214 protein-coding genes, 4 tRNA genes and 1 pseudogene (2 of these 219 running past the window's edge) are annotated in these 229605 nt (G+C 53.8%); 125 read left to right on the plus strand and 94 right to left on the minus strand.

Annotated elements, in window-relative coordinates:
• Positions 1-1091: the 3' portion of a PDZ domain-containing protein gene (locus RHP47_RS07275; protein ID WP_310840084.1), read on the plus strand. It extends 685 nt beyond the left edge of the window; the window shows 1091 of its 1776 coding nt (coding positions 686-1776); its start codon lies off the left edge, out of view; the stop codon is at positions 1089-1091.
• Positions 1092-1104: 13 nt separating this feature from the next.
• Positions 1105-2991 (plus strand): excinuclease ABC subunit UvrC, encoded by a 1887-nt coding sequence (uvrC, locus tag RHP47_RS07280; protein WP_310840086.1) that lies wholly within the window; start codon positions 1105-1107, stop codon positions 2989-2991.
• 49 nt (positions 2992-3040) lie between these two features.
• On the opposite strand, the gene RHP47_RS07285 is transcribed toward uvrC, so the two are convergent.
• The 4 genes from RHP47_RS07285 to RHP47_RS07300 all read right to left on the minus strand — a co-directional run bounded on the left by RHP47_RS07285 (position 3041) and on the right by RHP47_RS07300 (position 5257).
• Positions 3041-3112, minus strand: a tRNA-Gly gene (locus RHP47_RS07285).
• 53 nt (positions 3113-3165) lie between these two features.
• Entirely contained in the window at positions 3166-3498 is a 333-nt protein-coding gene (locus RHP47_RS07290) for a P-II family nitrogen regulator (RefSeq protein WP_149819537.1), read from the minus strand.
• A gap of 40 nt (positions 3499-3538) precedes the next feature.
• Positions 3539-4663: a sodium-dependent bicarbonate transport family permease gene (locus RHP47_RS07295; RefSeq protein WP_286625145.1), complete on the minus strand. Its 1125-nt coding sequence runs from the start codon at positions 4661-4663 to the stop codon at positions 3539-3541.
• 261 nt (positions 4664-4924) lie between these two features.
• Positions 4925-5257 (minus strand): YnfA family protein, encoded by a 333-nt coding sequence (locus tag RHP47_RS07300; protein WP_315863028.1) that lies wholly within the window; start codon positions 5255-5257, stop codon positions 4925-4927.
• Positions 5258-5311: 54 nt separating this feature from the next.
• Here RHP47_RS07300 and RHP47_RS07305 point away from each other — a divergent pair, with 54 nt between their 5' ends.
• The 5 genes from RHP47_RS07305 to RHP47_RS07325 all read left to right on the plus strand — a co-directional run bounded on the left by RHP47_RS07305 (position 5312) and on the right by RHP47_RS07325 (position 10211).
• Positions 5312-6301: a succinate dehydrogenase/fumarate reductase iron-sulfur subunit gene (locus RHP47_RS07305; protein WP_310840088.1), complete on the plus strand. Its 990-nt coding sequence runs from the start codon at positions 5312-5314 to the stop codon at positions 6299-6301.
• A gap of 56 nt (positions 6302-6357) precedes the next feature.
• A complete protein-coding gene (locus RHP47_RS07310) occupies positions 6358-6516 on the plus strand; it encodes a chlorophyll a/b-binding protein (RefSeq protein ID WP_149819543.1) in 159 nt (52 codons plus the stop codon).
• 3 nt (positions 6517-6519) lie between these two features.
• Positions 6520-7593 carry an ATP-binding cassette domain-containing protein gene (locus tag RHP47_RS07315; protein ID WP_310840090.1) on the plus strand — a complete coding sequence of 358 codons (1074 nt, stop codon included), beginning with the start codon at positions 6520-6522 and terminating at the stop codon, positions 7591-7593.
• A 94-nt stretch (positions 7594-7687) separates the two neighbouring features.
• Positions 7688-8659 (plus strand): solanesyl diphosphate synthase, encoded by a 972-nt coding sequence (gene sds, locus RHP47_RS07320; RefSeq protein WP_011057594.1) that lies wholly within the window; start codon positions 7688-7690, stop codon positions 8657-8659.
• Positions 8660-8849: 190 nt separating this feature from the next.
• Positions 8850-10211 carry an LCP family protein gene (locus RHP47_RS07325; protein ID WP_310840091.1) on the plus strand — a complete coding sequence of 454 codons (1362 nt, stop codon included), beginning with the start codon at positions 8850-8852 and terminating at the stop codon, positions 10209-10211.
• On the opposite strand, the gene RHP47_RS07330 is transcribed toward RHP47_RS07325, so the two are convergent.
• A complete protein-coding gene (locus RHP47_RS07330; protein ID WP_149819549.1) occupies positions 10208-10864 on the minus strand; it encodes an ATP-dependent Clp protease proteolytic subunit in 657 nt (218 codons plus the stop codon). The genes RHP47_RS07325 and RHP47_RS07330 overlap by 4 nt on opposite strands.
• Positions 10865-10970: 106 nt before the next feature.
• On the opposite strand from RHP47_RS07330, the gene RHP47_RS07335 reads away from it, so the two are divergent.
• The 7 genes from RHP47_RS07335 to RHP47_RS07365 all read left to right on the plus strand — a co-directional run bounded on the left by RHP47_RS07335 (position 10971) and on the right by RHP47_RS07365 (position 17717).
• Positions 10971-11810, plus strand: a complete 840-nt coding sequence (locus RHP47_RS07335; RefSeq protein WP_149819551.1) for a prohibitin family protein — start codon at positions 10971-10973, stop codon at positions 11808-11810.
• Positions 11811-11941: 131 nt separating this feature from the next.
• Complete coding sequence (gene lysA / locus RHP47_RS07340) at positions 11942-13294, plus strand: diaminopimelate decarboxylase (RefSeq protein ID WP_310840092.1); 1353 nt, start codon at positions 11942-11944, stop codon at positions 13292-13294.
• 20 nt (positions 13295-13314) lie between these two features.
• Positions 13315-14193 (plus strand): diadenylate cyclase CdaA, encoded by an 879-nt coding sequence (gene cdaA / locus RHP47_RS07345; RefSeq protein WP_310840093.1) that lies wholly within the window; start codon positions 13315-13317, stop codon positions 14191-14193.
• Positions 14194-14215: 22 nt separating this feature from the next.
• Positions 14216-14965: a polyprenyl diphosphate synthase gene (uppS, locus tag RHP47_RS07350; protein WP_190278017.1), complete on the plus strand. Its 750-nt coding sequence runs from the start codon at positions 14216-14218 to the stop codon at positions 14963-14965.
• 58 nt (positions 14966-15023) lie between these two features.
• Entirely contained in the window at positions 15024-15686 is a 663-nt protein-coding gene (gene upp / locus RHP47_RS07355; protein ID WP_149819559.1) for a uracil phosphoribosyltransferase, read from the plus strand.
• Positions 15687-15689: 3 nt separating this feature from the next.
• Positions 15690-16595 (plus strand): homoserine kinase, encoded by a 906-nt coding sequence (gene thrB / locus RHP47_RS07360; protein ID WP_310840095.1) that lies wholly within the window; start codon positions 15690-15692, stop codon positions 16593-16595.
• Between the two features lie 51 nt (positions 16596-16646).
• Positions 16647-17717: a RuBisCO accumulation factor 1 gene (locus RHP47_RS07365; protein WP_286625157.1), complete on the plus strand. Its 1071-nt coding sequence runs from the start codon at positions 16647-16649 to the stop codon at positions 17715-17717.
• A 7-nt stretch (positions 17718-17724) separates the two neighbouring features.
• On the opposite strand, the gene RHP47_RS07370 is transcribed toward RHP47_RS07365, so the two are convergent.
• Positions 17725-19953: a P-loop NTPase gene (locus RHP47_RS07370; protein ID WP_310840099.1), complete on the minus strand. Its 2229-nt coding sequence runs from the start codon at positions 19951-19953 to the stop codon at positions 17725-17727.
• A gap of 16 nt (positions 19954-19969) precedes the next feature.
• Positions 19970-21109: a polysaccharide biosynthesis/export family protein gene (locus tag RHP47_RS07375; protein WP_310840101.1), complete on the minus strand. Its 1140-nt coding sequence runs from the start codon at positions 21107-21109 to the stop codon at positions 19970-19972.
• A gap of 111 nt (positions 21110-21220) precedes the next feature.
• Here RHP47_RS07375 and RHP47_RS07380 point away from each other — a divergent pair, with 111 nt between their 5' ends.
• Entirely contained in the window at positions 21221-21943 is a 723-nt protein-coding gene (locus RHP47_RS07380) for an ABC transporter ATP-binding protein (RefSeq protein WP_310840102.1), read from the plus strand.
• 27 nt (positions 21944-21970) lie between these two features.
• Positions 21971-22255, plus strand: a complete 285-nt coding sequence (locus RHP47_RS07385) for a DUF427 domain-containing protein (RefSeq protein ID WP_149819570.1) — start codon at positions 21971-21973, stop codon at positions 22253-22255.
• Here RHP47_RS07385 and RHP47_RS07390 read toward each other — a convergent pair.
• Positions 22209-23141 carry a methylenetetrahydrofolate reductase gene (locus RHP47_RS07390; RefSeq protein WP_310840104.1) on the minus strand — a complete coding sequence of 311 codons (933 nt, stop codon included), beginning with the start codon at positions 23139-23141 and terminating at the stop codon, positions 22209-22211. The two genes, RHP47_RS07385 and RHP47_RS07390, sit on opposite strands and share 47 nt — an antisense overlap.
• A 55-nt stretch (positions 23142-23196) precedes the next feature.
• Complete coding sequence (glmM, locus tag RHP47_RS07395; protein ID WP_310840106.1) at positions 23197-24567, minus strand: phosphoglucosamine mutase; 1371 nt, start codon at positions 24565-24567, stop codon at positions 23197-23199.
• 183 nt (positions 24568-24750) lie between these two features.
• On the opposite strand from glmM, the gene rfaE1 reads away from it, so the two are divergent.
• Positions 24751-25773 (plus strand): D-glycero-beta-D-manno-heptose-7-phosphate kinase, encoded by a 1023-nt coding sequence (gene rfaE1, locus RHP47_RS07400; protein ID WP_286625165.1) that lies wholly within the window; start codon positions 24751-24753, stop codon positions 25771-25773.
• On the opposite strand, the gene RHP47_RS07405 is transcribed toward rfaE1, so the two are convergent.
• A complete protein-coding gene (locus RHP47_RS07405; protein WP_149819577.1) occupies positions 25770-27467 on the minus strand; it encodes an N-acetylmuramoyl-L-alanine amidase in 1698 nt (565 codons plus the stop codon). The two genes, rfaE1 and RHP47_RS07405, sit on opposite strands and share 4 nt — an antisense overlap.
• A 432-nt stretch (positions 27468-27899) precedes the next feature.
• Here RHP47_RS07405 and RHP47_RS07410 point away from each other — a divergent pair, with 432 nt between their 5' ends.
• Positions 27900-28124, plus strand: coding sequence for a replication restart DNA helicase PriA (locus RHP47_RS07410; RefSeq protein WP_149819579.1), 225 nt, complete (start codon positions 27900-27902; stop codon positions 28122-28124).
• Between the two features lie 68 nt (positions 28125-28192).
• Entirely contained in the window at positions 28193-28471 is a 279-nt protein-coding gene (locus RHP47_RS07415) for a hypothetical protein (protein ID WP_149819581.1), read from the plus strand.
• Here the strand turns inward: RHP47_RS07415 and RHP47_RS07420 are convergent.
• Together RHP47_RS07420 and RHP47_RS07425 are read right to left on the minus strand one after the other, a co-directional pair.
• On the minus strand, positions 28468-29670 hold the full coding sequence (locus tag RHP47_RS07420; protein WP_286625168.1) for an anion transporter: 1203 nt from the start codon (positions 29668-29670) through the stop codon (positions 28468-28470). The two genes, RHP47_RS07415 and RHP47_RS07420, sit on opposite strands and share 4 nt — an antisense overlap.
• Complete coding sequence (locus RHP47_RS07425) at positions 29671-29844, minus strand: hypothetical protein (protein ID WP_149819585.1); 174 nt, start codon at positions 29842-29844, stop codon at positions 29671-29673.
• A gap of 273 nt (positions 29845-30117) precedes the next feature.
• On the opposite strand from RHP47_RS07425, the gene RHP47_RS07430 reads away from it, so the two are divergent.
• Positions 30118-30423, plus strand: a complete 306-nt coding sequence (locus RHP47_RS07430) for a DUF3155 domain-containing protein (RefSeq protein ID WP_149819587.1) — start codon at positions 30118-30120, stop codon at positions 30421-30423.
• Between the two features lie 244 nt (positions 30424-30667).
• Entirely contained in the window at positions 30668-31513 is an 846-nt protein-coding gene (locus RHP47_RS07435) for a transglutaminase family protein (RefSeq protein WP_149819589.1), read from the plus strand.
• On the opposite strand, the gene cax is transcribed toward RHP47_RS07435, so the two are convergent.
• Both cax and RHP47_RS07445 read right to left on the minus strand, forming a co-directional pair.
• Positions 31510-32577, minus strand: a complete 1068-nt coding sequence (gene cax, locus RHP47_RS07440) for a calcium/proton exchanger (protein WP_149819592.1) — start codon at positions 32575-32577, stop codon at positions 31510-31512. The two genes, RHP47_RS07435 and cax, sit on opposite strands and share 4 nt — an antisense overlap.
• 97 nt (positions 32578-32674) lie before the next feature.
• Positions 32675-34114, minus strand: coding sequence for a DUF3084 domain-containing protein (locus RHP47_RS07445; protein ID WP_286625173.1), 1440 nt, complete (start codon positions 34112-34114; stop codon positions 32675-32677).
• A 102-nt stretch (positions 34115-34216) separates the two neighbouring features.
• Between RHP47_RS07445 and xth the strand changes: the two genes are divergently transcribed.
• Positions 34217-35038 carry an exodeoxyribonuclease III gene (gene xth / locus RHP47_RS07450; protein ID WP_286625174.1) on the plus strand — a complete coding sequence of 274 codons (822 nt, stop codon included), beginning with the start codon at positions 34217-34219 and terminating at the stop codon, positions 35036-35038.
• Here xth and surE read toward each other — a convergent pair.
• Positions 34988-35791: a 5'/3'-nucleotidase SurE gene (gene surE / locus RHP47_RS07455; protein WP_286625175.1), complete on the minus strand. Its 804-nt coding sequence runs from the start codon at positions 35789-35791 to the stop codon at positions 34988-34990. The genes xth and surE overlap by 51 nt on opposite strands.
• A 173-nt stretch (positions 35792-35964) precedes the next feature.
• Here surE and RHP47_RS07460 point away from each other — a divergent pair, with 173 nt between their 5' ends.
• The 11 genes from RHP47_RS07460 to RHP47_RS07510 all read left to right on the plus strand — a co-directional run bounded on the left by RHP47_RS07460 (position 35965) and on the right by RHP47_RS07510 (position 48425).
• A complete protein-coding gene (locus tag RHP47_RS07460) occupies positions 35965-36201 on the plus strand; it encodes a hypothetical protein (RefSeq protein WP_149819600.1) in 237 nt (78 codons plus the stop codon).
• A gap of 182 nt (positions 36202-36383) precedes the next feature.
• Positions 36384-36965 (plus strand): thioredoxin family protein, encoded by a 582-nt coding sequence (locus RHP47_RS07465; protein WP_149819602.1) that lies wholly within the window; start codon positions 36384-36386, stop codon positions 36963-36965.
• A 118-nt stretch (positions 36966-37083) separates the two neighbouring features.
• Entirely contained in the window at positions 37084-39117 is a 2034-nt protein-coding gene (locus RHP47_RS07470) for a BamA/TamA family outer membrane protein (protein WP_286625178.1), read from the plus strand.
• An 11-nt stretch (positions 39118-39128) separates the two neighbouring features.
• Positions 39129-39986 carry a UDP-3-O-acyl-N-acetylglucosamine deacetylase gene (gene lpxC, locus RHP47_RS07475; RefSeq protein WP_286625179.1) on the plus strand — a complete coding sequence of 286 codons (858 nt, stop codon included), beginning with the start codon at positions 39129-39131 and terminating at the stop codon, positions 39984-39986.
• Between the two features lie 62 nt (positions 39987-40048).
• Entirely contained in the window at positions 40049-40510 is a 462-nt protein-coding gene (fabZ, locus tag RHP47_RS07480; protein WP_149819609.1) for a 3-hydroxyacyl-ACP dehydratase FabZ, read from the plus strand.
• A gap of 12 nt (positions 40511-40522) precedes the next feature.
• A complete protein-coding gene (lpxA, locus tag RHP47_RS07485) occupies positions 40523-41329 on the plus strand; it encodes an acyl-ACP--UDP-N-acetylglucosamine O-acyltransferase (protein WP_190278326.1) in 807 nt (268 codons plus the stop codon).
• Positions 41330-41356: 27 nt separating this feature from the next.
• Positions 41357-41818, plus strand: a complete 462-nt coding sequence (locus RHP47_RS07490; protein ID WP_149819613.1) for a tRNA (cytidine(34)-2'-O)-methyltransferase — start codon at positions 41357-41359, stop codon at positions 41816-41818.
• Positions 41818-42318 carry a gamma-glutamylcyclotransferase family protein gene (locus RHP47_RS07495; RefSeq protein WP_310840110.1) on the plus strand — a complete coding sequence of 167 codons (501 nt, stop codon included), beginning with the start codon at positions 41818-41820 and terminating at the stop codon, positions 42316-42318. Before RHP47_RS07490 ends, RHP47_RS07495 begins: the two co-directional genes overlap by 1 nt.
• Entirely contained in the window at positions 42315-43568 is a 1254-nt protein-coding gene (locus RHP47_RS07500) for an HlyD family efflux transporter periplasmic adaptor subunit (RefSeq protein ID WP_310840111.1), read from the plus strand. The genes RHP47_RS07495 and RHP47_RS07500 overlap by 4 nt, the downstream gene beginning before the upstream one ends.
• Before the next feature lie 3 nt (positions 43569-43571).
• The gene (locus tag RHP47_RS07505) at positions 43572-45779 is read left to right on the plus strand and encodes a glycosyltransferase family 2 protein (RefSeq protein ID WP_310840112.1); all 2208 of its coding nucleotides are present in this window, start codon (positions 43572-43574) and stop codon (positions 45777-45779) included.
• A 402-nt stretch (positions 45780-46181) separates the two neighbouring features.
• The gene (locus RHP47_RS07510) at positions 46182-48425 is read left to right on the plus strand and encodes a glycosyltransferase family 2 protein (protein ID WP_310840114.1); all 2244 of its coding nucleotides are present in this window, start codon (positions 46182-46184) and stop codon (positions 48423-48425) included.
• Here the strand turns inward: RHP47_RS07510 and RHP47_RS07515 are convergent.
• The 3 genes from RHP47_RS07515 to RHP47_RS07525 form a co-directional block, all read right to left on the minus strand.
• Positions 48422-49675 (minus strand): hypothetical protein, encoded by a 1254-nt coding sequence (locus tag RHP47_RS07515; protein ID WP_310840116.1) that lies wholly within the window; start codon positions 49673-49675, stop codon positions 48422-48424. The two genes, RHP47_RS07510 and RHP47_RS07515, sit on opposite strands and share 4 nt — an antisense overlap.
• Before the next feature lie 222 nt (positions 49676-49897).
• Entirely contained in the window at positions 49898-50482 is a 585-nt protein-coding gene (gene rdgB, locus RHP47_RS07520) for an RdgB/HAM1 family non-canonical purine NTP pyrophosphatase (RefSeq protein WP_310840117.1), read from the minus strand.
• Positions 50483-50485: 3 nt separating this feature from the next.
• Positions 50486-51139 carry a TIGR02281 family clan AA aspartic protease gene (locus RHP47_RS07525; protein WP_149819627.1) on the minus strand — a complete coding sequence of 218 codons (654 nt, stop codon included), beginning with the start codon at positions 51137-51139 and terminating at the stop codon, positions 50486-50488.
• Between the two features lie 62 nt (positions 51140-51201).
• Between RHP47_RS07525 and RHP47_RS07530 the strand changes: the two genes are divergently transcribed.
• Positions 51202-51783: a Uma2 family endonuclease gene (locus tag RHP47_RS07530; protein ID WP_286625188.1), complete on the plus strand. Its 582-nt coding sequence runs from the start codon at positions 51202-51204 to the stop codon at positions 51781-51783.
• Between the two features lies 1 nt (position 51784).
• Here the strand turns inward: RHP47_RS07530 and RHP47_RS07535 are convergent, their stop codons facing one another.
• From RHP47_RS07535 to speA, 8 genes are all read right to left on the minus strand, one after another.
• The gene (locus RHP47_RS07535; protein WP_149819631.1) at positions 51785-52189 is read right to left on the minus strand and encodes an NIL domain-containing protein; all 405 of its coding nucleotides are present in this window, start codon (positions 52187-52189) and stop codon (positions 51785-51787) included.
• A 604-nt stretch (positions 52190-52793) separates the two neighbouring features.
• Positions 52794-54311: a CapA family protein gene (locus tag RHP47_RS07540; RefSeq protein ID WP_149819633.1), complete on the minus strand. Its 1518-nt coding sequence runs from the start codon at positions 54309-54311 to the stop codon at positions 52794-52796.
• Positions 54312-54407: 96 nt separating this feature from the next.
• On the minus strand, positions 54408-54878 hold the full coding sequence (locus RHP47_RS07545; protein WP_310840118.1) for a CBS domain-containing protein: 471 nt from the start codon (positions 54876-54878) through the stop codon (positions 54408-54410).
• A gap of 2 nt (positions 54879-54880) precedes the next feature.
• Positions 54881-55312 (minus strand): chorismate mutase, encoded by a 432-nt coding sequence (aroH, locus tag RHP47_RS07550; RefSeq protein ID WP_149819637.1) that lies wholly within the window; start codon positions 55310-55312, stop codon positions 54881-54883.
• Positions 55313-55342: 30 nt separating this feature from the next.
• On the minus strand, positions 55343-56167 hold the full coding sequence (gene sppA / locus RHP47_RS07555) for a signal peptide peptidase SppA (protein ID WP_286625191.1): 825 nt from the start codon (positions 56165-56167) through the stop codon (positions 55343-55345).
• Between the two features lie 60 nt (positions 56168-56227).
• Positions 56228-57346: an S-layer homology domain-containing protein gene (locus tag RHP47_RS07560; RefSeq protein WP_310840119.1), complete on the minus strand. Its 1119-nt coding sequence runs from the start codon at positions 57344-57346 to the stop codon at positions 56228-56230.
• Between the two features lie 49 nt (positions 57347-57395).
• The gene (locus RHP47_RS07565) at positions 57396-57782 is read right to left on the minus strand and encodes a hypothetical protein (protein ID WP_286625193.1); all 387 of its coding nucleotides are present in this window, start codon (positions 57780-57782) and stop codon (positions 57396-57398) included.
• Between the two features lie 8 nt (positions 57783-57790).
• Complete coding sequence (gene speA, locus RHP47_RS07570) at positions 57791-59704, minus strand: biosynthetic arginine decarboxylase (RefSeq protein ID WP_310841394.1); 1914 nt, start codon at positions 59702-59704, stop codon at positions 57791-57793.
• A gap of 156 nt (positions 59705-59860) precedes the next feature.
• Between speA and accC the strand changes: the two genes are divergently transcribed.
• The 7 genes from accC (at position 59861) to RHP47_RS07605 (ending at position 65459) form a co-directional block, all read left to right on the plus strand.
• Positions 59861-61222: an acetyl-CoA carboxylase biotin carboxylase subunit gene (gene accC / locus RHP47_RS07575; protein ID WP_286625194.1), complete on the plus strand. Its 1362-nt coding sequence runs from the start codon at positions 59861-59863 to the stop codon at positions 61220-61222.
• A complete protein-coding gene (gene murG, locus RHP47_RS07580) occupies positions 61222-62292 on the plus strand; it encodes an undecaprenyldiphospho-muramoylpentapeptide beta-N-acetylglucosaminyltransferase (protein WP_310840121.1) in 1071 nt (356 codons plus the stop codon). The genes accC and murG overlap by 1 nt, the downstream gene beginning before the upstream one ends.
• Before the next feature lie 10 nt (positions 62293-62302).
• Positions 62303-62797 (plus strand): low molecular weight protein-tyrosine-phosphatase, encoded by a 495-nt coding sequence (locus RHP47_RS07585; RefSeq protein WP_149819649.1) that lies wholly within the window; start codon positions 62303-62305, stop codon positions 62795-62797.
• Complete coding sequence (gene purM / locus RHP47_RS07590) at positions 62797-63822, plus strand: phosphoribosylformylglycinamidine cyclo-ligase (RefSeq protein WP_286625196.1); 1026 nt, start codon at positions 62797-62799, stop codon at positions 63820-63822. The genes RHP47_RS07585 and purM overlap by 1 nt, the downstream gene beginning before the upstream one ends.
• Positions 63823-63901: 79 nt before the next feature.
• Positions 63902-64576, plus strand: a complete 675-nt coding sequence (locus RHP47_RS07595; protein ID WP_310840122.1) for a Uma2 family endonuclease — start codon at positions 63902-63904, stop codon at positions 64574-64576.
• 28 nt (positions 64577-64604) lie between these two features.
• Positions 64605-65267 carry a Uma2 family endonuclease gene (locus RHP47_RS07600; protein ID WP_149819655.1) on the plus strand — a complete coding sequence of 221 codons (663 nt, stop codon included), beginning with the start codon at positions 64605-64607 and terminating at the stop codon, positions 65265-65267.
• A gap of 3 nt (positions 65268-65270) precedes the next feature.
• The gene (locus tag RHP47_RS07605; RefSeq protein WP_149819657.1) at positions 65271-65459 is read left to right on the plus strand and encodes a nucleotidyltransferase substrate binding protein; all 189 of its coding nucleotides are present in this window, start codon (positions 65271-65273) and stop codon (positions 65457-65459) included.
• Between the two features lie 108 nt (positions 65460-65567).
• Here RHP47_RS07605 and RHP47_RS07610 read toward each other — a convergent pair whose 3' ends face one another.
• Positions 65568-66635, minus strand: coding sequence for an AI-2E family transporter (locus tag RHP47_RS07610; protein WP_310840124.1), 1068 nt, complete (start codon positions 66633-66635; stop codon positions 65568-65570).
• Between the two features lie 175 nt (positions 66636-66810).
• Here RHP47_RS07610 and RHP47_RS07615 point away from each other — a divergent pair, with 175 nt between their 5' ends.
• Both RHP47_RS07615 and RHP47_RS07620 read left to right on the plus strand, forming a co-directional pair.
• Positions 66811-67491, plus strand: coding sequence for an NnrU family protein (locus RHP47_RS07615; protein ID WP_255451735.1), 681 nt, complete (start codon positions 66811-66813; stop codon positions 67489-67491).
• Positions 67492-67563: 72 nt separating this feature from the next.
• Entirely contained in the window at positions 67564-69450 is a 1887-nt protein-coding gene (locus tag RHP47_RS07620) for a chloride channel protein (protein WP_310840126.1), read from the plus strand.
• Here RHP47_RS07620 and cobA read toward each other — a convergent pair.
• The 3 genes from cobA to RHP47_RS07635 all read right to left on the minus strand — a co-directional run bounded on the left by cobA (position 69430) and on the right by RHP47_RS07635 (position 71417).
• Positions 69430-70191: a uroporphyrinogen-III C-methyltransferase gene (gene cobA, locus RHP47_RS07625; RefSeq protein WP_310840129.1), complete on the minus strand. Its 762-nt coding sequence runs from the start codon at positions 70189-70191 to the stop codon at positions 69430-69432. The two genes, RHP47_RS07620 and cobA, sit on opposite strands and share 21 nt — an antisense overlap.
• Positions 70192-70244: 53 nt before the next feature.
• The gene (locus RHP47_RS07630) at positions 70245-70886 is read right to left on the minus strand and encodes an L-threonylcarbamoyladenylate synthase (RefSeq protein ID WP_310840130.1); all 642 of its coding nucleotides are present in this window, start codon (positions 70884-70886) and stop codon (positions 70245-70247) included.
• A 90-nt stretch (positions 70887-70976) separates the two neighbouring features.
• On the minus strand, positions 70977-71417 hold the full coding sequence (locus tag RHP47_RS07635; protein WP_302677472.1) for a DUF29 domain-containing protein: 441 nt from the start codon (positions 71415-71417) through the stop codon (positions 70977-70979).
• 139 nt (positions 71418-71556) lie between these two features.
• Between RHP47_RS07635 and RHP47_RS07640 the strand changes: the two genes are divergently transcribed.
• Positions 71557-71961, plus strand: a complete 405-nt coding sequence (locus RHP47_RS07640; protein ID WP_302677471.1) for a hypothetical protein — start codon at positions 71557-71559, stop codon at positions 71959-71961.
• A 294-nt stretch (positions 71962-72255) separates the two neighbouring features.
• Positions 72256-73506 (plus strand): hypothetical protein, encoded by a 1251-nt coding sequence (locus RHP47_RS07645; RefSeq protein WP_310840132.1) that lies wholly within the window; start codon positions 72256-72258, stop codon positions 73504-73506.
• 6 nt (positions 73507-73512) lie between these two features.
• On the opposite strand, the gene RHP47_RS07650 is transcribed toward RHP47_RS07645, so the two are convergent.
• Complete coding sequence (locus RHP47_RS07650) at positions 73513-74916, minus strand: BCD family MFS transporter (RefSeq protein WP_310840134.1); 1404 nt, start codon at positions 74914-74916, stop codon at positions 73513-73515.
• A gap of 309 nt (positions 74917-75225) precedes the next feature.
• Between RHP47_RS07650 and RHP47_RS07655 the strand changes: the two genes are divergently transcribed.
• Together RHP47_RS07655 and RHP47_RS07660 are read left to right on the plus strand one after the other, a co-directional pair.
• Positions 75226-76437 carry an MFS transporter gene (locus tag RHP47_RS07655; RefSeq protein ID WP_310840136.1) on the plus strand — a complete coding sequence of 404 codons (1212 nt, stop codon included), beginning with the start codon at positions 75226-75228 and terminating at the stop codon, positions 76435-76437.
• Between the two features lie 78 nt (positions 76438-76515).
• On the plus strand, positions 76516-77052 hold the full coding sequence (locus RHP47_RS07660; protein ID WP_310840137.1) for a DUF2062 domain-containing protein: 537 nt from the start codon (positions 76516-76518) through the stop codon (positions 77050-77052).
• Here the strand turns inward: RHP47_RS07660 and RHP47_RS07665 are convergent.
• A complete protein-coding gene (locus RHP47_RS07665; RefSeq protein ID WP_310840138.1) occupies positions 77012-77743 on the minus strand; it encodes a peptidylprolyl isomerase in 732 nt (243 codons plus the stop codon). The two genes, RHP47_RS07660 and RHP47_RS07665, sit on opposite strands and share 41 nt — an antisense overlap.
• 49 nt (positions 77744-77792) lie before the next feature.
• Positions 77793-78707, minus strand: a complete 915-nt coding sequence (locus RHP47_RS07670) for an FtsQ-type POTRA domain-containing protein (RefSeq protein WP_310840139.1) — start codon at positions 78705-78707, stop codon at positions 77793-77795.
• Between the two features lie 127 nt (positions 78708-78834).
• Between RHP47_RS07670 and RHP47_RS07675 the strand changes: the two genes are divergently transcribed.
• Positions 78835-79455, plus strand: a complete 621-nt coding sequence (locus tag RHP47_RS07675) for a hypothetical protein (protein WP_206200315.1) — start codon at positions 78835-78837, stop codon at positions 79453-79455.
• A gap of 6 nt (positions 79456-79461) precedes the next feature.
• Positions 79462-80094: an imidazoleglycerol-phosphate dehydratase HisB gene (hisB, locus tag RHP47_RS07680; protein WP_310840140.1), complete on the plus strand. Its 633-nt coding sequence runs from the start codon at positions 79462-79464 to the stop codon at positions 80092-80094.
• Here hisB and RHP47_RS07685 read toward each other — a convergent pair.
• Positions 80091-80900 (minus strand): pentapeptide repeat-containing protein, encoded by an 810-nt coding sequence (locus RHP47_RS07685; protein ID WP_310840141.1) that lies wholly within the window; start codon positions 80898-80900, stop codon positions 80091-80093. The two genes, hisB and RHP47_RS07685, sit on opposite strands and share 4 nt — an antisense overlap.
• 128 nt (positions 80901-81028) lie before the next feature.
• Between RHP47_RS07685 and ftsH3 the strand changes: the two genes are divergently transcribed.
• The 3 genes from ftsH3 to menD all read left to right on the plus strand — a co-directional run bounded on the left by ftsH3 (position 81029) and on the right by menD (position 84844).
• Entirely contained in the window at positions 81029-82867 is a 1839-nt protein-coding gene (ftsH3, locus tag RHP47_RS07690; protein ID WP_310840142.1) for an ATP-dependent zinc metalloprotease FtsH3, read from the plus strand.
• A 55-nt stretch (positions 82868-82922) separates the two neighbouring features.
• Positions 82923-82993: transfer RNA gene (locus RHP47_RS07695), tRNA-Gly, on the plus strand.
• A 162-nt stretch (positions 82994-83155) separates the two neighbouring features.
• Positions 83156-84844, plus strand: a complete 1689-nt coding sequence (gene menD, locus RHP47_RS07700) for a 2-succinyl-5-enolpyruvyl-6-hydroxy-3-cyclohexene-1-carboxylic-acid synthase (protein WP_310840144.1) — start codon at positions 83156-83158, stop codon at positions 84842-84844.
• Between the two features lie 11 nt (positions 84845-84855).
• Here the strand turns inward: menD and RHP47_RS07705 are convergent, their stop codons facing one another.
• Positions 84856-85215 carry a hypothetical protein gene (locus RHP47_RS07705; protein WP_286625218.1) on the minus strand — a complete coding sequence of 120 codons (360 nt, stop codon included), beginning with the start codon at positions 85213-85215 and terminating at the stop codon, positions 84856-84858.
• 433 nt (positions 85216-85648) lie between these two features.
• On the opposite strand from RHP47_RS07705, the gene RHP47_RS07710 reads away from it, so the two are divergent.
• Positions 85649-88411 carry an SMC family ATPase gene (locus RHP47_RS07710; protein WP_310840145.1) on the plus strand — a complete coding sequence of 921 codons (2763 nt, stop codon included), beginning with the start codon at positions 85649-85651 and terminating at the stop codon, positions 88409-88411.
• Here the strand turns inward: RHP47_RS07710 and RHP47_RS07715 are convergent.
• A complete protein-coding gene (locus tag RHP47_RS07715) occupies positions 88408-88545 on the minus strand; it encodes a hypothetical protein (RefSeq protein WP_024125599.1) in 138 nt (45 codons plus the stop codon). The genes RHP47_RS07710 and RHP47_RS07715 overlap by 4 nt on opposite strands.
• A gap of 316 nt (positions 88546-88861) precedes the next feature.
• On the opposite strand from RHP47_RS07715, the gene RHP47_RS07720 reads away from it, so the two are divergent.
• Complete coding sequence (locus tag RHP47_RS07720) at positions 88862-89602, plus strand: FHA domain-containing protein (RefSeq protein WP_149819698.1); 741 nt, start codon at positions 88862-88864, stop codon at positions 89600-89602.
• Between the two features lie 207 nt (positions 89603-89809).
• Entirely contained in the window at positions 89810-90136 is a 327-nt protein-coding gene (locus tag RHP47_RS07725) for a 2Fe-2S iron-sulfur cluster-binding protein (RefSeq protein WP_149819700.1), read from the plus strand.
• 122 nt (positions 90137-90258) lie between these two features.
• On the opposite strand, the gene glmS is transcribed toward RHP47_RS07725, so the two are convergent.
• Both glmS and RHP47_RS07735 read right to left on the minus strand, forming a co-directional pair.
• Positions 90259-92139, minus strand: coding sequence for a glutamine--fructose-6-phosphate transaminase (isomerizing) (gene glmS, locus RHP47_RS07730; protein ID WP_310840147.1), 1881 nt, complete (start codon positions 92137-92139; stop codon positions 90259-90261).
• Positions 92140-92178: 39 nt separating this feature from the next.
• Positions 92179-92484 carry a hypothetical protein gene (locus RHP47_RS07735; RefSeq protein ID WP_190278022.1) on the minus strand — a complete coding sequence of 102 codons (306 nt, stop codon included), beginning with the start codon at positions 92482-92484 and terminating at the stop codon, positions 92179-92181.
• 347 nt (positions 92485-92831) lie between these two features.
• On the opposite strand from RHP47_RS07735, the gene RHP47_RS07740 reads away from it, so the two are divergent.
• Both RHP47_RS07740 and RHP47_RS07745 read left to right on the plus strand, forming a co-directional pair.
• Positions 92832-94325, plus strand: coding sequence for a UDP-N-acetylmuramoyl-L-alanyl-D-glutamate--2,6-diaminopimelate ligase (locus RHP47_RS07740; protein WP_149819706.1), 1494 nt, complete (start codon positions 92832-92834; stop codon positions 94323-94325).
• Entirely contained in the window at positions 94298-95839 is a 1542-nt protein-coding gene (locus tag RHP47_RS07745; RefSeq protein WP_310840149.1) for a helicase C-terminal domain-containing protein, read from the plus strand. The genes RHP47_RS07740 and RHP47_RS07745 overlap by 28 nt, the downstream gene beginning before the upstream one ends.
• Here the strand turns inward: RHP47_RS07745 and larE are convergent.
• Complete coding sequence (larE, locus tag RHP47_RS07750) at positions 95811-96623, minus strand: ATP-dependent sacrificial sulfur transferase LarE (protein WP_190278327.1); 813 nt, start codon at positions 96621-96623, stop codon at positions 95811-95813. The genes RHP47_RS07745 and larE overlap by 29 nt on opposite strands.
• 153 nt (positions 96624-96776) lie before the next feature.
• On the opposite strand from larE, the gene psb30 reads away from it, so the two are divergent.
• Positions 96777-96917 (plus strand): photosystem II reaction center protein Ycf12/Psb30, encoded by a 141-nt coding sequence (psb30, locus tag RHP47_RS07755; RefSeq protein WP_149819710.1) that lies wholly within the window; start codon positions 96777-96779, stop codon positions 96915-96917.
• Positions 96918-96937: 20 nt separating this feature from the next.
• Here the strand turns inward: psb30 and recJ are convergent, their stop codons facing one another.
• Positions 96938-99202: a single-stranded-DNA-specific exonuclease RecJ gene (gene recJ / locus RHP47_RS07760; RefSeq protein ID WP_399381618.1), complete on the minus strand. Its 2265-nt coding sequence runs from the start codon at positions 99200-99202 to the stop codon at positions 96938-96940.
• A gap of 160 nt (positions 99203-99362) precedes the next feature.
• Between recJ and RHP47_RS07765 the strand changes: the two genes are divergently transcribed.
• The gene (locus RHP47_RS07765) at positions 99363-100952 is read left to right on the plus strand and encodes an iron uptake porin (protein WP_310840151.1); all 1590 of its coding nucleotides are present in this window, start codon (positions 99363-99365) and stop codon (positions 100950-100952) included.
• On the opposite strand, the gene RHP47_RS07770 is transcribed toward RHP47_RS07765, so the two are convergent.
• Positions 100949-101893: a GTP-binding protein gene (locus tag RHP47_RS07770; RefSeq protein WP_310840152.1), complete on the minus strand. Its 945-nt coding sequence runs from the start codon at positions 101891-101893 to the stop codon at positions 100949-100951. The genes RHP47_RS07765 and RHP47_RS07770 overlap by 4 nt on opposite strands.
• 109 nt (positions 101894-102002) lie before the next feature.
• On the opposite strand from RHP47_RS07770, the gene RHP47_RS07775 reads away from it, so the two are divergent.
• Positions 102003-102743, plus strand: coding sequence for a DUF561 domain-containing protein (locus RHP47_RS07775; protein WP_286625228.1), 741 nt, complete (start codon positions 102003-102005; stop codon positions 102741-102743).
• Positions 102721-103725: an RsmB/NOP family class I SAM-dependent RNA methyltransferase gene (locus tag RHP47_RS07780; protein ID WP_310840153.1), complete on the plus strand. Its 1005-nt coding sequence runs from the start codon at positions 102721-102723 to the stop codon at positions 103723-103725. The genes RHP47_RS07775 and RHP47_RS07780 overlap by 23 nt, the downstream gene beginning before the upstream one ends.
• On the opposite strand, the gene RHP47_RS07785 is transcribed toward RHP47_RS07780, so the two are convergent.
• Positions 103629-104756 carry a hypothetical protein gene (locus RHP47_RS07785; protein WP_310840154.1) on the minus strand — a complete coding sequence of 376 codons (1128 nt, stop codon included), beginning with the start codon at positions 104754-104756 and terminating at the stop codon, positions 103629-103631. The genes RHP47_RS07780 and RHP47_RS07785 overlap by 97 nt on opposite strands.
• 38 nt (positions 104757-104794) lie before the next feature.
• Here RHP47_RS07785 and glgP point away from each other — a divergent pair, with 38 nt between their 5' ends.
• The 17 genes and pseudogenes from glgP to RHP47_RS07870 all read left to right on the plus strand — a co-directional run bounded on the left by glgP (position 104795) and on the right by RHP47_RS07870 (position 126046).
• Positions 104795-107386, plus strand: a complete 2592-nt coding sequence (glgP, locus tag RHP47_RS07790) for an alpha-glucan family phosphorylase (RefSeq protein ID WP_286649487.1) — start codon at positions 104795-104797, stop codon at positions 107384-107386.
• A gap of 12 nt (positions 107387-107398) precedes the next feature.
• Positions 107399-107704 (plus strand): nucleotidyltransferase domain-containing protein, encoded by a 306-nt coding sequence (locus tag RHP47_RS07795; RefSeq protein WP_149819724.1) that lies wholly within the window; start codon positions 107399-107401, stop codon positions 107702-107704.
• Complete coding sequence (locus RHP47_RS07800; RefSeq protein ID WP_149819726.1) at positions 107698-108180, plus strand: hypothetical protein; 483 nt, start codon at positions 107698-107700, stop codon at positions 108178-108180. The genes RHP47_RS07795 and RHP47_RS07800 overlap by 7 nt, the downstream gene beginning before the upstream one ends.
• A 59-nt stretch (positions 108181-108239) precedes the next feature.
• Positions 108240-108954, plus strand: a pseudogene (locus RHP47_RS07805) (efflux RND transporter permease subunit); the annotation flags it as partial.
• A gap of 35 nt (positions 108955-108989) precedes the next feature.
• The gene (locus RHP47_RS07810; RefSeq protein WP_310840155.1) at positions 108990-109211 is read left to right on the plus strand and encodes a hypothetical protein; all 222 of its coding nucleotides are present in this window, start codon (positions 108990-108992) and stop codon (positions 109209-109211) included.
• Positions 109208-110062 carry a hypothetical protein gene (locus RHP47_RS07815; RefSeq protein WP_310840156.1) on the plus strand — a complete coding sequence of 285 codons (855 nt, stop codon included), beginning with the start codon at positions 109208-109210 and terminating at the stop codon, positions 110060-110062. Before RHP47_RS07810 ends, RHP47_RS07815 begins: the two co-directional genes overlap by 4 nt.
• A gap of 12 nt (positions 110063-110074) precedes the next feature.
• Positions 110075-110761 carry a two-component system response regulator RppA gene (rppA, locus tag RHP47_RS07820; RefSeq protein ID WP_149819732.1) on the plus strand — a complete coding sequence of 229 codons (687 nt, stop codon included), beginning with the start codon at positions 110075-110077 and terminating at the stop codon, positions 110759-110761.
• Positions 110762-110874: 113 nt separating this feature from the next.
• Positions 110875-111480, plus strand: a complete 606-nt coding sequence (locus RHP47_RS07825; protein ID WP_310840159.1) for an efflux RND transporter periplasmic adaptor subunit — start codon at positions 110875-110877, stop codon at positions 111478-111480.
• Positions 111481-111604: 124 nt separating this feature from the next.
• Entirely contained in the window at positions 111605-114070 is a 2466-nt protein-coding gene (locus RHP47_RS07830; protein WP_149819736.1) for an ATP-binding cassette domain-containing protein, read from the plus strand.
• 153 nt (positions 114071-114223) lie between these two features.
• Positions 114224-116410, plus strand: coding sequence for an amylo-alpha-1,6-glucosidase (locus RHP47_RS07835; protein ID WP_310840160.1), 2187 nt, complete (start codon positions 114224-114226; stop codon positions 116408-116410).
• A 78-nt stretch (positions 116411-116488) separates the two neighbouring features.
• Positions 116489-119206, plus strand: a complete 2718-nt coding sequence (locus tag RHP47_RS07840; protein WP_149819740.1) for a bifunctional acetate--CoA ligase family protein/GNAT family N-acetyltransferase — start codon at positions 116489-116491, stop codon at positions 119204-119206.
• A 123-nt stretch (positions 119207-119329) separates the two neighbouring features.
• On the plus strand, positions 119330-120415 hold the full coding sequence (locus tag RHP47_RS07845; protein ID WP_399363215.1) for a 5-(carboxyamino)imidazole ribonucleotide synthase: 1086 nt from the start codon (positions 119330-119332) through the stop codon (positions 120413-120415).
• Between the two features lie 12 nt (positions 120416-120427).
• Positions 120428-121963: a hypothetical protein gene (locus RHP47_RS07850; protein WP_286668572.1), complete on the plus strand. Its 1536-nt coding sequence runs from the start codon at positions 120428-120430 to the stop codon at positions 121961-121963.
• A 2-nt stretch (positions 121964-121965) separates the two neighbouring features.
• On the plus strand, positions 121966-122259 hold the full coding sequence (locus RHP47_RS07855) for a DUF2103 domain-containing protein (RefSeq protein ID WP_190278328.1): 294 nt from the start codon (positions 121966-121968) through the stop codon (positions 122257-122259).
• 3 nt (positions 122260-122262) lie between these two features.
• On the plus strand, positions 122263-123261 hold the full coding sequence (locus RHP47_RS07860) for an ABC transporter permease (RefSeq protein WP_286625243.1): 999 nt from the start codon (positions 122263-122265) through the stop codon (positions 123259-123261).
• 133 nt (positions 123262-123394) lie between these two features.
• The gene (locus RHP47_RS07865; protein WP_286625244.1) at positions 123395-123757 is read left to right on the plus strand and encodes a single-stranded DNA-binding protein; all 363 of its coding nucleotides are present in this window, start codon (positions 123395-123397) and stop codon (positions 123755-123757) included.
• A gap of 54 nt (positions 123758-123811) precedes the next feature.
• Positions 123812-126046, plus strand: a complete 2235-nt coding sequence (locus RHP47_RS07870) for a transglycosylase domain-containing protein (RefSeq protein WP_310840161.1) — start codon at positions 123812-123814, stop codon at positions 126044-126046.
• Here RHP47_RS07870 and RHP47_RS07875 read toward each other — a convergent pair.
• Together RHP47_RS07875 and RHP47_RS07880 are read right to left on the minus strand one after the other, a co-directional pair.
• On the minus strand, positions 126043-127113 hold the full coding sequence (locus RHP47_RS07875; protein ID WP_226971912.1) for an ABC transporter ATP-binding protein: 1071 nt from the start codon (positions 127111-127113) through the stop codon (positions 126043-126045). The two genes, RHP47_RS07870 and RHP47_RS07875, sit on opposite strands and share 4 nt — an antisense overlap.
• Positions 127114-127380: 267 nt before the next feature.
• Positions 127381-127848 carry a DUF4079 domain-containing protein gene (locus tag RHP47_RS07880; RefSeq protein ID WP_310840162.1) on the minus strand — a complete coding sequence of 156 codons (468 nt, stop codon included), beginning with the start codon at positions 127846-127848 and terminating at the stop codon, positions 127381-127383.
• A gap of 251 nt (positions 127849-128099) precedes the next feature.
• Here RHP47_RS07880 and RHP47_RS07885 point away from each other — a divergent pair, with 251 nt between their 5' ends.
• Entirely contained in the window at positions 128100-129035 is a 936-nt protein-coding gene (locus tag RHP47_RS07885; RefSeq protein WP_302679265.1) for a DUF1517 domain-containing protein, read from the plus strand.
• Between the two features lie 3 nt (positions 129036-129038).
• Here the strand turns inward: RHP47_RS07885 and RHP47_RS07890 are convergent, their stop codons facing one another.
• Positions 129039-130022, minus strand: coding sequence for a glucokinase (locus tag RHP47_RS07890; protein ID WP_149819761.1), 984 nt, complete (start codon positions 130020-130022; stop codon positions 129039-129041).
• Between the two features lie 13 nt (positions 130023-130035).
• Entirely contained in the window at positions 130036-130767 is a 732-nt protein-coding gene (purC, locus tag RHP47_RS07895; protein WP_310840164.1) for a phosphoribosylaminoimidazolesuccinocarboxamide synthase, read from the minus strand.
• A gap of 141 nt (positions 130768-130908) precedes the next feature.
• On the opposite strand from purC, the gene RHP47_RS07900 reads away from it, so the two are divergent.
• The gene (locus RHP47_RS07900) at positions 130909-131715 is read left to right on the plus strand and encodes a helix-turn-helix domain-containing protein (RefSeq protein ID WP_149819765.1); all 807 of its coding nucleotides are present in this window, start codon (positions 130909-130911) and stop codon (positions 131713-131715) included.
• 10 nt (positions 131716-131725) lie between these two features.
• Positions 131726-135217 carry an AAA-like domain-containing protein gene (locus RHP47_RS07905; RefSeq protein ID WP_310840165.1) on the plus strand — a complete coding sequence of 1164 codons (3492 nt, stop codon included), beginning with the start codon at positions 131726-131728 and terminating at the stop codon, positions 135215-135217.
• On the opposite strand, the gene RHP47_RS07910 is transcribed toward RHP47_RS07905, so the two are convergent.
• Entirely contained in the window at positions 135214-135534 is a 321-nt protein-coding gene (locus RHP47_RS07910; protein ID WP_286668575.1) for an MgPME-cyclase complex family protein, read from the minus strand. The genes RHP47_RS07905 and RHP47_RS07910 overlap by 4 nt on opposite strands.
• Before the next feature lie 122 nt (positions 135535-135656).
• On the opposite strand from RHP47_RS07910, the gene RHP47_RS07915 reads away from it, so the two are divergent.
• The 5 genes from RHP47_RS07915 (at position 135657) to RHP47_RS07935 (ending at position 142133) form a co-directional block, all read left to right on the plus strand.
• Positions 135657-136562 carry an Rpn family recombination-promoting nuclease/putative transposase gene (locus RHP47_RS07915; protein ID WP_310840166.1) on the plus strand — a complete coding sequence of 302 codons (906 nt, stop codon included), beginning with the start codon at positions 135657-135659 and terminating at the stop codon, positions 136560-136562.
• 3 nt (positions 136563-136565) lie between these two features.
• On the plus strand, positions 136566-137543 hold the full coding sequence (locus tag RHP47_RS07920) for an Rpn family recombination-promoting nuclease/putative transposase (protein ID WP_310840167.1): 978 nt from the start codon (positions 136566-136568) through the stop codon (positions 137541-137543).
• Positions 137544-137546: 3 nt separating this feature from the next.
• Positions 137547-138512: an Rpn family recombination-promoting nuclease/putative transposase gene (locus tag RHP47_RS07925; protein WP_310840168.1), complete on the plus strand. Its 966-nt coding sequence runs from the start codon at positions 137547-137549 to the stop codon at positions 138510-138512.
• Between the two features lie 128 nt (positions 138513-138640).
• Positions 138641-139378, plus strand: coding sequence for a 3-oxoacyl-[acyl-carrier-protein] reductase (gene fabG / locus RHP47_RS07930; protein ID WP_286625256.1), 738 nt, complete (start codon positions 138641-138643; stop codon positions 139376-139378).
• A 25-nt stretch (positions 139379-139403) separates the two neighbouring features.
• A complete protein-coding gene (locus RHP47_RS07935; protein ID WP_310840169.1) occupies positions 139404-142133 on the plus strand; it encodes a valine--tRNA ligase in 2730 nt (909 codons plus the stop codon).
• A 142-nt stretch (positions 142134-142275) separates the two neighbouring features.
• Here RHP47_RS07935 and RHP47_RS07940 read toward each other — a convergent pair whose 3' ends face one another.
• From RHP47_RS07940 to RHP47_RS07950, 3 genes are read right to left on the minus strand one after another with little or no spacing between them, the layout of a single operon-like run.
• The gene (locus RHP47_RS07940) at positions 142276-142632 is read right to left on the minus strand and encodes a ribulose bisphosphate carboxylase small subunit (protein ID WP_149819783.1); all 357 of its coding nucleotides are present in this window, start codon (positions 142630-142632) and stop codon (positions 142276-142278) included.
• 30 nt (positions 142633-142662) lie between these two features.
• Positions 142663-143043, minus strand: coding sequence for a RuBisCO chaperone RbcX (gene rcbX, locus RHP47_RS07945; RefSeq protein WP_149819785.1), 381 nt, complete (start codon positions 143041-143043; stop codon positions 142663-142665).
• A gap of 53 nt (positions 143044-143096) precedes the next feature.
• Positions 143097-144524 (minus strand): form I ribulose bisphosphate carboxylase large subunit, encoded by a 1428-nt coding sequence (locus tag RHP47_RS07950; protein WP_310840170.1) that lies wholly within the window; start codon positions 144522-144524, stop codon positions 143097-143099.
• Positions 144525-144936: 412 nt separating this feature from the next.
• Here RHP47_RS07950 and ylqF point away from each other — a divergent pair, with 412 nt between their 5' ends.
• Entirely contained in the window at positions 144937-145785 is an 849-nt protein-coding gene (ylqF, locus tag RHP47_RS07955; RefSeq protein WP_310840171.1) for a ribosome biogenesis GTPase YlqF, read from the plus strand.
• Positions 145786-145828: 43 nt separating this feature from the next.
• A complete protein-coding gene (locus tag RHP47_RS07960) occupies positions 145829-147355 on the plus strand; it encodes a hypothetical protein (protein WP_310840172.1) in 1527 nt (508 codons plus the stop codon).
• Positions 147356-147368: 13 nt separating this feature from the next.
• Here RHP47_RS07960 and bchI read toward each other — a convergent pair whose 3' ends face one another.
• Complete coding sequence (gene bchI / locus RHP47_RS07965; RefSeq protein WP_255451636.1) at positions 147369-148436, minus strand: magnesium chelatase ATPase subunit I; 1068 nt, start codon at positions 148434-148436, stop codon at positions 147369-147371.
• A 342-nt stretch (positions 148437-148778) separates the two neighbouring features.
• Here bchI and RHP47_RS07970 point away from each other — a divergent pair, with 342 nt between their 5' ends.
• From RHP47_RS07970 to rsmI, 3 genes are read left to right on the plus strand one after another with little or no spacing between them, the layout of a single operon-like run.
• Positions 148779-149255: an RNA-binding protein gene (locus tag RHP47_RS07970; RefSeq protein WP_310840173.1), complete on the plus strand. Its 477-nt coding sequence runs from the start codon at positions 148779-148781 to the stop codon at positions 149253-149255.
• Between the two features lie 18 nt (positions 149256-149273).
• Positions 149274-149876, plus strand: a complete 603-nt coding sequence (gene cbiT / locus RHP47_RS07975) for a precorrin-6Y C5,15-methyltransferase subunit CbiT (RefSeq protein WP_149819795.1) — start codon at positions 149274-149276, stop codon at positions 149874-149876.
• Positions 149876-150721 (plus strand): 16S rRNA (cytidine(1402)-2'-O)-methyltransferase, encoded by an 846-nt coding sequence (gene rsmI / locus RHP47_RS07980; RefSeq protein ID WP_149819797.1) that lies wholly within the window; start codon positions 149876-149878, stop codon positions 150719-150721. Before cbiT ends, rsmI begins: the two co-directional genes overlap by 1 nt.
• On the opposite strand, the gene cofG is transcribed toward rsmI, so the two are convergent.
• The 5 genes from cofG to RHP47_RS08005 all read right to left on the minus strand — a co-directional run bounded on the left by cofG (position 150702) and on the right by RHP47_RS08005 (position 154119).
• On the minus strand, positions 150702-151652 hold the full coding sequence (cofG, locus tag RHP47_RS07985; protein WP_286625265.1) for a 7,8-didemethyl-8-hydroxy-5-deazariboflavin synthase subunit CofG: 951 nt from the start codon (positions 151650-151652) through the stop codon (positions 150702-150704). The two genes, rsmI and cofG, sit on opposite strands and share 20 nt — an antisense overlap.
• Before the next feature lie 58 nt (positions 151653-151710).
• Positions 151711-151944: a hypothetical protein gene (locus RHP47_RS07990; protein WP_149819801.1), complete on the minus strand. Its 234-nt coding sequence runs from the start codon at positions 151942-151944 to the stop codon at positions 151711-151713.
• An 11-nt stretch (positions 151945-151955) separates the two neighbouring features.
• Complete coding sequence (locus RHP47_RS07995) at positions 151956-152201, minus strand: ferredoxin-thioredoxin reductase variable chain (protein ID WP_149819803.1); 246 nt, start codon at positions 152199-152201, stop codon at positions 151956-151958.
• A 119-nt stretch (positions 152202-152320) separates the two neighbouring features.
• Positions 152321-153313, minus strand: coding sequence for a CHAD domain-containing protein (locus RHP47_RS08000; protein WP_310840175.1), 993 nt, complete (start codon positions 153311-153313; stop codon positions 152321-152323).
• 203 nt (positions 153314-153516) lie between these two features.
• Positions 153517-154119, minus strand: coding sequence for a superoxide dismutase (locus RHP47_RS08005; protein WP_149819807.1), 603 nt, complete (start codon positions 154117-154119; stop codon positions 153517-153519).
• 192 nt (positions 154120-154311) lie between these two features.
• On the opposite strand from RHP47_RS08005, the gene RHP47_RS08010 reads away from it, so the two are divergent.
• Genes RHP47_RS08010 through folP form a run of 3 tightly spaced genes read left to right on the plus strand, consistent with a single transcriptional unit; the run spans position 154312 to position 158099 of the window.
• Positions 154312-155790 carry a phosphoglucomutase/phosphomannomutase family protein gene (locus RHP47_RS08010; protein ID WP_286625267.1) on the plus strand — a complete coding sequence of 493 codons (1479 nt, stop codon included), beginning with the start codon at positions 154312-154314 and terminating at the stop codon, positions 155788-155790.
• 36 nt (positions 155791-155826) lie between these two features.
• Entirely contained in the window at positions 155827-157260 is a 1434-nt protein-coding gene (locus RHP47_RS08015) for an MFS transporter (RefSeq protein WP_286625268.1), read from the plus strand.
• Positions 157257-158099, plus strand: coding sequence for a dihydropteroate synthase (folP, locus tag RHP47_RS08020; protein WP_286625269.1), 843 nt, complete (start codon positions 157257-157259; stop codon positions 158097-158099). Before RHP47_RS08015 ends, folP begins: the two co-directional genes overlap by 4 nt.
• Here folP and RHP47_RS08025 read toward each other — a convergent pair.
• Positions 158096-158695, minus strand: a complete 600-nt coding sequence (locus RHP47_RS08025) for a hypothetical protein (protein ID WP_149819816.1) — start codon at positions 158693-158695, stop codon at positions 158096-158098. The two genes, folP and RHP47_RS08025, sit on opposite strands and share 4 nt — an antisense overlap.
• Positions 158696-158857: 162 nt before the next feature.
• Between RHP47_RS08025 and RHP47_RS08030 the strand changes: the two genes are divergently transcribed.
• The gene (locus RHP47_RS08030) at positions 158858-159817 is read left to right on the plus strand and encodes an ARPP-1 family domain-containing protein (protein ID WP_149819818.1); all 960 of its coding nucleotides are present in this window, start codon (positions 158858-158860) and stop codon (positions 159815-159817) included.
• A gap of 3 nt (positions 159818-159820) precedes the next feature.
• On the opposite strand, the gene RHP47_RS08035 is transcribed toward RHP47_RS08030, so the two are convergent.
• The 3 genes from RHP47_RS08035 to RHP47_RS08045 are packed head-to-tail and all read right to left on the minus strand — an operon-like array spanning position 159821 to position 161128.
• A complete protein-coding gene (locus RHP47_RS08035; protein ID WP_149819820.1) occupies positions 159821-160291 on the minus strand; it encodes a hypothetical protein in 471 nt (156 codons plus the stop codon).
• 11 nt (positions 160292-160302) lie between these two features.
• Positions 160303-160596: an Asp-tRNA(Asn)/Glu-tRNA(Gln) amidotransferase subunit GatC gene (gene gatC / locus RHP47_RS08040; protein WP_286625270.1), complete on the minus strand. Its 294-nt coding sequence runs from the start codon at positions 160594-160596 to the stop codon at positions 160303-160305.
• Positions 160597-160606: 10 nt separating this feature from the next.
• Positions 160607-161128, minus strand: coding sequence for a photosystem I assembly protein Ycf3 (locus tag RHP47_RS08045; RefSeq protein WP_286625271.1), 522 nt, complete (start codon positions 161126-161128; stop codon positions 160607-160609).
• Between the two features lie 278 nt (positions 161129-161406).
• On the opposite strand from RHP47_RS08045, the gene RHP47_RS08050 reads away from it, so the two are divergent.
• The 3 genes from RHP47_RS08050 to RHP47_RS08060 are packed head-to-tail and all read left to right on the plus strand — an operon-like array spanning position 161407 to position 164024.
• Positions 161407-162261, plus strand: coding sequence for a universal stress protein (locus RHP47_RS08050; protein WP_149819826.1), 855 nt, complete (start codon positions 161407-161409; stop codon positions 162259-162261).
• 15 nt (positions 162262-162276) lie between these two features.
• Positions 162277-162900 (plus strand): DUF4129 domain-containing protein, encoded by a 624-nt coding sequence (locus RHP47_RS08055; RefSeq protein WP_310840177.1) that lies wholly within the window; start codon positions 162277-162279, stop codon positions 162898-162900.
• Positions 162897-164024: a DUF4350 domain-containing protein gene (locus tag RHP47_RS08060; protein ID WP_310840178.1), complete on the plus strand. Its 1128-nt coding sequence runs from the start codon at positions 162897-162899 to the stop codon at positions 164022-164024. The genes RHP47_RS08055 and RHP47_RS08060 overlap by 4 nt, the downstream gene beginning before the upstream one ends.
• Before the next feature lie 4 nt (positions 164025-164028).
• Here RHP47_RS08060 and RHP47_RS08065 read toward each other — a convergent pair whose 3' ends face one another.
• On the minus strand, positions 164029-164355 hold the full coding sequence (locus RHP47_RS08065; protein WP_286625277.1) for a 2Fe-2S iron-sulfur cluster-binding protein: 327 nt from the start codon (positions 164353-164355) through the stop codon (positions 164029-164031).
• Between the two features lie 189 nt (positions 164356-164544).
• Here RHP47_RS08065 and psbB point away from each other — a divergent pair, with 189 nt between their 5' ends.
• The 4 genes from psbB to RHP47_RS08085 all read left to right on the plus strand — a co-directional run bounded on the left by psbB (position 164545) and on the right by RHP47_RS08085 (position 169017).
• Positions 164545-166077 (plus strand): photosystem II chlorophyll-binding protein CP47, encoded by a 1533-nt coding sequence (psbB, locus tag RHP47_RS08070; protein ID WP_149819834.1) that lies wholly within the window; start codon positions 164545-164547, stop codon positions 166075-166077.
• Between the two features lie 19 nt (positions 166078-166096).
• Positions 166097-166195 carry a photosystem II reaction center protein T gene (locus RHP47_RS08075; RefSeq protein ID WP_011057371.1) on the plus strand — a complete coding sequence of 33 codons (99 nt, stop codon included), beginning with the start codon at positions 166097-166099 and terminating at the stop codon, positions 166193-166195.
• A gap of 146 nt (positions 166196-166341) precedes the next feature.
• Positions 166342-167748 (plus strand): histidine phosphatase family protein, encoded by a 1407-nt coding sequence (locus RHP47_RS08080; protein ID WP_149819836.1) that lies wholly within the window; start codon positions 166342-166344, stop codon positions 167746-167748.
• Between the two features lie 3 nt (positions 167749-167751).
• Entirely contained in the window at positions 167752-169017 is a 1266-nt protein-coding gene (locus RHP47_RS08085) for a dihydroorotase (RefSeq protein ID WP_310840180.1), read from the plus strand.
• On the opposite strand, the gene fumC is transcribed toward RHP47_RS08085, so the two are convergent.
• From fumC to RHP47_RS08110, 5 genes are all read right to left on the minus strand, one after another.
• The gene (fumC, locus tag RHP47_RS08090) at positions 168969-170372 is read right to left on the minus strand and encodes a class II fumarate hydratase (protein WP_310840182.1); all 1404 of its coding nucleotides are present in this window, start codon (positions 170370-170372) and stop codon (positions 168969-168971) included. The two genes, RHP47_RS08085 and fumC, sit on opposite strands and share 49 nt — an antisense overlap.
• Before the next feature lie 107 nt (positions 170373-170479).
• On the minus strand, positions 170480-173800 hold the full coding sequence (locus RHP47_RS08095) for a Swt1 family HEPN domain-containing protein (RefSeq protein WP_315863435.1): 3321 nt from the start codon (positions 173798-173800) through the stop codon (positions 170480-170482).
• 53 nt (positions 173801-173853) lie between these two features.
• A complete protein-coding gene (locus RHP47_RS08100; RefSeq protein ID WP_286668584.1) occupies positions 173854-174105 on the minus strand; it encodes a Uma2 family endonuclease in 252 nt (83 codons plus the stop codon).
• A gap of 71 nt (positions 174106-174176) precedes the next feature.
• Positions 174177-177440 carry a DUF1156 domain-containing protein gene (locus RHP47_RS08105; protein ID WP_310840186.1) on the minus strand — a complete coding sequence of 1088 codons (3264 nt, stop codon included), beginning with the start codon at positions 177438-177440 and terminating at the stop codon, positions 174177-174179.
• 143 nt (positions 177441-177583) lie between these two features.
• Positions 177584-181231 carry a helicase-related protein gene (locus RHP47_RS08110; RefSeq protein ID WP_310840189.1) on the minus strand — a complete coding sequence of 1216 codons (3648 nt, stop codon included), beginning with the start codon at positions 181229-181231 and terminating at the stop codon, positions 177584-177586.
• Positions 181232-181662: 431 nt separating this feature from the next.
• Between RHP47_RS08110 and RHP47_RS08115 the strand changes: the two genes are divergently transcribed.
• Positions 181663-182526: a PD-(D/E)XK nuclease family protein gene (locus RHP47_RS08115; RefSeq protein ID WP_286668587.1), complete on the plus strand. Its 864-nt coding sequence runs from the start codon at positions 181663-181665 to the stop codon at positions 182524-182526.
• On the opposite strand, the gene RHP47_RS08120 is transcribed toward RHP47_RS08115, so the two are convergent.
• Positions 182509-183189, minus strand: a complete 681-nt coding sequence (locus tag RHP47_RS08120) for a transposase (protein WP_310840191.1) — start codon at positions 183187-183189, stop codon at positions 182509-182511. The genes RHP47_RS08115 and RHP47_RS08120 overlap by 18 nt on opposite strands.
• Before the next feature lie 754 nt (positions 183190-183943).
• Here RHP47_RS08120 and RHP47_RS08125 point away from each other — a divergent pair.
• Both RHP47_RS08125 and hisH read left to right on the plus strand, forming a co-directional pair.
• Positions 183944-184555 (plus strand): cation diffusion facilitator family transporter, encoded by a 612-nt coding sequence (locus tag RHP47_RS08125; protein WP_149819852.1) that lies wholly within the window; start codon positions 183944-183946, stop codon positions 184553-184555.
• 63 nt (positions 184556-184618) lie between these two features.
• On the plus strand, positions 184619-185236 hold the full coding sequence (gene hisH, locus RHP47_RS08130; protein ID WP_399363219.1) for an imidazole glycerol phosphate synthase subunit HisH: 618 nt from the start codon (positions 184619-184621) through the stop codon (positions 185234-185236).
• Positions 185237-185263: 27 nt separating this feature from the next.
• On the opposite strand, the gene RHP47_RS08135 is transcribed toward hisH, so the two are convergent.
• Genes RHP47_RS08135 through RHP47_RS08170 form a run of 8 tightly spaced genes read right to left on the minus strand, consistent with a single transcriptional unit; the run spans position 185264 to position 189610 of the window.
• Positions 185264-185689: a DUF2887 domain-containing protein gene (locus tag RHP47_RS08135; protein WP_310840193.1), complete on the minus strand. Its 426-nt coding sequence runs from the start codon at positions 185687-185689 to the stop codon at positions 185264-185266.
• Between the two features lie 30 nt (positions 185690-185719).
• Positions 185720-186379: a Na(+)/H(+) antiporter subunit B gene (locus tag RHP47_RS08140; protein WP_286625295.1), complete on the minus strand. Its 660-nt coding sequence runs from the start codon at positions 186377-186379 to the stop codon at positions 185720-185722.
• A complete protein-coding gene (locus RHP47_RS08145; protein ID WP_149819858.1) occupies positions 186376-186906 on the minus strand; it encodes a DUF4040 domain-containing protein in 531 nt (176 codons plus the stop codon). The genes RHP47_RS08140 and RHP47_RS08145 overlap by 4 nt, the downstream gene beginning before the upstream one ends.
• Positions 186899-187177 (minus strand): monovalent cation/H(+) antiporter subunit G, encoded by a 279-nt coding sequence (locus RHP47_RS08150; protein WP_181496944.1) that lies wholly within the window; start codon positions 187175-187177, stop codon positions 186899-186901. The genes RHP47_RS08145 and RHP47_RS08150 overlap by 8 nt, the downstream gene beginning before the upstream one ends.
• Before the next feature lie 14 nt (positions 187178-187191).
• The gene (locus tag RHP47_RS08155) at positions 187192-187452 is read right to left on the minus strand and encodes a hypothetical protein (protein ID WP_181495024.1); all 261 of its coding nucleotides are present in this window, start codon (positions 187450-187452) and stop codon (positions 187192-187194) included.
• Positions 187449-187838: a Na+/H+ antiporter subunit E gene (locus tag RHP47_RS08160; protein WP_149819862.1), complete on the minus strand. Its 390-nt coding sequence runs from the start codon at positions 187836-187838 to the stop codon at positions 187449-187451. Before RHP47_RS08160 ends, RHP47_RS08155 begins: the two co-directional genes overlap by 4 nt.
• Complete coding sequence (locus RHP47_RS08165) at positions 187835-189259, minus strand: cation:proton antiporter (RefSeq protein ID WP_310840194.1); 1425 nt, start codon at positions 189257-189259, stop codon at positions 187835-187837. The genes RHP47_RS08160 and RHP47_RS08165 overlap by 4 nt, the downstream gene beginning before the upstream one ends.
• Before the next feature lie 9 nt (positions 189260-189268).
• Positions 189269-189610, minus strand: coding sequence for a cation:proton antiporter subunit C (locus RHP47_RS08170; protein ID WP_149819866.1), 342 nt, complete (start codon positions 189608-189610; stop codon positions 189269-189271).
• A 327-nt stretch (positions 189611-189937) separates the two neighbouring features.
• Between RHP47_RS08170 and RHP47_RS08175 the strand changes: the two genes are divergently transcribed.
• The 3 genes from RHP47_RS08175 (at position 189938) to RHP47_RS08185 (ending at position 192769) form a co-directional block, all read left to right on the plus strand.
• Entirely contained in the window at positions 189938-191539 is a 1602-nt protein-coding gene (locus RHP47_RS08175; RefSeq protein WP_302679287.1) for an NAD(P)H-quinone oxidoreductase subunit 4, read from the plus strand.
• Positions 191540-191666: 127 nt separating this feature from the next.
• Positions 191667-191894, plus strand: coding sequence for a Calvin cycle protein CP12 (locus RHP47_RS08180; RefSeq protein ID WP_011057657.1), 228 nt, complete (start codon positions 191667-191669; stop codon positions 191892-191894).
• A gap of 11 nt (positions 191895-191905) precedes the next feature.
• Positions 191906-192769, plus strand: a complete 864-nt coding sequence (locus tag RHP47_RS08185; RefSeq protein ID WP_310840196.1) for a fructosamine kinase family protein — start codon at positions 191906-191908, stop codon at positions 192767-192769.
• 84 nt (positions 192770-192853) lie between these two features.
• On the opposite strand, the gene RHP47_RS08190 is transcribed toward RHP47_RS08185, so the two are convergent.
• The 4 genes from RHP47_RS08190 to RHP47_RS08205 form a co-directional block, all read right to left on the minus strand.
• Entirely contained in the window at positions 192854-193735 is an 882-nt protein-coding gene (locus RHP47_RS08190) for a DUF4388 domain-containing protein (protein WP_286625299.1), read from the minus strand.
• A 22-nt stretch (positions 193736-193757) separates the two neighbouring features.
• On the minus strand, positions 193758-194348 hold the full coding sequence (locus RHP47_RS08195) for an ATP/GTP-binding protein (RefSeq protein ID WP_310840197.1): 591 nt from the start codon (positions 194346-194348) through the stop codon (positions 193758-193760).
• Between the two features lie 17 nt (positions 194349-194365).
• Positions 194366-194761 (minus strand): roadblock/LC7 domain-containing protein, encoded by a 396-nt coding sequence (locus RHP47_RS08200; protein WP_149819876.1) that lies wholly within the window; start codon positions 194759-194761, stop codon positions 194366-194368.
• A gap of 79 nt (positions 194762-194840) precedes the next feature.
• Positions 194841-195395 (minus strand): protoglobin domain-containing protein, encoded by a 555-nt coding sequence (locus tag RHP47_RS08205; RefSeq protein WP_149819878.1) that lies wholly within the window; start codon positions 195393-195395, stop codon positions 194841-194843.
• 197 nt (positions 195396-195592) lie between these two features.
• On the opposite strand from RHP47_RS08205, the gene lepB reads away from it, so the two are divergent.
• Both lepB and RHP47_RS08215 read left to right on the plus strand, forming a co-directional pair.
• On the plus strand, positions 195593-196240 hold the full coding sequence (gene lepB, locus RHP47_RS08210; protein WP_190278330.1) for a signal peptidase I: 648 nt from the start codon (positions 195593-195595) through the stop codon (positions 196238-196240).
• Entirely contained in the window at positions 196237-197976 is a 1740-nt protein-coding gene (locus RHP47_RS08215) for an FAD-dependent oxidoreductase (RefSeq protein ID WP_310840198.1), read from the plus strand. Before lepB ends, RHP47_RS08215 begins: the two co-directional genes overlap by 4 nt.
• Here the strand turns inward: RHP47_RS08215 and RHP47_RS08220 are convergent.
• The 3 genes from RHP47_RS08220 to rpsN all read right to left on the minus strand — a co-directional run bounded on the left by RHP47_RS08220 (position 197973) and on the right by rpsN (position 200329).
• The gene (locus tag RHP47_RS08220) at positions 197973-199610 is read right to left on the minus strand and encodes an acetolactate synthase large subunit (RefSeq protein WP_310840199.1); all 1638 of its coding nucleotides are present in this window, start codon (positions 199608-199610) and stop codon (positions 197973-197975) included. The two genes, RHP47_RS08215 and RHP47_RS08220, sit on opposite strands and share 4 nt — an antisense overlap.
• 85 nt (positions 199611-199695) lie before the next feature.
• The gene (locus RHP47_RS08225) at positions 199696-199983 is read right to left on the minus strand and encodes a 4a-hydroxytetrahydrobiopterin dehydratase (protein WP_286625305.1); all 288 of its coding nucleotides are present in this window, start codon (positions 199981-199983) and stop codon (positions 199696-199698) included.
• A 43-nt stretch (positions 199984-200026) separates the two neighbouring features.
• Positions 200027-200329 (minus strand): 30S ribosomal protein S14, encoded by a 303-nt coding sequence (rpsN, locus tag RHP47_RS08230; protein ID WP_011057663.1) that lies wholly within the window; start codon positions 200327-200329, stop codon positions 200027-200029.
• A gap of 98 nt (positions 200330-200427) precedes the next feature.
• Between rpsN and cysS the strand changes: the two genes are divergently transcribed.
• Both cysS and pyrE read left to right on the plus strand, forming a co-directional pair.
• Entirely contained in the window at positions 200428-201894 is a 1467-nt protein-coding gene (gene cysS / locus RHP47_RS08235) for a cysteine--tRNA ligase (RefSeq protein WP_310840201.1), read from the plus strand.
• A gap of 14 nt (positions 201895-201908) precedes the next feature.
• Positions 201909-202478, plus strand: a complete 570-nt coding sequence (pyrE, locus tag RHP47_RS08240; RefSeq protein ID WP_149819886.1) for an orotate phosphoribosyltransferase — start codon at positions 201909-201911, stop codon at positions 202476-202478.
• Here the strand turns inward: pyrE and purB are convergent.
• Genes purB through ftsH form a run of 4 tightly spaced genes read right to left on the minus strand, consistent with a single transcriptional unit; the run spans position 202475 to position 209034 of the window.
• Entirely contained in the window at positions 202475-203770 is a 1296-nt protein-coding gene (gene purB, locus RHP47_RS08245) for an adenylosuccinate lyase (RefSeq protein ID WP_149819888.1), read from the minus strand. The genes pyrE and purB overlap by 4 nt on opposite strands.
• Before the next feature lie 56 nt (positions 203771-203826).
• Complete coding sequence (locus RHP47_RS08250; RefSeq protein WP_149819890.1) at positions 203827-204915, minus strand: LOG family protein; 1089 nt, start codon at positions 204913-204915, stop codon at positions 203827-203829.
• 31 nt (positions 204916-204946) lie between these two features.
• Positions 204947-207091 (minus strand): ATP-binding protein, encoded by a 2145-nt coding sequence (locus RHP47_RS08255; protein WP_149821766.1) that lies wholly within the window; start codon positions 207089-207091, stop codon positions 204947-204949.
• A gap of 14 nt (positions 207092-207105) precedes the next feature.
• The gene (gene ftsH, locus RHP47_RS08260; RefSeq protein ID WP_310840202.1) at positions 207106-209034 is read right to left on the minus strand and encodes an ATP-dependent zinc metalloprotease FtsH; all 1929 of its coding nucleotides are present in this window, start codon (positions 209032-209034) and stop codon (positions 207106-207108) included.
• A 136-nt stretch (positions 209035-209170) separates the two neighbouring features.
• Here ftsH and RHP47_RS08265 point away from each other — a divergent pair, with 136 nt between their 5' ends.
• Positions 209171-210970, plus strand: coding sequence for an aspartate kinase (locus RHP47_RS08265; protein WP_286668599.1), 1800 nt, complete (start codon positions 209171-209173; stop codon positions 210968-210970).
• Positions 210957-211871, plus strand: a complete 915-nt coding sequence (locus RHP47_RS08270; protein WP_310840203.1) for a DMT family transporter — start codon at positions 210957-210959, stop codon at positions 211869-211871. Before RHP47_RS08265 ends, RHP47_RS08270 begins: the two co-directional genes overlap by 14 nt.
• Here RHP47_RS08270 and RHP47_RS08275 read toward each other — a convergent pair.
• Complete coding sequence (locus RHP47_RS08275; protein ID WP_310840204.1) at positions 211868-212221, minus strand: hypothetical protein; 354 nt, start codon at positions 212219-212221, stop codon at positions 211868-211870. The genes RHP47_RS08270 and RHP47_RS08275 overlap by 4 nt on opposite strands.
• 78 nt (positions 212222-212299) lie before the next feature.
• On the opposite strand from RHP47_RS08275, the gene prmC reads away from it, so the two are divergent.
• Positions 212300-213175: a peptide chain release factor N(5)-glutamine methyltransferase gene (prmC, locus tag RHP47_RS08280; RefSeq protein WP_310840206.1), complete on the plus strand. Its 876-nt coding sequence runs from the start codon at positions 212300-212302 to the stop codon at positions 213173-213175.
• On the opposite strand, the gene RHP47_RS08285 is transcribed toward prmC, so the two are convergent.
• Positions 213172-213435 (minus strand): DUF3493 domain-containing protein, encoded by a 264-nt coding sequence (locus RHP47_RS08285; RefSeq protein WP_286668601.1) that lies wholly within the window; start codon positions 213433-213435, stop codon positions 213172-213174. The genes prmC and RHP47_RS08285 overlap by 4 nt on opposite strands.
• Positions 213436-213542: 107 nt before the next feature.
• Here RHP47_RS08285 and RHP47_RS08290 point away from each other — a divergent pair, with 107 nt between their 5' ends.
• A complete protein-coding gene (locus tag RHP47_RS08290; protein WP_149819904.1) occupies positions 213543-214121 on the plus strand; it encodes a M23 family metallopeptidase in 579 nt (192 codons plus the stop codon).
• 19 nt (positions 214122-214140) lie between these two features.
• Here the strand turns inward: RHP47_RS08290 and RHP47_RS08295 are convergent.
• Positions 214141-214214, minus strand: a tRNA-Asp gene (locus RHP47_RS08295).
• A gap of 63 nt (positions 214215-214277) precedes the next feature.
• Here RHP47_RS08295 and RHP47_RS08300 point away from each other — a divergent pair.
• Positions 214278-214817: a HEAT repeat domain-containing protein gene (locus RHP47_RS08300; RefSeq protein WP_286668602.1), complete on the plus strand. Its 540-nt coding sequence runs from the start codon at positions 214278-214280 to the stop codon at positions 214815-214817.
• On the plus strand, positions 214818-215171 hold the full coding sequence (locus tag RHP47_RS08305) for a hypothetical protein (protein WP_286668603.1): 354 nt from the start codon (positions 214818-214820) through the stop codon (positions 215169-215171).
• A gap of 33 nt (positions 215172-215204) precedes the next feature.
• Here the strand turns inward: RHP47_RS08305 and RHP47_RS08310 are convergent, their stop codons facing one another.
• Complete coding sequence (locus tag RHP47_RS08310; protein WP_310840210.1) at positions 215205-215753, minus strand: class I SAM-dependent methyltransferase; 549 nt, start codon at positions 215751-215753, stop codon at positions 215205-215207.
• A 230-nt stretch (positions 215754-215983) separates the two neighbouring features.
• On the opposite strand from RHP47_RS08310, the gene RHP47_RS08315 reads away from it, so the two are divergent.
• Positions 215984-216070 (plus strand) — tRNA-Ser (locus tag RHP47_RS08315).
• Positions 216071-216138: 68 nt separating this feature from the next.
• Here RHP47_RS08315 and RHP47_RS08320 read toward each other — a convergent pair.
• The 3 genes from RHP47_RS08320 to RHP47_RS08330 all read right to left on the minus strand — a co-directional run bounded on the left by RHP47_RS08320 (position 216139) and on the right by RHP47_RS08330 (position 217921).
• The gene (locus RHP47_RS08320; protein ID WP_149819912.1) at positions 216139-216576 is read right to left on the minus strand and encodes a peroxiredoxin; all 438 of its coding nucleotides are present in this window, start codon (positions 216574-216576) and stop codon (positions 216139-216141) included.
• A gap of 70 nt (positions 216577-216646) precedes the next feature.
• A complete protein-coding gene (locus tag RHP47_RS08325) occupies positions 216647-217672 on the minus strand; it encodes an ABC transporter permease (RefSeq protein ID WP_149819914.1) in 1026 nt (341 codons plus the stop codon).
• A gap of 21 nt (positions 217673-217693) precedes the next feature.
• Positions 217694-217921 carry a hypothetical protein gene (locus RHP47_RS08330; protein WP_286625317.1) on the minus strand — a complete coding sequence of 76 codons (228 nt, stop codon included), beginning with the start codon at positions 217919-217921 and terminating at the stop codon, positions 217694-217696.
• 122 nt (positions 217922-218043) lie between these two features.
• Between RHP47_RS08330 and RHP47_RS08335 the strand changes: the two genes are divergently transcribed.
• Positions 218044-218889, plus strand: a complete 846-nt coding sequence (locus RHP47_RS08335) for a tetratricopeptide repeat protein (protein WP_310840212.1) — start codon at positions 218044-218046, stop codon at positions 218887-218889.
• 4 nt (positions 218890-218893) lie between these two features.
• Here the strand turns inward: RHP47_RS08335 and RHP47_RS08340 are convergent, their stop codons facing one another.
• On the minus strand, positions 218894-219433 hold the full coding sequence (locus tag RHP47_RS08340; RefSeq protein WP_315863436.1) for a peroxiredoxin: 540 nt from the start codon (positions 219431-219433) through the stop codon (positions 218894-218896).
• 102 nt (positions 219434-219535) lie between these two features.
• Here RHP47_RS08340 and RHP47_RS08345 point away from each other — a divergent pair, with 102 nt between their 5' ends.
• The 5 genes from RHP47_RS08345 to RHP47_RS08365 form a co-directional block, all read left to right on the plus strand.
• On the plus strand, positions 219536-222379 hold the full coding sequence (locus tag RHP47_RS08345; protein WP_310840214.1) for a UPF0182 family protein: 2844 nt from the start codon (positions 219536-219538) through the stop codon (positions 222377-222379).
• A 437-nt stretch (positions 222380-222816) separates the two neighbouring features.
• Positions 222817-223686: a DNA methyltransferase gene (locus tag RHP47_RS08350; RefSeq protein WP_226971918.1), complete on the plus strand. Its 870-nt coding sequence runs from the start codon at positions 222817-222819 to the stop codon at positions 223684-223686.
• Positions 223687-223997: 311 nt separating this feature from the next.
• Positions 223998-226211, plus strand: a complete 2214-nt coding sequence (locus tag RHP47_RS08355; RefSeq protein ID WP_310840215.1) for a DUF559 domain-containing protein — start codon at positions 223998-224000, stop codon at positions 226209-226211.
• Positions 226208-228121 (plus strand): AAA family ATPase, encoded by a 1914-nt coding sequence (locus RHP47_RS08360; protein WP_310840216.1) that lies wholly within the window; start codon positions 226208-226210, stop codon positions 228119-228121. Before RHP47_RS08355 ends, RHP47_RS08360 begins: the two co-directional genes overlap by 4 nt.
• A 24-nt stretch (positions 228122-228145) precedes the next feature.
• On the plus strand, positions 228146-229605 hold the 5' portion of the coding sequence (locus RHP47_RS08365) for a BPTD_3080 family restriction endonuclease (protein ID WP_286668610.1). 1423 nt of this gene lie beyond the right edge of the window; only the first 1460 of its 2883 coding nucleotides appear in the window; its start codon is at positions 228146-228148; its stop codon lies off the right edge, out of view.

The raw sequence follows: 229605 nt of genomic DNA on the forward strand, positions 1-229605 counted from the left end.
TCTTTGGCGGCCTGCCCTACGATCGCTATGTCTTTATTTTGCACCTTACCCACAAGGGCTACGGCGGTCTGGAGCATCTCAATAGCTGCTCGTTGATCTTCCATCGCTTTGGCTTTCAGCAAGCGGAGCAGTATCGCCGCTTCCTCTGTTTAGTGGCCCATGAGTTTTTCCATCTTTGGAATGTCAAGCGCATTCGCCCCCAAGCCTTTGAAATCTTTGATTACGACAGCGAAAATTACACCACCAGCCTCTGGTTTGTGGAGGGGATAACCAGTTATTTCGACCAACTGATTCCCCTCTGGGCAGGGTTATTTGATGCTGCGGCCTATCTTAAGCTGCTGAGCGAAAGTCTGAATCGCTATTTACACACCCCTGGTCGTTTTGTTCAGTCCCTTAGTGCTGCTAGCTTTGATGCGTGGATTAAGCTCTATCGCCCCGATGAAAATAGCATTAATTCGCAGATGTCCTACTACCTAAAGGGAGAGCTAGTGGCACTACTGCTGGATTTGCGGATTCGCCTTAATTTTAATCACCAGCGATCGCTCCTCGATGTCCTGCGGCGGTTGTGGCAGCAGTATTGCGAGACAGGTCAGGGCTATACTCCCGATGAGCTGTGGGAAACGATTGAAACCGTTGCCGATGAAAACCTTGGCACATGGCGCGAGCAATTCATTGAAGGAACCGTAGAACTCCCCCTTCAGGAGTGGTTGGCTAAAGTGGGTTTGGAACTGGTGCCCCAAGACGCGCTGCCCTATACGGGACTTCAGTTTAAGCAGGAACATGGCGCTCTGCAAATCAAGGCAGTGCTGCGGGACTCCCCGGCTGAACAGGCAGGCTTGGTGGCTGGGGATGAAATCATTGCCCTCAATGGGTGGCGCGTCAAGGCGGAGGACTGGTCAGAGCGATTGCGGGAATACCCAGTGGGAGAGACGATTCACTTGACATGGTTCCATGATCAGCAATTGCACTCAGGAACATTGATGTTGGGAGACCCTCAGCCCCGCTATCAGGTGCAGTGCCGTGCCGATGCCACGCCGAGTCAGCGGGCACATTTAGAAGCTTGGTTGGGAGCCACAGCGGCGCAGCTCTAGGGGAGGTGGCAGCATGCTTCAGCCCTTGATTCAGGATCGCGATCGCTTGGAACAGATCTTGCGGCAACTGCCCTTGACTCCCGGCGTTTATTTTTTCAAGGACAAGACGGATCAAATTCTCTACATTGGCAAGTCCAAACGCCTGCGATCGCGGGTGCGCTCCTATTTTCGTGAGCCAGCCCAATTGGGGCCGCGCCTTGAATTAATGGTCTATCAGGTGGCGGACATTGAATTCATCGTCACCGATACGGAAGCCGAAGCCCTTGCCCTCGAAGCCAATTTAATCAAGCAGCATCAGCCCCACTTTAACGTTCTCCTCAAGGATGACAAGAAATATCCCTACGTCTGTATTACGTGGTCAGAACCCTATCCCCGCATTTTCATTACCCGCAAACGCCAATTGGGTAATGTCGGCGATACCAGCAGTGATGCTCCCAAGGATCGCTACTATGGCCCCTATGTGGATAGCTTTCGCCTGCGCCAAACCCTTGCCCTTGTGAAGCGGCTTTTTCCACTGCGGCAACGTCCCCGCCCCCTTTTCAAGGATCGCCCCTGTTTGAACTATGACATTGGCCGCTGTCCGGGGGTCTGCCAAGCCCTGATTTCACCGCAGGAGTATCGGCAAACGCTCCATAGGGTGGCGATGATTTTTCAGGGACGCACAGGGGAACTGGTGGCACAGTTGCAGGCACAAATGGTGCAAGCGGCGGCGGATCTGAATTTTGAACTGGCAGCCCGACTGCGGGATCAAATTCGTGGCCTTGAGCATTTAGGCGTGGATCAAAAGGTGTCCTTGCCTGATGACACGGTGTCACGGGATGCCATTGCCCTTGCCTTGGGCGATCGCCATGCAGCCATTCAACTCTTTCAAATTCGTGCGGGTCGCTTGGTGGGACGTTTGGCTTTTGTTGCCGATGCCCAAAGTGGCAGTGTCGGCACGATTTTGCAACGGGTGCTTGAAGAACACTATGCCCAAGTGGATGATGTAGAAATTCCCAGTGAAATTTTGCTGCAACATCCCCTCCCCGAGGCGGATCTGCTGCGTACCTACTTGAGCGAAAAGAAAGGCCGCGCCGTCACCCTCACTGTCCCCCAACGCCAAGCAAAAGCCGAACTGATTGCCATGGTGCAACGCAATGCAGAATTAGAATTGGCACGCATTCAACAGGCCAGCGATCGCACCCAAACGGCTCTTGAAGATTTAGCCCAACTCCTTGGCCTTGACACCCTGCCCCACCGCATTGAGGGCTACGACATTTCCCACATTCAAGGGTCTGACGCCGTGGCCTCACGGGTTGTTTTTATTGATGGCTTGCCCGCCCAGCAGCACTATCGCCACTACAACATCCGCAACCCTGAAGTAAAACTTGGCCACTCCGACGACTTTGCCAGTCTTGCTGAGATTCTCCGCCGCCGCTTTGCCCCCTATCTTGAGGGCAAGGGTGACCCTCCAGAGGCTGATGACTGGCCCGATGTGATCCTCATTGATGGCGGCAAGGGGCAACTGTCCGCCGTGGTTCAGGTGTTGGAGCCACTCCTAGACGATCTCACCCTTCTCAGCTTGGCCAAACAGCGGGAGGAGATTTTCCTACCCCACCACCGCCAGCCTCTGCCGACCGATCCAGAGCAACCGGGGGTGCAATTGCTACGCCGCGTCCGCGATGAGGCTCACCGCTTTGCCCTGAACTTCCACCGTCAAAAACGTGCCCAACGCCAACGGCGATCCCACCTCGACCAAATTCCCGGCTTGGGCTATCAACGCCAAAAGGAACTCCTCGCCACCTTTCGTTCCATTGACTACATCCGCATGGCCACGCCCGAACAGTTGGCGCAGGTACATGGGGTCGGCCCCCGTCTGGCGGAAAAAATTTACCGCTATTTTCATGCTGATACCGATTAGCAAAGAGCTAAGTGCTTTTCAAAAAAGGGCGATCGCTTGCTATTTCAAAAGCGGGTAACGCGATTCGAACGCGCGACATCAACCTTGGCAAGGTTGCGCTCTACCACTGAGCTATACCCGCAACAGATTCTTAGCTTAAAAAATTAGGAGGCGTCTTGTCAAGCCCCAGAAATTTCAGCAGCCCTCAGGACCACAAAAGCTGTGGGCGTACAACACTTCGGCATCGTAGATGTAAGCAATGCCTGCATAGTCGTTGAAAAACTCGACTGCCACCCGATCCACAATTTTTTCGGCCATTTCCCGCGTCTGGGTGAGTACCTCAAACTTGATATTGGCTTGGGTATCGGAAACGCTGGGTTGACCAGAGGAGCGCACATTGCGACTCCCTTTGCCGCTGGTTTCCATCACGGTGTAGCCAGTCGCCCCGGCCTCATCAATGATTTGGGCAATTTTTTTCAAGAGAATCTTCTCGGTCACAATCACGAGCTTCTTTGCTGGCTTGGCCATTCTGAGTACCTCCTTGAGTGAAATTGGCGCGTTTGGGTCACTAGCTGCCGCCCATGATTGCTTGGGCAAGGCCAAGGTAAAGCGGAATTCCTAGGCCGATGGCAATGGGAGTCCCGATCGCGGTGGAAGCACCAATATAGGCGGAAGGGTTAGCGGAGGGAATCCCTGCCCGTAATGTTGGCGGCCCAGAAATATCGGAACTAGAGCAGGCAATCACGGCTAGAATCACCACACCCCCAAGGCTAAAGCCAGTGACATAGTGGGCAATCATTCCCAAACCAAAGGCAATCAGGCCATGCACCAGCGGTGCTACGACGGCATAGACCACATACCACTGAGCGACTTTGCGCAACTCACCCAAGCGTGACCAAGCCTCCATCCCCATAACGAGCATCAACACCGAGAGTAAACCGCGAAACAGAGGGTTGTAAAAACTCTCATAGACACTGTCGGGACGGGTAAAGATGCCCAAAGCAACACCCAGCAGCAGTGCCGAAAGGGCTGCCCCTTGCAGACTTTCTTTGACAATCGGCCAGATTCTGACTCGTTTGCTTTGTTGACTGCGGTACTCACTGGCACTGCTGGGGTACTCACTCGTGCTCCCGGCATAACCTGTGGCGCTCCCTGCACCCGCATAGGCACCAACGGCGCTGAGGGAAGCCGGCGCCTTTTTCTCCTGTTTTTTCTTGAGGTAAATGCTGGCAACGACAATGGCTGTCACCAGAGCCGGAATATCCATGAACGGATACAGTGCGGCTGCCCAAGGTTCATAGCTAATTTTCTGCGCCTCCAGAGCCGTTAGCGCTGCTGCCATGGTCGAACCACTCACAGCCCCAAATAAACCTGCGGTAGCGATCGCGTCAACGGTTTTGACCTTCGGCAGCTTTGCTAAGGTATAACGGCCAATAAATACAATGAGAATCCCCATCGCCACAGCAAAGAGTGCTGGCAAGAGCATCTCCTGTAGGTTGGAACTGCGAATCGCAATCCCACCGCTGAGGCCGACTTTCATTAGCAACATAAAAATAATGAACTTATAGATGGCATCGGGAATCTGAAGTTGACTGCCCAGCGCTGCAATGACCATGCCCCCCAGCAAGAAGCCAAGGGTAGGCGACTGTAATTGCTTGACAAAATCTTGCAAAAACTGACCGGGAAAATCCACAGTACTATTTCTTCTTAATTATCAGGGGCTATCCATGGGGCTGTAGATGTTGAAGTTGATAGAAGACTATTTGGGCGATTGCCACCCCTGCATCCGTCGGTCAACGGCGCAAATATAGTCTTTTATCTATTCAATCTTTTTGATTTGCTTGCCTTACTCTATAGCAAATTCTTCAGCAAAACACACATTTAATAAACATTACTTTCAAATAGATTAAATAAGCCCAGCTTATAGAGTGACCTTGGGGCGATCGCGACGCTGTCAATGGCTTCTTGGCGCGTACATGATAATCAGCGTTCCGAGGAGGGCAACCCCAGCACCGAGCAAATCAAACTTATCGGGGCGCACCTTATCAATTCCCCAACCCCAAAACAGAGCCACCAGCAGGAAAATACCACTATAGGCAGCCTGAACACGACCGAAATGCGCAGGTTGCAGCGTCGGTACCATGCCATACATAAAAAGGACGATCGCCCCTGCTAAGGCATACCAAATGCTTTTATGCTCCCGTAGCCACAGCCAGACAAGATAGGCTCCCCCCAGCTCTAGGAGGCCTGTGATCAGAAAGTAAAGTAGGGATTTTGCAACTTTCATCATCGCCGCAGTGCTTGCTATACACTGGAAACTACATTGGGCTGACGCCAGCATATGACAATTCAGTTGACGATTCGCCGCCAAGCACCCAACAAGAGCGCCTATTGGCAAGCCTTTGAACTAGAGATTGATCCTTCCCTCACCATTCTTGATGCCCTCATTCAAATCAAGGGATACCAAGACGGTAGTCTTAGCTTTCGCAAGAATTGTCGAAACACCATCTGCGGCAGTTGCGCGATGACGATTAATGGTCGTTCTGCCCTTGCCTGTCAGCAAAGTATTCATGCCGAGTTAGCCAATAGTCCTGTTCCCAACCAAATTGCGATCGCCCCCTTGGGGAATTTGCCTGTCCTCAAAGACCTTGTCGTAGACATGAGCGATTTTTGGCAAAAACTTTCAGCCGTCAATCCTTATGTGGGTAGAGCGGCACGACAAGTGCCTGAGCGGGAGTTTCTCCAATCCCCCAGCGATCGCGCCAAACTCAATGCTGCGGGTAACTGTATTCTCTGTGGTGCCTGCTACGGTGCCTGCAATGCCGTGGAAGTCAATCCCGACTTTGTTGGCCCCCATGCCCTTGCCAAAGCAGCTCGCCTTGTGGCCGATACCCGCGATCGCGAAACTGACCAACGCCTGGACCAATACAACACTTCTACCAGTGGCGTGTGGGGCTGTACCCGTTGTTTTAATTGCAATACAGTGTGTCCCGTGGGCGTGCAACCCCTCGATCGCATTAGTGAGATCAAGCAGGCGATCCTAGGACGCTCAACAACAGCAACCCGCAATCAAGACCGTCCTGTGCGCCATCGGCAAGTACTCTTGGAACTAGTGAAAGAGGGTGGCTGGGTGGATGAGCGGCAATTTGGCCTACGGGTGGTGGGCAATCGCTTTCGAGATGTCGGCGGGGTTGTCAGCCTTGCCCCCTTAGGCTGGCGGTTATTGCGGCGCGGCAAGTTTCCACTGCGATTTGCAAAGTCTGCCGCTCAAGCCCAAATTAAGGCAGTGATCACCGCCCTACAGCAGCAACAGCCCTCTTCTAAAATGTGAGTACAAAGTGAAGGCTCTATGCCAAGCTAAAGAAGTTGTTTTGCATACCTAACACCATGAGTGAACCGACGCCCGATGATTTGACCCCACAATTTGGTTGGTCGCGCTATGCGGAGCTGATCAATGGCCGCTTTGCCATGATTGGCTTTATTGCCCTGCTGGTGCTCGAGTGGGTGACTGGCCAAGATTTCTTTACGTGGGTGGGCTGGCGATAGGTTGTGACGGCAACACTGCGCCTAGAGGGAGTCACGCGGCGATTTGCACCGGGGGTGGGAATTGGCCCTCTGTCTTTGACAGTACCCGCAGGGGCGCTTTGGGTGATTGTCGGGCCTTCGGGTTGTGGCAAATCTACCCTATTGCGGCTTATTGCTGGCTTGGAGCAACCCACCAGTGGCGAGATTTATATTGGGGAGACCTGTGTCAATGGCCGCAGTGGGCGCGATCGCGATGTGGCAATGGTCTTTCAGAACTATGCCCTCTATCCCCACATGACCGTGGCCGAAAACCTTGGCTTTGGTCTGAAAATGCGCGGTGTTGATCCGGCCACACGGCAGCAACGGATTCTTCAAGTGGCTAAGCTCCTCGGGATTGAGTCCCTGCTGCAGCGCAAACCGCGTCAACTCTCCGGTGGTCAGCAACAGCGGGTGGCCTTGGGAAGGGCCTTGGCGCGATCGCCCCAAGTGTTTCTTCTCGATGAACCCCTTTCCAACCTTGATGCCCAATTGCGCGAACAAACCCGTGCTGAACTGAAACAATTGCATCAACAACTGGGCATTACCACCCTCTATGTCACCCACGATCAAGCGGAGGCGATGACCCTTGGCGATCGCATTGTGGTGCTGGATCGCGGTCAAATCCAGCAAATTGGCACCCCTGCTGATCTCTACGACAAACCCGCCAATACCATGGTGGCGCGATTTTTGGGCACCCCACCGATGAATTTACTGCCCGCTCGCTGGGATGGCAGCCGCCTGTGGATAGCGCAGCAGCCCTTACCCTGTCCGGACACCCCCCATTGGCCGCTAAAAAGTGAACAACCCCTCACCGTGGGCATTCGCCCAGAGCATTTGTCTATCAGTGAGAAGGGCTTGGGGGCGATCGCCACCCTCGTTGAACCCCTAGGCCGCGAAGCCATTGTCCGCTGTCGCCTCATGGATAGTTCCCAAGAACTGCTGTGGTTAGCCCCTAATCACCAAATCCCTCAAATGGGTGACCCTCTCCAGTTGCAGGCTCGCCATCTTTATCTGTTTGACCCTACAAGCGGGGTGGCTCTCAATTTTGAGCCTAGCTGAAAATTCATCGGAACCCTTACCCAAGATTGGAGGGTTCGCTTAGAATACAACTAGGATTCTGTAAAATTTCGTAACTTCTGCGGCCAGCCCGTCCATGACTTCGGTAACCTCTCTTTTTTCACCTGTCGAAGCGGATCTCTGTGTACTAACGGAGAACCTGAAGGCACTGATTGGAGCACAACACGCCGTACTCTCTGCTGCCGCCGAACATCTTTTTGCTGCCAGTGGTAAGCGCATCCGACCCGCCATTGTCTTTTTGGTGTCGCGAGCCACGCTGCCCGATCAGGGGATTACTCCCCGGCACTGCCGCTTGGCAGAAATTACGGAAATGATTCATACCGCCAGTCTCTTTCACGATGATGTGGTGGATCAAGCGCAACTACGGCGCGGTGTGCCCACCGTCAACAGTGTCTTTGGCAATCGGGTGGCCATTCAAGCGGGAGACTTTCTCTTTGCCCAAGCCTCTTGGTACTTAGCGGATTTGGATAACCTGCAAGTGGTGAAACTCCTCTCCCAAGTGATCAAAGACTTTGCTGAAGGGGAAATTCGCCAAGGCTTTAACCGCTTTGACACCAGCATTACCCTAGACGACTATCTACTGAAAACCTACTACAAGACAGCTTCCCTCATTGCCAACAGTGCCAAGGCGGCAGCGGTTCTCAGTGAAGCGCCCCCAGAAACCATCGAAGCCATGTACACCTACGGCAAAAATTTGGGCCTAGCCTTTCAAATTGTGGATGACATCCTTGACTTCACCCGCTCCACCGCAGAACTAGGGAAACCCGCTGGCTCAGATCTGCGGGATGGCAACCTAACGGCACCCGTCCTTTTTGCCCTACCCAAAGCCCCCTATCTGCATACCCTCATCGAGCGCGAGTTCAGTGAAGAAGGCGATCTAGAAACCGCCCTCAACCTAGTGCGCCAAAGTGGTGCCATTGAAGACGCTCGCAATTTAGCCAAGGAATATGCCCAAGCGGCTCTACCGGCACTTGAAGTGCTACCCCCGTCGGAACCGCGTCAGGCCCTCAGCCAGTTAACAGATTATGTCCTTGAGCGGCTCTATTAAGCTGCCAGCAGAACGGTCTCCAATGCTCAGCGCATAAATCTCAGGAATTGGCCGAAAAATAGAAACAAGCCTTGCTTGGGGCAGTCCAATAGGTATAAGGGCGGGATCAGTAATCAATCCCCTACACTAGAGACAGGGATTGCGTCCACCCGACTAGCCTGCAGTTTGTTTTTATTTCGGGAGTGAATTTGTGGCACGAGGCGTTCAACAGCGTAAACTGGTGAGTTCTACTGTGGGTAGTCGGGGAAGGCAAAAAGTATCTCAAAAAAGCAGGGGTCAGCGATCGCGCCCTTCAGTGTGGCGTACCCTAGGCTGGATTGCTGCCTTTAGTGGTGTGTCCTTGGTCTCTGCCTTTGCGGGCATGACATTTGTTTTGATGTCACCCTTTCAGGGCACGAACCATCGTGGCCAACGGGATCCCTCTTGGCTGGAAATGATGACACGGGGATTCCAATATGGCATGAGTCGGCCAGTGAACCTCTTGGTATTGGGGGTGGATGAGGTTCTAGGGGCTCCTCCCGGCTCCCCTGAACGGTTTCGTGGCCGCACCGACACGATGCTGCTGGCGCGGTTTAACCCTGAAAATGGCACGATTACGGTCTTGAGTATTCCCCGTGATACCCGTGTGGAAATTCCCGGACATGGCATCGACAAAATTAATGCCGCCAATGTTTATGGAGAGGTGGATCTAACGGTGCGGGTGGTCAGCGAAATCCTCAACTATACCCCCATTGATCGCTACATTCGCATTGATACGAGGGCATTTCGAGAATTGGTAGATCTGGTGGGCGGTGTCGAGGTCAACGTGCCCAAGCGGATGGTTTATACCGATCACACCCAAAAACTTTACATTGATCTTCAACCGGGGCTGCAAACCCTGAACGGGGAGCAAGCAGAGGGTTTTGTTCGCTTTCGTTACGATGAACTGGGGGATATTGGCCGTGCCCAGCGGCAGCAAATGCTGATCAAGGCGCTGCAAAAGAAACTGGCCAATCCCGTCATGCTGACCCAGTTGCCGAAACTCTACAGCGTCCTGCAAAAATATGTGGATACGGATTTAACCTTTGCCGAACTGATGGCGATCGCCCAATTTAGTCTGCGTATTGAGCCAGACAACCTGCGTTTGATTCTGCTGCCGGGACGCTTTAGTGGTGATGGCTATGCGGTCAGCTACTGGCTGCCCGACTATGACCGCATTGATCGGGTGGTTGCTGAGCACTTTAGCGATCGCCCCTCAAAACTAGTCAACTATACTTGGGGCGACAGTGGCACCCTGCGGATTGCCCTGCAAAATGCCTCCGGCAGTCGTGAGGCTGCTCAAGATATGGCGGATTTTCTCGCCCACCATGGCTATACCAATGTGATCATCAGTGAAGAGTGGTATCAGCAAACCCCTGAAACGGAAATTGTCGCCCAACAGGGAGACCTCAGCGCCGCCCAAATGATCCGCTCTGTCCTTGGCATGGGGCGTGTCTCTGCTAACTCCACTGGCGTCCTTTCCTCTGACATCACCATTCGCATTGGCCGTGACTGGGCGGCGGTGTTGCACTAGGTCAAGGTTGCTGGCAGTTTCTTGGTAACAGCCTCTGGTTCAAGGATGCGGTCAATGATGCCGTACTCCTTCGCCATCTGTGGGGTCATGTACAGCAGCCGATCCATATCACGGGTGATCCGCTCAGGGGGTTGACCGGTATTTTGCGCCAAAATTTCCACCATCATCGCCTTATTGGCCAGAACCTCCTTGGCACGAATTTGGATATCGGTGGCCTGCCCTTGGGCATAGCTCTTGGTTTGGTGCAGGACAATCGTGGCGTGGGGTAAGCTGGCGCGACACCCCTTGGTACCGGCCGAGAGCAACATGGCGGCCATCCCCATCGCTTGACCAATGCAGATCGTATGCACAGGGGGCTTAATGTAGCGCATGGTGTCGCAGATGGCAAAGGCTTCTGTTTCAAAGCCAATGGGTTCGCCATCGTAGCGGGAGGTTCCCGTCGAGTTAATGTAAATGCGGATGGGTTTTTCGGGATCGTCGTATTGCAGATAGAGCAGTTCCGCAATGATCAGCTCCGTAACCGCTGGCACCAAAGGCATGCCGAGATAGACGATCCGCTCCTTCAACAGCAGTGAAGGGAGATCGGGGGGTGGAGTGCGATAGTAGGCATCACCATAGTAGGCCGCTTGGGCAGCAGTAAGGGGCAACCGCATAGGACGCTCAGCAAATGACAGACTATCTGTACTTTAGCAAGGAATTGCCTTCCGGATCGGTGGGAAGCACCGCCTATAATCAAAGCAGAAATCCAATTCTTGGGTCATGAATCAACTCGCCAGTTCGCGGCTCACTTCCTCAGTGGTGGCGATCGCCATTGTCTTGCTGGTTGTCCTTTTGAATGCCGTGGTGATTATTAATCCTGGCCAAGCAGGGGTGCTGAGTATTTTGGGTAAAGCTCAGGATACTCCCCTCCTCGAGGGCATTCACTGGAAACCGCCGTTTATTGCCAGTGTGGATGTCTATGACGTAACTGTACAGAAGTTTGAAGTGCCAGCGGAAAGTGCCACCAAAGATTTGCAGGATATTACCGCCAGTTTTGCCATCAACTTTCGCCTAGACCCCATGGCCATCGTGGATGTGCGCCGCACCCAAGGGACCCTAGAAAATATCGTGGCCAAAATCATTGCTCCCCAGACCCAAGAGGCTTTCAAAATTGCTGCTGCCCGTCGCACGGCGGAGGAGGCCATTACCAAGCGCGATGAACTTAAGGAGGATTTTGATCATGCCCTCGGCGATCGCCTAGCCAAGTACCACATTCTCGTACTGGATACCAGTGTCGTTAACCTTGACTTTTCGGAGGAATTTTCCAAGGCCGTCGAGGATAAGCAAATTGCTGAGCAGCGGGCACAACGGGCGGTCTATATTGCCCAAGAGGCAGCTCAACAGGCGCAAGCGGAAATTAACCGTGCCCAAGGGAAAGCGGAAGCCCAACGCCTCCTTGCCGAAACCCTCAAAGCTCCGGGGGGCCAGTTAGTGCTGCAAAAGGAAGCGATCGAAGCATGGCGCGAAGGCGGTGCCCAAGTGCCCCAAGTGATTGTGATCAACGGCCAAGAAGGGCTACCCCCCTTTTTCCTCAATTGGACAGGAACAGCAGCAAAATAGCTGAGGGACGGTTCGATGAACTACAGGCTCAGCAGAGACTCAACAGATGAAGGGAGCGATCGCCCAAATCCCCCTAGAATTGAGAATAGCGATTTGTTCTTTTATTCTTTGATTTCTCGCGATACTGACCCATGATCTCCACCCCGCTTGCTGCCAATCAACAAATTTTACCCCTGACTGCGCAAACCAATGCCCGCGGCCATCTCACCATTGGTGGGTGTGATGTGGTGGAGTTAGTGGCTCAGTTTGGCTCTCCCCTCTACATCCTTGATGAATTCACCTTTCGCACCGCCTGCCGTCAATACCAAGACACCCTCCAGCAGACCTACGGTGGTGAATTTTTGGTGCTCTACGCTTCAAAGGCTTGGAACTGCTTGGCCACCTGCGCCCTTGCCCACAGTGAAGGCTTGGGGATTGATGTGGCCTCCGGGGGTGAACTCTACACTGCCTTGAGTGCCGGCGTCCCCGCCAGCCACATTTACTTCCACGGTAATAACAAGTCCCCCCAAGAACTCCTCTATGCCCTTGAGGTCAATTGCACGATTGTTGCCGATAACTGGCTAGAACTAGAGCGCCTTGCTGCCTACGTTGAGGAGCATGATCTCTCGACCCCACCGCGCGTCATGTTGCGGTTGACACCGGGGATTGAATGCCACACCCACGAATATATCCGCACTGGACATCTAGACAGCAAATTTGGCTTTGACCCGCAACAGTTTCCAGAGTTGCTTCAGTTTGCTAAGGCGCATCCCGAACTAGACTGGGTCGGACTCCACGCCCACATTGGCTCACAGATTTTTGAGGAACAACCCCATTTAGACCTCTGTGATGTCCTTGTGGATTGGCTGGCTCAAGCCCGTGAAGCGATGCTACCCATGCGCGAACTGAATGTGGGGGGTGGTCTTGGCATTCGCTATGTAGACTCCGATAATCCACCGGCGATCGCCCACTGGACAAAGGCCATTAGTCATCAACTGAGCCAAGCCTGTCAGCAACACCATCTTCCCTTACCCAAACTCATCTGTGAGCCGGGTCGCTCCATCGTTGGACCTGCGGCAGTGACGGCCTACACCGTGGGCAGCCGTAAGGTGATTCCTGAAGTGCGCACCTACATTGCGGTGGACGGGGGCATGTCCGATAATCCCCGACCCATTACCTATCAGGCGCAATATACAGCCCTGTGTGCCAATCGCATGACCACTGCCGCCACAGAAACCGTACGTGTTGCCGGTAAGCACTGCGAATCGGGCGATATTCTGCTGCCCCAAGTCACCCTACCCCCCCTGCAAGCCAATGATATTTTAGTGGTGGCCAGTACGGGTGCCTACAACTACAGCATGGCCTCCAACTACAATCGCGTGCCCCGGCCGGCGGCGGTGGTGGTCTGTGAGGGGGAAGCCAACCTGATCCTGCAACGGGAAACCTACGCTGATTTGGTGGCCCATGATGTCTTGCCCCTGCGATTGAGCACCCCCGCCCCCTAGGAGGTGACGAGCACAATGGGATGATAAGCCTCCTAGGTAACTTGTCGTGGCTGCTGCTGTCCTCGGAGACACTGGCCAAGGTGCGAACAGTCGTGGATGTGGTTTTGGTCTTGACCCTAACCTACGCTATTTTGCGGGTTGTGGCCGAGCGGCGAACCCTCTGGATGATACGGGGCTTTATCTTCCTCCTTTTGGCAACCTCCCTCAGTCGTGCCATTGAGCTACAGTTTTTGAGCTTTGTGCTGCACAACTTAGTGATTGGCTCTGCGGTGGCCTTAGCCGTTATTCTACAATCGGAAATTCGCATTTTTCTGGAACAGTTGGGACGAGGACAGTTTTTCGGCTTTGTGCAGCCCGTGGCCGAGTCGAGTCTCACCAATGATGCCGTTGATTTGATTGTGACGGCCGTGAAGGGATTATCTCAGGATCGTACGGGGGCACTCATTCTCTTGGAAACCCATACAAAGCTCAGCCCCCAAGATTTTACCCATGCAGGGATCGCTCTCAATGCCCGCCTTTCGCCAGAACTCATTACCTCAATTTTTCAAGTGAGTTCCCCCCTGCACGATGGGGCAATTTGGGTGCGGGGTGCTGAAGTGATTGCGGCAAAGTTGATCCTGCCCCTCTCGGATCGCACGGGGCCTTGGCAGTTGGGCACTCGCCATCGCGCCGCCCTAGGGATTACCGAACGCATTAGCCACTGTGTCTGTGTAGTGGTCTCTGAGGAAACGGGGTCAATTTCCCTTGCCTTTAAGGGGGAGCTTCAACGTCCCCTCACAAGCAGTAAACTAGGGGAATTGTTGCGGCAATATGTGCAGGATCAAGGGACGGGAACTTCACAACCCCGTCAACGTCGGCACAGCTTAAAATTTTGGAAAACGGTATGGCCACTGCGCTAATTTCCGCCAGTAGGATGTGTCTATGACGCTACAGCCCCAGTCACTCATTGAGTTACCCGCTGATTTGGATCGCGATCGCCTACCTCGCCATGTGGCGGTGATTATGGATGGCAATGGCCGCTGGGCAAAGCAGCGCAATTTACCGCGCATTATGGGACACCAACGCGGGGTGGACACCCTCAAGGATCTGCTGCGCTGTTGCAAAGATTGGGGCATTGAAGCCCTGACCGCCTACGCCTTCTCCACAGAAAACTGGGGGCGCCCCCTGCCGGAGGTGGATTTTCTGATGACCCTCTTTGAGCGAGTGTTGCGGCGGGAGCTGGCGGAAATGGTTGCCGAGGGCGTGCAAATTCACTTTGTGGGTGACTTGGCGTGTTTGCCGAACTCCCTACAAGCGGAAATTGAGCGAGCGATGACCGCTACGGCCAATAACCAAAAAATTAAATTTGTGGTGGCAACCAACTATGGTGGGCGACGGGAAATTATCCACGCTTGCCGTTCGATTGCAGCCCAAGTGAAAGCGGGACGCCTTGACCCCGCCGATATTGATGAAGTACTCTTTGAACGCCATTTGTACACGGGCGGCCTACCGGATCCCGATTTGTTGATTCGCACCAGTGGCGAGATGCGCGTCAGTAACTTTTTGCTGTGGCAGGTGGCCTATTCAGAAATTTACGTCACCAAGACCCTCTGGCCGGATTTTGACCGCGCTGCTTTCCATGAGGCGCTCCGGGATTACCAACAGCGACAGCGGCGATTTGGCCGTGTCTAAAGGGGACGATTTCAGTGGAGAATAGGAAAGCCCGCCGGGTACGTATTGGAGCGATACTGTGACCCCCCAATTGCGCATTTATGTCCCCCCTCATCCCCTCATTCAACACTGGCTAACGGTGGCTCGCGATCGCAACACGCCCACTCCCTTATTTCGGGTGGCAATGACAGAACTGGGGCGGTGGCTGGCCTATGAGGCGGCGCGGGAATGGTTGCCAACGGTGGAAACAGTGGTTGAAACGCCCCTTGCCCCCTGTGCAGCGCTGGTGGTGAATCCGCAAGTACCCGTCGTGGTGGTACCAATTTTGCGGGCGGGTTTAGCCTTGCTCGACGGTGCCCAAGGGGTCTTACCCACAGCAAAGACGTACCACTTAGGGATTGTGCGGGATGAGGCCACCCTTGAACCCAGTTGCTATCTCAATAAGTTGCCCCCGCAGTTTGACCCGCAAACCCGTGTCCTTATTAGTGAGCCGATGCTGGCAACGGGAGGTTCAATTATGACAGCAATGCAGGAATTGGTGCAGCGGGGGATTGACCCAGCCTTGGTGCGAATCATTTCCGTGGTCACTGCGCCGCCAGCTTTGCAGAAACTCGGTGCCCATTTTCCCGCAGTGCAAGTCTATGCGGCCACGATTGATGAGACAGTGAATGAGCAGGGCTTTATTGTGCCCGGCTTGGGGGATGCGGGCGATCGCGCCTTTGGTACCGGGGAGGAAGTGTAACCGATGATGACAGTGGTGACTGTGCCAGCAACAACGGCTAATTTGGGTCCGGGGTTTGATTGTCTGGGAGCGGCTCTCACCCTCACCAATACGTTTACCTTTTCCTTGAGCGATCGCCCCCATGTCAATGTGCGGGGCACTGAAGCAGGCGGTGTCAGCAGTAGCTCCGACAATTTGGCCTATCGTGCCTACCACCGTTTCTATCAATATCTAGGGCGTGAAGCCCCACCTGTGTATTTAGAGATTGATCTGGGGGTTCCCCTCGCACGGGGTCTCGGCAGTTCAGCGACCGCAATTATTGGCGGCTTAGTAGGGGCAAATCGGCTGGCGGGCTTTCCCCTCAGTCATACCGAGGTTCTAGAATTGGCCATTGAAATGGAAGGCCACCCCGATAATGTGGTGCCGGCCTTGCTAGGGGGCTGTCGTCTTGCTGTCCAAGGGAGTGCAGGGGGATGGCATTGGCTAGAAATTCCTTGGGATCAGGATGTGGTGCCGATTGTGGCGATTCCAGACTTTGAGCTAGCCACGGAAACAGCGCGGCAAGTGCTACCTCCCCACTGTACCTACGGTGATGCAGTTTTTAATATCAGTCACCTTGGTGCTCTGCTGCGGGGTTTGGAAACGGGTCAACGGGAGTGGCTGCAACTGGCCTTGGGCGATCGCCTGCATCAACCCTACCGCCAAAGTCTGATCAAAGGCTATACCGACCTCCACAGGGCGGCTCTTGAGGCGGGTGCCCACGGTTTGGTCATTAGTGGCGCAGGCCCCACGCTTTTAGCCCTTGGGGATCCCGTTACCGCTTCCGCCATTGCCACTGCCCTCAAGGAGACTTGGGCAAAGTTTGATGTGCAGGCACGGGTGGAGGTGCTGGCCATTCAACGCCAAGGGACAACGGTGCGCGATCGCTAGCAATCTTAGGCAATTGTATAGCATGCTTCCCTGTCAATAGGAGGTGATTAAATGAGCCAAGAACAGGATGCCCTGACAACGGAAGTGCTGCAACGCCTACGCCGCAAGGAGGGCACTTGGCAGGATTGGGGGGCCGGATGCCAGCAACTGCAAAAACAAGGGCTATCTCCCCAAGCGATTTTTGAGGCCACGGGCATTGAACCCATTCACCAAAATCAACTGATCATTGCCCTGCAAGTGAGTCAGAGCCTACGGGAAGCCCCTGAATCTGTGCGTGCCTATTTTCAAACGCGGGGCAGCGATCTGCTCTATGAACTGCGGGTCTTATCAGCGGGCGATCGCCTTGCAGCAGCCACCCTCATTGTTGAGAAACAACTGGATGTCACTGCGGTTCATGAGGTCTGCCGTGCCCTCAAGGCCGTGAGCTATCAAAAGGATGACAGTGCAGGTTTTGGTGAGAGTGTGGGCGATCGCATTGGTCGCTACTATTGGCAACTGGCGCGGCAGCAACGCGATTTAGCCCAGCGATCGCGCCTTATTGCTCAGGGCTTTCGCTTTGTTGAATCCGCCACAGGTCGCCAAGCGCTTGAGAAACTGCTGACGGACTTGACCGTGGTTCCCGCTGCTAGCCAACCTCGACTCCCCCTTTACCGCTTGGATTCCGCTGAAGACCTGCCCTACCTCGTTCCCATGGCAGGAACAGCCCCCCTCGCTGCTGCAGCCTTTAATCAAGTACCGCAGTTAACTTCTACAGGTGCTTTTCAATTAGTCGCTGTTCCTCAACCCATGACCCTAGTGGCTCTCCCCAGTTGGCAGGTTCTCCTGAATGCTGTTGACCCAGTCGGGGTGCTTTGGCCAGTGGCAGACCTACCCACAGAATTACCGCCCACGCCTGAGGGACTCCCCATTGAACAAGTGCTCCTGATTGTGGATCGTGGTCTTCCAGAATGGGAGCGCGATCGCTATCTGTTGATTGCACCTAGGGCCAGCGATCCTGTCCAACTGGCTTGGTTTCCTGAACCCCCTACAGCGCCAATTCTTGGCCAACTCCTGCTCGTCTTACGCCCCCCCCAAGTGCTGGATGAGAGTATCAACAAGGAACTTTGGTTCTTTGAGGAATAGCTTAACTTTAGGCGAGATTCACCACAACGCCCAGAGCGCTACTACTCCCCAAACTGTAATCTGCCAAGGCTAGTCGCACCGGCTGCTGGGGTGCCTTCAGATTCACTACCACAAGGGTCTGATCCACCAGTCCCGACCAGAGTTTGGCATCAGCAAAGTTGGCCAAGGGGGGTGTATCCACAATCACCAGATCAAAATAGTTTTGCAGGTGAGCCATGAACTGTTTGAGCGTGTCTTGGCTGAGGAACCGCATCGGCTGTTGCCGCAACTCACCAGCGGTTAAAATTGCAAGACCGCGCCGCGCCTGAGCAACGCTATACCAGTGCCGCCGATGAATTAACCAATCTGCCAAGCCCTGTTCATTCGTCAGGCCGAGATAGCGGTGAATCTGGGGTCGCCGTAAATCCCCATCAATCAGCAGAACCCGCTGACCCGTGCCTGCGGCAGCAAGGGCAAGATGCAGAGCAACGGTGGTGCGCCCATCGGTGGGTAGGGCTGAAATCACGGCTAACGAATGCCCCAAACCCACGGCCTGGAGGTTGGCAAACACATGGTGAAAGGCTTCCTGAAACTTCACCCATTCCCCGACAGAGGGTAGGACTTGAGTCACCTGCCACAGCCCTGAATTGCCCTTCACCACGCGCTCTAGGCGGAGGTTAGTTTGGGGGGTTGCCTTGGGAATTTTGCCAAGGAGGGGCAAGCCGAGGGCATCTTCCACTTGGGCTGGACTGACAAACGTATTGGCGGCTGCATCTGCAACATAAGTAGCCAGAACCCCCAACACAAGGCTGGCGATCGCCCCTAGCACCAACAGCAGTAAGCGTGGGAAGGTGGGTTGGACAGCGGGATTCTCTAAATCCGTCAACACCTGCCAAGCAAAGTTATTCTGTGCTAGTTGTAGTTGCACTGCCTGTCGGGCTTGATTGAGCATCTCGAGGGAGAGGTTGGCCGTCCGAATCCGATGTTCAAGGCGATCAATGGCGGGGAGTTGGCTACTCAGTTGTTGTAATTGTTGGGCAACTGTCCTTTGAGGGGCAGCCAATTCGGCGTCATAGCGCCGCTGGTTTTCGTATTCAATCCACGCCGTAATGTAGTTGGTAATCAGCGTTTGTGACACTGTTCCCTGAAAGCCCAGAGCCGTGGGGTTGTCCACTTGATATTGCTCACCAATCACTTGGCGGGCGATCGCCTGCAATTGCTCCACCAAAACTCGCCGCTGTTCCTCAAGAGCTTGGATAACGGGTGTCCCTTCCCGAAAAATGGCTAGATTCTTGGCAATTTCTTGATCCAGTTCTTGAATGCGTGCCAGTTGTTGCTGATAAGCAGGGGAGGTACTTAAATTCGCTGCTGCTAGGGCTTCGGCGGGTGTCATCTTGAGTTGTTCTTGAAACCCTTGAAAACGACCGTAGGCTTCCACGGCCTTCAGGCGAGCCGCTTGGCGCAGGCTATGGATTTGGCGATACTGTTCTGTTAAAAAGCGCAGTTGTTCTGAGGGTTGCAGGCTCGTGCCTTGGGGTTGGCTGGCTTGGAGTTGCTGCTGGAGTTGCTCTAATTCTGTAAGGTGCTGATTGATGTCTTTGTCCAGTTGCTCTAGGGTGCGATTGAGTTGTTCTTGGCGATCGCGCTGACTGTAGTCAACAAACGCCTCTGCCACGGCCTTTAATACTGCGGTCACGATTTCTGGCTGGCGATCGCGATAGGCCACTTCTAGCACTTTTGTTTGGGTCGGCAGTTGCTCTGTGGCGGAACTAACCACTGGTCGAATTTCCAGATGCTCAGCTAAGACCCGCGTGGTCAGATGGGGATACTGCTGTTGTAGTTTCTGGGCAATGGGTGCCAGTACTTTGTCACTTTCTAGAACGAGAATCTGTGCCCCCACATCCACTGGAGGGGGTGTGGTTGGCGGCGGGGAGGGGAGGGTACTGGCAATGCCATCACGGGGGGTCAGGGTTGGCGCAGGCTGTGGTTCCTTCACTGGTTCCATCAGGAGGCGAAAATAGGCCTCGTACATTTCGGGTTGCCAGAAAACATACCCCCCCATGACCAAGAATGAGAGTAAAACCGTTCCTGACAGTAGTCGCCACCGTCGCCGACAGCGATCGCTAAAAGCTTGCAGCCCACCCTTGTTAGAACTTTTTCTGGTGCTGAACCGTGATGGATTTCGCTGGCGATCGCCCGCAGGACGCACTTCGCGATCAACGACCCGTAAATTGGGTATCTTTTGTGGGAGCGACATCAGTAGTACGCCATTCCTAATCAAATATGTTAACTAAGTTGAGGAACACTCCTAAGGTTCCTAAGGCGCCGATCGGCCGCAGGGCATTCCCAATCGTATCCCCCACCTGCGTTAGCCCTGACCGTTCCACCACAATCACATCCCCCTGTTGCAACACAGGATTATTGTTGGCATTGGGTTGAGCCGCCAAGCTAAAGGGAATCCGTCGCCGACTGACTGTGCCATCGCGATTCAGCCGCACCAGCGTCACCCTAGACATATTGGCACGTTGCACATTGAATCCGCCAGCCGCCCCAATTCCCTGAGTGAGCGTGGCATTGGCTGGCACTTCGACCAAGCCCGGTCGCAATACTTCGCCCACAACCTGCACCCGAATCACCTGTGGCGAAAACGTTGCCGAGGCCACCCGTACGGCTTCAGCCGCATTCACTTCCTTCGCCTTGGGCACCACAATCACATCATCACTGCGCAGCGTGATATCTTGGTTCGCATCCCCCGACTGAATCATCTCCCAAAGATTAATTCTGGTTACGGCTGTTTGGCCATTCCCCAGTTGGCGGCGTATCTCAATGTTGCGAATATCGGCCTCTTGGGTAATTCCACCGCTTTGAGCAAGGACTTGGCTCAGGCGAGGCCATGTTAAGCCACCGGAAAGGCCGATACCGGGGGCAGAAGCTGATACAGAAGTAAAAGGAACAACATAGGAGCCTGGACGGCTCACCTCACCTGCCACCAAAATCTTCATGGGGCGCGGCGTCTGCAATGTAACCGTTACTGCTGGAAAGCGCATGACTTTACTATAGGCGTTCAGAATCACCTGCTCCGCTTGGGGGAGAGTTAAGCCGCCCACCATTACCCGTCCTGCCAACGGTAGAGCGACTGAGCCATCAAGATTAACGGTAAATTCTCGTTGATTAGTAACTGTTGGTGGCAGGTTGACCACTTCAATGAACAACACATCCCCTGGGCCTAGGCGGTAGTCCTCAAGGGGGTTGATGGTTGTAAAAGGGTGGGCATGGGGGGGCATGGGGCTGGTGGGCAGGGTCTGAGCAGTGGCCGAGCGGGGTACCATCAGTGTTGCCCCAAGGGTGAATCCACTGGCGATCGCCAGCGTGATGACGGTGTTGTGTAGCCTTGGCAATGATTTGCACCCCATGGTTCATTCTCCTCACTCACTTGTTTGTTCTACCATACGCCATCTATTCGCCACCAAGGTCATGAAAAAAGGCTTTAGAATGAGTGCAAATGGCCTTGTCACCTCATTGTAATGCTGGATTCGCCACTCATTTGCCTAGAACAGATTTCTAAAGTGTATGGCCAGGGGGAAACGGAAGTTCACGCCCTTAGGGAGGTGAATCTCAGCATTCAGCGGGGAGAATACTGTGCAATTATGGGGGCTTCGGGGTCAGGGAAGTCCACAATGATGAATATTATGGGCTGTTTGGATCGCCCGACCTCTGGTCGCTATTTTCTCGATGGCCAAGATGTGGCACACCTCAGTGATGATGAACTCGCCCATATTCGCAATGCCAAGATTGGTTTTGTCTTTCAACAGTTTTACTTGCTGGGGCAGCTAACGGCACTGGAAAATGTGATGCTACCCATGGTCTATGCCCAAGTTCCCCCCAAGGAACGGCGCGATCGCGCGATCGCTGCATTGGAACAGGTGGGGTTGGGTCACCGCCTTGAGAATCGCCCCAATCAACTCTCGGGAGGGCAGCAACAACGGGTGGCGATCGCCCGCGCCATTGTCAATCAGCCGCTACTCCTGCTCGCCGATGAACCCACCGGTGCCCTCGATAGCCACACCACGGCGGAAATTCTTGCTATCTTTGGGCAACTCAATGCGGCCGGCATGACGGTAATTATGGTGACCCATGAACCCGATGTGGCGGCTGTCACGCACCGCATTATTCAGTTTCGTGACGGTCAAATTCTTTGCGATCGCCCCAACGTGCCTACCCCGCTGACAGCACCTGTTTTATCTTAAGAAGGGGAGCGACTGAGAAAAAAAGCAATGGCAAAAGCAGTTTGGAAAGGCGCAACCTTGGCCGAGAGCGATCGCTATGAGTTGGTCGAAGGCAATGTTTATTTTCCGCCAGAGGCACTCAATCCGGCCTATTTTCAGCCCAGCGATACCCACACCGTTTGTGGTTGGAAAGGCACAGCCAGCTACTACCACGTTGTTGTCAATGGTGAGGTGAATCGTGATGCTGCGTGGTACTACCCCGATCCCAAGCCGGCGGCAGCCAATATCAAAGGCTATGTGGCGTTTTGGCGCGGGGTGCAGGTGACGCGCTAAGGGGAGCAATTCCCGCTCGGTTGAGAATTTCCGGAATCAAATCCTCACGGCGCACCGCCATTAAATGCACTCCCTGACAGAGTTCCCGTGCCTGTTGCACTTGCTCGGCAGCAATAGTTATCCCTTCATCGAGGGGATCAGCGGCAGCGGCAAGGCGATCGATAAGGTGCTGCGGAATCGAAGCCCCCGGCACGGCGCGATTGATAAACAGGGCATTTTTGGCCGACTTGAGGAGAAAAATTCCAGCAAGAATGGGTCGCCCACAGCCAGCGGCAATCTGATCCATAAACTTGGCTAGCCGCTCAAAATCGGTAATTAACTGCGTTTGGAAAAATTGAGCACCCGCTGCCAATTTGCGTTCAAACCGTTGTTGCAGTCCTGACCAACTGGCAGACTGAGGATCAACCGCAGCGCCAGCAAAAAATTGAGTGGCGCCATCGGGTAGGGGACGATCCTCGCTATCCACCCCTTGATTCAGTTGGCCAATAATGCGCAATAGACGTACAGACTCTAAATCAAAAACGGGCTTGGCTTGGGGATGATCGCCAGCTTTGACCGGGTCTCCTGTGAGTGCCAAAATGTTGTGCAAACCTAGAGCAGCAATGCCCATAAGATCGGCCTGTAGGGCAATGCGGTTGCGATCGCGACAGGCGATCTGGCAAATGGGTTCAAACCCCTGCTGTTGCAACAAATAGGCGGCTGCCCAAGAACTCATGCGCAACACAGCGCGACTGCCATCGGTGACATTAACCGCATGAACCCGCCCCTTGAGATGGGCTGCTTGGCGCAACATCGTACTGGCATCCCTACCCTTTGGGGGGCAAACCTCTGCGGTGATGAGAAACTCACCCTGCTCACAGGCAGCTTGAAAACGCGAGACTGACAAGGAAATGGCTAGAGCGCGACTAGGCAATTATCATACAAGCTAGTGACGCCTGTTCCTAGGCCGCTAAATAAGCGGTCACCGTCTGCACCAAGGTCTCTGTCCAATAATCAGCAACACTTTGCTGCTCGGCTTCCACCATGACACGGATAACGGGTTCTGTCCCAGAGGCACGTACCAAGACTCGCCCGCGATCGCCCATATCCAGTTGAGCCTTGGCAATCATCTGCTGCAGAGGTTCACACTCCTGCCAGTGGAGCCGCCGCTGCCGATCGTCAACACGGACATTGCGGAGAATTTGCGGGTAGGCGGTAAAACTTTGGTCTCGCAGTTGTGCCAAGGATAGACGGGAATCCTGAACTAGGGTCGCTAAATGAACCGCTGTGAGCAAGCCATCCCCCCCCACACCATAGTGACGGCAGAGGATATGTCCCGACTGTTCTCCCCCTAGCATGGCACCGTGGCGCAGCATCTCTGCATGGACGTATTGATCGCCCACTGCTGCCCGCACCAGTTGTCCACCCCGCGCTTGCCAAGCTCGCTCAAAGCCGAGATTCGACATCACAGTGGCGACAATCAAATCCTTAGGGAGTTGTGCCTGCGACTGAAGCCGTTGTCCCCAGAAGTAGAGAATGTGATCGCCATCAACCACCCGTCCTTGACTATCCACCGCCAGCACGCGATCGGCATCGCCATCAAAGGCAAACCCCATAGCGGCACGGGTTTCACGGACAGCCTGTTGTAATGGTTCTAAATGGGTGGAACCGCAGTTGACATTAATGCGATTGCCATCGGCGCGATCGTGGAGAGCAATCACCTCAGCCCCTAGGGCATGGAACACCGTCGGTGCCACCGCCACCGCAGATCCCCAAGCCAAATCTAACACCACCCGCAGTCCCTGCAGGGGCTGACGATCCTCAAGGGGGGCTTGCACCGCATGGCGATAGCGCTGCAGCAATTCGGGACGATGATGCAAATGCCCCCAGTGCTCCGTATGGGGCAAGGATAGGCCAGCATTTAGGTGGGCTTCAATTTCTTTTTGCAGATCAGGGCTGAGCTTGCTGCCATCGCTGCCAAAAATTTTAATGCCGTTATCGGCGGGGGGATTGTGACTGGCGGAAATCATGGCGCCGCCCATCGCCTCTGTGGTGGCGGTCAAATAGGCAATACAGGGAGTCGGGCACAAGCCTACATTCCACACTTCAAAACCAGCGGCGGTTAACCCTGCGGCCAAGGCTGTGGCCAACATATCACTGGAGTTGCGGGAATCTTGACCAATGACAAAAGGGCCTTGGGGTGCATCCGTCCTTTGTCGCAGCACTTCTCCCACCCAATATCCCAAGCTCAAGGCCAAGTTGGGGGTTAGCAACTCCCCCGCCCGCCCACGAATGCCATCGGTGCCGAACCGAATCGGCTGCTGCCCAGTCATGGTTGATTCCTCACGCCACACCAACACTCATTATTTTCTAGTCGATCTCCTGAGCTATGCAGGAGACGATTCTTAACATTTATTCACTCTCTCTGGACTATAGCACCTCTATGAACCTTTGCTGCCACATCAACGTCCCCCCACAGGAGTATTCTGGATCAGCGGGAATTGAGGCAAAGCCAAATGTTACCACCCGACCTGCGCCAGCAATTGCAATCGTCCCAAGGGCGACTCCTACACTTTTTGGAGTCCTTTTCCTCAGCACGGGTACTGGTGGTGGGGGATCTCACCCTCGATGAATTCCTCACGGGTCAGGTGGAACGCCTCTCGCGGGAAGCCCCTGTTCTGATTTTGCGCCATGAGTTTACCCGCCAAGTGCCCGGCGGCGGTGCCAATGCCATCTACAATTTGGCCAAGTTGGGTGCTCAGGTGCAGGCGGTGGGTCTGGTGGGTGAGGATTCTCAAGGGCAAGCCCTGTGTGAGATTTTTCAAAGGGCAGGAATTGATACCCAAGGAATTTTTAGGGATCGCGATCGCCCCACCGTGACGAAAACCCGTATTTCTGGCCATGCTCGCCAGTCGGTGACGCAGCAAATTGTGCGCGTGGATCGCAAGTCCGATGATCTGCCTGCCCCAGCCCTTCAGGAGGCGCTAGCGGCCTTTATTCGTCAGCAGGTGGGGACTGCCGATGCCGTGGTTTGCTCCGACTATGGCGATGGTGTCTTTACGCCCCCTGTGATTGCGGCTGCCCTAGAGCATGAGCGCACGATTGTTGATACCCAACGGGATTTAGCTCGCTATCGCGGTGCTTTCCTATTTACGCCAAACCTGCCAGAAGCAGAGGCAGCGGTGGGCTACCCGATTCGCACAGAGGCGGAGGTACTGCGAGCTGGGGAAGACCTGCTGGAGTTGACGGCGGCTAAATATGTGCTGATTACGCGGGGGGATGCTGGTATGAGTCTCTTTAGTCGCGAGGCGGCGCCCTACCATTTACCCGCCTTTAACCGTACGGATGTCTTTGATGTCACTGGCGCAGGCGATACCGTTGTTGCTGCCTTAACCCTTGCCCTTGTGGCGGGTGCCAGTCTTTGGGAGGCGGCAGTTTTAGGCAATTTGGCTGCCAGTATTGTCGTACGCCAGTTTGGCACAGCCACCACATCCACCGCCGAGATGGCGGCAGCCCTTCACCATTTGCTGGAAGATTAATCCCGCGTCGCCTGCTGTAACCACTCCAGAATGCCTTGGGCAAGGGTGCGGGCAAGCTCAGCTTGGGCTTGGGGGTTAACAATCCACTCAAACTCTTCAGGGTGAATCATAAAGCCCAGTTCCAGCAGCACCGCAGGGGCAATTGTCGGACGAGTCAGGGCAAGGTTATTCCAAAACACACCATACTGCTGCCGCCGCAGTCGCTGACTGAGATACCCCTCTAGGAAAACGGCAAGGTCATGGCTTTGGGGATGATACCAAAAGGCGCCAATCCCTTGGGTATTACGGGCATCGCCAGCATCAGGGAGAGCATTGTAGTGCAAGCTCAGAGCAAGGGTGGGTTGGGCTGATTCAATGGCGAGAAGGCGATCGGGCAAGTCCAGATCAATATCCTCTGTGCGCGTCAAAATGACTGTTGCCCCAAGGCGTTCTAGCTCGGGTGCCAGTTTTTGGGCCAGTGCCAATGTGACGACCTTCTCTGGGGTACCATCTGGGCCGCGTGCTCCCAAGTCCTCAGGCCCGCCATGGCCGGGATCAAGGAGAATTTTAATCCCCCGCAGGGGTTGTGTCCCCCGTTGGAGTTGGGGTGGATGACGCAGTTGCAGCACTAGTCGATTGCCCTCATAGGCCACGCGATAGCCCCACTGTTGGCGATGATGCAGCGTCAAGCGATACTCCACCCGGTCTTGATCAAGGGGGTACCAGTCCAGGCGCTGGATGACGGGATCGGCATTGAGGCGAATGATGTCGGTTTGGGGAATCGTGTTGTGGAGCGTCAGGGTGAACTGGCGATCGCCCTGCTGAATCGAAATCGGTACGGGCACATCCAAAGGAAAGCTGATTTCTGTCCAACCCGCAAGCTGACGGCTGGTAATACTGCGGATGGTGGCTGTTGTCGGCAGAGCACTGGAGAGGAACCGCACTTCATTGGCGCGGATCCAACCCCCATAGTCCAAATGCAGCCAATCCCCCGTTTGTCCGCGTACCCGTGCGCGTGTTCCCACTGGCAAGGGCGTCAGCCGGGAATAGTCAGTGCTAGGACCTGTGCGTGCCACCCCCCCAAGGGAGCGGGTGACTTCAACAACAGGTAATTGCGTTGGCTCAGCCACACGAATGCGGGCACCCAGTTGGCGTTGGTTTCCTAATTGCCATTGAATCGGGCCATAGTCGCCCACTTCGGTGAGCTGGAGGCAATTGCGATAGAGAGAAGGGCGAGCAGTAACCACATCCGCTTGATGAATCAGCGCAGCCAGATTAGAGGGCAGTTGCACTTGGGGCGGTAGGGGTTCTAGGGGCAGAATGCGCTGGCCCACTTGGACTTGCACGGCGCGATCGCTGGGGGCAGCAGCAGTAAAGCAAACAATTTCATTGGCTAGGCGCACTAAATCGGCTGTTGGCTCTAGGGGTTGTAGGGTGGTCGGTACTTGGGGCACCGTGCGGGTGATGGCAAAGTCAAGGCGCTGATCTCCAGCTTGGAGGGTGATGTGATTCAATCCGGGTTGCAGGGGAAGCCTGGGGGCAAAGTGTCCCGCTGGCGAGCGATCGCCAATCACTCGACCATTGAGCGTCACCACGACCTGTGGCGGTGCTGTGCCAATAAAGAAAATCTGAGGGGCACTGGTGGTGTGCTCTCGCGGCGGATAAACCACTTGTAGCGAACCCTGTGCTGTTGCTGGCTGGAGTGAACTCACCATGAGTGCACCAAAGAAACTCAAACTCAACCTATTTACCCCCAACCCTCATACATTTCTTAATCCTTTCTTCAGATTACAGCCCTTTTCTAAAATGCGGGGTGCCCATGATGCCGTTTTGCCTATTGTGGTTCTGTTTAATCCTTGTGAAAAGGAGTGTTATAAAAGTCAATCACTTCTCAGAAAAAAGAAAAAGTTTTCTCTTAGGCTACTTATGGAATTCGTTGATCCCCGCTAGATTAGCATATTTTTTAACATTGGGATCATTGCCATCTCTGGGAAATCCATCCATAATAAAAAATGTCCTCTCTCATAAATTGCCTTAATGTTGCGCAATACTATTTCTTTGGTCTTGTTATTTTGAAACGCAAGTTTGCGCAGCGCCTTTTATCACAAGTTCATGTCCATCAAAAAGAATTTAAGGATTATTTAACTATGGTTACCATGCAAACGATTCACTGTCCTCACTGTGGTAAATTAGCCCTTCGCCAACGCTATGGCTCCGTGAGTCACACCCAGTGTCCCCACTGTGATTACGTCCTAACGATGTGCGATCGCACAGGACGGGTGCTAGAGGCCTACACGCCTGAAATTACTCATGTGGGTCAGTATGGCGCCAACCTCACCTGCACCATAGAGCGAACACGGGCACTGTGCTAGCAAGAATTCATTAGAAGAATCTAAAGATTGATGAGGAAAATCCTGAGAGTTGTTAAGATAGTTTACATATGGCTATCTTACTTCTACTGGTACTGGCATTGGTGCTGTGGTCGGTGCGACTCCTCCACGGTGCCTACCGCCTCCGGGATTTTTCCTTACTGCTGGCCAGTGGCCTCGTGGCCATCTCAGCGGGAGGTGTGATTTTTGTCTATAGCCTGATGAATGGCTGTGTCGGCTATCTCAGTCAAGGGCAGCCCATTCCTGAATCCGATGCGCCTGTCATTATGTCTGATGTGGCCTACTTTGAGAGTGCCTCTGGAGCAACGACCCCAACCTTTAGCCCCTAGGTCTGACTCACGATCCAAACGTAGGCGATTGCCAGCGTCAACACTGTGAGCGGTGCACCAAAGCGCAAGTGCTGCCAAAAGGAAAACCGCTGTCCTGAGCTAGCAGCGGCCTCAACGGTAATTAAATTAGCCACAGCACCAAAAAGCGTAAGATTGCCCGCGAGGGTACTTGTGGCTGCCAGTAGGTACCAGAGTTGATCGGCACCTTTGGGGATAAACTGTGCGAGCAGCAGCACCGTGGGCACGTTAGAAATTAAATTTGACAGCAGTGCTGTAATCACCACGAGGGGCAAGGGCTGATTCGCCCAAGGGCGCAAAACGGCTAATAAATCAAAGTTTTGAATACAGCGGGTAAGAATAAACAGACCCGCAAACAGAACCAATAGTGACCAATCCACCTGAGCAAGGATGCGCTCTGGCTTCACCCGACGGGTGACCAGTAAAGCTGCTGCCGCCAAAAGAGAGGATTCTGCCAAGGGAAAGCCGAGCAGAAAGGCCAAAAACATCAGCCCAGAGACAATCAGTGTCTTATGGAGTAACCCTTTTTGCACCTGCACCGGTTGGAGCGTAGCCAATGTACAGGGTTGGCGCGATCGCACCTCCGGATAGAGCCACCCCAACCAAACCACTTGCAGCCCTAACCCCAGCACTGCGACGGGAACCATCACTTGGGCAAACGGCAGATATCCTAACTCGGAAAACGATCCCACGAGGATATTTTGGGGGTTGCCGCTGAGGGTGGCTACAGAACCGATATTCGTTGCCGCTGCGATCGCTAGCAGATAGGGCACTGGATTTAAGCCCAAGACATGGGTAATGCGCAGGGTTAAAGGCGTCGTCACAAGGGCAAGGGTATCATTCAGAAAGACCGCCGATAGCATTCCCGTCGCCACAGCGAGAAACACCAACAACCCCAAGGGACTGCCACTAAAGCGCACCACCGTCACCATCGCTATTTGAAAAAAGCCGCTCAAGCCCAGATAAGCATTGACAATCATCATGCTGAGCAAGAACACGATGGCTTGGGGATCAATGGCTTGCCATGCAGTGGGTAGATCAATCGCCCCTAAGGCAATCAAAAGAGCCGCACTCACAAGGGCGATCGTTGCGCGATTCATACATAGCCCCGGCACCCCCCCAAGGGCTAAGGCACCGTAGCTGAGGGCAAGGATCAGAAGTTGCAGGAGAGACCGCAGCACCTACTGTTGGGTTTGAATTTTCTTGGCCTCTAGGGCATCGAGCAATTCCCCAAGAGCCGCCATGTCATCACCGTCATATTCCCGCTTCCACAACAGTTGGGAAATTTGGTTTTCAATGGCTGAGGTTAACACTTGGGTTTCGAGCACCCGTTGCACTAAGCGTTGGATCATCATAGGGGTTCAGCAGCTTAGACAGTCGTTCTCTAGGGTAGCCCATTGGCTGTGGGGCAAATGGAAGGAACCACTTTCTCAAGTGGCACAATTTGCTATAGTGGGGGCACTGGGATCAGCAAAGCGTTGATCCTAAGCTGGGGATCGTTGTCCCGTCAATAAATCGTGTTTCGATAAATTAAGGAAAGTTGAAATTCTAGAATACACCAGATATACTAAAGGGCGACTTTTGTAAACTCAATAACAGTTCTTTGAAGGCAAAGGAGGTAAGGCAACTTGGCCAGAAGACGGAAGCGGAAGAGCCGGCGGCGTCTCGAAGGACGCAAAATCCTTGAGTGCGTACCTCAATATAGCATCGAAAGTGGCGAAGATAAACCTGTGACAGCGGCACGAAAATTTATTCAAGCCAAGGGGATCACCCCACCCGCTTTACTTCTTGTTAAGCGGAATGAGCACACCACCGATCGCTACTTCTGGGCAGAAAAGGGCTTGTTTGGTGCGCAGTACGTTGAAGAAAACCACTTTTTATTCCCTAGCCTAAGGGAACTTGCAGAAGAGAAAATGGCAGCCACGACTCGTTAGGCTGTTTTTTTACAAACGTCTGTTTTATTGAGGAGTCAGGATCTGTTCTTGACTCTTTTTGCTTTGGTAGTGAGAGGATCTAGGGTGTGGTCTAAAGATTTGATCTTTTTGCGCCATTTACTTATGGCAATTTGGAAACTGTCCCCTACAATAGAAATAGCGGAGACGCACGTTTCCGTTCACTCCTCACACCACACCCCGCCTGGACAGTTATTGGTTCGGGCGGCTTCCTTTTAGATATGAAATGGAATATCGCATTTATCATCAAACTACCTACACCTACAGCGCCCCTGTTGCCCTTGCCCCCCATGATTTACGCTTGATCCCGCGTAGTGATGGCCACCAACGCCTGCGATCGCTCTCCCTCCAAATTTTACCAACTCCCCAAGGCCAAAGTACTGTCCTCGATGTCCATGGCAATCACATTCAACGCTACTGGTGGTCACCACAGCCCACCACCTCCCTGATGATTCAGGTCACCTCTGAAGTAGAAACCTATTGCGACAACCCCTTTAACTATCTGCTTGACTCGTGGGCAGTCACCCTCCCTTTTAACTATCCGCAGCGACTGGCAACTAGCCTGCATCCCTATCTATCACCGTCAGTGGATCCTGTTGCCTATGAATTGGCTTGGCAAATTTTAGCCAGTGGCGATGGCAGTGTCCTCACATTTCTCAGTGACCTCAATAACAAAATTTACCGTATCTGTCAGCACCAAATTCGTGAAACCGGTGCCCCTTGGCCCCCCTGTGTGACTTGGGCAAAACAAATGGGTTCCTGTCGCGATACGGCCGTCTTGTTTATCCATGCCTGTCGGGCTGTGGGCTTAGCGGCGCGGTTTGTCAGTGGCTATCAGGAAGGAGACTTGGATAATCCTGAACGGCACCTCCATGCTTGGGTAGAAGTGTATTTGCCGGGGGCAGGCTGGCGCGGCTATGATCCCACCCACGGCCTAGCGGTGAGCGATCGCCACATTGCCCTTGTGGCTGCCGCTGATCCGGCAGATGCTGCCCCCATTCAAGGTGCCCTGCGGGGACAGGGGGTGACCTCAACCATGACCTATCAACTACAGATTCAGCGCCTCTCCTAAGTATGGAAGAAAAAGGCGGTGCCGAGAATCCCATAGGTGGCCAACAGCAGCGCCCCCTCTAGCCAGTTGGAGCGGCCATCTAGGCTAATCACATTAGCAATCACGACCGCAATAATCACCGTCACCACTTCAAAAAGACTAAAGTTTAAATCCATCGGCTGACCAATAAACTGGCCAATCAGCACCAGCACAGGTGCCACCAAGAGCGCCACCAAGAGGGATGAACCCAAGGCGATGGACACGGACAAATCCATATTGTTTTTCAGGGCAACCCCCACCGCAGTCACATATTCCGCTGCACCACCCACCAACGGCAAGAGGATGACCCCAGTAAATAGGGGCGTTAGACCCAAGCCCTCCGTTGCTGCTTCAACTGCGCCGACAAAAATTTCTGACTCAAAGGCTACGCCAATCGTGGCAATCATTAGAACCGTGATCCACAGGGGCAGGTTCGGCTTTTCATGGTGCCCCGCTTCGTCCCCCAGTTCCACCTGGCTGACATCGTAAAGATAGCTGTGGGTTTTCAAAGAAAAGAGTAACGTTAGTCCATAGACCAGAATCAGAATGATTGCGGCCACGACTGACATTTTGGAAATTGCGGTTGGCGGCACACTGCTGGAGGTGTAAATGACCATTGCCGGTAGGAGAATCGCGGCGATCGCCACCGTCATCGAGGAAGCATTCACCCGTGCCACCACTGGGGCAAAGGATTGCTCCTTGTAGCGAATGCCCCCCAGCAGCATGGATAACCCCATCACCAGCAAAAGGTTCGCCATCAGGGTGCCCGTAATACTGGCTTTGACAATATCCACTAAACCCGCTTGCAGCGCCACAATAGCAATAATCAGTTCCGTTGCATTGCCAAAGAGGGCATTCAAGAGGCCACCAATGGTTGGTCCAGTGGCCAGAGCCACCTCCTCCGTTGCGGTGCTCAACCAAATCGCCAAGGGCACGATCGCCAGTGCCGCCAAAACAAAAACCGTGAGGGCGCCCCATTCCAATTTTTCAGCAGCAATGGAGAGGGGAATGAACACCAAAAAACCAATCGAAACCAGTCGCTTCATGGGGGCACCCCTTACATGGTGAACGGAGAAAAATCTCCTCTATCCTAGCCTGCGGTTTGATGAATCCAGCCCAATTCGTGGGCAATGATGCTGATGCCTAACCACTGCGCAGGATCACTCGCTGATTTTGGCGGGCAACAAGGGAGAGGGTGAGAGGGCCAGCGGTATAAACGGACGTGGGGGTGACCGCGCTAATATCAATCGTCCCTTGGTGATCTTTGAGGTCGAGGACAAATTTCACCAGCTCAATTTGGCGAAAGGAGCCAACACTGCCAGTGACCGGATCTGGGAGCACGCCAGAGGCGATCGCCCGCTGATTACTGACCGTAAACAACTGATCCAAGCGTTGCAAAATTTGCTCATCGGTCATCTGGCTCGGATCCAAGGAAATGGTAGCCAGATTCTCACCCTCGCGGAAAACCTCCTGATTGCGCGCCACTTGGGGCACTACAAGAATATTGCTTTCTCCCTGTAGATAATTGGCTGCAGCTAAAATGCGCACCACATAGGGCTGGCCATCACTAATTTGGCTGCGCAGGCGGTTCACGTCTTCGGTGGTAATTTGAATCACCTGATCCGTTGGTTTGACGTTTTGGGGACTATTCAGGACAATGGCATTGCGCCGCGCTTGCCGCAGGAGTTCTTCAATGACTTGGGTGGCTTGAGCCGAATCTTTGACATTTTGAATCACCGCAGAGGCCAAGACTTGCCCCGTGCGAATGGCGATCGTCCCCCGCCGTAATCCTAGCAAAAGGATGCTCACGTTTTCCTCAAGGCGTTGGCGACTGGCCTCAAGGGCAGCAATTTCCTGCTGAAGCGTGCGCTGTTGATTCCGTAACACCTGCTGCTGCTGATTGGCAACGGCCAGTTGATCCTGAATGCGATCAATCTCTGCTTGGAGACGATCCTTTTGACCTTCCACCTCGGCAAGGCGCTGTTGAGCCGTGCGAATGGCGGTTTCTAGGGCTGCTTTTTGGCCAGCCACATCCTCGAGGCGGCCTTGGATGGCTTGTCGCTCCCGTTGCAAACGCTGAATTTCTTGCCGCAGGCGTGCCCCTTGGGCTTCAAAGTTTTCGAGGTCTTTTTGGGCTTGGGTGTAGCGGTCTTGAAGTTGCTTGAGTTCTGCTTCTGTGAGGGTTTGACGATTGACGGCCTGCTCTAGGACTTGGTTGGTTTGACTAAGGCGTTGGCGAATGTTGGCCAGTTCAATTTGGGATTGTGCCAGTTCCGCCTCAATTTCATCCTTTTGGGCACGGGTTTCGGCGAGTTCTTGTTCCGCAGCCGCTTGTTGACGGCGAATCGTATCAATGCGCAGCACGCCATCGCGCAATTCACGGCTGAGGGCAAAGAGGATGGCAAGGGTGGAGGCAGAAATTAAGCTGCCTGTGAGAATGGTAATCAGGACAGCCGTCTGGCGAGGCCGCAAATTAAACCAGCTCAATCGGGCTTTGCCCACTTTTGAGCCTAGGCGATCGCCCACTGTCGCGATCGCGCCCCCAAGAATAATCACGGCCAAGACCAAAACATACCCAGCCATATTTCGGGTACTGCTGCCACTCCCCAACTATACTTTCTACAGTATGTGCCGATGCTGCCCCCTATAACGGTTTGGGCAAATCACTTTGACTGAAATCAACCGATGCCAAAAATTGCTACTTGGAACGTCAACTCAATTCGCACCCGCCTTGACCATGTGTGCCACTGGTTAGACACCACTGGAGTGGACTATCTCTGTCTTCAAGAGACCAAAGTCACAGATGCTGAGTTCCCGCGTCAGCCCTTTCTGGATCGTGGCTATCAAGTTTATTGTAGTGGCCAAAAGGCCTACAACGGGGTGGCCATTCTCAGTCGTCAGCCCCTTGCGGGCGTAGAAGCAGGCTTTGCCCCCCAATTACCCAGTCACAGTGAGTTGGATACGCAAAAACGACTGATTCGCGCCCAATTAGCCCCTGATGTCACCTTGGTAAATGTCTATATTCCCAACGGCGGAGAGTACGACAGTGAGAAATACCACTACAAGCTGCACTGGTTAAAAACCCTCCATGTCTATCTCGAGCAGCTCACTGCCCAAGGGGAGGTGATTCTCTGTGGTGATTTTAATATTGCCCCAGAAGATAAAGACCTTTTTGATGCCAGCGATCGCGCCACAAAAGTGGGAGCCACCGATGCCGAACGCAACCTGTTAGCGGCCATTCGCGACCTTGGCTTCCACGATGCCTTTCGCCACTTTACCGAGGCGCCTGGGCACTACTCTTGGTGGGATTATCGCACTAATGCCTTTCGCCGCAATCACGGCTGGCGCATTGATCACCTCTACATTACCCCTGGCATCAAAGCCTGTGCCTGCAACTGTTATATTGATACTGCCCCTCGGCGGTTAGCGAAACCCAGTGACCATGCACCGGTGGTTTTAGAGATTGAAAAGGGGCTGTACAGTGGGCTGGCGCAGCCACTCGGTTAAATCCTGAACCCCTTGGCCGTAGGTGAGATCAAAGGTCAGCGGTGTGATACTAATCAGATTTTGGGCAATGGCTTCCACATCCGTGGGGGCTTGATTGGGGTCTTGGGGATATTCTTCAACCACTTCACCAGCGAGCCAGTAGTAGGTTTTGCCGCGAGGGTCAATGCGCTTCTGGAACAGGTCATGGTAGCGGCGAATCCCCTGTCGTGTAATGACAACGCCAGCAATTTCACTGGCAGGCAGAGCCGGCACATTCACATTGAGGAGCATCTTTGGGGGCAGGGGGGCGGTTTCCAGTGCCTTGAGCAGACGACTGGCAAAGTCAGCGGCTGGCTGAAAGTCATGAACTGTGAAACTGGTGAGGCTAATGGCAATACTGGGAATTCCCTCAATCACCCCCTCCATGGCAGCAGACACCGTGCCGGAGTAAAGAATATCCGTGCCGAGGTTGGAGCCTTGGTTAATCCCAGAAACGACAAAATCTGGGGGTGCCTCTAGGAGGGCACCAAGGGCGAGTTTGACACAGTCGGAGGGGGTACCGGAGCAGGCCCACGCCTTAATACTAGGGTGAAAGCGATCGCTAACGACTTCGGCGCGAATCGGATCAAAGACCGTGAGGCTATGCCCTGTAGCAGAGCGTTCGCGATCCGGACACACAACCACGACTTCATGGCCAGCGATCGCCAGCGTATCTGCTAACGTCCGAATGCCGGGGGCAAAGACCCCATCATCATTGGCAATGAGTAACCGCATTTCCTGCCCCCTGAATCGTGAAGTATTGGCAAAACATTACAGTTGATTGCAAATCGCAACACCCTCCCTGAGAAATGTTAACCTCTAAAAGGGTTAAGTGACGCACCCCACCCTGCCGAACAGTTTGAACGCACCATTCCTGACATGACCGCCTTTAGGGATTGATAGGATCTATGGAACGCCTACTGAACCATCAGTTGAAGGAGAACACTGTGTCTGTGCATCAAAGTCATCCGTTACTCCGTGAAGACCTCAGCGAATACGTTGCCCATTTGCAACTGCACATGGCACTCCAAGCGCGCAATTTGGTGCCTGCCCTGAAACACACCAGCGACAGCCGCGAGCAACTTCTCCATCAAACCCAAGCCACCTTTGAGAAGCACGTCTCCCGTCAAAGCTATATTGGCTAAAGCAATTTTTCTCTGTGCTCAAAAATTAAAACCTATGATATCTAAGCAGGAGTGATCTTGCTGCTTTTTGCGTTGGTTAGGGGAGTTGCTCCTCTCACCACTTTGAGGAACGATCGCAACAGAGTACACTAGGGACGATATTGCTATTTGTAACACTCTTGCCAGCGTTCTCAGGAGGTTTTATGGCGCGGACAGAGTCCACGATGCTTGCCCTTGGTACTGTTGCTCCCGATTTTCAGCTGCCCGATGTGGTGAGTGGGCAAACGATTTCCCTCAGTAGCTTTGCCGATAAGAAAGCCCTACTGGTGATGTTTATTTGTCGCCACTGCCCCTATGTAAAACACGTCCAAGAGGAATTGGCGAAGCTGGGGCGCGACTACAAAGACACTGGCCTAGGAATTGTTGCCATTAGTGCCAATGACGCTGCCAACTATCCCGATGATGCCCCAGAGTCCCTGAAGGCGATGGCCACTGAACTAGGGTTTACATTTCCGCTTTGTTACGACGAGAGCCAAGAAACGGCCAAGGCTTACACGGCAGCCTGTACACCCGACTTCTTCCTCTTTGATGGCGATCGCAAGCTTGTGTATCGCGGACAGCTCGATGATAGCCGCCCCCAGAATGGCTTACCGGTGACTGGGAAAGACTTGCGTGCAGCCATTGATGCCGTGTTAGCTGGTCAAACCCCCAGCGAGGATCAAAAACCGAGTCTTGGCTGTAATATCAAGTGGAAACCGGGGAATGAACCCGCCTATTACGGCTAATGTTGGAAAGGTAAAGAGAGGGGCACTTTTATTGCCGCTTTTGAGTCGTTAACCTACTGTTATATCAATGCCAATGGGTTTGGCTGTATTGACGCGATTTGTTTTTTAGGTGTGAGCAGTGAATAACCAACTTTTTTCGCCAGTGCGAATGCAGCCAATGGGGGCTGCCCTGAAAACGGTAGCAGTGGCAATGGCAACCGTGGCGATCGCCCTCGGTCCTTTGAGTCCCAGTCGTGGCCAAGAAGCCCCTCCGCCTGAAAACCAACCTGCGGAAGCTCCAGTATCCCCAACGCCACCAGCGGTAGAGCCTGCGCCTGAAAGCCCTCCCGCAGCAACCCCAGCACCGCCCACCCCGCCGCCTGTGAGTCAGCCCCCCGCTGATGAACCCCAAGTTCTGATTGCGGAAGTGGTGGTTGAAGGTGCCACACCCGAACTTGAACAATTGGTGTATCAAGTCATTCGCACTCGCCCTGGCAGTACCACCACCCGCACGCAACTACAAGAGGATACCAACGCCATCTTTGCCACGGGCTTTTTTGCTGATGTCAATGCCGTCCCCAGCGATACCCCCCTCGGTGTGCGGATTACATTTGTCGTGCGCCCCTATCCAGTACTGCGAGCCGTTCAAGTAGCGGGCAATCAGGTACTCACCCCAGAAAAAGTCAACGAGATTTTTGCCCCGCAAATTGGTCGCACGCTCAACCTCAGAGAGCTACAGTCTGGCATTGAGCAAATCAACCGGTTCTATAGGGACAATGGCTATATCTTGGGGCAGGTGGTTGGCACGCCCCAAGTGGATCCCGATGGCGTCGTGACGTTGCAGGTGGCTGAAGGGGTGGTTGAAGCGGTCACCTATCGTTTCCTTAATAAAGAAGGAGAGCCGACAAAACAGCGTACCCGTGACTTTGTGATTAGCCGTGAAATGGACACCCAGCCCGGCGTTGTCCTCAACCAAAATACTGTGCAAGCAGATTTGCGACGCCTCTTTGAACTGGGACTCTTTGAAGATGTGCAAGTTGCCCTTGAACCGGGTCAAGACCCACGCAAAGTGAACCTAATTCTCAATATCAGAGAGCGCAATACGGGCAGTATTTCCGCTGGGGCGGGGTATAGTTCCGCTGCAGGGCTATTTGGCACAGTGGCATTCCAACAAAACAACCTCTTTGGTCGCAACTGGAAATTTGGTGTTGAAGCCCAAGGGGGGACTGAAGGGGAGTTTCTCTTTGACATTAACTTTACCGATCCTTGGATTAAGGGGGATCCCTACCGCACCTCCTATACCGTGAGTGCCTTTAACCGCCTGACAGTGCCCACCACCTTCACCAATGGCCCAATTGATGTTCGCTTGGCCAATGGTGACTTTCCGCGGATTAACCGCTTGGGGAGTGCCGTCTTCTTTACGCGACCCTTTACGAAGGATCGGGATCAGATACGCACCGCTTGGACCGGTTCCTTGGGGCTGCAATATCAGCGGGTTACCTCCCTAGACAGTGGTTTTAGCCGCTTTAATACGGATGCTTTAGGCAACTGCTTAACCTTTCCAGACAATGGTGTTTGCCGTGGTTTTAATGACCTGTTTACGGTGCAAGCAGCAATTCTGCGGGACTTGCGTAATGATCCCCTGCGGCCGACGAGTGGCCAAGTGATCCGTTTGGGGGTAGATCAGTCGCTTCCCATTGGGGCGGGCAATATTCTCATGAATCGGGTGCGGGGCAGTTATAGCTTCTATATCCCCGTGAAGTTTCTGCGGATTGAGGGGCCACAAACCCTTGCCTTCAATATCCAAGCGGGCAATATTTTTGGTGATTTGCCCCCCTATGAATCCTTTACGATTGGCGGTGCCAACTCTGTGCGCGGTTGGGAAGAGGGGGCGATCGGCTCCGGGCGCGCCTTTGTGCAAGGGACAATAGAGTATCGGTTCCCAATTTTTAATATTGTTGGTGGCGCCCTCTTTGTGGATGGAGCCAGTTTGCTCGGCACCCAACGCAGCGTACCCGGTCAGCCGGGGATTGTGCGCGGTAAACCCGGCGAGGGGCTAGGCTATGGCGGCGGCCTGCGGGTGAATACCCCCCTAGGCAATATCCGCATTGACTTTGGCTGGAATAATGAAGGGGGCAGCGCCTTCAGCTTTGGCATTGGCGAACGCTTCTAGGAGAAATACCCATGGTAACGACCTCTGTACCAACGGCACCGACTGCAACTGCACAGCAAACTCTTGGAAAGGCTGCCCAATGGTCAGGGGTAGGTTTGCATTCTGGTCAATCAGTTGAAGTGACCTTGAAACCCTCACCCGCCAACACGGGACGGCACTTTGTGCGCCTTGATCTGGAGGGACAGCCCGTGATTCCTGCTCAGATTGATGCGGTTCAATCCACTCAGTTGGCAACGGAGTTGGTCGCCAATGGCGCCAGTGTGCGCACGGTTGAACATCTCTTGGCAGCGCTGGCGATCGCTGGTATTGATAATGTCACGATTGAGATCACAGGCGCTGAGGTGCCGGTGCTCGATGGCTCGGCGCAACCTTGGTTAGAAGGCATTCAAAGGGTCGGTGTTGTCCCTCAGGAGATTCCTCGGCCAGCAGTCATCTTGAAGGAACCTGTCACCATTTACGAAGGGGCAGCCTTTGTCAGTGCCATTCCTGCTCCTGAGCTGCGCCTCACCTATGGCATTGACTTCCCCTATGCGGCGATTGGTCGCCAGTGGTGTAGCTTTACCCCTTCAGAACTAGCGGTGGCCGTTGCCCCTGCCCGTACCTTTGGTTTTGCCGAACAAGTGGAGTATCTGCGCAGCCAAGGCCTGATTCAGGGGGGCAGTTTAGAGAATGCTCTGGTGTGCAGTGCCAGTGGTTGGGTCAACCCGCCGTTACGCTTTGCCGATGAACCCGTTCGCCACAAGTTACTCGATCTTTGGGGAGATTTAGCCCTCCTAGGGACACCCCCCATCGCGCATTATGTTGCCTATCGGGCGAGTCATCATCTGCATACCCAATTGGCACGGGCGATCGCCCAACAGATGGTTTAGTAGAAAACCATTCTCCCCTATGATTTGTGTATATCTTTGATTTGCAGCCGACACCTACCCCTATGCCAACGTTGACTGACTCCCCACCGACCACTGTGCTGACGGTTACCGATCTTCAGCAGTTGCTTCCCCACCGCTACCCCTTTTTGCTGGTGGATCGGATCATTGACTATGTGCCAGAAAAGTATGCCGTGGGGCTGAAAAACGTCACGATCAACGAACCCTTTTTCCAAGGGCACTTTCCCGGTCGCCCAATTATGCCGGGGGTGCTCATTGTGGAAGCCCTTGCCCAAGTGGGAGGGGTTGTCCTGATGCAGATGAACTGGGCAAAGGATAAGCTTTCTGTGTTTGCGGGCATTGATAAGGTGCGCTTTCGCCGTCCCGTCGTCCCCGGCGATCAGTTAATCCTGCGGGCCGAGCTTCTTGTTGTCAAGCAGCAGCGCATCGGCAAAATGCAAGGACGGGCTGAGGTGAATGGTCAATTGGTCTGTGAGGGCGAGATGATGTTCTCGCTGGTGGACTAGTCACAATCAATGATGCAAACACTGATCCATCCTACTGCTGTCATTCATCCCAGTGCCGAGCTACATCCCACAGTTCGGGTCGGCCCCTATGCCGTGATTGGTGAACAGGTGCGCGTTGGTGCCCATACCGAAATTGGTGCCCACGTGATTATTGAAGGGCCAACGGAGGTGGGGGTAGGTAATCGTATCTTTCCGGGAGCGATCATCGGCACGGCTTCTCAGGATCAAAAATATACGGGTGCCAATAGTGCCCTGCGCATTGGTGACTACAACACGATTCGCGAGTTTGTGACGATTAACCGCGCCAATGGTGAAGGGGATGCCACGATCATTGGTAACCATAATCTACTGCTGGCCTATGTCCATGTGGCCCATGATTGTGTGATTGAGGATCAGGTGGTAATTACGAATGCGGCCTCGATCGCTGGCCATGTTTGCATTGAATCAAAGGCCCGCATTGGCGGTATGGTGGGCATTCATCAGTTTGTCCATATTGGTCGCTTGGCAATGGTGGGAGCCATGGCACGGGTAGATCGGGATGTGCCCCCCTATATGCTGGTGGAAGGTCATCCGGCGCGGGTTCGTGCCCTCAATCAGGTGGGACTGCGGCGGGCAGGCGTCACAGACGCAGAAATGCGCGACCTCAAGGAGGCGTTTCGGATTCTCTATCGTCGTGAGTTACCTCTTGCCCAGGCGATCGCCCAATTAGCAACCCTACCCCCTTCTGAGTATTTAGAGCATCTACAGCGCTTTTTAGCCTATGCCCGCGAAGAGGGACGGCGCGGCTTAACCCCCAGTGGCCGGGCGACAACGGATTAAGTCTCTAGTTGCCACTGACTCAACGCCATGCCTGCTGTGGTGCTTGTCCATCCCCAAATTCCCCCGAATACAGGCAATATTGCCCGCACCTGTGCTGCTACCCACACACCGCTGCATCTGATTGAACCCTTGGGCTTTGAACTCAGCGATCGCTACCTCAAGCGAGCTGGTCTTGATTACTGGCCCTATGTCACCTTGCACTGCCACCCCGACTGGCCGACGTTCCTCAAAACCACCCATAGCGGGGGGCGTCTGATTGCCTTTGAGCCTTCAGCTCAACAGATTTACTGGGACTTTAGCTTTGCTGAGAGTGATTGGCTGATCTTTGGCAGCGAACCCGATGGCATCCCCGCCGAAGTCTTAGCGACCTGTGACGCCTTTTTGAAAATTCCCATGTGGCAGCCGGCGGTGCGCAGTTTGAATCTCTCGGCTTCGGTGGCGATCGCCCTCATGGAAGTTTACCGCCAACTCTATTCCTCAACTGCTTGATGACCGAATCACTCCCCCTTGATGATTCCCATATTTTAGACAACGGCTGTATCTGGTACTTTGCCTACGGCAGCAACCTCTGTACCGCCCAAAAAAAACGTCGCATCGGTACCGTCCCCACTGCTGAAGTTGCTGAACTGCGGGGCTATCGCCTTGTGTTCAATAAACGCAGTAATGATGGCACTGGCAAAGCAAATGTTGTCCCTGATCCTCACCCTTCTGTTTGGGGTGTGATTTATCGCTGCACAGAAGCAGACATTGAACGCTTAGATTTTTACGAAGGTGTTAAGTGGGGACATTACCGTCATGAATTTGTTAGAGTCATAACGTCCACGGGTCAGGCGATAACAGCTCTGACTTATGTGGCAGGGGAGGATTTTATTGATGAAACCCTGTGGCCTTCAGCCGACTATTTAGAGACAATTCTCCAAGGGGCAAAGGAGCATGGGCTTCCTGTTGAGTATGTTGCTGAGTTGGGGGAGTGGAAAAATCGAATATGAATACCTCATCATCTTCCAGTGCAGTTGCCACTAAACCCCCACAAACTGAGAAACGGCGCCGCATTTTTCGGATAGTGCGGATTGGCTTGGGGGTGACGCTCATTGGCTTAGCTGTGTATGTCCTGTGGTGGCGACAGCGCAATGTGGTCAGTCGTGTCGGCTACCTCAATGGCACAATTATTACCCTCTATGCCACGATCCCCGGCACCCTAACCCTAAAAGACTTACGCCCCGGCGAACGCCTGAGTGCCGGTACGGAAATTGGGACGATTCGCAACGATCGCAATCCCCAACTGGAAACCGATCGCCAGAACCTTGAAACTCGACTCAATGTCGCCCTTTCCCAACAACGGGGACTGCAACAGAAACGCAACAGCCGTATGGCTCTGATTTCTCAACTCGATCGCTATCAGCAGAGTCAGCAAACCCTTGAAGTTCGCTTTGCCCAAGAGGCAGTGCAGCGTACCCTAGGCGAACTGCGCCAAGCCCAAGAAGCTCTGGCCATTGCCCGCATTGAAGCCGATCGCTATACCAGCTTAGTGGAAACAGGGGCTGTGGCGCGCCAACTCGCCGATGAAGCCGTTTCCCGTGCCAAGCAAGCAGCGAAATTTGTTGAGAGTAAACAGGCCGAACTGCGCCGCCAACAAACAGCCCTACAAGCGGCTCGCCAAGGATTGCAACTGGATGCTTCGCGTACTTTTAGCTTTCCCCAAATCCGCCTCATTGATTTAGAAACTGAACTGGTTGATATTGATGTTGAACTTTTGGCAGTGGCCACAACGATTGCCGAGTTACGCCGTGAAATTGCCAATATCAAACAGCAACTCTCCCTGCAACGCCTTGCCCCCGTGAAAGTACCGACGACCGCAGTGGTTTGGTCAGTGATCCACAAAACAGGGGATTTGGGTATTCCCCTGACCGCAGGGGATCCGATCGTTAAAATTCTCGACTGTAGCGATGTTTGGGCAACGGGCTTGGTGGCGGAGCGGGATAATCCTCGCCTGCGGGTGGGTCAGGAAGCAACAGTGCGCTTATTGGATGGGAGCGATCGCCGGCTAACGGGGATTGTCCGTGCCATTCGCGGCGGGCCGGGCAAAGTCGAAGTGGGTGAAAATGTGGCTGTGCCCCCTCCCGACTTGGTACGTAACGAACTGGCAGTTGACGTTCAACTGAACAACCTACCTGAAGACTTAAGCGCTGAGCGTTTCTGTGGTGTGGGTCAAAGTGTTGAAGTGATCTTTGGAAGCTAAATCATGCGCCTCAAGTCGTTGCAAGCCGATGGCTGGCTTTTGATCCTAGGCTTTCTCGGCCTTCTAGGGGTACTGCTGTGGCAAGTCGATTGGCGAGATTTGCTGCCGAATCTTGTCGGTTTTTGGCAGGGCGGACAAGCCATCATGCGCCCTCAGGGGACAACCCTTGAAGCACTGCTGTTGCCTGCCTTTGTGTGGCTTGCCATCACGTTTCTTCTTAAGGAACTCTGCCCTAAACCCACTTTTTGGTCACGGCTGATCGTCAGCATCGGCATTGCCCTACTGGGAATCCGTTATGAATTGTGGCGCTTCTTTGGCAGTTTGAACTTGGATGATCCCCTCAATGGCACGATCTCCGTCGTTCTCTTTTTGGCAGAATTGCTGACGGTTTTCAATAGTGTGGCCTTTTTCTTTCACTGTATTTTCTCCATTGACCGCGCTCCCGAAGCCGATCGCCTCAGTCAAGCGGTGATTCGCGGTGAGTATCTGCCTTGGGTAGATGTGATCTTGCCGACCTACAACGAAGGGGTGGATATTTTGCGGCGTTCGGTGATTGCCTGCCAAGCCATGGACTACCCCAACAAGCGGGTTTACCTGCTCGATGATACCCGTCGGCCAGCGGTGCGTGCCCTTGCCGCAGAACTCGGCTGTGAATATCGCGATCGCCCCGACAACCGCCATGCCAAAGCAGGGAACATTAACCATGCGCTGCCCACCCTTAGTGGTGAACTCATAGCAGTCTTTGATGCTGATTTTGTCCCCAGCCGCAACTTCCTCACCCGCACCGTTGGCTTTTTCCAAGATCCCAAGACGGCAATGGTGCAGACGCCGCAGCATTTTTTCAATGAAGACCCCGTTGCCGTCAATCTCGGCCTTGAGGGCATCCTCAACAATGAGCAAACCCTTTTCTTCCGCTTTATTCAGCCCAGTCGTGACTACTGGGACTCCGTTGTCTGCTGTGGTACCTGTTTTGTGATTCGCCGTAGTGCCCTCGATGAAATTGGTGGCATTCCCACAGACAGTATCACCGAAGACTACATGACAACCATTAAGCTGCAAAGCCTTGGCTATCGCGTCAAATACCTCAATGAAGCCTTGGCGGCGGGTATGTCCCCGGAGACGATTAGTGCCTACATTAACCAACGGCTGCGCTGGGGGCAGGGCACACTGCAAATGCTCTTTTTGGGGGGAAACTTTTTCACTGCCCCTAATCTGCGGTTAACGCAGCGCCTCTCCCATTCCTTGAGTATTATCTACTGGTTTCTTTCCATTCCGCGGGTGATCTTTCTTTTGGCACCGTTGGCCTTTTTGCTCTTTGGTATTGCTCCCTTGCGAGCAACGGTGAACGAGATTCTTTACTTTTACTTTCCCTACTATCTGGGGAATATCATGGCCTTTTCATGGCTCACCGAAGGTCGCCGCTCCGCTTTTTGGTCGGATGTCTATGAAACGATTATTGCCTTTCCGATGGCGATCACGGTGATTCGCACGCTCATTAGTCCGAGGGGTAAAACCTTTAAAGTGACCCCCAAAGGGGTGGTGGATCCCCATCGCATCAATATCAACTGGCCGCTGATTCGTCCCCTGATGATCATTGCCATTTTGACGATTGTTGGCCTGATCTGGCGCAGTTCTCCCCTGCAGGATACGATTGTCAACCCCGATAGCTTGGCGGTAAATATCGTCTGGTCAATCTATAATCTGTCGCTGCTGTTGGTGTGTATGCTGGTGGCCATTGATGTACCGCAGCGCCGTTTTACTCGCTTTCTGCGGGCTGAACCCTGTGAACTCATTGTTGGGGGCGATCGCTACGTCGGGCAAACTGTGGATATTTCTGAAGAGGGCGCCCGCTTACAAATCCGCCGCTGTGACACTTGTCAGGAAAACCATGCTTCGCCGCAGGGATTGCGAACCTATAGTGCCCAATTTCGCCTCTTGCCTCCTAGCGAACTCGCAGATCTATGGCTCTCGGCAGAGCTGCGCTGGCACGATCAGGAGCGCCTGATTCAACTTCAGCAGGGGGCGAGCAGCAACCCTGTCGAAATGCGAATTCGCTTTGTGGATCTATCCTTGGCAGAGCACCGTCGCCTGATCCCCTACCTCTACTGCCAACCGGGGCAATGGCATGAAACTCGTGTGCTTGAAATTAAGACCGCTTGGGCAATGATTCAAAGTGTCTTTCGCCTGCATCCCCTTGCCGAAAGTCGCTAGCCCATTGTTGAATTTTTGCTTTAATTTTTCGGTATAGGCTTAGTTTTGCTAAAGCATTGGGTACACTAGAGGTAAGTTCCCTAAATGGATTAGCACCATGGTGAAAAATTACATCTGTCCCATTCTTGTCAAGCCAAAGCGGCCATATTTTTTAGCCTACGAATTCGCTGCAATTATTCTAGGCAGTCAGAAATTTTGCTGATAATTAATCTTGCATTTAGAAGCGTTGTTATTCATCAAATCAATTAATACCACTGCTACATCCAAGACTCATTGATCAAAGCATTGAAAATAGTTGAAATCTAAAGAGTTGCTCACCCGATCGTAATTTTGAGGTCGTGGCGTTGTTCAACTCTGAGTGAGTACAGGATGTAGAGCTTCATCCCAACTGACTGTGTTCCCATGAAGCTACTTGAAACTAACAACCTATCCCCTAGGGTTTCTCAGCCATCGAGGCCGCCTACGCCACAGGCACCTGCGCGATCGCGACGTATTAGCCCTGATCTGTGGCTTTTACTGTTGGGCAGTGGCGCATTTCTGGCCGTCCTGCTGAGTCAACTGGATTGGCAAAACTTTCTACCCAACTTAGTCGGTCTTTGGCACGAGGGGAAAGCGCTGCTGCGGGCTGACGGCACGACGCTTCAAGCACTCCTATTGCCCACACTAGTCTGGATTGCCATTACGTTCTTCCTGAAGGAGATCTCCCCCAAGCCCAATTTTTGGTCGCGTTTAATTGTGGGTTTGGGGCTGACCCTGTTGGCACTGCGGTATATCCTCTGGCGTTTTTTTAACAGCCTCAACCTAGATGATCCCCTCAATGGCACGATTTCGATTCTGTTATTTATCGCTGAACTACTGACCCTAACAAATACCATTTGCTTTTTTGCCCTGTGTATCTTTTCCAAAGACCGCAGCCCTGAGGCCGATCGCCTAAGCCAAGCCGTGATTCGGGGGGAGTATTTGCCTTGGGTGGATGTGATTCTGCCCACCTACAACGAAGGGGTGGACATTTTGCGGCGTTCAGTCATTGCCTGCCAAGCCATGGATTACCCCAACAAGCGGGTTTACTTGCTGGACGACACCCGCCGGCCGGCGGTGCGTGCCCTAGCAGCAGAACTCGGCTGTGAATATCGCGATCGCCCCGACAACCGCCATGCCAAAGCTGGCAACATTAACCATGCGCTGCCCACCCTCAGCGGCGAACTCATTGCCGTCTTTGATGCCGACTTTGTTCCCAGTCGCAACTTTCTCACCCGCACCGTGGGTTTTTTCCAGGATGCGAAAACGGCAATGGTACAGACCCCCCAACACTTTTTCAATGAGGATCCAGTGACTGTGAATCTGGGGCTAGAAGGAATTCTCAACAACGAGCAGACACTGTTTTTCCGCTTCATTCAGCCTAGCCGCGATTTCTTTAACGCCGTTGTGTGTTGTGGCACCTGTTTTGTGATTCGCCGTAGTGCCCTCGATGAAATTGGCGGCATTCCCACCGACAGTATCACCGAAGACTACCTCACCTCACTCTATTTGCAGGGGCGTGGTTATCAGATCAAATACCTGAATGAAGCCGTCTCAGCAGGAATGTCGCCAGAAACCATCAGCGCCTATATTAACCAGCGATTGCGGTGGGGACAAGGTACCCTGCAAATACTGTTCCTCAAGGACAACTTTTTTACCATTCCTAACCTAAACTTCCTGCAGCGTTTTTACCATAGCCTTGGCGTGCTGTATTGGCTGCTGTCGATCCCCCGCGTTATTTTTTTGCTGGCGCCCTTGGCCTTTTTGCTCTTTGGGCTGGCGCCGCTGCGCGCCACAATTAACGAGGTAGTGTACTTTTACTGTCCCTACTATTTGGGCAATATCATGGCCTTTTCTTGGCTCACCGAAGGCCGCCGCTCCGCCTTTTGGTCCGATGTTTATGAAACCATCATTGCCTTTCCCATGGCCATCACAGTGATCCGCACCCTGATCAGTCCTAGGGGCAAAACCTTCAAAGTCACGCCCAAGGGGATTGTGGATCCCCATCGCATCAATGTTAATTGGCCAGTCATTCGTCCCTTGTTAATCATTGCCGCTCTGATGATGTTTGGTCTCATTCGGCGGAGTTCGCCTTTGCAAGAGACGCTGGTCAATCCCGATAGTTTGGCCATTAACATGGTCTGGTCTAGCTACAACTTTCTCTTGATTTTGGTCTGTGCTCTGGTGGCCATTGATGTGCCGCAGCGACGACATCCGCGGTTCCTGCGTTCTGAACCCTGTGAACTCATCGTTGGGGACAACTGCTATGGCGGACAAACGGTTGACCTGTCTGAGGAGGGGGCACGAATACGCCTCAATAGGTTGCCGGCGGAGTTGTTAGATGACCCCCGAGGCGAACTGCACTTTCTGGCGCCGAGCCCTTTGGTCTACTTGCGCTTACCGATCCAACTGCGGTGGTCAAGAATGGTGGCGTTAGGAAAAAACGCCACGGCTTTAGAGATTGGTGTGCAGTTTCTTCCCTTTTCTTTGCCAAAGCAACGTCGCTTTATTCGTTATCTTTACTGTCAACCCGGCCAATGGGATGAAGTTCGTGTGCCTGAGATTAAAACCGCTTGGGCAATGATTCAAAGTGTCCTTCGCCTGCATCCCCTCGCCGAGAGCCGCTAACCATTGAGAAGGGTGAGGAGATTTTGAATCGCCATACTGGTAGCGCGAATAGCTGCATGGATATTGGCGTTTTTTGGCTCCACTTGTAGCAGATAGGCCAAGCTGGATTGGAGATAGGTTAAGGCCATCTGAATGTTGGGATCAATGTGCTGGTAGGTTTGGGGCGGGTAGGGCTGACCATAACTGGGATGGGCATAGCCAACGGAGTGCTCGTAGTTGGCCGCTGGATACCCTTGGGAATAGTCATAGTTGGGGTGGGGATAGCCCACGGAATGCTCGTAGTTGGCCGCTGGATACCCTTGGGAATAATCATAGTTGGGGTGGGGATAACCCACGGAATGCTCGTAGTTGGCCGCTGGATACCCTTGGGAATAATCATAGTTGGGGTGAGAATAGCCGACGGCGTGCTCGTAGTTGGCCGCTGGATACCCTTGGGTGGCTTCAACCGGTTGCGCAGGCTCAGGGGGCGTTGAAACTGTTGCTGCAACCGCAGGTACTGGTGGCGCTGACGGCAAAATGACGGCGTGATCTTCTTCCTTCTCCGGTTCGCCAGCAGGGGAGTCAATTGGCGTTGATGGGGTGCTACTGGCCTTGGCAGCCATAATTTCCGTAGCATCGAGGATTTGGGTGGGGGCGCTGTCAATGTCTCCCATGCGTTCTCCCCGTTTGTAGGCACTGATCTGACTGGGACTCTCGGCGGTGTCTTTTTCCTCTTTTTTCAGCCACACCAAAAAGTCAGAGGCACTGTAGGTGGCTTCCCCGCCCAAGGTACGAATGGCAACAAAGCCATTGGCCGCATTGACGCTTTGAATGGGATACCACGTACCCCGATAGAGAATCATCGCATCCATCCCAAGGGAGTTACCCCCTGTCAGAGCGCCGCGTCGCTTACCCCGTGCCCAGCGGTCTTTCCACAGCACTCCCGCTTCGGTGTACTGGATCACATAGCCTTCGGGAACGGTGCGATGTTCGTAACGTAAAAATCCGGGGGTTTGAGCCACACCGACTTGGAAGATACCATAATCCACCATTACCTCTTGAATTAGAGGCCGATAGGGCGATGCATCCCGTACTTCAATGGCAAGGGTAGGGGCATCTGTTTTCACCCGTGCAACGATGCCATCTTTGTAGGAAATCAACTGAACTTCATCAAAGGTTGTTTCTACGCGCAGGTGCCGATTCGAGAGCATTCGCGAATTTTTCTGAATTAAGTCTTTAATAAATTGGTCTATTAATTCGCGATCGCCCATAGTTTTTGCTTTGAATCACGGCAAGAAGACTACCAGCCACTGGGCCTACGGGACGTGCACCTTTCCTTTCATTATATTCCCTGTGAATTTCTTTCTATCAAGGGCATCGCTGAATGGAGCTTTGCGACGCTAGACCCGTTCTTGCATAGTGGCCACAGGTTGGTTGAGGAACACTATTGGCGTCAGTGTAGGACAAAAAGCTTGCTGCCAACAACCGTGAATCTACGGATGAAAGGTTTGCAAATACTCCCGCAGCCGCTGTAATGCCTGACCCCGATGACTGACCTGTTGCTTTTCAGTGGGACTCATCTCGGCAAAGGTACGCTGCTGACTGGGCACCCAAAAGATAGGATCGTAGCCAAACCCCCCTTGACCGCGGGCCGCCGTTAAAATCTCGCCTGCACACCGTCCTTCGGTCGTAACGGCAATCGTGCCATCGGGACGCGCGAGGGCAATGACACAAATAAATTCAGCGGCGCGATCGCTGACACCGGCCATTTCCCGTAATAGACGCTCAATACGCTCAGCATCCGTCGCACCGTAGCGAGCCGAGTAGATCCCCGGTGCCCCCTCAAGGGCATGAACGGCTAGCCCCGAGTCGTCGGCGATCGCCCACTTTCCCAGCTCCTGAGCGGCAGTGGTGGCCTTCAAACAGGCGTTGCCCACAAAGGAATCCGCAGTTTCAGCAATCTCAACCGTGGCTGGCAGGGGCAGCAACTCCCCAATCCATGGCTGTAACCAGCCTTGAAACTCTCTGACTTTACCGGCATTGTGACTGGCTAAGACCGCTTGGGCGAGAATGGGCATTTCCTAAGGACGACGCTGCAACTGAATATGATCTTGCCGCAAACTGACATCAAAGTGCTGGAGAAAATCCTGCCCCAATAGGCCAATGGTCATTTCAGGCCCAGCGACAGCAACGGGCACTTGCTTCCGATGAAAACCGCCGACGCTGATGGATTGGACATAGACCACTGGCAGCACCACTTGACCATTCGCGGTATGAAACAGGCGATTATCCACCACTTGAGCGGGGGTAATGCCTAAAGCGCGTGCCATCGATCGCGTAATCACTGTCATACTGGCGCCTGAATCCACTAGCATCTCAAACCGTAACCGTTGATTAAACATCACTGGGATAACGGGAATTCCTCCCTGCCGCCGCAGAATCGGTACGATGCCACTGGGCTGGGTGATCACTGTTGCCATGGGCGGAGCAGGGGTTCGGGGAAGTTGTTGCAGCCGCACCAATTCTTGACGATAGCTAGTAAGGGCTGGCGCCTGTTGGGGATGGGCACGAATGACCTGATCGAGAATTTGCACCGCTGTTGCCCAGTCTTGGTTGGCGATCGCCCGATAAAAACTTTCTGGCAGTGCCACCGCAGGCACCCCCTTGGCCGGGGCAATCAGGAGCATCATCCCTGCCAGCGTTGCCAGTGCCCAATATCCGTGTTGTTGGGTCATAATTTTCTTCGTACCCTAGGATCAATAGTAGCGAGATAAGCGTTGGCTATTCTAGGCTGCCAATGAGCACGCAACCTTCGCCACAACTGAGTCCTGAAGACTATCTGCAACGGGAAACCCAAAGTGGGGTCAAGCACGAATACATCAACGGTCAGATCTACGCAATGGCAGGGGCAAGCGATGCCCATGTCACCTTAGCCTTAAATTTGGCAACTCTGCTACGACCAACGGTGCGCCAACGGGGCTGTCGTCTCTACATTTCAGATATGAAAGTGCGTCTGGAGCAGCGAAATTGCTTTTACTATCCGGATCTTTTTGTTACCTGCGATCCACGGGATCGGCAAACCTCTCTCTATAAATCTTTCCCTTGCTTGGTGATTGAGGTGCTCTCTCCTTCAACAGAGGCCTTTGATCGCGGCGATAAGTTCCTTGACTATCAAAGCCTTGAGACGCTAGAGGAATACGTGCTGGTCAATACTCGTCAGCAGCGGCTAGAGACCTTTCGTCGCAGTACCTCGGGCTTATGGGTTTGGCAGGGCTATTCCCCGCCACAAAATTCGGTTGAACTCAAGAGCATCGCTTGGCAAGGCCACTTGTCTGATATCTATCAAGACGTGACCCTTGAGGAGGAGTTGAGGAGTTGAATTAAAAGTTGGTGTGAATCGCCTCCATCGGGCACGCGGTCACACATTGCTCACAGACAATGCAACGGGAGCGGCTAAATTGGAGTTGAAACGTCTCTGGATGGAGCGTCAGCGCCTGAGTGGGGCATACCCCCGTACAGAGGCCACAGTGGACACAGGCCTGCTCATCAATCACAATTTCACGGCTGGCAAGGGAAACCTCAATATTCTGTTGTCGTAACCATTCTAGGGCGGCCTCCATTTGATCAATGTCCCCAGCCAACTCTAGAACCAGTTTGCCCACTTGGTTAGGTGCCACTTGGGCGCGGATGATATTGGCAGCAATGTTAAAGTCCTTGGCTAGGCGATAGGTGACGGGCATTTGAATCGTCCGTCGAGGGAATGTCAATGTGACTCGCTTTTTCACTGGTTGAAGCTTTGCATCGCAGTACAGCCCTTTCCACAAGTATCGCACACTCGCAACGCTGTGAAAGTTAGTGCACAGCCCTTTTCATAGGAATTGAAAATGAAAAACCATTAAATTTTGTTTACTAGTCTATAAACCTAAAAGCCATCTCCAAAGTGAAATTGTTACCCTGCTAGATAGGATGAGATAGAGAATTTTTATCAAAATTTAATAAATTATTAAAAAATGAACATTGCAAAGAAAAGCGAATCTCAAATCAAGCTAGAAGGTTCATCCGTTGCTGATGAAATGGCTCTTTTATGGACGCTTGCTGGCTTGATAATCATTTTCTTAAAATTATACTTTTCTCCCACCCTTTCAGTACAGTTGAGTTGTCAGCGCACTGAAACGAAAGATATGACCGCCACTGCCCAGTGCTTAGTTAAAGAATATTGGTTTTGGGGATTGTATAAACGAAATGAAATGTTAGTTGAATATGTCTCAAGGAGTAACATTGAAATCAAAGAGGAAATAGTTCGACAGCCGAATCCTTTATTACGCAAATTCCTAAGTTTCTACCGGTCAAAATTGAGCACCAACAGTTGTCTCATCGACCAGAGGAAGACTAGGATTGGGAATCGGTGCTGACAATTTCACCGAGGCGTTCAATCTGCAAGGGAGTGTTGGGAAAGTCGGCTTGGGTTAAACGGCGAATCAGTTGCACACTGGCAAAGTTTTGATCAATGTGGGGAATCCCCTTGGCATTGAGGCGTACAGGAATGACTTTACCTTGAAGGAAGCGGCCAGAACCATCGAGTTCAACATCGAGGATTAAGGACTTGCCAAGGGTGCCGTGACTGCTCAGGGTCTGATAGCCGACAAAGTTCCCTAGGGAATAGGCAATGAGGCGGCCTTTATACAATTCGAGGGCACGGGGGACATGGGGACCATGACCTAAGATTAAATCGGCACCGTTATCAATCATGGTGCGGGCAAACTGAACCACATTGCCGCGGTCTTCGCCATAAAAGTACTCGGTGCGATCGCGGGTGTGAATTTGATCGCTGCCTTCGGCGCCACCATGGAAACTAACAACCACAATATCAGCGTTTTGCTTGGCCTTCTGGACAAGAGCAGCACCGGCCTTGAGGTCTTGAATGCGATTTTGGCCGTAGTAGGTGGCAAAGCCAATAAATGCGGTTTTCAGGCCATTGACTTCGAGGTAGGTAATTTGATTGAGATCACCAATGGCGGTCATGCCAGCGGCGTTGATGTGGCGAATCGTATCGCGAAATCCCTGCTCATTAAAGTCGTAGCTGTGGTTGTTGGCAATGTTGAGGACATTGAAACCAGCTTGGCGCAACACCTGTGCATAACTGGGCGGTGAGCGAAAGGCAAAACTGCGACCACTACTGGTGTTTTTGAAGGGATGGGGATGATCGGTGAGGGTACTTTCATAATTGCCAAAGAGGAGATCTGCCCCCTGAAGATAGGGTTTCACTTGGGCAAAGAGCTTTTGTGGATCCGCAGGCAAGCGGTTACTCGGAAAATTGGTGCCAAGGACAATATCGCCAACGGCCTTAATCCGCAAACGGCGATCGCTCGGGGCGGGTGGGGGGGGCACAAGGGGAACGTCGGGTTCAGGGGTTGTAATGGCTGGACTGGGTTCCGCACTCGGCGGGGCATCGACACTGAGTTGATTTTGCAGGGTAAGGGCAACGGCACCCGTGCCCGCGATCGCCAATAAACTGAGGGCAAAAGCACTGACCGCTTGATGGGATGGCGTGGTGGCAGGTGTCGTTGGATTTGAGCTTGTCTGCACAGACGGCGCCGCTGGTAAGGTCTCCTGTAAGTCAATGGTCTGTGTCCATTCTGGCCATTCTTCGCCAAGGAGCCGAGCATGGAGCCGTACACGTAGAACGCCTTGGGGCGCCAATTGCTTGAGGCCTCGGCAAACAAACTGAACGCAGACTTGGGGAGGGAGCGATCGCGCCGCTTCAAACATAATTTGTAAACAGTCACCCCGTCGCCGAACGAGGGCACGCACTCCCTTGGCCTGAAGCGTGCGGTTCATCAAATGGGCAATGGCCTCTGCTTGACCCTGCCGTGCCTGCTGCCAAATCAAATCAAGGGAAGCGGTCATGATCAAAGAACCCTCAGGCGATCGCGAGCGAACCTGTGGTTATTCTATGGGAAGTCACCAATCTTGAAAGTTAGTGTCAGGTCAATTTGACAAACGTCACGCAGAAGTTTCTTGGGTATGCAAGGCTCGCAACAGATCATGACGGCTAATAATGCCGACCAATTCTCCTTGGGCATTCAAGACCGGCAGGCGACTAATGTGGTGATTCACCATGAGGCGAGCCGCTTCAGCAATAGGTGCATCGACGTTAATCGTGTGGGGGTTGGGGGTCATCACATCTTGCACCTGTTGGCCGAGGGTTTTCTTGAGGTGTTGATGAAAGGATTCTGGAGACTCAAAGTAAATAATGCTGCCGAGGAACGTAATGTACAACGGTGGCTCGAGAGGCGCTTCGCGCACAATCAGGTCAGCTTCAGACACCAAGCCCACCAATTTGCCCTTATCATCCACCACGGGGAGGCCGCGCACCTGTTTTTCTTCCATCAGGCGAACTGCCTCAGAAATCGGGGCATCGGCAGGAATGGTAAAGGGGTTGGGGGTCATGTAGTCACGGACAAGAGCGGTCATAGTTAACCTAGGGAATGAGAGGACAGATGGAGGGGATGGTAGTCGCCGTGCATTGCCAGATCGGGGCGGAGGCTCTGGGCATGGCGCAGGTAGGCATGGTAAATCGGTTGATCGGGGTTGGGGGTGTTGAAGTAAATCAAGCAGCGGATACAGCGGGGTAAGCCTCCCTCCACATGCATTTGTTGAACATCGAGGAGAGGAATGTTGCGCCAATGGGGACATTCCCGGGCGATCGCTGCCGGAAAGATTTGATCGAGGTCACGGGTCACAGAGAAGGTCACACTAATCACTTCCGAGAAATCGAGGGCATTGCGCCGCTCAATCTCGCCGAGGAGTTCCAAAACTGCCTCACGGATTGCTGGAATTGAATTTTCAGTGGCGGTAGTTGCTCCACGAATTGCTCGGACGCGCCAGCCCACAGTGTGCTCCTCCATCAACATATCCGCAAGGGTACTGTATCCAGCTTAGGGGCGATAGAGCCATAGGGGAAGTCCATTGGTGGCCATTTCAAATTCCAGCCAGTCGAGACCCGCTTGCCAGGGAAAGGGGAATCGTTCCTGCTGACGCGGAAACAGCCGAGCCAAGGGGGACTTGGGTTCTTCGATGGTTTGCACCTTGGTTTTGTCGGGGTCAAGTCCGGCCAGTTCCGCTAACCAGCGCCGGGCATCCTCCTCGGTTCCTAGGCGATCCACCAGTCCGAGAGCAAGGGCCTGTTCACCGGTAAAGACACGGCCATCGGCAAAACTGCGCACGGTTTCGACATCGAGGTTACGGCCTTCGGCCACGGTTTGGACAAATTGGTGATAGCTGGTGTCAATGAGGTCTTGGAGAATGCGGATTTCTTCCTCGGTAAGGTCGCGATCGAAAGCAAGAATGTCCTTGTAGGGGCCAGACTTGACCACCTTGAATGAGACCCCCACCTTGTCGAGGAGCCGTTGCAAATTGTTGCCCCGCAGGATGACGCCAATACTGCCCGTAATGGTGCCGGGGTTGGCCATGATGTGCTGTGCCCCCATACCGATATAGACCCCGCCAGAGGCAGAGATATTGCCAAAACTGGCAACGATTTTCATTTTCGACTGCAAACGCTTGAGAGCCGCATAGATTTCTTGGGAGTCCCCCACGGTCCCGCCGGGACTGTCAATGCGCACCAGTAGTGCCGGATAGCCCCGTTCTTCAATGGTTTTCAGGGCTTTGAGGACACGACGGCGAGTACCCCCAGCGATCGCCCCCGTAATTTCGAGGCGGGCAATTTGACGATGGTAACCACGGGATAAGGGCCAAGGCATAGGTAGCAATCAGTTCAGCAAATCGTAACAATTGACTCGGATTTCTAATCTAGCAAGGTTCTAGGAGGCAGAGGGCGGTGCTTGCTTCACCATCGCTGCTGAGAGTCCCTCGGTACCGTTGCCGATATACCACAGGGCTGCTGCGGCTTCGGCGTGGGTGACGGGTTTTTGGGGCTGGAGCAAGAGGGTTTCTCCCCAAACGCGGCGAATGTTCGAGAGATCCCCCGCGAGATAGTCAGCGGCCACGGCATTGATGGCGGGGGGAGCAATCCGTTGACTGTCCTTGAAGCCCCATGTTTGCTGAATGCGGTCAATCGTGCTGGGACTGAGCCGCCCCTGTTGATCAAGGGGCACTTTCCACTGCAACAGCGTTTCGCGAGTAAGGGGAGCATTGGGGCGAAAGAGGGTACTAGTATCGCCGGTGAGGGGGCTGGGCAAAAATCCTGCCATCGCCAGTCCCTGAATATAGGGAAAGTCGGGATTATCACGGGGCACATCTTGGAAAATGGGTGTGTCGTTGCGGCTGCCCAAGCGGATTTGGCGTGCGGGGCGATCGGCATAAAAGCGGTTGTAGGTGGTCACCAACCAACGCACAAACTGAGCACGACTGATGGGGGTATTGGGTTGCAGGCGATCGCCCGTGGTGCTGAGAACCCCCAGTTCTGCCAAGTCACGAATGGCCGGCTGTAGGGGGGCAGGGGCGTCCTCTAGATCAGCGAACGTTTGGGGGGAGGAATGGGTGGGCTGGGGAGACGGTGTGGCCGTGGTGCTATTGGTGGATGTGTAGGCCACGGTGAAGGTTGTCAGGTTATTTTCTGGCACCGTGTTGATGGTGACCCTCACTTCCAGTTCAGCACTGCGCCCCCTGAGGGTGATCGTATTGTCGGCTACCTGTTGCTCCACCAGTTGCCAGCCCGACTGCTGAAATTGTTGGCTATAGAATTGCTGGATGGCGATCGCCGGCGCGGGTGCTTGCCAGCGGGTTTCCGTCGTCTGGGGTGACCCCGCTTGGGGCTGATTGGCTACAAGCATCGCATTAGGAAACCGTAAATTCTCTGGTAGCGTTGTCGTCGGTTCTGGCGTGGGTGCTTTCCCCGCCCATTGATCAGCATTGGGGTCAGCAGCAAACCAACTTTGTAGCCCACTGCCCTCACAACTGCTGAGAAGCAGGGCACTCAAGAATAAGATCCATCCCAATTGGCGCGATCGCTTCAACGTTCTTCGACCCTCAGCTTGCTACCGTTTCACTCAGCACTGATTTCAACCGCCATAGAAGGAAAGTCTGCCCCAACTCTAGAGGCAGCGGTGTCACCCCCTCAATACAGGACTGTACCCAGCCCTCTCCCCACGACCATTCTTGCCAGCCCTCAATGGTCTGCCGCAGCACCAATACCAGTCGCTCTGCTGTGAGTAGTTCCACGCGATGTTCCAGTTTTAACCACAGGAATTCACTGCTGAAGGTATCCCCCACTTGCAGGCGATCGCCCGTCGTCTGAATCTGTAGGGGCCACAACCACTGCCGTAACTGTGCTGGCTGCGTCAAATAATCCCGCAGTTGGTCTGCGGTGGCCGGCACTTCAATGCGCAAATGGCTTGATTGAAATGTTCCCAGCATGGCTTTCCCTAGGAGGACAGGTAGGTGTAGCTGCGCAAACTCCGCTCGTAGTTTTCCAGTAGGTGCTGCGCTTCTGCCAATGTAATTTGCTGCTCCGCAAGGGCAGCCTCGGCACGACGGCGAATTTTCTCGAGGAGGGCATCCCCTTGGTACTGCACATAACCGAGGACTTCTTGCATTGTATCGCCCCGCACCAAATGCTCAATTTCGTAGCCCTTGGGGGTTAGACGGATATGGACGGCATTCGTATCCCCAAAGAGATTGTGGAGGTTGCCCATGATCTCTTGGTAGGCACCGTTGAGAAAAAGGCCAAGGTAGTAGGGTTCCCCTGGGCGAAAGGGATGGAGTTCCAAGACCGATTTCACATCCCGCAGGTCAATGAACTGGTCAATTTTGCCGTCGCTGTCGCAGGTGAGATCCGCAAGGATGCCCCGTTCTGTGGGTTCTTCATCGAGGCGGTGGATTGGCATGATTGGAAACAGTTGATCGATCGCCCAGCTATCGGGCACCGATTGAAACACCGACAGATTGATGTAGTAAATCGAAGCCATGATTTTCTCAAGATCTTCGAGATCGTCGGGCACATATTCCTGCTGGCGAGCAATGCCGAGGATTTTGGCACAACAGGCCCAAAAGAGACTCTCTGCCCGTGCCCGCTCTGGCAAACTCAAGTAGCCAAAGTTAAAGAGACTGATGGCTTCTCCCTTAAATTGCAGGGCGTCGTTGTAGGCCTCTTGGTAGTTGTTTTCATCAATTGTTTGGTAGGTATCGTAGAGGTTGCGGATAATCAGGTGCTCCTCTTCCGTGGCCGGTTCGGGGGTAATTTTGGGCACTTCACTGACCCCCAAGACATTGAAAATCAACACCGATTGATGGGAGGCAATGGCGCGGCCACTCTCACTAATGAGAATGGGATCGGGAATGCCCCGCTGCCGACAGGCGTCCTTAATGCCGGCCACCACATCACTGGCATAGTTTTGCATACTGTAGTTTTTCGAGGCATGGAAATTGGTTTTCGAGCCGTCGTAATCCACCCCTAAGCCACCGCCCACATCGAGGTATTGCATATTGGCACCGAGGCGCACCAGCTCGCCATAAATTTGCCCCGCTTCGCGAATGGCATCCTTAATGACGCTAATGGCAGAGATTTGCGAGCCAATGTGAAAGTGCAACAGTTGCAAGGAATTGAGCATTCCTGCTTCTCGCAGTTGTTCAACCGCTGTTAAAATCTCTGGCACCGTCAGACCAAACTTGGCGCGATCGCCCGCAGAAGTGCCCCAACGCCCCACCCCTTGGGTACTGAGTTTTGCCCGCACCCCCACAATGGGTTCAATGCCCAAAGCCTGACTGACAGCAATCACTTCCGCGACTTCTTCAGGCTGCTCAAGGACAATGATCGGGGTGTGGCCGAGGCGACGCGCCAGAATAGCCGTTTCAATGTAGCCGCGATCCTTATAGCCATTGCAGATCAGCAGTGCCCCCGGTGTATTGAGCATGGCCAAGGCAATCAGCAATTCCGGTTTTGATCCTGCCTCTAGGCCAAACTGATGGGACTGGCCAAAGCGCACGAGGGCTTCAATGATGTGGCGTTGTTGATTGCACTTAACGGGAAAGACCCCCTTGTAGGTGCCCTGATAGCCATAGCGGGCAATGGCACGGGCAAAGCAGGCATTGAGTCGCTCAATGCGATCCTCAAGGATATCGGAAAACCGCAGTAGCAGGGGGAGGCCAATGTTGCGCTGTTGGAGCGCCTGCACCAATTCATAGAGATCCAATGACCCACCGCGATCGCCCTTGGGAGAGACGGTGACATGACCCGCAGCATTAATCCCAAAGTAGGGTTCGCCCCAGCCCTGAATGCGGTAGAGCTGCTCGCTGTCCTCAATTGTCCAATTGCTGGTTTTCGTAACGGTCAAGGCCATCGTGGGTGACACAGCAGCCATAGTGCGCTCCCAAATAAAACCCTGCTGATCCTAACTTGTTTTTGCCAGTGGCACCAATGCAATTGCCGTCGCCTTTTCGGAAGCGTTCGGCTGGCATGGTAGCATTAGGGATCGCTTCCCCTACCGTTGACCGCCATGGCCTTTACGAAAATTTTGATTGCCAATCGTGGCGAAATTGCACTGCGGATTCTGCGTACCTGTGAGGAATTGGGCATTGCAACGGTTGCCGTCTATTCCACCGTAGATCGCCATGCCCTGCATGTGCAATTGGCCGATGAGGCGGTGTGCATTGGCGAAGCCCCCAGTAGCCGCAGCTATCTCAATATTCCCAACATTATTGCTGCTGCCCTCACCCGCCATGTCTCGGCGATTCACCCGGGCTATGGCTTTTTGGCGGAAAATGCCCGCTTTGCCGAGATCTGCGCCGACCACAAAATTACCTTTATTGGGCCGAGTCCCGCTGCCATGCGTGCTATGGGGGATAAATCCACCGCCAAAGCGACGATGCAACAGGTGGGGGTGCCAACAATTCCCGGCAGTGATGGACTGGTGCAGGATGAGGAAACCGCGCGGGCGATCGCTCGCAAAATTGGCTATCCCCTGATGATTAAAGCCACGGCTGGGGGGGGTGGCCGGGGGATGCGCTTGGTGCGCTCTGCTGAAGATTTAGGACGGGCTCTCAGTGCCGCCCAAGGGGAAGCGGAAGCCGCCTTTGGCAATGCCGGCGTCTATCTGGAGCGGTTTATTGAAAATCCCCGCCACATTGAGTTCCAGATTCTGGCGGATAGCTATGGCAATGTCATTCACCTTGGGGAGCGCGATTGCTCTGTACAGCGGCGTCATCAAAAGCTCCTTGAGGAGGCGCCTAGCCCTGCCCTCACCCCCGAACTGCGTGCCAAGATGGGAGCTGCTGCTGTCACTGCCGCCAAAGCCATTAACTACGTCGGTGCCGGCACCATTGAATTTCTCCTCGACGGCCAAGACAACTTTTACTTTATGGAAATGAATACTCGCATTCAGGTGGAGCACACCGTCACAGAAATGATTACGGGGCTGGATCTGATTGCGGAGCAAATTCGCATTGCCCAAGGGGAACCCCTCAGTTTGACCCAAGAGCAGGTTGAGTTGCGCGGACACGCGATCGAGTGCCGCATCAATGCCGAGGATCCGGAGCGCAATTTCCGTCCCCATCCCGGTCGTATTAGCGGTTACTTGCCCCCCGGTGGCCCTGGGGTGCGCATGGACTCCCATGTTTATACCGACTATGAAATCCCCCCCTACTATGATTCGCTGATCGGTAAATTGGTGGTGTGGGGGAGCGATCGCCCCGCTGCCATTGCCCGCATGAAGCGTGCCCTAAGAGAATGTGCGATTATGGGGGTGCCGACCACCATTCCCTTTCATCAGCAGGTGATGGACACACCAGAGTTTCGCAGCGGTATTGTCTATACCAACTTTGTCGATAAGCTCATGACCACATTGGGCTGGAATGTTTAATGCTGGGGCAAAGGAAACTACTGATTGCAGCGAGTGGTACCGGCGGGCATCTCTTTCCCGCACTAGCAGTAGCAGAAGAGTTACCTGAATATGACATCCATTGGTTGGGGGTGCGCGATCGCCTTGAACAGAAATTAATTCCGCCCCAGTACCCCCTGCATACGATCAACTTCGGTGGTGTCCAAGGCAAGACCCCTTGGGCAAGGCTGCGCCCCCTCTGGCAATTTTGGGGAGCTTTTTGGCAAACGCGCCAGTTATTAAAACAGGGACACTTCCAAGGGGTGTTTACCACCGGTGGCTACATTGCAGCGCCAGCTATTTTAGCGGCTCGCAGTTTGGGGCGTGTCGCCCTGCTCCATGAATCCAACGCCCTACCGGGCAAAGTCACCCGCTGGCTGGCGCCTTGGTGTACGCTGGTTGCCTTGGGTACCCCCGCGAGTTTAGCCTACCTCAAATCCAAACGGCTGAACCTACGGGTCACGGGCACGCCGGTGCGTCCCGATATTCTCCATCCCGGCGACTTGGAGTTGCCGATTCCCAAGGAGGTACCCCTGATTCTAGTGATGGGGGGGAGTCAAGGAGCAGTGGCCATCAATCGCCTTGTACGGGAAACGGTTCACCGCTGGCTCGAGGCGGGGGCTTGGGTGGTGCATCTCACGGGCAACAATGATCCCGATGCCCAAAGTGTTCAGCATCCCCACTATCTCGTCTTTCCCTTCTTTGAACCCATGGGACCCCTGCTGCACCGCGCGGATATCGTCATTAGTCGAGCTGGCGCCAGTGCCTTGGCGGAACTAACCCTCACAGGAACCCCAGCGCTGTTGATTCCCTATCCCTATGCGGCTGAAGATCACCAAACGGTGAATGCTGAAGTGCTGGTGAGTGCCGGCGCTGCTGAAATGATCCCGCAGTCGGCATTGACGGGCGATCGCCTCGGACGGATCATTTTAGAATGGCTAGGGCAGCCCCAAAAATTACAAGCCATGGCAAAGAATGCCCGCCAATTGGCCATGCCCAACAGCAGTCAGCAGGTCGCTGATCTCATTCGTACGCTGATTCCCGCCCCCTAGGAAACGCGCTATGCCCATCCGTCTGCTTTTTGTTTGTCTTGGTAATATCTGTCGCTCCCCTGCCGCCGAAGGGATCATGCAGGATCTGATCAAAAAGGCCGGCCTAGAGCATGAGATTCAGTGTGATTCCGCCGGCACCAGCAACTTTCACGTTGGCGATCCACCGGATGCCCGCATGGTGATGACGGCACGGCAACGGGGACTGCCCTTAACCCATCGAGCACGCCAATTTCATGCCGCCGACTTTGAGGAATTTGATCTGATTTTGGCGATGGATCGGGAAAACTACTATGATATCTTGCGCCTTGACCCCGAAGGGAAATACCGCGATAAAGTGCGGTTAATGTGTGATTTTTGCCGTCACCACGACGCGAGGGAAGTGCCCGACCCCTACTACGGTGGCCGTCAGGGGTTTGAGAAGGTGTTGGATCTGCTCACCGATGCCTGTGAAGGCCTCCTAGAGTATCTCAAGGCTCACTACCCCCAACTACAGGAGCAGCATTGATGGACTACCGCAGTGCCGGTGTAGATGTAGCCGCTGGCCGTGCCTTTGTCGAGCAAATTCGCCCCTTGGTGCAGCGCACCCAACGACCGGAAGTGGTGGGACGACTGGGAGGCTTTGCTGGGCTATGTCAAATTCCCAAGGGCTATCGTCAGCCCCTTTTGGTGTCGGGAACTGATGGGGTGGGCACGAAGCTAAAGCTGGCTCAGGCGCTTGATCGCCACGATACGGTTGGCATTGATCTGGTGGCCATGTGTGTCAACGATGTCCTCACCTGCGGTGCTGAGCCACTCTTTTTCTTGGACTACATTGCCTGTGGTTGTCTGGCGCCAGAGATTATGACCGCTGTGGTGGCGGGTATTGCCCAAGGGTGTGAAGCGGCGGGTTGTGCCCTCTTGGGGGGGGAGACAGCGGAAATGCCGGGATTCTATGCCGAAGGGGTCTATGACCTTGCGGGGTTCTGTGTTGGTGTCGTTGAGCAGGATCAGGTGCTGGATGGCACCCAGGTGCAGGTGGGGGATGTGGTGTTGGGTTTAGCCAGTTCTGGCTTGCACAGTAATGGCTTTAGTTTGGTACGCAAAATTGTCGGCGATCGCCAGCTCAGTTGGCAGGATACCCCCCTTGGCTCCACCCCCCTTGGCGAGCTGTGCTTAGAACCGACGCGCCTCTATGTCCAACCCATTCGTGCTGCTTTGGCGCAAGGGATTCCCATCCACGGCATGGCTCACATCACCGGCGGTGGTCTGCCGGAAAATTTGCCCCGCTGCTTGGGCGAAGGGCGATCAGCTCAACTCGATCCTCAGGCTTGGCCGATTCCACCACTCTTCCACTGGCTAGGGGAGATGGGGGAAGTCAGCTTGGGCGAACTTTTCAACACCTTCAATATGGGGATTGGGTACACCGTGGTTTTACCGCCGTCAGCGGTTGCAGCGGCGCAGGCCTGCTTTGCCGAGTGGGGGGTTGAGAGTTGGCCAATTGGCACTGTTGTTGCGGGCACCGGTGAGGTACTGGGATTACCTGCTGCTTAGTTGATGCGCGTGTACCATTCACCATCTCACTGACGCCTAGAATAAAGGTGCTGGGTGCTATCACGGACTTTTGCGAAAAATGACGGCTCCTCTCCTCACCCTTGAAAGTGGCGATCGCCTGACCCGCGAGGAATTTGAAGACCGCTATGGCCGCTCTCCCCACATTAAAAAAGCGGAACTGATCAATGGAGTCGTGTTTGTGGCCTCACCAATTCGGGTTAGAAACCACGCCCAGCCCCATAGCAACATTCTTGGCTGGCTCTTTCACTACAGCATTGAATTTAGCGCCTTCATGGTTTGCGATAACGCCACAGTCCGGCTTGATCACCAAAATGAAGTCCAACCCGATGTGCTATTGCGCCTTGAGGCATCGGCGGGGGGACAATCGCGCATTAGTGCTGATGACTACATCGAAGGGGCACCGGAGTTAGTGATTGAAATTGCCACTAGCAGTGCCGCCTACGATCTCCACGACAAGAAAGACCTCTATTGCCGTTTTGGCGTCAAGGAATATCTGGTGTGGGTGGTCTCAGAACAGGTCTTTTACTGGTATCACCGCGAGCAGGGAAGCTACGTTCAACAACAACCCGATCGCGAGGGAGTGCTTCGCAGTCAAGAGTTTACCGGTCTCTGGTTGAATTTGCCTGCCCTTTTACAAGGGAATATGAAAAGCGTAATGATCACATTACAACAGGGGCTAGCTTCCCCTGAATGCCAACGGTTTGCTGAAGCCTTAAAGCGGCAATCACAATAAATTTAGCGTTGCCCCCGGAGGCTACGGAATGACTCAATTAGTTAATATCATCCCCCTTGAAAGTGGCGATCGCCTAACCCGCGAGGAATTTGAATACCGCTATGAGCACTCTCCCCACATTAAAAAAGCGGAACTGATCAATGGAGTCGTGTTTGTGGCCTCCCCAATTAGAGTAAGAAAGCACGCTCAACCTCACGGACACATGGTTGTGTGGCTGGGTACCTATGCGACACTGATGCCCAGTTTGATGATGTGTGACAATGCTACTGTACGGCTGGATGACAGCAATGAAGTGCAACCTGATGTGCTATTGCGCCTCGAAGAATCGGCGGGGGGACAATCACGCATTAGTGCCGATGACTACATCGAAGGGGCACCGGAGTTAGTGATTGAAATTGCCTCTAGCAGTGCCGCCTACGATCTCCACGACAAGAAAGACCTCTATTGCCGTTTTGGCGTCAAGGAATATCTGGTGTGGGTGGTCTCAGAACAGGTCTTTTACTGGTATCACCGCGAGCAGGGGAGCTACGTTCAACAACAGCCCGATCGCGAGGGAGTGCTGCGTAGTCAAGAGTTTGCCGGCCTGTGGCTGAACTTGCCGGCCCTTTTGCAAGGGGATATGAAAAGCGTGATCCTGACATTGCAACAGGGGTTGGCAACAAGAAGTGATCACCCCCTCAGTGAAGGATAGATCATGGAACACTGGCAGTGGCGACTCAAGAGTTATAAAAAAGCGTTTCAGAGGCTTCAGGAAGAGGTGGAACTGTGCCGTACTCGCCCCTTGAGCAATATAGAAAAGCAGGGAGTGATTCAAGGATTTGAGTACACGTTTGAACTGGCGTGGAACCTGCTCAGGGACTATAGCTATTCCAATCAAGAATGAGATATTATCCAGCACAATAACTGTGAATGCGTCAGGACACCTTTGTGAAGGTCGGCGTCAAGGCAAAACGTTTGAGAGCAGACGATGACTACCTCGCTCATCTCCTTGCTACTGCCTGAGTATGCGTTTGCCCTGCGAGGATTTCGGATCAGCCTCACTGCTTGCCTGCAAGGCTTTGAGATCTAGCAAACTGACAATCGTCCCCATAATGGGAATGGCAAGGAAGATACCGACAATGCCTGCAACCGTTGCCCCCACCAAGAGGGAAAAAAATAAAACCACTGGATTTAGGTTGACGGAGTTGCGCATGACACGGGGCATGAGGATATTTTCTTCCACCTGTTGCAGCAGAATACAGCCAATCAGCACTTGCACACTCAGGGCAATACTCTTGGGCAGCAGGATCAAGCAGATGAGGGAAATGCCCATCGTTGAGCCAATCCCTGGAATGAGATCCAAGCCACCGGCGATCGCCCCAAGGGCAAGGGCATAGGGGGCACGTAACACCAGCAAGACAAGGAATGTGGCGGTACCAAAGAAGAGAGAGAGAAGCAAACGGCCACTAAAGAAGCCCAAAAAGTTCCGCTCTAAGGCTTGGGGCACGCGATCGCGCCACAGATCAGGCAAAAAACTCAGTAGGTACTGCCATAGCCGCTCCCCCTCCAGCAGCATAAAGAAGGTAATCACAGCAACAATAATGCCGCTTAGGAAGAGGGCAAAGATGGACTGGAGCTTACCAAAGCCAAACTGAATCCCCGCAAGGGCAAAGTTGCGCAATTCTGACTCCAGTTGCTGGAAATTGATGTCTAGATTCCATCGCGCCAGAAACTGCTGCATCCTCTCAAGGGAGTCAATCCACAGATCAATTTGGCTAGGCAAATTGGTGATCAAGTCCTGCAACTGTCCAATGATCGCCAACCCAAGGGTAATCCCCAAGCCGATTAGAATTGCCAATGTCCCGAGAAACACAATGGTAACCGCCAAACCATGGGGCAAGTAACGCTTGAGCCAGCCCACAGGATAGTTGAGTAAAAACGCCAGAATGGCCGAAAAAAGAAAGATCAGTAAGACGTAGGCAAAGTAGTGCAAAAGTTGCACGCCAATCCAGCCAAGGGCAAAGAGCAACAGCAGGCGCAGTAGGCGGCGGTTTTCGAGGCGATCGAGCCAATTGAACATAGATTGATGTCGGATGCCCTCAACGCCTTGACTATAGCTCATAGGCTGCGTTTTGCGGCTCAGTTACATTACTTTACAAAGCGTCTGACCCTTTGGGATCATGGGATGGGGTTTTAATCGTACGGAGTAGATCGGCGTGGATCAGCACAGTTGGCAAACCAGTTCGCAGTGGATCATGGTGGGGTTATTGCTCTTGTTTGCGATCGCCCACAGTGGATTGGCAAGCCTACGTCCTTGGGCAGAAAAGCGCGTCGGTGCCCGCCTTTATCGCATTTTTTTTGCCCTAGTGAGTCTGCCCTTAGCGACAACCTTGATTCTCTACTTTTTGGCCCATCGCTACGACGGCGTGCAACTGTGGCAACTCCAAGGGGTACCGGGGATGGGGGCGCTCGTGTGGGGGCTATCGGCGATCTCGTTTCTCTTTCTTTATCCGGCCACATTTAACTTGCTAGAGATTGCCGCTGTACAAAAGCCAGAAGTGCACCTCTACGAAACGGGCATTATTCGCATTACCCGTCACCCGCAGTTATGGGGACAGGTGATCTGGTGTGTGGCGCATACGCTGTGGTTGGGCACGTCCTTTACACTGCTGACCTCCCTTGGGCTGATTGCCCATCACTGCTTTGGGGTTTGGCATGGCGATCGCCGCTGGTACGCACGGCATGGAGAAGCGTTTACTGCTCTGAAAGCCCGCACCTCAATCATTCCCTTCAAAGCCATTTGGGAAGGTAGGCAACAACTCGTGTGGCGGGAATTTTGGCGCCCCGCCTATGGGGGAGTAGCGATCTTTGTCGGTTTGCTGTGGTGGCTACATCCTTACTTTTATCAAGTCACGCCGCAAATTTTGCCCTTTTAGCTTCTCCATTGGAAATTCCGCATAATTGAAGATGAGCGATTTTAAGCAACTTTTTCTCACCCCTTTGCAACAGTGTCCTCCCCATCCTCCCCTCCCTCTCTGACTGCTGAATCTCGCCTCACTCGACTTTTCAATCAATTGCAACCGCCCCCGGAAACCGTCGTACTGGTCTTGGCAGTCCTCATTGGCGGCAGTGCGGGGCTAAGTGTGCTGCTGTTTCGTTACCTGATTGAGACAATTCATCACATGGCCCTTGAAGACTTGATGGGGCTGATGGGTCGATGGGGCGCTTGGACACTGGCCTGTGTTCCGGCCTTGGGGGGCTTGCTGGTGGGGATCATCCGCTGGTTTGTCCAAGAGTTTAGTCCCAACCTGATGTCATTGATGGGTGCTGTAGAAGCGGGCAAGGAAATTCCCTTCATTCGCCCCATTGCCAAAACCTTTGCGGCGGCGATTTCCCTTGGTACAGGTGCGTCCCTTGGTCCAGAAGGCCCCAGTGTGGAAGTGGGTGCCAACATCGGCATTCTCTTGGGTCAAGCGCTGAAGGTCTCGCGAGAACGGCAAAAGTTGCTCCTCGGTGCAGGGGCGGCGGCAGGGCTGGCAGCAGGCTTCAATGCCCCGATCGCTGGCGTGTTCTTTGCCCTAGAGGTGGTATTGGGCACCACGTTTGAAACAACGGCTGTGAGTGTGGTGCTTTTGGCCGCTGTGATTTCTGCCCTGATTACCCAAATCGGCTTGGGGGCACAACCCGCCTTTGATTTGCCCACCTATGAGGTGCGCAGTTCCCTTGAGTTGCCCTTGTATTTGGGCTTAGGACTGTTGGCCTACGGCGTTGCCATTGTCTATACCCAGTTACTTCAGTGGCTCCCCCAAGTTTTTCAGGGGAAAATTCCACCCATGCAGTTTTTAGGTCGTATTCCCCTAGCGCTGCGTCCTCTTGTGGGTGGGTTATGTGTTGGCCTTGTGGCTTTGCATTTACCGCAAGTGCTGGGCGTTGGCTATGAAACGGTGGAAGCAATTCTCAGGGATGTGAACCTCTCCCTCGGTTTGTTGTTGATCTTGCTACTGACCAAGATGGTCTTAACAGCAGTGAGTTTAGGCAGTGGTCTGGTGGGGGGCATCTTTGCACCAGCCCTATTTCTGGGGGCTTCCCTAGGAGCTGCCTACGGTAAGGTGTTGCCGATCCTGCTACCCATGTTTGCCAACAGTATTGCTGCTCCTGCCGCCTACGCAACGGTGGGAATGGCCGCCGTCCTTGCCGCTAGCGTCAATGCCCCCTTAACCGCCATTTTGCTACTCTTTGAAATGACGCGGGACTATCGCATTATTTTGCCTCTGATGGCAGCGGTGGGCTTGAGTGTCTGGCTAGTGAATAGTTTGAGTGTTCAAAAACGGGGCGAACTGCCCGCATTGGCACCCAGCGCTCAGACCCAGAAGGAGGAGCAGGAGGAAAGTCCTCCCAATCTTTCTGTGGCGGAAGCCATGCAATCGGAGGTGCTGTTTCTTAGTGAAGCAATGCCTGTGGTCGAAGCTGGCTTACAACTAATCGAAAAAAAAGCCTACTGCGCCTTTGTGACCGATAGTCAGCAGGACTTGATGGGGTTGGTCACCCTTGGGGATATTAATCGGGTGCTGACCCGTTGGGAAGCGGATCAGGAAACAACCGCCTATCAAATGCAAACGGTGGGGAGTGTCTGTACGCGAGACTTGTTACTGGCCTATGGGGATGAACCCCTGAAGGACGCCCTCGATCGCATGGCAGCGCGGGATTTAAGGCAGTTGCCCGTGGTCGATCGCCAGAACCCACAACGGGTTTTGGGACTGCTCACTAGAGAGAATATTCGCCTTGCCTATTCTCTGGATCAAACGCGACGTAAGCTTTTGCCCTATTTGGAGCGGGCAATGCTGTCGGTGTCCCTAGAACCTGTTTCTTCAGACCTAGTGGAGACTTCCCATTAACTGGGAGCGCAGGTGAATGACCTCGCCAATGACAATCAAGGCAGGCGTTTGAATCTGTGCCTCGTCATAGGTGGCGATCGCTCGCTCTAGGGTTGTCACCACCACCCGTTGTTGCGGTGTTGTCCCTGATTCAATAAAGGCCAAGGGCGTCTGGGGCGATCGCCCCCCTGCCAGGAGTTGCGGCACAATTTCCCGCAGATGATGGAGTCCCATGTAAATCACAATCGTATCCACCGCCGTAGCCAGAGCCGACCAATTGACGCGCGGTTGATAGCGGCCAGCAGCTTCATGACCCGTGACAAAAACCACCGAAGAACTAAAATCCCGATGGGTGAGGGGAATGTGCGCATAGGCAGGTGCAGCCACCCCACTGGTGACCCCCGGCACCACTTCGACAGTAATGCCAGCCTCGACAAGGGCAAGACACTCTTCACCCCCTCGGCCAAAGACAAAGGGATCACCCCCCTTGAGGCGCACAATCACCGTATGGCGCTGAGCCAAGTCAATCAGCAGGCGACAAATCTCCGCTTGGGAGAGGGTATGGTTGCCCCGCCGCTTGCCCACATGAATTTTTTCCGCGTGGGGGTTGATCAAGTTAAGAATTTCGGGGCTAATCAGCGCATCGTAGAGCACCACATCCGCCCACTCCAGTAGCGTCTTGGCACGCACCGTCAGTAGCCCCACATCGCCGGGGCCTGCGCCCACTAAATATACTTTGCCAATTAATTGCGATGAACTCATTCTTGAATCAAGCCTTGTATAACGGTTTCTATCTGCTGAAAAGCTGGAGTGGCTCACTCAACAGTCACCAGTTCTGCTGGTAGCGCTTCCCACCCTTGTCCCTTGCGTACCAGTAGCGGCGGCTCCACAGTGAGATCAAGGATACTCGACATTTGCTGTCCGGGGGGTTCGCCGGTATCAATCATCAAATCCACCCGTTTATCAAAGGCATCGAAGAGATCTGCGGTATTCACGTAATACGTCTCGTCGTCGGGCAGTCGTGCTGAGGTGGAAATAATCGGATTCCCCAAGGCGGTCAACAGCGCTTGGCTCACAACGTGGTCAGGTACGCGAATCCCTGTGGTTTTGCGTTTGGGATTTTGGACAAGGCGGGGCACCAGTTTGGTAGCGGGGAGCAAAAAGGTGTAGGGGCCTGGGATCAGGCGACGCATGAGGCGATAAGCAGCATCGCTGACATAGGCATACTGGGCAATGTTGGAGAGGGAAGAGCACAAAAAAGTGACGGGTTTATCGTTGGAGAGTTGCTTGAGTTGGCGTACCCGTTGCACCGCTCCTTTGTGGTTCATGTCGCAGCCAATGGCATAGACGGTATCCGTGGGGTAGAGCATGACTGCCCCTTCCCTGAGAGCCTCAACAATTTGGGCGATCGTGCGGGGCTGGGGGTTAACCGGATGAAGCTCAAAAATCGCTGCCATTCAAAGATCCGCAAGGGCACTGCCGCTATAACGTAGTTTTAGTTTAACGGCAATAGCACGGGCGAATGCACCTCATCTAGTGTTTTGAGCTTAAGTGTCCGTTTCGGGGAGCCAACTCTGGGTCAAAACCCTCTCTAGGGGATAAGGGCAGGTTTCAGGAAAGGTGCTCAGCGGTAAACCCGTTTGCTCTGCTGCTTGGCGGCGAGCGCGTTCATAGCTTATGGCAAGTTGGCTGGCCGGATAATCCCGCAAGCTCGGACTATCAGCTATGGTCAGCTCAATTTGAGTGCGGGCATCCGTGATCGAATCCAACCAACTATCGGATCGGCGCTGGGGTTGATATTGCCACTTTAAGAGGTGTAGCAGCAGACGAGTTAACTGGCTATTGATGGCGCGCCGTTCACTTTTGCCCAAGTCCTCTACCTCAGCAATGAGATGGGGCAGATCCAACTCTTGCCATCGTCCTTCTCGCAACAATGCCACTGTTTCTGCAATCCACGCACTGTAATCTTGGTCGTACTGCTGCTTCATTGTTCCTAGATAAGGCGTGCCAGCATGATTCTTAGATGCAATTTTCAGAATAGCGGAACTACAAGACGGTACTCGCGGTCTTTAGCTCTAGCACTATGTGGAGTACAGTACACTAGATTCGGTTAGTGGATGGTTCTCAATGAAAAACTCCTTGCGCTATCTCCTGTTTGGTTTGGGTGTGGGGCTGGCGATCGCCCTTGTGCCCCGTTTGTCCATCTTTCAATCTCCCGATATGGTCATGGCGCAGGGAACCAGTCAGACCATTTCTCCCCAAGGGCTGGCGAACCACCTCAAGAAAATCAATGCCAAGATGTACGGTGCCTACTGGTGTCCCGCTTGCATGAAGCAAAAAGAACTCTTTGGCAGCGCTTTCAAAAGTATCAACTATATTGAGTGCGATCCACGCGGTACCAATGGCCAACCTGAACTGTGCAAGCAGGCCAATATCCGTGCCTACCCCACATGGGAAATCAACGGTAAACGCTATGAGGGGGTCTATCCCCTAGAGGGTCTAGCTCAGCTTTCGGGGTATCAGGGACGCTAATGCTCGCGAAGCCTAAAAACCCTTTTGAGGAGAGAACTTAGCACCAATTTTTATCGTCGGTTGTCAATTGATTATCTTGTTGTTTATCATCAAAAAGTAGTAGGGGATTTGCGCTAGTCAGCAATCAAAGATACCGAGGTCATTCTTGTGATTAGGATCACGGAAAAACTGTGGTTTTGATCACAAGTTAACGATATGTCGCCTTTTATGATGCAGGTATGTTAGAACCTCTCAGTGGTGGCCCTGAGTTCCAGCACGGTCGGTAGCAGCGTGGCTTCGGAGCGCATATCCCCTATGAATAATTGGATAAAGGCAAACGACTACCAACTGGTTTATGATCACCTGCTGGAATGCGTGCAGCACGAGAGTCCACAGCAAGTCATTGAGCGGTTTCGTGCCCTTTTCCTTATGGGGTATACCTATCCCGACCGCCGGATTCAAGAGGCGATGGATCGGATTGTTACCGGATTACAGGTAGCCGATCAGTTTCGTCCCTTTATGAACCGCTGCTGCCACATTTTGATTAACCGCTGGCAATCTCGCCCCTTGCTCCAAGGCGCTGTTTCTGAATTTTTGGCCATGCTGCAAACGCCTGTGGCGATGCCGGCCGGGGGTCTGAGCCGGGCACCAATTGTGCGTAAGCTGCGGCTGCTCCTCAAGGATTATTTAGAGAGTGAAGCCTTTCAGAAGCTCCAGCGCATGGTGCAATTTCTGCAAGAAGATGCCCAAGACGTTTCACAGATTCAGCAAAATAGCGATCGCCCCCTTGCTACCTTAATTCGCCGCTATCCCTATCTCTATAACCACTGCTTGGTGGGCGATGACACGACACCCGAAGACCTGCGCTACATTCAAGACTTTCAGCAAAAGGCCACTCAGCAGTTTGAAATGAACCTGAGTCAATACCTCACGAGTGAGTTTCGCCGTGCTCAGGGGCATAACAATATCCCACTGGTGAAAAATCCTACGTTGCTCTCTGCTGAGGAAGTCAGAACCTCGATTCAACATTTTGTCGGTAAGGTGGATGGCCGCCACACCTATCGCGACTTGGCCAGTCAATTTGGACAGCGGCTGCAACGCCTGAAATCCACCCGCGACTTTCGGGATGCCTTCTTCCACTACTTGACGGACACCACAGCGGAGGTGGGGCGGGGTCGCTTTCGCCAGCGCTTTTACCAGTATTTGGAAACGCTGCCCCTCTTTCAGCAGCCGCACCCTTTGAATGAGTTTACCATTGTGCGCACCTGTAGCCAGACCCTCAACTACTTAGTGGTGGATAGCGCCCAAAATCCTAACCATCTGGTTTTTGTTGATTTGCTCAATACCATCGGCACGGCGGCAACGATTGGCTTATTGCTCAAGGTTGTGCTCCTCAGCAAGAAAGTAAAACCCTACCTTGAAAAACGCTTTGCGATCCTGTTTAACCACTATCAGTCCTTTAGTCGCGGCAAGGTACGCTGGCTGGTGAATTGCCTAGAGCATTTTAATATCGCCCATGTCACCCACTTTGGTAAGTTGGATTTTTCCTTCTTTGCCCGCTGGTAGGTGACTCTATTCCAAGTCCTCAGCCAAGACCTTGGCGATCGCCACCTGAGATTGTTGGCGAAATTGACTGACATCCACTCGTTTCAGAAGCAAGACAGCGGTCAGCATTCCCAGCATCGGCAGACAAAAGACAAATCCATAGGCGAGGATCGGCACGCCAAACAGTTGACGCCCAATATCAAGGGCCGTTCCGCCGACAACAGTCGCTGATCCCCGGGCAATGGCCTGCGCTAAGCCCCAAGCGCCAATAAATGTCCCCGCTGTTTCCGCCGCCGTTAAGTCCAGCATGAGACTGAGGGCACCCGTTGTTGTCACCCCAGCGGCAATGCCAAAGAGAAAGAGTTGCAACTGAAAGAGCCACACCTGCTGCGTGACGCCTGAGATGATCAAGAGCAAGAACATCAAGGCCACCCCCCAACAGCCATAGGTGGTGGTGCGGATCTTGCCGAGGCGGGGCACAATCAAAAATCCGGTGAAACTTAGACCCACAAGGGTACCCATGCCCCAGTAGGCATTCAAGCGGGTGGTTTCGGCGATCGTCATGCCAAAAACTTCACCGCCAAAGGGTTCCAGAATCGGTTCCTGAATAAATAAACTCAGGGTCATCAGGATAAGGAAGAGAAAAAAGCGCCACGTTTGGGAGTTGGCTGTGAGAATTTTCAGGGCGCGACCAAGGGTAATGTTTTCCGGATTGTCACAGGCACGGCTGCGCACATGGTAGCGGGAATACTTGGCCTCAACCCCCCAGGTGCTGGCGATCGCGAGGGCAAAGACCACCGTCAAGACCACCAAAAAGAGACGATTGACATTTTGTTGTAGCAGTTCAATGGGGGTATCTAACTCCAACTGCCGCAGCAGCACACTACTGAGAATGGCACCAACAACAATGCCCACGGTCAACATGGACCAGACAATGCCCACTAGTTTGCCGCGCTCCTCCTCTTCGGAGACATCCACAAGCAGAGCTGCAAAGGGGGTCGAGCTACTACTGAGACAAATGCCATAGGCGGCAAAGAGCAATCCCAATAGGCCAATCCACCCTTGGGTGACGAGACTCCAACCCGCCTGATCTAAACTCTGCCCCACCTGCCAGATCACTTGAACAATCGCATAGGTGACCAACGTAAAGGCCAAAGCCCCACCCCAGACATACCCCGTGCGATGATAGCCGCCAATGGGATGGGCATCGGAGAGCTGACCAAACCACACGCGCACCGGTGAGACAAATTGATGCATGGCGATCGTCAGCGTCACCAATGTGGCCGGCACCGCTAGTTCCTTAATCAGGATGCGGTTGAGTACTCCCAACACCAGAATCGACATCATGCCCAGTCCCATCTGAAACAGACCTAGGCGAAACATGACCCACAGGGGCAGCGGCGGGGGTGCAGCGGCAGAACGAGTGGCCATACCTCACTCAACTCACATCACTGATAGAAGATGATAAATGATTTTCAGGGCAAATTTAGATTGCCATCAAGAAGGAAATCGTCAATGATACAACTAGGGCAATCAGTGTCAAAAAGAGCGATCGCTTCAACGATTCGGTATAAGCAGACATGGGTGGCATCACCTCATCAGTAGGATGTTTTGGGCTGTGTCCAATCAATGGGAAAAGGACTGTATTGTGTTAAGTTGTAGTCTTTTATTGTACTGCCTTTTTCTGGGGGTCTAAACCCGCTAGGGCAGGCATCCATCAGTTGAGGACGTATCACATCAATGGGGATCAACCTACGCTCACCATTATTCATTGTTTTACTCACAATTGTCATCGACCGTTTGGGTGAGAGTCTGATTTTCCCCATTTTGCCCTTCCTCGTGGAGCGATTTAACTTTGATGCGTTGAGCTTGACGCTGTTATTTTCTGCCTTTGCTGCTGCCCAATTCATTGCTGCTCCCCTTTTGGGTGCCCTCTCGGATCATTGGGGACGTCGCCCGGTGTTGCTGATTTGCATTGCCGGTACGGCCCTGTCCTACATTCTCTTTGCTGTGGCGACGGTTCCTTGGCTGCTCTTTGTCTCGCGGATTATTGATGGTCTCACGGGGGGCGTGGTTTCAACGGCTCAGGCCTATATTGCTGACACCTCTGCTCCAGCAGATCGGGCTAAGAACTTTGGTTTAACGGGGGCAGCCTTTGGCATTGGCTTCATTTTTGGGCCGGCCATTGGCGGCAGTCTAGCAGCCATTGATCTCAAGTTGCCGATTTGGTTTGCAGCGGGCTTGGCACTGGTGAATGTCATCTTGGCCTATTTCATCTTGCCAGAGTCATTGCCCGCAGCCCAGCGATCGCCCCTGACCCTAAAGAGCTTTGCCTTGCAGCAACAGTGGTTGGAGCTATTCAATCAACGCACCCTCCAAGCCTTACTCATGGCCTTCTTTATTTTCAACTTTGCCTTTGCTGGCTTTACCAGTATCTTCGTCCTCTTCTTGAAGCGGCAATTGAGTTGGGGACCTGCCCAAGCGGGGATCATTTTTGTGATTATTGGCGTGGTGAGTACGATTGTGCAGGCGGGCTTGATTCGCTCATTGATTCCTCGCTTTGGTGAGCAGCGCTTGAGCTTGGGGGGATTGCTCCTAGTGGCCTTGGCCTTGTTGGGGATTGCGGCGGTGCCCAGTGCGGGCGGCTTTAGTGCGCCCTTGCTTTATGGGTGTGTGGTGGGTTTGGCCTTTGGCGTGGGAATCATGTTGCCCTCGCTGCGAGGGGTGATCTCCAATCGGGTGCGAGATCAAGATCAGGGGAAAATTATTGGCGCTAGCCAATCACTCCAAAGTGTGGCGGGGATTGCTGGACCGGCATGGGCAGGGTGGGTCTTCGATCGCTGGGGTGGGGTGGCGCCCGCTTGGCAAAGCAGTGTGATGATGGCGATCGCCCTTGGCTTTTTGGCGCTGGGATTGGGCAAGCCCAAGGATGGCACCCCTAGCACTCTCTAAGCAAGATATGTCAAACTGCTAAGCAAAGACCATCATTTGCCCATTCTTCCAACCTTTGAACCCTCTCGACGCTCACCTATGATGCGGTTGTCTTTTCCTCAGCCTTCTCGACAGCCCCGTTGGCTCCCTTCTTGGCGACGATCGCTCCGCTATCACTATTTGCGCTTGATGCGCTCCCACAGTAGCACTGAGAGTATTGCCCGTGGCCTTGGGGCAGGGGTCTTTGCTGGTATGCTGCCCCTGTTTGGGGGGCAAATACTTATTGCCGTCACGGTGGCCCTCCTTGTGCGCGGCAACAAGCCCTTGGCTGCCCTTGCCACTTGGGTGAGCAATCCCTTCACCTATGTCCCCCTGTTTTGGTTTAACTTTCAGGTGGGTTGGTGGCTGATGGGGCAGCCTGCCCTATCTTTTGGTGAGTGGCAATCTTGGGAAAAGCTCCTCGAACAGGGGGGGCAAATGGCAACGATTCTGATTTTTGGCAGTGTTTGGGTGGGCGTGATTGCCGGACTCCTCACCTACGCCCTGTGTTTGCGGCTGTTACCCACCCTGCGGCAACGCTTTCGGCGGCGTTCTGCTATGGCTGCTGTAAATTTTCTAAACCGGCCACAACCTTAGCGGATTGCAGGCGATCGCCCTGTTGGATCCTGTCCACCACGTCCATACCATCGGTGACATAGCCAAAGACGGCATAATTGCCATCCAGAAAATCCAGTTGATCAAGGGCAATATAAAACTGGGCTGAGGCCGAATCGGGGAGTTGCGATCGCGCCATGGCCACCGCACCGCGCGTATGCTTCAGGACGGGTGAGACTTTGCCCGCTTGGCTGTAGGTGGGGGTATCACTGCCCTGACCGAGAATTTCTAGGGGAATGTAGCGGGGGCGATTGGTCGCGGGGTCAATGAATGAACCCGTGCCGTAGAGTTGCGGCGACACAGTGGGGTCTTTGCTCTGGGGATCCCCGCCTTGAACCACAAAGGGTCGGGGTTCACGGATCACACGGTGAAAAATCGTGCCATCATAGACTCCCCGCTGCACTAAATCCACAAAATTGCCAGCGGTAATCGGGGCAGCATCTCCCTTCACTTGAATCGTAATCGGGCGATCGTTGACTGTCAGTACAACCGTTGCATCGCCATTGAGTCGAGGTAAATTGGCCATAGGGGTTGGGCTTTGTGCTCCTGGAATTGAACTGGTGTCAGCCACTGAGGAGAGTGACGCGCAACTCACCAGCAGAAGCACACCGAGCACCATCACCAACTGTGGCAGAAATCGGGGCAATCTTGTGCCGAACTTCAGGGGTTTCATTGACCAGCCACTCCAAGCTAACCGTTCTATTATGCCGTGCCCTTGCGCCCTAATGACTGCGGGGAAGGGGTTGCTGTGTCGGCTGCTGCCGCAGTTGCACCAAGGGTTCATCGGGGTTTACCAAGTCAATAAAGACCATTTGGCGGGGATCCAAGTACTGAGGTAACTGCTTGAGGCTGGCTAGGGCACTGAGTTGTTTCTTCAATGTGGGACTATGCCACTGCACCACCCCAAGGTGAACCGGCGCGAGGGGGGTTTGGACAATTAGATTCTGTTCATTGCGCCAATCTAAACCCGTAATCGGTAAATCCTGCTGCTGGAGAATCTGGTGAATTTGCTGCCACTGCTGCTGGCGATCGCCATCCACAGCCAATGTTTGCGGGCGCGGTGCATCCTTAACGGGTACAAAATACCCCTGCAATTGGAGTGTGGGCATTGGCTTCACGGCACTGGCTTGATAGCTACTCAGCGGGGCAACAAATCCGAGGCCATCCACTAACCAACGACTGGCAGGCCCTTGCAGCTGCCCGGTTGCACTCATTACCCAGCATTGATTGCAGGTGGCGACTGCGACAGGCTTGCGTTCTTGGACTTCGACAATCAGTGTCGGCGGAAAGAGTTGGCGGGCGATCGTCACCCGTTGCAGAGGCAGCGTCGTTTCTAGGGCATGAATGATCTCTTGGGGCCGCAAACGCAGCAGTGACTCCGGATACTCAAGGGGCAATTGTGCCTGCAACGCTTCCGTTTTCAGCAGTTGATTGCCGCGAATCACCACTTGCTCCGGGCGGCGGATCATCCAGTCCGGCAGCGTCAGTCCCCAAACCAGTCCCCCTGTTAAGGTCAAAAGGACACTGGTACGCCAAAGCCCTGCCAGTTGCCGCCAGCGGCGTTTACTTTGCAATTGGCGGCGCCGTTCCCGAATGGCATCATAGACAGTTGTCCCCTGAGGGGTGGGATTTACCATGGCCACGGCCTCAGTCTTGAGGAAAATTGGAACTTAGGATCCTGCACGGGCTGTCATTACTTGGTGGTAAGATACGCGATGTTGATTGTCCGCTTGACTGCCTCTATCTTAGTAAAGGCTTCGCACCATGCCCCTGAATACATTTGCTCACTGCTCAAGATCATCGCTGCTCCTCGGAGTGTTACTACTGGGGGTACTCCCGCGGGCGGTGTTTGCTCAGAATCAATCTTCTAGCCCCAATGTCCAGATTGTGAATCCCACACCCCCACCCAGCTCTTCAATCTATACCCTTGAGGGGGGCAAGCGCTTGATGGATGAGGCTGCCGCCGCAGTCAATAGCCAAAATTATGCCGTCGCCGCTCGCAAGCTCTTAGAAGCCCGTACGGTGATGAACCAACTCTCGAACTTTTACCAGTCCCTCAACTCTAGCTTTTTGGGGATTGATACTGCCGCTGCCGATAGCAACCGTCGCCGTGCCCTAGAAGCAGCACAACTGCGCGATCAAGCGACTTTTCAACTGGCTTTGGTCTATCGCGCTAATAACCAACCTGAGCTTGCCGTGCCCCTTTTGGTAGAAATTATCCGCAGCCAAAACCCCACCCGTGAACTGGGACAAAAGGCCTATCAGCAATTGCTAGAATTAGGTTTTGTGGATGTGCCCTTTCCGCGTACGGGGGCAATTCCTTCCGGGACGCCTGCGGCGAGTCCACCGCCAGCCACCTCTGCCAATCCCCAACCCCGTCAGTAACGCTTCATGAACGACTCTCTCCTCAGTAATGGCCACGCGCCTCGGTTGCGCCAAGCCACGGTCGATCGCCAGACCAAAGAAACTAGCGTTCACGTTGAACTGGTTCTCGATGGCAATGGTCGAGCGGACAATCACACGGGGATTCCCTTTCTCGATCACATGCTGGATCAGCTTTGCTCCCACGGCCTTGTGGATTTGCGGGTGCAGGCCACAGGCGACACCCATATTGACGACCACCACACCAATGAGGATGTGGGCATTACCTTGGGGATGGCACTCGATCAAGCCTTGGGCGATCGCCGGGGGATTCATCGTTTTGGTCACTTTGTGGCGCCCCTTGATGAAAGTTTGGTGGAAGTTGCCCTAGACTTCTCGGGGCGTCCCCACCTTAGCTATGGGTTGCAGATTCCCACGCAGCGGGTGGGCACCTATGATACGCAACTGGTGCGGGAGTTTTTCGTTGCTTTGGTGAACCATAGCCGCATGACGCTGCATATTCGCCAATTGGATGGCATTAATTCCCACCACATTATTGAAGCGACATTCAAAGCCTTTGCCCGTGCCCTACGCATGGCGATCGCCATTGACCCGCGCCGCAGTCAGCAAATTCCCAGTTCTAAGGGTGTGATTCAAGCTTAGGTGTGGACGTGCCCATCGGGCATAATCGCTCCCGTGAGGCGTGCCCCGGTCAGTTTCACTAGGAGGCGATTGCCTTGGCTCATCTTTGCTCCCCGTAAATCGGCACCCCGCAGATCAGCCCCACTCAAGTCAGCACCAATGAGATTAGCCTCTTGCAGGTCGGCATAGCTGAGATCTGCTTGCAGCAAATTGGCGCGAAAGAGATTGGCGTGGCGCAGGTTAGCACGGTGGAGAATCACGCGGTGCAAAAAGGCATCACTGAGATCGGCATAGCTGAGATTGGCATGGCTGAGATTGCGCCCCTCAAGATCCTTTTCACTCAGGTTGGCTCCCTGTAAATTCACCCCTGACATATCCTTGTGGGGAGGCGTCGTGCGGGGTGGCTCTGGGGGCGGGGGCGCGGCTGTGCGTTGGCGCTGATAGGTGCTGTAGGTGTGGTTGTGGTGTTGGCTATAGGTCTGGTGGGTCGTTTGCTGCGGCTCACGGGGCGCATGATAGCTGCGATAGGTGTAGGGATTGGATTGATAGCGTGGGGGTGGCGGCGAGGAATGATAGGTTTGCCGCTGGCTAGCAGCCCGCTGGGAGGTTTGGCTGCCGTGTCGGGCAATATGCTGCCGCAGTTGATCCCGCGCTTCATTAAACTGCTTAATTTTCTCTTGTGCCTTCTCGATTAGCCGTGTGTTGTCCTTCGGGATGCGATCGGGATGCCAAATAAACACCAAATCCCGATAAGCTCGGTTAATTTCCTCGAGGGTTGCCCCCGGCTCCAACTCCAGTACCCGGTAGCAGGTCTCTAAATCGAGCATTTTCTGACGGCTTATCATGGATATTGATGATCTTAACCACGGGACTGCTCACCTAGGGTTGCGAAAGAATGCGTTAGTATGAACTTATGTAAAGACTTTTCACTTTTCCTAGCGGAGGATGGCGATCGGTGAATAAACAATGGCGAAACGCAGGTTTATACGTTCTTCTTGCAATCGTGGTGCTGGCCTTGGCCACTGCCTTCTTTGATCGCCAACCCACGACCAAACAGACATGGCCCTACAGTGAGTTCATCCAACAGGTCGAAAATCAGCAAATCACCAAAGTCAGTATTACCCCCGACCGCTCGCAAGCTCAAGCGATTACCCAAGATGGCACGCGGGTGCTGGTCAATCTTCCCAACGATCCTGAACTGTTGGACATTCTCATTAGCAACAATGTGGACATCGCCGTCTTGCCCCAAAGCAACGATGGCTTCTGGTTCCGCGCCCTGAGCAGCTTACTGGTTCCCATTGGTTTGCTGGTACTGCTCTTTTTCCTACTGCGGCGTGCCCAAGTAGGTCCGGGCAACCAAGCAATGAACTTTGGCAAGTCCCGGGCACGGGTACAGATGGAACCCCAAACCCAAGTGACCTTTAATGATGTGGCTGGCATTGATCAGGCCAAGCTGGAACTGGGTGAAGTGGTGGAATTCCTCAAGTACGCCGATCGCTTTACCGAAGTGGGCGCCAAAATTCCCAAGGGGGTTCTCCTTGTCGGGCCTCCCGGAACGGGTAAAACCCTGCTTGCGCGGGCAGTGGCTGGTGAAGCGGGCGTTCCCTTCTTCTCAATTTCCGGTTCTGAGTTTGTGGAAATGTTCGTTGGGGTAGGTGCCTCACGGGTGCGCGACCTCTTTGAACAAGCCAAAGCCAATGCCCCTTGTATTGTCTTCATTGATGAGATTGATGCCGTCGGTCGCCAGCGCGGTGCTGGTCTGGGGGGGGGCAATGATGAACGGGAGCAAACCCTCAACCAACTGCTGACGGAAATGGATGGCTTTGAGGGGAATACGGGCATCATTATTATTGCTGCAACGAACCGTCCGGATGTTTTGGATGCAGCACTATTGCGTCCGGGGCGTTTTGACCGTCAAGTGGTGGTGGATCGTCCGGATTACAAAGGTCGCCTCGATATTCTCAAGGTTCATGCCCGTGGCAAAACCCTCGCTAAGGATGTAGATCTCGATAAAATTGCCCGCCGTACCCCCGGCTTTACCGGTGCGGATCTCTCGAACCTACTCAATGAAGCGGCCATTCTGGCGGCTCGCCGCAACCTGACTGAAATCTCCATGGATGAGATTAACGATGCCATCGATCGCGTCCTCGCTGGGCCTGAGAAAAAAGACCGTGTCATGAGCGATCGCCGCAAGAAGTTAGTCGCCTACCATGAGGCGGGTCATGCCCTTGTCGGTGCCCTGATGCCCGACTACGATCCCGTTCAAAAAGTGAGCATCATTCCCCGGGGGCGGGCAGGTGGTCTGACTTGGTTTACTCCCAACGAGGATCAGATGGATTCGGGTCTCTATAGCCGTGCCTACCTGCAAAACCAAATGGCCGTTGCCCTTGGGGGTCGCATTGCGGAAGAAATTGTCTTTGGTGAAGAGGAGGTGACAACCGGTGCCTCAAACGACCTGCAACAGGTGGCACGGGTGGCTCGCCAAATGGTTACCCGCTTTGGCATGAGCGATCGCCTAGGACCTGTGGCCTTGGGACGGCAAACCGGGAATGTCTTCCTTGGCCGCGACATTATGGCAGAACGGGACTTTTCCGAGGAAACGGCTGCCACCATTGATGACGAAGTGCGCAATCTCGTCGAGCAAGCCTATCGTCGTGCCAAAGAGGTCTTGGTGAACAACCGCCACGTCCTTGACCAAATTGCCCAAGTGCTGATTGAAAAAGAAACAATCGATGCGGAGGAACTCCAAAGCATCTTGGATCGCAACGATGTGAAGATGGCAACGATTCCCTAGGCTTGCCCTTTGCGATCGCCCCAAGGGTCGTGCTAATGTAGTATTCCTTGGGACTGCGGGCATGGTTTAATGGTAAAACCCTAGCCTTCCAAGCTAGAGACGCGGGTTCGATTCCCGCTGCCCGCTTAACACTCAACTCCTTGAAGAACCTGCATTTTGGCGTATTGCAAAGACTCTGGGATGCTCTTTCAAAGTCTCAAAATAGGCTCAAACTGGATTTAGCACCCTATTCTATGGGTGGCCTATGGCTCAGCCACTTCGGCTAGGATAGCACTTCTGGATTGATGAATGATTCTCACTGAAAATCTCAATGTCCTCTGGGCGAGCGTCCTCTTTGAAACCCTCTATCGCTTAGGACTGCGGACAGTCGTTCTCTCGCCGGGATCACGTTCGGGACCATTGGCGATCGCGGCTGCTGCCCATCCCCATCTTGAGGCCCTGCCGATTCTTGACGAACGCTCGGCAGCTTTTTTTGCCCTTGGCCTTGTCCAACAGCAGGGACGACCCGTTGCCCTTGTCTGCACTTCAGGTACTGCTGCGGCCAATTTCTATCCCGCGATTATTGAAGCAAGCCTTAGTCATTTACCGTTAATTGTGCTGACCGCCGATCGCCCCCCCGAATTGCGCTTTTGCCAAGCGGGACAAGCCATTGATCAGGTGCATCTCTATGGTCATGCCGTACGTCACTATCGCGAACTAAGTCTGCCGGAACTTGCTTTGCTGCCCTACCTGCGGCAAACCCTCTGCCATAGCTGGCAAACTGCCCTCTGGCCAGATCCAGGCCCAGTACATTTGAATATTCCTCTACGGGATCCCCTTGACCTACGCTCTGAGGCCAATTTTCATAGGGCACTTCCTGAAAACTTCTTTGATCAGGTGCAGCCCTTTGTGCCGCCTCGGGTTGTCACCGCTCTCCCTTGGCAAACATGGCAACAGATGCAGCGGGGGTTGATTATTGCAGGACCCAGTCATGGGGTGGAGCCTTTGGCGGAAGCGGCCGCGATTGATCGCCTGAGTCGGTTTCTGCAGTGGCCAGTGCTTGCCGATGCCCTCTCCTACGCACGGGGACTGCCCCACGGCATTACCCATTACGATCTGCTGCTGCGAAATGGCCACCTACGGGAATCCTTGCGTCCTGAAGCAGTGATTCAACTAGGGCCGCTACCCACCAGTAAAGCCCTGCGGGAGTGGCTCAGTGCCTGCGATCCGCTGATCTGGTGCCTTGACCCCACGGGCGATAACAACAATCCCCTCCATGGCCGCTGTCAGACGCTGGCGATCGCCCCCCAAGATCTGGACTGCCCCCCCGACCCCCTGCCCCCCAACCCCTACCTCAAGGACTGGCAAGACCACGATCAACGAGTACATGAGCAACTGAAGCGAACCTTGGAGGCCATTGATTGGTTCTGTGAGGCCAAGCTGATTTACCATCTGCCGCAGTGGTTGCCATCGCAAACGGCGATTTTTGTGGCCAGTAGTATGCCCGTGCGCGATGTTGAGAGTGTTTGGCGGGCGAGCGATCGCCACCATCGTTTTTACTTTAATCGAGGCGCCAACGGCATTGATGGCACATTATCTAGTGCCCTTGGGGTTGCCCATCGCGGTCAGCCCACCCTCTTGATCACGGGGGATTTGGCCTGCTTGCACGATACCAATGGCTGGCTGATCACGCCCCAGTTTCAAGGGTGTCTAACCGTACTGCTGATCAATAACAACGGCGGTGGTATTTTTGAGCATCTACCGATTCGGCGGTTTGATCCACCCTTTGAGAGCTTTTTTGCCACCCCCCAAGCGGTCAATTTTGCCCATCTTGCAGCGGCCTACGGTATTCCCTATCACTGCTTACAGGATTGGGCGGATGTGCAAACCCAACTTTCCCTTGCCCCTTGGCCAAAAATACGGCTTTTGGAATTTAGGAGCGATCGCCACCAGAACGCCCAATGGCGACAGCAGGTGCTGGCTCACCTTGGGATCTGACTTGTGGTATCTCAGTGGCTGTGGATGTGGTGGGAGAGCAACTGTTCCTCCAGAGCAGCAATCTGGTTGTAGGCCGCCGTGAGTTGTGCCGTGAGCCGTTGAATTTGAATCTCTGGACTCAGGGGGCGATCGCTACTGAGGTTGCGTGTTTGGCTATAGTCATCATCCACCAGAATATCCTTGTGCTCTGGGGTACTCACCAAGGGGCGAGGTTTGGGCAGGGGATTCTGCTCAGTGGAAGTTACGGGCAGAGGCTTGAGCCGCCCCTCCTCTAGGGCCTTAGAAACCTTTTGGTTGAGTTGTTCAACGATCTGGTAGAGGGCATCAATTTTGTTACTCAGAACCAGAATCTGCTTATGTAATAAATCCACAGGTCAAATCCTCTCGTGGTGAAATGCTGTAGCTTTCAACTCAACTGCCTCTGGAGAAAATAGCGGTGCAAGGCATTCCTAACCCTAGGCACTAGAAATACGCTTGATAAGATAAATTAGGCATTTCTCCAAGCGTAGGGTGCCTAGAGCTAGGAGCATCGAGTGCGGAGACTAAGCTTGCCGAAAAACAAGGACATTACTATAGATCCAGCCTAGGGAAAGTCACTCGCCAATGGCAACTTTTTCAAAAAGACTTAAGACCAAGTAAACTTTTGTAAAAGTATGGATTGTTTTATCAATGCAGAACACCTGCCGACAAGCAATATTCTTCAGGAACTTCACACTTGGCTGAGCGAGGGTAGCTAGCTTCTGGTCTCTCACTTATTGTCTGATCTATTGTTCTATCAACTGCCCCAGCCTTTGGAGACGGACAGTGGAAATTCAGCGACTAACCCTAAAAAACTTTAAGACCCACCGCGATCGTACGTTTGAGTTTCTGCCCGGTGTGAATGTCATCTGTGGCGAGAATGGTGCGGGCAAAACCAGTATTTTTGAAGCCATTGCTTGGGTGCTCTTTGATGCTACGTCGGGGTATGGCAGTGGCTTTAATAAGGTCATTATTCGCAAGGGCGCTAAACGTGCCGAAGCCACGGTGCAGTTTATCTCAGCGGTGGATGGTCGCTCCTATGTGGTACGGCGCAATACGCAAATGGGGTACGCGATTTTTGACCCCCAAGTGGGAGAACTGGGGCTATCACTGCGTGAAGATGTCCAAGCATGGTTGCGGGAGCACCTTGGTATCCGCAGTGCCTTTCCCCTCAAGGATCTCTTTGAGCAGATCATTGGCATTCCCCAAGGGATGATCACGGCGGATTTTCTCAAGCCACCCGCCCAGCGGCGGCAAGTTTTTGAACCGATTTTGCAAGTCAGTGACTATCGCCAAGCCTTTGACAATGCCCTTGCCCTCGTGAATTTTTCCCAAGAGCAGGTGGTGTCCCTAGAGCGGCAGTTGGCGGTGCAAAAACAAGAACTGGCCACGCGATCGCAATACGAACAACAGGCAACCGCCTTGGCAGCGGAGCTAGAGCGCGATCGCCAGCAGTGCGAGGAATTACACCAACAATGTCAGGCCTTAGCCACTGAAAAACAGCAATATGAAGCTGCCGTTGAAACCCTGAACCGTCTTGCGCAAACCTGTCAGCGCCTCGAAGCCCAACTCCATCAGCAGGAGGAACTGTGTCGCGATCGCCAGCGCCAGTTGGCCGCAGCTCGCAACAGCCAAGCCCAGTGCCAGCAATTGCAAGCCGACTACGATCGCTATCGGCAGCAGGAGAGCCGCTACCAAGAACTCGAGCAGCAACTGCGGGGACGAGCTGCCCTTGAGCAGAACATCCGCAAGCTAGAGCAACAGCAACACAAGCTGGCTACCCAATTGGCCAGTATTGAAAGCCAACGTCAAGCGATCGCCACCATTGCCAGCCAACTCGCGGCCCTTGAACCCCAAATTGCTGCTGCCGACGCCCTCGATGCCGAAATTGCCCCCCTTGAGGCGCGCTACCAACAAGCCCAGCAGGCGGATCAAGAACTGCGCCACCTCAAGCAACAAGCGGCAACGTTGCAAGCCCGCCTTGAGGAAATTGCGCAACAGGTGCAAGCCCTAGAGCAACAGCGTCCCATAGCCGCCACCTTGAGCGCTAAACAGGCAGAACGGGAGCGACTCCAAGCCCAACTCAGCCACGCCACCGCCGCCCATGCCTTTGCTGCTACCCTCGATCCCATTCTCAAGAGAGCGCAAACCCAAGCCACGGAAACGGATCCCCTTGTAGCGGCAGCGATCGCCGAACTCACTGCCGCTCAGCAATTTGCTCTAGTTCGCCCTGCCATTGAACAGGGGCTAACGGCACTCCAACAGCTGCAGGAGAACTACCGTTGGCTTTTGGATCAACTCACGGCACTGCGACAAACCCTCACGGATCCTGCCGCTATTCCTGCCCTCAACCAAACGTTAAAACAGTTAGAAACTGACATTGCCCGTGCTGCCGCCGGAGAACGATCCCTCTTGCAAGCCCAAGCCCTTGAGGAGGAACGCAGCCGTTTGGCAGCAGAGCTTAAGCAGTTGAGCGATCGCCAGCACACCGTAGAACCCCTAAGCAAAGAACTCACTGATTTAGAACGCCGCTTGAACGAGTTACGGGAAGAACGCGCCAACCTTGGCCAACCCCATGCCCAGCGCCAACTGTTACTGGAGCAGCAGGCAGCAGCCCCCCAACTGGAAGCCGACTACGCACGTTTGGGCAGCGAACAGGCCAGCCTACAAGCTCGCCTCACCCCCCTTTATGAGGAACGCCAACACTATGCCACCCTTGAGGAACAGCGGCAACAGCTGAGGGATGAGCTAGCTAGACTACGTCCCAGCTATGATACCTATCTCCAACACCAGCAGCAGGCCGCCCAAGTAGAAAGCTATGAAGCGGCCCTGAAAACAGCTATGCAAGCCGCCCATGAGTTAAAAGCTGCCCTTGCCAAAGCCCAAGCAGAGTACAACGCCCAAGAGCAAGGGGTCGATTTAGCCGCTCTGGAGGCCGTGCGCGATCGCTACGAAAACCTACACCGCGAGTATCAACGGCTCCTTGGTGCGATTCCTGAAAAAGAAAAGCAGTACCAAACCTGCCTTGCCACCCTCAAGCATCTTGATGAAGTCGCCACCGAACAGGAAAAGACACTGCAAAAGCTCGTAGCGGCACAAAAACACCACTCTCTGATTGAGACGGCCCGCGAGATTTTCAAAAAGAGTGGCCCCCGCGTCAGTGAAGCCTATCTGCACACCGTTTCCAGCGAAGCCGATCGCCTGCTGCGCGAACTTCTCAACCGTCCCGATGTGGCGCTCCAGTGGACATCGGACTATGAGATTCAGGTGAATGAAGGCGGCTACTGGCGACCCTTCAAAAGCCTCTCCGGCGGTGAGCAAATGTGTGCTGCCCTTGCGGTGCGCTTAGCCTTGTTGCGGGTACTGGTCAACACCGACATTGCCTTCTTTGATGAGCCGACCACCAATATGGATCAGGTGCGCCGCCAACAACTGGCCGAGAGCCTGAGCAATCTCAGAAGTTTTCATCAACTTTTTGTGATTAGCCACGATGCAACCTTTGAAGCCCTCACCGAGCACACGATCCATCTGGAGCGATCGCTCCCTTAGGCGTAGGCCGTGTGGAGTGCCCACCAAATGAGTGCCGCAATAAAGCCAAGAATCAAAACGGCAGAAATCGCGATCATCGCTGGGCTGTCGGCACCATCAAACTTCATAATGCCGCGATTAAAATCCGTGGCCATAGGAATAAACTCCAAGCACCATTGAATCCACAGTAACCAAATTAATTTTAGGCTGTTCTTCTGGCAGTGGGGTTGAGGATAACGACTTGTTACGATTTGTGGCGCTCCCTAAAAACCCTCTTCAATGTGATCAATATCACAGCAGCCCTAGGTGAAACAGGCAAAGGTAGAAGTAAGCACACAGTCTAGACCACTTGTTGAAGTGTCACGTTTTGTAACGTTGCTCCTGCCCTAACTCAAGCTGAAGGCGGGGAGTGTTCAGATTTGCAGAGGGGATGAGTTCTTGAGGGCTGTTGAAACACGGGGGATAGAGATAATGAATAGCCTGCAACAGGAACGTCACGTCTTAATTTTGAATACCGTGGGTGGCCGGCGGGCGATCGCCCTTGAGGCAGCGGCCTACTCCCTTGGGCGCGATGAGAGTAATGCCATTGTTATTGACTTTGAAACCGTTTCCCGCCAGCACGCTATTCTCCTGCGGGTACCTGTCCCCGGTACCACCAGCTATCGCTATCGTTTGGTGGATGGCAATGCCAATGGTAAGCCCAGTACCAACGGCACCTTTGTCAATGGCAAGCGCATCAGTAGCCATGAATTGCAGCACGGCGATGTGATTCTCTTTGGTCGTAAAGCCAAGGCTTCCTATCTCATGCTCTCGATGGCGGATACCGAGTTCAGCCAATATCTGCAATCCATTGCCTTCCAAAGCATTAAATCCGATCTGCGGGGTGCCAAGGAAACCCTTGTGGGTATGGAGCTAAGTGGCGAACTGCGGCGAACCCCGAGCCGTGAATTGGTGGCAGCGGCAGCCACGCAGTTACATCCTGAAGCCGAACCCGCAAAAGAGACCTTGGCCAGTGAGAGCGACAGGGAGCCGCAGGGGAACAACAAAGAAACCGTCCATGAAAAAGAGAGCCAAGGCTCAAAAACCAGCCTCGTGGGTCTAGGGGCAATCGCCCTGGTGGTTGTTGCCATTATCGCAGGAGCCGTCTGGCGATCGGGCTTCTCCCCCAGTCAACCGCAGGGTACACCACCTGCCACTCAAACCCGCCACTAGCTCAACCCAGATCCTGCATTGCTTTGATAAATAGTTTCAAAGTATAAACAATTCCGTATAACAGTCGTTCCCCTGAGTCTCTTTGCTAAAATGAAAGCAATATAGAATGCGTTCTACAACTGCCTGTGGGGTTGCGATCGCTCTAAAGCCATGGGTTAAGCGGACAAACAGACAGGCATTTCAAAAGCAAGTTTTAGGAGAGCTTGAATGACAAAGCGGGATCATAGCAAAGTTTATAATGTCACACTGGTCAATGAAGCAAAAGGCTTGAATAAAACCATTCGTGTTCATGCCGACGAGTACATTCTTGATGCTGCCGAAGCCCAAGGTATTGCTTTGCCCTACTCCTGCCGCGCCGGTGCCTGCGTCAACTGTGCTGGTCGGATCATCAAAGGCACGGTGGATCAGTCGGATCACTCCTTTTTGAAGCCTAAGGAGTTGGATGCTGGATTTGTGCTCCTGTGTGCAGCCTATCCCACGTCCGATTGTGTGATCTCAACCCACGAAGAAGATAACTTACTGAACTTGACTTAATCTTTTAGTTAATTTCGTCATTATTATCGCTCAAAAATTAAGTACCCCGTAGGGGCAAGACCACAAGTTTTGCTATGGGGTCTTTTATTAGTTATTGACATTGCCGTCGGTGCAATACAAGGTTATTCAACAGTTACTGACTTGGCGAGGTTGCGGGGTTGATCGACATCTAAGCCACGGCGGGCAGCAATGTGATACGCCAACAGTTGCAGGGGGATCACCGTCAGGATGGGGGAGAGAAGCTCATCGACCTCGGGTACAGGTAAAAGGTTATCGAAGGTGTGCTGGGCTTCGGCTTCGTCAAGGGGGGTAACACCAATGAGGCGGGCATCGCGGGCACGGGCTTCTTGGGCATTGGAGAGGACTTTCTCAAAGACACTGCCAGGCATGGCGATCGTGACCACCGGTACTTTGGCATCGAGCAGGGCGATCGGGCCATGTTTCATCTCACCCGCAGGATACCCCTCGGCATGAATATAGCTAATTTCCTTGAGTTTGAGGGCACCTTCGAGGGCAATGGGAAAGTTGATGCCCCGTCCCAAAAAGATAAAGTCTTGGGTCTCGGAAAAGTCATGGGAGAGAGCTTCAATATAGCGTTCTTGGCTCTCTAAGATTTGCTCCATCTGGGCAGGCAATTGGCGCAAGCCAGTGACGAGTTCCGCCAAGCGGGAGCGATCGCAAGACTGACGCTGCCATGCCAACTCCAAGGTCAGCAAATAGAAGGCCATGAGTTGAGCCACAAAGGTTTTTGTAGCAGCTACGCCAATTTCAATACCGGCACGGGTATCAATAATGTGGGGCACCAGATGCCCAAGACTACTTTCTGGGCGATTGGTAATCCCCAGCAAACGAGGTTGGAGAGCGCCCGTAAGTCCTTGGCGGCGTTTTAGCTCCATCTCTAGGGCGGCAAGGGTGTCGGCTGTTTCCCCTGACTGGGTGACGCCAATGGTGAGGGTATGGGGTAGCAGGGGTGGGGGCGCATAGCGAAACTCTGAGGCATATTGCACACTGGTGGGAATCTGGGCGATTTGCTCAAGAAGATATTTGCCCACAAGGCCAGCGTGCCAACTGGTGCCACAGGCAACAATTTGAATGTGCTGCAGATTTTCGAGGAGGCTGGGGTCTAGGTGCAACTGCACCGGGCTACAGGAACTGTTCTCATCCCAATCGGCTCGCAAATAGTCCTCTAAACAGGTGCGCACCACCCCCGGCTGCTCATAGATTTCCTTGAGCATGTAGTGCTTAAAGCCCTGCTTTTCCACCATGACGGGGTTCCAGTTGAGGGTGCGAGGGGTTTTGCGTAGGCGATGTCCCGCAAAGTCATAGACTTCAACCCCTGTGGGCGTCAACCGAGCCAGTTCGCTATTTTCCAGCGGCAATACAGCACGGGTATAGGGAATGATCGCTGGGGTATCGGAGGCGCAGAAGAATTCCCCTTGGCCAAAGCCAATGACAAGAGGGGCTTGCTGCCGGGCCACGATCAATTCATCGGGATAATCCGCACAAATAACGGCGATCGCAAACGCCCCTTCCAGTTGATGAACCGCTTGGCGTACTGCTTCTAGGAGGCCATTGGCGGTGGGGGTCTCAGGCAACGCTTCGGCAATCAGGTGGGGAATGACTTCTGTATCGGTCTCGGAGCGGAAAATGTGCCCCCGCGCTTGGAGTTGCTCCCGCAGTTCACGGTAGTTTTCAATGATGCCATTTTGCACCACGGCTAGGCGATCGCGACTGTCGCGATGAGGGTGGGCATTGTGTTCCTCTGGTTTACCGTGGGTCGCCCAACGGGTGTGGCCAATGCCAACATGGGCAATCATGTCCAGCTGTTCGACCTTCTCAGCCAAGTTGTGGAGTTTGCCCTTGGCGCGCACACAGAGGAGTTCGCCCTCATTGAGTGTGGCAATGCCAGCGGAATCATAGCCTCGATATTCCAGCTTTTGCAGCCCCTGAAGCAGGACTTGGGCTGCTCGCTGTGGGCCAATATAACCAACAATGCCACACATAATTTATAGACCTCGTAAGCTGAGAGAAACAGGAGTGCTCTAACGACGGCTAGCAAATTGCGGCAGTTCCACTTGTGACCGTTTGAGGGGGATTCGCGAACGGGAGGCAAAGCGTTCTTTGGTGAATTCGGCTTGCCACGGTTGAATGCCAATGGGTTGAATCGAACGCGGATGGGAAACTGCTGGCATGGTGATCGCGTCTAAGGGTTTCGAGGCGGTTCTGGAGGGAACCTGAACGCGGTAAACTGTCCTGTGCCAAGAGGTTTCAATCTGGCGGCGAGAATTGGCGATCGCGTGCCATTCTTGATCATCCATGTTCCACTCTACTTTGTGCCACTCACTCATCACCCAACACCCACACCTTGATGACATCTTGTTATTTGGATTTTTATGAACTAGATTATCGGAATTTTAACAAAAGGCAAGCTTTGGACAAAAATTGTCACAGGATGCTAGGGGGACAGCCTGTAACTCCCGTCACCTGCTGTGTTGAGCAATTACGCCAATCCGCTAGGGTCCATGCGCTTTCAGTACAACTCAAGACACTTCACAAACTGGTACGTGCCTAGGCTTTATCTCCTCTCACAGAATTCCTCATCCATACAGTGGGGTCGTTCATTTCCGTATCTTTCACCGGCGAGTGCCGTAGTGCCACAATACCCTAAACGGCCTATCACTGGAGATGCACAGCCATGAACCTACGGGAACTCCTGACGGCGGCAGCGATTACGCCGAGTTTTGAACATCCTGCCCTCGATCAAGAGGTGAAGTCCCTGAGTACGAATTCTTGGGAGTGTCAGCGTGGCTCTTTGTTTATTGGTATGCCCGGTACGCGGGTGGATGGGGGCAATTTTTGGCCAAGTGCCTTGGTAGCTGGGGCGATCGCGGCAGTGGTGTCTCCGCAAGCCAAACCCCGTGAGGGAGATGCCTGTGTGATTGTCGTACCCGATATCGAACGCGCCTGTGGCCGACTTGCAGCTGCCTTTTATGGTTATCCCAGCCAACATCTCAGCCTCTTGGGGGTCACAGGCACCAATGGCAAAACAACGACGACTCACTTGGTGGAGCATCTCCTCAATCATGTGGGCTACCCAACGGCACTCCTAGGCACGCTCTATAGTCGTTGGCCGGGACACTGTGAGATTGCCAGTCATACCACGCCCTTTGCGGTGACCCTTCAGGAACAATTGGCGGCAGCAGTCGCAGCGGGCTGTCGGTTTGCGGTCATGGAGGTGAGTTCCCATGCCTTAGCGCAGGATCGGGTGTGGGGTTGCCAGTTTGAGGTGGCAGCTTTTACCAACTTGACCCAAGATCATCTGGATTATCACCGCGATCTGGAGGATTATTTTGCCGCTAAGGCCAAGCTCTTTACTGCTGACTATCTTAAGGGTCGAGCAATTCTCAATGGCGATGATCCCTTTGGCCAGCGACTGGCTCAACAGTTGCCGCGCGATCGCTACTGGACCTATGGCCTCAGCGAGAATGCTGATTTTCGGGCTGAGCATCTCACCTATCGTGTCAATGGCGTGACGGGCACGGTTCATACCCCTATCGGTAGCGGCACCCTAGACTCGCCTTTGGTGGGACAGTTTAATGTGGCCAATGTGCTGGCCGCGATCGCCATGGGGGCAGCGGTGGGACTCCCCCTAGAATCGATGCTGAAGGCCATTCGTGACTTTGCGGGGGTACCGGGGCGGATGGAGCAGGTGCGCATTAGCCCAGACCAAGAGATTACGGTTCTTGTGGATTATGCCCATACCCCCGATAGCCTTGAGAACTTGTTAAAAGCTGCCCGTCCCTTTATTCCCGGTAAGCTGATCTGTGTCTTTGGCTGTGGCGGCGATCGCGATCGTACCAAGCGTCCCCAGATGGGAACCATTGCCGCTCGCCTTGCGGATCAAGTGGTGGTGACATCCGATAACCCGCGCACCGAGGATCCCCGCCGCATTCTTGATGACATCCTTGCTGGTATCCCACCACAAACGCCGCTGATTGTTGAGGCCGATCGCCGTCAAGCGATTCTGCAAGCCATTCTGAGCGCAGCGCCGGGTGATGGCGTGATCATTGCCGGCAAAGGCCATGAGGACTACCAAATTCTGGGGACTGAAAAAGTTCACTTCGACGATCGCGAGGAAGCCCGCACTGCCCTCGAACAGCGATGCAAACAACGACCGGATCAGGGCTAACGTGCCACAATAGGGGATTGTTGTTCCACAGCGAGCAGATTGTGATTGAGGCAGAGGTTCACCGCCAATTACGGGCATTTTTACGCAGCAGTGGCGATCGCTGGTGGCCTCACCATCTCACCTTGGCGCGGCTGGTTGCCCGTGCCCTACGGCTGCAGCGGGGGTGTTTACTTCAAGTCACTCAGCGGGCAGTGTTGCACCATCGCTATGGCCTGAGTTATCTGCTGCCGCTGCTGTTGTATCCTGAACCTGCCCTGCTTGTCGTCCCCCAAGAGCGACTGACACGACTACTGCACCAAAAAATTCCTGAACTCCTCACCTTCCTTGCGGTTGCGAAACCGATTCAGCATAGCCAGTACCCGCAGCCAGCCTTTGAGGGGGTGCTTGTAATGAGCCTCGAGGACTGGTGTCGCCACACCACCGTCTATCCCAACGTTGTCACGATCATTGATGGCATTGAAGCCTTGCCCCAAATTGCCCAGCAGCAGATGACCTGCACCATTACCACCAGCGATTGGGAGCATTTGAAACTGGCTCTTCCCGGTGCAGTTGATGCCATTCGCCAAGTCTATGCCCAGTTGGTGCAGCATCTCTTGCAACGGCCCCACAACCCCTATGGCGATTACCTGCTGACGCCAACGGAACAACAACCGCTCCTTGAGCTACTCAATCAATGGCCGCAGGGGTTGCCTCCCCAATGGTCACAACTGCGTGAATACCTCAACCGCAGTGACACGGCAATTTGGGGACGCCGCCACCCGACGGTGGGCTACTTTACGCTTCAAGGGCACCCCCTGAATTTGCGTCCCTATTTTCAAGGCATTTGGTCACAAGCTCCCTTTGTTCTGATCGGTAGCGGTCCGGAGACTGACCCGCCCTTGGCCTATGTGCAACAGGAATTGGGCATTCCTCCCCAAACCACGATTAAATTTGCTGGCGATCGCCACAGTGAAGCGATTACGCTCTCAATTGCTGAAGACTTACCTCTCCCTAACACCCCAGAATTTGCCCCAGCCGTCCTGCGGCGTCTCTACGATCTCATTGGCACGATCGGCCATCGGCGGGCGGTGATCCTTGTCAGCGATGTGCCCCTACGGGAACAGTTGGCCACCCAATTGGCTGCCCTCTACGGTTCACGGGTACAGGTGGAGACCCCCAACCTTGACACGAACACGATTTTAGTGACGGGGGAGACCTTTTGGCTGCGTCATGGGGCGCAGTTGCCCTGCCCAGCGCTATTCGTCTTAACGACGTTGCCCTTGCCCTCGCCAGAAAAAGCGGTGGTAAGTGCCCGCATTGAATGGCACAAGCAGCAAAAACAGGATTGGTTTCGCCAGTATCTCTTGCCAGAGTGCTTGACGGTGCTGGATCGTGCCCTTGCCCCTGTGCGTCAGGATGAAACGCTGGTGGCGATTTTGGATCGGCGGCTCACGGAGCGCAGCTATGGCCGGGAAATTCTCCAGAGTCTCAGTCCCTACAACCGCGTTAGCGATCGCGCCCAATCACCGCGTTGAGTTTGCCACTGCGAAAGCCCTCTAGATCCAACGTGACATAGGTAAAGCCAAGGGACTGAAAGTGGTTTACCAGCTTCTCCAGATCCGTCATCGTCACAAAGTGGGCAATCTGCTCTTGGGGCACCTCAATGCGCGCCGTATCGCCATGGCTGCGGACGCGGCACAGTTCCCAGCCCTGCTTGCGCAGGTAGTATTCGGCATTGCCCACCCGTTGCAGCTTGGCAAGGGTAATTTCCTCACCGTAGGGAAAACGCGAACTGAGACAGGGTTGGGCAGGTTTATTCCACCACGGCAGCCCTAGGGATTTGGCAATTTCGCGCACCTCGAGTTTACCAATCCCCACCTCGGCAAGGGGCGATCGCACCCCCCGCTCTTTGGCCGCAGCAATGCCGGGGCGATAGTCTTGAAGATCATCGGCATTCACGCCATCAAGAATATAGTCATAGCCCCACGCCTGAGCCAGTTCCCGCAGGCGATCGTGGAGTTCACTTTTGCAAAAGTAGCAGCGATTGACGGGGTTAGTGGCGTAGTTGGGGTTCTCCAGTTCATGGGTTTCAATCAGCTCATGGCGAATGCCAATGGTCGCTGCCTGAATACGCGCATCCTCTAGATCCGCTGGAAATAATGAGGGGGACACCGCCGTGACCGCCACTGCGCGATCGCCCAAGACATCCTGAGCCACCTTGGCCACGAGCGTACTATCAATACCACCAGAGTAGGCAATCAAGGCTCGATCGAGTTCGCCAATGAGATCCCGTAAGGCCGCTAGTTTGTCCACGCCCATCACCGACCGATATTCCGAGAATTCTGCTCCTACAGTTTAGCTTAGGGATAAGAGAAGAACGCTCAAGCCCTCATTAACCAAATGCTGCGAGTGCTCCCCCCTGCTCTACAATAAAATCACGAACTGATAACCGCTGATTGCTCGGGAGAACCTATGGGAATTTTCAATGGCATTATTGAATTTCTTAGCAATATCAACTTTGAGGTGATTGCCCAACTGACCATGATTGCCATGATTGGCATTGCAGGGCCGGCAATTATCTTCCTATTGGCTGTGCGTCGCGGCAATTTGTAGGCGATTTCTTTATTCAAGACTTAGGAAGTCCCCCACCTTTGCGCTAGCCGTGCCAAATCCTTGGCTTGCAGCTGATACCAGCGTTGCAATCGTGTCAGTTCGGCGGTAATGCTCAGGGTGGGGGCAAATCCTTCGCAGCCATAGCTCAAATGGCGCAGGATCGCTACAAGCGTACAGGGAGCAATCCAATAGGTTTGACTCAAGGCTAAAAGATTCACCTTAGTCTGTTCTTTGAGGTCATTTTGAATTGAGAGGATGAGGGTTGTCAGCGGAGCGATCGCCGGTCGTTGGCACCCTACATAGACCATTTCTGGTTGGGCAATGGCCAAGAGCCAACGCAAGTGGGTGGCAGAGGGCGGCAGTGACCAGAGAATGAGGGTGCGACAGCGATCGCGGGGGCGATCGTAGTGAATGATTGCCGTGGTTAAGTTTGGGGGGACCTCAGGGCGGCCATAGCCATAGAGCAAGACATTGTCCCGCAACTGCGGCAGGAGCGTTGTCAAAGGCGGTAGGGGTTGCCAATGGGGAAGCGGGTGACTGGGCGGATTAGGGACGTACCACGCCAGTGAGAGTTTGACCCCCTTGAGTTCGAGTTCCAACTGGGTTTCGCCATTCCAAGTGTGGGCTGTGAGGTGATAGGCAATATCGACCGTGGTGGGCAACGGAAAAAATTGTCCCCAGCGCCAAGCCTTAGCGGTCATCTGCCGCCCATTCTGCTCTAGGGTGAGTTGCAGATGTTCCCGCTGCTGACCCATGGGTGCTTGTTCGAGAATCTTGACCCCGCGACTACAGAAAATTGGCTGCGGATTCTCACTGCCAAAGGGTTGCAGTTGCTCCACTTGGGCGTAAAAGTCCCACGTCAGCTGCTCAAAGGAGACTTCGGCATCAAGGGTAACAAGGGGACGCAGATCCTCTGGTTTGAGACAGGTTTGGGCAAAGGCTCGCAGGCGATCGCGCCAAGTCGCTAAATGCTCCGCCCGTAGGCTAAACCCCCCGGCTGCCCTATGACCGCCATATTTCAAGAGCAGATCCTTGGTCGCTTCAAGGGCCTCAAAGACATGGAATTCGGGAATACTGCGAATTGAGCCGCGAATGGTTGTCTCATCTTCATAGGTGCCAATAAACACCGGTACGCCGTAGCGCTCCACAAGCCGCGAGGCAACAATGCCAATGACCCCATGGTGCCAGTCGGGCTGGACGATCACTAAGACCCACTCCTGCCGGGGATCAAAGCCCGTCTCTTCAAGGTGGGCGATCGCCTGTCTCTCAATTTCAGCACAGAGTTCCTGACGGCGGTGGTTCGTTGCCTCGCAGAGGGTGGCCAATTCCAGAGCACGCTGCGGATCTTCTGTGGTCAGCAGGTCAATTACCACTTGGGGATCGCCAATGCGGCCAATGGCATTGATGCGCGGCCCCAAGCGAAACCCCACCACCGTCGGCTTGAGAGCAGCATCCTGAGCAGGCAAACAACCCGCCACCCGCATCAGCGCTTGCACCCCTACAAGAGAAGAGGTGGGAATTGTTTGCAACCCCTGCTTGACCCAGCGGCGATTCACTCCCGTCAAGGGCGCCAGATCCGCAATCGTGCCCAAGGTACACAGTTCTCGCAAGGGTCGCACCAGTTCGCGCCAGTTGCCCAGTCGCTGTGCTAGGGACAGAGCAAGGGTATAGGCCATTCCCACCCCAGCGAGGGTATGGTAGGGGGATGCTGGCGGCACCAGTTTTGGATTGAGAATGGCATGGGCAGGGGGCAGTTGCTCCGGTACATCGTGGTGATCCGTCACGATCACCGTCAGTCCCAGTTCCCGTGCCTTGAGAATGGGCTGGTGGGCAGCAATGCCGTTGTCCACCGTGAGAATCAGTTTCACACCGCGCTCGTAGCAGTCTTGAACAATCCGCTCATTGATGCCGTAGCCTTCCTGCATCCGCGAGGGAATTTCATAGTCAATGTCGGCGCCTAGATGGCGCAGCGCACGCAACAGCAGAGCGGTACTGGTCATGCCATCAGCATCGTAATCGCCACAAATGGTCATTTTGTCACCGCGGGCGATCGCCCGTTGCAACAATTCCACCGCTAAATCAAGGTCAGGAAAGACGGTATTGGGAGGCGGTAGCTCTAGGGTTTCGGGTTCAAGAAACGCCCGGACGGCTGTGGGAGTCGTGAGACCCCGCCGCAGATAAATTTCCGCCAGTGATGCGGGACAACCCAAGGCCTGCCTCAAGGCGTCACAAGACTCGGGATCAATTGGTGGCAAGAGCCAACGTTGCTGGGGAAGGGCACCCATGATGCGGCGGGGGGAGATAGGCAAAGCGATAACCCCAATGCTAACTTGAGTGTGGCTTCGGTTGACAGGCCGAGAAAATAGAATAATAATCGTTATCATTCTCATTTAGCCTTGGTGAATTCCCGGGGCAGTGTCTTGGTGTGAGGTAAGGAGGTCAGTGATGGAAAAATCCCTAACAACGGTCATGGTGGGTGCCATTCACCTTGCACTACTCAGTCCAGCCGCTGTTGCTGAACCTCAGATGCCCGCTGGTGCCAGCATGGGACAGGTGACCTCTGTCTCCCAACTGTCTGACGTACGCCCCACCGATTGGGCCTATCAAGCCCTTGCTTCCCTTGTCGAAAAATACGGCTGTATTGCTGGCTATCCCGATGGCACCTTTCGGGGCAACCGTGCCCTAACACGGTTTGAGATGGCTGCTGCCTTGAATGCCTGCCTCGATGTTGTGAGCGATCGCTTTGCCACCAAGGAAGATTTAGCCACTTTGCAACGGCTCTCTGAGGAATTTGCCGCTGAACTAGCGACCCTACGCGGACGGGTGGACAACCTCGAAGCCCGTACTGCTACTCTGGAGGCCACGCAATTTTCAACAACCACCAAGCTCTCTGTGGATGCCGTGATGGCCTTTCAAGCCGGTGGCAATACTCGCCAAGTCTTTGATCCGGTTTCTGGAGATATATTTACTGGGGGCAGCTACAATCCGACGGTGATTAGCAAGGTGGAGATTAACCTCAATACCAGTTTTCGCGGTACGGATTTACTGACCACGACCCTCGAAGTGGGTAACAACGGGTTAGATACGTTTGGGGCAACGGGGATTGGTACCAGTGGTGCTATTGCGGGTGGCTCTGTGGATTATGCTGGGGTTGAATCAACCGTCAATCTCTTCCGTTTTTTCTACAGCTTCAAGCCCACAGAGGATTTAACGATTGGTGTTGGGCCGCAATTTTATCCCAGTGATATTGTGGATACCAATAGCTACGCCAACGATTCTTTCAGGGATTTTAGTTCCAATTTCTTTATCAACAACCCGCTGATTGTGCCCTACGCCGTCAATGATCCCGGTGGGGCGGGTGTCAGTATTGAATGGAATCCGGGAGGCGGATTCTTCACGCTGCGCGGTGTTTATGTGGCCGCTGAAGCGGGAGCACCGACGGGTATCCCTACGGGAGGAGGTCTTTTTGGCGATCCCTATCAGGGAACCGTGGAACTGGAGTTTGCCCGTGCCTTTGGTGCCAATGAACGGAACAACTTTGCGGTGCGCCTGCAATATACCAATTCCTCAACCCTGAACATTTCCCAGAATGCCGGCGGTGTCAATGTGGAACTCACCCTCGGTAAGTTTGGCCTCTTTGGCCGCTATGCCTACTCCGATATGAAACTCTATGGCGATGGAGCAACGATTAATGGCTTGGGGCCATTTACTGTGGATCCGGGGGTCTTTGTCATTCCCGCTGGTGGCCAAGTGAAAACCACCGCGCAAACATGGATGGCGGGTTTGGCCTATCGGGACTTGTTGGCGGAAGGATCATTGCTAGCAGCGGCGGTGGGTCAGCCCTTTATTAACTCGTTGGCATCAGCACCCGGGATCAATGATGCTACCCAAACCAACTATGAACTCTTTTTCCGCTATCCCCTCAGTGATAATATCACAATCACGCCTGTGTTTATGGCAATCACCAATGCCAACAATAGCGCCACCAATAGCCCCATTTTCCAAGGGTTGATCCGCACCACGTTTAGCTTCTAAATCAGACACGCCCTAAAGGCTTGGCGGAGCTGGTGCTCATCAAGGTTACGGCCAATAAAGATGAGTTCATTGCGCTGATGGCCAAGGGGGCGATCGAGGGGACGACCATCAAAGAGCATATGCACCCCCTGAAAAACAAAGGGCTGGGGCTGCTCCGCGAGGTGCAAAATCCCCTTCATGCGGAAAATATCGGGGCCTTGGGTTTGCAGCAACTGGCTCAGCCACGTTTGCAGCTTAGCGCCATCCAATTTGCCCTCAGCAACAATGGCCACAGAACCCACAGATTCATCGTGTTCATGGTGATCTTCGCCAAGAAAGTCTGGGTCGAGTTCGAGGGCCCGCTCAAGGTCAAAGCCCCCCACATCGAGGATGTGCTCCATGGGGATGGCGGCCTGCTGGGTGTAATACACTTTGGCCAAGGGGTTCATGGCATGAATGCGATCGCGCAACTGGGCGAGGTCTGCTTCGCTTACCAAGTCCGTTTTATTGAGCAAAATCACATCGGCAAAGGCAATTTGCTCTTGGGCTTCGTCCGCTTGCCAGTGGTAGTGAATGTGCTTGGCATCCACCACGGTAATCACGGCATCTAGGTGAGTTTGGCTGCGGATGTCCTCATCCATGAAGAAGGTTTGAATGACGGGTGCGGGATCGGCAAGCCCCGTGGTTTCAATAACAAGGTGATCAAACTTGTGCCGCCGCTTCATCAGGTTGCCAATAATGCGAATCAAGTCGCCGCGCACCGTACAGCAAATGCAGCCATTATTCATCTCGAAAATTTCTTCATCGGTATTGACCACCAGTTGATGATCAATGCCCACTTCGCCAAACTCGTTGACAATGACAGCGACCTTCTTGCCGTGTTCGTGGGTGAGAATGCGATTGAGGAGTGTGGTTTTACCGGCACCCAAGTAGCCAGTGAGCACTGTAACGGGAACGGTCATAGGCTGGACAACAGCTAGAGACTCTTTGAGCCTATCAAATATCCGTTACAGTCGTTGTGAAAAGGGCTGTAGGATAAAAAAATGCACAACTACGGAAAGTTTCAAGTCTATGCTGCATCCGCGTTTAGCCGCTGCCTTTGAGCAGCGTTCTGTTCTCAAGATTATTAGTGGCCTCAACAATTTTGATCGCGATCGCGTGCGGGCGGTGGTGACTGCTGCCGATCAGGGGGGTGCCACTTTTGTGGATATTGCTGCCGATCCTGAGCTGGTGCGCCTTGCCAAGGAACTAACGATGCTGCCCATCTGTGTGTCTGCGGTGGAGCCATTACAGCTGCTGAATGCCGTTGCCGCTGGTGCCGATCTGGTGGAAATCGGCAACTACGATAGCTTCTATGCCCAGGGGCGGGTGTTTAGCGCTGAGGAAGTGCTGGTATTGACGCGCCAAACTCGCGAGTTGCTGCCCCAAATCATGCTGTCAGTAACCGTGCCCCACACGCTGCCTTTGGATCAACAGGTTGCCCTCGCTGAGGCCTTGGTGGCCGCTGGTGCCGACGTGATTCAAACCGAAGGGGGAACCAGTAGCCAACCCCACCACAGTGGCACGTTGGGTCTCATTGAAAAAGCAGCCCCGACATTGGCGGCAGCCTACGAAATTTCCCGCGCCGTTGCGGTGCCGGTGCTGTGTGCTTCGGGGCTTTCGACAGTGACGATTCCCTTGGCGATCGCTGCTGGGGCTGCGGGTGTCGGGGTCGGCTCTGCCGTCAACCAACTCAATAGTGAAGTGGCTATGGTGGCCAGTGTGCGTGCCCTCGCGGAAGCGGTCAAAGGTGCCATCGCCGTCCACCGCTAAGCCTGTGGTGATGCTCTCCCGATTGGCTGTGGCCTGTGCCAACCGTCTCTTTGAGACTGCCGGCGATCGGGAGCGTTTTTTAGAGGCTCTCACCACCCCCCCGCCCTACCCTGCCACGGTGCTGTGGTGTCGCGAGTCAGCGTCCCCCTTACCCTTTGAGCCGTTGCCGCCACTTTCTTGGCAGCCTCCTTGGGTGAGTCGCTTTGCCCCCGGCAGCCGTACCGGTCAACACCCTCTCCATGAGGCCGGGGCTTATTATTGCTTGGATAGCTCATCGGTGTTTGCGGCGGTTCCGCTGCTGACGCTGCCCCAAGAGCCATCCTTGGTGATTGATGTGTGTGCGGCGCCCGGCGGCAAGAGTCTCTTTGCGTGGCGATCGCTCCAACCCCGTTACCTTGTGTGCAATGAAACCATTGGCAAACGGGTGGGGATGCTGATTAGCAATCTCAAACGCTGTCGAGTGCATCCAGTGGGTGTCACCGCTTGGGATAGTCAGGTGCTGGCTGCTGAGTTCCAAGGCGCTGCTGATGTGGTGATTGTGGATGCCCCCTGCTCCGGCCAATCCCTGCTGGCCAAGGGACAAAAAGCCGACGGGTGCTTTCATCCTCTGACGATTCGCCACAACCAACGGCGACAAAAGCGAATTCTGGCGGCAGCAACTGCCCTTGTGCGTCCGGGGGGATGGCTGCTCTATAGCACCTGCACCTTTAGTCAGGATGAAAATGAGGATGTGGCGGCTTGGCTGATGGCCAAGTTTCCGCAGTGGGTTCCTCAACCTGTGGCGGCGCTGGCGGCCTATCAATCCCATCTAGCAGCCTTTCCCTGCTATCGGCTGTGGCCCCACCAAGGGGAAGGGGCGGGAGCCTTTACAATTCTCTGGCAGCATCAGGGTAAGGGGGAATCAAACCCACTACCCGATTTAGGGGAACGTCGCGCCTTGGGCGATCGCTGGCGCTGGCAATCGAATTCCCAACCGGCATAGGTAATGGCAGCAAAGGCATTTTGATCTAAACACCTCCCGAAAATGCGACTACTGGCGATCGCTGCGCGTCCCATCAGGGTTACACCTAGAAGCTGCCCTTGGCGATTGATCACCACTTGACCCAAGCTCTGACCTTCGGAACTAAACTGCTGAATCTCCCACAGTTGAATCGGTTCTCTGAAGCGCTGCTGGGCTTGCCGCGCATTCCAACCGACGCGGGCAATGGGAACAGGTAGGGCAATCCACCACGGTTGACGGTAGTAATCAAGGGGCATGGGTTTCCGCTGCAAAATCTGGCGGGCGATCGCAAAGGCCTCAAAGTAGGTCAGGGAGGGCAAATGGTACCCCCGCTGCCAACCGCCACAGGCATAGACTTGGGGATGACTGGTGCGCCCTTGGGAATTGATCCGCAACCACCCTTGAGCATCTCGCTGCAGGCGGTGCAGGTTCAAAGGAGTTGGATCGGGGGCTTTGCGCCTTCCTAGGAGGGGAACCCCTAGACCGAGGCCACTCAGGGCAGCATGCAGGCGATCGTTGAACCACGCATCTTCTGTGGCCACAAGCGGCAGACCTTGTGCATCGGGATGCAAGGCTTTGCCAGACCAGTGGTGCCAACAGGCCAGCTCAATCCTGCTGAGGGCGTCCATATCCTGAGCATCCATTGCCGCAGGCGCATCAAGGAGGAAATAGCCTTGCGCATACAGGCGATCGCCCCCCACCTGAAAATGACAGCGGGGCTGCCAGACAAATTCCCCCGCCCCTGTGATCACATCGACCCCCACCAATTCCAAGACCCTAGGGGCATAGCGGCGCTGTCCGTGGCTGAGGTGGGCTTGAAAGTGCTGCCACTGCTGAGTATCCAATCTTTGAGGGGGAAACTGCGACAGCCACCAGCGTTGCCACTGCCATTGCCACTGCGCATCAGCGGCTGGGATTACTAGGCCAATCCGCCCCAAGGCCGCACACCGATAGGCAATGTCCAATGCCAAAGGACTCGCCGCCACAATCAGCAAATCATACTCAAAGCGCATAGGAAATTAAGATAGAAACGACGACACTGGCAGCTCCTATGAAGCCCATCCGCACGTTTAACGTTCGTCCTCACCTGCCGCAACGTTTGGAACCCCTGCGGGAACTGGCCTACAACCTCTACTGGACGTGGAACACGGAGGCGATCGCCCTCTTTCGCCGCCTCGACCCAGAACTGTGGGAGCAAACAAACCATAACCCTGTCGCCCTTTTGGGACGCATTCGCCAAGATCGCCTCTTGGATGCGGCGGCCGACAACGGCTTTTTGGCACAGATGGAGCGGGTGATCAGCCAATTTCAAGAATATGCCCAGCCTGTGCAGACGTGGTACCAGCAAACGCGCACGGACGCGCCTCCCGGCGAGTGTATTGCCTATTTTTCCCTTGAATTTGGCCTCACGGAGTGCCTGCCAATCTATTCGGGGGGCTTGGGGGTCTTGGCCGGAGATCACCTCAAATCCGCCAGTGACTTGGGACTGCCCTTGGTGGGGGTGGGGCTGCTCTATCAAAAGGGCTATTTTTCGCAGTACCTCAGTGCCGATGGCTGGCAGCAGGAACGCTATCCCAGCAACGATTTTTATACCCTGCCCCTCAAGCTGGTCACTACTGGCCAAGGTCAAGAGCATCGGATTCGAGTGGACTACCCCAATCGAGAAGTCCAAGCACGGGTTTGGCAAGTTCAGGTGGGTCGGGTTCCCCTTTATCTTTTAGACACAAACCTGCCAGAAAACAGTACCTACGATCAGCAGATCACCGACTACCTCTACGGTGGGGACATGGACATGCGCATCCATCAAGAGATGTTGCTGGGCATTGGTGGCGTGCGTCTGCTCCACAGCTTGGGGTTGCGACCAACGGTTTATCACATGAATGAGGGGCACTCCGCCTTTTTATCCCTAGAGCGCATTCGCCAACTGATCACCGAAGAGCAGCTTACCTACGATGAAGCCTTGCAGGTGGTCAAGGCCAGCCAGTTGTTTACCACCCATACCCCCGTGCCTGCGGGGATTGATCTGTTTCCTGCCGATAAGGTGACGTACTATGTCGGCCACTATGCTGAGGCCTTTAACCTCTCACAGCAGGAGTTTCTCTCCTTGGGTCGTGTCAATCCGGGGGCTTTTCAAGAACCCTTTAGTATGGCGAACCTAGCCATTCATACCGCTAGTTTTGTCAATGGGGTGAGCGCGCTCCACGGTGAAGTCTCCCGCCAGATGTTCCAAGGTCTGTGGCCCAATCTGCCGCCGACGGAGGTGCCGATTACCTCGATTACCAATGGCGTCCATGCTCGCAGTCGCGTTTCTGAACCATTGCAATACCTGCTGGATATTTACCTTGGGCCGCAGTGGTCTGATGCGCCCTTGGCGGATCCCCTCTGGTCGCGGGTCAGCAGTATTCCCGATGAGGAGTTGTGGCGTATCCATGAGATTTGCCGCTATCAGTTGGTGATGTTTGTGCGATCGCGCCTACAACGGATGCTTGAAGAGCAGGGCGCCTCTAGTGCTGAATTGACGCAAGCGGCAGAAGTGCTGGATCCGACCGCCTTGACCATTGGCTTTGCCCGTCGCTTTGCTACCTATAAACGCGCCACTCTCTTTTTGCGGGATGTGGAACGGCTGCGGCGAATTTTATTGGGATCCGTACCGGTGAAAACGGGAGCGAAGCAGCGGCGGCCGATTGTCCAGTTTGTGATTGCGGGGAAGGCGCACCCCAAGGACAACCCCGGCAAAGAACTGATTCAGGAAATTATTCACTTTACGCGCCAAGAGGGCATGGCCAACCACATTGCCTTTATCCCGGATTACGATATGCACGTGGCAAAAATGATGGTGGCGGGGTGTGATGTCTGGCTGAATACCCCTTTGCGGCCTCAGGAGGCCTCGGGAACCAGCGGCATGAAGGCGGCTATGAATGGGCTACCGAATTTAAGTACATTGGACGGTTGGTGGGACGAGGCGGACTATGTGAAAACGGGTTGGGCGATTGGCCACGGCGAAACCTATGACGATCGCCACTATCAAGATCAAGTGGAAGCCAATGCGCTCTATGAACGGTTGGAGCGGGATGTCATTCCCCTCTTTTACGATCGCGATGAAAATGGGGTGCCGCGCGGCTGGGTGCAAAAGATGAAAGCCGCCCTCTCTTTGAATACGCCCCAGTTCAATACCGCCCGCATGGTGCGTGAGTATGCCCATCGGGGCTATTTCCCTGCTAGCGATCGCTCCTTTATCCTCAAGGAAAATAACTATGCCGCAGCCAAGGAACTGGCTCGCTGGAAAGCCCACATTTTTGAACATTGGTACTCGATTCAGATTATCGGGGTTGAAACCTCGGCTGAGCACAACCTCGAGGTTAACGAACTTGTGGAAGTCAAAGCCGTGATTGCCCTCGGTGCCCTATTGCCAAGCGATGTGCAGGTGATTTTGTTCCAAGGGCGGGTGAATGAGGCCGGCACCCTAGAGGAGGCCTGTCCTACCCTGATGACGTTTGTGGGTACCACCCCTGAAGGCCATAGCCTTTACACCGCTGAGATGAGCTACGACACGAGTGGCCACCAAGGCATTGCCCTCCAACTGCTACCGCGCCACGCCTATTTGAGTCATCCCTATGAAATGGGACTGGTTTTGTGGGCTTAGGAGAGAATCAGGTTGCGATTAACGGATCAGCAAGTGCAGCAAATTTGCCAGACGGTGGCGGCGCTGGTAGGTACCGAAGCCGAAGTGTGGTTGTTTGGTTCGCGGGTGAACGATGACCTAAAGGGCGGCGATGTGGATTTATTGATCCGGCTGTCTCACCCCGTTGAGAATCCTGCCCTTGTCAGTGCTCGACTCAGTGCCAAAATCAGCCGCGCCATGGCAGGTCGTAAAGTGGACATTCTCCTCTGGGCACCCAATCTCCAGCGGCAGCCGATTCACGATTGGGCCCAACAAACGGGAGTTCGCCTTCAATGTTGAGTCCTCAACTTCAGGAACGCCTACATCACCTCTGCCAACTGGTGGAGCGAGAAGTGGCACACCTACAGGTGACGGATCAACGCCTCTTTCAGGAGCCATTTACGGCACGGCGGGCAGCACAATTGGAGGAGGATATTGACCTAGCGGAGCGGGTGGATGCTTTTTTGGCACGCTTTGGCCGCCTTCAAGATACCCTAGGGAGCAAGCTATTGCCCGCCTATCTGAGTGCCTTTGGCGAACCAGTGGCGACTTTCTTGGAAAACCTTGACCGTGCTGAACGGCTCGGCCTTGTGCCCGATGCAGACGCTTGGTTTACCATGCGGCAACTGCGCAATCAAATGGTTCACGATTACATTCGAGATGCAGCCATCTTAGCCACGAGTTTGCAAGCTGCCCACGAGTTTGTTCCTGTCCTGATTGAAACTGCAACTCGGTTTTGCCAACGAATAAAGCACAAATCGTCCGGCAACTCCTAGCTTTTCATCTTTATTTCATGTGCCTTTGCCAAAATCAGCCTTAGTAACACACTGTGGTAATGCTGAATCGAATTCTTTGGTGGTCAATTGTCCAACGTTGGTTGGTGGTGCTCGGGGCGATCGCCCTGACGATTTTCGGTATTTTTCAACTGCGGCAAATGCCCCTTGATGTACTGCCAGAGTTTGCGCCCCCCCAAGTGGAAATTCAAACGGAGGCACCGGGCCTAGCACCAGAGGAAGTGGAATCGCTGATTACGCTGCCCATTGAAAGTGTCGTCAATGGTACGGCAGGGGTCGAAACTGTGCGCTCTGCATCGTCTCTTGGCTTATCTGTTGTCAAGGTAGTTTTTAGTTGGCAAACGAATATCTATCAAGCACGGCAACTGATTACCGAGCGGTTGCAGGAGGTGCGCGATCGCCTACCACCTAATGCCTCACCCCAAATTTCACCGATTACCTCCCCCATTGCCACGATTTTGATGTATGCCCTCCGATCGCCTCGCCGCACAACAGGTCTCTTTGCAGGACGTGGTGGCGGGGGTGAGTGGCGCCAATGAAAATGCAGCGGGTGGGGTCATTGTCACTCCCGATCAGGAGTTAATTGTGCGGGGCATTGGTCGGGCAACATCAGTCGCTGATTTAGCGGTGGCGTTGGTGGCGCACCGCAATGGCCAACCAATTCGCGTGCAGGATGTGGCAACAGTCACGAAAGGGCCTGCCTTAGCGCGGGGAGATGGCAGTGTTAATGGACAGCGAGCAATTATGCTTATATTGACTTCTATATCCAAGAGGGGGAAGACCATATTCCCGTGGGTACTGCTACCGTTACTGCTGATATTGAAACGCCAACGGGCGATCGGGTCACTCTACCGATGACCTATACCCCTGAGGACAAACACTACACCGCACGGCTAGCCAATCCCGTGACAGGAGACTATGGTATTGTTCTCCTTAGCCCCATCAATGGTCAACCCATTAACAGTCGTTTTCGCTTTCGTTATGAACCCAATCAGGGAGGAAGACAAGAATGATGCTACCACGCTTTATCCAACCCACCCTCTTGGGACTGGCCATGCTCTTGAGTGGGGCGATCGCCACCCTTGGGATTGCCCAGCAACGGCAAATGCCTATGCTTCATGACCACCATCACCTGCACCACAGTCCCAACCCTGAGCACGCAGACGGCTCTGCTACGACCCATATGGAACTGCTGAATGCGCCCGCACCTACGCCTCAACAACCAACCACCTTTACGTTGGCGATTCGCACCCACACTGGTGAAGCAGTGACGCAGTTTGAGCGTTTTCAAGAGGCGCTAATGCACCTGATCATCGTCAGTGATGATTTTCAAGTGTTTCAGCACCTGCATCCCCGCTATCTGGGTGAAGGTCAGTTTCAAGTCACAACCCCATTGCCCCAGGGGGGAGGCTACACCCTCATTGCTGATTATAAACCCGCTGGCGCTGACGAAACGGTGGCGATGATCCCGATCGCGGCTGAAGGAACGCCGCCCGCATCGAGTACGCCAACCGCTCAAACCACCCAAGTGATTGGCACAACGGCAGTCGAACTAAAACTCCCTCAACCCCTCAAGGCTGGATCAGCGGTGGAAGTGGCCTTTCGCCTACGGGATGCTGCCACCCAGCAACCCCTTAGGGATCTGCGCCCCTACCTTGGCGAAGCAGGGCATCTGGTGATTTTGCGAGACACGACTCCCCTCGAACCTGCTGATTATCTCCATGCCCATGCCGTGGATCATCAACCTAAGGAGGTGATCCGTTTTATGACCCAGTTTCCTGTGCCCGGACGTTACAAGCTCTGGGGACAGTTCCAGCGGGGTGAGCAAATTGTTACTGCTCCCTTTTGGGTGACGGTGAATTAGGGGATTGCACGGATGAAGGTGTTGCTGCTTGAAGATGAACCGGATTTAGGAGCCGCCATTCAGCGGGTGTTGCAACGGGAAGGCTATGTGGTGGACTGGGCGCAGGAGGGGGAACTGGTTTGGGCCTACGTTGAGCAGTTGCAGGTGGACTACAGTGTTGCGATTTTGGATTGGATGGTCCCTCGGCTGTCGGGGTTGGAGGTTTGTCAGCGACTGCGTATCCACCACTACACGGTGCCCATTTTGTTGCTGACGGCACGGGATGGCCTCAGCGATCGCGTTCAGGGATTAGATGCGGGGGCAGATGACTATTTGATTAAGCCCTTTGCAATGGCTGAGTTGCTGGCGCGGCTGCGGGCTTTACTGCGGCGATCGCCCCAATTCCAACCCCAGCAATTGTGTCAAGGGGCATTAACGTTAGACTATGGTACCTTCACCCTGAGAAATAGGGCGGGTACTGAGGTGCAGTTAACCGCTAAGGAATTCCAGACCTTGGAATACCTCATGAAACGCCCCCAGCGGATTCTCAGTAGCGACCAACTGATGATGCAGCTTTGGGAAGTGGGCAGTGAACCCAGTAGTAATGTAGTGGCAGCACAAATTCGCCTGCTGCGCCGCAAACTCGCCCTCCTTGGTCAAGAGCACTGCATTGAAACCGTCCATGGGTTAGGCTATCGCTTTGTTGTCGATCATGGTTGATCATAAGCTCTTCCGCCACAGCCGCAGTCGTCTTGCCCTCTGGTATGCCCTCACCATGAGCGCTATTCTCAACGGTTGCTTACCTTACAGAAGCACAGCGAGCACAGGTGGCTGTGGGTCAAGCTGTAAATATCACTGTTGCAGGACTTCCCAATCGTGTTTTCCGCAGTCGTATTGAACTCATTGATATTGATAGTGTCGTTGATCCCGCCACGCAGCGAGTTGCGGTACGCGCCAGCTTGGCTAATTCCAGCCAAGAACTCAAACCTGGTAGCTTTGCGACTGTCCAAATTTTTGACGATCGCCAAACTCGCAATGCCGTGATGATTCCCCAGTCCACGATCGTTGAGCCAGTCGATCAGCCCCCCCTTGTGTTTGTGCAGAATGGTACTGCCTTTGAAGCTGTCGAAGTGACCCTTGGCCAGCGAGTTGGCGATCAGGTAGAAGTAATTAGCGGTCTTTATGGGGGCGATCGTATTGTTACCCAAGGTACGATGCAACTCTATGCCCAATCTCTGCGGGGGGATACCTCAACCGCTACTTCAGACACAAAACCGGAAACAGACTCTCCACCGTGGATTTGGTTGGGGGCGGCTGTTGGGGCGATCGCTCTATTTGGGGCAGGTCTGGGTTGGCAAGCCTATCGAACACAGCGGCTGAATTCCGCAGCTCATACCGAACCCTCTCAATCTTTTACCCCCACGAAGGTCAACCCTTAGAAATCGCAAAATGCCACTCGATCTTCTCCATTCTGAGGGGTTTGTGCGTCACGAGGACAGGGTGTCTGCCAAACTAGGCAAGATATTAGTTAGAGCTTTGAACACCTTGAACAGGCAGATAGTGATGCGATCGCCCCCCCCAAAAACGGTTGTTGATCTCCCCACCGTCACCCTCACCCTCGAAAGTCAGGGGAAAATGTTGACCTATTCCCTGACCCAACCGGAGCATCGCCTCGGACGCGATTACCAATGGGCGGATTTAGTAGTGCCCGATGAGCCACTGTGGTCAGTGATTTCCAGCCGCCATGCCGTTTTTCAGCAACAGGGGGCAACCTACTACCTCTGGGATGGCGATGGCCATCAACGCCGCAGTACCAATGGCACCTTCTACAACCGACGCCGCATCGGCATTGAAGAGGGCTTTGCCCTTGGGGAAACCCTACGCTTAGAAATTGGCCAAGACCCGAAAAACAAAGTGCAATTGCTGGTGCAGATCCAGTTTTCAGGCACGGCCAGTGCACCGCCTTTGCCGCAGCAGCGCCGCCTTGTCCTCAAAACCCTCAAAGAATGGCCGCTGACTTTAGGGCGCGAAGCCAGCAACAGCTATCAGCATTGGCAACTGGATGCCCCCACGGTGTCTTTGCGCCACGCCAGTATTGATCGCACCAGTGCCGGCCTCTACGTCCTACGGGATTTGGGCAGCAGCAACGGCACCTATGTCAACGCCAAACTCCTCAAAGACCCCTACACGCTGCGCAACGGGGATCAGATTCGCATTGGGCCTTTTGTCCTGCTCTACCGCCACGAGACCCTAGAGATTACGGATCAGGGCAGTCACATTCGCATTGATGCTTGGGGATTGGAACGACGGGTGAAAACCCCAGCGGGCGATCGCTCCCTCTTGCAAGAGGTCTCCTTTGTGGCGGAGCCGACGCAGCTTGTGGGTATTGTCGGTGGCAGTGGTACGGGGAAATCCACCCTCTTGAAAGTGTTGATGGGGCTGGCTCCCCTTCAGGCAGGACAGGTGCTACTCAATGGTCTCGATCTGCATCGCAATCTTGCCACCTACCGTCACCAAATTGGTTATGTACCCCAAGATGATATTGTCCACGCCCGCCTCACGGTGGCCGAAGTCCTGAACTATGCGGCGCAACTGCGCTTACCAGCGGATACCGATGCCCAAAACCGCAAAGCCGCCATTCAGCGAGTTCTTGAACAAGTGCAGTTAACGGGAACTGAAGATCAACTGGTGGCAAGTCTCAGTGGCGGTCAGCGCAAGCGGGTGAGTATTGCCGTTGAGCTATTGGCCAACCCCAAGCTCTTTTTCCTTGACGAACCCACCTCGGGTCTGGATCCGGGGCTAGACTTTTTGTTGATGCAGTTGCTGCGGCAATTGGCAGATGAAGAACGCACGATTGTCTTGGTGACCCATGCTACGAGTCATGTGCATTTGTGCGATCGCCTGCTGGTTCTAGGCTCTGGTGGGCGTCTTTGCTATTTTGGCCCCGGCGATCAGGCTCGGCAATTCTTTAGTCCTGATCGCCCCCTGAATTCCGTGGCTGAAATCTATGCCCTCTTGACTCCCGAAAATAGTGCTGAATGGAGTCAAAAATTTCGCCAATCCACGGACTATCAACGCTACCTTGCCAGCCACCTCAGCATGGGGCACCACTATGAGAGCACCAGTGTTTTGGGGGGCGAAAACCGTGCCAGTGCCGAATCCCCTCCCCAACAGCCAGCACCCCCTCACCTCTATCAATGGCGGGTGTTGTGTCAACGCCAGTGGCAACTCCTGTGGCGCGATCGCCTCAGCCTTGTCTTGAATCTGATCAGCGTCCCCATTGCCCTGCTGCTCACCCGCTTTGCTATTGATCGCTCCCCCTTTGTCCCCCAAGATCCCCCCGGCCTGCTGCAAGCGGCTCAAACCCTGCGCATTCTCTTTGTCTTTACCTGTGCCTGTCTTTGGGTGGGACTCTCCGGCTGGGCGCAAGCCTTGATTACAGAGGTGGCCATCTACCGCCGCGAACGTCTTGCCAATCTCAGTCTCTGGGCTTACATGGCAGCTAAACTCACCCTTGGTAAGGGGATGGCTTTGGTACAAACACTGCTCATTACCCTTGTGGCACTGTTGGCCTTTGGTCTGCCGCAGGGTGCCCTCCTCCCTTGGCCGGTGGGGTTTGGCATCACCACCTTCCTGACGCTGGTGGCCAGTCTCTGTCTGGGACTTTTGATCTCCGCTGCCGTGAGTAATAGCGATCAAGCGAGCAAGATTTTACCGCCATTGCTCCTGCCGCAAATTATCTTTGCCGGTGTCCTCTTTAAGCTCACGGGAATTGCAAGGGCACTCTCTTGGCTGACGATTGGCCGTTGGACAATGGGTGCCTATGGTGCCTTGATTGACGTGAATGGCATGGTACCGCCGCCCCTTGATTTTGGCCTGTTTGAACCACCGCCTCAGCCCTTTGATCCGACACCTGTCTATGCTCCCACTTGGGGTAATCTGCTGCTAAATTGGGGACTGCTGATCCTCCACAGCCTCATTTACACGGGCGTGGCCACCTATTTGCAATGGCGCAAAGCGCCACCTTAAGGCCATCGGGGGTTTACCTTCCAACCAGAGGCAACCGCATATTTACTCATTACAATTGTGCATATTTACTTATTGCAATTATGGCTGTCCTGCGAGATGATCTAACAAATAACCGAAAATTGTTCCTATTGAACACAGACTGCTGCCGCACCCATGGAGAGCGATGTTGTTTCCCTGTATGGGCGCGATTATATCCCCATTGTCGCCCCGCCCCTGCCGGCTACTAAAATTCGAACTCACCCGAAAACGGTTCCTGTCCTCAAGGACAACGATGTGCTGCTCATTTGTGATGAATTGGGCAATATCTGCAATGATGAGCAGCAAACGGCTATTACAGGTTTATTTTGTCAGGATACCCGCTTCCTCAGTCAAGCGGAGTTGCGCGTGGGGGGCGATCGCCCGATTCTGCTGAGTTTTCATTGTACGGGTAGCCATGCGCTCAAGGTGGTGTGCACTAATTCCAAGCAACCTTCTCTGCCCGCGGAGGCCTTAGCAATTGAACGATTCCTAGTGGTGCGGGGTGCCCTCTTTGAAACGATTCTCATCACCAATCATCAGGCGCAGCCGGCCAGCGTGGAGATTAGTTTAACCTTTGCGGCAGACTTTCAAGATTTATTTGAAATTCGCCAATACGGCAGTGGTCGCCCGCAGCGAGGACAGACATTGCAACCCGTCAGTTGTGAATTGCGCCACACCAAAGGACGCGCCGATCTCTGCTTTGCCTACCAAGGCCTTGATGGTGCCCTTATGGAGACCCAAGTGCAGTTCTTGGGCACCCCCCCCGACCGTCTTGATGACACCACCGCCACATGGCACCTCAAGCTAGAACCCCAAGGCTACCACAGCATTCACTATTGCGTCCGTCCCTTTACCAATGGGGCACCCACCGCCCATGTCCCTGTGCCTTCATCCCTAGCGGCTGCCGATCGAGCGGCGCAACAGGAACGGCAACAATGGTGGTCAGACTGCACGGAAATTGTCACCTCAAATCCGCAGTGGAATCGCATCCTACGGCGGGGGATGGCGGATCTCTATATGCTCTTGCAGTCCTTTGGCCATGGCAAGGTTTTGACTGCGGGGATTCCTTGGTTTGCGACGCTCTTTGGCCGTGACTCGATCATCTCGGCGATACAGACGCTGATCCTCAATCCAGCGATCGCCCGTGATACCCTGCGTACCCTTGCCCATTACCAAGGGAAACAGGTCTGTCCTGAGCGCGATGAGCAGCCGGGGAAAATTCTCCATGAACTGCGCTTTGGCGAGATGGCGCGCAACCGCGAGATTCCCCATACCCCCTACTATGGTACGGTGGATGCCACCCCCCTGTGGCTGATGCTCTATGCCGACTACTACGCATGGACGGGCGATCGCACCACGGTCGAGGCGCTCTGGCCCCATGCCCTTGCGGCAATGAACTGGGTGGATCAACAAATGGCCGCCACGGGCTACCTCACCTACGATCGCCAAGCAGCCAAGGGCATTGACAACCAAGGCTGGAAAGATTCTGGCAATTGTATCGTCAACCGTCGCGGTCAACTGGCTCACAGTCCCATTGCCCTCTGTGAAGTCCAAGGCTACGTCTATGCCGCCAAAACCCGTCTGAGTGCCCTTGCTCGAGACTTTGGCTATGGCGAGTGGGGCGATCGCTGGCAAAACGAAGCCGCTGCCCTCAAAGACCGCTTCAACCGTGACTTTTGGCTGGAATCAGAGGGTTTTTATGCCCTTGCCCTCGATGGCGACGGTCAGCCGGTGGATAGCCTCACCTCTAATGCGGGGCAGTGCTTGATGACGGGCATTTGCGACCCCGAGAAAGCGCAGCGGATAGGGCAACGCCTGCGGCTGCCGGATCTATTCAATGGTTGGGGCATTCGCACCCTCAGCAGCACCTCCCCTGCCTACAATCCCATTGGCTATCACTTGGGGTCGGTCTGGCCCCACGATACGGGTCTGATTGCCTTGGGGCTGCGCGCCATTGGTGATAGTGACTTTGCCCTGACCTTAGTGGATACCCTTTTTGATATGGCCTGTCGGCAGCCAGATTTGCGCCCACCAGAACTTTTCTGTGGCTTCGATCGCCAGACCTATCCCCAACCGGTGCAATATCCCGTAGCCTGCTCTCCCCAAGCTTGGGCAACGGGCAGTCTGTTTCAATTCATTCAGATCATGGCTTGGCCGCTGGTGGATGTGCCCCAAGGCAAGTTTTTGGTGCATCAGCCCCTGTTGCCCAACAGTATCGAGGAACTCCACCTCCGTAATTTGCGGGTTGGTGACAGTCGCTTTCATCTGCGGCTCTGGCGCACCGGCGAGAAGGGCTGTGACTGGGAAGTGCACTCAGCGTAACGAAGCGTAACTAGGGGCGATCGCCCTCGCTAGAGTGGAGGTGGCTCAGTTCCCAACCTCTGTAGCGCGAGTAACAGCATGACACGAACCACCGCCTACGATATTTGGCGCGCCGGTCATCAGCCCCTGCGTCCCCTCTTTGCCCCCAAAAGTGTTGCTGTCATCGGTGCCAGTGAAAAAGAAGGCAGTGTTGGCCGCACCCTTCTCTGGAATCTGATTCAAACCCCCTTTGGCGGAACGGTTTTTCCCGTCAACCCGCGCCGCAGTTCGGTGTTGGGCATCAAGGCCTATGCCAGTGTGACCGCGATTCCCGAAGCGGTTGATCTCGCAGTCATTGCCACCCCTGCGGCTACAGTACCAGCGGTGGTTGCCGAGTGTGCAGCAGCGGGTGTGAAGGGGGCAATTATTGTCTCGGCGGGATTTCGGGAAGTGGGGGCGGCGGGTCTTGCCCTCGAAGAAGAGATTTTAGCCATCGCCCGTCAGGCGCGGATGCGCATTATTGGTCCCAATTGTCTGGGGGTAATGTGTCCGCCCACGGGGCTGAATGCTACCTTTGCCGCGACAATGGCGCGATCGGGTCATGTCGGCTTTCTCAGTCAAAGTGGCGCCCTGTGCACCTCAATTTTGGACTGGAGTTTGCAGGAAAATGTCGGCTTTAGTGCCTTTGTGTCCATTGGCACGATGCTGGATGTGGGCTGGGGCGACCTCATTTACTACCTAGGCGATGATCCGCAAACCCGCTGCATTGTTATTTACATGGAATCTCTGGGGGATGCGCGATCGTTCCTCTCCGCCGCGCGGGAAGTGGCCTATGTCAAGCCGATTATTGTCATCAAAGCAGGACGCACTGCCGCCGCCGCTCAGGCCGCCGCTTCCCATACCGGGGCATTGATGGGATCCGATGCAGTGGTGGATGCGGCCCTAGAACGCTGTGGGGTGCTGCGGGTGGAAACCATTGAAGATTTGTTTGACATGGCCGAAGTCTTGGACAAGCAATCGCGCCCCAAAGGCCCCCATCTGACGATTCTCACCAATGCCGGTGGACCTGGGGTCTTGGCCACTGATGCCCTGATTCGGGCGGGTGGTAAACTCAGTCCCCTCTCTGGGGATACCCTACAAGCACTGAATCAAGTGCTCCCCCCCGCTTGGAGTCACGGTAACCCCGTGGATATTTTGGGGGATGCCACTGCGGATCGCTACCTCAAGGCACTGCAACACTGTGAAACCGATGCCAACAGTGATGGCCTACTGGTGGTGCTGACGCCCCAAGCTATGACGGATCCGCTGGCGATCGCCCAAGATCTCGCTACCTATGCCAAAAACCGTCCCAGTGGTGCCAAGCCGATTCTGGCCAGTTGGATGGGGGGCACAACGGTCAAAGGGGGAGAAGCGATTCTCAATCAGGCGGGCATTCCCACCTATGCCTATGCCGATACCGCTGCCCGCATCTTTAGTTATATGTGGCGCTATAGCGATCACTTGCAGGCGCTTTACCAAACCCCCTCGCTGCCCCTAACCACCACCCCCCCGGATCGGGATGCTGTCAGTCAACTCTTTGAGCACGTGCGCAGTGAGGGGCGCACCCTATTGACGGAGTGGGAAGCCAAGGCGGTTCTTGCTGCCTACGGCCTACCGGTGGTGGAAACCTGTATTGCCCGCAGTGAAGCAGAGGCAGTGGCTGCTGCCGATCGCCTAGGGTATCCCGTAGTTCTCAAGCTCTATTCGCCCACAATTACCCACAAAACCGATGTCGGGGGTGTTGCCCTCAATCTTCCCGATGCCGCTGCGGTCATTACCGCCTACCAACAGATTGAGAAAAATGTCACCACTGCTGCTGGCGCGGGTCATTTTGCTGGTGTCACCGTGCAGCCGATGATCCCATGGAAGGGGTTTGAACTCATTTTGGGCAGTTCCACCGATGCTCAGTTTGGGCCGGTGATTCTCTTTGGTACGGGGGGACAGTTGGTGGAAGTCCTCGAAGACACCGCGATCGCCCTTCCCCCCCTGAACACCACCTTGGCACGCCGTCTGATTCAGCAAACGAAAATCTCCCGTGCCTTTGCCGGCGTGCGGGGCTGGCCAGCCGTCAACCTTGCCCTATTAGAAGATCTGCTGGTGCGCTTTAGCCTGCTGGTGGTGGAGCAGCCGTGGATTAAGGAAATTGACATCAATCCCCTGCTGGTGGCACCCCCGGATCGCCTGATGGCCTTGGATGCCCGCATTCTGCTCCACAAAGAGGAAAGCACCTTTGTCAAGCCTGCGATTCGTCCCTATCCCACCCAATACGTGAGTCCTTGGCAGTTGCGCGATGGTACCCCAGTGCTGATTCGACCGATTCGGCCAGAGGATGAACCCCTAATGCGGCAGTACCATGCGACCCTCTCGGAGCAGAGTGTCTATTTGCGCTATTTCCACCTGATGAAGTTGTCGCAGCGGGTTGCCCACGATCGCCTAGTGCGCATCTGTTTTGTGGACTACGATCGCGAGATGGCTCTGGTGGTGGAGCATCAAGGCGCCAGTGAACCGCAAATTATTGGTGCGGCTCGCCTCAGTAAGGATCACTTTAGCAATACAGCCGAGTTTTCGATGTTGATTAGCGATCGCTGGCAGCGGCAAGGCCTTGGTACTGAATTACTACGCCGCTTGATTCAAATTGGCCGCGATGAGGGGCTAAGTGCCATCCACGCCTATGTTCTCAAGGATAACGAGGGAATGATTCGTATTTGCCGCAAATTGAACTTTGAGTTTGCTGCGGGTGACGACCCCAGTGTTTGGTTGGTGCAGCTTGCCCTCTAGGGGATACAAAGCATAGAACCCTAGGATCATTGGTGTAGGACAATAGGTTCCGTTGAGTCGATTAGAGGAAGCGTGAACAACGTAACCAAGATTGGGGTGATTGGTGGCGGTCAGTTGGCTTGGATGTTGGGGCTGGCGGCCAAGGAAATGGGACTCTCGCTGTGGGTACAAACGCCTGCGGCAACGGATCCAGCCGTCGCGGTTGCTGAGGGGGTCTGCTATGGGGCGATCGCCGATGTGGCAACGACAGCACACCTGGCTAAGCAGGTTGATGTGATGACCTTTGAGAATGAGTTTGTCGATCTCGAGGGGTTGCAGCGCCTTGAACAGCAGGGGGTTTGTTTTTATCCCCGCCTTGCTTCCCTAGCCCCCCTTTTGGACAAGTACCAGCAGCGCCACTTTTTGCAACAACTGGGGATTCCTGTACCGGCCTTTGGCTATTTGGGCGATCGCCCCCCCACCTTGCCCTGTGTGATTAAGACCTGTCGCCACGGCTATGACGGCCAAGGAACATTTGTCATCTCCGATGAGCAGGCATGGCAGCAGTTTCAGCAGCGTTGGCCAGAAATTCCGCCCCAAGGGTTTTTGGTGGAAGCCTTTGTGCCCTATGTCAAAGAACTGGCGATCATGGCGGCGCGATCGCCCCAAGGGGAGATTGCCCTTTATCCCGTGGTGGAGACGCAGCAGGTGGCTGCCATCTGTCGCTGGGTGATTGCCCCTGCCCCGGTTGACCCCCAAGTGAGTGAGCAAATTCAGCAGATTGCCCGCCAAATCCTAACGGCACTTGATGCTGTGGGTATTTTTGGCATTGAGTTTTTCCTCACAGCCACGGGTGAGGTACTCGTGAATGAAATTGCGCCCCGCACCCACAATTCTGGGCATTACACCATTGATGCCTGCATCACGAGTCAATTTCAGCAGCACTTGCGCGCCATTAGTGGCCAGTCCTTGGGCAGTCCCGCCATGCAGGTACCGGCAGCGGTGATGGTAAATCTCTTGGGCTTAGCCGAACCGCAGGTTGACTATGGGGCAAAATGTCAGGCCTTGGCGGCTCTCCCCCACGCGAACCTTCACTGGTATGGTAAAAGTCAAACCTACGCGGGCCGCAAGTTGGGTCATCTTACAGTGCTGTTGGCAGAACCAGCGGCAGCCCTACCCATGATCCAGCACATTGAAGCCCTCTGGTATAGTACGCCTGTTGCTGTGTGACCGTTCCTGCTAATGCGTTCTCACTCCTTTCCTCAGCCCCTTGATCGCGCTGCTTTGAGTGTGTTCCTTGTGGCGCTGGTGCTGACCCTTTTGCTGTTGTGGGGGGGCGATCGCACCCAAGCCCAAGTGCGGGACTTTACATGGCAAAACCGCGATGTGGGGTCTGACGATCGCGCCTTTATCCTCGCCTTTAATCGGCTGATGGATTGGTCATCGGTGGCGGAGCATCTCAAGATTGAGCCACCCCTTGAGGGCAAGGCCAGTTGGTCGGGGCGTCGTTTTGCCTACACGCTGACGCAGCCGATTCCCTACGGTCAAACCTTCAAAGTCTCCCTCGAGGATGCCGTTTCTGTGCCCCAAGGGAAACCGATCAAACCCTTTCAGGGACAGTTTCGCAGTCGCGATCGCGTGCTGGTCTATCTTGGCTCCGGGGTCGAAGAGGGGCGCCTCATCCTCTATAACCTAACGCTGCAACAGAAGACCTTCCTCAGTCCCCCCAATCTACGGGTGTTTGACTTTCAGCCCTATCCTGCTGGCGATCGCATTCTCTTTAGTGCCGGCGAGCGCGGCGAGCAAATGGGCTTTGACCCCCAACTGTACACCGTGACTACCGGGCTATACTTCAATGCCCCTGAAACCCCCCGCCGGCAACCTCGACCCGTGGGCGAAATTTCCCTAATCCTTGACAATAGCGAGTATCAAAACCTGCGCTTTCAGTTGGCCAATGACGGCAGCAAAATTGTGGTTCAGCGGGTAAATCGTCTCCAGCCTGCGGATAGCTCCCTGTGGCTCCTCGATGAAAATTTTCAGCCTCGGCGGCTCAACCAAGCGGCGGCCGGTGATTTTCGCATTGCCCCCGACAACCAGCATTTAATCATTGCCCAAGGGCAGGGGTTAGCGATTGTGCCCCTAGAAGCCGGCAATGGTGAGAGTGACTTTGACTTTTTGCCCCAGTATGGCATGGTGCTGGACTTTAGCCGCGATGGCCGGCAAGTGGCAGCGGTGAAGTTTAACCCCAATTTCTCGCGATCGCTCTATGTGGTGGACATCTTTGGCGAGCATAGAGAACTGCTAACCATCAATGGCTCAATCATTGCCGGTCAATTTGACCCCAAGGGGGAATTTCTCTATGCCATCCTCACCCGCATTGAAGGGGAAGGCCATTACCGCGAAGTTCCCTATCTTGCCCTCTTTGATCTGAAAACCAAGGAACTGTTCAAGCTCAAGGATTTTGACCCGCAGCAGGAACTCTACCTCAGTTTGGCACCCGATGGCCGTACATTGGCCGTTGACGCTGTTGAGGGACGGGAAATGCCCGATGTGGTGGATAATAGCGATCTCTATAGCGAGACTGCCCCCGTCAACCCCAGTCCCAGTGATCTGGCAGAACTGCCCACTGACCCCCAAGCACCCCCCCCGCCACCGCGTCAACTGCCCCCTCAACAGCATCAAATTTGGCTTTTCCCCCTAGAATTAAATCAAGATAAAATTGTCGTTGGGATGCCAGAACCTTTGGCACCCGGCTTGCACGCACGGTGGTTACCCTAACAATGGCAGCAGGAACGGGTCGGGTTGTCCTGAATCACTCTACCCATATTGAAGGCTTGATTCCCGTCTTGGAAAAATTGGCCAAAGTGGCGGGGATTAGTACCCTCACGCCCGGTGTCATTGCCCCTGTCAAAGGGAAATCCCCCCATCTACACCTACGGGTTTCGGTGCCCATCAAAGGTGGGTTTAAGGTGATTGCGCGGCGAGGCAAAACGGTGCAGGAGGTGTTTGTCATTACCCAACTGAGTGAAGCAGAACTCAAGGCTGCTATTGATGCCGTGCTGGCTTCCAAATGATCCATGCTCAAATCCATTGGCCAAGGCTTAGGGAATGAAACGAGCCGCCTGATTTTGCGACGCTTGGGGGAAGCCCTGATCACGCTGCTGTTGGCCTCGGCGTTGAGTTTTGCCATTATGCAGTTGGCACCGGGCAACTATCTGGACAATCTCAAGGCGGATCCCCAAATTTCCTTGGAACGCTTGCAGGAATTGGAGCGGCAATTTGGCCTTGACAAGTCCCCTGTAGAGCAATACTTTCGCTGGCTGTGGCAAATTATTCGCTATGGCAACTTCGGTACTAGTTTTGTCTATCAGCGATCGGTGGCCTCCCTATTGTGGGAGCGCGTACCCGCCACTCTCCTGCTCTCTTTTAGTTCGATTCTCCTCACATGGGGATTAGCCATCCCCTTAGGTATTTGGGCAGCGGTGACCCAAGATCGTTGGAGCGATCGCCTGCTGCGGGTCATTAGTTACATTGGCCAAGGGTTTCCCAGCTTCATTACCGCCCTCTTGCTGCTCTTTCTTGCCCAAAGCACCCCTTTGTTTCCGGTGGGGGGCATGACCAGTTTGTTTTACGACGACCTCCCTTGGTGGGGCAAAGTTCTGGATATTGGCTGGCACCTGATTTTACCGACTATTGCCCTCACCCTCACCAGCTTTGCGGGTTTACAGCGGCTCATGCGCGGGAATTTACTAGATGTGCTGCGCCAAAACTACATTCAAACGGCACGAGCCAAGGGACTCCCGGAATCACGGGTGATCTACGTCCATGCCCTACGCAATGCGGTGAACCCCCTCATTACCCTGTTGGGTTTTGAATTTGCCAGCCTCCTCAGTGGTGCTTTTATTGCCGAATTTTTCTTTAACTGGCCAGGTCTGGGGCGCTTAATTTTACAGGCGGTAACTGCCCAAGATATTTATGTCGTCATGGCCAGCCTGATGATGGGGGCAGTGATGCTGATTATTGGCAACCTCCTAGCGGATTTACTGCTCAAATGGGCTGACCCCCGCATTCGGTAACCCCGCAGAACCCAATTTTTACAAAAATCTATGGAGAGGCAACAGCTGAGCAAGGCGCTGGCTGGGCTTTGAGGCAGTAGCACCAATGGAACCATGTACAATGGGGCAAAGAGCAGTTTGAGGCTAGTCAGCCATGGGTCTAAACGTGGTTCATCTAGTGGGTCGTGTCGGCAGTGATCCCGACGTTCGCTATTTTGAGTCGGGGAGTGTGAAGTGTCGGCTGACCTTGGCCGTGAATCGCCCCACCAAGGACGATCAACCCGATTGGTTTAACTTGGAAATTTGGGGAAAAACCGCTCAGGTGGCTGCTGATTATGTGCGCAAAGGAACGCTGTTGGGTATCAAGGGCAGTCTCAAGTTCGATCGCTGGCAAGACCGCAACACGGGGGCTGATCGCTCCTCGCCGGTCATTTTAGTTGACCGAATGGATATTCTCAGTTCCAAGCGGGATACGGATCCCAGTGCCGTGCCAGCGGGCTATGTGCCAGAAATGTAGGGATACAATCGAGTTACCTGTTCGTCAAATCACAGTGTCCCTATCGTTGCTGCCATGCCCAATCCTGCCCGAGATTTTTGGCAGTCCATGACTCAAACCGTCACCCAAGCGGTGCAAACGGTACACTCTCGCTTTGATTGGCAACAGGTCTCCCTGCGGGAAAATGCTCGCACGCCCGAGTTATGGGTTGAGTTCAAAGGTCAACGCCAAGTCTTTCCCTTGGTTGGCGATCGCTATGTTATTGGCCGTAGCCACAGCCGTGCCGATATTATTGTCGATGCCGAGATTGTCAGTGGTACCCATGCCCGCCTCAAACGGCTCACCCCCACAGGCGTCTTTCAAATCCAAGACTTAGACTCCACCAACGGCATCTATCGCAAACGGCAGCGCCTGAAAACAAGTGAACTGCACCACGGCGATGTCATTACCCTTGGCCCCCCAGAGGTTAAAGGTGCTGTTACCCTCCGCTTCCACAATCCACCCCCCCCTTGGGTTCATGCTGTCACCTACAGTATTTGGGGGGCGATCGGCATCAGTGGCCTTGTAATGGGATTACTAGCTGCCGAAGCTAGCAAAGTGGCGGTGCGTCCCCTGCCTCCGATTGAGCAAGGGCCGATTATTCTCCTCGATCGCCAAGGGGAACTGATCAACCCAGTCGAAGATCGCCCCCACCGCGAACTGCAACGGCTCAATGAGTTTTCCCCTTACTTAGTCCATGGGGTCTTGGCCTCTGAGGATGTGCGCTACTACTGGCACTTTGGTGTTGATCCTCTGGGCATGGCGCGAGCGGTGGTGACCAATCTATTAACCCGCCAAACACGTGAAGGAGCAAGTACCCTATCCCAGCAGTTGGCACGTACACTCTTTCGTTCCCATGTGGGGATGGATGAGAGCCTCGGCCGCAAGTGGCGCGAAATGGCGGTTGCCCTGAAGCTGGAATTTTTCTACAGCAAAGAGGAGCTGCTGTTGGCCTACCTCAACCGCGTGTATCTGGGCTTAGGCAATCGCGGCTTTGAGGATGCGGCGCAATTCTACTTTGATAAGCCTGCCAAAGACTTGACGCTTAATGAGGCCGCCACGCTGGTGGGGATTTTGCCAGCACCGAACCGCTTTAACCCGGTGCGCGACTACGATGTGGCAGTGGATTATCGCAATCGTGTCATTTTGCGCATGGTGCAGCAGGGCTACATCAGCAAAGAAGAGGGCGATCGCGCCCGCCGCTCCCGCATTGAAATTAGTCCCAAGGCGCGGGAATTGCTCACCTCCCAGCGCTTTCCCTACTACACGGATCATGTCTATCAGGAACTTGCCCAACTCCTCGGTGAAAACCTCGCCCAAGAGGGCAACCTGATTGTGGAGACAGGCCTAGACCCCCGCTGGCAAGAACTGGCCGAAACCAGTCTGCGCAATTTTATCACCAGCACTGGCAGCGCCTATGGGGTTCATCAGGGGGGACTGATTACCCTGCGGCCGAGGGATGGTTTGATTCTTGCCCTCGTGGGTGGCGTGGATTACCAAAAAAGCCAGTTTAACCGTGCCACCCTTGCCCTGCGTCAACCGGGCTCCACATTCAAGGTGTTTGTCTATACCGAAGCCCTCCTGCAAGGCCATAGGGCTGGTGAAACCTTTTCCTGCGCGCCCGTCTTCTGGCAGGGGCAACAATTTGAGGGCTGTCGTGCAGGCGGTGGTGCGATGGATTTAGCCACAGCGTTAGCCCTTTCCGAAAATCCGATTGCTTTGCGCCTCGCCCAAACTGTTGGTTTAGAAGCCACGATTCAATTGGCAAGAGCAATGGGCATTACCACCCCCCTACAGGCAGTGCCCGGCCTTGTTCTCGGTCAAAGTGAGGTCACCCTCCTTGAAATCAGTGGTGCCTTTGCTGTGCTCGCCAATGAGGGACAGCGCATTCCGCCCCATGCCATTGTTTCGGTGCGCGATGGCGGTGATTGTAAAAGAACAAACGACTGGCAGACCTGTCGCCTGATCTACGCCGCGAGTGATGAAACACCTCAACGGGTGCTCGACCCAGCGATCGCCAATGAAATGACGCGTTTGCTGACCGCTGTTGTCAGCCGGGGGACGGGTCGTGCCGCCGCCATTGGCCGTTCTGTGGCGGGCAAAACGGGCACCACGAATGATGGTCGCGACCTTTGGTTTATTGGCTATGTGCCCGCTGCTGATGTCCTCACCGGAATTTGGCTGGGCAATGATGATAATAGCCCCACCCAAGGCAGTAGTGGGTTGGCTGCCGCTCTTTGGGGCGAATATATGGGGCGTGCCCTAAACTAGAGTTCCTTGGGAAAGAAACGCACCGCTTGCGCGGCCACTTTCACAGGGGTACCAACGGGTAAATTCACAGCAAGGGGCTGGCGGGCGTGGAGATCTTGACCGGAGGGCAGTTGAATACAGTAGCGATACTCGCGACCAAGGAACTGGCGATCGCGAATCACAAAGCAGCTGGTTGCCGCAGTGTCTGGCTGCAATTGCACATCCTCTTCCCGAATCATCACCTCCCCTTCCCTCTTGGGGAGTGCTTCCGGCAGGGGAAACACGCCAACATCCGTGCGTACCTGAGACCCTTCGGCACAGGCCGGCAAAAAGTTGGCTTGGGTAATGAAGCCTGCCACAAATCGCGAGGCCGGCTGGCAATAAATGTCTTGGGGGTTACCCACCTGCTCAATCTTGCCTTGACGCATCACCGCTAAGCGATCCGAGAGACTCAGGGCTTCCTCCTGATCATGGGTAACAAAAATTGCCGTTGTCCCTGTGCCCTTGAGAATGGTGCGTAATTCTTCCCGCAGTTGCAGTCGCACTTGGGCATCCAGATTACTCAGGGGTTCATCGAGGAGAATCACCGCTGGTTGGGGGGCGATCGCCCGCGCCAAGGCAACTCGTTGCTGTTGGCCACCCGACAACTCATGGGGATAGCGCTTTTTCAGATCCGCCAGCTGCACTAGAGCCAAAACTGCTGCCACCCGCTCCTGAATTTGCTGCTTGCTCAGGCGTTGTTGTTGCAAACCAAAGGCAATATTCTCCGCCACCGTCAAATGGGGAAACAGGGCGAAGTCCTGAAAGACCATGCCCAAAGACCGTTGCTCAGGGGGCACAAAGACATTTGCCGCTGCCACACAGCGATCGCCCACCCAAATTTCCCCAGCATCTGGCGTGTCCAGACCGGCAATTAAGCGCAGTAGCGTTGTCTTACCGCAACCCGAAGGCCCCAACAGCCCGAGAATTTCCCCCTCATGGACACAGAGGCTCACATCGCAAATCGCAGCAAAGCGGCCAAAGGATTTATGTAAGTGCTCAACCCGGACGGCTGTTTGAAGCGTTGGCATCAGGGAAAGTGTGGTCATGATCACCCAGAAAGCGAACTGTCTGCAATCAGTAAAGCGAAGGAGCACCCACTGCATTAGGAATTATTTGCAGTACAGCCCTTTTCTGAAATATTGGGTACGTCAGGTAAGTGAAATGCTGACCCACACGCGCTTTCGCAGTGCTAAGCATATTCATCCCTGTGAAAAGGGCTGTAACTAGTGCTCCTCATATTCTGGCACAAAAGTCCTCGCTTGTTGCAGAGATTTTGCAATTGCTACGCTCGCTGCCTAGGTTGCCACCCGCATCTAACTAGCATTGAGAATTCGCTGCACAATTTGCAGACCCGTCACCGCCTGCCAACCAAAAAGGATCACCAGAAACAGGTTGAGGGTCATGTGCAGGGCACGAGCGGCCTCACTGCCCTTTTGCATAAAGGGGGTCAAGCTGGCAGAAATTGCAATCAATGCCGTCATCCCTAGCCCGACAATCAAGTGCGGTCCGACAAAGAGCTTGCCATTATTGATGTAGGTGACCGCCATCCCGCCAATCGTCCCCATGACCATCAAAGCCAATAGGATGGCGCCAACTTGGTGGTGTTTGATATTTACCTTGGATTGGATCAGTGCTTTCTTTTCCTCGCCGCTGAGGGAGCGTAGGCGACGGGTTTGAATCCCTAAATACATGGCATAAAGCGTGAGCGCAAAAAGAATCCACATCAGCACCGGGTGGGCAAAGGTAATCACCGGCTTAAGAGGCTCAGGAATTTCAATCATTGTTTTCGTGAACAGAACTCGGCAGGCAAAGCATTCATCGAAAGTTTGCTTTTCATATCGTAATACAGCCCTTTTCTAAAATATGGCCTACACCAAGGGGGCGCGAGGCTTCCGTAATTTTGACTGCTGCCAGTGTGTTCCATCCCCGCGAAAAGGGCTGTAGGGTTTACCCATCTGTTCTAAAGATGACAAAACGTTAGACTGAGAGCAGGACCTCTCCTTCGGTGTGTCAATCCTTGGGAACACAATTTATGATGAAAACTTTTTGGCAACGTCTCAAATCTGTGACAGCAATTGTGGCAGTGGGGGTATTGATTGCCCATCTTGTCCTTGACAGTGGTGCCGCATGGGCAGCCCGCAGTGGTGGACGTGTCGGGGGTGGCTCCTTTAGTCGTCCGGCGCCCGCCCGTTCCTACCGTGCCCCCCGCAGTGATTACGGCGGCTATGCTCAGCCTGTTCCAGTCTATGGCGGTGGTTTTGGCTTTCCCTTCCTAATTCCCTTCTTTGGTTTTGGCGGTGGCTTTGGCGGCCTATTCACGATCATCATGATTGGTGTGCTGGCCAATATTTTAATCTCCACCTTCCGCAACTTCCGCAATAGCGGCGATGACTCAGAGATCTACCAAGACAACCCCGTGGTCTCGCTGCATACGCTGCATGTGGGACTCCTCGCCCAAGCTCGCGAACTCCAAGAGGAACTGAATCAACTAGCGCTCACCGCTGATACCCAAAGTCCCGAAGGTCTCACCAAAGTGCTGCAAGAGGCAACGCTTGCTCTGCTGCGCCATCCCCAATACTGGGTTTATGCCCACGCCAGCAGCCAAGAAACGAAACTGCTGCAAGCGGAAACAGCCTTTAACCAACTGGCGCTTGCGGAGCGCAGCAAACTCAGTGCAGAAACCCTCTCCAACTACCGCCGTGAAATTAAGCAGACAGCGATCGCCCCTGTGGTGAGCAATGATGTGGGTGAATATATTGTTGTAACTTTGGTGGTGGCTGCCACGGGTCGCTTGAAACTGCCCGCAGTCAATAATGACCTAGAGCTACGGCAAGCGCTGCAACAGTTGGGAGGCATTGGTAGCGATCGCCTACTGGCGGTCGAATTGCTCTGGCAACCCCAAGCCATTGGTGACACCCTCACTGCTGATGAGTTGCTAATGGCCTATCCACAACTGAAGCACCTCTAACCCCTAGGCCCCCTGAGCGGCTAAATGTACCGCGCCCCGCAATCCCACCTCTGGATTCGTAATCACTGCAACGTACAACTGCTCCATCAGGGGGCGAAATCGTCCCTTACTCACAAACCCTTGGCGAAACGTGCCATCGGTCATTTTCGGCAGAATTTTCGGGGCAATCCCTCCGGCAATCAGCACCCCCCCCAAGGGCAAACTTTTCAGGGCAAGGTTGCCAGCCTCTGCCCCATAGGCATCCACAAACATCCGTAAGGCTTCTGCACACAGAGGATCCCCCTCAAGGCCGTATTGACTGATCACGGCGGCGCGATCCTCCACCTCTGCCATGGCTGCTGCAACCACTGCTGATTCGGGAGCAAAGTGGACACTCTTGAGATACTCGTAAATTGCCACTAGCCCCGCGCCAGAAACCACCCGTTCCACAGAAACTCGCTCGTAGGTTTGCCACAAATAGCGCAATAGACCCATTTCCTGTTCATTGCGGGGTGGAAAGTCGGTGTGGCCGCCCTCTAGGGGCATCACTTGGTAGCGATCGCCCTGCCAAATCATCAGTGCTTCCCCTAATCCAGTACCTGCTCCCAATAGGGCAATAGGCGCCTGGGGGCGCCGCGGTCGCTCCTGAAGGACAACAAAATCCGTCGGCGGTAACACCAATGCACCATAGGCCACGGCTGCAAAATCATTCAGCAGCGTCACGCAAGGGATCTGCAATGCCGTTTCTAATTCAGCACCACTGACCCGCCAGCCCAAATTGGTTACCTGAGCCACTTGGTCAATCACAGGCCCCGGAATCCCCAGACAAGCCCGCTGGGGATGGGCAGGACTCTCCTTGAGGAACATTTGCAAAAGAGCTGTCAAGTCAGGGAAATCGCGGCTGGCGTATTTCGCCCTGTGGAGCAAATGCCAATCGCTACCCACCACATCCCATAACTCGATGAGAGTTTTTGTGCCACCCACATCGGCGCCAAGTACAACGGTCATTGCCCACCCCTTGCTAACTCACGCTATGGGCTAACACTCGCTGCATCACGAGGGCGTAGGCATCCTCAATGGCGCCCAAATCTTGGCGAAAACGATCTTTATCGAGAATGCGCTTCTCAGGATCACTTTCATCCTGATTCCAGAGGCGGCAACTGTCGGGACTAATTTCATCCGCCAAGAGAATCTCCCCCGTCGGACTGCGGCCAAACTCCAGCTTAAAGTCCACCAAGGTAATGCCACACTCAGCAAAAAAGCGACTGAGATGGGTATTGACGGCCAAGGCCATTTCCCTGATCTTTGCGACTTCCTCATCTGTGGCAATCTGCAATAGGCGCAGGCGATCGCCCGTGAGCAGCGGATCACCAAGATCATCATTCTTGAGGTAAAACTCCACCAAGGGGGGATTGAGTTCTAATCCCAAGGGCAATCCCGTCTGCCGACAAAGGCTTCCCGCTGCCCGATTGCGCACCACCACCTCAAGGGGAATAATCTCTACTCGCCGAATGTGCATCTTGTTTGGCGCCACTTGGGCAATAAAATGGTTGGGGATGCCCTGAGCCGCCAGATACCGAAACAAATGGCTGGCGATCGCGCAGTTCATCACTCCCTTGTTTTGGATCGAGCCGCGCTTCTGAGCATTAAAGGCGGTGGCATCATCCTTGAACGCCGCCAGCAAGATGTCTGGATCCGCTGTGGCATAAATAATCTTTGCCTTGCCTTCGTACAAGGGAGAGAACTGAGTCATAAAAATGAGGTGCGTCTAAAAGCCAGATCTAGCCTAGCAAAGGCAGTCCCCCAATCCACAGCAGCTTGCTATAGGATAATCCCAATGGCTAAACCCCTCTTCGGCAAATTGGCATAGACTGACGGCAGGAGATAGATAGCGATGCCTCACTTCAGTAATCAACAGGCAGAAAAACTGGCAGAAATTGGTGCCTTCCTCCGCGAAAAGCGACGGGAAGTGGGTCTAAGTCTTGAGGAGTTGGCCGCCAAAACGTTGGTGCGCCAGTCAATCCTTGCAGCCATTGAAAATGCCAACCTTGAGGAGTTACCCGAACCCGTCTATACCCAAGGATTTATTCGCCGTTTTGCCGATGCCCTTGGCCTTGATGGCAAAAGTATTGCCGCCAATTTTCCAACAGTGGCTGACCCTGTGGAGCGCCCCGATAAACCCAGTGTTCCCAAGGGTGGCATAGGTTGGCAGTTGCGCCCAATTCACCTCTACCTGATGTACTTTGCCCTCGTGGCAGCGGCAGTGGCTGGGTTGGCCTATCTCTTTCGTCCCCAAGCCCAAAGCATCACCGATTTAGCCCCCGCACCGACCCCTACCGCGTCCCCCAGCCCCACACCCACCCCCACAGCAGCGGCAACACCGACGCCCAGCCCTACGACCCCTGAAACGGTTGAGGTCAAGTTGTCCCTCTCCGATGCCTCGTGGCTCGAGGTGGAAGCCGATGGTCGAGTTGTCTATGCCGGTATTTTGGAGTCGGGAACAGAGCGCAGTTGGCAAGCCAAGGAACGTTTAATTGTCCGCACGGGGAATGCTGGCGCTGTCAAGGTGAGTGTCAATAATGGTCCGTCCCAACCGATGGGGCAACTGGGAGAAGTGACAGAAAAAGAATTTCTTGCTAGTCAGGCCACTTCAGAGAGGGCAACCACGTCAACAGCACCTGAGCGTACCGTTTCCAACTAGGTCACCCTCAATGGATGCAGCAACCACCTATCAAGTGGGGGGCAGTTTACCCACCACATCGGCAGTCTATGTCCGACGGCAAGCGGATGCGGATCTGTTGGCTGCCCTCACCGCTGGCGAATTTTGCTATATTCTCAATTCGCGGCAAATGGGCAAATCCAGCTTGCGGGTGCAGGTGACGCAGCAATTGATGACAATGGGGTACCGCTGTGCTGCCCTCGACATTACCAAAATTGGCAGCCAAAATATTCAACCCGAGCAGTGGTATGCCAGCTTTGTGGGTGCCCTCATTCAGGGATTTCAGTTAACTGATGTGGTCTCCTTGCGCTCTTGGTGGCGCGATCGCCAGCTGGTGTCACCCATTCAGCGCCTCAGTGATTTCGTAGAAACAGTGCTGCTTGCCCACACCCGTGAACCTCTTGTCATTTTTATTGATGAAATTGATAGTTTGTTGAGTCTGCCCTTTTCCACCGATGATTTTTTTGCTTGGATCCGCGCTTGTTACAACCAACGGGCAGATTATCCCGAATATCAGCGCTTAACCTTTGCTCTCTTTGGCGTGGCCACTCCCGATCAACTGATTCAAGATAAGCAACGCACCCCCTTTAACATTGGTTGTGCCATTGATTTACAGGGATTTACCCTTGCGGAAGCCACCCCCCTACTCAAGGGCATTGCCCATCTTAGCGACAACCCCGATCAACTCTTGGCGGAAATTCTCAATTGGACGGGTGGCCAACCCTTCTTGACCCAAAAACTCTGTCGCCTGCTGCAACACCACGGGTCATTCATGCCAACGTCAACCCTCTCCCAGCAGTTAGCCCAGTTTGTCCAAGAGCATATCCTTCAGGATTGGGAGCGGCAAGATGAACCCGAACACCTCAAGACCATTCGCAATCGCTTGCTGGCTGATGAACAGCGCATCGGTCGGCTCTTGGGTCTCTATCAGCGGGTTTTAGAAACGGGGGGCATTCCCCTTGATGGCAGTAGTGAGCAGCGTGCCCTCGCTCTAACGGGACTGGTGTGTCAGCGCCAAGGCAAATTGCAAGTCTTTAACCCCATCTATGCCCATATTTTTGACGCTGCGTGGGTGGAGCAACAACTGGCACAACTGCGCCCCTACAGTGAGGAGTTCCAAGCATGGCTGCGCTCTGGGGGGAGTGATAGCTCCCGTCTCCTGCGGGGACAAGCCCTTGAGGAAGCGTTGATCTGGGCCAGTGGCAAAAGTCTCAGTGATCTGGATTATCAGTATCTTTCTGCCAGTCAGGAGGCCAACCAGAAAGCGATTCAAGACACGTTACTGCTCGAGCGCCAAGAAAAGGAGGCGATCAGTGCTGCCAACCGCATTCTCGAGGCAGCTCGCCAAAAAGCCAGTCGTCTGACCCGCCGCGCCCTCATGGCTCTTGGTATTGTTTCTGTGATTTCTCTGGGGGTAGCGGCAATTTTGGCAAAAACCTATGCAGATCTGCAAGCCTCCCAAGAAAGTCTAGCCCTTGAGCAAACCAGTAATGATCTTCTGGAACAGTTTCAAGCCCAAGAGTTACCCGCCCTTTTAGCAGGTATTGAGGCAGGACGCCACTTAAAACGACTGGTGGGCGATCGCCCCCTGAGTCAATACCCTACGACGCGCCCCCTCTTTGTGCTCAATTTTTTCCTCGATCACATTCAAGCCCGCAACCAATGGCAGAGTGACAATACCCCCCTGATGGCGGCCTTTTTGACGGCTGATGGTCAGCAGTTCAGCATTAGTGAAAGCGGCCTTGTCGAATTTTGGCGAGTGAACGGCGAGCGACTGAGTGCCCAGTCTTTGGAGATTGGCAATGTCAAACTGGCGCGGATCAGCCCTGCGGGCGATCGCGTGGGTCTGCTCAATAATAAGGGCGAAATTTCCCTGTGGCGTGTCGAAGTGCAAAAACTTATCTTTGAACGGCGTTTGCCTGCCTTACCGATCAATAACTTTCGCTTTAGTCCAGAGGGGCAGGAGTTGACGGCCACCACAACTACAGGGGATATGCTGCGTTGGAGCCTTGAAGGGGAATTACTGGCCACTATTCCCACCCCTAGCCAGAGTATCAATAGCTTGAGTTATGCCATCAGGGGCGATCGCTTGGCCACTGCCGATGAAGAAGGCTGGATTCGGGTTTGGTCCCGTCAGGGGGAACTGCTCCAAGCATGGCAAGTCCAAGCCGATCTTCCCGTTCCCCAAACCAGTTTGACCTATCTCAGCAATGGCCAACTGGCGACGGTAGGCAAAGATGGCACCCTCCGCCTTTGGAACACCAAGGGGCAGCAAATCAATCAATGGCGTGTCAGTGCAGCCCCAGTGTATTTTGTGGGTACGTCTCCTGTGGGCTATCGTCTATTGACCCTGAGCACAGATAACACGATGCGTCTGTGGCAGCCAACGGGTGAACTGATTGCTGAGTTGGGGAGTCATGAACGCCTGATCAATACCGTCAGCTTTAATCCAACGGGGTCAGTTCTCCTCAGTAGCGATCGCGGGGGGCAAATGACGCTGTGGTACCTCGATCATCACCGCACGGAACACTGGTTTGCCGATCAAGAAAGTATTTGGACAGTGGCCTTAGATCCCCAAGCAGCCACAGTGGTCACGGGGGGCAAAGATGGTCGCGTCAAGTACTGGCGACGGGATGGCACGCTCCTTGCCACAACCCCAGTTCTCGATCCTCAAGGCATCAACCAAGTGCTCTTTAGTCCCAGTGGCCAGCGGGTGGCGATCGCCACCAAAGGGGGAAAATTAGTGATCTGGAACCTTGCGGATCGCTCCCAGCAAATCTGGCAACTGCCCATCGAGGCTCCCCTCTACACCGTGTCCATGGATCCCCAACGACGGTACTTAGCCGCAGGCGATGAAAAAGGCACTATTTATCTTGTTGACCTCCAGCGGCCAGAGAACATTCAAAAGCGCAAAAGTGAAGGGGAAATTTGGAGCCTCAGCTTCCATCCGACACTCCCCCTGCTGGCGAGTACGGGGTCTGCGGGCACAATTGAGGTCTGGAATTTTGAGGGCGATCGCCTTGCCTATCGCCTGAACCCTGATGCAGGATGGCTGGCCGGTCTTGAATTTAGTGCCAACGGCCAATTCCTAGCGGCGGCTGGCGAAAGTGGCTCCGTCTATTTGTGGTCAATTCACGGCAAAACTGCCCCCAGCAACCCCCGTGTGTTTCGTGCTCACCAGCGGAGTATTGTCAGTCTCGGTCTGAGCCCCGATGGTGAAATGATTGCCACCGCCTCCCCCGATCGCAGTGTGCGGGTTTGGAACCAAAGAGGCCAGCTCATTACACTGATTGATCGTATTTCTGCCATTCCCTACAGCGTTGATGTGAGTGGCCAAGACGAACTTTATGTGGCGATCGGTACCGAGGATGACGAGGTCTTGATTAGCCCACTGGCCACCCTAGGACAGTTATTAACCAGTGCCTGTGACTGGCTCAAGGACTACCGTCAACAAAATCCCGCTGTTGCTCAAGCCTGTCCCTAAACGCTTGCAAGGGAAGCAAGGGGATTCGGAACCTCCTCGCTGGTGAATTGCCCCATTAGCACATACTCCAAGCGCAGCTTCAGCCACTGAATAAATTGCTGGTTGGTGGAGATAATGGCTGCGGCGGGCTGTGGACAACGTCCCTTCTGTTCAGCAAACTGGGGCTGCTCTAAAAACGCCGGCTCGGGCACCAGCCAAAAATCAATCTCCTTACCCTGCTCCCGGTAGTGACGCTGTCGCTCGCGAAACACTTCCTCAAGGGGTTCTTCCTCAGTCAAAAACTTTTTGCTTGCGAGAATGTAATAGTACGTCGCCATAGGGATCTATGCAAAACCACAACATATTCTATACAGTCCTCAGCTTAGCATAGGGGGAACACCTGCCTCCATAACACTCTAGTTCTGAAGTTTCTGGTCGGAGCGATCGCTCTTCCTCGCCCATGCACCGCGACTCTCTCTTTTACCAACTGTTTGCCCAGCTGCCCCAGACCCTCTTTGACCTTTTGGGCAGAGACACACCGCAGGGGTATCGTTTTGACTCCGTGGAACTCAAGCAAACCGCCTTTCGCATGGATGGCGTCTTCGTGCCCCCTGACCCCTCGGGAATAGTCTATTTTTGTGAAGTGCAGTTTCAGCGGGACAACACCTTTTATGAACGCTTCTTTGCGGAAATCTTTCTCTATTTGCGGCTGTATCGCCACACCTTTTCTGACTGGCAAGCGGTGGTGATTTATCCCTATCGTCAAGCAGAACAAGTGTCCTTTGACCCCTATGAGGTGTTGGTGAATAGTCATCGCCTGCATCGGGTCTATTTGAATGAACTGGGGTCACTTGAGGGGTTGCCATTGAGCCTAGCGCTGATGCAACTCACCGTGCTAACCGAAGCAGAGATGCCGACAGCAGCACGGTTGCTGGCAGAGCGCACTCGCACAGAGGCAGTGCCAAAGCCAGAAGTCATAATAGAGTTAATCACCACCATTGTGTTGTACAAGTTTACGGAGCTGAGTCGGCAGGAGGTGCTGCGCATGCTGGGGTTTACGACGGAAGAGTTGAAGCGGACGCGGTTTTATCGGGACGTCTATGCTGAGGCACGGGAAGAGGGGTTACAAGAGGGGCGAGCACAAGGGCGAGAAGAAGGACGAGAAGAGGGACGGCAACAAGGGCTACAGCAAGGCGAAGCAGCCGTTGTCCTGCGGCAGTTAAGGCGGCGGTTTGGCAGTGTGCCCAATGACCTTGAAGAACGGATTCGTCAGCTCTCTCCCGATCAAATCGAAGCGTTGGCAGAAGCACTTCTAGACTTCACTGACCTAGAGGCAGTGTTTGCGTGGCTAAATCGCTCTTCCTAGCCCATGCACCGCGACTCCCTCTTTTACCAACTGTTTGCCCAGCTACCCCAAACCCTCTTCGACCTTTTGGGCAGAGAAGCGCCGCAGGGGTATCGTTTTGACTCCGTGGAACTCAAGCAAACGGCCTTTCGCATGGATGGCGTCTTCGTGCCCCCTGACCCCTCGGGAATCGTCTATTTTTGTGAAGTGCAGTTTCAGCGGGACAACACCTTTTATGAACGCTTCTTTGCGGAAATCTTTCTCTATTTGCGGCTGTATCGCCACACCTTTTCTGACTGGCAAGCGGTGGTGATTTATCCCCATCGTCAAGCAGAACAAGTGTCCTTTGACCCCTATGAGGTGTTGGTGAATAGTCATCGCCTGCGTCGGGTCTATTTGAATGAACTGGGGTCACTTGAGGCGTTGCCATTGAGCCTAGCGCTGATGCAGCTCACAGTGTTACCTGAAGCAGAAATGCCGACAGCAGCACGGTTGCTGGCAGAACGCACTCGCATAGAGGCGGTTCCAAGGCCAGAAGTCATAATGGAGTTGATCACCACCATTGTGTTGTACAAATTCACCAAGCTGAGTCGCGAGGAGGTGCTGCGCATGCTGGGGTTTACCACTGAGGAACTAAAGCGGACGCGGTTTTATCAAGAGGTTTATGCTGAGGCGCGAGAGGATGGATTACAGCAGGGATTACAGCAGGGATTACAGCAGGGATTGCAACAGGGACTGCAACAAGGATTGCAACAAGGATTGCAACAAGGATTGCAGCAAGGATTGCAACAAGGATTGCAACAAGGATTGCAACAAGGGCTACAGCAAGGCGAAGCAGCCGTTGTCCTGCGGCAGTTAAGGCGGCGGTTTGGCAGTGTGCCCAATGACCTTGAAGAACGGATTCGTCAGCTCTCTCCCGATCAAATCGAAGCGTTGGCAGAAGCACTTCTAGACTTCACTGACCTAGAGGCAGTGTTTGCGTGGCTAAATCGCTCTTCCTAGCCCATGCACCGCGACTCCCTCTTTTACCAACTGTTTGCCCAGCTACCCCAAACCCTCTTCGACCTTTTGGGCAGAGAAGCGCCGCAGGGGTATCGTTTTGACTCCGTGGAACTCAAGCAAACGGCCTTTCGCATGGATGGCGTCTTCGTGCCCCCTGACCCCTCGGGAATCGTCTATTTTTGTGAAGTGCAGTTTCAGCGGGACAACACCTTTTATGAACGCTTCTTTGCGGAAATCTTTCTCTATTTGCGGCTGTATCGCCACACCTTTTCTGACTGGCAAGCGGTGGTGATTTATCCCCATCGTCAAGCAGAACAAGTGTCCTTTGACCCCTATGAGGTGTTGGTGAATAGTCATCGCCTGCGTCGGGTCTATTTGAATGAACTGGGGTCACTTGAGGCGTTGCCATTGAGCCTAGCGCTGATGCAGCTCACAGTGTTACCTGAAGCAGAAATGCCGACAGCAGCACGGTTGCTGGCAGAACGCACTCGCATAGAGGCGGTTCCAAGGCCAGAAGTCATAATGGAGTTGATCACCACCATTGTGTTGTACAAATTCACCAAGCTGAGTCGCGAGGAGGTGCTGCGCATGCTGGGGTTTACCACTGAGGAACTAAAGCGGACGCGGTTTTATCAAGAGGTTTATGCTGAGGCGCGAGAGGATGGATTACAGCAGGGATTACAGCAGGGATTGCAACAAGGACTGCAACAGGGATTGCAACAGGGACTGCAACAGGGACTGCAACAAGGATTGCAGCAAGGATTGCAACAAGGATTGCAACAAGGGCTACAGCAAGGCGAAGCAGCCGTTGTCCTACGGCAGTTAAGGCGGCGGTTTGGCAGTGTGCCCAATGACCTTGAAGAACGGATTCGTCAGCTCTCTCCCGATCAAATCGAAGCGTTGGCAGAAGCACTCCTAGACTTCACTGACCTAGAGGCAGTGTTTGATTGGCTCGATCACTCCGCCTAAGAATACTGCCTCGCGTGTTGATCTATTGGGTTGACATGCCCTAGACCCAAGAGGGGTAACATCGGCTGTTAAAATTTGTGATGGATTATCCATACGTGCAGCATTTTTGCCCTTAGGAGAGAACTGATTTGAGCGAAGCAGCCGTTGCCATTGTCACTGGTGCCTCACGGGGAATTGGTCGGGCGATCGCCCTCGAGCTGGCAAAAGCAGGAGCCACGGTAGTGGTTAACTACGCCCGTTCTGCTGAAGCTGCCCTTGAAGTGGTGCAAATGATTGAACAGCAAGGGGGAACAGCGATCGCGATTGCTGCCGATGTGTCTGTCCCTGAGCAGGTCGATACCCTTGTGGCCAAAACTGTGGACACCTATGGCCGCGTCGATGTGCTGGTCAACAATGCCGGCATTACCCGCGACACGCTGCTGCTGCGCATGAGCCTCGAGGATTGGCAGGCCGTGATTAACCTGAACCTGACGGGGGTCTTCCTGTGTACCCGTGCGGTGAGTAAACTGATGCTCAAGCAAAAGCGGGGACGAATTATCAACATTGCCTCTGTGGCCGGGCAAATGGGCAACCCTGGCCAAGCCAACTACAGTGCTGCCAAAGCAGGCGTGATTGGGTTTAGCAAAACTGTGGCCAAAGAACTCGCCAGTCGGGGCATTACCGTGAATGCCGTTGCCCCCGGTTTTATTGCCACTGAGATGACCGCTGGACTCAAGGCGGAGGACATTCTTAAATTCATTCCTCTAGGGCGGTATGGTGAACCCACAGAAGTGGCGGGGATGGTGCGCTTTTTGGCCTTGGATCCGGCAGCCGCTTACATTACGGGGCAAGTCTTCAATGTGGATGGTGGTATGGTGATGGCCTAGGCGCCTTGGAGTAGTGCAACAACCCATGACCGACGCGATTACCCTCCCCAGTCAATACGATCCCAAGCAAACCGAGGCCAAATGGCAACAGCTTTGGGAAAGCAGTGGTGTCTTTCACGCCGATCCCAACCACCCCGGCAAGCCCTATTGCATTGTCATTCCGCCTCCGAATGTCACCGGCAGTTTGCACATGGGGCACGCCTTTGAGCACGCCCTGATTGATGTGCTGATTCGCTATTACCGCATGATTGGTCGCAACGTTCTCTGGCTGCCGGGGACAGACCATGCCAGTATTGCTGTTAGCACGATTTTGGATCAACAGTTGCAGGCGGAGGGCACCAACCGCTTTGCCTTGGGACGAGAGGCCTATCTCCAGCGGGCTTGGGCGTGGAAGGAGTCATCGGGCAATACGATTGTCGGCCAAATTCGTCGCTTGGGACTATCGGTGGATTGGTCGCGCGAACGCTTCACCATGGACGAGGGGTTGTCGCGGGCGGTGCTGACCGCCTTTAATCGCCTCTATGAAGCAGGGCTGATCTATCGCGGTAAGTATTTGGTGAACTGGTGCCCCGCCAGTCAATCGGCGGTCTCGGATTTAGAAGTGGAAAACCGTGAAGTACAGGGGCATCTCTGGCATTTTCGCTATCCGCTGACGGATGGCTCAGGCTATTTGGAGGTGGCGACGACCCGGCCAGAAACGATGCTGGGAGATACAGCGGTGGCGGTTCACCCTGAGGACGATCGCTATCGCCATTTGATTGGCAAAACGCTGCAGCTTCCCCTGATGAATCGGGAAATTCCCATTATTGGCGATTCCTTAGTAGATCCGACCTTTGGCACCGGCTGTGTGAAAGTCACCCCAGCCCACGATCCCAATGATTTTGTCATGGGGCAACGCCATCACCTACCCATGATTAACCTGATGAATAAGGATGGCACCCTCAATGAGAATGCTGGCGAGTTTGCGGGTCTGGATCGCTTTGTGGCGCGTCAACAGGTGGTGGCTCGCCTAGAGGCAGAGGGCTTTTTGGTACGGGTGGAGGACTATAAACACACCGTTCCCTATAGCGATCGCGGCAAAGTGCCCATTGAACCGCTCCTCTCTACCCAATGGTTTGTGAAAATTCGTCCCCTCGCGGATGCCACCCTCAAGGCACTGGATAAAAAGCACTCCCCCCGCTTTATCCCCGATCGCTGGGCAAAGGTCTATCGCGATTGGCTGGTGAACTTACGGGATTGGTGTATTTCACGGCAACTGTGGTGGGGGCATCAAATTCCCGCTTGGTATGTGGTCAGTGAAACCGAAGGCGAAGTGCGCGATGACACGCCCTTTGTGGTGGCCATGGATGAGGCCGCTGCCCGCGCCAAGGCGATCGCCCAATTTGGCAAGGAGATTCAGCTCCAGCAGGATCAGGACGTACTGGATACGTGGTTTTCCTCTGGTCTATGGCCCTTTTCCACCTTGGGCTGGCCGGATGATACGCCAGACTATCACTGCTACTACCCTACTGCCACCTTGGTCACCGGCTTTGACATCATCTTTTTCTGGGTGGCGCGGATGACAATGATGGGGCAGTACTTCACCGGTAAAATCCCCTTCCGCGATGTCTATATCCACGGCTTGGTGCGGGACGAAAACAACAAAAAAATGTCCAAGTCTGCCAACAACGGCATTGACCCCTTGGTTTTAATTGAAAAATACGGCACCGATGCCCTGCGCTATAGCTTAGTCAAGGAAGTGGTCGGCGCCGGACAGGATATTCGCCTAGAGTACAACCGCAAAACCGATGAATCGGCAACCGTCGAAGCTGGCCGCAACTTTGCCAACAAGCTTTGGAATGCCTCTCGCTTTGTGCTGCTGAATCTAGAGGGGCAAACCCCCAGCCAGTTGGGGACACCGCGGCGGCGGGACTTGGCGGCTAGCGATCGCTGGATTCTCAGTCGCTACCACACGGCCATTCAAACCACCCGCGAACGCATTGAAAGCTATGGCCTTGGGGAGGCGGCCAAGGGACTCTACGAATTCATCTGGGGGGATTTTTGCGACTGGTACATTGAACTGGTGAAACCCCGTTTGCAAGGGGAAAACGCCAAAGCCAAGCGCACGGCGCAACAGGTGCTAGCTACGGTTCTCGATGGTATCCTGAAGCTGCTCCATCCTTTCATGCCCCACATTACAGAGGAAATTTGGCACACGCTGCATCAGGTGGGAGACAGGGAAGTTTTAGCGGTACAACCCTACCCGAAAGTGAATCGCCGCGCCATTGACCCTGACCTTGAAGCCCAATTTAGCCTTTTGATTGAAACCATCCGCACCCTGCGCAATCTGCGGGCAGAGGCGGGGATTAAGCCGGGGTTGTATATTACGGCCTTGATTGAGGCCAGTGCTGAGGAAGCACCGATCTTTGAGGCTGGGGCGACAGATATTCAACACCTAGCGCGTCTCGAGTCGCTAACCATTGGTACTGGACTGCAAATTCCGCAGCAGGTGTTTAGTGGTGTGGTTGGCAAAAGCGAGGTGCTCATTCCCCTAGCGGGGGTCGTAGATGTGGAGGCCTTGGTAACAAAACTCCAGAAGGAGGGCGATCGCCTGACCAAAGACATTCAATCTTTAACGGCTCGCCTCAACAACCCCAATTTTGTTAACAAAGCTCAACCAGAGGTGGTGGCTACGGCTCAGGCGCAACTGACCGCTGCCCAACAGCAACTCGCGATTATTCAGCGCCGACTCCAATCCCTGAGTGCCGATGCCTAAACCCAATTCTGATCAGTAGAAAACGGCACCGCAAGCAGTCGAAGCCTATTTGCGCGATCGCTCGCCTCGTTAACATGCAATAAAAAGCAATAAAAAATAGGGGGGTGTTTCCCCCCTGAAATGGACTGAGAAAATCTCAGCCTTAGTAGCGATAGCCGCCGTAGCCGCTGTTGGCCTGATTGGGCTTGTAGACAATAAAGCCCATCACTTGGCACTGCTTGATATTGTCAAAGGCCACCACCCGGACGAAGCAGTTGGGATATTCCGAGCGGCACTGCTGCACCTCGTTGAGCACCTCTTGGGCATTGGTGCAGTTAAACAGGGGCAGCTTCCACATCGTCCAGTAGTGAATCTCAGCATCAGAGGTTTCGTTGAACTCTACGCAGGGGTGGTAACCCTGATCAATGGCGTACTGGATTTGGCGAGCAATTTGGGCGTCACTGAGGGGAGGCAGGTAGGAGAAGGTTTCGTAACGACGCTCTTTGGGCAGTGTTTTCATAGGTTCCTCAATTGGTTCACAGTCAACAAATTATTCAGGGGTTTCTGGGTTGCTGCTCTCAACATTGGCTTCCGACACTTGGGTCATTCGCTCCAGTTGTTGACAGCGTTGTTGCAAATTGGCCTGCTGGATGCCCGCACGTAGCATTTCTGGCAGGTAGTCTGCCACCATTTCCGCAAGATGTTCGCGTACCGTGAGGATGCGAAAACCGAGATCGGGCTGTTCGCGAAAGAGGGCTTCCAAGTAGCGTTCACCGTCTTGGATACTTTCTTGACTCGTGAACTGGTGTAGCCAGAGCGATCGCGGTGGATCGGTTTCGGCCAGTTGCCCAATCACGGTTCGCACGGCCTGATAGGTGAGATAACTCATCAGGGTTTTGGTGGTTTGCTTCGCAATGTGCTTGACATCCATAGACCTACGGGGAAATCGTTGCCGTAGCTCCGATTGAACCCCAACTGCACCACCTAGATCGTGTCTTGCGCTTCAAACTCGAACTTGATTTCTTTCCAGAGTTCGCAGGCAGCAGCCAGTTCTGGACTCCAGCGAGCGGCTTCGCGGATGATGTCGCTGCCTTCGCGCATCAGGTCACGACCTTCGTTGCGGGCTTGGATGCAGGCTTCAAGGGCGACCCGGTTCGCAGTTGCCCCCGGTGCATTCCCCCAAGGGTGACCAAGTGTGCCGCCCCCAAATTGCAGCACAGAATCATCACCAAAAATGTCCACCAGTGCGGGCATGTGCCAGACGTGAATGCCACCAGAAGCCACCGCCATCACTCCTGGCATCGAGGCCCAGTCTTGGGTGAAGTAAATGCCACGAGAGCGATCCTGCTCAATGTAGTTTTCCCGCAACAGATCGATAAAACCAAGGGTGATGGCTTTATCCCCTTCCAGCTTACCGACAACGGTACCGGTGTGGATGTGGTCACCACCAGACATCCGCAAGCACTTGGCCAAGACCCGGAAGTGGATGCCGTGGTTTTTCTGACGGTCAATCACAGCGTGCATAGCGCGGTGAATGTGCAGTAGCATGCCATTGTCACGGCACCATTTGGCCAAGGTAGTGTTGGCAGTGAACCCCGCGGTCAGGAAGTCATGCATGATGATGGGCATTTCCAGTTCTTTGGCAAACTCTGCCCGCTTCAGCATTTCCTCGCAAGTGGCAGCGGTTACGTTGAGATAGTGGCCTTTGATTTCGCCAGTTTCAGCCTGGGCTTTGTGAATGGCATCGGCGACAAACAGGAAGCGATCGCGCCAGCGTTGGAAAGGCTGGGAGTTGATGTTTTCGTCATCTTTGGTGAAGTCCAGACCACCGCGCAAGCATTCATAAACAGCACGGCCATAGTTTTTCGCCGACAGACCCAGTTTCGGCTTAATGGTGCAGCCCAAGAGGGGACGACCGTATTTATTCAATTTGTCGCGTTCCACTTGAATCCCGTGGGGTGGCCCTTGGAAGGTTTTCAGGTAAGCCACAGGAATCCGCAGGTCTTCAAGGCGCAGCGCTTTGAGGGCTTTGAAACCAAACACGTTCCCCACAATGGAGGTCAGCATGTTGGTGACCGAGCCTTCTTCAAAGAGATCCAGCGGGTAGGCAATGTAGGCGATGAACTGATTATCTTCACCCGGCAGGGGCTCGATGTCGTAGCAGCGACCTTTGTAGCGATCCAAGTCGGTCAGCAGGTCGGTCCACACGGTGGTCCATGTCCCTGTCGAGGATTCGGCGGCAACGGCGGCAGCAGCTTCTTCAAAGGGCACGCCCGGCTGCGGGGTCACACGAAAGGCCGCTAGAATATCAGTGTCTTTGGGGGTGTAATCCGGGGTGTAATAGGTCAGGCGGTAATCTTTTACCCCTGCCTGATACCCAGCTTTCTGGGATTTAGATTGCGTGTAGGCCATAGACATTTTTCCTCTTTAACAGCTACTGTGCCAAGTAGAGCAATCTCTACGGGCAACCTTTGCAATGGGTAGTGTGAACGCTACGATTCCCCGAAAATGGGGCAAAATTGAGCAATGCAAAACTCAGCGAGAGGATGCAACCATCCGCAAGCCTGTGATATGGTCGTAGGTCTTATGCTTAGCATCAGCTTAGTTGATACCCAATGCAATAACTTTTGCTTTGGAGATTCTTAATTATTCTATAGGTTTGGGTTATCAATCTTTAGAGTTGTTTATGGGTTTCTAATCAGAGGCGCATAACTATAGTCTTCTCTCTATTCAAAAATGATTGAGGATTATCCGAAATCAATTGAATGGCACTCATGGGGGGCGATCGCTCTATTGTTTTTGTAAAAAAGGGGGTGGAATTTCTATGAGTCCGATCATTCAATGGTATCCCGGCCACATTGCCAAGGCCGAACGTGCCCTCAAGGAACAACTGAAACAGGTGGATGTGATCTTAGAAGTGCGGGATGCACGGATTCCCTTGGCCAGTTGCCATCCCCAAATTCGGCAGTGGGCCAGTGGCAAGCAACGCCTCTTAGTGCTCAATGGTATGGACAGGATTAGCGATCGCGATCGCCAAGAGTGGCTCACTTGGTTTGAGACCCAAGGAGAAACCGTCTTTTTCACCAATGCGCAGCGTGGGGAAGGCATTTACCGTCTCCAACAGGCGACGGTGCAGGCAGGGGCTGTCATGAATCAACGCCGCCAACAGCGGGGCATGCAAGTAAGAGCCGTGCGGGCTGTGGTTCTGGGATTTCCCAATGTGGGCAAATCTGCCTTGATCAATCGCCTTTTGCAGCAGCGGGTGGTCGAGAGTGCCGCTCGGCCGGGGGTGACGCGGCAACTGCGTTGGGTGCGTTTGTCCCCCACCTTGGAACTCTTGGATGCGCCGGGGGTGTTGCCCATGAATTTCAAGAACCAAGACGCTGCGGTGAAACTAGCCATTTGCGATGACATTGGCCAAGCTGCCTACGATCCTTGTCGGGTGGCGCCGATTCTTGTTGAGCTACTGCACCAGTTGGGACAGGCCGATCGCCTCAGCGCTCGCTATGGTCTAGCCGTCACCGACACGGGTGAAACCTATCTTCATGATCTCGCCACTAAGCGCTACCACGGCGACTTGGAACGGGCGGCTCGTCAACTTTTGCAAGACTATCGCCGCGGTTACTTGGGGGCGATCGCCCTTGAGCATCCCCCTTTACAAGATAGTATGTAAGTATTTAGTATGTAGGTATTTCTGCAATTTTAATTGCTGTGCCATGAAAACACTGATCATTACTGTGGGCAACCGACAGGTGGGCTGGCGGTGCAAAGATGGTATTGTGCGCAATTTTGGAGCTGATGGTGATCCTGCCTGTAAGGGGGATGCGCCACCTCACCTGAGTGAGTTGTACGCGGAATTTGGCATCGAACGGGGTTTTCATGATCCTGAGGCAAAGCACCGCCACAACGTGCGCTATTTAAGTGAAATCGTTTATCGGCATTGTCAAGCCAAGAATGACTTTTCACCCGTGGTTTTGCTGCTGGATGAGCAAATCTTGGCGGAGCACTATGCCACGCCAACGGAAACCGCAGACGTGATTCTCTGGGGAACGGATCAGCCAGAATCGGTCGGTTGGCAATTTTACGCCATGGATACTTGTTGGCTGGCGCAGTTGATGGCAGGGGCAATTCAGCAGCGCTATCCCCACCTCAACGTCACGGTTTGGAACTGTCCAGTTGATGTGAATGAGAGGCAAGCCCTGTGGGACTTCACGGAAAAGCAGTTAGAGCAATATATTGAGCGTTTGCCAGAGAACGCGGCTAGCAATTGGCAGTTGCAAATTCAAACAAAGGGGTCTGTCCCTCAAATGGCAGATGCTTTGAACATGATTGCAGCAGTTCTCATGCGTCAGTATCCCGTTTGCAAAATTATTCCAACAGAGCCAAAACCGTTCTTTGATCCAAGCAATCAGTCTGCTCGCAGTGCTGAATCTTTTGAAGTGGTCTCTTTAGGTGAGATCTTTTGGCCCCTAGAGCGCCAGCGGATTGCCACAGCATGGAAACGGGGCGACTTTACGGCTGCAAAGGTACTCCTTGAAGCCCATCGCGATCGCCATGAGGCGCTCTATCAGTTGGCCGATCGCCTTGCCTTAGCAACAAACTGGGGTATTGAAGAATTTCTCAAGGGAATTCAGGGGGAACGCTGGCTGGATCAAAAGTCTACGCAAGCAGTGGCTCGCAAAGCTCAACGGAACCAGTGGCGCGAGGCGACGGTCACTCGCTGTCCCAATAGTGAAACGGCCACCAGCAAGTTCTTGAAAATTTGGGAATTTGAGCTATTCATTGATCTGAGCTTGCAGCAGGCGAACTATACACTAGCTTTTATGCAATTTGCCCAGATGATTGAACGACTCCTGTTTTGGCGATGCGAACAGGAAAATTGGCACACTCAGGGGCACTTAGGTGAGGCATTCTTGCAGGAGGGCAACTATCGTGATCCGAAGAAATTGCCATTGGGGGTGCTGTGGCGAGCCTGGGCAAAAGTGGAGCAGCGATCGGACGGTGATGACCTTGTTAAAAAGCTGGAGACGATCAATGGATATCGCAATGGCGTTGTTCACCGCAATCGAGCGATCACTCGTCAAAAGCTAACCGCATTAGCCGACGTTTCAGAAGAGGCCTCCCTAAGTGAAATTCATCAAGGGCTGTTAAAGGTGCTCTCCTCCCTTGTCAATCTGGAACATATGCCTGAGCAAGGGGTGGCGCGATCGCTCTACGAGTGGGGACTAGAGCAACTGAAGTAATCCCAATCCCAGCCTAAGCAGCAATCTCCACCCCAAAGACCTCTTGGAAGACTTTGCCCACCTTGTAGCCGGAGTCAATGGACTCGAGGGGATCCTTGCGCAGGCGGTGGCGCAGACAGAGGACAATCACCCGCGCAATATCCTCAACGGTAACATCCGTGCGTCCCTCAAAGGCGGCTAGCGCCTTGGCCGCGCGGTTAGTAACAATGTCTCCCCGCAGGCCATCCACATCTAGCTCGGCACAGACTTGGGAAATTTTCACCCGCAGTTCGTAGTCAATTGTGACACTCGGCAAGAGGGCTTGGGCGGCAACTAGCTTGGCTTGCAGCGCTTCCTGTTGAGCTTGGTATTTGGCCAAAAAGGCTGCGGGGTTTTGATCAAATTGCGATCGCTGTTCCACTATTTCCACCCGCAGGGTTGGATCCTTGACGGTGCGAATTTCAGCGTGCATGCCAAAGCGATCCAGCAGTTGCGGTCGCAGTTCCCCTTCTTCAGGGTTACCAGAGCCGACCAAGACAAAGCGTGCCGGGTGACGAATTGAAATGCCTTCGCGCTCAACGGTATTCCAGCCGGAGGCAGCGGCATCGAGCAGCACATCCACTAGGTGATCATCCAGCAGGTTCACCTCGTCCACATAGAGAATACCGCGATTGGCCTTGGCCAAGAGTCCGGGCTCAAAGGCTTTCACCCCCTCAGCAAGGGCTTTTTCAATATCAATGGTGCCGCAGACCCGATCCTCAGTTGCCCCCAAGGGCAGATCCACCATCGGTACTTTTTTCTTGATGGTGTGAATGGGTTCACCCGCTGCTACGGCCACCTTGACCGCATCGCTCATCAGATCGGGATCGCTAGGATGACTGTTGAAGGGGTCATCGGCGACCACCTCAATTTCCGGCAGCAGATCCGCGAGGGCGCGAATGGTGGTTGATTTGCCCGTGCCGCGATCGCCCATGATCATGACGCCACCAATTTTGGGGTCAATGACATTGAGCAACAATGACAGTTTCATTTCGTCTTGACCGACAATTGCCGTAAAGGGAAAAACAGGCCGACGAGGGACAGCAGTCGCAGTCACAGGCATCACATCGCAAAAACAGCATTGATTATTGTGCCACATTGGGCTTGCGCTGCCACAGCAAAATTTTTCCGCAAAATCCTAGCCCTAGGTGAAGGAACTGTGATACCCTAAGTAGGGACAATTAAGGAGCTTAAGCGCTCTCATTGCTTTTGCTCTGCGACATCCATGCAGGTTCTCAATTAGCAACAATCGCTGTGAACCCATCCAGTCATTTTACACCACTAATAAAGGCGGAGACTTTGCGTACCATTGCGGGACGTAGGCCTCAGTTGCGAGCGGTTTCTCACGCCCGACTGTCCATTTTTCAATTGTGTTGTTTTTAAGCTGCCTAAGGGAGGTTTCTTTATGTCCGTGCGTTTATATGTGGGCAATCTGCCGCGTGAACTGAGCCGCGAAGAGCTAGAAGCCCTATTTAACCAAGAAGTGGGCGAAGTAGGCATCACTAAACTGATTACCGATCGCAAGACTGGTAAGTGCCGCGGTTTCGGCTTTGTCACCGTTGAATCCGAGGAAGTGGCGGATCAGGTGATTGAGAAACTCAACGGCTACACCTTTAAGGACAATCCCCTCAAGATTGAGAAGGCCAACGACAAGCCGAAATCTGAAGCTAAGGAAAAAGAAGAAACAGTGGCCGAAAAAGCCACTCCCAGCAACCGCAATAATCGCAAAAATAATAAAAATAATGGGCGGCGTACCCAAGCCAATTCGGCGCCGGCTGAATATAGCTCCATGGATACGGAAGCTGCTCAACCGGATCCCCGCTGGGCAGATGCCCTAGCACAGCTTAAGGAACGACTCCTTGCCCAAAGCAGCAACGCTTAAAGGTTTTAGGCAGTTTCTATGACGGCGGATCCCTGGCCATTTGTGACCCCGGGTATCCCCGATGGTCTCTTTGAGCGCTTACCAGGTATTCCCCTCACCCAACGGGAAACGCGATTATTGATGCTCTCCTATTTGCGCCTTGAGCCGGACTCTTGTCTTTGGGATGTGGGCGCGGGCACGGGTACGATCGCTGTTGAGGCGGCACGCTTGGCGAAGCGGGGACAGGTGATTGCCGTTGAACGAGACGAGGAAGTGGTTGATCTGATCCAGCGCAATTGCGATCGCTTTGGCGTCAAGAATGTGCAGATTGTTGCCGGTTCCGCTCCAGATTGCTTTCCCCAGTTATGTCGCACACCGCAGCGCATTTGTCTCGAGGGGGGGCGCCCGATTAAGGAAGTTTTGCTGCAAGCGTGGGAGTATCTTGCGCCCGGTGGTCGCTTGGTGGCGATCGCCAGCAGTTTAGAAAATCTCTATGCCCTCTCTGAAGGGTTTGCGACAGTCCAAGCCCGCAGCCTAGAGGTGGTGCAATCAGTGATCAATCGTCTGGAAACGCGGGGCGGCCACCAAATTTTTGCAGCAGTGGAACCGATCTTTATTCTCAGTGGCGAGAAAATTTCCTAATGGGCAGCGGGCAACTGTGGGTGGTGGGTACCCCCATTGGCAATCTTGAGGATATAAGCGCTCGTGCCCTGCGCATTCTTAAGGCGGTGGATCTCATTGCTGCGGAGGATACACGCCACACCGGCCGCCTGTTACAGCATTTTGGCATTACCACACCCCAAATCAGTCTCCATGAGCACAATACCCAACAGCGCGTGCCCCAGCTGCTTCAGCGCCTAGAGGCGGGTCAACAGATTGCCTTGGTTAGCGATGCAGGGTTACCGGGGGTGTCGGATCCCGGTTATGAATTGATCACGGCCTGTATTGCCGCAGCCATTCCGGTCACACCGATTCCCGGCGCGAATGCTGCCTTAACAGCCTTGATGGCCGCAGGATTACCGATGAATCGCTTTTGTTTTGAAGGGTTTTTGCCGACCAAGGGGCGCGATCGCCAGCAGCGATTAGCAGCACTGCAACAGGAAACGCGCACAATTCTTCTCTACGAAGCCCCCCATCGCTTGCTGCAAACGGTAACAGAGTTATGTCAAATCTTGGGGAACGATCGCCCCCTCGTCCTCGCCCGCGAACTCACAAAGCGCCACGAAGAATTTTGGCGGGGAACCCTCGGCACTGCCTGCACTTATCTACAGGAGCATCCCCCCCGTGGCGAATACACACTGGTTTTAGGCGGTGCCCCTGAACACTCTGTGGCCGTGAATCCCAATCATCTCGCAGACGAATTAGCGACACTTCTCAGCCAAGGCCTTTCTCTTACCCAAGCCAGCCGTCAACTGGCAGATCTCACAGGGCTTTCACGGCGCGACATCTATCAACTGGGACTCCAGCTCAAACAGGCATCCCCTTAACTTTCTCCCTCAAGGGCGACGGCAACCCATCCACAAATTGGGGATAGACGGGGAGTCGTGGCACTAATTCCCATCCCCACGCCTGTAATTGTTCCCTCAATGCTGCCACATTGGTGTGGGGATAGTCGGGATTGACGTGATCCAAGGGAACGATGCCCCCCAAATCGCGAGCGCCCGCGTTTAGGCACGCCCGAAAGACCTCTGGATCTGTGACCAGATTCGCAGGAATTTGAATCGTGATGTCTTCAGGCAAAAGCGATCGCGCCCAGTGTACCACGTTCGGTAATTGCCTCAGATCAAAGGGGGGCAATGCTGCTTCCTGTTGCTGGCCGGGACTGTGGGGCTGCAAAATCACCTCCTGAATATGTCCCCACCGCCGATGACACTCAGCAATGGCCGTGAGCGTTTCTGCCCAATCCTGCGGCTCTTCACCAATGCCCAAGAGCAAGCCCGTAGTGAAGGGAATGCCCAGTTCCCCGGCCTGTTCCAGTTGGTGTAAACGCAGTTGCGGATCCTTGCTAGGGGCATGGCGATGGACGCTTTGCAACAACTTCGGTGTTAATTGCTCTAGCATCAGTCCCATCGAGACATTCACCGCCTTGAGAGCGGCCATTTCTGCTCGATTGAGGGGACCCGCATTGGTATGGGGCAGAAATCCCTGATCCAAGGCTAAGGCGGCTAGATCATAGAGACGCTCTAACCATTGGGAACGCTGGGGACTGTTGGGGGCAACTTCGCCACTGAGAATCAAAATTTCTCGCACCTGTTGGGGGTCAAGCCCTGCCAACTGTTGAGCCGCCGCCTCTAAACTCAACCAACCACTCGTGCCAATATCCTGACGGAAGTTGCAGTAGGTACAGCGATTAAAACACTCGTACGTCGGTACAAGAGTAAAAGCTGGACTATAGGTGATGGTGCGATCATCGCTCATGGAGACTCACGAAAAAGTGCTCTTATCTCAGCACCCCTGCGTTCAAGGAGATAATTTCTCAATAACGGGCGATCGCGAACACGTAGAGGGCATGGCCTGCCAATAACGTTAACCACACCAGCGTTACCGTTGGCATAAAGGGTACTGCCGTGGGTTGCACCTGATGCCAAAACCAGCCACCAGAGTTAAAAGCAGCAAAAAGGGCAACATGAACCGCAAAATTCATGCGATCGTCCAAACGGCGATAGCTCGGATCACGGCGATCGGGCTTACGGGGCCAACGGGGAGGCATATAGAGGGTACCTAAATCACTTCCAGCTCGTCGGGGTGCAAATGGGCAATGAACTTGGGACTAAACCGCACCTGAATCGGGTAGTTGGGACTAATGGGACGGCCCTGCCAGTCGCTGAGAATGGCGAAAATCTCCCCTTCCATGCCCTGAATGTCAAAGGGTTCGTTACGGTGATCGGGATGGTGATAGACGATGGTAGGGGTCTTGACGCGTACCCGCAGACCGACGCTTAAAGCTTGTTGCTCCATAACACTCATTCGTTTCTTGCTCTCCTCGACTGGCAGGGGTTTTGTTTTTATCGTCGCATACGGATCGGCAAGGGCGATCGCCCTAGGACAATTGAACATCAATTGTTACCATTGCCGCCCGACCTCTGTCAGTTGGCAGAGGAGATCATCGGATGACCGAGGGAGTTGCCATTGGCGCTTATTGTCATTGGTGGCATGAGGAGTAGAGAGCGCACTTGATGGCGTTTTTCGGGGCTGAGGTATTCCTGCTGGACGGAGCGCCAAGTTTGCCACTGGCGTGTTTGCTCAAGGGCAATGATTTCTGCAAGGCAAGGAGAGGCTTGGCGAAGATTGAGTCCAAGTTGGGTACGGAAAAAGTCATGGAGGACAACGCCATCGTGAAGTGTGCCTAGGAGTTCTTGCAACTGAGCAAAGGCATCTACCTGTTCAGTGAAGGTGTCTCCATAGACACTGCTAAAGAGTTCCATTTGGTAGCGTACCCGCTTGGCTTGCTTGCGTAGATCGTGGAGATCTTCACCCGCTGTTTGCAGCCACTGGGGCGGGTTACTCACCGCAAGGAAAAGGGGGCGATCGCCCTGCCATTCAATGGCCACTTGCCACCCCGGATGCAGCAACAGTTGACACACCAAGGGCAACAAAATATCTGGGGCAATCAGTTCCGTCGGTAAGTTAGCAATCTCACGATATTGAGGGGCAGCTAGCCATTCTTCTAGCCCCTGTTGCAATTTGCGATAGCGATCGCTGCGCAGCAATTGAAGGGCTTTTTGTAGCAGTTCTGTCCGTTGCTTTTCGAGTTTTTTGATCAGTTTTGCCAGTTGTTGTTGCTCAGGGCGAGGTAGGTGAGGGTAATACTGCTCCTTAAGCGCCAGCATCATTACATCCAAATCCCGTACGGGACTGAGACTGCCGGCGATCGCCCGTACCCGCTGAATGGAGACTCCCTTGGGCAAACGTACGGTATTACAAAAGACCTCCAGAGCCGTTCGCAGGCGGCGCAAGCCCACCCGCATCTGGTGAATTGCCTCAACATCGCGATCGCGAATCACCCCCGGCTCGTGTTTGCTAATTTTGCGGTAGTACTTTTCAAAAGCGGCGTACGCGATATGCCCTAGGGTTTCCATAAGACCCCCTCCCTGCTCAACGCCTAAAGGAATACCACTATTAAATTAACGTTTATTAACCAAGGTTACTTTTATCTTAATTTTAACTTAACCATAGTTGTGGCTGAATCATGGCTCAGCAAAAAAAGCCCCGCTCGATCAGAACGGGGATCAGTGAAATCAGTGAAGTCATTCAGTAAGAGCGGAACAAAAAATTGGGAAACTTAGGCAGCCGCTAGATTTTTAGCAACAAAGTCCCAGTTCACCAGTTGGTTGAGGAAGTTATCAATGAAGTCTGGACGGCGGTTTTGGTAGTCGAGATAGTAGGCGTGCTCCCAAACATCAATCGTCAGGAGGGGCACTTGACCGTGAACCAAGGGGTTTTCGGCATTGGGGGTTTTGGTCACTTTCAGCGTACCCGCTTCGAGCACCAGCCATGCCCAACCGCTACCAAATTGGGTCGCCGCTGCATTTTTGAACTGGGACTTGAACTCGTCGTAGCTCCCAAAGGCACTGTTGATCCGGGCGGCCACATCACCCGTAGGAGCGCCACCGCCACCGGGCTTGAGGCTATTCCAGAAGAAGGTGTGATTCCACACTTGAGCCGCATTGTTGAAGATGCCCACCTTGGCAGCATCGCCATAGGTCATGCGAATGACATCTTCAAGGGATTTGTCAGCGAGTTCCGTATCTTGAGTCAGTTTATTGAGGTTATCCACGTAGGCTTTATGGTGCTTGCCATAGTGAAATTCAAAGGTTTTCGCAGACATCCCATAGGGTTCAAGGGCGCCCGGATCAAAGGGAAGGGGTTCTTGTACAAATGCCATAGTGCTCAATACCTCTCTAAAGGTGATGCAGGTTTAGGCTACTAGAGATCAGTCATCGCCAAAAGGCACCTAGCAGCAGTGCCCATCGCCTAATTAACAATTCGCAATAATTATATCATCCTCCTTTCCGCTTCAGAAAAGAGCTGTCTCGCAGCATGATATGTTCAGAGGGGTTCTTGGGTCTTGGGTTCTATGGTTGCTTCTGTCCTTCGCCTAGATCAGGTTTTGATTCCTGAGGATGCCCCGATTCGCTTTGGTACCGATGGCTGGCGCGGCATCATTGGCGCTGAGTTTACCTTTAACCGTCTGCTGCGGGCAGCCAAGGCAGCGGCGGCAGTGCTCCATCAAACCTATGGCAAGGGCACAACGCCTCGGATCATTGTGGGCTACGATCGCCGGTTTTTAGCGGAACAGTTTGCCGCAGCCGTTGCCCAATTACTGGCGAGCCAAGGCTATGAGGTGTGGCTTTCAAATTGTGCGGCACCGACCCCCGCCTTTAGTTGGGCCGTCAAAGCAGAGGGAGCCATTGGCGGCTTGGTAATGACGGCAAGTCACAATCCCGGTATCTATGCGGGACTGAAGGTGAAGGGCGCCTTTGGTGGCTCCGTACCCACGACCGTCACCCAAGCCATTGAAGCGCAGTTAGCTCAGGGAGAGCCGCCACCCGTGGGTGAGGCCAAAACAGACTATCAAGTCTTTGATCCGTGGCCCAGCTATTGTGCGGCCTTGCGCACTCATGTTGATCCAAGCCCCATTCGTGAGGCGATCGCCAGCGGTAAGCTGCGGATCTGTGCCGATGTTATGCATGGGGTGGCCGCAGGAGGGCTAGAGCGCTTGTTGGATTTAGCGATACCAGAGTTTCGGCGCGATCGCGATCCCCTCTTTGGGGGAGGTGCCCCTGAACCCATTGGCCGTTATTTAACCGCAACCCAAGAGCAACTGCGGCAACAACACAGTGCCATCCCAACAGTGTGTTTAGTCTTTGATGGTGATGCCGATCGCCTAGCAGTCATTGATGGCGAGGGGGTGCTGTACACTGCCCAAGAAATTATTCCCATCTTGATTGATCATCTGGCACAACACAGTAGCTACCGAGGGGCCGTGATCAAATCCATTAGCAGTTCTGATCTAGTGGCGCGAGTGTCCGCCCACCATGGTTTAGCGGTGATTGAAACGCCCATTGGCTTTAAGTACATTGGCGATCGCATGCTGGCAGGGGAAGCTGTCCTCTTGGGCGGTGAAGAATCAGGGGGAATTGGCTATGGCCATCATCTTCCTGAACGAGATGCCTTACTCTCAGCACTGTACCTACTACAAGCCCTAGTGACATCTGGCTTGAGCGTAGGGGAATACTATCAGCAGTTGCAGGCAACCACGAACTTTTACAGTGCCTACGATCGCGTTGATCTCACCCTCGCGTCCTTAGCGCAGCGACAACAACTAGAAGCAATCCTAGCAGCGCATCCCTTCACCCAGATTTTGGATAGCCCCGTGAGCCACTGGGAGAGCATTGACGGCTACAAGTTTCATCTGGCCGATGGCGGTTGGTTACTGATTCGCTTTAGTGGCACCGAACCCCTGCTGCGCCTCTACTGCCAAGGGAAAACGCCTGAACAGGTGCAGCGCATTTTAGAATGGGCAAGTCAATGGGCAGTTGCAGTGGCTGGCTAATCGTTAAAAAAAAACAATCGCAATGGACAACGCATCATGCCATTAGACCCATCCAGCCCAAACTCCGCTGCCACCAGTGCCCGTTCGCCCCTTTCCCTATGGACAAAACTTGCCTTTGGTGCTGGTGATCTCGGAACCGCCATCACTGCCAATTTACAGGTGTTTTTCCTGATGGTGTTCTTGACCAATGTGGCTGGCCTCAATGCGGGCTTGGCAGGCAGTGTGTTGATGATTGGCAAAATCTGGGATGCCATCAATGATCCGATCATCGGCTACCTCAGCGATCGCACCCCTGTGGGCAAGTGGGGACGCCGCCACATCTGGATGATCCTAGCAGCCCTTCCCTTTGGCATTTGCTTTTTCTTGAACTGGTGGGTACCAACGACGGATCAAGGGTTGCTCTTTGGCTACTACGTTCTCATGGGTCTCCTCTTTAACACGTTTTACACCGCAGTCAACCTACCCTACAGCGCCCTAACACCAGAACTGACAGAAGACTACAACGAACGCACTAGTCTGAATAGTTTTCGCTTTGCCTTTTCCATTGGCGGCAGTATTGGCTCACTCCTATTGGCGCAAATTCTCTTCCAAGTCATTAAGGAACCCAAAACTCAGTACATTGTCCTGGGGGGCATTGCCGCTGTATTATCTGTGCTGCCCATCTATTGGTGTGTCTGGGGCACACGGGGACGGGTACGGGAGTTTGAACGGCATACCCCCAGCAGTGGCCAAAGTCTTTTACCCTTGAAGACGCAACTGCGGTTGGTCTTTAGCAATCGGCCCTTCCTATTCGTGATGGGCATTTACCTCTGTTCTTGGCTAGCGGTGCAAATTACTGCCTCGCTGATTCCCTTTTTTATTGGCGATTGGTTGCAAATGTCCCCCGCTGAATATACGCAAGTGGCGCTGGCGGTGCAATCGACGGCGATGATCATGCTTTTTGTTTGGAGTGCCGTGAGTCGGCGTATTGGCAAGAAGGCGGTCTATTACATGGGCATGGCACTGTGGATTATTGCCCAAGCTGGCTTGTTTTTATTGCAGCCGGGACAAACAACGCTGGTCTATATCTGCGCGATTCTGGCGGGGTTTGGGGTTTCAACGGCCTACCTTGTCCCTTGGTCAATGATTCCCGATGTGATTGATCTCGATGAACTCAACAGTGGCCAACGGCGGGAGGGGATCTTCTATGCCTTTATGGTGCTACTGCAAAAAATTGGTCTTGCCTTGGGGCTATTTCTCGTCGGTCAGGCCTTGCAGTGGGCAGGCTACCTCTCCAGCGTTGCCGGTGAACCGCGCCCCGTTCAGCCCCCCTCGGCACTGTTGGCAATCCGCATTGCCATTGGACCGCTACCAACCTTTTTTCTCATTATTGGCATTGTTTTAGCCTACCTCTATCCCATTACGCAAGCGGTACACCAAGAGATTCTCTTAAGGCTGCACGCTAAACGGCAAGGAGAGGCTAGTGCATGAAGGACTGGTACGTGGGCGATCGCGCCCTTGTTTGGGGGAAGCGCACCTACATCATGGGGATCTTAAATATCACCCCCGACAGTTTTAGCGATGGCGGTGACTTTTTTAATCCCGCCAGTGCCGTTGCCCATGCCCTTGAGATGGTGGCGGCAGGGGTTGATGTCATTGATATCGGCGGTGAGTCCACCCGTCCGGGCGCCAGTGAAGTGCCCATTAGTGCTGAGTTAGCGCGGGTGTTGCCCGTGATTGAGGGCATCCGTCAGCAGTCGCAGATTCCCATTTCCATTGATACCACCCATGCGGTGGTTGCCCGCGCAGCCGTCGAAGCCGGTGCCAATATTGTCAACGATGTCTCAGGCGGGCAGGCGGATCCGGAAATGTTTGCCACGGTAGCGGCATTGGGGGTGCCCTATATCCTCATGCATCGGCGGGGAACGCCAGCCACCATGCAGCAATTAACGGACTACGAGGATTTGATTGGTGATTTGCTTCGCTATTTTCAGGAACAAACGCAGCGGGCAGTTGCCAGCGGCATTCTCCCCGAGCATCTGATGATTGATCCCGGTATTGGCTTTGCCAAAACCACGCCCCAGAATCTCACCCTTTTACGAGAACTGCGGCAATTTCACAGCCTTGGCTATCCTCTCCTGCTGGGGCCATCGCGCAAACGCTTTATTGGTGATATCCTGAACCTGCCCAATCCTAAAGACCGGGTTTGGGGTACCGCAGCGGTCTGCTGTCATGCCATTGCCCAAGGGGTCGAGATGGTGCGTGTCCACGATGTGGCGGCAATGGTGCAGGTGTGTCGGATGGCCGATGTGCTCTGGCGATCGCCCTAGAGGGACTCAAACCACTTCAGGAGACCAATGGCTATCAGAAACAGACTGGCAGCGCCTTCTAAGTAGGGCGTAAAGTGCAGAGGGGCTTGTTCCCGTAGTTGCTGCCCCAACCAAAAGCCACTGCCAATGCAGACCCAACTGGTTACTGTACTCGCTATCACAGCACTAGCGATCGGTAACTGTGCCAAACCCGCAGCTACCCCTGTGGCAAGGTTCGTCAGGGTCAATGCTAAACCCAACAGCAGCGACTGGTAGAGCGTGAAGTCATAGGCATAGTCAAGAATCGGTAATAAGTTCGGCTTTATGGTTTTAGAGGGATGATTCAAGTTGAGCAAGACTCCCCCCAGTGCCGATGCCCCCATGACGATTAGCAAGCCACTGCCAAGCCGCTGTGTCCAAATCAACGGCACATACTGCTCTACCCACCCACCCAACTCCATGGCCAAAAAGGTACTGCTACCAGAAAGAGCCGCAATCAGGACATTCCCCAGCCAACTCATACGATAGCGGCGCAGACCATAGCTAACGGCCACGCTAAAGTTATCCATATTGGTGGCAAAACCAAAGAGTAGGGAGGCGATCGCGACTGGGAGCATTGGAACCTCTCAAGAATTCACCCTGAGCATAAGCGATTTCTAAGGACAAAGGCACCTGTTAATTAAGATGGTTTGGCGGGGCGATCGCAAATTTTCTGGGTGGATGCATATCCCTAACAACAGCAATGGATAACCAGATGTATACCCTTGCGAGGTGATCCCATGAATCTTCTCCAAGAACTCCTACAAACCGTTGAAATTGGCACTCCCCAAACCTTTGGTGGCATGACGCTGTTTCCCCTGCTGCGCCCGATTGTGGCAGAACCCGACTATTGGACGCTGACGGAAGCAATGAACCAAAACCTGCTAAAGATTACCGAGGTGTCTGAAGGGGGGCATGTGCCTGAACTCCTGTGCCATAACTGGAGCGATCGCTCGGTACTGCTTGTGGATGGGGAAGAACTCGTCGGTGCCAAGCAAAACCGTATTCTTAACCTCACAGTACTTGTACCTGCCCACACTGATCTGAAAATTCCCGTCTCCTGTGTTGAACGGGGTCGCTGGCACTACCGCTGCCGTGAGTTTGCCGCTGCTGATCGCGCCTACCATGCCACAGGGCGCGCCAAGAAACTCCGCTATGTTACAGAGTCGTTGAAACACAGGGGAAGCCGCCGTGCTGATCAGGGGGAAATCTGGGCGGATGTCGATGACCATCTGCTTTTCTTTGCTTGCAAGTCCGCCACCGATGCCCTCGCTGATGTTTATGAAAAAGAAGCCCACTCCCTCGATGAGTACGTCCAAGCATTTCGGGCGATCGCCCAGCAGATTGGTGCGCTTTTCGTCGTGCACGGTCAAATTTTGGGCTTGGAACTCTTTGACTTCCCTGCTACCTTTGGCAAACTGCTCCCCAAATTCAGCCGCAGCTACGGCCTTGAAGCCCTGAAACCCTCTCTTTCTCACGGTTCAGAAGTCACAACTGCCGATGCTAAAGCCTTTTTGACGACTGTGGCGGCTGCAACGGCTGAAACCTTTGAGGCCTTGGCCGAAGGCACAGATGTGCGGCTCACCCATCCCGAAGTCATTGGTAGTGCCCTTGTGGCCAAGGGGCGAGTGGTGCACTTGAGCGCCTTTCCCACCGAGATCACCCAGTCCAAACGCCGGCGGTCAGGTTGGGAAATTTAAGTCCTAGGGACAATTGCTGCGCCCCGGTGCCGGCACACACAACTCCCATTCCGCATTGAAGGGTTCGTAGCCGAGAGCCACCCCCGCCCGTTCTGCTTGGTAGCGCACCTCCTCAAAGCAGTCAAAGCCATCGGGGCGCACGGCAATGATAATGTACTCGCGATCGCTCTGACGGCGGAGATTGGCCAACAAAATGGCCAGCGTGGAAGTGGGCTTGCCGAGGTCTGCTTTGGACACCAGCACCTTTTGGGGATGGATGATCACCCCCTCGCGACGGCACTCCAGATAGCGGGGGGTACGCCCGTCATTTTGGGCATTTTCCCGTGCCAAAATTTGCACATTGGTACGTTCTCGCCCAAGGCTACTAGCACTAATCACCACCACCAGCAGGATCAGCGTGCCAATGGTGCAGGCCAAGATCGAGAGGAAGGGAAATAAGTCCAGTTGTAAATGGTGGGATTGACGCCGCCGCACAGCCTGATGCCTTACATAATTTTGGGCACACGGAAAAAGTCATCCTCGCGATCCGGGGCGATCGCCAGTAGATCCTCGCGATTTGGCCAAGGCTCCAACACATCGGGACGGGTTACATTACTGACTTCAATCGCACGGGTCGTCGGTGGAATATCCGTGACATCCAGTTCACTCAATTGGTTCACATAGTCAAGGATGCTATCTAGTTGCTGGGTCAGGGCTTCAATCTCGCTTTCCTCAAGGGCGAGGCGAGCCAAGTGAGCCACCTTGCGCACATCCTCTGCGGTAATGACTTTTGTTGCCATGTGTACTCCCTTAGAAATAAACATCCATCCTGGAGCGACCCGTGGTCTTCAGCCAGTTTTGCGCCTCGATATAGTTATTGGGCGCCAGTTGAATCGCCCGTTTCCAGTAGTCTGCGGCGCGATCGAAGAGTTGTTCAGCCTCCTCGGAACGCTGTTGCTCCTCTGCCTGTGTGCCCAAGTAGTGGTAGATCACCGCGATATTATTAAGGGCTTGGGGCATGCGGGGATTGAGTTCAAGGGCTTGGTGATAATACTCTAGGGCTTTTTCATGATCGCCGTTACTGGCGTGGATCAGGCCAATGTTGTAGAGAATGTAGCTGCGATCGTTGGGGTCTTCCTCTAGTTCTAGGGCTGCTTGGTAGTTCTCCAGTGCCTCGGCATATTCCCCGTCCGCTTGGGCAGACATGCCATCGCGATAATAGGCAAAGGCGGTTTTTGACTGCGAACTGGTGGGCAAGACCTTGAGAATGAGGTCAGCCATGACCGTAAAGGTTTTGTCAATAAAATTGTCGTTCCGTTGTGATCGCGGCATAGGGCTTCCTTGAACGGTCTCTTGCTTAGTGTATCAAAAGCACTCCCAAGGGCGCCCCCTAGCCAATGCCTAAGATTTGTAGCATTCCACCAAGAAGCCCCTACCCCAGACCTAAGATCGTCATACAGCCCTTTTCTTGAGATGTGGCGTGTACGAATGAGGAGAGCATCCTATCCTCCAGCAGTTTTGACTGTTTTCAGCGTGTGCCATCCTTGGGAAAAGGGCTGTAGTGGCCATCCGTGCCCTGATGCTCACCAGATGTTGGGAGTTTAAGATTTATGATTGAAAATATTCTATTGGCAGACTCAGGAACTGGACAATCCGAACAAATGCTCAAGTCGCTGATGGAGTTGCCAGCGATTCAACGGGCTGCCGTCACTGTTTTGCACGTGATTCCACCGAAAATTACTGCCGAGGAGATGGCCGAACAACGTCAAGCGGGTGCCAAACTCCTAGCGGAAGCCGTTGCTCGACTGCATCTTGACCCAGTGATTAGTGTCAATACCATGCTGCGGGAGGGGGATCCCAAAGATACCGTGTTGCACGTGGCCGATGAAATCAATGCCGACTTAATCATCATGGGATCGCGGGGACTCAAGCGCCTGCAATCCATTCTCGAAAACTCCGTCAGCCAGTATGTGTTTCAACTGTCTTCCCGACCGATGTTGCTGGTGCGCGATGACCTCTTTGTGAAGAAAATCAACCGCATCATGGTAGCGCTCAATAATTCCGCCGCAGCCAAGGCCTCCTTGGACTTAGCCGTACGCCTGATGGAGGGGGTCAAGGGCGGTAAATTGATTCTTGCCCACGTCAATCCCGACCTCAAGGGTCATGCTGATACCCCCAGCACGGCTGCTGAAAAAGATCCGATTCTCTCGGAAGCCTCAACGGTGGCCAAGCAGCGGGGTGTGGAATACCAGTGTGTCCTGACCACCGGTAAGCCCGGTGAAGAAATCTGCCGCATTGCTGCTGATACCAATGCCGATCTCCTCGTTCTGGGTTCCCCGGATCGGCGTCCGTCCATCGCCCGCAGTTTGCCCGATTTAGATCGCCTCTTGGGCACCTCCCTTTCAGACTATGTGCGGGTCTATGCTGAGTGCCCCGTGCTCTTTGTGCGACAATTGGAGGCGTAATCTGGGCTAGCGGCGGTGAGCCTTTTTGATGATCTGCGCTGGCAGGGCGATCGCCAGTGGCGACAATTGGGTGAAGCCCTTGAGTACAGCTTTCGCCAACTCTTTCGCCAGCAAACGGAGCCATTTTGGCAGGACTCCCCCTCCTTAGAGGCATGGCTACGCTGGTTCTTTCAAGGGGTCTTGCTCGTTGGCCTTGGACTCGCCCTCTATTTCCTAGGGCGCAGCCTGTGGCGATGGTGGCAGCGGCGATCGCGATCCTCCTCAGCAACACTGGTTTCTACCCTTGAGGAGCGACCGCGGCCTGTGCGCGAGTGGCTGGAACTTGCTCAAGACCTGCAATTGGCGGGGGATTATGGGGGTGCTTGTCGTGCTCTCTACATGGCCTTGCTCTATCGGTTGCAGGAGGCGGGCTGGCTACGGCTACAGCCCCACTGCACCAATGGCGACTATCTACGGGAATTGGAGCGACTCTTTCAACTGGGGGAGCGATCGCCAGCCGTGCGGCGGAGTATTCAGCACCTCTTTCAAGTTCACAGTCGCAGTTACTATGGCGCCGAGGCGGTGGATGCCCAAACCCTAGCCACCTGTCAAGCCGCCTATTTTGAGGTGGCCCCCTTCCTGCGGGAGCGCCAGCAATGATCACGATCAACCGTCGCCAGTGGTTTTTCCTCGGCTGCGCTGTCCTTGTGCTGCTGGTGGTCGGCCTCCTGATTCTGGCGGTGGCGCCCAGTAGCCGCGCTGGCTCCTCCTTTGATGCCTCCCCTTGGGGCACGCAGAAATTTTATGCGTATCTACAACAGCAGGGGTTCCAAGTGGCGCGTTGGCAGCGGGACTATAACTACCTCAAGGGTCAAGGGCACGTTTTCATTCAAATTAGTGGTCGTCCCATGAGCTGGCCACCATCCCTTGTGGAGTGGCTGGCCCAGGGCAATACGCTGGTGCGCTTTTACTGGCATGGGGAACCCACCGCAGCCCCCTTTGCGGCACGGCTCTCGACGCCCCAGGGCAAGGTCTTGATTGAAACCCGCCGCCGCGTTCCTTTCCAGCAGGGCGATCGCTCTCTCCTCAAGGATGATCACGGTTTGATTGTCTATCTCAGACGCTCTAATAGTCCCCATAACCATGAACAGCGTATCCTTGGCGTCTATCCTTGGTTGGTGGCCAATGTCTATGGCGGCGAAACGGCCCTTGCCAACTTTGCGGTTGTGGCTCAGCTCTTGCAGGAGGTGGCCGAACCAGGGGCAACGATATACTTTGATGAATGGCTCCACGGCTACCGCCAACGCACTCCAGAGGATGTGGTCAGGGAGACGGTGCCTGAAACCCTCTTCGACTACTTCAGTCGTACCCCTTGGTTGGCTGTGGGGGTGCAATTCAGCCTCTTGCTCCTCTTTTTGCTATGGCAGCAAAGTCAACGTTTTGGCCCACCCCTATTGGAAAAAGAACCTGTGGCCAGTAATAGTGCCGCCTACATTGCAGCCCTCGCAGGCGTTCTTGAGCGGGCACAGCAGCGGCACTTTGTCCTAGAACAGCTGCAAGATCGCTTTCGCTATGATTTAGCCAACCAACTCGGCCTTGCCGCCAATCCTCACCATCTGCCTAGGGATTCAGAACTCATTCAGGCATGGCAGACCACAACGGGGCGATCGCCGCAACACCTGCAAGACCTCCTCAGTATTCCCCACAGCATTGATGATTCCCAGTTACTCAAGTGGCTAGAGCAGGCCGGCAGTGCCCTACAGGCTCTGAAAAGGGCTGTCTAATGATCTAGCCCTTCGGCTTTGTCTTCACACACACAGGTCCATAGACAAGAGTTTGGCAAGCCAAGCGATAATTCTCTGGCTTACGGCGGAGCTTGCGTTCTTCCACTGGTGTGCGGGGGGAAAGGTTTTCCATACCCTCGACGATCTCAACAATACAGGTGCCACACTGGCCGTAGCCCCCACAATTCAAGAACTTGCCCTTGAGGGTGTAGAGGTCAACCCCCGCTTCCATTGCTTTTAAGCGCAGATTCGCGCCGTTGGCAGCAATAATTTCTTTGTTTTCGTTAACAAACTTAATATTTGTGGCCACAAATTCAGCTTTGCTTGCCATAGGAACCTACGCTAGTTACCATTCTTAATACATTCTCATTTTGGCAGAAAAACTGCCCAACCGTAGCTGAAGTTACGGGTAAATTGGCCGTTAAACTCTTAGTAGGGAAGCGGTTATGACCGTGATCCGGCTGCTTAATAAAATTTGTTCATGCAAACGCTAAATTTTTGTATAGGAGGAGCGTAGTCAATGGGACTACCTTGGTACCGAGTCCACACTGTCCTGATCAATGATCCAGGGCGGTTGATTGCGGCCCACCTGATGCACACGGCATTGGTCGCCGGTTGGGCAGGGTCGATGGCTCTTTATGAGCTAGCTATTTTTGATCCCAGTGATCCCGTTCTCAACCCAATGTGGCGGCAGGGAATGTTTGTCTTGCCCTTCATGGCACGGTTGGGGGTCACGGGGTCTTGGAGCGGTTGGAGTATTACTGGCGAAACAGGGATTGACCCTGGTTTTTGGAGCTTTGAGGGGGTTGCCCTCGCTCACATCGTCCTGTCAGGTCTGTTGTTCTTGGCGGCCTGCTGGCACTGGGTCTATTGGGATTTGGAACTCTTCCGCGATCCTCGCACCGGTGAGCCTGCCCTCGACTTGCCGAAAATGTTTGGCATTCACCTGTTCCTTGCCGGTTTACTCTGCTTTAGCTTTGGTGCTTTTCACCTGACGGGTCTCTTTGGTCCTGGGATGTGGGTCTCTGACCCCTATGGCTTGACGGGTAGTGTCCAGCCTGTGGCACCCGAATGGGGACCCGATGGCTTTAATCCCTACAACCCCGGTGGTGTGGTTGCTCACCATATCGCCGCAGGCATTGTCGGTATTATTGCTGGTTTATTCCACCTGCTGGTACGTCCACCCCAACGACTTTACAAAGCTCTGCGCATGGGGAATATTGAGACGGTACTCTCCAGCAGTATTGCTGCCGTCTTCTTTGCTGCCTTTGTCGTTGCCGGCACGATGTGGTATGGCAGTGCCACCACGCCCATTGAACTCTTTGGGCCGACGCGCTATCAGTGGGACAGTGGCTACTTCCAACAGGAAATTAACCGCCGCGTGCAGGCCTCCCTCGCCAGTGGCGCCACCCTTGAAGAGGCTTGGTCAGCCATTCCAGAGAAACTGGCCTTCTACGATTACATTGGCAACAACCCCGCCAAAGGTGGTCTCTTCCGTACGGGCCCGATGAACAAAGGGGATGGCATTGCCCAAGCTTGGAAAGGCCATGCCGTCTTCCGCAACAAAGAGGGTGAAGAACTCTTTGTCCGTCGCATGCCTGCCTTCTTTGAAAGCTTCCCCGTCATCCTCACCGATAAGAATGGCGTTGTCAAAGCCGACATTCCCTTCCGTCGTGCCGAGTCGAAGTATAGCTTTGAGCAACAAGGCGTGACCGTCAGCTTCTACGGTGGTGAATTGAACGGCCAAACCTTCACCGATCCACCCACCGTTAAGAGCTATGCCCGTAAAGCTATCTTCGGTGAGATCTTTGAATTCGATAAGGAAACCCTCAACTCCGACGGGATTTTCCGCACCAGTCCCCGTGGCTGGTTTACCTTCGGCCATGCGGTGTTTGCCTTGCTCTTCTTCTTTGGTCACATTTGGCATGGTGCCCGCACGCTGTTCCGCGATGTCTTCTCTGGGATTGATCCCGAACTGTCGCCGGAGCAAGTGGAATGGGGCTTCTACCAAAAAGTGGGCGATGTCACCACTCGTCGCAAAGAAGCTGTCTAGTCATTCCTAGGGGACTACTATGGAAACCATCACCTACGTTTTCATCTTTGCCTGCATTATCGCGCTGTTCTTCTTTGCCATCTTCTTCCGTGAGCCTCCTCGGATCACCAAGAAGTAGCCTCTGATCCATCAGCGAATAGGTCTTTAATACTTGCCGATCGCCCCTGCGGTCGGTTTTTTGATTTTTATGTGATGCTCAAGAGATGATGCCTGCCGATTCCTGAATCTTTCGCTCTTGAAGCCACGGTTTCTGGTACAGTCTTTATGGCACGGTGGGACGGCCAAGCTTGTTGTCTGTCAATCGCTAAGGAGAAACCTCTGAGTACCCGAGTCATTATTGTCCGCCACGGTGAAAGCACGTTTAATGTCCAGGAGCGGGTGCAAGGTCACAGTGATGCCTCTTCGCTCACGGAACGCGGTCATTGGATGGCAGCCCAAGTGGGTCTCGCTCTACGGGGCATTCCCATCCGCAAGATTTACACCAGTCCCCTGAAACGGGCAACGGAAACCGCAGAGGGCATCCATGCTCAGCTCCAAGACCCGCAACTCAAGCCACCCCATTCCCTTGATTTACTCAAAGAGATTGCGCTGCCCGCTTGGGAAGATCTGCCCTTTGCCGAAGTGAAGGCACGGTTTCCCGAGGACTATCGCCGCTGGCAGGAAGCCCCAGAAACCTTGATGATGAAAATCACCACGGAGAGTGGCCAAACCAAGGAGTTTTTTCCGCTATTGGATCTCTACGATCGCGCGGGCATGGTTTTGGAAGCGCTGCTGACGGCTCACGAAAATGAAACCATTGTCATTGTCGGCCACAGCGGTATGAATCGTGCCCTGATTTGCACGGGTCTCGGCTTGGGGGTCAAGGGCTATTTGCGGCTGCAGCAGGCCAATGGCGGCATTAGTGTCCTCAATTTCAGCAACGGCTTGCGACAACCCGCACAACTAGAAGCCCTCAATCTCACGAGCCATCTTAATGATCCCTTTCCGCAACCCCGTTTCAAGGAGCAAACGCTGCGCATCTTTTTGGTGCGCCATGGTGAAACCGACTGGAATCGCGAGGGACGCTTCCAAGGGCAAATTGATGTGCCCCTGAATGAAAATGGCCGTGCCCAAGCGGCGGCGGTGGCCGAGTTCCTCAAGGCGGTGCCCTTTCACCATGCCTTGAGTAGTCCCCTACGGCGGCCCAAGGATACGGCCTTGGCGATTTTGCAGTACCACCCTGATGTCGAGCTAGCGCTAGAACCAGCCCTTGCCGAGATTAGCCACGGGGATTGGGAGGGCAAGTTTGAACCGGAGGTGGCGGCGGCCTATCCGGGGGAACTGGAACGCTGGCGCACAACCCCGGCCCTGGTGCAAATGCCCAATGGGGAAAACCTCGAACAGGTGCGCGATCGCGTGGTTAAGGCATGGGAAGAGTGGCTGAAGCGCTGGAAAACCAATGCTCCCACCCCCCACAATGTTTTGGTTGTGGCTCATGATGCCACTAATAAGGTCTTGCTCTGCCACATTGTTGGCCTAGGCATTGAAAACTTCTGGCTCTTTAAGCAGGGCAATGGCAGCGTCACGGTAATTGACTATCCCATCAAGGGCGGTCTGCCGCGATTGCAGGCAGTGAATATCACCACCCATTTGGGGGGCGTGCTGGATCGGACGGCGGCGGGAGCCTTGTAAGCCATGGTGTGGCGACTGTTGCAACAGGTGCGGCTGCTGGATCCGGTCAACCGCCAAGATCAACGCGCCGATGTGCTGCTGGCGGCGGATCAATTGGTGGCGATCGCCCCCCAAGAGGTACCCCCTGATACAGAAGTGATTGATGCTTCAGCTTGGGTGCTGGCACCCCCCTTGGTGGATCTCTACAGCCACAGTGGTCAACCCGGTTATGAGGCGCGAGAAACCCTTGAGACACTCTTGGCCGCTGCCGCTGCCGGTGGGGTTCAGCATTTAACCCTCTTACCGACTACAAACCCCGTGATTGACCATCCTGCTGTTTGGCAAGCGCTGCAACAGGAGATACCAACCACCGCTTGGTCACAGGTACGGGTTTGGGGCGCACTCACCCAAGGATGCCAAGGGACGGCTTTAACCGATTTAGCGGAACTAGCCGCCAGTGGGGTAGTTGGCTTTTGTGATGATCGGGGGTTGACCCATTGGCCTTTGGTGCAGCGGGCACTCACCTATGTCCAGCCCCTAGGAAAACCCGTTGCCCTTTGGCCTTTTGATCCGGCCTTGGCCGCCAATGGGGTGGCGCGGCAAAGTGGGGTAGCCACTCGTCTCGGATTGGTGGAGCAACTGGTCTGCTGTGAAACCATTCCCCTATTGGCGATTTTGGAATTGGCACGCACCGTCTCAACCTCTATTCACCTCATGCGCCTGTCAACCGCTCGCAGTGTCGAGATTCTCGCTAAGGACAAACCTGAACAGGTCAGTGCCAGTGTGTCGTGGTTACATTTGCTCTTTACGGTTGAGGATCTAGCCAGTTACGATCCGCATCTGCGCCTTGACCCGCCCCTAGGAACGGCCAGCGATCGCCAAGCCTTGATCGAAGGACTCAAAACGGGGGCTATTGAAGCGATCGCCATTGACCACACCCCCTTGCTCTATGAAGAAAAAATGGTTTCCTTTGCCGAGGCACTCCCCGGTGCCATTGGTCTCGAATTAGCCCTACCCGCCCTCTGGCAGGAACTAGTAGTGAATAATACCTTGAGCGCCCTTGACCTCTGGCACGCCCTCAGTACGGCACCGGCGCGGATTTTGAGCATTGAGCCACCCCGCCTCGAACTGAACAGTCGCCACTTTGTGCTTTTTGATCCAAACGTGACTTGGACAGTGACGCACCAAAGCCTGCGATCGCGCGCTCGCAATACGCCCTTTTGGCAGCACTCCCTGCGGGGTCAATTAGTGCCCTTTTCACCCAGCATCAACTCTGGCCGCACCCACTGATCAAATTCCTCAGCCGTGAGATACCCCAATTCCACCGCCGCTTCCTTCAGGGTTTTACCTTCGCTGTAGGCCTTTTTTGCGACGGCTGCTGCCTTGTCGTAGCCAATGTGGGGGTTCAAGGCCGTTACCAACATGAGCGATCGCTGCAAATGGCGCTGAATTTGCTCCCGATTGGGTTCAATGCCCGCTAGACAAAACTGGGTAAAGGCTTCCCCGGCATCACTCAGCAGTTCAATGGAGCGCAGCACATTGTGAATGATCAGGGGCTTATAAACATTGAGTTCAAAATTCCCTTGACTGCCGGCGATGCCCACTGCGGCGTCGTTGCCCATCACCTGCACACAGACCATCGTCAGGGCTTCACATTGGGTGGGATTCACCTTGCCGGGCATAATCGACGACCCCGGCTCATTAGCAGGTAAGATCAGTTCTCCTAGACCACAACGGGGGCCTGAAGCCAACCAACGAATATCATTGGCCATTTTCATCATCGCTGCGGCCAATGTTTTCAGGGCACCACTGAGCATCACTAAGGGATCATGGGCGGCCAAAGCGGCAAAGGGATTCTCTGCTTTGCAAAAGGGATACCCCGTCATCTCTGCCAGTTCCGCTGCCACGCGATCGCCAAAGCCGGCGGGGGCATTCAAACCCGTCCCCACGGCCGTACCGCCAATGGCAAGGGGATACAGATGCTGGAGTGCGTACTCAATATGGCCTTGACAGGCAGCAATTTGACTGGCATAGCCCGAGAATTCTTGGCCAAGGGTGAGAGGCACGGCATCCATTAAGTGGGTGCGCCCAATTTTAATAATGTCGGCAAAAGCGGTGACCTTTTCCTGCAATACGGCCAGTAAGTGCCGCAACATCGGCAGCAGTCGCTCCTGCAGCTCAATCACTGTGGCAATATGCATCGCCGCCGGAAAGGTGTCATTAGAAGACTGGCTACAGTTGACATGATCGTTGGGATGAATTGGCGTTTTGCTCCCTTTAACCCCCCCCGCCAGTTCAATGGCACGGTTAGCAATCACCTCATTTACATTCATATTGGTTTGGGTACCACTGCCCGTCTGCCAAATCGAGAGGGGAAACTGATCATCCCAGCGCCCTTCAATGACTTCATCAGCCGCTTGAATAATCCATGCCGCTTTATCGGCAGCTAAAACCCCGAAATCGCGGTTGGCGATCGCGGCCGCCTTCTTTAGCCGTGCCATGGCATGAATAACCTCGAGGGGCATGCGCTCGTGACTGATGGGAAAATACTTTAGGGAGCGCGCCGTCTGGGCACCCCAGTAACAGTCCGCTGGTACCTCAATGGCGCCGAGGGAGTCGTATTCTAGGCGAGTTGCAATTGTCATGATTCGTCATACCGAGGGGGAGAACCCATCTCTCATCATTGCATCATTGCAGAAGGAGCGACAGTTGCAGCCGTTAAACCCTACCTTGCCTCCAGAGCGCTTCCCTGTTAACTCTGCTCAAAGGATTGATTCTTAAATTTGAGTGTTTTGCAATTCTCCATGACGGTACGCACAACCTCCTCTGGAACCCCCCTAGGAATCTCAGCTTCGATTTCTAGGGTAACTTTAACGGTTGCACCATCCAATACAGTCAGGTGTTGAATCACTTCGCTGGCGATCGTAGCCACATCTCGGTTCAGCCGCACTGGATCAAGCTCCACATTGCCATAAAATCTGCGCAGGATAGGGGTAGAGGATGGCGGAGTGAGCGGTGCGGCGTGAGGCGTGAAGGAAACTGAGCTACCATCTGCAGTCTCTTTTCTCTCTTCTGGATTCTCTCTCCTCTCTCTATTGAGCTGTTCTTGAGCAACTTCTGGCTTTACTAGCAGACTTTGGGGACTAATGCTAGGGTTAATGCCTGTTCCCACTTGCAGACCGAGATACTTGCCTGTCTTGTCATCAACGCCTTCAGCATAGGCAAAGTTATCTGCCCACACCGTTGAGGCCACACCGCTGCGCACTGCTTCTAACAAAACCTCTTGATTTTTCAAACGCGGCAGATAGAGATACCGTGTCAAACATTCCCATGTGTGTTTGAGATCAATGTGGTCGCTTTGCCGCCAGAGATATTTATCAAGTGCTTCAAGTCGCAGATTAGTGGCGGAGTAATTCGGTAATAGATCCCCTTCATGCACGGCTTTGTCGCTGGCTTGCACAATGGGGGAAGTCTGCCCTTGTAGTCGGGTTTCTCTCCACTCAATTTTGCCCTGGGGATCAGGTTGTTGAGGCACGAGAAGCCACTGATAGGTCTCGTTGAGGAGAGTCGTAACATCGTTATCAAACTGTTTCAGCTTCGTCTCTGCCTGTTTGGTCTGGAAGGTATCTAAGTTGAGAATTTCCTTTTCATCGACGATTCCCTTCCACGCTAGGTATTGGGCAGTGTTGCGTTCTAAGTTTTCCAGTTTGGTTTTATCGGCTGCCAAAAAAAGCAGGGTATTCTTGTAGTAACGGCGACTGTTCCCCCTGTGGTTGAGGGCATCTTCCACCCATTGGCGGGCAGGGCTGTCAGGATTGCCTTTGCTGTGGGCATGTTGGGGATGCAGAACCACCAGCCGAACCCCTTGAGTACAGTCGTCGGGAATATCCGCCGTGGAGTCGGGAGCAACATGGACGGCGCTGAATTCGCCGCGATTTTGATTGCTTTTGAGCCGTCGGATGACCTCTGCCCAAACGGGGTCGCGATCGCTGAGGATTTGTTCTGCCCGTTCTTGGGCAGTGCGGTTAACGTTAGGTTGTGTGGAAATCCAGTAGCGTTTGCTTTCGTCCACGTAGAGGTAGGTGGCACGATCCGTCAAATAGCGTAAGGCATCGCCAAAGGTAGCAGGAGTTTCACCGGGTTGCACACAGCCCAGCTTAATGCGGCGATCGTCAATGCCTCGGTTGGCAGCACGCAGGGTGGGGGCAGATCCCATGTAGATGGTGCGAGCAACACGGCGGCAGGCGGAGTAGCGCCCTAGGTTGGAGTTTTGGCGATCGAGGGTCAATGGTAGGGAATTGGCACCATCCACATCTTTGTCAATGACAGGTAGCCAATTGTCTTCAAGATAGCGAGTCAGTTCCGCCTGAACCTGCTGATCATCCATTGGCACATGGGCAGGCAGGATCATCAAACTGCGGTCTTCTCGTGCCCACAGGCAATGAATCACCTTGGCCATTAGGCGGAGTACGCCGCGGGTGCGTTGAAATTTATCGAGCGTGGACCAGTCGGCATACAAGCGGTCAAACAGTTCCGGATGAATCGGGTAGGCCGCTTTTAGGCGACGCTCGTAGTCAGGTTCTTTGCACTCGCTAGGAAACTCTTGGCTTTGGTTGCGGTACATGTCCATAAAGGCTTTGACAACCGCATCCCGCTGCACAAACAAATTGGGGTCAGTGATGGGCTGAAACAGACGGCGGCGGACAATTTCAAAGCTTTCTTCGGCACTTGCCGGCCGCCAAGGAGATTCCACCCGACCAATGGCATTTTTCAGTCTCTCTAGGGCTTCTTTCCCGCGATCGCCCCCAATCTCAATATCTGAAGAGGGGATACTGACCACTAGGAGGGTATCTTTGGCATTCTTAGCCGATTCACTCAGCGTTTGGGCAAAGGTAAACTGGGTATCAAAGCTCCCCCCGGCCAGATCACTGTGCTCATGCAGTTGCCGCGCATAGGACACCCATTCATCAATCAAAATCAGACAGGGGGAAAAGCGATTGAACAGCACCTTGAGAGCATCACCCGGATTGGTGGAGGTTTCATCGGCTTGCCGCACCAGTTCATAGCCCTCGGCTCCACCCAATTGCCAAGCCAGCTCGCCCCAAAGGGTTTTAATCAAAGGGCGATTTTGGCGCTGGTGTTCAGGTCTATAGGGGACAATGCCGCTGGGCTGAAGTTTATTGCCCACTAAAACTGCCACGCTGACATTTTGAGGCGGTGTCGTCAGCCCTACTTCTTGGAAGATCGGCTCCATCCCCGGCAAGTCAACACTTGATCTTGCATGACACAGATGGTATAGAGCCAGCATGGCGTGGGTTTTGCCACCGCCAAAGTTGGTTTGCAGCTCAATCACCGGATCGCCGCCCTGACCGCTGAGCCGTCGTAGAGCGTTGGCCAGCAGTTGTTTCAGTCCTTCGGTGATGTAGGTGCGGCGATAAAATTCGCTGGGATTGCGGTACTCGTCAGAGCCTTCATCCAGATAGACCTGCCAGAGGTCGGCAGCAAATTCTGCTTGTTGAAAGCGACCGGAGGCAACATCAGGATGGGGGGTAGCAATTTCCCGCCAAGGCTTGAGTCCGGCCATAGGTTGCCCTTCCGTCGGTGTGGTGGTGGTGCGGCGGGTGATATTGCGGGCTTGCTCCTCAAAGCGAATGCGCAATAATTCTTGCTTTTGTTTGTCAACTTCGGCAGCTTGAGGAGCGGAAATAGCGCTGAGCAGGCGGTTGACGCTATCGAGGGCGCGGTAGGCATCATCGGTCGAAAAAGTGTTGGTATGTGCCCACTTGTTACGGGTTTCGCGTAACTCACTGACCAGTGTCCGCTCTGCCCTTCCTAAGATCGTTTTGAAGACTTCATTCCACCGTTCCCAAATGACGATCAGCAGGGCAGATACATCTTGCTGCAGGACCTCTGCAGGATTGTTGTATTGGTTATACTCAGGTAGGCATTGAGCAGCCTCTTGCAACCAGCGATCGCCATAGCTGGCTTTCATTTCCCGTTCCACAAAGGGGTAAAGCCCATCGAGAAGCAAATTTAGGGAGCGTCCCACTCGTTCGTAGTTACTAATGCTCATCGTGTGATTATGGCAAGAGGGCTGATCAAGCAAAAGCTGTAAGACTATGATAGCTAATCCCAAATCAGGGTTAAATCCATCACGAAGTGGGGTAACAGAGGTTTTCCTGGAAGGCAAGATGGATGTTCTAAAACTTCTACGGCTTGTTGGGGTTGATAGCAATAAACTTGTCGGGTTTCGGGAGCAATTAACCAACCCAGCTGAGCACCATGAGCACCATTATCTATATACTCCTGCATTTTGGCTTGGAGAAAAGTAAGGTCGTCGGTGAGTTGAAGGGTGGGGCGTAGGTTCAGGGCAATCATGGGGCTACTTTAATCATTAATCATTTAATCATTAAGGAGCTGGTGTGCAGTTTATTACGCCTACAATAGGCCTAAAATTGTAGGTTAATCTGCGTAGATGCTTGCATCGTGGCAGCTAGGCGGGTCATTTCTGGCCAAGAACTCACAAGGCTGTTGTAAGCGAGAGCCTCTTGGCTCCACCCCTTGCGATCGCACAGGCTATACAACCGATAGGCCAAATCGCGGGCAAAAATGGCGCGATCGCCCAGTTGAGCGAGGAGTTCGGCAGCGCCGGTTTCCCCTTGTTTATCCAAAGCATGGATCAGCAGTTGGGTGATCAACCATAGGGGAGAAGTGAGGAGTGAGGTGGACGGTTCATTCCTCTCTTCTCTTTTCTCCTTTCTCTTTTCGCGTTTCCCGTTCCTCTCTGCGATTTCCTCTCTTGTCAACAAACGCACTTTGCCGCCCTTGGCTTCGAGGATGCCCCCATTGACCATGCCTTGGACAGTGGTATTTTTGGCTTTGCTGAGGGTTTCGGCATCGCCGTACGGCCCTTCATTGAATTCGTGTTGCTCGAACCAGGTGAGGGCCCAGCGGGTGTCGCTGTCGAATTCGCCCTCTTGCTCGGTGAGGTATTCGTCGAGGGTTTGGTTGATCAGTTCCAGGGCAGTGCGCACACGCATGGGAGTGCCATCGTTTTCCAGAACAGCGGCATATCGGGAGAAGACAGCCATGCCGGGGCCAATGCTGGCTTGGGCAAAGTCTACGGGGGCGATATTGCCCTGTTGCAGGGTGTTGAGGGCTCTGGGGAGTTCGCGTTTGAGTTCGGTGAGGAACTGGCGACGGGTGATTTTGGGCGCATCGATGGGGCGGGGACGGCAGACGAGAACGATCGAGGAGGCGAGGGCGTTAGTGCCAGATGCAACCATGCGGTTACTCAGTTCGGTTCGCATTGGCCAAGTGCCACCGATACTAAAGTTAGCTTTGATTAAGCCTTCCAGCATGGTTTCCCAACCGGTTGAAGCTCTGCTGCCCTCACCCCTAGCCCCTCTCCTAGAGTGAGAGAGGGGAATTAGAGCGGTGTCGATATCTTCTTCCCCCCCATTTCTTTCAGAAACGCTTCGCGAACGCCCATTTTGGGAGAGGGAGTCGGGGGGTGAGGGGTCTTCTTCTTGCTTGAAGGCGTAGTAAACCGTTAGCGGATAGTCTGAGTGAACAACTTTATTGAGACGCTCAAAGGTTTTGCCGAGTCCTTCTTCAAAAAATTCCTTTGCTTTTTGTTTGGTGCCATGACGGAATTTATCCGCAACCAATTCTTGGGCTTTAGGGGTTAATAATGTACCAAAGAGATTTGGGTATATAAGCTGAAGAGAACGCCGTAACCACACATAAAAGAAATCTGACAAATCTGCATACCCAATGTTGTCGTAATAGGGTGGATCGGTGGAAATGATTTTGGGGGTGGTGTCGTGGGGATGAGGGGCGATCGCGTCGTGTTGGATGGCTTGTGATTGAGAAGCTGGAGAGGCTTTTTCAACTACTTTCCAAACCCAATCAATGCAGGCCATCCAATTACCAGTTGATTCACTGAAAGGACAGCACTCGGCATAATCCCAGACCATCGGGATTGCTTGGCGACCAAATGTATGTCCCATTTTCTCTCCTGAAGAATTCCAACTACAAAGCCCAGACCAGTAATCACTTGCTTTATCTGTAGCAAACGCCAAATAAACTGCGATCGCCTCTCCATAAGCCCTTGCGCCGGTTCCGCCCTCATGCAACGGCACATCATCATCCGGTAGCCCAGCGGCAATGGCATCCTGAGTCGCCTTTTCCCGTGCTTCCCCCACCAAATCGCTGAAGGTGGTCAGCGCCACCAGTTGACGCGGGGTGAAGAGATCGGAAATTTTCTTCATTCCATAGTTCGGAGTCTTAAAATCCCTTGGATTGTGCGGTAAATCAGCATCCGGTTTCCAAGTGGGTTGGGCCGAATTAGCAATGGCTTCTTGTTCTGGGGTGGGTGCGAGATAAACCCGTCCATTTTGTCCCTCGGCAACAATGGCCATCAACTGCTGTCCCATGCGTCCGGCTCTGCCCTCCGATCGCACATACTCCAACGGTACGGGCGTTCCGCAGGCGATGCAGCGTGCCCCTTTGCGGTCTACCGTTCCCTCTGGGGCTTTGCCTTTGCCCGACTTCACCACAAACCGGATTTGAGTCCCCTCACCCTTGATGGGAGAAGGGGCTAGGGGATGAGGGTGATCAATTACCGGCTCCACCCAAGCCTCTTTCCCCTTCTTGGTCGAAAGCGAAAATTTATTTACCAACGGCATCTGGCAGCCACAAGCCGGGTTCCGGCATTTGACGGTTCTTGCCCATAGCCACGCAATCACCGTTGCTTTTCCCTCACCCTGCCCTTTCCCAGAGGGAGAGGGTTCTGATTCTCCCACTCGCTCTTTTGGGGAGAGGGGGCTGGGGGGTGAGGGGGTTGGGGGGTGAGGCAGAACAGAAATTTCCCACTTCTCTAGCTCCTCCTCGCCCTCTGGGAGAGGGGGTTGGGGGGTGAGGGCAACCTGCGGGTACAGATGCCCAATCCGCTTAAACGCCTCATCTCGCATCCATTCTCCGTAATAGCGCACATCCGCCGCGAGTCCCTGTGCTCCATACCAGCGATTTAAGCCTGTCCTTCCTCCTCCTTGCCCTCTGGCAGAGGCGGTTGGGGGGTGAGGGCAATCCACCGGATTCACCGGCGCTTGATCCTTGAACTTCGGCGGAATCTCAATCAATGCCTTATTGATCAACACCGCTACGGGATTCAAATCACTGGCATGGGCTTCCAGCCCCAACCGCTGCGCCTCCAAGGGAATCGACCCGCCACCGGCAAAGGGGTCATACACTGGTGGCGCATACTGGGCAATGTATTCCCGCACCGCTTTGGGATCGGTTGGTGGCTCTTCCCCTCTATCCCACGCCAAGCAGCGGGCAATCTCGCGCTGCGCTGCCTCTAGCACCCTAGAGTTCGGATCATTGACATCATCCCAAGACACCAAGCCCCGCACCACCTGTTTTTCCTTGCCTTTCCGATCCCGCACCACCTCAATCCGAGCCAAAATATCAAACAAGCGCTGCCGTTCCCGCTGTTGCTCCTCTTCGGTGGGGAACTTGTCTGGCCAACTCGAAGGATCATCCACCAAGGTCGCCCATAATACCGCTCTAGCCGTCGCAGTTGGTTTACGTGACCACCACAAATGCAGCGTGGAAGGATGGCCATGGCGGATGGATTTTTCACGGGCCGATTCGAGGTTGATGGCTTCTAGGGGCAGGGCAACTTCAATGAGTTTTTTGCGGTAGGTCATCACTTGCAAATTATCTTAATATTTGATGGTTTGAGTTCAAGACACTGTTACTTGTTCTCGTACCCACTGGCGCAATGCCTTGAGAACCTTGTTTCTTGCCAACATTTTAAGCTATTTCAGGTAATAATCATCATAACCATACCTCACCTTGGCTCACTGCCTTGATTCCATAGTTCCTTCCAATTGTAGTTGACGCTACTAGCGGCAAAATCTGGTTCTCGTTGAAAGGGCTGACGAACATAGCGCACCACACAGTTTTTCTCCGCAACTTGATACTCTCCGCTCGCTTCACGTAGGGCAAAAGCATCTCCTTCAGGGAAATTACGGCTCACTGGCACCTGCACCAATGCCAAAATGTAGCTATTGGGCTTGTTCAGCGCCGTCAGAATTTCGTTTTTAGTAACAGTAACTGTTTCAGCGCCTTCAACCCGACCTTTGACTTCGATAAACCGTAACTGCCCCGTGTCCGGTACCACGGATTCAATGTCATAGCCGCACTTCTGATCACTCACATCTCGCGGTTCATACCCCAGCGATCGCTCCATCGCTATGACGGCTGCAATTGCCGCTCGCTCTACCCGCCTAGTTTCCTTAGCAAAGATAGCGGCTGTCGATTCTCGTTTTCCCTCTAACCGCTGCAACAGCCCAATGGGCACCACTAGCACCGCAGCCACAACCACAGGTGGCAGGGGGGATAATCGGCGTTCCTGATCCAACTCTGCTAGACGCTTTTGCAGACGTGCAGACAACTCGTCGGCTCGTTGTTGGGCTTTGACAGAGTTGAGCTTGGCATTGGTTTTGCCTGCTTGCTCCTGTAAACGCAACTCTGCCGCCCGATGATCCCAGTAGTTAATCTCTTTGGTGAGGCGATCTTTGACTGCTCTGATCGTCTTGTCAATCAGTTTTTCCTTTTGTTGGCGGATCTCCTGGAGATGCTCAGGCACAAGATAGCAAGCAGCATAGCTCGTCGCAGTCTTTTCAATCTCGTCGCCAGTGGGCAGTTGAGCCAGCAGCGGCGCTAATAGAGGTTTTTCCGTTTCAGCCAAGGGGCGATAGTCAAGGTAAGGTGCATAACCTGCGTTTCGAGGAGAGAGAGATAAATGGAGGCTTTGTTGCTCACTTCTTCCCTCTTCTATATCCTCTATATCCTCACTTCTTCTGACCTGCATCTCCACATACTGCATCCGCCGCGAGACGACTCGTCGTTGACCATCTTGCCCAATGCGGCCATCTTGGATGGCATGTTCTAAATAGACTAAAACTCTGATCTCTTCACTGGGATCATTTTCGTCCACCAGAATTGCCCCTTGGCGCAAAATATGCCGGTGCTGTTCCAGAATCAAGTCAATAGTGGCACTCAGTAAAGGGTGACTAGGGGAAATCAATTCTGCCAAGGGTTTACCGCAAACACTCATCAAGCTTTTTTCAAAGCAAACCCTCTCATACCGTTTTGGAATCGCTGCACCCATGCCAATGAGACGGTCGCGATCGCGAATGAGCGCTGGCACATGGGTAATCTCATAGCGATTTGGTTCGCGCTGGCGAATGCTACCCCCTAGGCGCCGAAATGCCTCTAGGAAAAAAGCAGCAATATAGTGAGGTTGCAGTTTGCGAGCTTCAGCCCGTTCCATTTCTTGGCGAATCTGTTGGACTTGACTGATGTCCATGCAATCACGAGCTAGTGCCCGTTCCTCTAGCAGTTTTCGTAGCTGGTTAATATCCAAGCGATTGTCAATAATCCTTTCTAATTTCGCCCTCACCTGTGGCTTCTCGCCGTAGCGAATGGCCTCGATCATTAACTCCTGCAACTCTTTACCGGCGATCGCCTTGCCCAAAACATCAAAAACCTTGCCCCCTAGTGCTTGGTGCTGAATTTCTAGCTTTTTCAGTAGGGCTAAATACACATCCCCTTCACGAGTCTCCTCAGCAACCAAATTCCACAAATGACACACTTCGGTTTGACCAATGCGGTGGATACGCCCGAACCGTTGCTCCAAGCGATTAGGGTTCCAAGGCAAGTCATAGTTGATCATCAAATGTGCCCGCTGTAGGTTAATCCCTTCTCCGGCCGCATCGGTCGCAACCAAAATCTGTACTGCTACATCCTGCTTAAAGGCTTCTTCAGCTTTTTTACGTTCTTCGCGACCCATGGCGCCGTGAATGGCAACGACAGCTTCCTTAGAACCCAACAAATTGCTGATTTTGTCAACTAGATAGTTCAATGTGTCCCGATGCTCAGTAAAAATGACTAACTTGCGCCGATGACCACCCGCATCAAACATTTCCTTCTGGTTTTGTAGGAGTTTGGATAATTCCTCCCACTTGCGGTCTTGACCACTGCGCCATACCTGTAATGCCAGTTCTTCTAGTTGACGCAGTTGCTGAATTTCTGCCTCCAGTTCAGTGATGGTTTGAGCAGCGGTTGCTTGATCAACGAGTTCTTCTTCCCATTGTTCCCGTTCTTCGGCAGGTAAATCCTGCAGTTCCTTATCTAAATCATTTGACCAACTCAGAGAATCAGGGAAAAAGGGCTGAGAAGAGTTCCTTGTTCTGTCTGCTCGTCGACGAAGTTTTTCTTCCCGCAGTCGTGTCTCTAGTCTTTCCCGCCGGCGACGCAGGGATTCGTAAATTGCTTGGGGTGAGGAGGCAAGGCGGCGTTGCAAAATCGTCAAGGCAAAACCCACAGTTCCTTTACGGCGATCGCTCCCTAAGGCGTCTGCGCGGTTGAATTCTGTCCTGACGTAATCCGTCACTTGCTGGTAAAGCTTTGCTTCCAGATCAGACAGAAGATACTTTACGGTGTGTGCTAAGCGTTCTGGAAATAAGGGCTTGCCATCAAATTTGACTAAATCTTCCTTGACGACTCGCCGCATTAAATCGGAAGCATCACAAGTGTGTACACCGTCGCGAAATCTTCCTTCAAAGCGATCGCCATCTAGGAGTGCCAGAAATAACTGAAAATCTTCTTCTCGGCCATTATGGGGTGTTGCCGTCATCAGCAAAAAATGACGCGCTAGGGTAGATAGTAGCTTACCTAACCTATAACGCTTGGTTTCTTTAACCTCGTCGCTAAAGAAGGAGGCAGAAAGTTTATGCGCTTCATCAACAACAATTAAGTCCCAATCGCTTTGTTTGAGCTTGAGTTGCAGATTTTCATCGCGGCTGAGCTTGTCCAAGCGAGCAATCAGCAGGGGGATTTCTGTAAAGACATTCCCGGTACGCGCCGCTTCGATGCGGTCATTGGTGAGTATCTCAAAGGGCAGGTGAAACTTTTGGGACAACTCCTCCTGCCATTGTATTGTCAAACTGCCGGGGCAAACAATCAGGCATCGCTGTAAATCCCCCCGCATCAGCAATTCTCGAATCAGCAACCCTGCCATAATGGTTTTGCCTGCCCCCGGATCATCCGCTAGGAGAAACCGCAACGGTTGACGCGGCAGCATCTGGCCGTACACCGCTGTAATTTGATGGGGTAAAGGTTCTACCAATGAGGTATGCACCGCTAGCAACGGATCAAATAAGTGTGCTAGTCGAATGCGATGAGCTTCAGACACTAACCGCAATAATGCCCCGTCCCCGTCAAAACTCCAGCGGCGAGCTGCACTAACAATCTCTAGGGCTGGCTCGCGATCGCGAAACAGCAGTTCTGTGTGAGGCTGTCCATTGAAATCTTTATAAGTCAATTCAACGACGTCACTTCCATACCACGTTGCGTCAATCACTGTGACAATTTGATTCGGAAGAAGGCCTTTGACTGCTGTACCGTGGGTCAGGTCTTCAAGCTTTGCCATAAGTGATGCGGCAGGCTAAGAGGTTCTAATATTACTTATTATTATTAGCTAATTTACCAGAAGTGTTGAATCCTACAATAAAACTTAACATTTTAAGTAACCAGTAGCTCTGGCTGCCAATCAAAGCTCCAATGCACTATCGAGCAGCGACGACTGAGTTCCAGTTGCAAATGGAGAGTAGACTGAAGAATGGTATAGTTTGATGTTCTTTTGAAGATTCCATGCGGGTTTTCCTTCGCTGGCTACTATCATTAAAACTGACCTAAATTTACCGGTCACGCTCCTCCTTTAAGATGTGTAAATAAACAGTTTACCCCTACCATTTTTCAGCTAGATCCAGTTCCTCAGACTCCTTTAAGGGCAGCAGGGCAATGACCTCGAACTCGAAAATCTTTAGAATAGGGTTACAGGTTTCAGAGTAGCTAATTTTAATGGAGCGAGAGGAAATTATTGCGCTCATTCAGCGTGAGCTACCGCAGCTTGTGGCTCAAGATCCCAGCTTGAGAGATTTGATCCTGCGCATGGTCTTGGACGTTTCTCTGCCTCGCCGTGAGGCAGATATCAAGTTTGACCGTATCCTCAGCGAACTACAGCGCGATCGCGAGGAACAGTCACGCCGTTGGCAGGAACAAGACCGCAAGTGGCAAGAACAGGTCCGGCGTTGGGAAGAACAGGATCGCAGGTGGCAAGAGCAGGCCAAGCGCTGGGAAGAACAGGACTGCCGCTGGCAAGAGCAGGCCAAGCGCTGGGAAGAACAGGATCGCAGGTGGCAAGAGCAGGCCAAGCGCTGGGAAGAACAGGACCGCCGCTGGCAAGAACAGGCCAAGCGTTGGGAAGAACAGGATCGCAGGTGGCATGAGCAACTTGCAGAGATTCGGCGTCTTGACAAGCGCTTTGACAGTACAATTGGAGCCCTTGGTGCTCGCTGGGGAATTGCTTCAGAAACCAGCTTTCGCAACGCCCTCGCGGGCATTTTGACGGAATCCTTTGGGGTTGAGGTTTTGAACTTAACCCTCTACGACCATGAGGGTGAAGTCTTTGGTCGCCCTGATCAGGTGGAGCTAGACTTGATTATCAAAAATGGCTTAACCATTGCCTGTGAAATCAAATCTTCTATTGATAAGGCAGGGATGTATATCTTTGACCGTAAGGTGAATTTCTATGCGCGGCATCACCAGCGCCAAATTGACCGCAAAATTGTGATTTCGCCAATGGTTGATCCACGCGCACGACCGGTGGCTGAGGCGCTAGGGATTGAACTCTATAGTTATGCCGACTCAGTGGAGGGCTTGTAAGGAGACTTTTGTCGCTATACGAAACTCCGTTTGATTCTCGTCAAAAAATTGAACCACGCGATATCTCTCATGATTGAGCTTCATTCTCATGTTATTCTTGATACGTACAACAAATGAGCACTTCCTCTCACTCAGTCGCTCTAAAAATTGCCAGCTCGCAAACCCTCTATCCATGATTACAACAGCGTTCTCAGGGATCATTTCTAGAATCTCCTCTTGAAAGCTCAGGTCATGTCTCTCCCCAAAAGAAATCACCGCTTTACCCATGATGTTCTCTGTTAAATCAAATCCCGTAAGTAACTTCACTTGATGATATTTATAGAACCAAAAGAGTTTACTGGTCAGGGTAATGATGGTTGAATCGATAGGAAACAGCGTCATGCTTGAAGTACGATGTCTCTTTTGAGCTTGAGACATCAGTTGAGTGTAAATCCCCTCAAATAAGCGGGTTGTCCGAGTTTTGTTGGCTTTGGAAAACGTTGACATATCCACTGTAATCCCTGCATGATTCAAGCGATAAAATAAGGCTCTCATACTGGTTAACCCTTGGTCGAGAACGTAGGTCAACCAGATTTTGAAGAACAATTGAGAGTTCAGCACGGGGTAGTCACAGGGGCTGAGCCGATTGAGAATGGACTTGACAAGAGTTGCAAAAGATGCCATAGTAAATTGATTTTTTCTTCTTCTTTTAAGGGAAGAATATGACATTTCTTCCCTTTTTTCTAGCCTCTCAAACTATCTTTCAACACTTCTGGCATGAGACCAATAGTTCTTTCATTCGTATTGGTATGTTTTTCTTGCTTTACTCTTTACTTAAGAAATGTAGGCATTGATGATGAGAAACCTTAGAAGATGGATTTGAATAATCTCTAAACGGCTGACCTGATCGACTACCTTTTGGTAAATCTTGACCAGAATAAATTAGGCTGTAGCCACGGATTGATTTAGGTCGAGAAACCCCTACAACATTTTTTCAACACGTTCAACATTATAGTCTACCTCTGCATAGCCCCAAAAGTTAACCAGTATAGAGCTTGGTGTTACTGAGTCATACAGTCTTAACGCTTGAAAAAGATGTTCTAGAAAAATTCTATGGTCAAATGATCTGATTTGAGGCAGAAATATTGAATCTTGCAACAAAAATTAACGTATCAAGTGACAATCAGACCTACTTGTCAATCAAAGTGCCAATGTTATTGTTGTATTATCGAATACCGGTTAGTACCCTAAGTAGCTGTAGCTGCTAGTTAAAGCCACTTTGTGTCAATAATTGTGACAGTTTAATTTAAAAGAATAACTCTGACCGTTGTATGGCAAGTCACATCTTCATTGACTAGCTAAACAATTGTGCTATCCGAGGTCTGGCAATCCTATAGCTACTTCAGCCATGATATTTAGATACGTTTGGGAATAGCCCATGTCCGATTGTGGTTGCCACATCGAAGCAAGAAATGCGGCGGAGCGCAAAACCCTGCGCATTGTGCTGCTGATCAACGTGCTCATGTTTTTTATGGAGGTGATTACTGGCATCCTTGCTCATTCCACAGCGCTGATTGCTGATTCTCTTGATATGCTTGCCGATGCTCTCGTCTATGGCCTCTCCCTCTATGCCGTGGGGCGTTCTCCAAGGCACAAAACCCGTGCGGCAGGTCTGAGTGGTCTTTTTCAGATGACCCTTGCAGTTTTAATTTTGGGAGATGTGATCCGTCGCTTTGTCAGCGGTAGTGCCCCAGAGGCAGATTGGATGATGGCGATCGCTCTCCTTGGACTGGTGGCCAATGGCTACTGCCTTTACTTGATTGCCAAACATCGGCAAGGGGAGGTGCACATGCGCGCCAGTTGGATTTTTACCCAAAATGACGTGATTGCCAATGTCAGCGTAATTATCGCCGGCGGGCTGGTCGCCCTCTTTCGATCCCCTTATCCTGATTTGATTGTGGGTTTTGGCATCGCCAGCCTTGTGCTCTGGGGAGGAATTCGTATTGTGCGGGATGCAAGGCAGGCGGTGATGAACACCCCTGTAGAATAAGTAGGGTTACTTTTGGGGAAGTCTCCTGTGAGCGGACCAGCGATCGCCATCATTGACTACGATATGGGCAATCTGCATTCCGTGAGTAAAGCCCTTGATGTCGTGGGGGCAACGCCCTTAGTGAGCGATCGCGCCAGTGACATTTGTGCTGCGGATGCCGTGGTTCTCCCCGGTGTCGGTGCCTTTGACCCCGCCATGACCCATCTCCACGAGCGGGAACTGGTGCCTGTCATTCAGCGGGTGATTCAGCAGGGGATGCCCTTTTTGGGGATTTGTCTGGGTCTGCAAGTCTTGTTTGAGTGCAGCGAAGAAGGCAGAGAACCCGGCCTTGGTATTTTTGCGGGGAAAGTCAAACGCTTTCAGTCTGAACCCGGCCTCACAATCCCCCACATCGGCTGGAACCAACTCACCCTAACGCAACCCGCCTGTCCCCTCTGGCAGAATTTACCGCCAACCCCTTGGGTGTATTTTGTCCACTCCTACTTTGTCGCCCCTGATGATCCAGAGCTTGTGGCCGCCACCGTCCGTCATGGTCAGCAAACTGTCACAGCCGCGATCGCCCGCAACAATATCTTTGCCTGTCAATTTCACCCCGAAAAGTCGGGCAAGATCGGCCTGCAACTACTGCGCAACTTTGTCACTCTCGTCAAACACCAGTATAGCCATTTTAATCAAGAATGAGATATTATCCAGTACAATAATTGTGAATCACCTCATCAGCACCTCCTCGCGACTTAGTGTGGTGAACTTGTACAGGACAGTTGTTATGATTAACTCTATTATGGCTTGCTGCTTCAGGTCTGTTTCTGTCTGACTCCGCTGCGCAAGTAATCGATTGGGATAAATGACCACGGCTTGCCCATCAGAGAAGGTCTGGCGATACAGACGCAAATAGAGAAAGATTTCAGCAAAGAAGCGTTCGTAGAAGGTATTATCTCTTTGAAACTGGACTTCACAAAAATAGACCACTCCTGAGGGATCAGGGGGGACAAAGACACCGTCAATGCGGAAGGCGGTTGGCTTGAGTTCAACGAAGTCAAAGCGGTAGCCTCTAGGATAGTCAATTCCGAGCAGCTCAAAGAGCGTCTGAGGCAGTTGAGCAAACAGTTGGTAAAAGAGGGAGTCGCGGCGCATGGGCTAGGGAATATATCACGGGAGCATGGATTAAAGCAGGCCGCGATAGCGAATAAATGTCAGCACTGCCGCCCACGACCCCAAGGCCACTTTCAGCGCAATGAGGATATTCAGCCAAGGAATCCAGCCACCACTGAGGAGGGTGCCAAACTGACCCGCCGGCAAGGCCACCCCCATCAACAGGCTGGCACCGCAGAGAATGAAAACAATCACGGAGATTTTTTCCCATGTGGCGGCATGGAAGCGACGATAGATGCTCTCTAGCCATTCTGGAGCTGAGGTAATGGCCACAAGCCCGATCGCCGTCCCGCCAGCAACGCCAGCCGCAAATCCACCCCCCGCACTCAGGTGCCCCCGCAAGGCCAACTCAATACACACAAGGGAGCAAATGGTGGCGCCAAATCTTGCCAAAACAATCGAGGGCTGATCATTAAAGCGGCTAACGTGGCCAAGGGGTTTTTCATTGCTGAGTAGATACTGTGCCCCCATGATGGCAAGAGTGAATACCACCACTTCAAAAATGGTGTCGTACAGGCGATTGCGCAAAATCACAGCCGTAACGGCATTGGGAATGCCACTCTGGTTAACAAGGGTTTCGACAATGGGAAGCGTTGGTACCGCAGGTAGGGTGGGGATCATCAGCATTTTCACCAGCAGCAGCACTGCCGCAATGCCATAGAGCCAAATCATGTCGCTGACTCCTCTTCACTGGGCAAGGGGTAATACACGAGTTCTGTGAGACTGGTGAGGTGGGGCTTGAGGATGGTGTAAAGGCGTGCTACACGGGTCATCGTTAATAATTGAGTGGTTTCTTCAGCACATAGGGCATGAATCTCGCGATCGCGGAGCGCTATTTTAAGTTGCTCAAAGGTGGGATAAATAATTAATTCAACACGCAAATGATAGGGAGCAACGGCTTCACGAATGGCTGCCAGTAAATGATCCAAGCTATCGGTGGAGAGTGCCGAAGCTAAGATGCCCAATCGCAGCACCAAGGAAGAGCGTACTGCAACGGCGTAGAGCATAATTGAGAGCATTGTTCCCACAAGGGCTTCGGTCAGTGCCACATCAGCAGCGCCGAGAATGGCATAGAGGAGAGCCGCCACCGCACCAATAATGCCGCGAATGACAAGGGCGTGGTAGGGATTCTCCTGAAACACCAGCATCAGAGCTGTTAGAGGCAAGAGTGCAGTGACAGCAATGAACCAGCTATCCATCAGTGTCCTCCCCTTGGGAGCAGTAGGCCAAAACATAGCCCAGAATGGTGTTCCAGAGGGCGAGGGAGATCAACGCCAAGACCAGAAGTGGCCATTCGCGGGGAATGCGCAGCAAGACGCCGATCATGATTGCCATCGAACCTAAGGTATCGGAGACTGACAAAAAATGCAGTTTATAGAGGGGCGATCGCCGACCCACCAGCGGCCATGTTCCCCACAGCCAAAGAAAGAGACCAAAACTAATACAGGCATAACTGATCCACTGTAAAATCACTGACCCCCTCCCTAAAGATTGGCGACATCCCGTAGTCGCCGCAGAATCTGCGCCAAGAGCATCAGGGCACCATTGCCCACACTAAGGATGATCACCCCCACAATGCCAATCATCCAATCATCCCGCTGCACCGACACCAGCAAGATCATAATGGCTGCCTTTGTGGCAATACTGGCAAAGGCCAACATCTTCGACCAGATGTGCTCCCCCTTCCAAGCAGCATAGAGGGGAATGCCCAGAATCAGCAGCATGATGACTAAAAAGGCCGTCATTTTTCGGGTCTGCGCTCCACTAGTTGATGCACTTCAAACCAGCCCTCCTCGTCGTAGTGCAGCACGATCGTCTTGGGGGTGAAGGTAATCGTAAAAATATCTAGAAAAATCAGACCGGGGGCACGGGTAGGATCAACGGGTTCACGGACGATCGCTTCATGACGATGGGGACGCACCATCATTTCAATGGCTTCAATATAGGCACGGGGAACAGCCATCGCCACTTTTCCTAGGGTACTCAGCCACTGCCGCAGTGTTGCCATACCCCCTCGCCCTTGGGGCAGCAGGAGCGAAACCAAAATCCCAATCGCCAGATTGACCAAGCCAAAGTCCGCCGTCAGCAGCAGCCAAATCGTTAGGCGCAGGGCAAAGTTCAAATAATTCATAGCGCTAACCCCACCAAGCCAAGTAAGAGTAACAGCATCACCCCTAGAAGATGTTCTAGACGTTCCCAAGCCCCTCGCCATGGCGATTCCCAGCGGGAGACCCCCAAAGCCACTAGGCCACACCCCACCAAGGGCGGCAAAAAGGCGCGTAACAAACTCATGCCACTACTGTAGGCTTCCATGTAGCCGGCATTGGCCAGAAATAGCCCACCCAAGAGCACCATTGTGGCGGCACTATAGCCCATAGGGGTCTTGCTAGGATAGCGAGGCAAAAAGAGGAATTTGCTGTAAATTGTGGCGGTTAAAAAGCCAGCACCATAGAGCAGTCCCTGCTGCCACGGGTCAAGGTAACTTAGGGTCAAAGCCTTAGCGGGAAATCCAGCAAGGAGGGGCACACCGACAATGCCATAACCGGCAATAATCAGGGCGATCGCCACTGGGCGCGGCAGACCCTCTTGGCGCAATTCACTAAGACGATAGTGGCGCAGTTCCCCCACACTCAAAAAAAGGCTGGCCTTGGCTAAGCCGTGCATCAGGGCATACAAACCCGCTGCCGGTGGGGCAATGATTACCCATCCCAATTGGCCAAGGGTACTAAAGCTGAGCATCCGTCGTACATCATCGGCCACCAAGGCAAATATTAAGCCAAAAAAGATTGAGGCGAGGGCAAACAGCCGCACAATATCGGCAATGGTGCTATAGAGCAGACTGACGCGAGCAAGGCTAAACACCCCAGCATTTTCGACAATGCCGGCTAGGAGAGCAGCAACAATGGGAGCAGCAACGACGTTAGTTTGGGGCAACCAAAGCCCACTAATGAAAATGGCGCCCTTGGCCAACAATGCCATCAAAATCAGCGCCACAGCCTCTGGCGGTGCCTGCATCAGGGCACTAAAGGCAAAGGTATGGTTTGTCTGATAGACGAGCGCCACCCCCATTAGATAAAAGAGCATGGCCACGTTGCTCACCATCAGGTAGCGTAGGCCAATCCAGAGGGGGCGATCGCTACGGGGATAGGCAATTAACAAAAAGACAACAATCCCCAGCACCTCAATATTGACGTAGAGACTGAGGAAATCCGCTGAAATAAAGACGGTGTTGGCACAGCCGTGGAGCAGACACAGCAGCACATAGAAGAACGCTTTATAACCCTCCTGCCACGTATGTAACAGTGCTGCCAAAATGACGAGGGCATTGGTGACAATAAAGTAGCCACTGAGGGAGTCAATGCTCAGGGAAATGCCAAAGCTATCGAGTAGGACAAACGCAGTGTTGACTTGGTTAATGGTGATGCCTAAGCCGACACAGAGGGAAACAAGGGCGATCGCTAGGGTCAGACCCCGCGCTAAGGGGGGCAGCAGATAAAGGGTTAAGCCGGCCACAAAAGGCAACAAAATCCAAGCGATCGCCAGCGCCGTCATTGCCACTTCCTACAGATACTTTTGATCAATTTCTGGGGTTTCTAAAGTCGGGTTATCCCGCGCTAGCTTCATTGCCGCCACCAGCATCAGGGTTTGAATCGAAAGGCCAATCACGATTGCGGTTAAAATCACGGCTTGGGGTACGGGGTCGGCATAGGCAGCATCAAAGGCTCCGCCACGGGCAATGGGCGTGACCAGACCACTGTGGGTGGCAATGACCACAAACAAAGCCACTACGCCGGTGCTCATGACATCCATCGTCACAATCTTCATTAGCAGGTTTTTCTTGACGATCGTTGCTAGAAACCCGACGAGGATAGTGACAAAAACACTGGCTTCTAAGAAAATCATGAGACCCCACCCCCAGACACCTTGGTATTTAGAACAAAGGTATTTAGAACAAACTGTAACATTCTGCTTTGCCGTTACACCTTGCCTGTTGCTATAGAACTGCACCGCCGCAACCAACGGTGAGGACCCTTAAGCCCGTCAACCCCCATCTTAACTTTATTCAGATCAATATCAATTCTCTATAGAATAGATTTTTGTCAATATCAGTGTCACAAACTTTATAATTTAGAAAAATACTTAACAATTTGCAATATTTGGTAAATAGGTATATATTCTTATTCAGACACTTGAACGAATTACTGGACTCGTCCCTTGGGGGGTTGTCTGATGAATGTCCAATTTCCTTGGCTGACTGTACTAACACTGCTGCCTTTAGGGGCAGCCTTTTTCATTCCCGTGTTGCCCGACCGTGAGGGGAAGACAGTCCGCTGGTATGCCCTAGCGATCGCACTCCTCGAACTTGGCCTCTCGGCAATGGTTTTCTGGCAGCACTACGATGCCCAATCCGCCCAGATCCAAATGGTGGAAACCGTGCCTTGGCTGCCGCAAATCGGCCTGAACTGGTCCCTAGCGGTTGATGGCCTTGCCGTCCCCCTGATTTTGCTGACGGGTCTGGTCAACACAGTGGCAATCTTTGCGGCTTGGCAAGTAAAGCAGAAGCCGCGTTTATTTTATTTCTTGATGCTGGCGCTCTACAGTGCCCAAATTGGCGTCTTTGCCGCCCAAGACCTCATCCTCTTCTTCCTGATTTGGGAATTGGAACTGGTGCCCGTCTATCTACTCATTTCCATCTGGGGGGGAGCCAAACGCCAATACGCCGCTACAAAATTCATCCTCTACACTGCCGTTGGTTCCCTCTTTATCCTCATTGCTGGCCTAGGGATGGCCTTCTATGGGGGTGACTTTACGCTCAGCATGGCGGCCTTGGGTCTCAAGGACTATCCCTTGGCGCTGGAACTGCTGGCCTATGGTGGTTTCCTGATTGCCTTTGGTGTCAAGCTGCCGATTTTCCCGCTACACACTTGGTTACCCGATGCCCATGGTGAAGCCTCGGCGCCCGTGTCAATGGTGCTGGCAGGCGTGCTCTTGAAAATGGGGGGCTATGGCCTGATTCGCTTCAACCTGCAAATGTTGCCGGATGCCCACATCTACTTTGCGCCGCTGCTGATTGCCCTTGGGGTCGTGAATATTGTCTATGGTGCCCTGACTGCTTTTGGCCAAGAAAACCTGAAGCGGCGGCTGGCCTACTCCTCGATTTCCCACATGGGCTTTGTGCTGCTGGGCATTGGTGCCCTCAATGGCATTGGTCTCAATGGGGCGATGCTGCAAATGCTTTCCCACGGTTTGATTGCGGCTGTTCTCTTCTTCTTGGCCGGGGTGACCTACGATCGCACCCACACATTGGCCATGGAAAAAATGAGCGGTATTGCCCAATCCATGCCGAAAACCTTTGCCCTGTTTACCGCTGCCTCTATGGCCTCGCTGGCGCTGCCCGGTATGAGTGGTTTTGTCAGTGAACTCACTGTCTTTTTGGGCTTGACCAATAGTGATGCCTACTCCACGAGTTTCAAAGTGGGAGTGATTTTCCTTGCCGCTGTTGGGGTGATTATTACGCCCGTCTATCTGCTCTCGATGGTGCGCCGTGTCTTTACGGGCAAACAAGCGGGCGATATGTTTGACAAACTGCTGTTGGACATCAATCCCCGTGAAACCTTCATTGCCCTGTCCCTGTTGGTGCCGATTATTGCTGTGGGGATGTATCCCAAGCTAGCCACCCAAACCTACGATGTGACCACGACAGCGATCGCTAGCCATGTCCATGCGGCTCTGCCGGCGGTAGCGCAGCACCATCTGCCCCTCTATGCCCAACTGACCCAATCCGCCCCCAGCCTAGTCAGTGAAGCAACCGTTGCCGACAGTACCCTCTAGGGGTGAGGGGTGGGGATGCACCGTCTCCAACTGGCAGTTCAGGGCATTCATTGCTAGAGTGGAGTAACGGCATTCCTGCCCTTGGGCAGATTGCATAAACTGAATACGGTGATTCAATAAAGGCTCTATGAGTAATCTCGAGAAACAAATTGAACAAGCCCGCGAGGAAGCCCACAAAATCTGTGATACCGAAGGGGCAACCTCTGGACAGTGTGCCGCCGCTTGGGATGCCCTTGAGGAACTGCAAGCGGAAGCTGCCCACCAACGCGCTGAGCAGCAAGATCACAAAACCTCCTTTCAGCAGTACTGTGATGACAACCCTGATGCTGCTGAGTGCCGCATTTACGACGACTAAGGGTTGAGGGTGTGGGTCGCTGGCAACAGTTGTGGGATCAATTTGCCGCAGCGACGGGTCAGCGGCTCCATGAGGGTAAAGCCCTTGCGGTAGGGGGCGGCAGTATCAACACCACCTATGTGTGGCAACATCCTGAGCAAACCCTCTTTGTTAAATTCAATCGCCCTGAACGGCAGTCCATGTTTGCTGCCGAAGCCAATGCCCTGCGGGCGATCGCCAAGGTTCAAGCGATTCGCGTTCCCCTTCCCCTGCTATGGGGAGTGGTTGAGGACGCGAGTTTTTTAGTGTTGGAATACTTGCCCCTCACCAGTGCCGGAGATTGGTGGCAAATGGGGGTAGAGCTGGCACAGTTGCACCTCAAGGGCACTGGCGATCGCTATGGCTGGTGCGAAAACAACACCATTGGTGCCACTCCTCAAATCAACCCTTGGTCAGACAACTGGGGGGAGTTTTTCCGCGATGCTCGCCTGCGCTATCAGCTGGAGTTGGCTCGCCGTCGGGGTGGACACTTTCCCAAGGCGGAGAAGCTCCTAGCAGCCATTCCAGAACTCCTGAACCATGAGCCAACCCCTACCCTAGTGCACGGCGATCTCTGGTCGGGAAATGCTGCCTTTTGTCGTACGGGGGAACCCGTCATTTTCGACCCCGCCAGTTACTATGGCGATCGCGAGGTGGACTTGGCCATGAGTGAACTCTTTGGTGGCTTTCCAGCGGCCTTTTATGAGGGCTACAACGCCACCTATCCCTTAGCGGCTGGCTATGGGCAACGGAAAACCATCTACAACCTGTACCACATCCTCAATCACTTCAATCTCTTTGGCGGCAGTTATGGAACTCAAGCAGAGCAAATGATGGCTGCGATTCTTGACCAATAGACGCTTACCAAGCAATTCTTAGTCGGTAAGCCTATGCTCCACAACTTTAGGTAAGCATCGGAAGGATGTCATGAAAGGGAACACTTAATTATCTTTTGCTTTGTTTCTCAAAAAGCTAACAATTCCATTAAGGAAGGAATAACTCAATTCGGCGCCAGCCCTATTATCACTTTCCCTATTGGACAAGCCTAGGTCAATCTGCTTAGGAAAGGTAGTTGCTGGCGGAGGAGAAATGCTAATGATTTCTTCTACTAAGCCCATCACTATAAAACAAAAACAGATTTTTTGAATCTCTAAGATGTGCAAGCCTAGCGTGTTAGCAATCTCTTGAATTGTTGTTGTGCCATCAATTTGCTCCCATACCTGCCACTCCTTTGCGCTTAACTGCACAGAGGGTGGCTCATGAACTAAAGCGACAATCGTCGAGCTCTCCGAGGGCAATTTATCCATCAAGGATGTCCAGTCGCGTAATAAACGCAGACCTGCTAGGGTAATCGCTTGGGGTGAAGCACTCAGACCGGTCATTTCAGAAAACGGCAGGGGATGACGGCCATCAAACTCGAAATAGCCTTCTTCAAGGCTAAACAGGTAAGGAACAGGCGTCAGCACTTGATGCCTGAATAGTAAACTAAGTTGCTGTGTGTCCAAGATTCCTTGGGATTTTAGGAAAATCCCCAAGGGTACATTTTGAGAATATCGGTCCATCACTCGTTGAATGGTCAAAGGGTGTAATAATTTCCGCTGCTCAATCAATTGCCACAAACCTTGTTGGTTGAGTGTAGTGGTTGCTGCTACCACGTTTCCATAACGAAAAAAGAGGTAGTACTCTTGCGATTGCGGTAGCACGGTTAAAATGTTTGGCATATTGATCAACTTTATGGAGAGGCATCCTGTACGCTGCCCTTGTTCCAACAACCGAAAAACCTCTCCTAGCGAAAATTCTGAAAAGTAACCGCTAATTTTCATGGGAATCTCCTCTTGAATTCAATCACTCAAGTTGTTGTCTTTTGACTGTAGCGGTGGCATCCGGAGGAGTGATTGGTCTAGCTTGGAATCGGACATATTCTTGAATAACTGTTGTCAACGCTGTGGCAACCGAAAAACGATCCAAGCTATTCACAGATATCATTGGTGGTCGTCTTTGGGGATCTAAATAGCCAAGGGCAACCCCAATTTCTTCCACCGGCCAAGCGTCAGGATGATCAGCATGACTGCAGCCGATGACCATGGGTATCTGAGTGCGGTGGCGCATGAAAGCAGCGATGCGCCGAGCCATCCGAAAGTCTTGGGGACGATGGGAACTCACTAGCAAAATGAAAGCGTGGGCTTTGCGAATAAGAATGTCCCACATGAAATCAAAGCGCTCTTGGCCAGGAGTACCGTAGAGATGAAGTGCCTTATCAGCACTAAACTGTAAGCGCCCAAAATCCATCGCTACTGTTGTTGTTGGCTTCAGATCAGCAACATGATCACTAGCTTTGCGATCTGTGTCTACAGCCTCAATTTCGCTAATTTTGCGAATAAATGTAGATTTGCCAGCGCCTACTGCACCGGTCACTACGATTCGCATAATTTCCATTGGGTAGTGACCTCAGGCTAGAGACTAACAGTTGGACTCACACTAACGAGTTGTTGTTGCAAATCGGCAATAACGTTCTTAATCTCAAGATTGATAATCCCCAGCTTGGCTGAAGCATCGGCAAGAACCAGTAAAACTGCATCTTCGGTGCAGCTAGTCAGGATGCCATAGCCACTGTTGCCTTCCACCAAAATTCGCTCAATTTGTCCTCGACTCAGTTCCCGCCCAATCCGCTCACCTAAGGAGAGCATGGCTGCTGACATGGCGGCAACACGCTCTTCATCCATGCCGCTAGGCAAGACAGCGGCAAGCGTCAGGCCATCCGGAGAAACCAGAGCTGCCCCTTGAACATTGCTGGCAGTGGCTACAAAATTTTGCAGAATTGCTTCAATTTTGACGGCGTTAATGGCCATTTTACCCCCTAGCCCAAAATAAATCGAATAAATGATGGCAAGAGCAAATAGATACCAATGAAGATAAAGAAGAGAATTGCTACATCGCGGTTGCCCCTTGAGCAATTAAACGTTGAAAGAGCGCTTGTGTCCATCCGGTCTCTTGAAGAACTGCTTGGGAAGAGACTTCAAAGTAGGCCTGCTCAATAAAGGCAAGGTCAATCATGCAAATTTTGCTTAAGGCATCCCCAAGAGCCTCCGATTGATTATCTTGGCGCAGTTTTTGCCGTAGAGCGTTGACTACAACTGCCATGGCTGGTACAACATGCTGGGGTCCAATCCCAACCTTGACATGGATAAGTCCAATTCTCCAACGGCGTTCAGCGTAGCTTTTTCCCCACTGATCCATGCCAGTAAACATCTCGTAAAACCATTCCACAAACGTTTGTTTGAGGCGATGAACTCGCCCTTCGGTAGCGTTGAGAATGGCATTCATCTCTTCATCTTTGCCAAGGTAATCATAAAAGACATCTGCCATGGCGGGGGCAACTTCCTTACCCCAAGGTGCTGCTTGGGCAAGCACCGATTTGTCTTCTTCCGTCAACTGCACACGGCGAGTCATAGTTGCCATGAAGGCGGTTGGATCGATAGCCATTGGACTTTTGATTTCAATACTAAGATGACGTGAAATTTCCGACAAAAGGCTAGCACCTTTCTTGAGGCCTGTAAATACCCTGTCGCTTCTAACTGGATTCTCAAAATTGTTGGATTCTGGCCATCGGGGCGCTGTTACCTTGGTGATGGGGTATGGTGGAGTACAGGGTTGATTTACTGTTTGCGGAGTTCCTTTCTATGGCCGATGGCAAACTGCCACCCACAAATGCTTCTACCCCTGAATCCATGAGAGCCAAGGCCGAAAAGACGACAGAACCCTGGTGGCTGGAGATGGCCAAAACCTTGGGTCTGGCTGCTCTCTTGGCTTTTGGTATTCGTACCTTTGTAGCAGAAGCGCGCTATATTCCCACCGGCTCGATGGAAGAAACCCTGCTGATTAACGATCGCCTGATTATTGAAAAGATCAGCTACTATTTCCATGCTCCCCATCGCGGCGACATTATTGTTTTCAATCCAACTCCGGCCTTGCAGCAGGCAGGCTTTCGTGATGCCTTTATCAAGCGGGTGGTGGGCTTGCCTGGGGATCGCGTGGAACTCCGCCAAGGGCGCGTCTATATCAACAATCAACCCCTACCCGAACCCTATCTAGCTCCCTCGACATTGACCTCCGTCGATACCTGTGCCGGTATTCAGCCCTATCTGGCTCAACCGCAGGTGATTCCTGCCAACAGTTACTTGGTCTTGGGGGATAACCGCAATAACAGCTTTGATGGTCGCTGCTGGGGAGTGGTACCGCGCAATTACATTATTGGTCGTGCGGCGATTCGCTTTTGGCCCCCCGATCGTTGGGGGTTGATTACCGATCCCAAGGAACCGCAACAGTGAGGCAAACCCTGCGCACCGAGGTACTCGTTGTGGGTGGTGGCACAGGGGGGGTAGCTGCTGCCTTAACGGCGGCTCGCATGGGAGCACAAACGGTGCTGGTCAGTGAAACCCCTTGGCTAGGGGGCATGCTCACGAGTGCTGGGGTGGCGGCTCCCGATGGCAATGAACTCATGGCGTGGCAAACCGGGCTGTGGGGCGAGTTTCTGCGGGCGATCGCCCAGCGACAGCCGGGGGGGTTAGATCATGCTTGGGTGAGTTTCTTTACCTTTGAGCCAAAGGTCGCCGCTGATCTTTTTGCCGAGTGGGTCAAGGCAACCCCCAACCTGACGTGGCTTGTTGGTGAAGTTCCCCAAGCGGTTTTGCGCCAAGGCAATCGCATCCTCGGGGTGGAATTGACCACCCTCACCCTCCATGCCCAAATCACCATTGACGCCACAGAACTCGGCGATCTCCTTGCCTTGGGGGAAATTCCTCATCGCTGGGGCTGGGAGTGGCAGGCAGACACCCAAGAACCCTCCGCACCGTCAGCCCCCACAGCCTTGACTCAAACCTATTCCGTTCAAGCCCCCACATGGATTGTGGTTCTACAGGACTATGGTGAGGGTGCCACTGCCCCAGAAATTCCCCCTTCCCCCCTTTGGGATGAGCACAAGTTTAACGGTGCTTGGGCAGGCTATGACCCGCTGCACTTTCTCAACTATGGCCGCCTGCCGGGAAACCGCTTTATGCTCAACTGGCCGCAGCAGGGGAATGACTATGGCGTGGGTCTGGAACGGCTGATTGGCTCTGCCCAAGAGCGACAGGCCTTTTGCCAAGAGGCGCGCTGGCACGCCCAAGATTTTGCCCGTTATGTGCAGCAACAGTTGGGTCGCCGCTATGCTTTAGCGGAGGATACCTTTCCCCAATTCCCCAGACAGCTAGGGGGGGGAGCCTATGCCCTCCATCCCTATTACCGCGAAAGTCGTCGCCTGATGGGTGTCACCACAATTCACGAGCAGGATATTCTCCCCAGTGCGCCACCGCCCGTTGATGCCCAAGGTCACTACACTGGCATTGCCATCGGCAACTATCCGAACGATCACCACTATCCGGGGATGGAACTCCCCCTGATGCCTAAGTCCATCCGTTGGGGCGGTCGTTGGACGGGAACGCCCTTCGTGATTGCCTATACGTCGTTGATTCCCCAGACGGTAGAGGGCTTTCTAGTGGCAGAGAAAAATATCTCGGTGACCCATATTGCCAATGGTGCCACCCGCTTGCAACCGCTGGTGATGGGCATTGGGCAGGGGGCAGGGTGGTTAGCCGCCACAGCCATTCGCCAAGGGAAATCGCTGCATCAACTGGTGGGCACCCTTGATCTGAAGCCCCTGATTCAGGAGTGCCGACAGGCAATCTTTCCCTTCTTTAACCTGCCGCCGCAACATCCCGAATGGGAAGCTTGGCAACTCCAGACATTAAACACCTTTGATCCCACAGTCCCCCTACCCCCAGAAGTGGCGATCGCCCAGCCCACGCCGATGACCATGAGCCCAAGAATGCAAACTGTCACGGGCGAGTTTGCCAAACTGGGGGAGCAAGCCTATCAACTGCGCACTGAGCAACAGTCTTGGCCTTTGGTGACACTGCACCCCACTGTGAACGATCGCCTGCAAACCTATAGAAATGGGCAACGGATCACAGTGACGGGCTTTATCAACCCCTATGCTCCTTGGATGCGGGTGGAACACGTGGCCTAAGTGTCGCAGCTTAGCTCCCCAAGGCGTTGGTTAAAGCGCAGATTCTCTCTGTAGTCCACAGGGACATCAATGATGGTGGGGACATCCTGTGCCAAGGCGGTTTTTAAGGTTGGGATAAAGTCAGCGGTGGCTTCAATGCGATACCCCTTGAGTCCCATGCTTGCGGCCAATTTAACAAAGTCGGGGTTGCCAAAGCGGACATAGGCGGATTCGCCAAAGTAACGCTGCTGCTTCCACTCAATCAGGCCATAGCCGCCATCATTAAAGATGATGGTTGTAAAGTTGGTTCCTATGCGCAGGGCGGTTTCCAGTTCTTGGCAATTCATCATGAAGCCGCCATCGCCGGTGACTGCCACCACATGCCGCTGCGGATAGACCAATTTCGCCGCTATTGCTCCCGGTACCGCAATCCCCATTGCGGCAAAGCCATTGGAAATCAAGCAGGTATTGGGGCGATCGCAATGGTAGTGACGGGCAATCCACATCTTGTGAGCACCCACATCAGAAATAACAATGTCCTCTGGTCCCATCACTTGGCGCAGGTCATAGATAAGCTTTTGCGGTTTGACAGGAAAACCCTCATCTTGGGCATATTGGCAATAGTCCGCCACAATGTCTTGGCGCAGTTGGACGGCATAGGGGGTGGGTTTATCTTGGCGATCGGCTCGCTTGAGAATTTCATAGAGGGAGTCAGAAATATCCCCCACGACCTCAACAACAGGGATGTAGCTGCTGTCAATTTCTGCATGGGTGGCCGCAATATGGATAATGGGCAAGCGGCCATCGGGGTTCCAGCTTTTCGGGGAATACTCAATCAAGTCATAGCCAACGGCAATCACTAAGTCAGCATGATCAAAGCCGCAGCTAATGTAATCCCGCTGCTGGAGTCCCACCGTCCACAGGGCAAGGGAGTGCTGATAGGGAATGACCCCTTTACCCATAAAGGTATTGGCCACGGGGATATTCAGCTTTTCGGCAAAATGGGTGAGGGCAGCGGCAGCGTGGGCACGAATAGCGCCATTCCCCACTAAGATCAGGGGGTTCTCAGCAGCATTGATCAGTTCAGCGGCCTTGAGAATGCTCTGGAACGAGGCATAGGTTTTTTCGGGCGGGCTAGGCTTGAGGGGATAGCCCTCAGCTTCCATGGCGGCAATGTTTTCGGGCACATCAATGTGAACCGCCCCTGGCTTTTCATTCTGGGCAATCTTAAAGGCCTTGCGGACAATTTCTGGCGTAATGCTGGGGCGGACAATCTGGGCATTCCATTTGGTTACCGGGCTAAACATGGCCACCAAGTCCAGATATTGGTGGGACTCGATGTGCATGCGATCGGTGCCTACCTGCCCTGTAATGGCCACAAGAGGAGCGCCATCGAGGTTGGCATCGGCAACCCCCGTCATTAAGTTCGTGGCACCGGGGCCAAGGGTAGAGAGACACACCCCCGCTTTACCGGTGAGACGACCATAGACATCGGCCATAAAGGCCGCCCCTTGTTCATGGCGGGTGGTGATAAATTGAATGGGGGAGCGACGCAGCGCTTGCAGGACATCAAGATTTTCTTCCCCCGGCAGACCAAAAATGTATTCTACGCCTTCATTTTCAAGACATTTCACGAGTAATTCGGCGGTATTCATAGGATAGGCGATCGCGGGCACTACTCCCTATCGTAGTTCTGTCTTTTTCGCCCAATCCTTAAATATTGGCAAATGCTGACGAAAGTTATGCCGCGGCCAGATCGGAGATCACCTTGGCCAGATCAATGTCCTTTTGGGTAATGCCGCCGGCATCATGCGTCGTAAGGCAGACCGTCACCCGATTCCAAGAAATGGATAAATCAGGGTGATGTCCGGCCGCCTCAGCGGGATCCACCAGACGATTGACAAAGGCAATGGAGCCAAGAAAATCCTTGAAAACAAACGTTTGCTCAAGGCGATCGCCCGCCAATTTCCAGCCCGCTAGGTTTGCTAGTTGTGCCTCAATATCGGCTGCGGAGAGTCGCTCTGCCATGGTTGTGCCTCAACCCTATTAGCTCTAGGGTAGCAGAGGTAATTTACCAACTGGACTTGACGACCCCCGGCAGTAGCCCTTGGTGGGCCATTTCCCGCAGGGCATTGCGGCAGAGGCCAAAATCGCGATAGTAACCACGAGGACGACCCGTCAACCAGCAGCGATTCCGCAGCCGCGAAGGGGCACTATTGCGGGGCAACCGTTGCAGTTGACGATGGATGCTCATGATCTCTTCTTGGGTTTCGGCGCTGGCCAGTTGAGCCTTGAGTTCTTGGCGTTTGCTGGCGTATTTAGCAACAAGCCGTTGCCGCTTTTTTTCCCGTTCGATCATGCTTTTTTTGGCCATGGGGGTGTGTTTGTCCTCGATAATGATCAATTTGGTATCCTATATCCTATCAAAGAGCGATTTGTTGCTGCAACTGTTGATCCTTGCGGGGTGTTTCTGTGCCCTTACATCTGTACAACACACTGTCTCGCCGCCTTGAACCCTTCTCGCCCCTGCACCCAGAGCGGGTGACGATTTATGCCTGCGGGGTTACGGTGTATGACTACTGCCACTTGGGGCATGCCCGTTCCTACGTGGCTTGGGATGTGCTGCGCCGCTATCTGATGTTTTTGGGCTACCACGTCCACTATGTGCAAAATTTTACCGATATTGATGACAAGATTTTGCGCCGTGCCCATGAGAACGGCGAGACAATGGCCACAGTGAGCGATCGCTACATTGCCGCCTACCACGAGGACATGGCGGCCTTGAATATCCTACCTGCCACTGCTTATCCCCGCGCGACAGAGGTGATTCCAGAAATTATTCACCTCATTCAAGGGCTACTGGATCGCGGCTATGCCTATGTGGCCGGCGGGGATGTTTACTATGCCGTGGCACAATTTCCCAGCTATGGCAAGCTCTCTGGGCGACAGCTTGAGCAACTCATGGCCGGTGCCAGTGGCCGCATTGAGGAAGAGGAGGAGCAGCGCAAACGCCATCCCCTTGATTTTGCCCTCTGGAAAGCCGCAAAGCGGGAGGAAATGGCTGTTTATGAGCCATGGGAAGCCCCCTGGGGAAAAGGGCGCCCCGGCTGGCATATTGAATGCTCGGCGATGGTGCGGCAGGCCTTTGGCGCAACGGTGGATATCCACTGCGGCGGTATGGATTTGATTTTTCCCCACCATGAGAACGAAATTGCCCAATCGGAGGCAGTGACCCAGCAGCCCTTAGCGCGATTTTGGCTCCACAACGGCTTTGTAACCGTAAACGCCGCAAAAATGTCCAAGTCCTTGGGCAACTTCACGACGATTCGTGACCTCTTGGCTCAGGGAGTACATCCTATGGCTCTACGCCTGTTGGTTCTACAAGCCCAGTACCGCAAACCCTTGGACTTCACGCCAGAGGCACTGACCGCCGCTGCCAAGGGCTGGCAAACCCTGCAGGAGGCACTACAGCTCAATCGGCAGCTCTCCCTGCCCGTCATTGATCCAGAGGCGGTAAAAGCTCACCCCAGTACCCAAGCCTTCTGTCAGGCCATGGATGAGGACTTGAACACCGCAGCAGCTCTAGCGGTCATCTTTGAACTGGCCAAAATCCTGAATCGTGAGCAGCATCGCTATCTCCACGGGGGAAACTGGGGGCGATCGCCCGCTGAGGTGAGTCGCGATTGGCACACCTTGGTTGCCCTTGCTCAGGTCTTGGGTCTAGAGGCCAAAGAGGCGCCAAAACCTTCGCCAACGATGGGACTCACCGATGAGGAGATTCAAAACCTGATTGCCGCTCGCACCGCTGCCCGCCAAGCCAAGAACTATGCGGAGAGCGATCGCCTGCGGGATCTCCTTTTGGCTCAAGGGGTCAAACTCGTGGATCAAAAGGACGGCACCACCCATTGGTTTCGCGTGCCCGCTGGCTCAACCCCCTAACTGTGGAGAACCCTATGCACGATTCCCTTGCTGACCTGCGTCAGGAACTCTTGGCGCTTCTGTGCCGCGATGCCTACCGTGCCGGCGAGTTTATCCTTTCCTCTGGCCAAAAAAGCCACTACTACATCAACTGCAAACCCGTGACCCTATCAGCGCGGGGCGCTTACCTTGTGGGGCGGCTCTTCTTGGCGCAGTTAGCCCCTGAAGCGGTGGCGGTGGCGGGTCTCACCCTTGGGGCAGATCCCTTGGTGGTGGCAGTGAGCGTGCTCTCCAATGTGCAGGGGCAGGATCGGGCAGCGCTGATTGTGCGCAAGGAAGCCAAAGGCCACGGCACGATGAGCTTTATTGAAGGTCCCCCCTTGCCCCAAGGGGCGGTGGTCACGGTGCTTGAGGATGTGATCACGACGGGGGGGTCTGCCCTCAAGGCGGTGCTGCGGCTCCAAGAGGCAGGCTATGTGGTCAATGAGGTTCTGGCCATTGTCGATCGCCAAGCGGGCGGGGAAGCTGCCTTTGCCGCTCAAGGAATACCCCTGCGATCGCTCTTTCGGATTAGCGACCTCGAAGCCTACCTCAATGCGGTCTAAATTCCCAACCGCTGGTAAATTTCCTCGAGGTGCTTGAGGTGATGTTCAGGGTTAAAGCAGGCCTCGAGTTCTTCTGGTGTCAGGTAGCGCTGAATCTCTGGATCCCCTTTGAGGTTGGCTGCAAAATCGCCATTGGGTTGATTCCAAGCAGCATGGGCGTGTTTTTGCACCAAGGCATAGGCGGCTTCGCGACTCAGCCCCTTCTCCACCAGCGCCAAGAGCACCCGCTGACTAAAGATGACACCGCCGTAGCAGTTCATATTGCGGCGCATATTTTCGGGATAGATCTGTAGCGTCTGCACCAAGTCAGTCATTTCCACCAGCATAAAGTGGCTGAGAATTGAGCTATCGGGCAAAATCACCCGTTCCACCGCACTGTGGGAAATATCCCGCTCATGCCAGAGGGCAACATTTTCAAGGGCAGCCAAGGCATTCCCCCGCAGCACCCGCGCTAGACCGGTCAGTCGTTCGGAACGAATGGGATTGCGTTTATGGGGCATAGCAGAGGAGCCTTTTTGTCCCTTTGAGAAGAATTCCTCGACTTCAAGGACATCGGTGCGCTGAAGATTGCGAATCTCAACAGCAAAGCGCTCGAGACTGGCTCCCAAGAGGGCAAGGGTTTGGGCATAGTCGGCATGGCGATCGCGGGAAATCACCTGTGTTGAAGCGGTATCGGGTTGGAGACCGAGTTTTTGGCAGGCGATCGCCTCTACACGCGGATCCACATTGGCATAGGTGCCCACTGCCCCCGAAATTTTGCCTACGGCCACGGTGCGCTGCAATTGGCACAGGCGATCGCGATGGCGCAGCAATTCCGCCAACCAGCCAGCTAGCTTAAAACCAAACGTAATTGGCTCGGCGTGAATCCCATGGCTGCGTCCCACCATCACCGTATAGCGATGTTCTTGGGCACGGTGGCGCACTGCCTGAATGAGCTGCTCCAACTGCTCTTGGATCAGGCTGAGACTGGCCACCAATTGCAGGGCTAAACCGGTGTCGAGGACATCGGAACTGGTCAAGCCAAGGTGAATATAGCGTCCGGCATCGCCAACATTTTCGTTGACATTGGTGAGGAAGGCAATGACATCGTGCTTTACCTCTGCCTCAATTTCCAGCACCCGTTGGGGGTCAAACTTGGCCTTGGCTTTGATTTCAGCGACGGCGTCAGCAGGAATATGTCCCAGTTCGGCTTGGGCTTCGCAGACCGCAATCTCAACATCGAGCCATGTTTTGAATTTGTAGGCATCCGTCCAGAGGTTCCCCATTGGGGCAAGGGTATAGCGTTCGATCATGGGCGTGTGCTTATCTAGAGTGATCAAAAACTGCAAGCTAATCGAATGGCGATCGCCTATTTGCGTTCGGGATGGTACACAGTTTCCGCCGTGGCAAAGCCATTGAGGCGATAGATGAGTTGGTAAAGACGGCTGTAGTCCCGCTGGTTAAAGTGCAGGATCAATCGCGGCAGGTGGAGCGTGTGGGTCAAGGCAGGGCGGTTAATGGGTTGCTCGTCTTCCACTTCCCGAGGCAACGGTTCAGTGCGTTCAATCTGCCCCGACACGAGGATGTCTTGAAAATCGCGATTGAGTTCTGCCAAGGCGGCATCACTAATGTCTTGGTTCAACCGCAGCACCAAGCGATCGCCCACATAGCGGCTAGAGTGATAGACACGATAAAAGCCACTCAGATAGGCTAAACCTTCCTCAACACTGGTGCAGATGCGGTAGAGTTCCTGATCTTCACCGTTAATCAGTCCCTTGGCTGCCAGTTCTTCACGAATAAACCGATCCCAATGTTGCCAGTAGGTACCACCGGCAATGTCCATCAAGACCAAGGGCTTAGGGGGGGCTTTGCCCGTTTGGCAGAGGGTCAAGCATTCAAAGGCTTCATCTTGGGTGCCAAAGCCACCGGGGAAGACGGCAATGGCATCGGTTTCCTTGAGCAAAAAGAGCTTGCGCGTAAAGAAGTACTTAAAGTGAATCAGACGCGGATCCCCTTCAATGTAGGGATTGGCACCCTGCTCAAAGGGGAGTTCAATGTTCAGGCCAAAGGACTTATTGGGGCCTGCCCCTTTGTTGCCAGCCTCCATGATGCCACCCCCGGCACCGGTGATAATCATAAACCCCGTGGCACTCGCCGCTTGAGCAAAGCGCACCGCCATTTCATAGACTGGCGCGGTGGAGGGGGTGCGGGCGGAGCCAAAGATCGAAATTTTGCGGGTATGGCGATAGGGGGCAAAGACCCGCAGGGCTTGGTGCATGTCCCGCAGGCAGGAACGCAGAATCTTCCAATCTAGTCGTTCCAGTTCCTCATCGGCAATATCCAGAAAAAGTTGCAGGGCTTGGTAAATCACGTCGCCGTGGGGCACACTATCCAAGCGACGAATTAACTGTTCAAGGTCTTGCTGTAGGCTACTTAAAGCGACTCGCGAAAGGGTCATGGCACCCTAAGAACGTTAGCACCCTATTTTATCAGGCAGCGGGATCACCTGATGCAGTGGGTAGGCTGAGGGTAAAGGTGGTAATGCCCGCTTCACTGTCGGCGCTAATTTCACCCTGCAATTGCTCCACGAGTTTTTGGGTGAGGGCAAGGCCTAAACCTGTTCCCCCCTGTTGCCACGGATCGGCATTGGGAATGCGATAAAACTTTTCAAAGATGCGCGGTAGCTCCTCACTAGGAATCTCTGAGGGATTACTCACTTGAATTTGCAGGCGATCGCCCCCGATTGGATCAAAACGGACAACAATCTGTGCGCCAGCAGGGCTGTACTTACAGGCATTGTTGAGTAACTCTGCCAAAATGCGGGCTAAGGCATGGCGGTTGGAGAGGAGGGGCGGCAACGTGGCGGGGCGCAAAATCTCAAGGGATTGCTGCCGCTGTTGCATGCGGTTGCGGAAGGGTTCGAGCACCGAGGGCAGCCAACTGTCGAGATCAATCACCTCCTGTTGAATCTGGCTGCGCCCTGCCTCTAGGCGTTGCAGATCCAGCAAATCATTGATCAATTCCGTTTCGCGGTTGCACTCATTGGCGAGAATGTCGAGGTAGCGTTTCTGGCGATCGTCGGTGGCAAATTGCTTCAGCATATAGATGGCCATTTTCATATTGGCCATGGGGGTACGTAACTCGTGGGAAACGGTGCTCAAGAAATCATCCTTAATGGCATTGAGCCGCTCTAGCTCCTGCATTTTCTGTTCCAGTTCGGCAGTACGGGCGCGCACTTGTCGCTCCAAATCCGCATTGAGTTCTTGCACCTGTTGGTAAAGCTGCGCTTGGTGAATGGCGAGGGCACACTGATCGGCAATGGTTTTGACGAGGCTTAAATCTTCAGGTGTCCAAGACTTGGGCAGAGTTTGTTGCCAAAGCTGGCGATCGCTCGCCAAAACGGACGTTGCCTCACTGGGTTCCCACTCCCAATCGAGGAGCGTAATTTGCCCGAGGAGTTGGCCGAGGTAAATCAGCGGGGTGATCACCAAAGCGTTGACGTTGAAGGTTCTGAGATCCGTTTGCAGCGGCTGCGGTAAATCCGTACAACTCGCCGCCAAGACCACCTGCTCACCGTTGCTGAGGGCGGGTTCAAAGAGGGCGATCGCCTGCTGGTTCAGCGCAATCAAGTGGTTGGGTAAGCTGACAAATTGAGGACGGCTGGCATAGGTAGGGCTATTGGGCGCATGGGTTTGCGTAATCAGGCAGAGGGTCGATCCCAAGGCTTCTAGGAGTAAATCAGCGGTAATTTGCAGGACTTCCGCTGCCACCATGGTGGTGCGCATGGCTTGAATGATGCGGTTAATGATGGCCTCACGGCGGGCTTGGTTGCGCAGTTGTTCCTCGGCTCGCTTGCGATCGGTGACATCCATGACATAGCTGCGGATCAGCTCACTTTCATAGATGTAGTGAATGGATTGCTCGTAGATGCGCCCTTGGTACTCCACCTCCCGCATATGCACTTTTTCTTGGGTTTGCTTCATGTAGCGTGCGAGTTCCGGCAATCCCAGCAATAGAGGATGAGTCAACTTCTGTTGCTGTAGATCCCGAAACTGCATCACTGCCGCTGGATTGAGATACGTCACCCTCCCCTCTAAATCCACTTCCAAAATTGGGTTGGGCGTCAGCTCCGGATAGGAGGCCAAGCGCACTAAGGCCGCTTCACTAAAATTCTCGATATTGCCGTCACTGAGGGGGACAAGCGTTGCAAAGGGATTGGTGCTTTTGGAAAGAAATCCTAAGACATCAGTACTGCGGCAAAAATCCTGAAACTCCGTATCCGTCATGTTGGTCAAGGTCAAGTAGCGGGCACGCACATCGCCGCCAAACACAATCATGTCGCCGCTACGCAAATCATGGGCAACAATCCGCTGGCCATTAACCAAAGTGCCATTCGTACTGCGCTTGCCCTGCAAATCACCATCAATGAGGCGAAAAAGATGGCTATTGGTTTCAGGACTAGTCACCCGTAACAAAATCGCGTGCTGCCGTGACACCATCTTGGAGTGAAGCACAATCGAATTCGTTGGATCACGGCCAATGGAATAGGTTGCCGCCTCTAGCAAAATGGGTCGCCGCCCCTCACTGTCTTCGAGGACTAACAGGTGGCGAACCGCCTGCCGCTCGTGGCTCACCGTTGCCTCCTTGCCTAGGACGGCTGGGCACCCTGACGAAAGGATACTGGTGTCGCTGTCGCCTTCCAAGTGGGTTCTTTGACAGGTAGGGTAGTATATTGGCGCACCAAGGCACGGAACTCATCACCGTCAATGGTTTCCTTCTCAAGGAGCAGCTCCACCAGCTTATCAATGGCCACCCGATGCTCGCGGATCAGTTTGCGGGCAATCTCGTAGCAGTGCATAACAATCTCGCGCACTTGGTGGTCAATTTGCACGGCCACAGCTTCAGAATATTCAGCGCGCGGCATGAGATCTCGACCCAGAAAGACCTCGTTGCCCGGCGTTTCAAGGGCTAAGTGTCCCAAATCCGACATGCCGTAACGGGTTACCATTTCCCGCGCCAGATTGGCCACTGCTCGCAAGTCGCTACTGGCACCCACGGTGACTTCAGCATCGCCAAAGATTTCCACTTCGGCAGCGCGCCCCCCCAATAGAATGGTGATCTCATCGAGGAGCCATGCACGGGTATAGAGGCCACTATCCACCCGCTCTTCATCAAAGATCTGCTGGGCAAAGCCGCCAACGCCCCCAGACCGGGGAATAATGGTCACTTTATTGAGGGGATCCGCATGTTTCAAAAGCGTCATCAGTAGAGCATGACCCACTTCGTGGTAGGCAATCAGCCACTTTTTCTTGCTGTCGAGGAGGGGAGTGAGCGTCATGCCAATCGTCACGCGATCAATGGCATCGTCAATTTCGGCATTGGTAATGGCCGGTTTGCGACGCCGAGCAGTGAGAATTGCGGCTTCATTGAGGAGGTTGGCCAGTTCGGCACCCGAAAAGCCGGGGGTACGGCGGGCGATCGCCTCTAGGGACACCTCGGGAGCAATTTTCTTGTGCCGCGCATGGACTTGGAGAATTTGCAGGCGTCCCTTGTAGCTGGGCAAATCAACGGTAATTTGGCGGTCAAAGCGACCCGGACGCAGTAGGGCAGCATCCAAAACATCGGGGCGGTTCGTTGCCGCAATGACAATAATGCCCGTATTCCCCTCAAAGCCATCCATTTCCGTCAGGAGTTGATTGAGGGTTTGCTCGCGCTCATCATTGCCACCGCCAATGCCGGCACCCCGTTGGCGACCGACGGCATCAATTTCATCAATAAACACCAGACAAGGGGCGTTTTCTTTGGCCTTTCTGAAGAGATCCCGCACACGGGAGGCACCGACGCCCACAAACATTTCCACAAATTCAGAACCAGAAATGGAAAAGAAGGGAACCCCGGCTTCACCGGCGATCGCCTTGGCAAGAAGCGTTTTTCCGGTTCCTGGTGGCCCAACTAGCAGCACCCCCTTGGGAATACGGGCACCAATGGAGGTAAATTTCTCTGAATTCTTGAGAAAGGTCACGACTTCCTGCAGCTCTTCTTTGGCCTCTTCAATCCCGGCCACATCGCCAAAGGTCACCCCCGTTTGTGCCTCCATTTGAAAGCGGGCGCGGGATTTGCCAAAGTTGAGAATCTGCCCAGGGCCGCCGGGGGCATTACTTGCCCGCCGCAAAATCATCAGGAATAAAATCAGCAGAAAGAAGCCCAGCATCAAGTTAGAAATGACGCCAACCACTGCCCCATCACTGCTAGAGGGCACCACCCGCACCGTCGTGTCATAGCGGGTACTCACTTGGCGCAGCAGTTCTACGAGTTCAGGATTGCGATCAAAGAGCCGTACCTCTTGGGGGGGAGATTGTCCGGGTTGATCTTTACGGCGAAACTTGGCTAGCCCCTGTTCCTGATAGAGTTCGACGGAGCTGACTTCACCCGCCTTGAGGGCATTGAGGAATTGACTGTAGGAAACGGTGTTGTTATTGCTCGATTGCGCTAAACCAATGTGAGTGGGAGCTAACGAGAGACCCACGACCAAAGCCAGTTGACTCAGCCGTTGGGAAAGGCGTTGAGCGTATTTCATCGGCACCCGTTTCCGAAATTCAGTTCTAATTTCCAGTTTAACAGCGATTTTTTAGTTCCCTAGCGCCTTGGGTCAGCCACAGCCAAGAATCACCGCCCTAAATATAAAATAGGACAGCATTCTCTTTAGAACGCCCATGGGACTGATTGTACAAAAGTATGGCGGCACGTCCGTCGGTAGTGTCGAGCGCATTCAAGCGGTAGCCCGCAGGGTCAAGGCAACTGTGGCAGCGGGACATCAGGTAGTGGTGGTGGTCTCGGCCATGGGCAAAACTACGGATAGCTTGGTGCAACTGGCCTATGCCATTAGCGATCGCCCCAGTCAGCGGGAAATGGATATGCTGCTTTCCACGGGGGAGCAGGTCTCGATCGCCCTATTGACGATGGCGCTCCATGCCTTGGGGGAACCCGCCATCTCCCTCACCGGTGCCCAAGTGGGCATTGTCACTGAACCGGCCCACACCCGTGCCCGCATTCTCCACATTGAGACCCAGCGCCTCGAACGGCACCTCAAAGAAGGACAAGTGGTGGTTGTGGCCGGCTTTCAGGGAATTACTGCCGATGCGGATTTTGAAGTCACCACCCTTGGGCGGGGTGGCTCGGATACCTCGGCTGTGGCCTTGGCGGCGGCGCTGCGGGCGGATTGCTGCGAAATTTACACCGATGTCCCCGGCATTTTGACCACGGATCCGCGACTGGTGCCCAATGCCCAACTCATGAGCGAGATTACCTGCGATGAAATGCTGGAGTTGGCGAGCCTAGGGGCAAAGGTCTTGCACCCCCGCGCCGTGGAGATTGCCCGCAACTATGGCGTGGATTTGGTGGTGCGCTCCAGTTGGACGGATGATCCCGGTACCCGTGTCATTGCACCATCGCGGCCGCCGCGTCCCGTGGAAAATCTTGAACTGGGCAAACCTGTGGATGGGGTGGCGCTGGATACGGATCAGGCGAAGGTGGCACTACTGCGGGTGGCCGATCGCCCCGGCGTTGCGGCACAGCTTTTTGGCGAACTGGCACGGCAAAACCTTGATGTGGATTTGATTATCCAATCCATTCACGAAGGGCAAACGAACGATATTGCCTTCACCGTGCAAAAGCGCGTTCTTAAACAAGCCGAGGCTGTTGCTGTGGCCTTTTATCCCCGCTTGAATCCACGGGTTGAAGAGACGGATGTGCTCGTGGATGCCGACATTGCCAAGGTGAGTATCACCGGTGCAGGGATGATTGGCCGACCGGGAGTAGCCGCTCAGATGTTTTCGGCCTTGGCGGCAGCGGGCATTAACCTACAAATGATTTCCACCTCTGAAGTGAATGTCAGTTGTACAGTGGCGGCAGCGGATGCAGGTCGAGCGATCGCTGTTCTCTCCCAAACCTTTGATGTGGAAGCCGCCACCACTGTCCCCCAGGAAACCCCCGATGCCCCACCGGTGCGGGGCGTTGCCCTTGATCCCAAGCAGGCGCGGATTGCGATTCGCGATGTGCCCGATCGCCCCGGTATGGCGGCGGCAATTTTCCAGACCCTTGCGGATGCCGCCATTAGCGTGGATATGATTATCCAATCTCAGCGATCGCGCTCCCTAGGGGGGGTGATCACCCGCGATATTGCCTTTACGGTGGCCTCTGCCGATGCCGAGCGAGCCACGGAACTGCTCAGGGGGGTTCAGAGCCAATTGGGCTACGGCGACATCCTCATAGATACAGCGATCGCCAAAGTCAGTATTGTCGGTGTGGGGATGATCCACCGGCCGGGGATTGCTGCCCAAATGTTTGCGGCCCTCGCCCGTGAGAACATCAACATTCAAATGATTGCCACCTCGGAAATTCGCGTGAGTTGTGTGGTGGCAGAATCCGAGGGGGTGCGGGCGCTGCGGGCGGTGCATACGGCCTTTGGTTTAGATGGTGAGGCTCCCGTCGTCATTCCCGATGTCGGTAAATAGACCGCCCCATTGGCAAATTGCCCTTGTCCTCGGCGTGGGCGTGTTGGCGGTTTCTACAGCTGCTGTGCTGGTGCGCTGGGGGGTTGCTGGTTTAGCCACCGATTCCCTAGGCATGACCGTGGGGTTGAGCATTTTCTTGGCCAGTGGTCGCCTCAGTTTGGCTGCTCTCTTTTTGATCCCGCAATTTTACACGTGGCCGTGGCTAGACCTGACTCGCCAAAATCTGCGTTGGGCACTGGCGGCTGGGGTTGCCCTTGCGGCGCACTTTAGTCTCTGGTTTACGTCACTGAACTACACCTCGGTGGCAGCCTCAACCACATTGGTGACCACAACGCCCATCTGGTCGGCGCTCGTCGGGTACCTTTGGCAGCGACAAACCCTTCAACCCCGTGCTTGGGTGGGCATGGCGATCGCCCTTGGTGGCAGTGCCCTGATTGGAACGGCAGAACCGACCAGTGCTGTGGCAAGGAACCCCCTACTCGGAAATGCGCTGGCGATCGCGGCGGCGTGGGCGGTCAGTGCCTACTTTATTTGTGGTCAAGCGGCTCAAAAGGCGGGTCTGGCGATTCACCACTACGCCCTTGTTGCCTATGCCACTGCTGCTGTGGTGCTCCTCCCCTTGCCGCCCCTCCTTGGCTTTGCCTACACGGGTTGGCCGCTAAAGCTCTATGGCGCTATTCTCCTGCTGGCTTTGATCCCCCAGTTGGTGGGGCACACCAGTCTCAATTGGGGGGTGCGTTGGCTTTCCCCTACATGGGTAACCCTTCTGGTGTTGGTAGAACCGATTGCTGCGAGTCTCTTTGCCCTGCTGCTGTTTGGTGAGGTGCCGACAACGGCAGTGATGACGGGGGGCAGTCTGGTGCTGGTGGGCTTAAGCGTAGCACTGTGGCCTAGTCCCTAGGGGGGTTTCGGCGATCGCCGCCGCTGTTTGAGGGTATCCAAAGCATCCCCCAAGGCGGTAATGAGTCCCTCACGGGTACGGGCATGATTTTGCCGTTCCTCCTCTAGGGCACGCCGTAGCCGTTCATTGTCCAAGAGGGCTTCAATCAGTTGTGCCTGAAGTTCGGCAACAGAGGTTTCACTGCGCACGCGGGCCTCAATCCGTGCCCGTTCATCCGCCCATTCCGGGGCTTCGGGATCTACAGGCGGTGGGGGCGGTTCAGGAACCAGTGACGGCAGTTCATTTGCTCGCGCCTGCGCCCGTTGCAGTTGCTCTTGCAGACGTTGAAGCTGTTCCTGAAAATCTGCCACAGTGGATAAGGCACAGTTAGAAATTCTAGGGCTATTTTGATACGAGTATCCTCAGAAAACAAGGGTCAAGATATATTCGTGAGTAGCGAGGCACTCCAAGCATGGTGGCACTGGGCACAGGCGATCATTCCAGCCCCTGAGCGCGAGAGTGGCCTACGGGAGTTAAAACAATTTCTCAGTGCCTTCACACAGTTGAGTCCCCTTGACATCACCCTGCGCCGATTTCCGCCCGAGATTCCTCTAAAACTGCCCCTTGCAGAACTCCAAGAGCGTTGGCAACGCCGCTGGCAGGAGCGGATTCCCCTGCAATATCTCATTGGTACGGTTCACTGGCACGATCTGGAATTAGTTGTCACCCCCAGTGTGTTGATTCCTCGGCCAGAAACAGAGGAACTCCTAGAAGTGGTGGCAGTAACGGTACCCCCTTGGCAACAACAGGGGCATTGGCTGGATTTGGGTACGGGAAGTGGGGCGATCGCTATTGGGTTGGCGCGGTTATTTGCGGCGGCGCTGGTGCATGCTGTAGATTGTAGCCCTGAGGCCCTAGAGGTCGCGCAAGTCAATATTCAAAAGTACGCTTTGGGCGATCGCGTGCGCTGCTATGTTGGCAGTTGGTTTGCCCCCCTTACCCATCTGCAAGGGCAGGTGCAGGGCATCGTCAGTAATCCTCCCTATATTCCCACCAGCCTAGTGGCCACTCTCCAACCTGAGGTGCAGTACCATGAACCCCCCCTTGCCCTCGATGGTGGTGCGGATGGCTTGCAGGCGATTCGTCAGATTGTTGAGACGGCGCCAGAGTATCTTCAGCCCCAAGGCTGGCTCTTTATCGAATTGATGGCAACCCAAGGGGAAGCTGTGGCGGCGCTAGCAATGGCCACCCAAGCCTATGAACGAGTGGAAATTCTTCGGGATATCAGTGGCCACGATCGCTTTTTGCTCGCTCAAGCAGTTTAGCCGCGATCCCAGCGCCAGAGGGCAACCATCAGGGCAACCACTCCGATTTGTAATGCCAGATTCCACACCAAATCGTTACCAGCAGTGCCCGCCAATCCCTTCAGGCCAAGGATAAAGGCACCCATGAGGCCGGAAGCGGCAAAAACGGCATAGAAAACGCGCCGTAGTCCCCGATAGGGAGCGGCTGCCTCGGCTCGCAGGCGATCGCGCAGGGTTGATTGAGTCACTTCAGCCGATTGCTGGGGTTTGTGAGTAGCCATTTTGATTTTCCCATCACCTGAAAATATCCTACGTCCCTACAATGGGGAACGGTGTGCATCAATAACGGTCTAAGGCCGTAGGCCAAAAGAGATGTGAGGAGTTTGATATGCATTGGCAGCGAATCAGTGTAGCACTGGCGATCGCCTTGGGTAGCACGGTTGCAATTCCCCAACTCAGTCAACCCTCCCAAAATACTGGTGCAGGGACACTCCGCTGGAGCGATGCTTCCTTTCCTGTGGAAAATTTCCAAGGCTATACCTCTCCCTTTGGCTACCGGCGATCGCCCACAGGGGAACCCACGACCGAATTTCACAATGGCCTTGATTTTGCCGCTCCTCAAGGGAGCTATATCCGTAATTGGTGGGTTGGGCAGGTGATTGAAGTTTCCGATCACACCGCCTGTGGCACACTGGTACGAATTCAATCGGGGGCTTGGGAACACGTTTACTGCCACATGATGGGGCGGGTTGAGCAGACCCCCCAAGGCCGAGCCATGGTCGATCGCGCCGGTGGCCTTTTCATCCTAGAGGGGCAGCGGGTACCCACGGGGGCACGTATTGGTCGCGTGGGCATGACAGGCCGCACCACCGGACCTCACCTTCACTGGACGCTCCGCCACCGAGGGCAATTGGTCAACCCTGCCGTGGTTCTACAGGCCATGTATGGTAGCCAAGCCCAACGATAACTTTCTGATTAAAAACTAACGGGACTGACGGGGCTCGAACCCGCAACTTCCGCCGTGACAGGGCGGTGCTCTAACCGATTGAACTACAGTCCCAATTTTTGAGCGATTTTTAGACTATCAGGAAAATCATAGCCTTGTCAACTGGTTAAATTTGCCTTGCAGGGCGATCGCCTGCGGGGCATCAATCAACTGCGTAGCCTTGACCCCAACGATGCCTTTCGGCTCATTCAACCCCTCAGCCAAGATGAAAATTCCCGTGTCCGCTACGCTGCGGTGAGTCAAATTGCCAGCCTTAGGCACGTCAACCTTGATCAAGCCCATGACCTGTTGCGCGATCGCCTGCTCCATGACAGCGAAACGGATCACCACCTTGCGGATGCTCGCCAGGAAATTCTCACCGCCTTTTGTGCCCTTGCAGGCTTAGACCCAGAGATTCTGCATCAGGTGTGGCAAGCACCAACGGTTGAGGCTGCCCTCAAATTTTTAGCAACAATGGCTCCCCAAGCCTTACCTGAGATTCTCAGCCACATTGCCAACCGCATTAATGAGCGCGCCATTACCTATATCCATGCCCATTGTGCTGCTTCCATCAGACGGTCATTACAGGTGGGATGTGCCTTGTTTGGGCGCGATCGCCAAATTGTTGCCATCAGCGAGGCAGGAAACCTAATTTTGACAAGGATTAGGCTATACTAAGTGAAAGACTCAATAAAATCTGTACCAGCACTTATGAATACAAACTGCCATGTTCTTGATCGCGAAGAGGTCATTCGTTTTATCCCGAATGAAGATGATAACTCAAGGATTATTTACAAACAGCGTAATACTGATATTACTTATCCAGAAGAATTTCTAAATCTTATTTTTAATGATGCTAGATTGATTCCACCATTAGTTAGAGGTTGCTCAGCAAGAGTTATGATGCTCGATAAGACGGGTTGGCATAAGGGTAGAGTACGATTAGAAATTGTATTCTATCCCGATGAGGAAAACCCCAATATCAATGTTAGTGATGAACTGAACATTAACGAATATCTATCTGAGAGTTAGGGTTGACTCATAGAAGCTAAGGAAAGTGGTCTACTAAGGATTGGAGTTTCTAAAAACGGTAAAAGATTGATAGCCAGTATCAATTAAGATATGCTCAAATAGTTCCTCTGCAATCAATTCATCAATGACCTGCTTAACGGGTGAGTTATTATTCCCTGCGGCATCATACCAGCCATAGTAGTCGTGTAAAATAAAGTATCCCCCCGGTCGTAAATACCACGGTACATAATTGAAGACATCCGCTTTGCACCCTTCATAACTGTGATCACCATCAATGAAAATGAGATCAACTAAACCGTCAATCGTGACTTCATCTGAGCGGGTATTAATAAATTCAACATAGTTTTCAAGATTTGCTTCAAGAATTAATTCCTCAGCTTCCTTGGTTGGAAATGGATCAATTGAAAGCAGTTGTCGTTTTTTCGGCGCTTCAAATTCGTTGTAATTGATGTCAGGTCGCTGCTTATGTTGTTGTGGTTCTTGCCAGCCAATATCAATGAATCGTAGGGCACTTGCTAGACAGAGAGTTGAAAATCCCTTAAAGCGGCCAATTTCAATGATGCGAGTAGCACGAATACTCACCGCCAGAGAAAAAAAGTGTCATCCCCAACCCCAGTTCTGAACCACCAGCAACGAGTGCTTTCCGCATCAGGCCAAAAAAATCACCAAAATAGCCGTCCATTCTTTTCTGGTTATGGGCTAAGGCTTCTGTTGTCATTAGGTACTCTGGACTAAAACTCATGGGAGTATTTCCGGCAGCGACTTCTTGTGGCTCTACCTTATCCTAGCTGAGGTTACAATATAGGATGCTGGGAGAGATGGCAGAGTGGTCGAATGCGCTCGACTTGAAATCGAGTGTGGCAGTGATGTCACCGAGGGTTCGAATCCCTCTCTCTCCGTTCAATCAACAAAAAGGCAGCTAGAACCTCTCCAGCCGCCTGACCCAATGATGACTTTTTAGAGTCACCTATAAGCCGAGATCCGCCAAAATGTCGGTGGCGTGGGTATCGGTTTTGACGCTGGTATAGACATGGGTAATGATGCCATTGCCGTCAATGACATAGGTAACTCGCTTGGCGTAGCCGCCGCCGTCCACATCGTAGGCTTTAATAATGGATTTATCCACATCGGCCAAGAGGGGGAAGGGGAGATTGAATTTCTCGGTAAACTTTTGGTGTGAGGTTTCGTCGTCGGTACTCACCCCCAAAACGACAATATCTTTGCCCTGATAGGCAGCATAGTTGTCACGGAAGCTACAGGCCTCTTTGGTGCAGCCGGGGGTGTCATCCTTAGGGTAGAAGTAGAGCACCACAGTTTTGCCCGCAAAGTCGCTGAGGGACACCGTATTGCCGTGGGTGTCCTTGGCAGTAAAGGCGGGGGCGGGTGTACCAACGGCTAAAGCCATGGGGGATAACCTCCTAATGTTAAGTTTTATTACTTGCTTGTTCTTTATTTTATCGGCAGGTGCCAAAAAATTAGTAGTGGATGCGGGGGTCAATCCAAGCATTGAGCAAGTCAACGAGAATACTGGCGGCGACCACAATCACGGCAAAGAAAACCACAATGCCCTGTACGGTTGGATAGTCCCGCAGCGCGATCGCCTCGTAGAGTCGCTGACCCAACCCCGGCCAAGAAAACGTCACCTCTGTCAACACGGCTCCCCCCAAGAGGCTCGCAAGGGTCAGCCCCAAAACCGTGATCACCGGAATCAGGGCATTCTTGAGGGCATGGTGAATGAGAATCCGATGCTCAGGGATACCACGGGCACGGGCGGCTTCCACATAATCGGCCACTAGGGTTTGCTTGAGATTCACCCGCACAATGCGCTCAAAGATACCACTGAGGACGATCGCCAGCGTCAATGCAGGCAGGAGCAAGTAACTAAAAGCAGTTCCCAGTTGGTGGAGATTGCCATTCAGGAGCGCATCCAGCAGATACAGCCCTGTGGGACCTTGGGGGGGTGTTTCCGTGATTGGGTAGCGGGTACCCAAGGGAAGCCAACGCAGATTCACCGCAAAGAGCAGTTGCAAGAGCATCCCCAGCCAAAAGAGGGGCAAAGCATAGGTGATGATGCCAAAGAGACGCCCTCCGATATCCCAAGCAGTGCCAGATTTGACCGCAGCCAGACTGCCAATGAGCACCCCTAAACCAAAGGCGATCGCCAGACTCGCAAGGCCTAATTCTGCCGTTGCAGGAAAATGCTGAGCAATGATACTCGTGACGGCTTCCCCTTGACTGGTGAGGGAGGTTCCCAGATCAAATCGCAGGAGTTGCCCTAAGTAAGTCAAGTATTGCTGCCACAGGGGTTGAGCCAAGCCCAATTGTTCTCGCAAGGCCTCTTTGACAGCCGCCGGAGCACGGGGACCTAAAATCGCATCCACGGGATCCCCCGGCGTGGCTCGCAGCAGCAAAAAGACGACGGTGACAATCGTCCACAGCATCAGCGGCGCCAGTAAAAGCCGCAGGAGCAGGTACCCCTGCAATGCCCGCAGACGAGACATGATCACAGCATCTGGAAATAGCTATTCTTGAGGTGAGTTCGCCGCTCGCTGGCGATCGCGCTCAATCGCGGCCAAAAGACGTTTGGGATAGCTATCCGCTGCAATTTGCAGAATTTGATCGAGGGGCGTATCATTCATAAACTTGGTGGCGGCAGCAATGTACTCACGGTTGGGACAGCGATCGCCAAGGACACAGCCATTGACACAGGCCTCTGCACAATTAATCGTTTCTGGCGTTAGTTCGCTCATGGCAGCTCTCCGAGGAATCCTTCAAATTTTAGCAAGGGGAAGCCACGCAAAAATTGGCAATGATTGCCCTACCCCCTAGGCTAGAATCGTACTGGCAAGGCAAACGTTGGGCAGGAGGCAGAATGCGCAAGAAATGGATCACTCTTTTAGTGTTGGTGTTGGGGATGATTCCCTTCATCGCCATTTCTGTCATGCCCCTACTCACCAGTGCCTTTACGTCACCCCAAGCTACCCCTAGCCCTGTGGCCAGTCCCCCCGCTGGGGATAAAGTTGCAGAACTGCAAGCCCAAGAAAAGGGCTATCAACTGGTGCTGGAGCGTGAACCCAACAATGCCACGGCACTGGAAGGCTTGGTGCTGGCTCGGTTGCAACTGATTCAACTGGGCAAAGGAGAAATTGCTAGCGTCATTGACCCCTTGCGGCGGTTGGCGGTGCAGCGACCCGGACAAACAGACTATGCTATTCTCCTCGGGCAAGCACAACAACAAACGGGCGATCGCGAGGGGGCTGCCCAAACCTTTCAGGGGGTTCTTGCTAAATCTCCGGGGAACCTCAATGCCCTGCGGGGGCTTGTGGATCTCTACCTCAAGGAAAATCGTCCCCAAGCGGCTATTGGTTTGATTGAAGAGACCCTCCAAGGGGCAGAGCAAGCCAACAAAGTCCAACCAGGGAGCGTCGATGTCACGGCGGTACAACTTCTCCTTGGCGATGTCTATATGGCGCAAAAACGCTACGATGAGGCGCTGACCCTCTTCCAAAATCTGGGCAAAGAAAACCCCAACGATTTTCGCCCGGTGCTTGCCCAAGCGATGGCACTGACGGAACAGGGGAAAAAGACAGAAGCTGCGCCTCTGTATGCCAAAGCCGTGGAACTTGCACCCGCCAAATATAAAGATGCCATTCAGCAGGCAGCGCAGCAGGTGCAAAATGAATCTCCAGCAACCCCTGAACCCCCGCCACAGCAATAGAGGCCTAAACTTGCTGTTGCAGTTCCTCTAGGCGAGCCAGTACTTCCTGACTGTGGATCGCGGGATTCACTTTGACAAACCGCTCGCGCAATATCCCCTCAGGATCAATGATGAAGCTGTGGCGCAGCGAGACAAACCCCAACCACGAGCCATAGGCCTTGCTGACTTGGCCATCGGGGTCAGAGAGGAGGGGAAAGGTCAAGCCTTCACTGTCACAGAAATCTTCGTGGGAGTCCACGGAGTCGGCACTGACGCCAATGACTTCAGCATTGTGGGCATGGAATTGCTCAATATCCCGTTGAAAGCGTCGGGCTTCTAGGGTACAGCCAGAGGTAAAGTCCTTGGGGTAAAAGTACAGCACCACCCACTTGCCGCGATAATCCTTCAGGGAAATGGGCTGGCCATCGACACTGCTGGGAAGAGAAAAGTCGGGTGCTGGGGCATTGAGGGGCGGCAATTCACCCCCGAGAGCCCAAATGGGAACTGATGGGCTCAGAAACAGAATCAAACTCAAAAGGGCAACAAGTAGTGAGCGCAAGAACATGGCTAAATCGCTAAACTGGCCTTAGGAAAGCATCTAGCTGCACTGTACCGTAGTTTTAACGATTTTTCGAGGTTGATGCCGTCACTCCCTCTTGTACAGTTGATGCCCCGCTGGCTGCGCTGGCTGGGTGGTCTGGTTCTAGCGATCGCCCTTGGGGTGGGGCTGTGCCGCTTCATTGCCGAAAGCCTCTGGTTTGATCAACTGGGCTATTTGGCGGTGGTCTGGCAGCGCTGGAGTGTCCAAGCTTTACTGTTTCTGGCGGTTGCGGGGGCATCGGCACTGTTCTATGGCTGGCAGCAACACTGGCTCCTGCGGCAACGCACCGTGACCCTCGATCCCATCCTGACCGCCCAGAGTACCTATCGGGGGCTGGGGCTGTGGCGGCTTTTGTTGTGTGCCAGTGGTCTCATTTGGTTGCTAATTGTTGCTACTTACCACATTGGGGCGATCGCGCTGCAACTGTGGCAACAGCGTTCAGAAATCACCTTTAACAGCCCTCTGCTGCCGCAATTGAGTGTCTGGCGGGTGGCAGAGCTATCACTGCTAGTGGTGCAGAATCCTTGGCTACTGGTGCCGAGTTTGGCGGCATTGCTACTGGGGTTGTGGTTGCCCCTGCGCCTCTTTCAGGGGGTTGCAATTCTCTTGAGCGTTGCCATGGGGGCGATCGCCTGCCTGAGCTGGCCGGTGGTGCTCAAGGGACTGTTTGCCGCCAGTGATCCCCATACGGAACCGCTATTTCGCCATTCCATTAGCTTTTACCTGTTTGAAATCCCCCTGTGGGAACTGTTGCGCCTATGGCTGGTGAACCTCAGTGTTGTCGGCTTAGGGGGAACGGCCTTGGGTTATCTCCTTGCCAATGAAAGTCTCAGTCATGGCAAATTCCTCGGCTTCGTGCGATCGCAACGGCGGCATTTACAGGGCTTAAGTGCCTTTGTCTTTGCCACAGTGGCCTTTAGCTTCTGGCTAGAACGCTATAAACTTCTTTATTCGACCAATGGGGCTGCCTTTGGCGCCGGCTATACCGACGTCACTGTACGCTTACCCCTCTATGGTTGGCTTTCAGCCTCGGCCTTTGGCGTCGCCTGTTTACTGGCTTGGTCAGCGATTCGACGGGGCGGTGAAGGGCAGCGGCGGCTAGGACCGATCGCCCCCGGCCTCTTTGGCTTTACATTGGGCTATTTAGTGGTCATCCTGATTGCCGATTGGCTCCTGCCCACAGCCATTGAAGCGGCCATTGTTCAACCCAATCAACTGCAACGGGAACTCCCCTACATTCAACGCACCATTACCCACACCCGCGAAGGCTTTAACCTTGAAAAAATGCGGGTCGAACCCTTTCAGCCGGAAAATAACCTCAACGCTGAGATCATTGCTGCCAACGCCGCCACCACCCGCAATATCCGCCTTTGGGATACCCGCCCCCTTTTAGAAACGAACCGGCAACTGCAACAACTGCGCTCCTACTATCGGTTTCCAGCGGCCTTTTTGGATCGCTACTATCTCAAACTATCCCCTGAGCAAGACCAATCAGAAATTCGCCAAGTCCTCATTGCCGCTCGCGAAGTGGACTACAGTGCGGTTCAGCGCTTTGCCCGTACTTGGATTAACGAACACTTGGTCTTTACCCACGGCTATGGCTTCACCATGAGTCCCGTGAATACCGCCGAGGCCAATGGTCTGCCCAAATACTTTGTCCGCGATATTGGCGATACGGGTGAGCTACTGGTCGATCCGCCGCAAATCCGTGAAAGCATTCCCTTTTTCTACCCCCGGATCTACTACGGTGAACTCACCCATACCTATGTCTTTGCCCCTTCGGCGGTTCCAGAGCTGGATTTTCCCCGTGGCGCTGAAAATGTCTATAACCACTACGACGGTACGGGGGGGGTTCCCATTGCCAGTTGGTGGCGGCGCTTGGTCTACGGTGTCTATTTTGGTGACTGGCAACTGCTGTTGACCCCCAATTTACGACCGGACTCACGGGTACTTTTTCGTCGCTTAATTCAAGAGCGGGTGCGGGCGATCGCCCCCTTTTTACGTTTTGACAGTGAACCCTACCTTGTGGTCGCCGATCCACGCTCTGAACAGGACATTGCCGCCAGTCCTAGCGCCACAGGGGTGAGCTATCTCTACTGGATTATTGATGCCTATACCGTCAGTCGCTACTATCCCTATGGCGATCCCGGCGAGCACTCCTTTAACTACATTCGCAACTCTGTCAAAGTGGTGGTGGATGCCTATAACGGCGATGTCACGTTTTATGTGGTGGAACCCGACGATGTCATAATTCGCACGTGGCAGCGGGTTTTTCCAACCCTCTTTCATCCCCTGAGTGCCATGCCCCACCGCCTCTACCGCCACATTCGCTATCCCATTGATTTGATGCAGGTGCAGTCGGAACAACTCCTGAAATACCACATGACGGATCCCGTGGTCTTTTACAACCGCGAAGACCTCTGGCAAATTCCCAAGGAGATTTACCGCGAAAAACCCCAAGCCGTTGCCCCTTACTATCTCATTACCAAGCTGCCCATTGGCTACACTGAGGAGTTTATTCTGCTTGTTCCCTTTACGCCCGTGAATCGTCCCAACCTCATTGGTTGGCTAGCGGCTCGCTCCGATGGTCAAAACTATGGCAAGCTCCTGCTGTACGTCTTTCCCAAGCAAGAACTGGTCTTTGGCCCTGAACAAATGGAGGCGCGGATCAATCAAGACCCAATGATTTCACAGCAAATTTCCCTCTGGAATCGCCAAGGGTCAAGATCGGTGCAGGGAAATCTTCTGATTATCCCCATCGAGCGATCGCTCCTCTACGTCGAACCCATTTACCTCGAAGCCGATCAAAATCAACTGCCCACCTTGGCACGGGTCATTGTTATGGATAACCAGCGGATTGTGATGGCACCTACCCTAGAGGAGGCTTTGCAAAAACTGTTTCCTGATTAACTTTCATCGCAGAAACGTTGAAAGATAGTTTAATTGGTATTACTTCCGTAATGGGAGCACCTGATTTCTCATCAGCAGTGACAGATTCCATGGTTTCGGAGTGGGCTTTTCCCCTTGGTTGACTAAATGGCGAGAGGAGGGGTCTGTAATAACCAATCGACTGCTGGGCTTCGGCCTGTTATTTCACCGTCTGTCTCTTGGAAGCTAGTGCAGGCTGCCAGAATCCGACCCATACTTGTTGCAGAAATGCAGGTAAAAGCGCACTCACTTTCGATACTCAGGCCATTGTTCTGTTTGGGTATTTTGCTTAGATAGCAGGTTAAGTATGGGGTCTCTATGCTGTTTATCTTTACAAATTAAGTCCTTGCATACGTATCTACTATTGCAGTTTAATTACTGTTTAGCTTTCAAAACCACCAATCTGCAGACAGGACTTGATGGCCCGAAAAAAGAAGACCGAGACCAAGCGTCCGATCGCACCCTACGAGTATCGGGACAAAGCGCGCGTCAACAACCCGCCCGTTGGGCTGGTCACGCCCGAAACCGACCCCGACACCGGACAGCAGAAAAAGCGCTACGCCTACGACCCGCACCTCGACCCGCAACTGGTCTGGGCGGGCAAAGCCGAGCATACCTCGTTTGAAGTTCCCACCGTCTCCCTGCACGTCCACGAGCGCATTGACCCGCGCACAATTATCGAGGCGGTGCGCAAGAAAAATGGGCAACAGGAACCGGTGCAACTGGGGTTGTTCGAGGTCGAGCGCCAAGAACCCTTGCACAAGGTCGTCGAGTTCTACCAACACAAGCACGACTGGAGCAACCGCCTGATCGCCGGCGATTCGCTGCTGGTGATGAACTCGCTGCTGGAAAAGGAGGGCATGGCCGGCAAGGTGCAGATGATCTACATTGACCCGCCCTACGGCATCAAGTACGGCTCCAACTTCCAGCCCTTCGTCAACAAGCGCGACGTGAAGGACGGCAAGGACGAGGACTTAACTAGCGAGCCGGAGCAGATCCGCGCCTTCCGCGATACTTGGGAGCTGGGCATCCACTCCTACCTCACGTATCTTCGCGACCGGCTGCTTCTGGCGCGGGAACTGCTCACCGAGAGCGGCAGCATCTTCATGCAGATCTCAGATGAGAACGTGCACCGCGTGCGCTGTTTGATGGATGAGGTGTTCGGGGCGGGGAATTTTGTAAGACAAATATCTTTCCGCAAAACATCGCCTCTTGGGTTTGGAGAATTACCGAGAGTTCACGATATCATTAATTTGGTATGCGAAAAACAGGGAGGGCGTGAAATATAGGCAGCTTTACACGGAGAAGAGTCTTGATGAATCCTGGTTTGGATTCGTAGAGTTGCCGAGTGGAGAGGTAAAACCAATTCGTGCATTGTCAACCGAGCTTGACCAAATTGAAGGATCAAAGAGGCTGGCTTTGGGTGACCTCAAGTCTTCTGGTTACACCGAGTCTTGCACCTATGACTTTGAGTTCTCAGGAAGGATCATATCGGCACAGAGGAAAAGCTGGCGCACACATAGGGAGGGAATGCAACGCCTTATTACCGCTTGCAGACTATACGACACCGGCAACATTCCAAGATACAAGCAATGCTTTGATGATTTTCCTCTCCAGCAGATTGACAACCTTTGGAATGATACTGCCGCTGACCACCGACCTTGGCGACCTGGTGTTCGACCCGACCTGTGTGCGGAAGGGGACGAGGGTGTGGGTTTGCGGCTCCTCCCCGGCCCTCCCCACACGTGGGGAGGGAGAAGCCCTATCCCCCCGCGTGCGGGGGGATGACAGGGGGGCTACCCTCATCGCCATCGAAGACATCCACCCCGGCGACTACCTGCTGGCGCATGACGGCTTGCCCCATCGCGTCGTGCGCACGATACGGCGAATGTATCGCGGCGTGATGATCGGCATCCGGCACGACCTTAGCGGGCAAACCCTATGGCTTACGCCCGATCACAGGGTGTTGGCCCACAGACGACCGCACAGCCTGGGTGGACATTCCGACTGGTCAGGTATTCCCAAAGCGCTGCGCGGCAGAAGCAAAATACTCCGCAAGGAAATGACTCCGCCTGAACGGAAACTTTGGAAAGTCTTGCGAGGCAATGGGTTGGGCTTTACCTTCAGACGTCAGCACCCTATTGGCCCCTATATCGCCGATTTCTATTGCCGTGAAGCTGCCTTAGTGGTAGAAGTGGACGGCGCCATGGCTCATGGCACTCCGGCCGCCATGGAACATGACCGTGTTCGCGATGAGTTCATGCACGCGCTGAATCTAAAAGTGCTGCGTGTTCCCGCCGCAGAAGTAGAGCATAATCTCGAAGGGGTTTGCACTGCTATTGGACAGGCGTGTAAAGAGCAACTTTCGCCAGAGTATGCCCAGTGGATGGAGGCAGAGCAGATACAAGAGGGAGACATTCTGTTCCACGGTCCCGACCGCGTTCCCGTGCGCCTTGTGGAGGTGGTTAGAGACTTGTCCGAGGAAGAGGTTTACGATTTAGAAGTAGAGGACGCTCACTCGTTTATAACGGAAGTCTGCGCCGTACACAACTGCGGCAGCGGCACGACGGCCTATGTGGCCGAGCAGTGGGGCCGGCGCTGGATCACCTGCGACACGTCGCGCGTGGCGCTCACCCTCGCCCGCCAGCGCCTGATGACCGCGGTCTTCGACTACTACGAGCTGGCGCATCCCGAAGAGGGGGTGGGCAGCGGCTTCAAGTACAAGACCGTGCCGCATGTGACACTCAAGTCCATCGCCAACAACCCAGAGATCGACGGCATCTACGCCCGCATGCACCCGGCCATCGAACAGGCGCTGGCAGACCTCAACGCCGCGCTCCGTCTCCCCTCTCCCGCTGGGAGACCCCCTGACGGGGGCAGGTGGGCCGGGGGTGAGGGCTATCCCCGTTTCAAGGTCACGCAAGGGGGTGGCGCCGGGCAATTCGTGGATTTTGCCGCGCCGGAGGACGACACCTTCACCATGCCTTCGGGTCAGGTAGTGAAGGTCAGCGAGCTTATGGAATGGGAAGTGCCCTTCGCGTTCCCTGCCGACTGGCCGGAAGCGGCTCGCAAGCCTTTTGACGCCTTCTATGCCGCCCGCCGCGCGATGCAAAAGGCCATGAATGAGGCGATCGCCCGCCACGTGCCGCAGGAAACCCTTTACGACCAGCCCTTGGTGGACCGCAAGAAGGTGCGCGTCACTGGCCCGTTCACGGTGGAGGCCGTGCCCGCGCCGGCGGTCAAGTCGCCGGAGGAGATTCTCGAAGCCAGATCCCAACCAGCCGACACATCCATCGCCCGCTCGGGCGAGACGCTGCGCCAAGCCGAATGGCGCGACGAACTGCTGCGCGCCGGCATCCGCGGCAAGGCGGGGCAGTACATCCGCTTCGCGCGCCTAGAGCCGCTGCCCGGCTGCCGCTTTTTGCACGCCGACGGCGAGACGCGCCCCAGCGACGAAGGTGCCGATTCGGTGCGCGAGCCCGGCCCGGCCGACAGCCCGATGCGCGTGGTGGTCTCCTTCGGCCCTGAACACGCGCCGCTGGAACAGCGCCAAGTGCAACGGGCATGGGAAGAAGCCCAGCAGCTTGTCCCTAAGCCGAAACTGCTGGTCTTCGCCGCCTTCCAGTTCGACCCGGAAGCCGCCAAGGATATTGACGAGATGAAGCCGAAACTCGCGGGTATGCAGTTTCTGAAGGTGCAGATGAACGCCGATCTGCTCACCGACGACCTCAAGAAAAAGCGCGCCAGCAACGAATCGTTCTGGCTCATCGGCCAGCCGATCGAGAGTTTGAAGATTATGGAGATTGACACATGAAGATCAAATCCGTCCGCATTCGAAACTTCCGCTCGATAAAGGAACAGACTATCGAACTTGATGACTACACGTGCTTCGTTGGAGCCAACGGCTCAGGGAAGTCAAGTGTCCTGCATGCCCTCAACGTCTTCTTTGGTGAATCAGGGATACCCGGTCTCAACACGCGTTCGCTCAGTGAGGAGGATTTCCATGCCAAAAACACAACGGATCCTATCGAGATAACGATCACTTTTACAGACTTCTCAGAGGAAGCTAAGAATGAACTCCAGCATTATGTGCGCCATGATCAATTGGTTGTCTCAGTTGAGGCACAATTTGATCCTGTTGCAAACACAGCCGAAGTAAAGCAGTACGGTCGCCGGATGGTTATCAAGGATTTCGCGCTGTTTTTTGAAGCCGAAAAAGCTGGGAAAAGGGTTGCTGAGCTGAGGGATATATACACCAGGGTGCGAGAGAAGTACCCTGATCTTCCGCATCCTGGCACAAAGGATGCAATGGTCCAAGCACTTCGTGAGTATGAAGAAAAGCACCCGGAATTGTGCGAAGAACTCCCTAGTGCGGACGAGTTCTATGGTGTATCAAAGGGTAAAAACCTTCTCGAGAAATACATCCAGTGGGTGTACGTGCCCGCAGTGAAGGAAGCGGCTAGCGAGCAGAAAGAGTCTAAGGACACAGCCCTAGGGAAGCTTTTGAGCCGCACGGTTCGGTCCAAAGTCAACCTCAAGGAGTCATTTGATCCCATCCGCAAGGAAATGCAGGAGAAGTACAGACAACTCCTTGCCGATAGTCAGGCACAGCTAACCGAAATATCTACAGCTCTGCGAAATCGGCTTGTGCAGTGGGCGCATCAAGACGCAACGCTTCGAGTGCAATGGTACCAGGACCCCGAAAAGGCGGTACGTGTTGATGAGCCTTTTGCTCAGGCCATTCTCGGTGAGGCAGGGTTTGAAGGGGATCTTACACGTTTCGGGCACGGGCTTCAACGTTCGTTTATTCTCGCACTGCTCCAAGAACTCTCTGGCAGAGACGACGCAGATCCACGGCTGATTCTCGCCTGTGAGGAGCCGGAGCTCTATCAGCATCCCCCACAAGCAAGGCATCTTTATAACGTGCTCGTGAAGCTGAGCGAACAGAACTCTCAAATCTTGGTTACAACCCACAGTCCATACTTCATATCAGGTGAGAGATTCGAGAGTGTCCGGATGGTCCGCAAGGTCAATGGTGCTTCGTCTATTACTAGGACCACCCATCAAGAGGTGGCAAATCAAATTGCGGCTGTGAAAGGCCAGCAACCTGTCGAACCGAGCGAGCAGTTGGCAAAGATCCATCAAGCACTCCAGCCTGAGCTCAGCGAAATATTCTTCGCGTCTAGGATCGTATTCGTCGAGGGGCTAGAGGATACTGCATATTTGACCACCTACCTTCACTTGCTCAACCGGTGGGATGAGTTCAGACGACTCGGCTGTCACATTGTCCCCACCGGTGGAAAAAGTCGGATGCTTCAACCTCTCGCGGTAGCCAGGTGCCTGCAGATCCCGACTCTCGCGGTACTGGATTCGGACGGCGACAAGCCGGACAAAAACGGAAGCAGGGAGCAACACCGCAGAGACAACAGCGCAATCCTCAAGTTATGCGGTGTATCTGATCCTGAGCCGTTCCCGACCAGTACGTTCTGGGGAGCCGCTGTAGTCATGTGGTCCTCAGACATCGGGCAGGTGGTTGAGCAAGAGATTGGAAAAGAGAACTGGGATGAGTTTCGATCTGAGGCAGATGCTAAATACGGGTCTGCCGGGAATCTACAGAAGAACGCGTTGCACATTGCATCGAGACTCCAGATAGCTTGGGATGCTGGCAAGAAATCGGATTCTCTCGAGAAGCTTTGCAATAAGATCATGGAGTTTGCTAACTAAGAATGAAAATAGAGAGGAAAATTGATGCCCAGCACCACCATTGACCGCCTGATCATCAACTCGCCCTACGAGGAGCCGCAGCGGCACTGGCGTTACGACCGCGAGACGCGCACTTTCGAATTGGTGGAAGGCCGTCGTCCGGCGGGGTACGTGGTGGCGACGCCCGACTCAAAAGCCTTCGATGACCCGGGCATCTTCGTCGAGATTCCGCTGGTCAACCAGATCCGACCGCGCGTGAAATGCTGGCGGGAGGCGCGCTATCCGGGCGTTACCAGCATCACTAGACGGCTGCTGGAACATTGGACCGACCCCGAAAACTTTGACCGGCGGCGCTTCTTCTTCTGCCAGCTGGAGGCGGTGGAGACGCTCATCTGGCTGACCGAGGCCGCCCCCGCTGAGCGCACCGGCATCGAAATCCCCGGCGACGGCGGCGAGTTCATCCGCCAATGCTGCAAGATGGCCACCGGTTCGGGCAAGACCATCGTCATGGCCTTGGTCATCGCCTGGCAGGTCCTGAACAAGGTGGCCAACCCGCAGGATGCCCGTTTCTCCAAAAACGTGCTGGTCATCGCCCCGGGGCTGACGGTCAAAAAGCGTCTGGAAGTGCTTTACCCCGCCGCGGACGGCAATTACTACGAAGCCTTCGACATAGTGCCCTCGTCCTTGCTCGAGAAATTGCGCCAGGGCAAAGTGCTGGTGCGCAACTGGCACGCCCTCGCCTGGGAGAGCGAAGAACAGATCAAGAAACGCAAGTCTGTGGACAAACGCGGGGTCAAAAGCGACGAGGCCTACACGCGCGAGGTGCTGGGCGAGATGGCCAATGCGCGCAACCTTCTGGTCATCAACGACGAGGCGCACCACGCCTGGCGTGTGAACTGGGAGGCGGAAGGAAAGTATTTGCGGCAGCGGGATCTCAAGGATAGCGCCGCGGAGGCCACGGTGTGGATCGGCGGGCTGGATCGCCTGCACCGCTCGCGGGGCATCCTCAGGTGCTATGATTTTTCCGCTACTCCCTTCACGCCTTCGGGCAAAAAGAGCAGCGAAGAGGCGCTCTTCGACTGGATCGTTAGCGACTTCGGCTTGAATGACGCCATCGAGTCTGGCCTAGTCAAGACCCCGCGCGTGGTGGTGCGCGACGATGCCGTCCCCGATGCCAAAACTTACAAGTCGCGCCTCTATCACATTTACAACGACCCGGACGTGAAAGACGACCTGAACCGCCGCGCCGAACCACACGAACCGCTGCCCGACCTAGTGCTGAACGCCTACTACCTTTTAGGCTACGATTGGCGCGAGACGTGGAAGGCATGGAAGGCGGCCGGGCTGTCCACGCCGCCGGTGATGATCACCGTCTGCAACCGCACCGAGACCGCGGCGCGCGTGAAGCACGCCTTCGATTCGCGGCGCATCCACATCGACGAACTGTGCGACCCAGAGCGCATCCTGCATATCGACTCGAAGGTGCTCGATGAGGCGGAGAAGCA

It is taken from the genome of Thermosynechococcus sp. QKsg1 (assembly GCF_031586415.1).
GTDB lineage: Bacteria > Cyanobacteriota > Cyanobacteriia > Thermosynechococcales > Thermosynechococcaceae > Thermosynechococcus.

What these genes read in the sequence shown, in the direction of transcription:
- uvrC (WP_310840086.1), top strand. Translation starts at nt 1,105, where the DNA reads ATGCTTCAGCCCTTGATTCAGGATCGCGATCGCTTGGAACAGATCTTG.
- RHP47_RS07290 (WP_149819537.1), bottom strand. Translation starts at nt 3,498, where the DNA reads ATGGCCAAGCCAGCAAAGAAGCTCGTGATTGTGACCGAGAAGATTCTC.
- RHP47_RS07300 (WP_315863028.1), bottom strand. Translation starts at nt 5,257, where the DNA reads ATGAAAGTTGCAAAATCCCTACTTTACTTTCTGATCACAGGCCTCCTA.
- RHP47_RS07305 (WP_310840088.1), top strand. Translation starts at nt 5,312, where the DNA reads ATGACAATTCAGTTGACGATTCGCCGCCAAGCACCCAACAAGAGCGCC.
- RHP47_RS07310 (WP_149819543.1), top strand. Translation starts at nt 6,358, where the DNA reads ATGAGTGAACCGACGCCCGATGATTTGACCCCACAATTTGGTTGGTCG.
- sds (WP_011057594.1), top strand. Translation starts at nt 7,688, where the DNA reads ATGACTTCGGTAACCTCTCTTTTTTCACCTGTCGAAGCGGATCTCTGT.
- RHP47_RS07330 (WP_149819549.1), bottom strand. Translation starts at nt 10,864, where the DNA reads ATGCGGTTGCCCCTTACTGCTGCCCAAGCGGCCTACTATGGTGATGCC.
- RHP47_RS07335 (WP_149819551.1), top strand. Translation starts at nt 10,971, where the DNA reads ATGAATCAACTCGCCAGTTCGCGGCTCACTTCCTCAGTGGTGGCGATC.
- lysA (WP_310840092.1), top strand. Translation starts at nt 11,942, where the DNA reads ATGATCTCCACCCCGCTTGCTGCCAATCAACAAATTTTACCCCTGACT.
- cdaA (WP_310840093.1), top strand. Translation starts at nt 13,315, where the DNA reads ATGATAAGCCTCCTAGGTAACTTGTCGTGGCTGCTGCTGTCCTCGGAG.
- uppS (WP_190278017.1), top strand. Translation starts at nt 14,216, where the DNA reads ATGACGCTACAGCCCCAGTCACTCATTGAGTTACCCGCTGATTTGGAT.
- thrB (WP_310840095.1), top strand. Translation starts at nt 15,690, where the DNA reads ATGATGACAGTGGTGACTGTGCCAGCAACAACGGCTAATTTGGGTCCG.
- RHP47_RS07365 (WP_286625157.1), top strand. Translation starts at nt 16,647, where the DNA reads ATGAGCCAAGAACAGGATGCCCTGACAACGGAAGTGCTGCAACGCCTA.
- RHP47_RS07370 (WP_310840099.1), bottom strand. Translation starts at nt 19,953, where the DNA reads ATGTCGCTCCCACAAAAGATACCCAATTTACGGGTCGTTGATCGCGAA.
- RHP47_RS07375 (WP_310840101.1), bottom strand. Translation starts at nt 21,109, where the DNA reads ATGGGGTGCAAATCATTGCCAAGGCTACACAACACCGTCATCACGCTG.
- RHP47_RS07380 (WP_310840102.1), top strand. Translation starts at nt 21,221, where the DNA reads ATGCTGGATTCGCCACTCATTTGCCTAGAACAGATTTCTAAAGTGTAT.
- RHP47_RS07385 (WP_149819570.1), top strand. Translation starts at nt 21,971, where the DNA reads ATGGCAAAAGCAGTTTGGAAAGGCGCAACCTTGGCCGAGAGCGATCGC.
- glmM (WP_310840106.1), bottom strand. Translation starts at nt 24,567, where the DNA reads ATGACTGGGCAGCAGCCGATTCGGTTCGGCACCGATGGCATTCGTGGG.
- rfaE1 (WP_286625165.1), top strand. Translation starts at nt 24,751, where the DNA reads ATGTTACCACCCGACCTGCGCCAGCAATTGCAATCGTCCCAAGGGCGA.
- RHP47_RS07405 (WP_149819577.1), bottom strand. Translation starts at nt 27,467, where the DNA reads ATGGTGAGTTCACTCCAGCCAGCAACAGCACAGGGTTCGCTACAAGTG.
- RHP47_RS07410 (WP_149819579.1), top strand. Translation starts at nt 27,900, where the DNA reads ATGGTTACCATGCAAACGATTCACTGTCCTCACTGTGGTAAATTAGCC.
- RHP47_RS07415 (WP_149819581.1), top strand. Translation starts at nt 28,193, where the DNA reads ATGGCTATCTTACTTCTACTGGTACTGGCATTGGTGCTGTGGTCGGTG.
- RHP47_RS07425 (WP_149819585.1), bottom strand. Translation starts at nt 29,844, where the DNA reads ATGATGATCCAACGCTTAGTGCAACGGGTGCTCGAAACCCAAGTGTTA.
- RHP47_RS07435 (WP_149819589.1), top strand. Translation starts at nt 30,668, where the DNA reads ATGGAATATCGCATTTATCATCAAACTACCTACACCTACAGCGCCCCT.
- cax (WP_149819592.1), bottom strand. Translation starts at nt 32,577, where the DNA reads ATGAAGCGACTGGTTTCGATTGGTTTTTTGGTGTTCATTCCCCTCTCC.
- RHP47_RS07445 (WP_286625173.1), bottom strand. Translation starts at nt 34,114, where the DNA reads ATGGCTGGGTATGTTTTGGTCTTGGCCGTGATTATTCTTGGGGGCGCG.
- xth (WP_286625174.1), top strand. Translation starts at nt 34,217, where the DNA reads ATGCCAAAAATTGCTACTTGGAACGTCAACTCAATTCGCACCCGCCTT.
- surE (WP_286625175.1), bottom strand. Translation starts at nt 35,791, where the DNA reads ATGCGGTTACTCATTGCCAATGATGATGGGGTCTTTGCCCCCGGCATT.
- RHP47_RS07460 (WP_149819600.1), top strand. Translation starts at nt 35,965, where the DNA reads ATGGAACGCCTACTGAACCATCAGTTGAAGGAGAACACTGTGTCTGTG.
- RHP47_RS07465 (WP_149819602.1), top strand. Translation starts at nt 36,384, where the DNA reads ATGGCGCGGACAGAGTCCACGATGCTTGCCCTTGGTACTGTTGCTCCC.
- lpxC (WP_286625179.1), top strand. Translation starts at nt 39,129, where the DNA reads ATGGTAACGACCTCTGTACCAACGGCACCGACTGCAACTGCACAGCAA.
- fabZ (WP_149819609.1), top strand. Translation starts at nt 40,049, where the DNA reads ATGCCAACGTTGACTGACTCCCCACCGACCACTGTGCTGACGGTTACC.
- lpxA (WP_190278326.1), top strand. Translation starts at nt 40,523, where the DNA reads ATGCAAACACTGATCCATCCTACTGCTGTCATTCATCCCAGTGCCGAG.
- RHP47_RS07490 (WP_149819613.1), top strand. Translation starts at nt 41,357, where the DNA reads ATGCCTGCTGTGGTGCTTGTCCATCCCCAAATTCCCCCGAATACAGGC.
- RHP47_RS07495 (WP_310840110.1), top strand. Translation starts at nt 41,818, where the DNA reads ATGACCGAATCACTCCCCCTTGATGATTCCCATATTTTAGACAACGGC.
- RHP47_RS07500 (WP_310840111.1), top strand. Translation starts at nt 42,315, where the DNA reads ATGAATACCTCATCATCTTCCAGTGCAGTTGCCACTAAACCCCCACAA.
- RHP47_RS07505 (WP_310840112.1), top strand. Translation starts at nt 43,572, where the DNA reads ATGCGCCTCAAGTCGTTGCAAGCCGATGGCTGGCTTTTGATCCTAGGC.
- RHP47_RS07510 (WP_310840114.1), top strand. Translation starts at nt 46,182, where the DNA reads ATGAAGCTACTTGAAACTAACAACCTATCCCCTAGGGTTTCTCAGCCA.
- RHP47_RS07515 (WP_310840116.1), bottom strand. Translation starts at nt 49,675, where the DNA reads ATGGGCGATCGCGAATTAATAGACCAATTTATTAAAGACTTAATTCAG.
- rdgB (WP_310840117.1), bottom strand. Translation starts at nt 50,482, where the DNA reads ATGCCCATTCTCGCCCAAGCGGTCTTAGCCAGTCACAATGCCGGTAAA.
- RHP47_RS07525 (WP_149819627.1), bottom strand. Translation starts at nt 51,139, where the DNA reads ATGACCCAACAACACGGATATTGGGCACTGGCAACGCTGGCAGGGATG.
- RHP47_RS07530 (WP_286625188.1), top strand. Translation starts at nt 51,202, where the DNA reads ATGAGCACGCAACCTTCGCCACAACTGAGTCCTGAAGACTATCTGCAA.
- RHP47_RS07540 (WP_149819633.1), bottom strand. Translation starts at nt 54,311, where the DNA reads ATGACCGCTTCCCTTGATTTGATTTGGCAGCAGGCACGGCAGGGTCAA.
- RHP47_RS07545 (WP_310840118.1), bottom strand. Translation starts at nt 54,878, where the DNA reads ATGACCGCTCTTGTCCGTGACTACATGACCCCCAACCCCTTTACCATT.
- aroH (WP_149819637.1), bottom strand. Translation starts at nt 55,312, where the DNA reads ATGGAGGAGCACACTGTGGGCTGGCGCGTCCGAGCAATTCGTGGAGCA.
- sppA (WP_286625191.1), bottom strand. Translation starts at nt 56,167, where the DNA reads ATGCCTTGGCCCTTATCCCGTGGTTACCATCGTCAAATTGCCCGCCTC.
- RHP47_RS07565 (WP_286625193.1), bottom strand. Translation starts at nt 57,782, where the DNA reads ATGCTGGGAACATTTCAATCAAGCCATTTGCGCATTGAAGTGCCGGCC.
- speA (WP_310841394.1), bottom strand. Translation starts at nt 59,704, where the DNA reads ATGGCCTTGACCGTTACGAAAACCAGCAATTGGACAATTGAGGACAGC.
- accC (WP_286625194.1), top strand. Translation starts at nt 59,861, where the DNA reads ATGGCCTTTACGAAAATTTTGATTGCCAATCGTGGCGAAATTGCACTG.
- murG (WP_310840121.1), top strand. Translation starts at nt 61,222, where the DNA reads ATGCTGGGGCAAAGGAAACTACTGATTGCAGCGAGTGGTACCGGCGGG.
- RHP47_RS07585 (WP_149819649.1), top strand. Translation starts at nt 62,303, where the DNA reads ATGCCCATCCGTCTGCTTTTTGTTTGTCTTGGTAATATCTGTCGCTCC.
- purM (WP_286625196.1), top strand. Translation starts at nt 62,797, where the DNA reads ATGGACTACCGCAGTGCCGGTGTAGATGTAGCCGCTGGCCGTGCCTTT.
- RHP47_RS07595 (WP_310840122.1), top strand. Translation starts at nt 63,902, where the DNA reads ATGACGGCTCCTCTCCTCACCCTTGAAAGTGGCGATCGCCTGACCCGC.
- RHP47_RS07600 (WP_149819655.1), top strand. Translation starts at nt 64,605, where the DNA reads ATGACTCAATTAGTTAATATCATCCCCCTTGAAAGTGGCGATCGCCTA.
- RHP47_RS07605 (WP_149819657.1), top strand. Translation starts at nt 65,271, where the DNA reads ATGGAACACTGGCAGTGGCGACTCAAGAGTTATAAAAAAGCGTTTCAG.
- RHP47_RS07610 (WP_310840124.1), bottom strand. Translation starts at nt 66,635, where the DNA reads ATGTTCAATTGGCTCGATCGCCTCGAAAACCGCCGCCTACTGCGCCTG.
- RHP47_RS07615 (WP_255451735.1), top strand. Translation starts at nt 66,811, where the DNA reads ATGGTGGGGTTATTGCTCTTGTTTGCGATCGCCCACAGTGGATTGGCA.
- cobA (WP_310840129.1), bottom strand. Translation starts at nt 70,191, where the DNA reads ATGAGTTCATCGCAATTAATTGGCAAAGTATATTTAGTGGGCGCAGGC.
- RHP47_RS07630 (WP_310840130.1), bottom strand. Translation starts at nt 70,886, where the DNA reads ATGGCAGCGATTTTTGAGCTTCATCCGGTTAACCCCCAGCCCCGCACG.
- RHP47_RS07635 (WP_302677472.1), bottom strand. Translation starts at nt 71,417, where the DNA reads ATGAAGCAGCAGTACGACCAAGATTACAGTGCGTGGATTGCAGAAACA.
- RHP47_RS07640 (WP_302677471.1), top strand. Translation starts at nt 71,557, where the DNA reads ATGAAAAACTCCTTGCGCTATCTCCTGTTTGGTTTGGGTGTGGGGCTG.
- RHP47_RS07645 (WP_310840132.1), top strand. Translation starts at nt 72,256, where the DNA reads ATGAATAATTGGATAAAGGCAAACGACTACCAACTGGTTTATGATCAC.
- RHP47_RS07650 (WP_310840134.1), bottom strand. Translation starts at nt 74,916, where the DNA reads ATGGCCACTCGTTCTGCCGCTGCACCCCCGCCGCTGCCCCTGTGGGTC.
- RHP47_RS07655 (WP_310840136.1), top strand. Translation starts at nt 75,226, where the DNA reads ATGGGGATCAACCTACGCTCACCATTATTCATTGTTTTACTCACAATT.
- RHP47_RS07660 (WP_310840137.1), top strand. Translation starts at nt 76,516, where the DNA reads ATGATGCGGTTGTCTTTTCCTCAGCCTTCTCGACAGCCCCGTTGGCTC.
- RHP47_RS07665 (WP_310840138.1), bottom strand. Translation starts at nt 77,743, where the DNA reads ATGAAACCCCTGAAGTTCGGCACAAGATTGCCCCGATTTCTGCCACAG.
- RHP47_RS07670 (WP_310840139.1), bottom strand. Translation starts at nt 78,707, where the DNA reads ATGGTAAATCCCACCCCTCAGGGGACAACTGTCTATGATGCCATTCGG.
- RHP47_RS07675 (WP_206200315.1), top strand. Translation starts at nt 78,835, where the DNA reads ATGCCCCTGAATACATTTGCTCACTGCTCAAGATCATCGCTGCTCCTC.
- hisB (WP_310840140.1), top strand. Translation starts at nt 79,462, where the DNA reads ATGAACGACTCTCTCCTCAGTAATGGCCACGCGCCTCGGTTGCGCCAA.
- RHP47_RS07685 (WP_310840141.1), bottom strand. Translation starts at nt 80,900, where the DNA reads ATGCTCGATTTAGAGACCTGCTACCGGGTACTGGAGTTGGAGCCGGGG.
- menD (WP_310840144.1), top strand. Translation starts at nt 83,156, where the DNA reads ATGATTCTCACTGAAAATCTCAATGTCCTCTGGGCGAGCGTCCTCTTT.
- RHP47_RS07715 (WP_024125599.1), bottom strand. Translation starts at nt 88,545, where the DNA reads ATGGCCACGGATTTTAATCGCGGCATTATGAAGTTTGATGGTGCCGAC.
- RHP47_RS07720 (WP_149819698.1), top strand. Translation starts at nt 88,862, where the DNA reads ATGAATAGCCTGCAACAGGAACGTCACGTCTTAATTTTGAATACCGTG.
- RHP47_RS07725 (WP_149819700.1), top strand. Translation starts at nt 89,810, where the DNA reads ATGACAAAGCGGGATCATAGCAAAGTTTATAATGTCACACTGGTCAAT.
- glmS (WP_310840147.1), bottom strand. Translation starts at nt 92,139, where the DNA reads ATGTGTGGCATTGTTGGTTATATTGGCCCACAGCGAGCAGCCCAAGTC.
- RHP47_RS07735 (WP_190278022.1), bottom strand. Translation starts at nt 92,484, where the DNA reads ATGAGTGAGTGGCACAAAGTAGAGTGGAACATGGATGATCAAGAATGG.
- RHP47_RS07740 (WP_149819706.1), top strand. Translation starts at nt 92,832, where the DNA reads ATGAACCTACGGGAACTCCTGACGGCGGCAGCGATTACGCCGAGTTTT.
- RHP47_RS07745 (WP_310840149.1), top strand. Translation starts at nt 94,298, where the DNA reads ATGCAAACAACGACCGGATCAGGGCTAACGTGCCACAATAGGGGATTG.
- larE (WP_190278327.1), bottom strand. Translation starts at nt 96,623, where the DNA reads ATGGGCGTGGACAAACTAGCGGCCTTACGGGATCTCATTGGCGAACTC.
- psb30 (WP_149819710.1), top strand. Translation starts at nt 96,777, where the DNA reads ATGGGAATTTTCAATGGCATTATTGAATTTCTTAGCAATATCAACTTT.
- recJ (WP_399381618.1), bottom strand. Translation starts at nt 99,202, where the DNA reads ATGGGTGCCCTTCCCCAGCAACGTTGGCTCTTGCCACCAATTGATCCC.
- RHP47_RS07765 (WP_310840151.1), top strand. Translation starts at nt 99,363, where the DNA reads ATGGAAAAATCCCTAACAACGGTCATGGTGGGTGCCATTCACCTTGCA.
- RHP47_RS07770 (WP_310840152.1), bottom strand. Translation starts at nt 101,893, where the DNA reads ATGACCGTTCCCGTTACAGTGCTCACTGGCTACTTGGGTGCCGGTAAA.
- RHP47_RS07775 (WP_286625228.1), top strand. Translation starts at nt 102,003, where the DNA reads ATGCTGCATCCGCGTTTAGCCGCTGCCTTTGAGCAGCGTTCTGTTCTC.
- RHP47_RS07785 (WP_310840154.1), bottom strand. Translation starts at nt 104,756, where the DNA reads ATGCGCTTTGAGTATGATTTGCTGATTGTGGCGGCGAGTCCTTTGGCA.
- glgP (WP_286649487.1), top strand. Translation starts at nt 104,795, where the DNA reads ATGAAGCCCATCCGCACGTTTAACGTTCGTCCTCACCTGCCGCAACGT.
- RHP47_RS07800 (WP_149819726.1), top strand. Translation starts at nt 107,698, where the DNA reads ATGTTGAGTCCTCAACTTCAGGAACGCCTACATCACCTCTGCCAACTG.
- RHP47_RS07815 (WP_310840156.1), top strand. Translation starts at nt 109,208, where the DNA reads ATGATGCTACCACGCTTTATCCAACCCACCCTCTTGGGACTGGCCATG.
- rppA (WP_149819732.1), top strand. Translation starts at nt 110,075, where the DNA reads ATGAAGGTGTTGCTGCTTGAAGATGAACCGGATTTAGGAGCCGCCATT.
- RHP47_RS07830 (WP_149819736.1), top strand. Translation starts at nt 111,605, where the DNA reads ATGCGATCGCCCCCCCCAAAAACGGTTGTTGATCTCCCCACCGTCACC.
- RHP47_RS07835 (WP_310840160.1), top strand. Translation starts at nt 114,224, where the DNA reads ATGGAGAGCGATGTTGTTTCCCTGTATGGGCGCGATTATATCCCCATT.
- RHP47_RS07840 (WP_149819740.1), top strand. Translation starts at nt 116,489, where the DNA reads ATGACACGAACCACCGCCTACGATATTTGGCGCGCCGGTCATCAGCCC.
- RHP47_RS07845 (WP_399363215.1), top strand. Translation starts at nt 119,330, where the DNA reads ATGTTGGGGCTGGCGGCCAAGGAAATGGGACTCTCGCTGTGGGTACAA.
- RHP47_RS07850 (WP_286668572.1), top strand. Translation starts at nt 120,428, where the DNA reads ATGCGTTCTCACTCCTTTCCTCAGCCCCTTGATCGCGCTGCTTTGAGT.
- RHP47_RS07855 (WP_190278328.1), top strand. Translation starts at nt 121,966, where the DNA reads ATGGCAGCAGGAACGGGTCGGGTTGTCCTGAATCACTCTACCCATATT.
- RHP47_RS07860 (WP_286625243.1), top strand. Translation starts at nt 122,263, where the DNA reads ATGCTCAAATCCATTGGCCAAGGCTTAGGGAATGAAACGAGCCGCCTG.
- RHP47_RS07865 (WP_286625244.1), top strand. Translation starts at nt 123,395, where the DNA reads ATGGGTCTAAACGTGGTTCATCTAGTGGGTCGTGTCGGCAGTGATCCC.
- RHP47_RS07870 (WP_310840161.1), top strand. Translation starts at nt 123,812, where the DNA reads ATGCCCAATCCTGCCCGAGATTTTTGGCAGTCCATGACTCAAACCGTC.
- RHP47_RS07875 (WP_226971912.1), bottom strand. Translation starts at nt 127,113, where the DNA reads ATGACCACACTTTCCCTGATGCCAACGCTTCAAACAGCCGTCCGGGTT.
- RHP47_RS07880 (WP_310840162.1), bottom strand. Translation starts at nt 127,848, where the DNA reads ATGATTGAAATTCCTGAGCCTCTTAAGCCGGTGATTACCTTTGCCCAC.
- RHP47_RS07885 (WP_302679265.1), top strand. Translation starts at nt 128,100, where the DNA reads ATGATGAAAACTTTTTGGCAACGTCTCAAATCTGTGACAGCAATTGTG.
- RHP47_RS07890 (WP_149819761.1), bottom strand. Translation starts at nt 130,022, where the DNA reads ATGACCGTTGTACTTGGCGCCGATGTGGGTGGCACAAAAACTCTCATC.
- purC (WP_310840164.1), bottom strand. Translation starts at nt 130,767, where the DNA reads ATGACTCAGTTCTCTCCCTTGTACGAAGGCAAGGCAAAGATTATTTAT.
- RHP47_RS07900 (WP_149819765.1), top strand. Translation starts at nt 130,909, where the DNA reads ATGCCTCACTTCAGTAATCAACAGGCAGAAAAACTGGCAGAAATTGGT.
- RHP47_RS07905 (WP_310840165.1), top strand. Translation starts at nt 131,726, where the DNA reads ATGGATGCAGCAACCACCTATCAAGTGGGGGGCAGTTTACCCACCACA.
- RHP47_RS07910 (WP_286668575.1), bottom strand. Translation starts at nt 135,534, where the DNA reads ATGGCGACGTACTATTACATTCTCGCAAGCAAAAAGTTTTTGACTGAG.
- RHP47_RS07915 (WP_310840166.1), top strand. Translation starts at nt 135,657, where the DNA reads ATGCACCGCGACTCTCTCTTTTACCAACTGTTTGCCCAGCTGCCCCAG.
- RHP47_RS07920 (WP_310840167.1), top strand. Translation starts at nt 136,566, where the DNA reads ATGCACCGCGACTCCCTCTTTTACCAACTGTTTGCCCAGCTACCCCAA.
- RHP47_RS07925 (WP_310840168.1), top strand. Translation starts at nt 137,547, where the DNA reads ATGCACCGCGACTCCCTCTTTTACCAACTGTTTGCCCAGCTACCCCAA.
- RHP47_RS07935 (WP_310840169.1), top strand. Translation starts at nt 139,404, where the DNA reads ATGACCGACGCGATTACCCTCCCCAGTCAATACGATCCCAAGCAAACC.
- RHP47_RS07940 (WP_149819783.1), bottom strand. Translation starts at nt 142,632, where the DNA reads ATGAAAACACTGCCCAAAGAGCGTCGTTACGAAACCTTCTCCTACCTG.
- rcbX (WP_149819785.1), bottom strand. Translation starts at nt 143,043, where the DNA reads ATGGATGTCAAGCACATTGCGAAGCAAACCACCAAAACCCTGATGAGT.
- RHP47_RS07950 (WP_310840170.1), bottom strand. Translation starts at nt 144,524, where the DNA reads ATGGCCTACACGCAATCTAAATCCCAGAAAGCTGGGTATCAGGCAGGG.
- ylqF (WP_310840171.1), top strand. Translation starts at nt 144,937, where the DNA reads ATGAGTCCGATCATTCAATGGTATCCCGGCCACATTGCCAAGGCCGAA.
- RHP47_RS07960 (WP_310840172.1), top strand. Translation starts at nt 145,829, where the DNA reads ATGAAAACACTGATCATTACTGTGGGCAACCGACAGGTGGGCTGGCGG.
- bchI (WP_255451636.1), bottom strand. Translation starts at nt 148,436, where the DNA reads ATGCCTGTGACTGCGACTGCTGTCCCTCGTCGGCCTGTTTTTCCCTTT.
- RHP47_RS07970 (WP_310840173.1), top strand. Translation starts at nt 148,779, where the DNA reads ATGTCCGTGCGTTTATATGTGGGCAATCTGCCGCGTGAACTGAGCCGC.
- cbiT (WP_149819795.1), top strand. Translation starts at nt 149,274, where the DNA reads ATGACGGCGGATCCCTGGCCATTTGTGACCCCGGGTATCCCCGATGGT.
- rsmI (WP_149819797.1), top strand. Translation starts at nt 149,876, where the DNA reads ATGGGCAGCGGGCAACTGTGGGTGGTGGGTACCCCCATTGGCAATCTT.
- cofG (WP_286625265.1), bottom strand. Translation starts at nt 151,652, where the DNA reads ATGAGCGATGATCGCACCATCACCTATAGTCCAGCTTTTACTCTTGTA.
- RHP47_RS07990 (WP_149819801.1), bottom strand. Translation starts at nt 151,944, where the DNA reads ATGCCTCCCCGTTGGCCCCGTAAGCCCGATCGCCGTGATCCGAGCTAT.
- RHP47_RS07995 (WP_149819803.1), bottom strand. Translation starts at nt 152,201, where the DNA reads ATGAGTGTTATGGAGCAACAAGCTTTAAGCGTCGGTCTGCGGGTACGC.
- RHP47_RS08000 (WP_310840175.1), bottom strand. Translation starts at nt 153,313, where the DNA reads ATGGAAACCCTAGGGCATATCGCGTACGCCGCTTTTGAAAAGTACTAC.
- RHP47_RS08005 (WP_149819807.1), bottom strand. Translation starts at nt 154,119, where the DNA reads ATGGCATTTGTACAAGAACCCCTTCCCTTTGATCCGGGCGCCCTTGAA.
- RHP47_RS08010 (WP_286625267.1), top strand. Translation starts at nt 154,312, where the DNA reads ATGGTTGCTTCTGTCCTTCGCCTAGATCAGGTTTTGATTCCTGAGGAT.
- RHP47_RS08015 (WP_286625268.1), top strand. Translation starts at nt 155,827, where the DNA reads ATGCCATTAGACCCATCCAGCCCAAACTCCGCTGCCACCAGTGCCCGT.
- folP (WP_286625269.1), top strand. Translation starts at nt 157,257, where the DNA reads ATGAAGGACTGGTACGTGGGCGATCGCGCCCTTGTTTGGGGGAAGCGC.
- RHP47_RS08025 (WP_149819816.1), bottom strand. Translation starts at nt 158,695, where the DNA reads ATGCTCCCAGTCGCGATCGCCTCCCTACTCTTTGGTTTTGCCACCAAT.
- RHP47_RS08030 (WP_149819818.1), top strand. Translation starts at nt 158,858, where the DNA reads ATGAATCTTCTCCAAGAACTCCTACAAACCGTTGAAATTGGCACTCCC.
- gatC (WP_286625270.1), bottom strand. Translation starts at nt 160,596, where the DNA reads ATGGCAACAAAAGTCATTACCGCAGAGGATGTGCGCAAGGTGGCTCAC.
- RHP47_RS08045 (WP_286625271.1), bottom strand. Translation starts at nt 161,128, where the DNA reads ATGCCGCGATCACAACGGAACGACAATTTTATTGACAAAACCTTTACG.
- RHP47_RS08050 (WP_149819826.1), top strand. Translation starts at nt 161,407, where the DNA reads ATGATTGAAAATATTCTATTGGCAGACTCAGGAACTGGACAATCCGAA.
- RHP47_RS08060 (WP_310840178.1), top strand. Translation starts at nt 162,897, where the DNA reads ATGATCACGATCAACCGTCGCCAGTGGTTTTTCCTCGGCTGCGCTGTC.
- RHP47_RS08065 (WP_286625277.1), bottom strand. Translation starts at nt 164,355, where the DNA reads ATGGCAAGCAAAGCTGAATTTGTGGCCACAAATATTAAGTTTGTTAAC.
- psbB (WP_149819834.1), top strand. Translation starts at nt 164,545, where the DNA reads ATGGGACTACCTTGGTACCGAGTCCACACTGTCCTGATCAATGATCCA.
- RHP47_RS08075 (WP_011057371.1), top strand. Translation starts at nt 166,097, where the DNA reads ATGGAAACCATCACCTACGTTTTCATCTTTGCCTGCATTATCGCGCTG.
- RHP47_RS08080 (WP_149819836.1), top strand. Translation starts at nt 166,342, where the DNA reads ATGGCACGGTGGGACGGCCAAGCTTGTTGTCTGTCAATCGCTAAGGAG.
- RHP47_RS08085 (WP_310840180.1), top strand. Translation starts at nt 167,752, where the DNA reads ATGGTGTGGCGACTGTTGCAACAGGTGCGGCTGCTGGATCCGGTCAAC.
- fumC (WP_310840182.1), bottom strand. Translation starts at nt 170,372, where the DNA reads ATGACAATTGCAACTCGCCTAGAATACGACTCCCTCGGCGCCATTGAG.
- RHP47_RS08095 (WP_315863435.1), bottom strand. Translation starts at nt 173,800, where the DNA reads ATGAGCATTAGTAACTACGAACGAGTGGGACGCTCCCTAAATTTGCTT.
- RHP47_RS08100 (WP_286668584.1), bottom strand. Translation starts at nt 174,105, where the DNA reads ATGATTGCCCTGAACCTACGCCCCACCCTTCAACTCACCGACGACCTT.
- RHP47_RS08105 (WP_310840186.1), bottom strand. Translation starts at nt 177,440, where the DNA reads ATGACCTACCGCAAAAAACTCATTGAAGTTGCCCTGCCCCTAGAAGCC.
- RHP47_RS08110 (WP_310840189.1), bottom strand. Translation starts at nt 181,231, where the DNA reads ATGGCAAAGCTTGAAGACCTGACCCACGGTACAGCAGTCAAAGGCCTT.
- RHP47_RS08115 (WP_286668587.1), top strand. Translation starts at nt 181,663, where the DNA reads ATGGAGCGAGAGGAAATTATTGCGCTCATTCAGCGTGAGCTACCGCAG.
- RHP47_RS08120 (WP_310840191.1), bottom strand. Translation starts at nt 183,189, where the DNA reads ATGGCATCTTTTGCAACTCTTGTCAAGTCCATTCTCAATCGGCTCAGC.
- RHP47_RS08125 (WP_149819852.1), top strand. Translation starts at nt 183,944, where the DNA reads ATGTCCGATTGTGGTTGCCACATCGAAGCAAGAAATGCGGCGGAGCGC.
- hisH (WP_399363219.1), top strand. Translation starts at nt 184,619, where the DNA reads ATGGGCAATCTGCATTCCGTGAGTAAAGCCCTTGATGTCGTGGGGGCA.
- RHP47_RS08135 (WP_310840193.1), bottom strand. Translation starts at nt 185,689, where the DNA reads ATGCGCCGCGACTCCCTCTTTTACCAACTGTTTGCTCAACTGCCTCAG.
- RHP47_RS08140 (WP_286625295.1), bottom strand. Translation starts at nt 186,379, where the DNA reads ATGATTTGGCTCTATGGCATTGCGGCAGTGCTGCTGCTGGTGAAAATG.
- RHP47_RS08145 (WP_149819858.1), bottom strand. Translation starts at nt 186,906, where the DNA reads ATGGATAGCTGGTTCATTGCTGTCACTGCACTCTTGCCTCTAACAGCT.
- RHP47_RS08155 (WP_181495024.1), bottom strand. Translation starts at nt 187,452, where the DNA reads ATGACGGCCTTTTTAGTCATCATGCTGCTGATTCTGGGCATTCCCCTC.
- RHP47_RS08160 (WP_149819862.1), bottom strand. Translation starts at nt 187,838, where the DNA reads ATGAATTATTTGAACTTTGCCCTGCGCCTAACGATTTGGCTGCTGCTG.
- RHP47_RS08165 (WP_310840194.1), bottom strand. Translation starts at nt 189,259, where the DNA reads ATGACGGCGCTGGCGATCGCTTGGATTTTGTTGCCTTTTGTGGCCGGC.
- RHP47_RS08170 (WP_149819866.1), bottom strand. Translation starts at nt 189,610, where the DNA reads ATGATTTTCTTAGAAGCCAGTGTTTTTGTCACTATCCTCGTCGGGTTT.
- RHP47_RS08175 (WP_302679287.1), top strand. Translation starts at nt 189,938, where the DNA reads ATGAATGTCCAATTTCCTTGGCTGACTGTACTAACACTGCTGCCTTTA.
- RHP47_RS08180 (WP_011057657.1), top strand. Translation starts at nt 191,667, where the DNA reads ATGAGTAATCTCGAGAAACAAATTGAACAAGCCCGCGAGGAAGCCCAC.
- RHP47_RS08190 (WP_286625299.1), bottom strand. Translation starts at nt 193,735, where the DNA reads ATGAAAATTAGCGGTTACTTTTCAGAATTTTCGCTAGGAGAGGTTTTT.
- RHP47_RS08195 (WP_310840197.1), bottom strand. Translation starts at nt 194,348, where the DNA reads ATGGAAATTATGCGAATCGTAGTGACCGGTGCAGTAGGCGCTGGCAAA.
- RHP47_RS08200 (WP_149819876.1), bottom strand. Translation starts at nt 194,761, where the DNA reads ATGGCCATTAACGCCGTCAAAATTGAAGCAATTCTGCAAAATTTTGTA.
- RHP47_RS08205 (WP_149819878.1), bottom strand. Translation starts at nt 195,395, where the DNA reads ATGGCTATCGATCCAACCGCCTTCATGGCAACTATGACTCGCCGTGTG.
- lepB (WP_190278330.1), top strand. Translation starts at nt 195,593, where the DNA reads ATGGCCGATGGCAAACTGCCACCCACAAATGCTTCTACCCCTGAATCC.
- RHP47_RS08220 (WP_310840199.1), bottom strand. Translation starts at nt 199,610, where the DNA reads ATGAATACCGCCGAATTACTCGTGAAATGTCTTGAAAATGAAGGCGTA.
- RHP47_RS08225 (WP_286625305.1), bottom strand. Translation starts at nt 199,983, where the DNA reads ATGGCAGAGCGACTCTCCGCAGCCGATATTGAGGCACAACTAGCAAAC.
- rpsN (WP_011057663.1), bottom strand. Translation starts at nt 200,329, where the DNA reads ATGGCCAAAAAAAGCATGATCGAACGGGAAAAAAAGCGGCAACGGCTT.
- pyrE (WP_149819886.1), top strand. Translation starts at nt 201,909, where the DNA reads ATGCACGATTCCCTTGCTGACCTGCGTCAGGAACTCTTGGCGCTTCTG.
- purB (WP_149819888.1), bottom strand. Translation starts at nt 203,770, where the DNA reads ATGATCGAACGCTATACCCTTGCCCCAATGGGGAACCTCTGGACGGAT.
- RHP47_RS08250 (WP_149819890.1), bottom strand. Translation starts at nt 204,915, where the DNA reads ATGACCCTTTCGCGAGTCGCTTTAAGTAGCCTACAGCAAGACCTTGAA.
- ftsH (WP_310840202.1), bottom strand. Translation starts at nt 209,034, where the DNA reads ATGAAATACGCTCAACGCCTTTCCCAACGGCTGAGTCAACTGGCTTTG.
- RHP47_RS08265 (WP_286668599.1), top strand. Translation starts at nt 209,171, where the DNA reads ATGGGACTGATTGTACAAAAGTATGGCGGCACGTCCGTCGGTAGTGTC.
- RHP47_RS08270 (WP_310840203.1), top strand. Translation starts at nt 210,957, where the DNA reads ATGTCGGTAAATAGACCGCCCCATTGGCAAATTGCCCTTGTCCTCGGC.
- RHP47_RS08285 (WP_286668601.1), bottom strand. Translation starts at nt 213,435, where the DNA reads ATGGCTACTCACAAACCCCAGCAATCGGCTGAAGTGACTCAATCAACC.
- RHP47_RS08290 (WP_149819904.1), top strand. Translation starts at nt 213,543, where the DNA reads ATGCATTGGCAGCGAATCAGTGTAGCACTGGCGATCGCCTTGGGTAGC.
- RHP47_RS08320 (WP_149819912.1), bottom strand. Translation starts at nt 216,576, where the DNA reads ATGGCTTTAGCCGTTGGTACACCCGCCCCCGCCTTTACTGCCAAGGAC.
- RHP47_RS08325 (WP_149819914.1), bottom strand. Translation starts at nt 217,672, where the DNA reads ATGTCTCGTCTGCGGGCATTGCAGGGGTACCTGCTCCTGCGGCTTTTA.
- RHP47_RS08330 (WP_286625317.1), bottom strand. Translation starts at nt 217,921, where the DNA reads ATGAGCGAACTAACGCCAGAAACGATTAATTGTGCAGAGGCCTGTGTC.
- RHP47_RS08335 (WP_310840212.1), top strand. Translation starts at nt 218,044, where the DNA reads ATGCGCAAGAAATGGATCACTCTTTTAGTGTTGGTGTTGGGGATGATT.
- RHP47_RS08340 (WP_315863436.1), bottom strand. Translation starts at nt 219,433, where the DNA reads ATGTTCTTGCGCTCACTACTTGTTGCCCTTTTGAGTTTGATTCTGTTT.
- RHP47_RS08345 (WP_310840214.1), top strand. Translation starts at nt 219,536, where the DNA reads ATGCCCCGCTGGCTGCGCTGGCTGGGTGGTCTGGTTCTAGCGATCGCC.
- RHP47_RS08350 (WP_226971918.1), top strand. Translation starts at nt 222,817, where the DNA reads ATGGCCCGAAAAAAGAAGACCGAGACCAAGCGTCCGATCGCACCCTAC.
- RHP47_RS08355 (WP_310840215.1), top strand. Translation starts at nt 223,998, where the DNA reads ATGATTTTCCTCTCCAGCAGATTGACAACCTTTGGAATGATACTGCCG.
- RHP47_RS08360 (WP_310840216.1), top strand. Translation starts at nt 226,208, where the DNA reads ATGAAGATCAAATCCGTCCGCATTCGAAACTTCCGCTCGATAAAGGAA.